Genomic DNA, 230,686 nt, shown 5'->3' on the forward strand with positions numbered 1-230,686 from the left:
GGATTTCGGCATGCAGTGGGAGGACGCGGCGAAAGCCAAGGTCATGCGCATCCCCATCCCGTTCATCCGCGAAATGGCGATCCAGCGCATCGAGCAGGAAGTTTCCAAGGAAGGCGCCGAGTGCGTCACCATGGACCTGTTCGAGAAGTACCGCTTCTCGTTTTAATCACGGGCCAGGCGGCAGACCCCGGAGGGACCGGAAACAGGGCGGCATCGCCCACTCCCTCCCGCACTTTGAAAGGAGCGCGTCATGACGTTCGCAAACGTGGATGGATTGCTGGTTCTGGGAATGATGGTGTTCGGCTTCAGCCTGTGGTTGTTCTCGAAAGGCGCACCCACGCCGCAACGCATCCGGCGCGACGATGATCGCCGCTCCCGCAGGCGCTGACCGCACAATACCGAATTATACAAAACCGGAATCCTCGATTGGGGATTCCGGTTTTTTTGTTTGAATCACAAACCCGTCGGGTAGTCGAGGAAGGTGGTTTCAAGGCCGAACTGGTCTTCGAGGTGTTTGCCCACGGCCTTCACGCCGCCGGTCTCGGTGGCGTAGTGACCGGCGAACATCAGGATGCACCCGTTCTCCATCGCATCGTGAAACTGGTAGGCGTCGCCCTCGCCGGTGATGAAGCAGTCGAGCCCTTCGCGGATGGCCTCGCCCAAAAGCTTCCCCGCGCCGCCGGTGACGAGTCCCACCGAACGGATCACGCCGTCGCCGATGACGCGCACGTTCGTGCTGAGCGCTTCGGACAACATCCCGCCCAGTTCGTGCCCCGTCTTCGGCGCGATGGTGCCGCGCAGACCGATGTGCTGCCCGTCGTGCAGGGCGAACTCCTGCAAATTGCCGAGGCCGATGACATCCGCCAATTGACGGTTGTTGCCCAGTACGGGATGGACATCCAGAGGAATATGCGCCGAGTAGAGGCCGATGTTGGCTTCCATCATGCGCGCGAGTTTTTTGTAATGCGCGCCGCGCACCGGTTGCAGCCCGCCCCAGAACAAGCCGTGGTGCACGAACATCATGTGGCAGTCCTGTTCGATGGCCATGTCGATGGTGGCCTGGCAGGCATCGACGGCCAGCCCCACTTTTTTGATGTCGCCGGTGCTTTCGACCTGCAATCCGTTGACCGCGCGGGAGGCATCCTTGATATTATGGATGTCGAGCAGTTGGTCGAGGTAGTGGCTGATCTGTATAATGTCCATGCCCGAAGTATAACAAAAAGCCCCGCAGGGGCAACCGGCCCCGACGCCGTACCTTTTGGACCGTCCGATGACCGCATTCATCATCCGCAATATCGGCCAGCGCATCATCCTGCTGGTGTTCATCTCCATCATCGCCCACACCATCGTGCACCTGGCGCCCGGTGAGCCGAGCCTGGTCGATCCTGCGAACCCGCGCATGAAGGCGGAGGACATCCAGCGTATCCGCGACGCGTTCCACCTCGACGACCCCATGCACGTGCAGTACTTCTACTGGATGCGCGACCTGTTCACCGGGGATCTGAAATCGTTCAAGGACAACCAGCCGGTGCTGGCGAAAATCTGGGACCGTTTCCTGAATTCCCTGCCGCTGTTCCTCGTGGCCACGCTCATCACGTGGAGCATCGCGTTTCCCATGGGGATCAAGGCCGCGATCCACCGCAACTCGGCGTTCGACCGTTCCACCACGTTTCTCTCGTACGCATTGATTTCGATCCCCGGCTTCTTCCTCGCGTACATCCTCATCATCTTCGTGGTGCAGAACCTCAACGTGTCGGTGATCGGCAGGCAGACGTTCGGCTTCGAGGACGCGGGCCTGCTGTTCCAGTCGATGGACTACGTCTGGCACCTCACCCTGCCCTCTTTGATGACGGCCATCACCGGGCTCGCGGTGCTGTCGCGTTACGTGCGGTCGCAGATGCTGGAAGTGATCAACCAGGACTACATCCGCACCGCCCGCGCCAAGGGCCTGGACGAAGACACGGTCATTTACCGCCACGGACTGCGCAACGCCCTGTTGCCGTTCATCACCATGTTCGGCCTGATGATCCCCGGTCTGATCGGGGGGTCGGTGATCTTCGAGACCATCTTCGCCTGGCCGGGCATGGGACGGCTGGGTTACGAAGCGATCCTGGCCCGGGATTTCCCGGTGATCCTGACGCTCAACTTCATCGCCGCGGTGCTGACGCTCATTGGCACGCTGGTGTCGGACATCCTGTATGCGGTGGCCGACCCGCGCATCAAATTCTGAGGACGTTATGAACGAAGCCGCATCGCCGACAGCCGAATCCCTCGCCGCCGAAGGCATGGTGCCGGAGGAGACTCCGTTCCAGGAACGCTGGCGCATCTTAAGTCGAGACAAGATGGCGCTGGCGTCGATGTGGTTCCTCGCGTTCCTGTTCGTCGTTGCGGTCGGCGGCAAACTGCTGACCATGCACCACGACCGGTTCGATCCCACCACCGTGCGGCTGGCGGAAAAATTCAAGCCGCCCATGACTCCCTACAACACGGAACTGGTGAAGCCCGACGAACGGCCTTTCATGGGCATCTATCTGCTGGGTACGGACGAGCTGGGGCGTGACGTGTTCGCGCGCATGCTGGAGGGGACCTTCGTGTCGCTCACCGTCGGCTTCGTCGCCGTCGGCATCTCCGTCACCGTCGGTATATTCTTCGGCGGGCTTGCCGGGTATTACGGCCGGGTGCGGCTGGGATTCATCACCGTGGACACGCTCATCATGCGCTTCGTGGACATCATGCTGTGCTTCCCGACATTCTTTCTCATCCTCACCGTGGTGGCGCTGTTGCCGCCCAGCATTTACAACATCATGATCGTCATCGGCCTGACCAGCTGGATGGGCACGGCCCGCCTGGTGCGCGCGGAGTTCCTTTCACTCCGCGAGCAGGACTACGTCCTGGCCGCCAAGAGCCAGGCCATTCCGGAAATGCGCATCATCTTTCAACACATCGTGCCGAACGCCATCGCCCCGGTGCTGGTGTCCGCCACCATCGGCGTCGCCACGGCCATCCTCACCGAGTCGGCGTTGAGCTTCCTGGGTTTCGGGGTGCAACCGCCGGACGCGACATGGGGGAATATCCTGTCCGACGGCAAGGCCTTCATCTTTGACGCACCGTGGCTGACCTTCATCCCGGGCTTCACCATCCTGTTCGTGGTGCTGGCGTTCAACCTGTTCGGCGAAGGCCTGCGCGAAGCCTACAACCCCAAACTCCGCCAGCGATGATTTCTTTCAATTCATGATCCAACTTCAGAACCTCAAAAAACAATACGGGCCGAAGGTGCTGTTCGACGGCGTCGGGTTCCACCTGAAACCCGGCGAGCGAGTCGGCCTCGTCGGCGAAAACGGCATGGGCAAGACGACCCTGTTCCGCGTCATCGTCGGGCAGGAGGAGGTCGATGCCGGAATCGTTCATATCCGCAAGGGCGCGCGCGTGGCCATGCTTTCGCAGGAGCTGGAGACGGTGAATCAAACCGTGCTTGAACGCGTGGTGGAGGGCGATGCGCGTTTCGCCGAAGTGCAGAGGGAAATGGAACGCCTGCAAAACGACACGGCGTTCCACGACAGCAGACCGGAGGAATGGAGCCGGCGCTACGGCGACCTGCAACACGAGTTCGAACGCCACGGCGGCTACGAACGCGAGTCACGGGCGCAGTCGATTTTGTCCGGACTCGGTTTCCGCGCCGAACAGGTGCAAAAACCGCTGGAGACGTTTTCCGGCGGCTGGCGCATGCGCGCCGAGCTGGCGCGCCTGCTGTTGCAAAGCCCGGACGTGCTCCTGCTCGACGAACCGACCAACCACCTCGACCTGCAATCGGTGGTGTGGCTGGAATCATTCCTGAAATCGTATGAAGGCAGTCTGCTTTTGATCTCGCACGATCGCCGGTTCCTGAACGCGCTGGCGGGACGCATTGCGGAACTCGACCGCGGCAAACTCACGGTGTACACGGGCAACTACGACGACTACGAACGGCAGAAGGCCGAGCGCATCGCGCAACTGGAGGCCGAAGCCGCCAACCAGCAGCGACGCGTCGCCGAGATCGAGCGGTTCGTCGAACGCTTCCGCGCCAAGAACACGAAGGCGACGCAGGTGCAAAGCCGCATCAAGCAGTTGGAGAAGATGGAACGGGTGGAGACCCACCGCGGCACCAAGACCATCCACTTCCGTTTTCCGCAACCGGGCAGGACGGGCAGAATCGTCGCGCGCCTGGAAAACGTGGACAAGGCATACGGACCCGTCACCGTCTACCGCGATTTTTCCATCCAGATCGAGCGCGGCATGAAGATCGCGCTGGTCGGACCCAACGGCGCCGGGAAATCGACGCTCCTCAAACTGCTGGCGGGCCAGGTGCCCGCCGACGCCGGGACCCTCGAGCTCGGCCACAACGTGACGCGCGCCTACTACGCCCAGCACCACGTCGAGACGCTGAACCCGAAGCACACCGTGTTGCAGTCTTTGGACGAAACCGCACCGCAATTGACCCTGACCGGGCAGAGGAACATCCTGGGCGCGTTCCTGTTTTCCGGCGACGACGTGGACAAGAAAGTCGGTGTGCTCTCCGGCGGCGAGCGCTCGCGCCTGTCGCTGGCGCGCATGCTGGCCGCGCCCGCGCCGTTTCTCCTGCTGGACGAACCGACCAACCACCTCGACATCCGCTCGTGCGAAATCCTCGCGGCGGCGCTTTCTGATTTCGACGGCACGGTGGTGACCATCTCGCATGACCGCTATTTCCTCGACGGCCTCATCAACCGCGTATGGGAGGTGGACGGCGGGCAGGTGAAGGAATACCTCGGCAACTTCAGCCATTACGAATGGATGAAACGAAAAGAGGAAGAACGCGCGGCGGAGGCGGAATCGAAATCGCCTTCATCTGAGATTGCCACCCCCGCACGCCGGGACAAGGAACAGAAACGCAAGGAGGCGGAGGAACGCAACCGGCGCTACCGTCAGTTGAAGCCGCTCAAGGAACGCGCCGAGGCGCTGGAGAAAAAACTGGAGGACGTGATGGGCGAAAAGGCCGAACTGGAAGAACGGCTCGCCGACGCCGACATCTACCAGGACCGCAACAAGGACACACTCATGCAGGCCCTCACCCGGCAGAAAGAATTGACTGCCGAGGAAAACGCCCTGCTCACCGAATGGGATCGGGTCCACTACGAGATCGAAGCCCTCTCCGACAACGCCTCCACCCCATGATCGCCGAAGTCGCCTCCTTCCTGCTCCTCGCACTGGCGCTTCTTCTCGCGGGGGTGGTGCTGGTGCCACTGATCTACGGCGCCCCGTGGCACTGGACCGGGAAAGCCACCCTGCGCCGCGCACTGGACCTGGCCGACGCCCAACCCGGCGAGACGCTGGTCGATCTCGGATCCGGCGACGGACGCGTGCTCATCACCGCCGCCCGCGATTACGGCCTGAAAGGGGTGGGGATCGAGATCGATCCCGTCAAGGTCTGGATCTCCCGCCTATGGGCGAAACTGTCGGGCGTGAGCGACCGCGTTGTGGTCCACCGGGGCAACATGGTGGACCACCCCTGCAAAGAAGCCGATATCGTGTACCTCTACCTCACCCACCAGGCAGTGGACCGCCTGTTTCCGGCGCTGTTTGCATCGCTCAAACCCGGTGCCCGGGTGGTGACCCGGAGCTTCTGCCTGCCGGGCCTGCGCCCGGACAAAACCGATTGCGGTGGCACGCTCTTCCTTTATACTGGACGGAAAGGACAGAACGTGGACGGATACCGCTGATTCCCGGAAATTGGGCCTGCGGCGAAACTACAGTTTTCGCGTAAACCGCCGATATGGTAATAGTTTCCAACTCCTTATGCTATAATCCGGGTATCCAGACCAAGTGTTTTTGAGTGGGAGCCCCGGTGCCGGAGGTCCGTTGGTTATCGGTGATCCCGTGATTCCAAGGTTGCAGACATGAAACTCAAAATCCTCGTCGCCGACGACAGCATCAGCATCCAGAAACTGGTGGCCATGGCCTTCTACAACGAAGACATGGAAGTCGAGGGCATCAGCGACGGCGTCAAGGCGTTCAATTACCTTTCCGATTACAAGCCCGATCTCGTCATGGCCGACATCTATCTCCCCGGCATGAACGGCTTCGAGCTGTCCAAGAAAATCAAAAATTCCGACGAATTCCAGAACATCCACGTCCTGCTCTTGACCAGCGATTTCGAGGAACTGGACGAGATCATGTACGCCGACTCGGAAGCCGACGGCCACATCTCAAAACCGTTCAAGACCGACGAAATCATCCGCACCGTGAAACGGCTTCTGGACGGCAGCGCGGCGCCGCAACCCTCCGGAGTGGAAGAGGACGAAGAATACGAAATCGAGGGATTCGATCCCGATTCCGAGGTGGAAGTGGAAGTGGTGGATGCCGGGGACGAAATTGAAGTGGAAGCGGTGGATGAAGAGAACGAGGGCGATGGACCGAAATGGATTGAGCTCTCGCCCGAAGACCTCGTTCCTCCGGACACTTCCCAAAAAGAGGAACCCCAGTCCGAAACCGCGGTAGATGCCGTTTCGGAATCTGATGAATCCGGCGACTCGATGCCCCCTGCCGTGCCTGACAGGCGGCAACGGCAGGCTGCTTTTCAGGAATCCCTGGATGAACTGGACCGGTTTTTCCATCAGTTGACGGAATCTACCGCAAGCCAGGCACCCGCCGAGGAAGAGGATGCCGCCGAAACACGGATCGAATCCCCGCACCACCCGGACCTGATCCAGGAAGCGCTGGCGATGATGGGCGAGGAGTCGCCTTCCTCCAACGGCGGCAATACATCCAACGCCACCAAAGTGGCGCCGGTACCCGTACCCGGACTCAACGGCGACCCCCTGCAGGAGGTTGTGCACCAGCACATTCGTTCGACCCTGAGAACGGAGATGGCCGGCCTTTCCGGCACCATCCGCGAAACCGTGCGGCAGGTGGTGGAGGAAGTGGCGCCCGACATCATCCGCGAGGTGATTCAGGAAGAAATCGCACGTCTCAAAAAGTCGGAAACCCTCTGATCCCGATCCTGGAAGCCCTGACACTCGGTTCCAAACCAGCCGCCGGTCGGCCCGGACGCACCGCCCTTAAAAAAATCGCTTTGAGATTTAAAGGGCCGGTGGCACACTTTCATTCCCCGTCATGACCTTGGGACACACGAAACACCCTTTTTTCAGTTTATGATTCAACTCGACAAGAAATACCAGCCGCAGGAAGTGGAGGACAAGTGGCTCCGCCACTGGGCGGAACACCGCCTGGCCCACGCCGATGAAACCCGGGACAGCGAGACCTTCTGCATGGTCATCCCGCCGCCCAACATCACCGGCTCCCTGCACATCGGCCACGCCTTCAACAACACCCTGCAGGACATCCTCGCCCGCTGGAAACGCATGCAGGGGAAAAACACCCTGTGGCAGCCGGGCACCGACCATGCCGGCATCGCCACGCAGAACGTGGTCGAACGCCAGCTCGCCGCCGAAGGCACGACGCGCCACGACATCGGCAGGAAAGCCTTCATCGAACGCGTGTGGAAATGGAAGGGCGAATCCGGCGGCAACATCAACAAGCAGCTGGTGCGGCTGGGCTGTTCGCTGGACTGGGAACGCGACCGCTTCACCATGGACGAGGGCCTGTCCAGGGCGGTGCGCGAAGTGTTCGTCACGCTCTATGAAGACGGGCTCATCTACAAGGGCGACTACATCATCAACTGGTGCCCGCGTTGCCAGACCGCGCTGTCCGATCTCGAAGTCGAGTACCAGGAAAAACAGGGGCACCTGTACCACATCCGCTATCCGTTCCAGAATGGAGGGGATCATGTCACCGTCGCCACCACGCGTCCGGAGACCATGCTGGGCGACACCGCGGTGGCCATCAACCCGGAAGACGAACGCCACACCGGGCGGGGCGGCAAGGTTCTTCTGCTCCCCATCCTCAATCGCGAACTGCCGATCATCGAGGACAGCTACGTCGATACCGAATTCGGCACCGGGGCGTTGAAAGTGACCCCGGCACACGACCCGAACGACTTCGAACTCGGTCGCCGGCACAATCTGCAATCAATCAACGTCCTGCATCCGGACGGCACCATGAACAGCGAAGCGGGACCGTTTGAAGGCCAGGACCGCTTCGAGGCAAGGAAGAATGTCGTCGAGGCCCTCAAGGACCGCGACCTGCTGGAGAAGATCGAAGACCACACCCATTCCGTCGGCCACTGTTACCGTTGCAAAACGGTGGTCGAGCCGTACCTTTCCAAACAGTGGTTTGTGAAGACCGAGCCGCTGGCCAAACCGGCCATCGAGGCGGTGCGCAGCGAACAGATCAAGATCGTCCCCAAATTCTGGGAAAACACGTACTTCGAGTGGATGGAAAACATCCGCGACTGGTGCATCAGCCGCCAGATCTGGTGGGGTCACCAGATCCCCGCGTGGACCTGCGGCGACTGCGGCAAGTTCACCGTCGCGCGGGAAACCCCGGACGCCTGCAAGCACTGCGGTGGCAAGAAACTCACGCAGGAAACCGACGTTCTCGACACCTGGTTCAGTTCCGCCCTGTGGCCGTTTTCGACCCTGGGCTGGCCGGAGCAGACCGAAACGCTGAAGAAATTCTACCCGACGACGGTGCTCTGCACCGGCTTCGACATCCTGTTCTTCTGGGTGGCGCGCATGATCATGATGGGCCTCCGCTTCCGGAAGGACATCCCGTTCGAGTACGTGTACATCCACGCCCTCATTCGTGATGCCGAGGGACAGAAGATGAGCAAGACCAAGGGCAACGTCATCGATCCTTTGGTCATGATGGACAAGTACGGCACCGATGCGCTTCGCTTCACTCTGACGGCGTTCGCCGCGCAGGGACGCGACATCAAGCTCGCCGAGGACCGCATCGACGGCTACCGCAATTTCTGCAACAAGCTGTGGAACGCATCGCGCTTTGTGTTCATGAACCTGGAGGACTACACCGGCACCTGCGACCTTCAGGAGCACACCGACCGCAGTCTCGCCGACCGCTGGATCCTGAGCCGTCTGAACAAAACCTGCACCGAGGTCAACGCGGCGCTGGAGGCGTTCCGCTTCAACGACGCGGCCAACGCGATCTACAAATTCCTGTGGAACGAATACTGCGACTGGTACATCGAGCTGTCGAAATCTCGCCTCAATGGCTCCGGGCCGGAACGCACCACCACGCAGAACGTCATGCTTTACGTGCTGGAGTCGTCGCTGAAACTCCTGCACCCCATCATGCCGTTCATCACCGAAGAGATCTGGCAGAAACTGCCCCGCGAGGGTGTGAGCATCATGGTCGCGCGTTACCCGTCGCCCGATTCCACGCTGAACGACGAAAACGCGGAAAAGGCATTGCAGGTGGTGATGGACGTCATCACCCGGGTGCGCAACATCCGCGGCGAAATGAATTTCAATCCCGGTCAGATGCTGGATGTCCACATCAGGACATTCGATAAAGACCAGGAGAGCTTGCTCGAAAGTAACAAAGCGTATATCAGGGATTTGGCCCGGGTTTCGGAAATGATTCTCGGTCCCAATATCGAAAAACCGAAAGCGGCCGCGTCCGCCGTTTTAACGGGTCTGGAGCTGTATGTTCCCCTGAAAGGGTTGATGGATTTCGACGAGGAAAAAAAGCGGGTCGAAAAAGAGTTGAAAAAAATCGACAAAGACATGGTATTCTTGAAGCAGAAACTATCCAACCCAAACTTCGTTGACAAGGCGCCTCCCGAAGTCATCGCAAAGGATCAGCAAAGGCTTGAAGAGTTGTCCGAAAAGCAGGCCAAATTGCAGGTTCATTTAAAAACGATTGTTGAAGCGACGTCCTGATTCAATCCCCTGTATCGTATTGACGTCTTGATTTTGTTTCGTGGCCGGACTCACGCATGGATGCCACCAGTGAACTGTTGACCCGTGACCAGGTTCCCGAGAACGCAAAGTGGGACCTGCAGGGCCTCTACTCCTCGAATGAAACGTGGGAAGCGGATTTCCTCTCGTTGGAATCTCAACTGGAAACCTACGCAACCTATCAGGGAACGCTTGGGGAGTCCCCCGCACGGCTGAAGCAGTGCCTCAAATTCGACATGCAGTTCTCGCAGACGCTGGATGCGGTTTACACCTACGCGCACCTTCGAAGTGACGAGGACAAGACGCATCCCGGCAACCAGGCGAATCACGAACGGGTGTCGCGGCTGCTCACGCAATACCAGCAGGCACGCAGTTTCATCAGTCCGGAGTTGATGGCGATTCCGGAAGAGACCATGAAGAAGTTCCTGGAAGACCCGGAACTGGAGTTCTTCCGTTTTCATCTCGAAAAGGAACTGCGGTACCGTCCGCACACGTTGCCGAAATCCGAAGAAGAGCTGTTGGCCTCGGCGTCGGAGGTGGCACAGTCGCCGCAAAAAGCGTTCACCATGCTGGACAACGCCGACCTGCAACTGGGGTCAGTGGAAGACGCCGAGGGGCGCCGGATCACGATCACGCACGGCAATCTGCAAAGCCTTCTGCAGAATTACGACCGCAACCTGCGCAAAAACACGTTTGAGACGTTTTACAAGGCCTACGAGGGACACCAGCACACGTATGCTGCTTTACTGGCAGGAAGCATCAAGAAGGACATCTTTTTCGCACAGGCGCGGAAGTTTCCATCGGTTCGCGAGAAGGCGCTGTTTTCGGAAAACATTCCGGTAGAGGTGTATGACAACCTGATCGACAGCGTGCACAACAACCTGAAACCGCTGTACAAGTATTTCGACCTGCGCAAGCGCGTGCTTGAACTCGATGAACTGCACGTGTACGACGGAAGCGTGCCGCTGGTGCGCGACTTCAAGTGGGAGATGCCCTACGAAGAGGCGGTGGAGGACATCGCCCAGGCTCTCGCGCCCCTGGGGGAAGAATACGTCAACATCCTCAAGCGCGGCCTGCTCGACGAGCGCTGGGTGGACCGTTACGAAAACAAGGGCAAGCGCAGTGGCGCGTATTCATCCGGATGTTACGACTCGAACCCGTTCATCCTGATGAATTACCACAGCGACCACATCAACAGCGTCTATACGCTGGCGCACGAGGCCGGTCACTCGATGCACACGTACCTGTCGAAGAAAAACCAGCCGTTTCTGTACGCGGACTACACGATCTTTGTGGCGGAGGTGGCATCCACCTTCAATGAAGCGTTGTTGACCCGCTATTACCTCGGCCGCGAATTGAGCCGGGAGATGAAGATCTACCTGCTCTGCCGGGAAATCGACAATTTTCGCGGCACCCTGTACCGGCAGACCATGTTTGCCGAGTTCGAACACCGCATTTACGCGGCGGCGGAAGCCGGAAAACCGCTCACCGTGGACACCTTCAAGGAGCTGTACCACGAACTGCTGACGGTTTACTTCGGCGAGGGGGTCACACTGGACCCGTACCTCGACCTGGAATGCTTCCGCATCCCGCATTTTTATTTCGGCTTTTACGTGTACAAGTACGCAACGGGCATTTCCGCCGCGTACGCACTGGCCGAACGGGTGACCTCCGGCGGCGACGCCGAACTGGCGGACTACCTGGGCTTTTTGAAGTCGGGCGGCTCCGCTTACCCGATCGACCTCCTCCGCAACGCCGGGGTGGACATGGGTTCGCCAAAACCCGTCGAAACCGCGCTCGGCAAGTTCGCCGACCTGGTGGATCAGCTTGAAGCGCTGATGGGTTGAAGCTTCGCCCCCGGCCAAAAACGCGGACGGTCAAACAGTCCCGGTTCGACAATCCCTATACAACAGAGACCCGTCGTGCCGATTAAAAACCTTTCGTAAAGGAACTCAGATCTTGCGAAATTCCAATTCCACGAACCAACCCAACCGGCAGAACAAAAACCGTCCCCGGTCCGGGAAAAACAACGACCAGGGCAACCGTCAGCGTTCTCAAGGCCCCGCCCGCAACCGGCAGGCCACGGAAATGTGGATGGACTCGAAGACCCTGACCTCGCACATACCTCAGGCAAACCGGTCCAACCAGCAATCCAACGGACGCCGCAACGATTCCCAGAACAACGGCAACGGCCGTAATAAAAACCGCAACCAGAACGGTCCGCAGAAAAACCGCGCGGCGAACCCGAGACAGGACAATCAGAACCGGCCGCGCAACGACCGCAATCAATCCCGTCCGGCACAACAGACCGAGCCGCGCGCCAAAACCGCGCCGAGCAACGGCGATACCGCTTCGTCCGCTCCGTCGGGCAAACTGGTTGCGGGCATCGAACCGTTCGAACTGTTCTGCGCGTACCACCTGGGCATCACCCGCGAAAAGGGTTACAAGCCGTCCAACATCAACGAGGTCGCACGGCGCTTCAACACGGAACCGGCATCGGTCAAGCAGGCCCTGCAGGAATACGACATGGACCCGGGTTCTCTGCTCGATCGCGATTTCGACATGGCGCTGGCGCAGTTGGACATCCAGGTGGCTCCGGAGGGAGTGGACCGGAAGGAACTCGCCAAAAACATTTACGAGGATTTTCAGAACGCGCCGCGCGCCAAGCGGGACTGGAAAAAGCTGCTGGAAGAGGACAGGAAGGAAAACCAGAAGATTTTCAAGGATTGATTGGGAAGGTTTCCACCTTTTGGTTCGACGGTGCCCCTGCGTCCGCACCACCACTCCGTTTGAAACGCAGGGCCAGGTCCAGAATATCGTCCTCCAGCTTCATGGCCTTTCCGTTCGAACAATTCAAATCGTTCAATAAAATCGAAAACGCAAAGCGCTCTCCATCCATCGACTGAAAATACCCGGACAACGCACTGACGTGATTCAGTGTGCCCGTCTTCGCCCGGATTTTCTGCGCGTCCCGGATGCCGTTCATGCGGTCGATCACGCTGCCGTCGATGCCCATCACCCCCAGGGCGGCAATGAACTCCGGAAAGATGGCGAGGTCGCGGTACGCGTCCTCCAGCACCGCCACGATCTGATCCGGCGACACCATGTTCTGGCGCGACAGGCCCGATCCGTCCACCACGTTGTAACGGTCGCCATCGAATCCCAGGCTTCGCATGTACGCCTGCAACAGTTTCACACCGTTTTCCGTTGTCCCCGGTGCGCCGTACACATCCGCCGCCATCGTGCGAAGAATCTGCTCGGCGATGAAGTTGTTGCTGTATTTGTTGAGTCCGCGCAGGATGTCGGCCAGAGGAGGCGACTCGTGTTCGTAGAGAAGCCGCGCTCCATTCACCACGCGGCCGCGTTCCAGACCGCCTTCTACCGTCACCCCGGCCTGCTCGAGGTATTTGCGGAACACATGCAGGGTGTACCACTGGGGGTCGGTGACATTCAGGAAATATTTTTTGCGCGCCATGGTTTTCGGCAGGGTGCCGGTGACAATGATCTCATCGTACCCACGCCGCGGCAGCCGGTTGACGATCAACCGTTCGTGATCACGGCGGCTCTCTACTGTCCGGGCCGTGTTGTGGATGCGGATGTATTCGGTCCCCGGGTCCACCACCACGACCGGCGGTTCACCCGCCACAGGTGCCGGTTCCACGTACACGGTGACCGTGTTGAAGTTGAACGACAACGCTCCCATCGGCGCGAGGTACGCCTCCGGTCCGCGATAATTCGCCCACGTCGCCACGCGGTCCTGGTCCTCAAAAAAATGATTGTCGGCGATGAGGTTGCCTTCAATTTTCGTGATCGGCAGGTTGCGCAGCCCGTTCACCAGCACCCACATCTGTTCCGTCACCAGCCACGGATCGCCGAAGCCCTTGATGAACAGATCGCCTTTCAGCGTATCGCCTTCGATCCTGCCGTTGGTGTACAGCCGCGTGAAGAACCGGTAATCCGGACCAACGCGTTTCAGCGCCATGGCGGAAGTGATCATCTTCATGTTGGAAGCGGGCGTGAACAGCACGTTGCTGTTTTTGGCAAGCAGCGTCGTTTTGCGTTCGAGTGAATACACCTTCATGCCGATGCGCGTGGTGCCGTTGCAGTCGCGGTCCAATACCGATTCGATGTCCGACCACAACTGAACGGCCGCGGGATCGTCATCCAAAGGTTGCGCGGACACGGAAACCGTCCACGCCAGCGCCGCGAGGAATACCAACAATTGATTGATTTTAATCATTTTATTCAACATGGCCTTCAGATTTTACAAAGGACCCGCGGGCATTGCAATCTTTCATTGGCTTCCACCCGGGGCAACGCCCGGGAACAACGCGTTTTTCGCCGCCCGGTTGACCTCCGCCGCCGCATGCGGTAGTTTTAAACCCTCACCCGGAATACAATGCATCCCATAACAAGGTTAGGAGGAACATGAGCTACGATTTGGTTGGCATCGGCAATGCGCTGGTGGACATTGAAGTGCGCGTCAAGGACGATTTCATACAACAGCACAAGTTCACCAAAGGGGGAATGACCCTGACCTCGCTGGAGGACCAGAACAAACTGCTGCAGGAATTCGACGGCGCGGCGCACAAAATCTCTTCCGGCGGATCGGCCGCCAACACCGTGCACGGCATGCGCGTGCTCGGCGCCAACACGTATTACCTCGGCCGCGTGGCCGACGACCGCTACGGCAAACACTACACGGAGGACATGCAGTCCTGCGGCGTGGGCTTTCCGGGTCCGGACGGGGCGGACACGGGCACCGGCACCTGCCTCATCCTCGTTACGCCCGACAGCGAACGCACCATGCTCACCAACCTGGGCATCTCCTGCGAACTGCACCCGGACAACGTGGACGAGACCATCGTCAAGACCGCCAAAACCGTTTACATCGAAGGCTACCTGTGGACCGGCGAGGAAACCCGTGCGGCGGCGGTCAAGATGGCCGACATCGCGCGCAAGAACCGCATCCCCGTTGCCTTCACCCTGAGCGACGCGTTCGTCGCCAATTCCTTCAAGGAAGACCTGCTCGATTTCATCCGGTGGAAAACCGACATCCTGTTCTGCAACGACGTCGAGGCCAAGGCCATGGCCGATTCGGATGATGCCGAAAAAGCGTTCGACAAATTGAAGCACCTTGCGGGAACCGTCTTCATGACGCGCGGCAAGGACGGCTCCTGGGTGGGCAAGGACGGCGATGACACCATTGCCGTCAACGCGTTCACGGTGAAGGCGGTGGACACCACCGGCGCGGGCGACCTCTACGCTGCAGGCGCGCTGTACGGACTCAACCAGGGCCTCAGCCTCAAGGAGTCGGCCATCATCGGTTCCTACTGCGCGGCCCAGGTGGTGACGCATTTCGGAGCGCGCATGCCTGCGCACTCGCACACGGACATCGACAAAATCCTGAAAAGTTATTCGGAGTGAGACCGGAAAGGATATCAGGGTTGCGGGCCGGTTTTCGGTCCGCCGGCCGTATCCTCGGGGGGTGTTTGCGGAATGTATTTGGCCACCCAGGCCCGGCAGTGCTGCGGTGCCAGTTCGCGGAATCCTTTCAACCGGCCTCCCCAGTGCATGGCCAGCAGACGGTAACATTCGCGCGCCAGCAGGTCCTCCTTTTCGCGAAGCCGGTCGGCCTCGACCCGGATTGAAGTGCCCAGCCACGCGTCCTCGCCGAACACGCGCATGGCGGCAAACCGGAACGCACGGTAACCGTCTTCATAAAACTTGAGGGTGCGCTTCAGGTCGTCAGAGGAACCGGGCCGGTCGCCGTGCCCCGGCACGTAGGCGGTGAACTCCATCTGGCTCAGCCGTTCGAGCACCAGCACCCGGCGCTCGATGCCTTCGCCTTTCTCCAGGTGCGGCACCCAGTTGGGAATGGCCCGGTCCGGCAGCAACCCCACCTTGAGGTCGGACACGAGCACCAGCGTGTCGCCGTTGTCTTCGCCGCCGATGTGGTGCAATTCCAACGTCATAAACTCGGTTGCCAGCCGGTAATCGGTGCTGAAGCTCATATGCGGCAGGGGGACCTGTGCCGGGTTGTGCGCCTTCAGGCTGGCGGCGATGATCTCCTGCGCGATGACCGTCACCTTGTCGCCGAAGCGCGAGGCGTCACCGATGTGCCGCACGCTGTCCGTCGAATAGATAATCACCGTCACCGGGAGCTCCGTCACCTCACGCATGGCTTTTTTAATGAGTTCCGCCGCGCCGAAAAGGGGATCGGCCAGCACCACGCCGTCCGCCGTCACGGCAAACAGGGTGCAATCGGTGCCGTTGGAAAAAAAATACACGTCCTTGGCCAGCGGTTTCAGCAGGTAGCCTTTTTCCGGAAGCGTGACCGGTGCGCCCTCTTGTTGCGAAAACGCGGAAACGGATGGGATCAACGCGTGCAGGGGATGGTTTTCCTCTATAGCGCTTTTTTTAACGGCGGGTTTGGATGCACAGCCCCACCCCAAACCCGTAAGGAACAGAAACAAAAGAACGATCGCACGTCCGGCGAGATCCATTCGGCGGGGATTATACATTTTCGCGGGAATTTGATACACTGCTCGTGACTTTCTCCAAATACGAGGCGACTGTATACAAAGTATTGCAGGCATTCCGCCGCCTGGCAACCTAATTTGAGGAGGCCCCGATGGATCGACGACGCATTTCCCTTTTTGCTGGACTTGTGATGCTTATTGGACTGACCGCCTGCGGCACCGTGGGCCGCGACTTCGACAACTCGAACGTCGAAAACATCCACAACAACGTCACCACCAAATCCATGATCGAGGAATGGTTCGGTGAACCCCATTCCACCGGCCTGCAGAATGGGCTGATGATGTGGACGTATCAATACGACCGCTACAGCACGTTCGGCAAGGACTGCTCGAAGGAACTGGTCGTGCTGTTCGATGCGAACGAAAAAGTGAAAGCGTATCGCTACAGCACCAACATCGAAGAAGACAAGAAAGAATGACGCCCCCTCCCCCCGCCTTCCGGCGGGGCGGAACGCACCTTCCCTCATGACCCCTTTTTCGCTTTACGTGTTTGACTTCGACGGCACGCTCGTTGACACCAAGCTCGACATCGCCTATTCGGTCAACCTCGCCCTGCAGGAAATGGGACGCGAACCGTTGCCGAAAGAAGTCACCTTCGGCTACGTCGGCCGCGGCGTGCGCCACCTCATGACGCAGGCGCTGAACGGCGCCGGCGACGGCGACCTCGAACGCGCCGTCTCGCTGTTCATGAAGCATTACGAACAGCACCTGATGGACCAGACCGACTACTTTCCGCACTGCCGCGACATCCTTCAACACTATGCGGACAAACAGCTCGCCGTGGTGTCCAACAAACCGGAGAAATTTGTCGAGCGGATCCTGGTGGAGCTGAACAGCCGGGACGCTTTCCAGAGCGTTGTCGGCGGCGACTCGTTCGAGAACAAGAAACCGGACCCGATGGGCCTGCGCCACGTGATGCAGGTGGCGGGATTGAAACCGGAGGACGTGCTGATGGTGGGCGACAGCGAGGTGGACGTCGCCACCGCCCGAGCCGCAGGCGTGAAAGTGTGTGGCGTCACCTACGGCCACGCCACGCGGGAGGAAATGGCCTCCTACCACCCCGACTGGCTCATCGACGACATCCGCGAGATGAAAACGTTGTTTGAATAACGAGATTCCGCTTACCAGGTGGTAACGTAGATTTTCCTCTCAACTAATTACCCTGTTTTCTTTATAGGGAAAATTAGTTTCTCGCCCGTTGCTCCGCTCACAACCTGCCCCTGGGCATCCAACCTTTAACCTTTTGTATTCAAACCCTTTCCAATACAGTCGTTCTTGACTTTACGGTGGGTTGGGCCTAGAATTTCTGCTTCCATGAAATCCGAATCCGACGCCCCCCAATCCATCTACCTCATCGCCGTCTGCGGCACCGGGATGGCTTCGCTCGCGGGCCTGCTCAAAAAATCCGGCCACAGGGTGCTGGGCTCCGACGCCAACATCTACCCGCCGATGAGCACGCTGCTGGAACAGATGGGCATCGAGATTCGCCCCGGCTACCACGCGGACAACATCACAAACGACATCGACCTCGTTGTCATCGGCAACGCGGTCTCGAAGGACAACGCGGAAGTCGTCGCCGTCCAAAAAGCGGGCATCCCCTACATCTCCTTCCCGCAGGCCCTGGCGCGGTTCTTCCTGGAAGGACGCACGTCGCTCGTGGTCACCGGCACGCACGGCAAAACGACGACCACGGCGCTCCTCGCGTGGGTGTTCGAGGCGGCAGGACGCAAGCCGGGCTTCATGGTCGGCGGCTGGCACAAGAATTTCGACAGCAACCACCAGGTGCCGGAAGGCGACTTTTTCATCACCGAGGGCGACGAATACGACACGGCGTTCTTCGACAAGGGACCGAAGTTCCTGCACTACCGCCCGCACGGCGCGATACTGACCGGCATCGAGTTCGACCACGCGGACATCTACCGCGACCTCGACCACATCAAGGACGCCTTCCGCCGTTTCGTGGAAACCGTTGACCCGGAGGGCTTCCTTCTGGTGGAATGTTCCGATGGCAACGTCAAGGACGTGCTGGAGGGCGCGCGCTGCAAGGTGGAGACCTACGGCTTCTCCAAAGACGCGGACTGGCACATCGCTTCGTTCACCTGTAATGACGGCACCAGCGAGTTCGACCTGCACCATCAGGGACGTTACATCGCGCGGTTTTCCCTGCCGATGATCGGCTGGCACAACGTGCTCAACTGCGCGGCGGTGGTGGCGGTGGCGCACAACTCCGGAATTTCGGTGGAAGAGATCGCCTCGGCCCTGCCTTTCTTCAAAGGCATCAAGCGGCGGCAGGAGGTGATGGGCGAGGCGAACGGCGTGGTGGTGATCGACGATTTCGCGCACCACCCGACGGCGATCGACCTCACTCTCGACGCGGTGAAGGAAGCGTGGCCGGGGCGCACGCTGTGGGCGGTGTTCGAGCCGCGCTCAGCCACGTCCAAGCGCAACGTGTTTCAGTCGCGCTTTCCCGACAGCTTCCTGAAAGCGGACAGGACGGTGATCGCGGCCGTGCCTGCACCGGAAAAAATCAAGGACGATGAACGGCTGGACCCCGCCGCCGTCGCCGAGGCACTGCAGGCGCGCGGCAAAGAGGCCTGGCATATTGAAACGGTGGCGGATATCGTGGACCATATCGCGCAACACCACACGTCGAACGACGTCGTGCTGGTGATGTCGTCCGGCGGCTTCGACGGCATTCACCGGAAACTGCTCGACCGGCTGGGAGCACAATGAACACGCTTGGAAAACTGAAACTCGATCTGATGGGACGCGGCGTCGTGTTGCCTGAGGCAGTGCGCAGGGACGAACTCGTCGCCGCCTCGATGTACAAGGACCGTGGCCGCGACGAGCTGGCATTCCTGCTGTCGGAGGATTTCTTCGTGCGCGCGGCGGTACAAACGGAGGGCGCGGACAGCCCGACGCTTCATATCGAGAAAGACCGCTTCGTGCTCAGCCACGGCCCGAACGAAACCGGCGTGCGCCTCATCCCGCCACCGCAGTTTTTGCAGGTGGCCGATCCGGCGAAAAAACCGGTGGCGGCGAACATCCAGATGGACGGCTACTGCCTGAACCTGTTCCTGCGCGCCGACCCCAAAACCGAAAAGCTGAACATGCCGGAACGTGACATCATCGCCCTCATCCGTTCGGCGTTCGAGGAAGGCGTGGCCGACCTCGTGCAGTTGAACCTCGAGTTCTGCGAAAAGGAAGACCGCTGTCTGCACGCCATGACGCCGGTGATGAAAAGCATCAAGAAAAACTTCCGCACCTTCGTCGCCCTGCGCGGGTTCCTTCCGGACGACCTGGCGACCATCGACCACATGTACGCCGCCGGGGTGGACATCATGGTGTTCGCATTCACCGGGGCGGGTGCGTCGCAGGGAAAAGAACAACGCGCGCTGGAATATTCGACGGGCGTGTTCACGCCCGGTTCGGTGTTCATCGAGGTCGGGTTCGGGCACGGCGACCTGTCGGCGGTGCAGGACCAGATCTCCCAGCTGACGAAAATGGGCGTGATCCCTCTGCTCAAACTGCCGGAAGACGGCGTGCGCGATAAAGCCGAGTTCGAGCGCATCCACACGCTGGTAGAGCATCTCGCAAAGAGCGCGCAGAAGGATCGCCTCAACCTCAAATGGCTGTACCCGTCCGGGCGGATGGTGACGCCGCTCGACGCGCCGTTTTTCATGGAGCCGCCGGAGACCGCGCGGCTGGCCCTGCGGCCCGTGTACAAATCGCGCCTCGGCCGCACCGCGCTGGAAGGCTTCGCCGCCCTGCGCCGTAAATTGCGCGTCAAGAACATCAGCGATTCGTACGAGTCCGCCGGACTGTAAGTTCCTGTAAGGTTTCCTCCCCCGCTTCGACTCATCCTCACGCGGCCCCGATCCGGCCCTAATGGAGTTGATCCGCAAAATCCCTTTCTGTTAGGATTGCATTATGGAACTCGCACCGAAGGTCCCCATTCCAGAGCAGGCGCCGGTGATCGAAAAAGTCCCGGAAGTGCCGATGACGGGGCTCGAAACCCTGTGGCTCCAGATCGGCGGCACCCTGTGCAACCTCGCCTGCACGCACTGTTTCATCAGCTGTCACCCCAAAAACGACACCATCCCGTTCATGACGCTGGAACAGACGCGACTGCGGCTGGAGGAGTCGAAACGGCTCAACGTGCAGGATTACTACATCACCGGCGGCGAGGTGTTTCTGAACCCGGAGATCTTCGAAATCCTGGAAGCCATTCTCGAATACGGGCCGTGCACCATCCTCACCAACGGCCTGCTGTTGACGCCGAAACGCGTCGAGCGGCTGGCAGCCATTCAGGACAAGGCCGCGCACGTGATGCATTTCCGCGTCAGCCTCGACAGCCTCGATGAAAAGGAAAACGACGCCATCCGCGGCGAAAATTGTTTCCGCCTCGCGCTTCAGGGCATGGCCAACCTGTCGAAAGCGGGTTTTTCGACTCATCTGACGATGGTCCGCAGCTGGGACGACGAGGAAGACCCCGTCTGGGAGGAAAAAGCGCTCGCTTTCATGAAAGAGCACCACGTTCCCGACCCGCAGGTGAAGTTTCTTCCCGGCTTCCTGATGGGCGAACTGGCGCGAACGGAACGCGGTTATCACGAAAACGAACGCGTTACCGAAAAATGTTTCGAAAACTACCCCATCACCAGCCTGCAATGTTCGTCGTCGCGCATGGCCACTTCCCAGGGTGTGTACGTATGCCCGATCCTCGTTGAAGAACCGTCTGCGAAAATGGGCGACACGCTGGAGGAAACGATGCGCCCGTTTCCGCTGGATCATCCCGCGTGCTACACCTGCCGGATTTCCGGCATGACCTGCAAAAGCTGACCCTTCCTTATACAGCCTGTTTCGCGTTCCCATTTCCGGTTGAGTCCCCCCGGACCGCGTGCTAGCATGGATTCATTCCAGAATGCCACGCCCCAACGGGCGTCCGGCTCGCATGCATACCGGATTTTCATCCATAATAAGGAAAGCACCATGGCATTGGCCCACTCTACGATGGTTCCGCTGGGAACCCAGGCTCCCGACTTTTCCCTGCCCGGCACCGACGGCAAAACTTACTCGCTGGACAGTTTTAAAGACATCGAAGTGCTGGTGATCATTTTCATGTGCAACCACTGTCCGTACGTGAAAGCGGTGCTGCCGCGCCTCATCGACCTGCAGAACCAATTCGCAGACAAGAGCGTGCAGATCATCGGCATCAATTCGAACGATGCGGTGAAGTACCCGGACGACTCCATGGAAAACATGAAGAAGATCGCGAAGGAAAAGAACATCCCGTTTCCATACCTGTTCGACGAGACCCAGGCCGTGGCGAAAACGTACGACGCCGTGTGCACACCGGACATTTACGTTTTCGGTCCGGAACGGAAACTCCTGTACCGCGGCCGCATCGACGACAACTGGGAGCATCCGGAACAGGTCACACGGCGCGACCTGGAAGACGCCATCAACGCCATCCTCGATGGTCAGCCCATGCTGGAGGAACAGATTCCTTCGATGGGATGCTCCATCAAATGGAAATGAACGGATAACGAAATAAACTTATGAGACTGTCCCGCAAATGGTTCGTGGCCCTCGTCGCAGTGGTCCTGTTTTTCCTGCTGTTCACCGAAAAGCTGGTTTCCTTTTATATCGACCTCGTCTGGTTCGAAAAATATGGATTGTTGTCCGTTATCTGGACCATCCTCGGCTCGCAGTTCGGCTTCGGCTTCCTGTTCGGCGGACTGTTCCTGTTGGTGACGTTCGGCATTCTGCGCCGCGTGTACCAGAAAACGTCGCACCTGCCGGTGATCCTCGCCGACCAGACCCGCCGCGACATGCCGTTCCTGGAGATGGTCGCCGACAACCTGAAACCGCTGGTCCTGCTGTTGCCCCTGATCTTCAGCGTGTTCATCGGCCTTATTGCGGCGGAACGCTGGGACGTGATTCTTAAATTCTTCAATCACGTTCGTTTTGACGAAGCCGACCCGATTTTTAATAAAGATTATTCGTTCTACATATTCGTTCTGCCGTTCCTGGAAATGGTCAAGGGCTGGCTGTGGGCGGGACTGGCGTTGATCGGTTTCGGCGTCTCGCTCATTTACTTTTTCAAACAATATATTTTCCTGTCGCCGAAAGGCTTCGCCACCCTGCCGGAAGCGCGCCGGACTCTGTCGTTGCTGGCCGCCTTTGCGTTCCTGAACCTGGCCTTCGACATGTACCTGCGTCGCTACGGATTGCTGATCCAGTCCAATTCGCAGGTGGTGGCGGGCATCAGTTATGTCGATGACTGGGGCCGCCTCCCGGCGTACAACCTGCTCATCGTTCTGTCTTTCGTCGGCACGGCGCTCAGCATCTTCAACATCAACCGGGAAAACCTGCGCCGCATCTTCATCTGGGCCGGCGCGGTGGTGGTGATCTATGCCGTCGGCAACGTGTATCCCGGCCTGTTGACGCGGTTCGTCGTCGCACCCAACGAACTGGAAAAAGAAACGCCGTATATCGAGCACACCATCGCCGGCACCAACCGCGGTTTCGATTTGAAAGGCGTGGAAGAAAACGTGCTCACCGGCGCCAACACGCTGGACGCCGAAGCCGTCCGCAAAAACGATCTGACCATCGAGAACATCCGGTTGTGGGACCAGGCCCCCCTGCTGGACACGCTGGGCCAGATTCAAGAGATCCGCACCTACTACCAGTTTAAATCGGTGGATAACGACCGTTACATCCTGGACGGCAAATACCAGCAGACCCTGCTGTCGCCGCGCGAGCTGGATTCCACCAGCCTGCCCAACCGCACATGGATCAACGAGCACCTGACCTTCACCCACGGCTACGGCCTGTCATTAAGCCCCGTCAACCAGATGACGCCGGAAGGCTTGCCGGTCCTGCACATCAAGGACATTCCGCCGCAGTCTTCGATCAACTTGCAGGTCACACAGCCGGAAATCTATTACGGAGAGATGACGAATGACTACGTGTTCGTCAACACCGGAACCGAGGAGTTCGACTACCCCAAAGGCGAAAAGAACGTTTACAAAAACTATGAAGGCAAGGGCGGCATTGCGGTCAACTCCTTCCTGCGCAAAGTGATGCTGGCGACCCGTTTCAAAACCACCAAGATCCTGTTCTCGAACGACATCTCCAACGAAAGCCATGTGCTGATGTACCGCAACATCACCGAGCGCGTGCAAACGGTCGCGCCGTTTCTCAAGCTGGACCGGGACCCGTACCTTGTGATCACCGACGCCGGCCGGCTGAAGTGGATCTACGACGCCTACACCACGAGCGACAAGTTTCCCTACTCGCAGTCGATCCGCGATCCGGAAGTCATCCGCGGCGTCGCCAATTACATCCGCAATTCCGTCAAGATCGTCATCGACGCCTACGACGGCGACATGACCTTTTACATCACGGAACCGGACGACCCCATCATCGCCACCTACGCAAAGCTGTTCCCGGCCATGTTCGAGCCGCTGGAGAAAATGCCGGACGACCTGCGCAAGCACATCCGCTACCCGGCGGACCTGTTCTCCATCCAGGCGTTCGTGTACGGCACCTATCACATGGAAACGCCGCAGGTGTTCTACAACAAGGAAGACCAGTGGCAGATTCCCGTGATCGACGGCACGCTGATGCAGCCCTACTACACCATCATGAAACTGCCGAAAAAGGACAAGGAGGAGTACATCCTGATGCTGCCCTTCACCCCGCGCAACAAGGAAAACCTGTCGGCGTGGATGGTGGCGCGCAGTGACGGCGCGCACTACGGTAAGATGGCAGCGTACACGTTTCCAAAGCAGAAGCTGGTGTACGGGCCGTCGCAGGTCGTGGCGCGCATCAACCAGGACGCGGTGATCTCCCGCCAGATTTCATTGTGGGATCAGCGTGGGTCCAACGTCATCCAGGGCAACCTGCTGGTCATCCCCGTGGATGAATCGTTGATCTACGTGCGCCCGCTGTACCTGAAGGCGGAAGGGGGCAAGATTCCGGAACTGAAACGCGTGATCGTGAGCTATCTGGACCAGGTCGCCATGGAACCCACTCTCCAGCAGGCCCTGGCGAAAATTTTTCCGGGCCTCAGCACCCAGGATCTGCCGGATACGATCATCGACGAAAGCGGTGAGAAAAAAGGTGTGATGGCCCGCGCCAAGGTCGAGGCCAAAACCGAAACCGAACAGACCCTGGCGGCGCCCACGGGCAGTATCGTGCTCAAGAAGTCGGACTACCTGAAGATCAAGGAACACTACCAGCGCGCCCTGCGCTCGCAGAACCTTCTCGACAATGCGTTTTCGGGCTACAAGGAAGACCTGAAGGATTTGGGGACCCTGCTTGAAAACGCAGAGGTGATGGAGCCATCCGTGGAGAAGAAAAAGAAGGAAGCCACCGCTCCGCCGACTGAAACGTCCTCTCCCTGACGGGGGCCTGACCCGGAGGGGTCACACGTCCGGCGTTTCGCTCCCGAACAGTTGCAGTTGCACCGGTTGATGGCCGCGGCCGTCGATGTCCACCGGGTACTGCCCATCAAAACACGCCGAGCAGAACTTACCACTGTCCTCGTCCATCACCTTCAGCATGTTTTCCAGGTGCAGGTATTCCAGTGAATCCGCCGTGATGAAGTTACGCGTTTCCTCCAGCGTGTGGCGGGAAGCGATCAGTTCGTCCCGGTTGGGCGTATCGATGCCATAAAAACAGGGGAACAGGGTCGGCGGTGAACTGATGCGTACGTGCACCTCCTTCGCTCCGGCATCGCGCACCATCTTCACGATCTTGCGGCTGGTGGTGCCGCGCACGATGGAATCGTCGATGATGATCACCCGCTTTCCCGATATCAGTTTCTTCACCGCGTTCAGTTTCACCTTCACGCCGAAGTGACGTATGGGAGACTGCGGTTCGATGAACGTGCGCCCGACGTAGTGATTGCGGATGAGCGCCATTTCGAACGGAATGCCGGATTCTTCCGAGTAGCCGAGCGCGGAGAGATTCCCCGAGTCCGGCACCGGCACCACGATGTCCGCATCCACCGGAGACTGGTTCGCCAGAGCTTTTCCCATGCGCTTGCGCACCGAATAGGTGTACTCGCCGAAAATCAGACTGTCCGGCCGGGCAAAATAGATGTGTTCGAAAATACACCGCCGCGTCTCCTTCCGCTGGAACGGGAAAAAGGACTGCAACCCGTCTTCGTTGAGGAGAATGACTTCACCCGGCTGGACCTCCCGCAGGTATTCCGCTTCTATGAGGTCCATGACACAGGATTCCGATGCCACGATGTACGCGCCATCGAGCATGCCCAGGCACAGCGGGCGGAACCCGTGCGGATCGCGGGCCACGACAACTTCGTGTTCGGTCATCAGCGCCAGCGAATACGCCCCCTGCACTCCCGCCAGCGCCTCGATCACACGGTTGACGAAAAGTTCCTGGTGGCTGTGTGCGATGAGGTGGACGATCACCTCGCTGTCGTTGCTGGACTGGAAGATCGCGCCTTCATCGACCAGCGCTTCGCGGATCTGGTCGGCGTTCACCAGGTTGCCGTTGTGGGCAAGCGCCATCGATCCTTTGGCGTAGTTGATGAGGCAGGGCTGGGCGTTGACGATCTGGCTCACGCCCGCGGTGGAATAACGGTTGTGGCCGATAGCGATGTTGCCGGGAAGTTTTTTTATGCGCTGGGAGGTGAAGATGTCCGCCACCAGGCCCATGCCCAGTTCGACGTACATCTTGCCGCGGTCGCTGGTGGCAATGCCCGCGCTCTCCTGCCCCCGGTGCTGAAGGGCATAGAGACCGAGGTAAACGAGGTTGGCCGCTTCGGGGTGACCGTACACAGCCACCACGCCGCATTCCTCGTGAAATTTGTCGTTAGCGGGAAACTCGACTGGCATAACCGCTCAAAGAATGTTTCCAGATATCCGCGAGCGTCTCCACATCTTCCTGGATGTAGGGCTCGTTATTGATGCTGAACCGGAACGCCGACCCGCCGACCGTGCCCAGCATTTGAAAGGCCACGCCCGCCTTCTCCGCGTCGGATTGCAGGCGCTCCAGACTTTCCTCTTTAAAGGAAACCAGAATGCGCGACTGCGACTCGGCGAAGGCCACTGCGTCCGGTCTCAACGTGGATTCCATTTCCACCACCGCACCCAGCGGTTCCGGTCCGGAGAAGCACGACTCCGCCAGCGCCACCGCCAGCCCGCCTTCGGAGCAGTCGTGCGCCGAGGCGATGAGGCCGTTCCGGATCCAGTCGCGGCATACCTGCTGGACGTCCATTTCTTCCCTGGGATTCAATACAGGAGGTTTGCCCTGGCACCGGTTGAAAATGCGTTTCAGGTATTCGCTGCCGCCCAGTTCTTCCAGCGTCAGGCCCAACAGGCCGATCTTGTGCCCCGGCCGTTTGAACCACTGGGTCATGTGCCGGGACCGGTCCTCCAGCAACCCCACCACCGCCACGGTGGGTGTCGGAAATATCGCTTCGCCTTTAGTTTCATTATAGAGACTGACATTCCCACTGACCACAGGAATGTTGAAAAACCGGCAGAAATCCCCAAGACCCTGTACTGCCTGCTGGAACTGCCACATGATCTCGGGGTTCTCCGGGTTGCCGAAGTTGAGGCAGTTGGTGACGCCAATGGGCTCCGCCCCGGAGCAGGCCAGGTTGCGGCAACCCTCGGCCACCGCGATCTGCGCTCCTTGAAAGGGGTCGAGGTAACAGTAACGGCTGTTGCAGTCCACAGAGATGGCCAATGCCTTGTCGGAGTCCGGCACACGCAGAACGGCGGCGTCCGACCCCGGCAGAACCAGCGTGTTCAAACCCACCATGTGGTCGTACTGGTCGAACACGATTTCCTTGCTCGCAATGGTCGGGCTGGCCAGCAGTTTTTTGAGTGCGTCGCCGCCGGGGGCCACCACCTCGATCTCGTTCAGGTCCAGGTGCTGGACGGCGTCGATGTATTTGGGTTTGCGGGTGGGGCGGTGCGTCTCCGTGGCGCCGTGCACCACGACCTCGATGGGCAGGTCCACCACCACCTCGCCGCCGAAGCGGATGCGCATGTGGCGGTCGTCGGTGACACGCCCGATGACGGCGGCGTCGAGGTCCCACTTGCGGAAAATCTCCAGCGCTTCTTCCTCGTGGCCGCTTTTGATGACGAACACCATGCGTTCCTGCGATTCGGACAGCATGATCTCGTAGGCGTTCATGCCCTCCTCGCGCATCGGCACCGCGTCGAGGTCCAGCTCCACGCCGCTGTCGGCACGCTCGGCCATCTCGAACGACGACGACGTGAGCCCCGCCGCGCCCATGTCCTGCACGCCCACCACCCAGTCCTTCTGCATGATCTCAAGACAGGCTTCGAGCAGAAGCTTTTCCATGAACGGATCGCCCACCTGCACGGTCGGGCGTTTTTCTTCAGTCGAGTCGTCGAACTCCGCCGACGACATCACCGCACCGTGAATGCCGTCGCGCCCGGTTTTCGAGCCGACGTACACAATGGCGTTGCCGACGCCGGAAGCGTTGCCCAGAAAAATTTTATCGGCCCGTGCCAGCCCCAGGCAGAACACGTTCACCAGGATGTTGCCGTCGTAGCAGTCGTCGAAGTAGATGTCGCCGCCGACGGTGGGCACGCCGATGCAGTTGCCGTAACCGGCGATGCCTTTAACCACCCCGTGGAACAGGTAGCGCATTTTGGGATTGTCCGGGTTGCCGAAGCGCAATGAGTCGAGAAGCGCGATGGGACGCGCGCCCATGGTGAAGATGTCGCGCAAAATGCCGCCGACGCCCGTCGCCGCGCCCTGGTACGGTTCGATGAACGACGGGTGATTGTGGCTTTCGATCTTGAACACCGCCGCCAGCCCGTCGCCGATGTCCACCACGCCCGCGTTCTCGCCCGGTCCCTGCAAAACGCGCGGGCCTTCGGTGGGCAGGGTTTTCAGGTGCGGCTTGGAGCTTTTGTAACTGCAATGCTCGCTCCACATGGCGGAGAAGATGCCGAGTTCGACGAGATTCGGCTTGCGTCCGAGCAGGTCGCAGATGCGGTCGTATTCCACGCGGGTGAGCCCGTGCTGGGCGGCCTGTTCGGCGGTGATGAGCGATGGCGCACTCATGCCCGCACCCCGGTTTTATGGAACAGCGAATCGAACAGCTTCTGACCGTCGATCTGTGGCCATACCGGATCGGCACAGCGCTCCGGATGCGGCATCATGCCCAGCACATTGCCCGCGTCGTTGACGATGCCCGCGATGTTGGCGAGCGAGCCGTTGGGATTGGCTTCCCCGGTGACGTTGCCCTTTGGGTCGCAGTAACGGAAAACGACGCGTCCGGTGTCTTCCAGCTGTTTCATCGTGTCGGCATCGGCAAAATAACTGCCCTGCGCGTGGGCGATGGGGATGTTCAACACTTCACCGGATTCGCAGGCGCGGGTGAAGGGGGTGTCGACGTTTTCCACCTTCAGGTACACGTAGCGGCATATGTAATTCTGTGTTCTGTTGTCGAGAAGCGCGCCGGGGAGCAGTCCCGCTTCCACCAGGATCTGGAAGCCGTTGCAGATGCCCCACAGCAGGCCGCCCCTGTTGGCGTGTGCGACCACGGCTTTCATGATCGGCGAGAAGCGCGCGATCGATCCGGCGCGCAGGTAGTCGCCGTAGGAAAACCCGCCGGGCAGGACCACCAGGTCGAACCCGTCGAGCGACGTGTCCTTGTGCCAGACCATCCTTGTGTCCGCGCCATAGACGTTTTTCAGGATGTGGACGCAGTCGCGGTCGCAGTTGGAGCCGGGAAATGTGACGACGCCGCACTTCATGATTCGATCACCGGACGGTCAGTTCTGAGGTTCGAGGGTGAAGCGGTAGGATTCGATGACGGTGTTGGCCAGCAGTTTTTCGCACATGTCACGCACGCGCGCTTCGGCCTCCGCCGCCTCGACGCCCTCGAGCTCGATTTCCATGTAACGGCCCAGATGCACGTCCCGCACCTCGTTGTAGCCGAGATCGTTGAGGGCGTGGTGCACGGCCTTGCCCTGCGGATCGAGGACGCCTTGCTTCAGGGTGACGTGGATTTTTGCGAGCATGTATGGGTGTTCGGGACCGCGCAGCGTGGCCTGAGCCGCGAGCCGGGTCCGGGTTGAGAGTCGATTCGGGCGAACCGGGAAGGCACCGTCCAACAGGGCGAAAACCAACGCCCCCCGCCTTGAATTCGCGGCAAGATTAGCACAGAACCCCGCCGAATTCATCCGACTTTTCTTGCTCCCGCGCACGTTCCGGTTAATCCTCTATATTTCATAAATTTTCCGCCGTTGATTTTGCAACTTTATTTAGTTCGCGGGATTTGTTATTTTGCTTGCCATGAAGAATCGCTGGAACGATAAAGAGGCGCAGGCGGCCATCGAGCGCTGGTCCGACGTGAATGAGGACATCGCCCTCCGCGTGTACACCTCGCGGCTGATCGGCGCGGACACGGAACTGGTCCTGCACGGCGGCGGCAACACCTCGGTCAAATCGCGCGTCAAAGACCGCTTCGGCGAGGACATCGACGTGCTGTTCGTCAAGGGCAGCGGCTGGGACCTGGACTCGCTGGAACCGCCGGGCCTGCCGGGGGTGAAGCTGGGCCCCATCCAGAAACTGCTGCAGTTGGACGGTTTGTCGGACGAGGCGATGGTCAACGACCAGCGGACAAACCTGCTCGACGCCTCGGCGCCGAACCCGTCGGTCGAAACCCTCCTCCACGCGTTTTTGCCGCACAAGTTCGTCGATCATTCCCACGCCGACGCTATCCTCGTTATCGCCAACCAGCCGGACTCGGTCGAAATCTGCAAGGAAATTTACGGCGACGAACTGGGCGTGGTGGATTACATCATGCCGGGATTCGATCTGGCCAGGGCCGCGGCGGAGGCCTACGAGAAAAACCCGAGTGTGAAGGGGCTGGTGCTCATCAACCACGGACTGTTCACCTTTGCCGAGACGGCGAAGGAAAGCTACGACTACCACATCGACGCCGTGACGAAGGCGGAAGAATACATCGCCAGACACCCGGTCAAAAAACTCACGCCGCAGGCGGTATCGATCGGCTCCAGGAGCCCGGACGAGATCTTCCGCCGCATCGCCCCCGCCCTGCGCGGCATTTACGAAAAGGAATCGGGCGTGCCGTGGCTGGTGCACCACCGGCAAAGCGAGACGGCATACCATTTTGCCAGCAGTGAGGAAAGCCTGACCTGGTCGCAGATCGGCACCGCCACGCCGGACCACGTCATCCGCACCAAGCAGAAACCGCTGTTGCTGAACCTGAAAAACCTGGACGACGCGGATGCGTTGTGGAAGGAGCTCACCGGGGCGATCCAAAAGTACAAAGACGCCTACCACGCCTACTTCAAGAAAAACTGCGAAGCCAAGGGTATCGAGAGAAAAGAACTCGACCGCCTGCCGCGGGTGATCCTGGTGGCGGGGCTGGGGCTGGTCACCATCGGCAAGAACGCAAAAGAGACACGCATCGCCGCAGACATCTACGAACACACGATCGACATCATCCACCAGGCGTTCAACGTCGGGACCTACCAGCCGCTCTCCGATTTTGACCTGTTCGACATGGAATACTGGTCGCTGGAGCAGGCCAAGCTGGGCAAGGCCAAGCCACCTTTGTTGAACGGCAGGGTGGTGTATGTGACGGGGGCGGCGTCGGGAATCGGACGCGCCACGGCAGAGTTGTTCGCCGAGCAGGGCGCGAACGTGTTCATGACCGACATCAATCCCAACCAATTGGCCGAAGCCGCCGAGGAAATCAAGAAAACAACGAAGGCGAACCTGCTGGCGCGGGTGGTGGACGTAACGGATGAAAAAGCCGTGCGCGAATCGTTCGAGCAGGTGGTGCAGCACTTCGGCGGCCTCGACATCCTGATCTCCAACGCCGGCAACGCGGTGCAGGGTCCCATCGGCGAGGTGGACAGCGCGACGTTGAGGCAGAGTTTCGAGCTCAATTTCTTCGCACACCAGTCGCTGGCGTCACAGACGGTGCGCCTGTTCAAGACGCAACGCACCGGCGGGGTGTTGCTGTTCAACGCGTCGAAAGCGGCGTTCAATCCGGGAAGGAACTTCGGCCCCTACGCCCTGCCGAAAGCCGGGGTCGTGGCGCTCACCAAGCAGTACGCCCTCGATTACGGCGCCGACGGCATTCGCTCCAACGCGGTCAACGCCGACCGCATCCGCACCGGCATTTTTCCACCGGATTTCGTGAAAGAACGCGCCGCCGCCCGCGGTTTGAGTGCCGACGAATATTTTCAGGACAACCTGCTCAAGCGCGAAGTGACCGGACGCGACGTGGCCGAGGCGTTCCTCGATCTTGCGCTGGCCGAAAAGACCACCGGCAGCATCGTCACCGTCGACGGCGGCAACATCGCCGCCTCCCCCCGCTGACGTTTCCCTTACCTTTTCTATTTTCTTCGATTCAAATGCGCCAGCCGTGCGCGTGGAAGAGCTTCATGAGTGCGGGCAGCAGCGTGATCGACGTGATCATGCAACTGCCGACGCCGAGGCTCAATACCTGCCCGACGCTGTACACGCCCTGGTGTTCCGCCACCATGAGGCTGCCGAAACCGATGATGGTGGTGAGGGATGTCAGCACCACCGACATGCCGGTGCTTTTGGAGATGACGTTGCCGCCCTGGTCCGGCGTCTCCCGGTAGCGGTGCACGATGTGCACGCCGTCCACCACGCCGATACCCAAGATGAGCGGCAGGATGACGAGGTTGGCCATGTTGAAGTTGACATTGTAGAGCACCATCAAGCCCAGTGTCAGCACCGCCCCCGCCAGGGTCGGCACCAGAACCAGCATTGTGGTATTGAGGTTGCGCAGGGAAAGGAGCAGGTAGAGAAAAATCGCCCCCAGTGCGTAAATGCCACCACGGACATAGCCGTCGATCATCAAGCGGCTCGACTCATACATGTGCACGGCGTTGCCGGTGACGTCGGGATCGATCCGCCGCATCTCGGCGAGAAACGTTTCCATCTCCTCCCGCTCCCAGATATTGATCGAGGGGTACACCAGCGTCAGGTAGCGTCCGTCGTCACTGATGAAACGGTTTTTGAGGTCGCGCGGCAGATCGTCGATCTTCACCTCCGACGGATGCGCCGCGGCCTTGAGATCGGCAATGCGTTCCCGGTAATCCACGAACAGCGTTTCCGAAAACGCGGAAAGGCGTTCGGTCGCAGTCGCGGGGTCCGTACTGTCGAGGTCCTGTTGAAACCGCGCCACCCATTCCGACGCCTCTGCCACCTCGTCCGTCGGCCCTTTCTTTTCCTTCTTGCGCAGTTTGAACCGGATCTTTTTCATCGTTGCCAAAAGTGCATCGAGCGAAAACGACTCGTCGGAAACCGCCACACGGTATCCATCGATCTCGGTTGCGTAGTCGGCGATGAGTTCCATTTTTTCCTGCTGGCTCTCCGGTACCGCTTCAAACAGGCCCTCGACCTTGCCGACGCTGGTCATGGTTTTCAGCCGCTCGTATTTCGCCTGGGCTTCTTCGCGGGTTTTGGAGATGAACGCCGCATTCCACGACGCGCGCTGGGCGTTATCGAGGATTTTCATTTCATAGCGCACGGCCTCGATGCCTTCCGCCTGCATGTTGAGCAGGTTGTAATCGAAACGCAGGGACTGAGACGCCCACGCCGATACCAGCAGGACCGCAAGCGACCCGAAGATGATCAGGTAATAGTGCGCGTAAAAACGTTCCATGAGATTTTCGCGCAGGTCCACGTAGCGGCGCTTGACGTATTTCGGTTTCAGCCAGCGTTCCTCCAGTGAGATGCACGCGGGAAACGTGAGCACCATGGCCAGGAAACAGAGCAGGATACCCCCGGCAGCGATGACGCCCAGCTCCGCGATGCCGATGAAATCGGTGAACGCCATGGCGCCAAATGCGATTGCCGTGGTGATGGCGCCTGCAAGATTCCCCCGTCCCGTCTTCTGCAAGGTCTCGCGCATGGCGGAAAACGAATCGAGTCCATTCCGCCGCTCTTCGCGGTAGCGTCCGAGGATGTGGATGCCGAAGTCGATGCCGAGCCCGATGAGGATGGTGGTGAACACCACCGACATGATGTTGAGGTGGCCGACCGAAAGGGTGGTGTAGCCCATCGACCACGCCAGCCCCAGAACGAGGCTGAACACGGCGAGGATGGGTTTCCGCACTTCGCGGTAACAGAGGATGAACAGGATGGCGACCCCTGCCAGGGCGATTTCCGAAGCCTCCTGCGCATCGGTCATGGTGGTGTGCATTTCGTCCGATGCGATCACCTCACCCCCGGTCAACCCCACCTGCACCTCCGGGAAATCCGGCTTCACCTCCCGGATCATGCTGCGGATGAGCTCGATGGAATTTTTCGATCCGGAAAAGTCGCCTTCCGTTTCCACCGGGTTGAGGAGCACAAACAGCAGTCGGCCGTCGTCACTGACGAGGTACCCGTCCTTTTCCAGCGGATTCTCGTCGTCCTGCAAAAACGAACTCCACGGAGAGCGGTATTCCGCATTCGGGTCTTTGAGATGCGCCCTCATCTGCTTGACCAGCGCAATGAGCATATTGAGGTCGGCGGTGTCGTCTTTTTCCTCTCCGCCGCCGGTGCCAAGGAAATCCGTCATGAGAGACCCCACCATGCCGGCGCTGATTTCGCGGTTGATGCTTTCGAGCAGGGTGTTGAGCCCCGGCGACCGGTTGACACTGGAAAGGAAATCATGATGCGACTCCAGCTTGCCGCCCAGTTCGCGGATTTCGTCCGGTTCCAGGTAAAGCAGGGCCTTGTCGCGAAAATAACCGGTGTCGATCCTGTAATAAATTTCCGAGAACAGTTCCTGCCGAGTTTGCAGGCGGGACACCAGGGCTTCGGCGAAGCGGCGCATCGGTTCAGGCCGGTTGCCCTCGACCACCACGATCATGCCGTCGAAATCTTCAAACGCTTTGCGGTAATCCTGGAAGAGCTGGTGGAATTTCTGCGACGGGGAGATCAGGTCCTGCCGGCTGGTGTTGAACGTGAGGTGGTGCGCCGTGTACCAGAAACTGAGGCATGCGAGGAGCAGCGATGCCGCAAGCACCCAAAGCGAATGGCGATAGGCCAGCACCTCCAGTGCATTGAAGGCACGATCGATCGGGCTGGTTTTGGAAGGGATCGGGTTGTGGCCGGGATGGCGGTCGCTCATGGTCACCAGGGGTTGAGGGAACCGGGCGCGCGCGGCGCCCCACCCTGCACGGGTGAGAAGGCAAGATTATAAGCGATCCCGGCCGGAAGAAAAAGGTTTGCCGGGCCGGAACCCGCTCTAGAACGTGAACCCGATGGTGAAGACGTGGGCGTTCAGGCCGACGTTCGGTTCCTTGATGTCGGAGTTGGACAGGTGCCAGAAATGGTAGTTGAAACTCACCGCCCTGCCGTTTTCGAAAAAGTATTCGATACCGCCACCCGTATTCAGCACAAATTCGAAAGGCGTGCTGATCTCATTGGCCCCGTGCTGGAAGTCGCCGACGGAGACCCCCGCCCCGCCAAAGACGAAGGGAACCCAGCGGCGGTGAGGATTGAGGAATTTGTATTCCACCTGAATCGGCACCAGCGCCACGACGAAATTGGGGGCGTCGTCCGTTTTGACGCTATTGAATTCCGGGTCGGTGACGTTCGCCACCACGCCACCTTCGACGACCCAGTACAGGGCACCCTGGTAAGCCCCTTCCCCCACCACTCCGGTCAGGTTGTATTTCCATTTTGGGAAAAAATAAACGAACTCGATATCCGTGCGGTCGCCCAAGGAGGGGGGTGGAGGCGGCAGATCGAAAGTGAAGCCGTACCCGATTTCAAATCCCCACAGGGTCTGCCCCTGGTGAAACTGTGCCATGAATCCCGGGATGACCGGGTCCGGGGACTGTCCCAGTACCACCTTGGAAAAGTATTTGACGGGCGAACTCTGGGCAAAAGGGGTTTCCGATTCCACGCTGGGCGAGGAAAAGTCCGTTGAAAAGTAGGAACCCTCAGCGCCCACCGGAGAAGGCAGCCCCATCCAAAGCACAAACACAAACAACCCCAAAAACCTGAGACCCTGTTTCATACCACTCGTCGAAGAAAAAGGTGAAAAAGATGCGATTTTACCACAGTGCCGCGCTAACCGTTGGTTTTTAAACCTTTTTTTAGTCGCAAAACAAGCCATTCCTTACAGATGAATTGAAACCCGTTCCCGGAAACCGTTCCCAACCGGCACCCCTCCCACGTTGATCCCGGCAATTGACCTAAAACCGCCCCCGCGTGGTTCCCATTCCCGGGCAAGGGTGATAGAATCGGAAATTCCACGCCGGTTTTCGCACCACCGGCGTGGATCGATCGATTCCGGTACCCGGATATGACTTGAGAATCCGGGTTGCAGTGGACTCCGGGACGGGAATTAATGAACCGTTTTCCGTTTCCCCGGCATCTTAAATTTCAAAGGGCGAGACCCCTTTGGGATGGATCACGAGCCGCTGCTGAATCCGTAAGGAATCCCCCAACGCGCACATCCCAGGGTGTCTACGCATGCCGACGCAGGAAGAAAAAGAGCAGGACGATCTGCTGGTCCGGGACCTGAAGGCGGGCAGTCACGAGGCGTTTGAAAAAATCGTTGAGTCCTATCAGCGAAAAATCTACGCCCTCGCATTCAACATGACGCGCAACCAGATGGATGCCCAGGACATCACGCAGGAAGTGCTCCTCAGCATATACAAAAAGATCGATACGTTTCAGGGCAAGTCCGCATTTTCCAGCTGGGTTTACCGGATCACCCTGAACGCGACATACATGAAGCTCCGCAACAAGAAAAAAGAGCAGTATGTTCCTCTGGATGACATCCTGCCCGCTTTCAATGGAACGGGGTTTCAGACCGAAAAATTGATGGACTGGTCGGATTCGACCGAATCCCTGCTGTTCTCCAACGAAACGCGGGAGATCATCGGCAAGGCTGTCGATCAATTGCCGGAAAAAGAGAAGGTGGTGTTCATTCTGCGGGATGTGGAAGGACTCTCCACCGAAAAGGTGAGCGAGATTCTGGACCTGACCATTGCAGCGGTCAAATCGCGACTGCATCGGGCGCGGCTCTTTTTGCGTAAGAAATTGTCTCACTATTTTGAAGAATACCAAGCGCAGGGGGAAAAGAAGAAATGATCTGCTGTAAGGAATGCATCGATTTGCTGTACGACTACCTGGAAGGGGCGCTGAGTGAAGAGACTGCAAGCGCACTGGAAGAACACTTTCAGGACTGCCCTCCCTGCATCTCTTTCCTGAACACGTACAAATCCACCAGTGACCTGTGCCGGGAGACCATGGGAAAGATTGAAATCCCGGAAGTGGTCCAGGCCAAGCTGCGGGATTTCATAAAGGAAAACACCTCCAAAGCCTGACTCCCCACTCTCCTCCCGAAGGGCCGTTTTGGAGGCTCCTGCCTTGATAAAACGATGATTGAAAAAGGGTGGGGATTGATTTAGTATTTAAATGTGATCTCCAAAACGACTGCGCCAAACGGTTTTCTCCTTACCAATTGATTGACGAGGCTGTTCTCAATGGTTGAAATGAAAGTAGATGGGCTCACGCTGGATCCCCTGACGAATATGCCCATCATCATTCTCAAGGATCTGGAAGGCAACCGCGCCCTGCCGATCTGGGTTGGTTTTTTCGAAGCGAACGCCATCGCCCTTGAGATTGAAAAAATCTCCACGCCCCGTCCCATGACCCACGACCTGATGAAAAACCTCATTGGCAACATGAAAGCAGAGATCAACCACATCCTCGTGAGCGAACTCAAGGACAATACTTTCTACGCCGTCATTTCCATGGTTCACGGTGGAAGCACATTGAACATTGATTCGCGGCCAAGCGACGCCATCGCCCTGGCGCTTCGGACCAAATCCCCTATCTTTGTAAACGAAGAAGTCATCGAAGCGGCCAAAAGCCTGGACCTTCCCGACACCAGCAAAGCCTCCCCGGAAGACAAGGACCAGTGGAAGAAGTGGCTGGACAACATCAAGCCGCAGGACTTCGGCAACCTCTGAGTTTTTTCCACCCATTCCCATCGCCTCCTGAGAAGCAAGGAAAACTTGCGCCGAAACGGGAAAGTTCTATATGATGCCGTAAGGAGTACGCCTGCGTCCGCCGGAAGACGCAGCTTCCCGAAAGGAATTTTCGTGGACACCATCAAATCCATCGGCATTTTCTGCAAACAGAAACCCCATATCAGCCAGGAAGTCCTCCAGGAACTGGTGGACTGGCTCCGCCAGCGCAACTACCAGGTTTTAATGCCACCCGATACCGCCGCCATCGTGCAGGAACCCGCCTACGACGGCAGTGACGATATTCCGGGAAAAAGCGATCTGATCATCGTCCTTGGCGGCGACGGCACGTTGCTGAGCGTCGCGCGCCTGACCGAAAATCACGAGGTGCCGATCCTCGCCGTCAACCTCGGCAGTCTTGGGTTCCTCACCGAAGTCGCTCTTCCGGAGCTGTACTCGACGCTGGAAAACGTGCTGAAAGGACAGTCTGCGGTGGAAGACCGCATGCTGCTGCGCTCCTGCCTCAAACGGCACGGCAAGGTTCTACGTAGTGACGCCGCGCTCAACGACGTGGTCATCAACAAACGCGACGCCCGCATCGTCAACCTGGAAGTGCACGTGAACGATCAGTACATGACGTCGTACCGCGCGGACGGCCTGATCATCGCCACGCCGACGGGTTCCACGGCGTATTCGCTTTCTGCAGGCGGCCCCATCATTCACCCCAGCATGAACGCCCTGCTGCTCTGCCCCATCTGCCCGTTCACGCTGACCAACCGGCCCATCGTCATTCCCGACCGGGCGGTGATCCAGGTAAACCTGACCACGCAGGAGAAAGTGCAGATCACGCTCGACGGTCAACACGGTTACGAAATGACCAGCGAGGAAACCCTGGAAGTGCAACGCGGCCCCAAGCCGGTTCACCTCATCCAGGCGCCCGGAAAAAACTATTACCAGATCCTGCGACAGAAACTGCATTGGGGGCGTCCCGCGGAAGATCGCAAACAATAACATGGCGCCGCCCGGTCCCCCGGCATCGCACATCATGAACGACACCACCCCCCACGAAGCCATCGTCGCCTGCGGCCGAACCATGGATATCGGCTCGCCGGTCGTGTTGTGGAACCAGGCGGGCGGGTTTCGCTGTCCGCATCCGCGCGGACGCGCTGCGTGTCATCAGCATCCGCCGGAACTGAATGACGCACCGACCCGGCCTTTCGACGCCTACCGGATCGCCGATCCTGAACGTGCTTACGAGGAACTCACGCAAACGGTGCACCAGTTGGTCCTGCATTACGACGTGTGCTACACCTCCCGCCACTGCCATGAAGTGCTCCAGAAAAGCGCGTTCATGGGAAGTCATTTTTACCTGGACCTCGACGGCACTCTCTACCAGACCTGCGACCTGTACTGGAAAACCAACACCGCACCCGCCGATGACCGCAAAGGCAACGAACGCGCCATCCATGTGGAAATGGCGAACCTCTCGTGGCAGGCACGGGCGGAGGAGTCCGACCTCTACCGCGCCGAGAAGGATTTATACGTGAAACAGGGGAATTACTGGCGGTTGCAATTGCCGCAGGCTTACCGGAACACGCTTCGCACCCCCGGTTTTGTGGCCAGGCCGGCGCGAACGTATGGCCAAAGGGGTTATTTCAGCCGCAGGGTCAACGGCAAGATGGTTCGCATGTGGGATTTCACGGAAGAACAGTACCAGGCGCTCATTCGGTTGTGTTTCGGCGTCCACGCGCTGTTACCGGGTATTGGTTTGAAGGTACCCTTCGACAAAAATACAGGCAGAACACCGCTCTCCCGCCTGCGCAATTTCGCCACCTTTCGCGGAATTCTCGGCCACTTTCACGTTCAGGCGGGCACCACCCCCGGCGTCAAATGCAAATACGACCCCGGATCCGCCTTCGACTGGGGCCGGGTCCGGCGCGCACTGGAAACGCAGGAATAAACAACACGGCTTCGCAACCCTTCCCGGTAAAATATTTGACCTCTCCCCGCCTTTGAGGTTAGGGTTTAATAATCCCGTTGCCCGATTCCCGTCCCCTCTTCGGTCCGGGACCGCCTGTTCCTGCACGGAACCCTGCGGTGAAACACCGCTTCATACCATAAGGATTCAATACCCATGAAACTTGGAATATTCCGGGACGAACTTCCCGGCGAACGAAAAAGCATCATCAACCTCATCATGGCGGGTTACATGGTGGTGATCGCCATACTCGGCTACATGGCGTTTTACCTGAACATCCAAATGGCCCAGGTGGAGCGCCTGCTGACGGGCATCGACCCGGTCACACTGAGCGGGGAACAGTTCGGCCTGCTCAAACAATCCCTCATGCGCACCGCGGACCGCCTCGGCAACGAATCGATCTGGATCGCGGTGGTTGGCGGGTTGTTTTCGCTGATAGCGGCAGGATACACTTATAACCTGGTCATCCGTCCGTTGCGCCAGTTGATCGTTTACACGGAAACCGGCAAAGGTGAGCTTCCTGAAATCAAGAACAACAACGAGATCAAGCAACTGATGACGGCCATCCTGGAAAAAGAGGGATCCGGGCCACAGAACGGGGCGGGTTCCAGACAATCCGCAGAATCTTCCGGCGGACGGTAATGAAATGAGGAGAAATCAGGTGCCGGCCAGGTCTTCGGTCATTCCCTCCAGCTTTTCGGTGAAGGTAAACACTTCGCTTTCCTTCATCCCGATCTCCCCAAGTAGCTGAAGATACTTGAAATAATCCAGTTTCTCTTTCAACTTCTCAAACGCACGACCGATGGCACGGGGGTTGTCCTCAAGCGGAATGAGGTCGGTGCAGAACAACTCCGGCGTCATTCCACCCAGCCGCGTGTCCTGAAACGTCTCCACCAGGCTGGACTGGTACTCGCCTTGTGGAATTGAAACGCGTTCCGATTGTTCCTGTTTCAGGTAGTAAACGCACTTTTCGCGCAGGATAAGTCCTTTTTCCCAGGGGCCCGCCTGGCCCCAGCGAAGGCGCTCGGCCAGCATGCTGGACAGGCGGTTGGTATAGCGGATGTTGGAAACCGCTTTGGCATGATCTTCCAGCCGCGCTTCCCGCGCCTTTTCCATTGTTTCCTTGCGTTCCCGCCGCTGTTCCAGACGAAACTTCGGGTCCTGTTTGAACTGTTTCTGCCAGCGTTCATAGCGTTCAAGATAAAGCTTTTTCATTTCGATATCTTCCAACTCGGAAAACTGCCGAAACGCCTCCAGGAAGTGCAATTCTTTAATTTCTCCCACCGCCTGCTGGTAACGGAAGTCGTCTTTATTTTTCAGGCTCTGAAAGTAAGGCTGGAAGTAATAATAGGCCATCACCCCGAAGACGATGAACATCAGCGACGCGTAAAAACCAGCGATGATCAGTTTTTCGAGCAGGAGCACCGAAAACCGGATTCTCGGCAGTTTGAATTTGAATCTGGATGTGATTTGGGTCCAGTCCATGACGGCCCTCCGTAAAGACCCGTTTCATGTTTCTAGAATAAACAGGCCCCGCAAGTGCGTGGGAAGAATTCCTGGAGATATTGTTTTGGAGAAATCTTTTCAATTCTTTACGGAAGAATTTCCATAAAGTTGAGGGCCGTGGGGAACACGGGAGGGAGGAGAGGGAGCAAGGGGCCGGGATCAGTGCCGGAAGTGGCGGATGCCGGTGAACACCATGGCGATGCCGTGCTCGTCCGCCGCTTCGATCACTTCCTTGTCGCGGATGGAGCCACCGGGCTGGATGATGGCCCGGATGCCGCTTTTCGCCGCGGCGTCGATGGAATCGCGGAACGGGAAGAAGGCGTCGGAGGCCATCACGCATCCATCCACCGGCTTGTTGGCCTTGTCGATGGCGAGGCGGGCGGAGTCCACCCGGCTCATCTGGCCCGCACCGACACCAACGGTCTCGGTATCACGTGCGTAAATGATGGCATTGGATTTGACGTGCTTGGCAACGATCCACGCGAACTCCAGCGTGCGCAGGGTGGCATCGTCCGGTTGCAGTTTGGTCACCGTTTTGAGCGTGGTGCGGTTGAGCGTGACGTCGTCCGCATTCTGCACCAGCAGGCCGCCGCCGATACGTTTCAGGTCGAGGCGTTTTTTATCCGGGTTGGTTTGCGCGGTCGGCATCTCCATCACACGCACATTCTTTTTCGCGGCGAACAGGGACAGGGCTTCCGGTTCGTAACCCGGAGCGATGACCACCTCCACGAAGTTTTTCAGGATCTCTTCCGCCGTCTGTGCCGTGACCACCTGGTTGAATCCCAACACCCCGCCGAATGCGGAGACGGGGTCCGTCTCCCGCGCCCGGATGAACACATCCAGCTGGTCCTTTCCGATGGCGACGCCGCACGGATTGGTGTGTTTGATGACCACTGCCGCCGGGTCTTCAAACTCGATGGCGCATTCCCACGCCGCGTTCATGTCGATGAAGTTGTTGAACGACAACTCCTTGCCCTGCAGCTGCCGCGCCTGCACGACATCTGTCTCCAGCGTCTGGTACTCGCGGTAGAGCGCCGCCGCCTGATGCGGGTTTTCCCCGTAACGCAGGTCCTGAACCTTGAGAAAGGTCTGCTGGTAGGTGGGCGGAAAGCTGTCCGGGCCTTCGATCTGCAACGACAGGTAACGGTTGATCGCCGCGTCGTATCGCGCGGTCAGGGCAAACGCGTCGCGGCTCAGCCGCTGGCGCGTGACCTCCGTCACTTCTCCATTATTTGCGTCCATCTCCGCGATGACCACCTTGTAGTCGTCCGGATTGACCACAATGGCGACGTCCTTGTAATTTTTCGCGGAGGAGCGCACCATCGTCGGCCCGCCGATGTCGATATTCTCGATCGCGTCGGCAAGCGTGCAGTCGTCGCGTGCGATGGTTGCCTCAAACGGGTACAGGTTGATGACGACGAGGTCGATGGGTTCGATGCCGTGGTCCTTCATCGCCTGCATGTGTTCGGGGTCGTCGCGGCGTCCCAGGATGGCCCCGTGCACCTTCGGGTGCAGGGTTTTGATCCGGCCGCCCATCATTTCCGGGAATCCCGTGTAATCGGAAATGGGAATGACCTTGATGCCGTTTTCTTCCAGCATCCGCGCCGTACCGCCGGTGGAAAGGATCTGCACACCGCGTTCGCTCAACTGCTTGGCGAATTCGACGACATCCGTCTTGTCAGAGACGCTGATCAGCGCCCGTTTGATGGCTCGCATGGGTTGGGTCAGACTCGGTATTTTTTCTTTGAGGGGTTTTTCTGCACCAGCGCGTCCGGGGTCAGCATCTGGATTCCCTTGAGCATCCAGACGGGAAACGTGCCATACGATTCCATCATGCCCGGATCTTCCTTGCGCGGGTCCAGTTGACCGGATTCCTCTTCCACAAACTCGGGTTTGGGGAGGATTCTTTCGGGTTTGGGCGGCGGTGTGTCGATGATGATTTTGCTGTCTTTGTTTTCTTCTGCCATAACAACCTCGTGACTCAATACCCGCCGGAGGGGCCTTGCGGGAGACCTTCCGGCTTCAGGGTGGAGAGTGATGGTACACTCTTTTTTCACGTTTGAAAATCAAAAAAACAGTCCGGGCGGGACCGCTCTCCTAACCTCCTGAAACCACACCGCATTCACTGCAAAAGCAGGCCGCGGGTGAATTTCCAATCGATCTTCTCCTTGAGGTTCAGCCTGCCGAAATGGTGTTCCAGGTTGGCGACCGCGTCTTTCAGCAGCTGCTCGAGAGACGCCCGGTCCTCGTCGCTCCACGCCATCGAGGCGCCCAAAAGCGTGTCCCGGAAGGAGGCCACCTTGTCTTCGTCCACGGTGTGCGGGTCGTCGGGATGGATGTTGTGGACGAACACGGTTTGCAAAAACGTTTTCGCGGCCACCTCCGGCAGAGGATCACACGCCAGATGACCAAACAGGGTGGACTGCGCGAGTGCGGTGGTGGTCAGCACCACAATGTTGAAATCGTCGATGGACGCGGGATGCGTGCACTGGTCCTTCAATTCTTCGATGCGTTTTTCATCCAGATTGAATCCCTGCTTGGCCAGCCGCACGTAAAACCGGGTTTTTATCAGGAAATCTTCCATGAGAGCGAGGTCTTCCAGCGCGCGCGGGTGAGCCCACTGGACGTTGGTTTCGGCGACCTCGTCGCCCTCCTGCACCAGCACCCCGATTTTCGGGAAGCGGTCCACGATCGCGGCGAAGTGATCGACCAGGCCCGCAGGCAACACGTACTCCACCAGCCGTCCGTTTTCCTTGAGCAGCTTCTCGCCTTCCCACTTGAGCCGCATGAGCGCCGCGTACCCCACCTGGAACAGCGACTGCATGTAAGTTTTGGTGAGCAGGGTCTCACCCTTCTGGATGTCCCCCCCTGCACCGAGTTCGAGGCCGATGTTGATGTAGCCCAGCAGTTTGCGCATCGCCTCGTGACGCTGGTGGATGTCGGCAAAGTCACCCCGGTCTGCCACCATCACTTTATGAAACAGCCACGCCAGCTCCCAGCTGATGGCATGGAACCGTTCGGCCGATTTCACGATGGCCAGGCACTGGCCGAAGAACGTTCCCGGATCGAGGTCTTCCAGCGGAAACGCCGGCGCGAGGGTGTGGCGGATGTCCTCGGTGCGGAAATCGTCGGCGGACGGCAACGACTCCTTCAGCGTCTGCGCGTCGAGCAGGCTGTACACCTGGAACGCTTCCTCGAAAGCAAGTACCCCCCGCTCCTCGTTGCGCGCCAGGTACCAGCGGTAGGACGTCTCCACCGTCGGGGTCACGCCGTACCAGATGACTCCCTCCATCAGCGAATGCAACAGCTTCTGGTTTTCGCTGTACAGCATTTTGAAGATGCGCGTGAGGGGTTTCTCCGCCTCGGCGTCCTTGAAGTAAATGTCGTACACCCCGTCCGGAGAGTAATGCGGCAGGTTCTCCACATTCTCATACTGGTCCGTCATCTCGTCACGTTTGTACACCTTGATGAGGGACTGAAGGACCATGACTTTCTGGTCGAAGTCCTCGGTATAAAGCCAGTGCAGGAGTTGCTGGTCGTTGGCGTCGGCGACCAGCCCCAGCCATTCGACGGCCCGTTTGGGAGAAAATTTATCCGCCTGCCACCACTCCATGTCAAACATGAACTGGAGTTGCTTCTGCGAACAGATGGCGATGAGCGGCAGAGCGTCTTCCTGCCCGATCTCCTTCACCGTCTGGTACAGCTCCTCGTCCGGCAAAGCGCGCACCACGGAGACCGCCTGTTTCGACAACAGGATGAGGGCCTGCTGTTGCACGCCGTGCAGTTGCAGGACACAGCGGGCCTGGTCCGCTACCGACAGTTTGTTGAGCAATTCCTCAACCTTCTGCGGCTGGGTTTTGATCCATTCGACGGGAAACGGCAGTTTGGGTGCGGGAGTCTGGGACACGGGATACTTTTCGGATGGCATCGTTGGTTTCTGACTTATATGAATAGCGGCGCCGATCGGTCGATTTCCTTTCAACCGATGCCGCCTTCTGATTCAAAATCGGATCGTGATGGAAAATATTGTAGCACGAACACGCACTCAATCCCGTCTGGCAATGGGGTAATTCAGTCTTTCAGCATGGCGAGGGTGATCATGCGTCCGGTTTGCCCTTCCCTGCGGTAGGAGAACCAGCGGTCAGGATGGCAGGCGGTGCAATCGCCGTGGAGATGGATGCGATCCGGAAGGATGCCCGCACGCTCGGCTTCCATGCGATTCGCCATCCACAAATCGAGCATGTATTTTCCCGGTTGGCCCGGTGTGCTGAATGCCTGCCAGCCCCCATCCCGGTTTTTGAACGGAGTGACGCAATCCTCGTCCACCTCGTAACAGCAGGGGCCGATGGCCGGCCCGAGTCCCATCACCACCTGTTCCGGACGGCTTCCGTAGATCACTTTCATCGCATCGAGCGTTCGAGTGAGGATTCCCTGCTGGGTGCCACGCCGCCCGGCATGCACCACGCCCACGGCATGCGCCTTTTCGTCGTAGAGGATAACGGGAACGCAGTCGGCGGTCATCACACCGATGGGGGTGTCCTTCAGGTGTGTCACCAGCGCGTCCGCTTCCTGGCCGCCCACCTGCGCCGGGGTCATCGATTCGCGGTCGATCACCACAACTCGGTCGCTGTGAACCTGCTTTGCGAGGAACAGGCGATCGTGTTCGATACCCAGTGATTGCAAAAACCATCGGCGGTGCTCCACCGACGCGCTTTCCATTTCGTCTCTTCCCAGATGCAACGGTTCGACGGTTCCATCTTCATGAACCGCGCAACGCGGGCTGACCCCGTGAACAAGCCGCGAACACACGTCCAAACCGGGAATGGGGTGATTGGGGATACGAACACTCATAAATTTTTTCAGTTTTTTTCCGGTTCTGATTCAGTATGCAAAACGTTCCTTGCTCAAAACTTTTATTCGATGTAAAAAAAGCAGTACTCTATTTTAAGGCCATTTTATGCATGTTTCCGACATGCATGCTAAAAAACAAATGAAGCACACGCACTGCGGAACATGCAGACAAAACCATAAACACTTCACCCATCAAACCACAACTGCCTCATTTTTTGACAATATTTTCTTGACAAAGTAAGTGTATGGAATAAAATACATTAAAATATTTGGGCGCTGAGACATACCAGATATTTTTAAACGAAAGGAGTTCTTGATGGCAACCAAGAAAAAATCCAAAGCAAAAACCAAGACCAAGGCTAAGGCGAAAACCAAAACCAAAGCCAAGGCGAAAACGAAAAAGAAAGTAACACGGAAGAAAGCAACAAAGAAAAAAGCCACGAAGAAAAAGGCTACCAAGAAAAAAGCTACTAAGAAAAAAGCGACCAAGAAGAAGGCAACCAAAAAGAAAGCGACCAAGAGAAAAGCTACGAAACGGAAAAAGAGCTGAGGTTGCTCCCGCTTACTTGGTATTGATTTGGGATTGTTTCTCTTTTACAAGTTCGAAGGTTGTATTCAGGGAAATCTCAAAGCATTCATTTGCAACTGGTATCGTTTCAGCGCCCAAAATTTCCCCCTCCTTTGATTCATCACTACTTTTTGCGTTCTTTTCCCGCCCTTCGGACTCCAGTAACTCCTTATATTCCTTAACTTAGCCAGAAAACTCCAGAAACACCCCCTTGAGATACGCCCCTTCCCTGAAGGTCACCGGGTGATCCAAAGCATGCCCCGTTTTGAGCATTTTTGCGGGGGTCCGGTTCCCGGCTTTCAGTCCCTGCTCGACCGCCCGGTAAAATTCATCCGCTGCCACCGGCCCGGAACAGGACGCAGAAAATAACGTCCCCCCCTTTGAGGTCACGCGCGCCCCGAGCCGGACCAGCCGCTGGTAGGCCCGAATCGCGTTCGGTTTGTCCTTTTTGCTCTTGGCGAACGCCGGCGGATCCAGAATCACCAGGTCGAATGTTGTGCCTTCCGCATTCAGGCGCTCCAGTGCTTCAAAGGCATCACCCTGAATCTGTGAAAACCGCCCCGAACTCGCTGCCTCTTCACCGAAATTCAAAACCGTATTGGCACGAGCGGCATCGAGCGCGGGCCGGCTGATTTCGAGTTCCGTGACCGATTCGCATTCTCCCGCCAGCGCATAAACGGAAAACCCGCCCGTGTAGCTGAACACATTGAGCACTGTTTTTCCCGAAGCACGGCGGCGCACCTCCTGCCGGTTGTCGCGCTGATCGAGAAAGAATCCCGTCTTTTGTCCCGCCACCACGTCGGCTGTAAAACGCAATCCATTTTCCAGAAACTCAACCGGGCCCTCAACCGGGACGCCCGCCAGCACCTGGCCGTCGTGGTACCCTCCCGCATCGACTTTCTGCACGTGGCGGCTCAATCGCAGAATCAGTCGCTCCGCACCAAACTCTTCTGTCAACAACGCCACGAGGATAGGCAGATGCGGCAACCATGCAGAGGTGTACACCTTTACGATCTGCGTTCCCGCGTAGCGGTCCACCACCAGCCCCGGCAGGGCGTCGTTTTCCCCGTTGACGAGACGGTATCCTGTCGTGTCTTCCGCTTCCAGTCCCCCACGCAACGCCGCCGCCGCACGCAATCGCTCCATGAAAAAATCACGGTCGATGATCACCGGTTTTCGGGTTTGCAGGATACGCAGGCGTATGTCGGAGTAAGGATCGAACAGACCGACGGCGAGGAACTTGTTGGCGGAATCGTACACCACGCCCAGGTCACCTGCGGCACCCGACACCCTGCGGTCTTTCATCTGGTAGAACCGCACCCACGGGTCGCCGCTCAGGATACGCTTCTGCACTGTTTTCGAGACCTTGATTTTGATTTTTCCGGAACGCACGGAATCCGCTTTCCTTTCGTAAGACAAAAAAAACCCTGCAATTCACGCAGGGTGAATGATTTCAATTATACAGGTTGGGAGAGGGATTGCCGAAACGCGGTGCGACCGTGGGAACCGGTCAGGAGTTCGCTTTCTTTTGCGTCTCGGCCCTGACCTGCAGGAAGGGTTTGCCTTCAAGCACCGCGTCGTAATGCCGCACCCGGGATGTGAATTCATTCATCGCCTGCGAGGGGATGCGGCGGACATGGGTTTTGTGGTGCCTGAACTCGAACGGGTTGTGAATGCGGCCGCCCTGGCCCAGGCGGCGCACCTCGTAGTGCAGATGCGGCGCGAAGCTGCGTCCTGTGTTGCCGGAGGTGCCGATCTGCTGGCCGCGTTTCACGTATTCTCCCCGCCGCACCATCACGCGGTCGAGGTGCAGGTAGAGTGTGCGCACGCCTTCGCGCGGATGCACAATCTCGATGCAATAGCCGTTGTGGCTGCGGTTCCAGTTCGTGCGGGTGACGCGTCCGTGGAAACTGGCGTAAACCGGCGTGCCCACTTCGGCCTTGAAGTCGGTACCGTGATGACCGTCCACCTTGCCCCTTCGATAGTCGCCGGGCAGCGAGGTGATGGCTTCATATTTCCGGATGGGAGCGCTGTGGTTGCGCAGGCGGGGAAACAGTTCGCGCCCGGATTTATCGAAATAACTGCCGTATTTCATGTTGGGTGCACGGTAGTAGTTGGCCTCAATCACCTGTTTCAGAAACCGGCTGTCGTATACCAGCTTAAGAATACGAAAGCGTTCCTCGCTTTCGATCTCCTCGTAGACGAGGGACAAGCGATCGCCCTTGCGCACCGATTGGCTGACATCGAGGTACCACGACAGAATGCGCGCGGCATAGGCGGACAGGCGTTTGCAGTCGTCGGCGGGCAGGCGCGCACACAACGAATGCGTGAGCGACAGCTTCACCTCCAAGTCGAGCGTGTGCAGTCGGCTTTGTTCGAGCGCGGAAGGGTCGTACGCCGTCTTCTGCACCTCCGGCAGAACGGACGATTCCAGCTCAGCCATGAAAGCTTCCGCATTGCCGGCGATCCAGCCGCCTTCATTCGGCAGGTCCTGGGTTTTCTCCTCCACCCAGTCCACCGCAGGGCCCAGAGGCGTGGCATTCACCATCTCCTGCACCGGTTTCTGGGGAACGAGGCCAAGGAGATCCCGAACCAGATCGGTGTCTTTATTGAAGAAAAGGAACGTGCCGAAACCCATCAGCGTATACAGCACCACCCAGAACGGACTCGGACCTTTTTTCTTCTGCGGCCAATCCTGGTCTTTTAATAACGAAGATTCCTGCGTTGGTTCCAAATCCATTTCAGCCACTCAAAAGTCCGGCCCGGAGACCCAAAGGAAAAATCCGGCAATAATGAGGACAGGCGGGAAAGTGCTTGATTTCACGTTCCCTCCTCCTCTAAAAACCTGTATATTATCGCAGATAGCCCCCATTCAGACAATAGCGAAAAATCGAATAAAGTTAATTTTTTCAATAAAATAGACCATGCCCTTCGAACCCGACCTCATCGTGCTGGACACCCCGGCGGAGGACCACCCCTTCACCCAGAGGGTGCTGGAGACCCTGCCCGGCGTTCCCGTACGGCGGGACCACACTCCGGAAAGTGCAGTCGAAACCCTGCGCGAGGAGGCGGTCGATGTGTTTGGCGCGGCCAAGCGGCAGCTCGCCCTCACTACCTTCAAGGGATCGTTTCTTAAAAAGTGCCCGGGGTTGAGTCCCGGCATGGTGTGCTGCAACTACTACGTCGTCAACCTGATCAAGAACTGCGTGTACGATTGCTCGTATTGCTTCCTGCAGGATTTTCTGGAAAACAATCCCCTGCTCACCGCCTTCGTCAACATCGACGACCTGCTGGCGGAACTGGAAGAGGAGTTTTGCGAACACCCGGACCGGTCGTTCCGCGTCGGCACCGGCGAAGTCACTGACAGCCTTGCGCTCGACGACCTTCTGCCTTACACGGATTACCTGGTGCCGTTTTTCAACCGGCAGAACAACGCGGTGCTGGAACTCAAAACCAAGTCCGACTGCGTGGACAACCTGCTCAAACAACCTGACCCGACCAATGTCATCGTGTCGTGGTCGCTGAACCCCGAAGAAATTGTCGAGCGGGAAGAGACCGGCACGCCGTCACTGGCCCAACGGCTGGACGCGGCGCGGCGTTGCGCGGAACACGGCTTCCAGGTGGGGATCCATCTCGACCCGGTGATCCTGTTCGACGGCTGGGAAAGAGCGTACGGGCGGTTGATCGAACAGGTTTTCGACACCCTGCCCGCCCACCAGTTGGAATGGATCAGCCTCGGCAGTTTCCGCTACCGTCCGAACCTGAAACGCGTCATTAAGGAACGGCATCCCCATACCCGCCTGCTCACGCAGGAGCACGTCGCCGGCGCCGACGGCAAGTTTCGTTACCTGCGGCCTTTGCGCAATCACGCTTACGACACCCTGCGCACCACCATCAAACGGCGCGCGCCGGAGGTGGACGTCTATCTGTGCATGGAGACGAAGGAAGTGTGGGAAGGCGTCACCGGTCACCTGCCCCGCGCGGACGAATCCCTCGACCGCTTTTTCGATTTTTAAAAAGAAATCAGATTGGGGTGGGAACGCGCCGGATCACAGCCGCATGGGCATGACGATGGAGAGGTAGTCCTTGTCGTCGTTGATGGTCAACAGGCAGGAGTGGTTTTCGTCTTTCAGGTTCATCACCACCTCAGGTTCCTCCACCACCGCCAGCACATCCAGGATGTAACGCGCGTTGAGGCCAATGGATACCGGTTCGCCGTCGTAATTGATCTCCAGTTCCTCGGTGGCGTTGCCGATTTCGGTTCCCTCGGACACCAGCGTCATCAGCCCCGGAGTGATGTCGAACCGCACCATCTTCGATTTTTCATCCGCCAGCAGGGCCACGCGTTTGAGCGCATGCACCAGCGATTCGGTGTTGACCGTCACCTTGAGGTTGTTGTCGCCGGGGATCACCTGCCGGTAGTTGGGAAACTTGCCGTCGATCTTGCGCGACACGATGACCTGCTGTTCCTGGATGAACGCGAGCTGGTTGTCCTTCACGGAAAACGAGCAGGTGGCGTCGTCGCTTTCCATCAGCTTCAACAATTCCGTCAACAATTTCTTCGGTAACAGGTAACCTGACTTGTCCACCTTGTCGGCGTTTGCCTTGAGCAGGGGACGTTTGATGAACGTCATGCGATGGCCGTCGGTGCCGACCAGGTTTACGTGGTTGTCTTCCTTTTCCAGGAGCAGACCGTTCAGGGCCTGCCTGGTTTCGTCCGGTGAGATGGCGAAATAGGTTTTGCGGATCATCTCCCGCAGTTGCGGTCCGCTGAATTCCATCAGAGGCTCTTCGCTGTACTCCGGAAGCTTCGGGTAATCCGCCGCCGCCAGGCCGGGCAGGCGGAACTTCGACTTGCCGCAGGTGATCGTCACCCAGTCGTTGTCCTCCTTTTTCAGCGTCACCTCCAGGTCCGGAAGCTCCTTCAATATATCGAACAGCTTGCGCGCGTTGACGGTGACCGAGCCCTGGGTGACCACATTTGCCGGGCAGAACCGCTTCATGCCGATTTCGAGGTCGGTCGCCTGCAGGTATACGCCTTTTTTTTCAGTGGAGATCAGCGTGTGGGACAGGATGGGCATGGCGCCTTTGCTTTCCACGATGCCCTGAACCTTGTGCACCCCGTTGAGAAAGGCGTCGCGTCCGATTTTGATTTCCATCCGGCCTCCGGGAGTGAGTGGTGCGTCGAAAAAAGGAGAGAATCCTCAAGAGTTTGTTAATTATCACACTTCCATGAAAGCTGTCAAAAATTTCATCTCCCGCCCCGTCCCCCCCTGCCGAAAACCGAAAAACACAAAGCCGGAACCCGGCGTTGCAGCCGGGTGTGGAAAACGGTTGATTTCTTTGTAAAGTGCTGTCTTGACTGGATTTTTAAAAGCATGCTAATTTGATACCAACCTCATAAAAGGAGTTGGCAATGATCGTAGTGCTCAAGGCGGACACCTCCCCGGAGGAGGTCCAGGCCGTGAAGGATAAAATCAAGGAAAACGGATTCACTCCCCACGAGATCCAGGGAGTGGAACGCAAGGTCATCGGCGCGGTCGGTGACGAACATTTCAAGGATCACCTCATGGAAGTTCTCGACTCCATGCCGGGTGTCGAGGACGTGATCCCCATCCTCAAACCGTACAAACTGGCCGGACGCGAAATCAAAAACGCGAATTCAGTGATCGAATGCGACGGGTTCGCCATCGGCGGCGACCGCCTGGCGCTGATCGCCGGTCCCTGCTCGGTGGAAAGCCACGACCAGATGATGGCCACCGCCAGCTCCGTGAAACACGCCGGAGCCAACATGCTGAGAGGCGGCGCATTCAAGCCGCGCACCTCCCCATACAGCTTCCAGGGTCTGGAAGAAGAAGGCCTCAAGCTCCTGAAGGAGGCGAAGGAAGCGACGGGCCTGCCCATCGTCACCGAAGTCATGAACCCCGGCGACGTGGAACTGGTCGCGCGTTACGCCGACGTGCTGCAGGTGGGTGCGCGCAACGTGCAGAACTTCTCGCTCCTCAAGGAACTGGGCAAGGTGAACAAACCCGTGCTCCTGAAACGCGGCATGATGACCACCATCAAGGAATTCCTCATGTCGGCGGAATACATTCTGTCCGAGGGCAACAAGGACGTCATCCTGTGCGAGCGCGGCATCCGCACCTTCGAAACCGCCACCCGCAACACGCTGGACATCGCCTGCGTGCCGGTGCTCAAACGCGAGACCCACCTTCCGGTCGTGATCGATCCCAGCCACGCCACCGGCCACTGGGACCTGGTGGAGCCGATGGCACGGGCCGCCGTGGCCGCCGGAGCGGACGGGTTGATGATCGAGGTGCACCCGGATCCGGTCAATGCCTTCTCTGATGGACCGCAGTCGCTCAAACCGTCGAAGTTCGTCAGGCTGGTGGAAAACATCCGCCCGTTTGTGCAACTCATGGGCCGGACCCTGTAGCCTCGACATAAACTACTGATTTTTCAGGCAATTCTGAGGCTCTCCGCTTGAAACACACAGGCGTTTGGTTTATCCTGCTGGGTGATACAATCCATTTAATTTGAACCTTGTACGGTCCTGCCGTCGCTTTCCGCGTCCGGCAGGCAGGTGGCGAGTCCAGATGCTTGAACTGTATCAGACCAACCGAAAGCAAGCTCAGGAATACAGGGAGAGTCTCGTCTCCCAACTGGACCAGCTCACCGACCCGCAGGACCTGCCTTCCATCCAGGACAACAACCCCCAGCCGTTTTACCTGGAATTCAAAAAGAAGCTCGCCCTGTTCGTGCAAAAGGAAACCGATCTGCTGCAAAAGGAACTCCAGCAGTCCGAGAACAGCCATCTGCTGCTGCTGAAACGCACGGCGCTGGTCGATGCGGTGGTGCAGACGGGGTTTGCGCGTGCGGTGTGGATGTGCAACCGCGGCAGAACCGAACCGTGGGGGAATCATGATTTCCCGGTGGCGGTGATCGCCCGTGGCGGGTACGGCCGCGAAGAAATGTACTTCCACTCCGACGTGGACATGCAGATCGTGGTCCGCACCGGGGCGGCAGAAGAGGAAAAGGAGCGGGGTTACCAGTTGATCAATTTCTTCGATTACCTGCTGGTGTACCAGGACATCTTTCCCACCGCCGCCAGCACGGGCCATTCAGAAATCGATACGGAAAGCCTGGACCTGAAGGAAAACGAGGTCGCGTCATTCCACTCCCTGCTCGAACACCGCCTGGTGGCGGGCAATCCGCTGGTGTACCGCGAGTTCACCAGCTCCATAAAAACCGCGAGCCTCATTCACAAGGATAAGATCATCCGGCACTGCCTTCAGTACAAACATTATTTTGAAGTGCCGAATACCGTGTTTCGCCAGGAACCGAACCTGAAGGAGGAACTGCGCCGCCTGTACTGGGCACTCAGCCTCGTCCGCATCCAGGGGGGGTATCACGAGATCAATCAATTTGAACTGCTGGTGGAACTGTACAACACCGGAAAGCTGAGCACGACGGCTTTCAAAAACATGAAAAAAGCGCTGAATTTCGTCTCGCGTATGCGCCTGTTCCTGCATTGTCACCAGAAAGGCTCGCACCGCGACGTACTCAGCTACGAGGTGCGGGAAGTGATCGCGGAGTCGATGGGCTACGCCGGAAAGGTTCGGGAATTTTTCCAGGAATACTTTTTCAACGCGGTCCTGCCGATGAAGCGTTTCAGCCGCAACCTGTTCTGGGACGGCATCACGCCCTCAACGGAGAAAACACGCCGGCTGTCACCGGATTTCGCACTCAACTCGGAATCGCAGATCGTACTCCAGGATGACAGGGAAGACGTGACGTGGGATTCGCCCCTGCCCATCCTCGAGTTGTTCGTGTGGGTGTCGCGAAAGAATTACTTTCTTTCGTACCCGGTCGTTCGCGCCATCGAACGCCATGCCGATCAGATGCTTCCGATGTTCCAGAGCGGAGCGGATCAGGTACAGGTTCAGCAATTGTTCCATGCCATTCTGCGTGGCAAACACTTCGCCCGGGCTCTACGCTACCTGCACGAGTTCCGCCTGCTGGAAAGCTTTTTCATCCCGGAATTCAAAAACCTGAGCGGGCTGCTGCAGGACATCTACGTGCACCTGTTCCCGACGGACATCCACGTACTGGCAGCGCTCGACGCGCTCAACCGGCTGGACATCGATCCGGAAGCCGACCCTTTTCTCACCGGCCTGTACCATTCGCTCAAGGACAAATCCACCATGCGCCTGTCGGTGCTGCTGCACGATATCGGCAAGGGACTCAAAACCGAGGGGGAAAACGAGGAGCTGGTGGGCTCGCGCGCGGTGCCGCGCATCCTGGAAAACCTGGGCTTCGGCAAAAACCAGAAGATGATCCGCGACATCGCGTTCCTCGTCGAGAAACACCTCATGATGCGGGACCTCATGATGCTCGATCCGGACGACGACACAACGTACGAGATGATCTGGGACCTGGTGGAGAAAAACGTCGAGCGGCTCAAGATGCTGATCCTTCTCACCTACGCAGACCGCGCGGGCACCAAGATGAAGATGACCCAGACGCAGATCGACCAGCTCAAGTATTTCTACCAGTTCACGCTCCAGTTCAAGAAACGTGAAAGCGTGCCGATTCCCGTGAAGCAGGAATTTCTGAAAATGATCCGCCTGCCTCGCGATCTTCAGTCGCAGTTGCAGATCTACGACCAGTTCAAAAAATCGCGCGAAGGTTTCGCCACGGAGTTGTTTTACAAACCAGAACATCCGGCAGAACTGGTGGTGTGCACACGCGACCAGCAGGGCCTGTTGTACAAAATCGCGGCGGTGCTGGCGTTCAACCATCTCAGCATCATTGAGGCCAACGTCCACACGCTGGACGACAACGTGTTCGACATTTTCAAGGTGGTCAGCGCCACGGGCGACCCGGTCGATTTCTCCAATTTCTTTTTCATCCAGAAGCAGGTGATCGACGACCTCCGGCGTGTGTTTGTCGGCAACCTGGACATCGCCTCGCTTTACCGCGGCCGTGCCTTGAACTCCAGCCACCAGGTGAGCAAGTACAACGACATCAAGCTGAAGGTGTCCATCATCGGGCGCACGGTCAAGGTGGAGACGCACGATATCCTGGGCACGATGATGATGGAAACCAGGGTCTTCTCCGACCTGAACATGAAAATCGAACGGGCGGTGATCCACACCACGCTTGAAAACGCGTCCAACGTGTTTTACGTTCGGCCGGAAGACGTGCGCAAGATCATCCAGGAAGAGGACAAGTTCAAAACCCAACTCAAAAACGCCCTTCGGCCGCTGATCGAGATCAAGCCGATCTTTCCCAACGAACCGGCAGAAGTGGCCTGACTGACAGCGAGACGCCTATGACACGCGGTTACCTTTTTTTCCCGATGACATTCCTGATGCTGTGGCTGACAGCCGCGGTTCCCGGTGCGGTGGCCGCGCCCCAGAGCCCGGAACTCCAAGAGGCCCTGACCCTCGATCGTGATGAGTTTGTTGCGGAATCCATCGCCGCGTGGCAGAAGTACATTGAAACCAGTCCACCGAAAAACATGCACATTTATGCCGGGGTGAAAATGTGCATTGCTTACGCAAAAACCGGGCGTTTCCTGGAGGCCATGAAAGCGGCGCAGGCCCTGGCGGACAAGTATCCTGACCACTACGATGTTCAGTTCAACCTCGCCAACATGATGAGTGCCGTCCAACGGTTTGACCAGGCCGTGGCCGCGTTTCAGGAAGTCGTCAAGATGCGCCCGCAGGAAGGATTGGGGCACGTGGGCCTCGGGCTGGCCCTGTTCGGCAATGGCAAGACCGATGAGGCTGTGAAGAGGCTGCGCCAGGCGCGCGCTCTCTTCAAGGAACAGAAAAACATTTCCTGGTACCAGAACGTGCGCATCATGATCGGCCAGATGAAAAGTTTCGCCCCCTACCCGCCGGATTTCTCCAACCTGTGGCTCACCAACAACATACGCACCATCCGCGACACGTACGAGACCGGCGTGTTCCGCCAGTACGAGGAAACCCTGAACCTGTAAAAAGGGTCAACCCCACCCCCTCGATTCTCCATAACATACCAAAATTCAAATATTTATTTAAAATTTAAGGCGAATCCTCTGCATGGCGGGCCTCATCTAAATATAAGAACCCTGTTTCTCAGGAGGTCTGCCATGAAGCCCAAAATGCTGATGTGTGCGCCGGACCATTTCGGCGTCCGTTACGTGATCAATCCGTGGATGGAAGACCAGATCGACCACATCGACACCGACCGCGCCCGCGCCCAGTGGGAGGCCTTTTACCATGCGTTGACCGAAAAGGCGGAGGTGCACCTCATCGAGCCGCGGCGCGAATCTCCCGATATGGTGTTCACCGCCAACGCGGGGCTTCTGGTGGACGGGGTGTTTGTGCTGAGCCGTTTCCGTCACAAGGAACGCCAGGGGGAAGAACCGCATTATCTGGAATGGTTCCGGCAGAATGACAGCGAGATCGTGAAACTGGCGGATGGCATCGCGTTCGAAGGCGAAGGCGATGCTCTTCCACAACCGGGCCAGGACTGGATCTGGGCGGGCTGGGGGTTCCGCACGGATCTCGCGGCACACCGTTTTCTGGAGCAGAAACTGGCACGGCCCGTGGTGTCGCTCCATCTCGTCGATCCGCGCTTTTACCACCTCGACACCTGCTTTTGCCCCCTGCCCGACGACCGGGCGATGTATTTCCCGGAAGCGTTCGACGCCGACAGCCTGCGGCAGATCGAGGCACGCATCGCTCCGGAAAACCGCATCGTCGTCTCGCAGGAGGATGCCGAACACTTTGCCTGCAACACCGCCCGCGTACACAAGACCCTTTTCATGAATCACGCCACCCCGGCCTTGCGGGAGCGGCTGGAATCCCTGGGCTTTGCCGTGGTGCTCTGCCCGGTGGACGAGTTCATGAAAGCCGGCGGTGCGAACAAGTGCCTGACCCTGGTGCTGGATGCAGGCGACCCGGCCGAAACCCTTCCCCAAAGCCCGGAACAGGCGGAATCCTCCCGCTGAAAACCGGCACAATAGGGGGTATTCCTGCAGGCCGGGATCGTGTAAAATAACCCCTTTTCGACGCACCCCACGAAAGCCCGTATGGACATCTCTTTGCCGCAAAAAGATTTTCTGGTGCTCACGGATTTCACCCGCGAGCAGTTGTCCGCCCTGCTTGACCTCGCAGAGGACATGAAGCGCCAGCCGGAGGCCTACCGCAATGCGCTTGCCGGAAAATCGCTGGGCATGATATTCCACAAGCAATCGACCCGTACCCGCATTTCGTTTGAGGTGGGCATGTTCCAGATGGGCGGGCAGGCGCTCTTTTTCAGTCCCGGCGACATGCAACTCTCTCGCGGGGAGACCATTGAAGATACGGCAAGGGTTCTGTCCCGGTACCTGGATGCGGTCATGATCCGCACCTTCGCATACGACGACATCGTGGAACTGGCAAAGCACGCGACCATTCCCATCATCAACGGGCTCACCGATTTCAACCATCCCTGCCAGGCGTTGTCGGACATGATGACCATCCGGGCACACTTCGGCAAACTGGAGGGATTGAAGCTCGCCTACATCGGCGATGGCAACAACATGGCGGTGTCCCTTCTGTTCGCCTGCATCCGCATGGGCATGCACATCTCCATCGCCAGCCCGCTGAATTACACCATCACCCCCAAAGCCATGGAATGGATTCTCGACGACGCGGAACGGGACGAACTCGACATCTGCCTGACGGACAACATTGAAGAAGCGGCCAAAGACGCGGACGTGGTGTACACCGACGTGTGGGCCAGTATGGGGCAGGAAGAGGAACGCAAGAAACGCCTGCACGATCTCGCTGATTACACGGTGGACGACATGGTGATGTCCTTCGCCAGCACGAATGCCGTGTTCATGCACTGTCTGCCCGCGCACAGGGGAGAGGAGGTCGGCGCTTCAGTGATCGACGGCCCCGCCTCGATCGTCTTCGACCAGGCGGAAAACCGTCTGCACCTGCAGAAAGCCATCCTGTATGGACTGGTTAAATGACCCCCGCCGGAGGCCCGTTTTCGGCCCCGGAGGGTGGTTTTAATATCAACAGAATTGGGTTAGAATCGGTTTCTCAACCCGTTATGAAGAAAACAGGCCGGAACACCCGCACACCTGCGTGCAAACCGGCCGTCATGAAAGTCGACTTATGAGTCTTGTGGATTCCAGCAATCTGGTGTGGATGGACCTGGAAATGACCGGGTTGGATCCGGACAAGGAAGAAATCATTGAAATCGCCACCATTGTCACCGACAGCCAGCTCAATATCCTGGCGGAGGGGCCCTGTCTTGTGATCCATCAGGACGACGCCATCCTGGAACGGATGGATGATTGGAACCAGAAAACCCACTCCGCTTCCGGCCTCATTCAGAAAGTGAAGGAATCGACCCTGACCGTGGAAGAAGCCGAACAGCGAACGCTGGACTTCATCAAGCAGTACGTCCCCTATAAAACCTCGCCACTCTGCGGCAATTCGATCCAGCAGGACCGGCGGTTTCTCGACCGCTACATGAAAGACCTCACGGACTACCTGCACTACCGCAACATCGATGTCACGTCCATCAAGGAAGTGATCCGCCGCTGGTATCCGAACGGCACCCGCCTGCCTAAAAAAAGCGACGCGCACATGGCACTCACCGATGTTCGGGAGTCCATTGAAGAACTTATTTTTTACCGCAACAATTTTTTCGTCGACGTGTCGAACTACATGTCCGAGGAAGGAAATCTGTAACTGCCATGAAACTGAACAAGGCCGCCGTGGCCACCATTTTGTTCCTGGGAATTTTTGGAGGCATGACCTTCATGATGATCTGGTCGGGAAGCAAGTACGAGTGCGAAGTGTGCATCTCGTACAACGGTTACGACATCTGCCAGCAGGTGGAAGGCATGGACTATGAAACCACCGTGCAGACCGGCATCAGTACTGCGTGCGCCGGGGCCGCCAGTGGCCGGACGGAGTCGATGGAGTGCGGCATGACGCCGCCCACCAAGGTCACCTGCAAGGAACTGTAAAGACCGGGGGCCGCAAGCGGCCCCCGTCCGGTCAACCACAGATCATGTGGTACACTTCCTCGTACTTTTCCTTCACCTGCCCCAGGTTGAAACGGAAGCGGTCCTTGTCCATCTTCTCGTTCGTATCCCAGTGCCACAGCCGGCATCCGTCCGGGCTGATCTCGTCGCCCAGCAAAATCTCTCCCTTGTGGCGCCCAAACTCCAGTTTGAAATCCACAAGGCGGATCTTGCGCTCCTTGAAGTAGTCCCACAACAGCTGGTTGATCTTGAGACCCTGCTCCCGGAGCACTTCGATCTCCGCATCCGTCGCCAGACCGAATTCGCGGATGTGGTACTCATTGATCATCGGATCGCCCAGATCGTCATCCTTGTAATAGAACTCGAGAATGGGATTCTTCAGGATTTCGCCTTCCGGCCGGCCCATGCGCTTGGCCAGACTGCCCGCCACCACGTTGCGCAGAACCACCTCGACCAGAATGATGTCCAGTTTCTTCACCAGCATCTCGCGGTCATTCAACTCTTCCACCATGTGGGTTTTGATGCCCTTGCCTTCGAGAAACTTGAAAATCGCCGCCGATACGTGGTTGTTGACGATCCCCTTGTCCACGATCTCGCCCTTCTTGATGCCGTTGAACGCAGACGCATCGTCCTTGAAATACTGGATCACCAGATCCGGATCGTCCGTGGTGTGAATGCTTTTAGACTTGCCTTCGTATATTTTTTCCAATCGTTTCATGTTTTCATCCTATGTTTCATGTTCTCATCCTGTTTTATTGAACACTCTCTCAAAAATGCGGTCCACATTCCGCAAATGTTTTTTCAGGTCGAACGCCTGATCGATCTCCTCGGCGCTCAACTTTTCCTTGATGTCCTCATCCTGCTTCAACAGGGAAACGAAATCGCCCCCCTGCTCCCACACCTGCATGGCGTTGCGTTGCACCATGCGGTACGCCTCGTCCCGCGTCACGCCCTTGCGCGTGAGCGCGAGCAAAACGTGTTCGGAAAAAACCAGCCCCTTCGTCAGTTCCAGGTTGCGCATCATGTTGTCCGGATACACCACCAACTGCTCGATCAGGCGGATCATCTTGTTCAGCATGTAATGAACGAGGATGGTGCTGTCCGGGCCGATGATACGTTCCACAGACGAATGGCTGATATCACGCTCGTGCCACAGCGGCATGTTCTCCATCGCCGCCATGGCGTTGGCGCGCACCACGCGCGCCAGTCCGCAAATCTGTTCGGAGACCACGGGGTTGCGCTTGTGCGGCATCGCCGACGACCCCTTCTGTCCCTTTGAAAAGTACTCCTCCGCTTCCAGCACTTCGGTTTTCTGCAGGTGACGGATTTCGGTGGCGATCTTCTCCAAAGTGGTGGCGACGATCGCCAGCGTCGTGAAAAACTGCGCGTGCCGGTCACGCTGGATGACCTGGCTGGAAATGCGCGCCGGTTTCAGTTCCAGCTGGTCGCAGACGTATTCCTCCACATCCACGTCGATCCCTGCAAACACGCCGACCGCACCGGAGATCTGCCCGACGGCGATCTGGTCGCGCGCCTGTTCCAGGCGTTCCCGGTTGCGGTTGACCTCTTCGTACCAGTTCGCCAGCTTGAGGCCGAACGAAGTCGGCTCCGCGTGAATGCCATGCGTGCGACCGATGACCGGTGTGTGCTTGTGCTCCAAAGCGCGTTGCTTCAACACCTCGGCAAAGCGCTCGAGTTCACGCAGGATCAGGTTGGACGCGTCCTTCAACTGGACCGCCAGCGCCGTGTCCAGAACGTCGGATGACGTCATGCCCACGTGCATGAATCGCGCTTCCGGCCCCACGTATTCCGCAACCGACGTCAAAAACGCAATGACGTCGTGCTTCACTTCCTTTTCGATTTCGTCGATGCGGGAAACGTCGAACCCGGCTTTCTGCTTGATCGTGTCCACCGCCTCCTGCGGAATTTGTTTGAGATCGGCGAGCGCCTCGCAGGCATGGATTTCAATGGCGAGCCAGATGCGAAAACGGTTTTCCGGCTTCCAGATGAAAGCCATTTCGGGCAGTGTATAACGTTCGATCAAAACGGAATCCTTCTTGCGATATATTAATAATTTTTAATCAAAAGGCAGTTGAAGCCGCCCGATGCGGACCTTACAATGAATGAATCGGTTTGACTTTGAAAGTGCAAAGGGCGTGAGGTGCTTTTCCGGTAAGGAAAACACGCGTCATCTTAAACGGATTCCGCCGCCAAATCAAATATACAATGGGCCCCTCCAAAACCATTGAAATCTGCTTTGTTTGCCTCGGCAACATCTGCCGCTCCCCACTCGCTGAAGGGGTGTTTCAGCACCTCGTCAACTCACAGAAATTGCAGGAAAAAATCATCATCGACTCGGCAGGCACCGGAAACTGGCATGTGGGCTCGCCCCCGGACCGGCGCATGGAATCGACCGCCCGCAAAAAGGGAGTCCGGCTGACCTCCATCGCCCAGCAGTTTCAGCCCGGGGATTTCCGCCGTTTCGACCTGGTGATCGCCATGGACCGCTCCAACCTGCAAAGTCTGGAATACATGTGCCCCCCGGAGGTAGCCGGGCAAAAACTCAAGCTGTTCCGCTCTTTCGACCCTCAGGCCAACGGCGACCTGGACGTGCCCGATCCGTACTATGGGGGACAGTCCGGATTTGAAGACGTGTTCGAGATCGTGAACAGGACCTGTCCGCAGATCCTGGAATACATAAAAACCCGATTCTGAAATCGGTCTTTATGAAAAACGAACTGCACGGCGTTCTGAAAACGGTTTACGGCCAACCGGTGGAAATCCGGAACACGCAATCCATTGGCGGGGGGTGCATCAATGAAACGCTCCTCCTGACCCTGTCCAACGGCGACCGCGTGTTCGTCAAGCACAACGACCAGCCGCCGCCCGACTTCTTCGCGCGGGAAGCGGATGCGCTCCGCCTCATGGGACGCGCCAAGAACGGCCCGCGCGTTCCGCAGGTCATAGGTCTTCCCGAAGAAATCAATCCCCGCTACCTGCTTCTTGAATACATCGAACCGGGCACGCCCAATAGTGATTTCCACGAGCGCTTCGCACGCGGACTGGCGGGACTCCACCACATGTCGCACCAGTTTTACGGTTTCGACCGGGACAACTACATCGGTTCCACGGTGCAGATCAACCAGCCGGAGACCAATCCGCTCGTTTTTTTTCGCGAACACCGCCTGCGGTTTCAGCAGGAACTGGCACGCAAACGCGGCCTGCTTCCCACCAACGTGGACCAGCGTATCGACCTGCTTCTCAACAAACTCCACCTCTTGATGGACCTGGAAGGCGAAAAACCTGCATTGCTCCACGGAGACCTGTGGTCGGGCAATTATTTCGCCGACCGCTACGGCACGCCGTGCATTTTTGACCCGGCCAGCTATTTCGGTCTGCGCGAAGCGGACCTTGCGATGACGGAACTGTTCGGCCGTCTGCCGCAACGGTTCTACGACGCCTATCACGAAGTGTTTCCCCTGAATCCGGGATACGAAAACCGGAAACAGATTTTCAATCTGTACCATCTGCTCAATCACCTCAACCTTTTTGGAAGTTCCTATCTGTCCTCGGTGAAAGCCGTGGTGAACCGGTTTGTGTGACCGGTTCCGTCTGCGGCCTCTGCAAGAGGACGGCTTCATATAAGGAGAGACGGTATGCCAACCCCATCCCGGTCCATCAAAAATGTTTTCTGGTGCGCGCTTGCCCTGCTGGTCCTGCTGATTCCTTCCACCCCTTCCTATTCCGATTCCTCGCAGGACGTATTCGAGCAACTCAAGGCGGAAGCGGAACTGCTGTACGAGCGCGGCTCGTATTCCCGTGCGCACAAGGTGTATCTTGATGTGGCCGGCCTGGTTTTGAATGAGGATGACACGCGCTGGGTGCAGTTCCGTCTCGCGGACACGTTGTGGCGGGCGCAGTCGGCCTCCAGCAACCCGGACACCACCACGGTGGACAAGGCCCGGTTTCAACTGGAGAAAATGGTGCGCGACGTCAAACACCCGGAGTTCCGCGACCGTATCTGGGCAGAGGTGCACGAGTCGCTCGGCGATTTCTGGTGGTCGCGCACGCAGGGCCGCAACTGGGGCAGTGGATGGCGGTATTACCAGAACGCGCTCGACTGGTGGGCGGGGGCGCGCGATGTGGAACTGGCGCGTGATCGCTACCTCAACATGATCTGGAAAATCACACAACCGTCGTGGGTCCCCCAAAATTACTACTACGGTTACTACGGCATGAACGTACCGATCCAGTTCCTGGACAACGCGCGCAAGATCGCAAAGAAAGACGCGGACCGGCACCAGACGCAATACCTCTATGCCATGGCGTTGCGCAACCGCGGCAACCACTGGCAACAGCAGAAAATTCCTGAAGCGTTTGAAGAAGCATTGAAAGCCGGGCGCGCTTCCGAGTGGCACGACGATGCGCTTTATCATTACGCCCAGTGGCTGGCGGGGTCCGGCGAGGTCATCATCCTCGCCAACGGCCAGACCGTGCGCAAACAGAATTATAAAAAAGCCCTGGATTACTATTCGCAACTGCTTCGCGAGTTTGACAAAGGCGAGACGCGTTACTACGACGACGCAAAGCGGCAGATCGAGGCCATCACCCGGCCCGTCCTGAACATCGGGGTGCCCAGCATTTTCCTTCCCGGCACCACCCCGGAATTCACGCTCAACTGGCGCAACGTGTCCGATATCAAACTGGATCTGTACGCCATCGACCTCACCCGCGACGTGGACCTGACGGATGAAAGCAACCCTGCGCACTGGATGAACAGCGTCAACCTGCTCCTCAAAACCGCGACACAATCGTGGCGCGAGGATACGGAAGATCAGGGCGACCACATGCCCGGCGCGCGGCGCATCGAACTGAAAGAAAAGCTGCCGATGGGCGCCTACCTGCTCCGCGCCACGGGGGGCGGTGAAGAAGCGCGTGAACTCATCCTCGTCACCGACACGGCGCTGGTGACGCAAAACGCGAGCCGGCAGGCCCTGGGCTATTTCTGTGACAGCATGAGCGGCGCACCCATCGTTGGAGCCGAAGTGCGGTTTTTCGAACATTACTACGACGGCCGGAAATGGCGGTGGCGGGACGCGGAAGGAAAAACCAATGAAGACGGACTCGCCGTGTTCGAACTGGAAGAAGGCCGCTACAATTCCCAGTTCTTCATGGCGGCGACCCTGAAAGACCGGCAGGCGCTGGCAATGGGCTACAACCGCCATTACCGGAGCGACCAGCGGCCCTGGAAAATTTATGTCCATACCGACCGCCCGGCGTACCGCCCGGAAGAAACCGTGAAATGGAAACTGACCGCCCGTACCTACGACGGGGAGGTGTACCACACCCCCTACAAGGAAAAACTCAAATATACGGTTTACGATCCGCGCGGCACCAAAATGAAAGAAGATTCCGTGAAGCTGAATGCATTCGGAAGCGCGTGGGGTGAGCTGGAACTGCCCCAGACCCTGCCGCTGGGCGAGTACCGGATCGAGTTCCACACCACCGGCCGGAAAAGCCGCCGCATCGGGCAGGCGGCGATGTTTCGTCTGGAGGAGTACAAACTGCCGGAGTTCAAGGTTGCCGTAAAAAGTCCGGAGGAGAACGGCAAGCCCAAGGTGTTTTCGCTGGGGGATGAGGTGACGGTGGACATTGCCGCCGAGTACTATTTCGGCGGTCCTGTTGCCAACGCCAATGTGGAAGTCGTTGTGTACCAGAAGCCGTACTACCATGCCTGGCAGGAAGAGCGCACTTATCCCTGGTACTACGGTGACATGATCCAGAAACCGCAACGCTACTGGGGTTCCGGTCAGCAGGTCAAACGGGAAGTGATCAAGACCGACCAGGAAGGCAAGGCGAAACTCACGTTCGAAACCCAGCCTGGCGGGCAGGACCTCGAATTCCAGATCGAGGCGCGGGTGACCGACGCCTCCCGTCGCGAGGTGGTGGCCAAGGACACGGTGAAAGTGACGCGCCATCCGTATCTCGTCCAGTTGAAAGGCGAACACAACCTGTACCAACCGCAGGATAAAATCGGCGTTAACATCAAGTCGGTGGACGCCAACCAGCGGCCGCACACCGCTACGGGCACCATCACCGTCACCCGCGACTACTGGTTCGAAATCTGGATCGCTCCCGACGGACATGAGGTGGCGGGTGCGGAGTTGAAATCGGTGCGTGAAAAAACCGCCATCTTCCCTCCCCCGCCGGTTCCGGGTCAGCCTGGCTGGCAGTTGAAGTTCCGCGGTTACCAGCACGACGAAATCCTGAAACGCTCGGTCACCACCGACGCCGAAGGGGAAACGCTGTTCACCTTCACGCCGGAGCGGGAAGGTTATTACCGCTTCTCATGGTCGTCGCAGAAAGATCCGCAGAGCCTGCCCATCACCGCCGAAACCACGGTATGGGTGGCGGACAACAACACCACCGACCTCGGTTACCGCCACGGCGGGCTGGAGATCATCGTCGATAAAGACACGTTTCACGCCGGCGAGACCGCCCCGGTCATGCTGGTGTCGCACACGAGCGATCGCTACGTGCTGTTCAGCGTGTCCGCTGACGACCTGTACAGTTACCGCCTCGTTCACCTGACGGGCAATGTGAAGCTGGTGCAACTCGACATTGAAGAAAAACACGTTCCCAACCTGTTCCTGAACGGGCTCATGGTGAGCGACAACCAGATTCACCGGGACATAAAACAGGTGGTGGTGCCGCCGGTGAAGCAGTTCCTGAACGTGGAGGTGAAGCCGGATCGAGACCAGTACCGGCCACGTGAGGAAGGCACCCTCACTGTCACCACACTCGACCACAAGGGCCGCCCGGTGGCCGCCGAAGTGGCACTGTCGCTGGTGGACGAGTCGGTGTTCTACATCCAGGAAGACCTTGCTCCGGATCCCCGCCAGTTTTTCTTCGGCAGTAAGCGGCCTAACCGGCTCAACATGACAAGCACGTTCCAGATGAAAGCCTACCGCGACCGCAAACGCGAAGACCAGTTGCAGAGGAACGAACTGGAACGGCGCGCGTATGAACCGGGACGCTTTAAGGACAAGGGTTTCAACGACCAGCTTGGTGCGGCTTATAAAAAGTCGTCGCCCACAGAAGTGTTTCCCGGCGCGGTTATGGAAGAATCAGCACCGATGGCCATGGACATGGACCAAATGAAGTCCGAGGGGAAGGTCGGCAGCAAGGAACGGCTCCAAATGAATGAGGGGGATGGCCAGGAACAAGGAGCGGTGACCGTACGTTCGGATTTTCGCACCACGGTGTTCTGGCAACCCAACGTGCATACCGGAAAGGACGGCAAGGCGATGGTCAAGGTCACGTTTCCGGATTCGTTGACCGAGTGGCGCGCCACGGCACGCGTGGTGGACCGGAGCAACCGCTTCGGCATCGCCAAAGGGCACACCCGCACGCAGAATCCCCTCATCGTTCGCCTGCAGGCACCGCGTTTCTTTGTAGCCGGCGATGAGGTCGTTCTATCCGCCATCATCAACAACAACACCGATGCGCCGATGGATGTCGCACCCGGCATTCAAGCTGCGGGCGGCGTGCGCCTGGTCAAGCGCCTCACGCATACGACAACAGATAAAACCCGGTTGAACCTGGTTTCCGTTCCCGCACGCGGTGAGGTGCGCGTGGACTGGCTGGGGGTGGTGGAAAAGCCGGGGGACGTTAAAATTCAGGTGCTGGCGCGCACGCCGAAACTGAGCGACGCCATGGAAAAACGGTTCGTAGTGCACGAACACGGCATCGAAAAATTCCTCGCCAAATCCGGAAAAGTACGCGGTGAGGCGGTTTCGATCCGGCTCGACATCCCGGCGGAACGCAAACTCGATTCCACTCAACTGACCGTGCAGGTGAGCCCCAGCATCGCCGTGACCCTGCTCGATTCCCTGCCCTATCTCATCGATTTTCCATACGGTTGTACCGAGCAGACCCTGAGCCGGTTTCTGCCGACGGTGATCGTCGGGAAAACCCTGCGCGACCTGGGTGTGGATGAGGAGGATGTGATGGACCGCGTTTTCGGCGGCATCGATGCCCAGCACACCGGGAAGACGCACCCCAAGGGCAAACAGAACCTGAAAAAGCTGAAAGCCATGGTGCAGGCCGGCCTCGACCGGCTTTACGACTTCCAACATTCCGACGGCGGCTGGAGCTGGTGGAAAAAAGGCGACAGCGATCCGTTCATGTCGGCGTACGTTCTGTGGGGACTGGGACTGGCTCGCGAGGCTGGCGTGGAGGTACGGCGGGACGTGCTGGAACGCGCTTACCGCTACCTCAACCGGGCTCTCGTGGAAGCCGAAGCGCAATACGACATGCAGGCGTTCCTGCTCCATGCGGCAACGCACCACGGTCATAAAGAAAAGGACCGTGCAAACAAGTTCCAGATGAAGGCCTACGCCAATCTGTGGAAACACAAGGACCGTTTGAACGCTTACGGCCGTGCCCTGCTGGCCCTCTCCGCGCATTACCTGGACCGCAGGGAAGACGCCCGGACCCTGATTGAGAACCTGGAGAACGGCGTGCAGGTCGACAACCGGCCGGATCAATCCATTCTTCATCATGGGACAGGGGGTAACAAGGAGACCGTCATGGCGACAGCTCACTGGGGCGAAGACGGCATTTATTACCGGTGGTCTGATGGCGGCGTGGAGGCCACAGCGTTCGCCCTGCGGGCACTTCTGACCATCGCTCCCAAGCACGAGTTGATCGAGCCCGCCATGAACTGGCTGGTGAAAAACCGGCGCGGAGCCCACTGGAGCAACACCCGCAACACCGCCATCGCCGTACTCGCGCTCAACGACTACCTGAAAACCTCCGGCGAACTTGCGGGCGGCCAGGAATATGAATTGATCGTGAACGGCACATCCATCGCAAAAACCGAAGTGGAGGACGTGTTGCAGGCCCCCGGAAGGTATGACATCGATCCCGCTCTCATCCGCGACGGGGCCAACGAAATTCGAATTCAACGAAGCGGCGAGGGTCCTTTGTATTTCGCGGCACACGCGGAGTTTTTCAGCCTGGAAGAACCTGTCACTCCCGCGGGCAATGAAATCTTCGTCAAACGCCAGTACTACAAGCTGGTAGGACGGCCCAGCCTGTTGAAAGGCTACGTCTACGACAAGCAACCGCTCAACGACGGGGAACAGGTTACAAGTGGCGACCGCATTGAAACCGTACTCACCATCGAAGCCAAAAACCATTACGAATACCTGGTGTTTGAAGATCTCAAACCTGCGGGCTTCGAAGCGGTGGAGGTTAAAAGTGGCGGCGACCTTTATGCGCGCGAACTTAAATGGTCCGCCATCCTCAAAAAATTCGGCAGTCAGGCCGAACCTGTGGCCGGCAAGACCCCCCAGTTGAAGCACGTGGTGCTGCCTCCGTACCTGCCGTCCAGTGATTACACCGGCCGCTCGCGTTGGGTGTACCAGGAACTGCGCGACAGGAAGGTGGCCATATTCGTGGATAAACTGCCGCAGGGCGTGTGGGAAATCCGCTACACGCTGCGCGCGGAAATTCCGGGGCATTTTCACGCTTTGCCGGTGATGGGGCATGCCATGTACATTCCGGAAATCCGTGCCAACGGATCCGAGGTGCGGGTGCGCGTGGTGGACCGGAACGAGTGAGGAAACGAGAGCATAAAAAAACCACCCCGGGTCAGGGGAGCCCGGGGTGGTTCTGAAAAACTGCTGAACAGGACGGGAACCGCCCTTTCAAAAATTTAGATTACAGACGCAACGAAATCGATTCAAAAAACTTATTCCTTTAAAATCCCCCGGCGATCTTTTTGATGAAGGTCTGGATTTCCTTTCGCAGGGGACCGTCCAGATTTTTCTCTTCCCGCGTCAGCGTGGTCAGGATATTGGTTCCGAACGCAGCCTCCATTCCCGCGGCCATGCTGACGAGGATGCGGGTTCCGTATTTTTCCATGAGTGCGTGCTCTTCCGCCGCGCGGAACGCCATTTCCGGTCCCACCAGGATGGCCCAGGTTTTGATGACGGCGACATCTTTGGCTTCCCGGATTTGCAGGTTTTCCAACTCTTCCATATACGTTCCAGGATCAATCTGGCCAGACTCGAAACTGTCGATCAGCTGTTGCATGGACATGTCCTCCGTGTCGAGCCTGTTGAGGATGTGCTCAAACAGGCGGCCTTCCATATCCTTCAGTTTTTTCAGGTTCCAGATGTAATAGTACTCGCCGGGCCGGTTATCTTCTCCGCGGATTTCGCGTTTTATTTTTTTCAGGCATTCGGGGCACCGTTTCCCCGCGTCATAGCTGAACGGCTGGCCGCAGGGACAGTCGGAAAGGTAAGTCTGCACAGCAAGCGCCAGGGCCTCGCCTTCGATTTTCAATACCTCCTTTATGGCCACACGCACGAAATCATTGCGTGCGATCTGGATGCCTTTCACACAGGAAGAACAGTGGACCCTGTAGGCACCCTCGTTTTCTGCGGGTTCAAAAACAGGCTCATACGTGGCTTTGCACAAGGTGCAGGTCACTTGCTTGGAAACATTTTCGTCCATAGGTACACCCTAGTGATAACGCCTGGTGGGGCGGTTGAATACGGTTTGCGGGAGGGCCTGCATTCCATCCTTGGCTGTGCGCCGGGTTTCCGTTTTTGAAAAAAAAATAACCCATGGCCGGATACGACCATGGGTTATTGAAACCTTTAAGGAAGTTACCCGGCGTAAGCCTGGCCCAATCCAGCGGTTTGTCCTTCCTCTGCTTCGAGGATGATCTTACCGGTCTTCGAATCAACCGGGTGCATGCTGATGGCATTATGAGTGCTGCACACCACCTTGCACAGATCACACCCTTTACAGCGATGGGTGATGACCTCAGCTTTCATTTTCTCGGTGTTGAGTTTGATGCAGTCCGCTTCGGGGCAGTACATGATGCACAGCCTGCACCCTTTTTCCGCGATACATTTATCATCATGAACATAAGCTACGTTATACACGCTGAATGGCTCCTTCCGGTATCTTGAAGATTATAAATCCAAAAAAGCCTTAGGAAGCCGCTGCGGCCCCAACTGCCTCGAATTCACCGGGGGCGTAAAACGAAGGCGAATAATTGGACGTTTTCACCCACTCCGACGCAATCTCGTAAGACTTTTTAATCGTATCGTTGTTTTTCTGGAGCAATTGCTCCTTCTTAGCATACTTCTTTTTAATGGCTTCGTCCAGCGTGGCGGTACCACCGGAAGCGACGTACCGTTTGCCGAACCGGTCCTGCAGGGCAGCTTCCAGCGCCGGCAGATCCACCACTTTGGTGATACCGGCACAGGCGCCGATCATCGCCATGTTGGTGGAAAGTTCGGTGCCACCGACATCCAGTGCCATGTGCGTGGCATCGTGGTTCAAGACCGAAACGTTGAGGTCCTCCAAGCGTTTGTGATCTTCATCGGTAAGCAGGTCCACGTTGGTATTGATGATGATCAAGCCATTCTCCTTGATTCCGGAATAAAACGGAGCCGTATAGCTCTTCTGCATGGTGATAACCTGCGGATGGAACACCATAATGACTTCCGGGAAAACCAGTTCCCCCCGGTCATAAATTTTAACCGGACCGATGCGCACATAGCTTTCGGCCGGCGCCATCCGCTTTTCCGCGCCGAAGAACGGGTTGGAGATGGAGTATTTTCCCATCTTGTTCGCGGCCATGGCCAACAGGTGAGCGGCAGTAACCGCCCCCTGACCACCCAAGCCGGAGATCCGGATATTCATCCGTTTCATTATTTGCTCTTCACTCATGACGTCTCCTTTTAGTCACCTTTGACACCGTTACTTCGCGGCGGCTTGGGCCTTCGCGGCCTTCTTTTCCTCTTTTTCCCTGGCGTCCAACTCCTTCAGGAAAGCCTTGACCTCATCCGTCATGAATTCCTTCATCACGAAACGGCCTCCAATGGATTCGGCGTCCTTCATTTCATCCAGACCTTCCATGCTCTGTTTGCCGATCTCAAGAATGCACGGCGTGTAGAGCTGAACGTAGGTCGGACCGAACTCACGGGAAACGTGAATGGCGTTGCGGATGGCTTTCTCAACGCGATTCGGCTTGGATACTGTCAGGCAAGCCACGTAGTGACAACCGGATTCAAAAGCGATTTCCGGCAGGCGGACTTTTTCAAACCCCTTGCCGACCGGAGCCATTTTGGCAACGAAGCCCTTCTGCATGAGGCCGCTTTCCTGTCCACCCGTGTTGGCGTACAGTTCGTTGTCGAAACAGATGGTCGTGAATTTTTCCTGACGGAACCAGGACTGCATGGTCATATCAAGACCGATGTCAACCGTCGCGCCGTCACCAGCGAGAACGATAACATCCTTGATCCGGTCCGGGTAGCGAACCTTGAGAGCCCGCTGCAGGCCGGAAGCGATTGCATTCTGGTTGCCGAACAGCGAATGGATGTTATGAACCGCGATGTGCGGGAACACCAGGCTGGTGCAACCGGTGGAACCGACGAACACGGAGTCTTCCGGGTTCGGGATACTGGACAGGATGAACCGGAAAGCGATGGATTCCGGACAACCCGCGCACAGCGAGTGCTCCTCGATCAGTTCTTTGCTGGTACCGATGTCCTTCCAGCCCCGCTGGGTATTGCCGTATGTGGCATTTTCCACCATGTCGTGGTACTCCTGCGGCATGATGTCAGCCAAGTCTTCACTCAACTGGATTCGTTCTTTACTCATAAATGATTCACCTCAGATATATGTGCAAAATGTATTTTAAAGTTTAAATAAGTTAACTTCACGTTTCCCTTCGACTAACTGCCGCGGGAGGACAGGTTATTGGCCTTGAGACCCAGATGCTTCATGATCTCTTCGACAATGACCTCCGAAGGCATCGTCATGCCGCCTGCAACGTGAGGACCGGCGTAGACACGCTCGTTGTTCGGAACGATCGCTTTGATCTCCCGCGCCAACCAACCAACGACATTGAATTCCGGCACGATGATGTGCTTGGCATTCGCCGTGGCTTCCCGAATTTCCTCATGCGGGAACGGCCGCAGGGTTTTGATCTTGACCAGACCCACCTTGATACCATGCTCTTCTTCGAGCAGGCGAATGGCTTCGCGGCCCTGCGAAACCGCTGTACCCGAGGAAACAATCAGAATTTCGCGATCGAGGTTTTCGGTTTCGATCAAGGAGCCTCCCATCAGCGCCTTGGTGTGTTTGCGGGACCGTTCCACGGCGGCGTGGATTTCCAGCTGCCAGGAAGCGTGGGTCATGTAACTGATGTAATTCGATTTCATAACAAACGGGTCGCGCATCATGCGCACCGGCGGAACTTCCATGTCCATGCAGGTGACCGGAGAGCGATACGGATCGTATTTCGGGAGACACATGTCTTCGGACTGCAGCAGGACGGTGTCTTTTGTGTGAGTGACGAAGAAGCCGTCACAGCAAAGAGCCAGAGGCACATGCACGTCCGGCTGTTCGGACACCAGAAAGCCGCCCAGAATCCAGTCATAAAGATCCTGCGCCGTCTCTGCGTGCCAAACCAGCATGCCGGTTTCCAGCAGGTAGTAAATTTCCAGCGTGTCGGGCTGAATGCTGAGCGGGGAGTTGATGCCACGACAGGTCACGCAAACCTGGATGGGCAAACGGGAACCGGCCCACATGGGGAAGTTCTCCATCGCCCGCATGGTGCCCGGACCGGCGGTGGTGGTGAACACCCGCGCCCCGCCAAAGGCCGCGCCGGCGCATTCGCCCATAACCGCGAATTCGCTCTCACCCCGGAAATAATCCCCCAGGTAGCCTTCGGCGTACAATTCGCCAATCAGTGCCGCCGCTTCACTCTGAGGGGTGATCGGATAAGCCACCGAAATATCCAGGCTGGACCGTTTGATGGCTTCGCGAATAACTTCGGAACCGGTCAGAAACGATGGGGTGCGTTCCGCGTCAAAGAACATCTCGTTCGGGTCCGTAAAAACCTGACCCTTCTGGTTCTTGTGACCAAGCTCCACTGTTTCCGACAAAAGAATTCTTTTGCCCTGGGTTTCAACCTTTTTATTCATAAAATCACTCCCTCATTTTTTGAAAAAGAGCGCTTGTATAAAGCGGATTTACAAATTCAAAATTATATTCTTAATCAGGACCCTTCAACAAAGCGTCCCTTAACGCTTGTTCTGAACTGGGTGAAAGACTCAGCCTGGCTCTTCACACCTTCCTTCTTCAACCTCTCGATGGTATCAGTGAGGTTGTTAATCGTTTCCACGCCGATGTCCCGCAAAGACAGACACGCATCTTCATGGCCCGCCTGTGCGCAGTAAGCGATGGTATAGCAATCCGTACCCCCGCGAATGATCTTGAGAGCCAGATTCGCCTGATGGCAATGCACGCCAACGAATATGCAGACATCGATCCGGTTGTGCCAGATCGTAAGATTCGGATGGTTCGGGTTGATCTCGATCTCCGGGTCAATCTTTGGATACTTGGGGCGGTAGTCCGCCATCGGGATCAAACGCATCGGAGCCGTATCAGCCAGTCTGCGAAGCGCCTTGGCCTTTTTCGCAGCTTTTTCATTCCATTTCCACAACACCAGGGGGCCAGGAAAAATCGTCGGCACTTTCGCGCCCAATATTTTTCGAGCCGCGTATTCAACGGCTTCTTCTTCATCAACCAGTCGGCCCTCAATGTGCGCCTGCCCCGGGTCCGGCAAAACAATACCTCTGCTGGCCGCGGCGGGAGGCAAAAACGCCTCGGGACCAGGCAAAACCTGATATGGTTCCATCCGTGTAATCCTTTTATTTTAAAGGGTTATATAAACTCTGTCATTTCAGGAGGTTCAAATATAAACCACATTTGAAGAGGTTGTCAAACCTTTTCCCTTTTAAACACTTCGGGTTGATTGTATCCCGATTTGGCCCGTGCCCCAAAAAAATCTGGGAAAAAACTGGCCTGCCATTGCAAATTCCAACCCCAATCTTGACCAAAAGTAAAAGTTTTTGCGTGCAATCTGACGCCGGAGACCCCCACAAACAAGAAAACGGCTTTTAAATCAACTAATTAAAAAATTTTGGCGGGGCGGTTTGGGGGTTCGGGGTGCAGTCCTGTTGCGGGTTTTCCTTATTACAAACCCGTTACAAACATCATTCCTGCATACAGCCCTGCATCATTATGGTGGATCAGAGGATAAGGAAAGGGGCCAGTTTTCGCCCTTTCCCTCTGGAAGGCTTAAAATTACGGGAGTTGCGCCTTCAATGCCTGCAGTTGTTCAAGATGCTTTTTCTCTTCCACCACCAAATGGGAGAACACGGTGCGGACGTCGATCTTGGTCACCTGCTCAATCAGACCCTCCAGAATCTGAATGGAGTTTTTCTCCGACTGGATGCCAATTTCCAACGCTTCCGCATCGGTCCAGGACTGCGGTCGATCCTTGCCGCTTTCTGGAAACACCTTGCCCAGAATCTGCTGGCGGATGAATCGCTGGACTTCCGGTTTCTCCGGTGTACGCCGCTGAACCGCAGGTTGAAGAAAACGCGATTTCTCCTGCAGGGTGCGGGCGTGGTCCTTTTCCTGATCGGCCAGGTGCTCCAGCACCTGCCGTACGCGGTCGTCGTTCACGGTCCTCGCCGCCCGCTCGTAGTAAGCAATGCCTTCACGTTCCATTGCCATGCAAATCTGCACGGCATCGGAACATTGAAGGGTGGTCCTCAAATCATCTCCCAGGCTGGTCGTCATGAGTTCTCCCCCCATGTCATCAAAACACCTTACCTTATACTTTGAGAGACGGGGGCGCCTAAAAAGTTTTCAAATATTTTTCGGGCTCCCCAATTTATGCTATCATTTCCCCTGTTTTGTTTTTAAAATCAATCAATTATGGACAGGTTGCGGGGGAGGCCCGAAATGCAGAAAATTTTGATCTACACAGACGGTGCCTGCAAGGGCAACCCCGGCCCCGGGGGATACGGGGGTCTCATCTTCCAAAACGGGAAAAAGCTGGAATTCAAGGGCTCCGACCCCAGCACCACCAACAACATCATGGAAATGACCGCCGCCATCGTGGCTCTCAAAAAACTCAAGGAGCCGAGCGAAGTGGAACTCTATACCGACTCGGAGTACCTGGTTAAAGGCATGACGGAATGGATGCCCAACTGGGTGCGCCGCAACTGGACCACCAGCACCAAAAAACCGGTGAAAAACAAGGAACTCTGGCAGGAACTGCGGCGCCTGGCCGACACTCACAACATCACCTGGAAGTGGGTGCGCGGGCACGCGGGCCATCCGCAAAACGAACGCGCAGACCAGTTGGCCAACGAAGCCATCGTGGAGATGGCCCGCGGTTGATGGATTGACGCCATCTGCTATTGAGGGAAACGGATGCAAGGAAGGGCGACCTCAAAACGAGAGGGAAACGAAAACGGGTGGACGGTGCCGCCGGGCACGTTTGCCATCGTCTTCTTTTTGTTTTTCAGTTCGTGCGCCACACCGTCTCCTTATATGGCCGGCGATTCAACGTCCGTGGGATACCAGACAACACCCGCGCCCCATTCATCGGGTTCCACCTCCGTTCTTCCGCCCACCAGGCCGGATCAGGCAAAACACTCACTGCATCAAATCGAAGAGTCGCAAAAACAAAGCGTGGATGCCCTGCCCTACGCGGTGCATTACGAAGCGGATACGCTGGATGAAGCGGAACCGGAACCCATGGTGGCCCCCGATTCCCCGGTCCACAATAAAATCCGGGTTTTTACCGATAAAACCTTCGCGCCGCCGCCGAAAGTAGAAATCACCGACTCCGATGACTGGAACGAAGGTCTGCTAGCAGACGCGCCGCGTTTCTTCGACGACATGAGCCGCGGCACCCTGTTGCAGGCCATCGACCGCCAGTTGAACGCTTACCGTTTCGCCAACCTGGACGAACGCCTGCGCCTGGGTTCGCGCACGGTGACGAAGCGCGACCTGAAAGAAACGCTCATCGCCTTTCGCCGCCTGCTGGTGAGCGGCCTGTCACCGGAGGAGTTCAGCCGTGTGGTGGAAGAGCAGTTTGAAATCATCGAGGCGGGAAAAGGCCGCCGCGGTCGCAAGCGCATGCAGTTCACCGGCTACTACACACCCATCGTGGACGCCAGCCGGTACCCGAGTCGTGAATACTCGTATCCGCTGTACCGCAAACCGAAACAGGCGCCCACGCGCCGGGTGATCTGGACGCAGTCGGAAAGCAACCGCGATTACGGCTTTCACCTGAGCAGCGGCCAACGCAACCTCCTGCTGACGCGCAAGGAAATCGACGGGGACTTTGTCCTCCAAAACCGAAACCTGGAAATCGCATGGCTGAAGGATGACCTCGACCGCTACTTCCTGCACATACAGGGTTCCGGCTACCTGCGCTTTCCGGACGGCACGGTGCAGGCGGTCCGCTTCAACGGGTCCAACGAGCTTCCATACAAAAGCGTTGGCCGGCAGATGATCCGGGACGGCGTCATCACCGAAGGCGAGGGAAGCATGCAGGGCATCAAGGCCTACTTCCAGCGCAACCCGGAACACATCCCGCGTTACCTGTTCCAGAACCGCCGCTACATTTTCTTTGAGCTGGCGGACCAGGGCCCGACGGGATCGGTGGGGGTCGAGCTGGTGCCGGGACGCGCCCTGGCCACGGACAAGAGTCTGTACCCCGGCGGTGGCCTGGCGTTCATTTCCGCCACCAAACCGGTCCTCGATGAAAACCGCCGCATCATCGGCTGGAAACCCTTTTCCCGCTTCGTGCTGGACCAGGATACGGGAAGCGCCATCAAGGGACCCGGCCGCGCCGACCTCTACTTCGGAGTGGGAAAGGCCGCAGGCGTGGCGGCGGGACACTACAACCAGCACGGAAAAATCGTGTACCTGCTTCGCAAAAAATAATCTGAAAAAAGGAAAGCTGGCGGAAGGTCGCCGTCAGTTGGTGGGCAGGTTCTTGTTATACACCTTGACCTCAGGGTCCTTGCAGAAAATCTCGCCCAACTGTCCGCCGAACCCTTCATCGTCGGTGCCAACGCTCAACAGGCAATCGTCCGACAGGGCCGGACCCAGAGCCTCGATCTTGATGCCGCCGATCTTCACCTGGAACACCGGATCGGGATTCCAGTCCACGGGCAGGATGTGGCCCGGCGAGGCGTAGCCCGCCATGTACACGACCGAGGCGAACGGGCCGAAATCGCCTTCGTCATAAGCCGATGCGATCCACATGCGGCCCAGTTTGTCGATGTACAAATCCGAGATGTGGCGCACGTCGGTTTCACCCAGCGTCTCCCAGACCGGGGCGCGGATGCCGTATTCCAGCACCTTGAAGCGGTCGCCGCGCAGGAACCGGTGCTTCCTCAAATCCAGCGTGTTCCAGAACAGGCGGCTGCGGTGCTTGCCCTCCCCGCGGTCGCCCAGCACCACCTCGACGCGGTCCTCGGTTTCCTGAACGCAGCCCATGCCTTCAAAGTTGTACGGCGTCTCCTCATCCTCATCCTGTTTCGGCAGGGACGCCATGCCCAGTATTTTTATTTTCCATTTCTTGCCGCGCTGTTTCAGGCGGACATGAAAAATACGCCCATCCCGGCCTTTATAATTCGAGCTTTCCAGAAGCAGGAATTCCCCGGGATTCTGTGACAGGCCGCAAATGGCCTCCAGGTCGTTGGCCGGGCCGCCCAGCTTTCGCCACGTGCGGTCGCTCAGCTGGATCTCCTGGTAGGTGGAGGTTTTCCGGGCTTCATCGATGGACAGCACGCCGAACCGGGGACGAAACTGTTCCGCGGGGGAGTCCTTGGAATCGTGGATGAGGAAGAAATCGCCGTTGTCCAGCCGGGCCATGCCGGAGATGTCGATCTGCTCGACGTCCAGCCACTTCTTGAAAAACTTGTTCGCGCCGCCCAGCTCCAGCCCGACCTTGATGGCGGTGGGCTCGGGTTCATCCGGCTCCGTGTTGTAGGGAATCTGGAACAGTTTCCCGCCGCAGGCGCTCAACCACAACGCCGCGGAAAGGGCGAATCCCAGACGATATGTGTAGCGGAGGTCCATACTTCCAATGTAAGGAGTGAGGCAATATTTGTCTAGCACCCTGTTTGGTCAAATTTTGCCGACCCGCGCAACCGGGCCTTTGCCAACAAAGTCGAATCGATCCATCCGCACCCGTTTCCATTCACCGCCGGTCCCTCGGTAAGCAGAAAATGACAAACCCAAATGCAGGCAAAGATGAGTACAATGGATACCGGAATCGGCATGACCAAAAAGGCCTGCCGCAGGCCTCCCTCAAAGTTGAAATGGGGGCAGGCAAGATGGCCAGGCACTTTCATTCTCCGGAGGGGCGATGACAAATACCGGGGTGCGATTGACCAAGATCATAGCCACCCTGGGTCCCGCCACGGGGACCCTGAAACAGATTGAAGCGCTGGCGAAGGCCGGGGTCAATGTGTTTCGCCTCAACCTTTCCCACGGGGACCACAAGAGCCTGCAACAATGGATTCGCTGGATCCGCAGGGTGGAGAAAACCCTGCGGATTCACCTGGGCATTCTTTTTGATTTGCAGGGACCCAAAATTCGCGTCGGTGAATTTGAAAACGGGCACACCACTCTTCACCCCGGGCAAACGGTCACCTTCACCACAAAACGGGTCACGGGAAAAGACAACCTCATTCCCGTGCAGTTCAGGCAGTTTCCTCAATCTGTAAAAAAAGGCAACACAGTCTACCTGGACGACGGGAACATCGGCGTCCAGGTCCTTTCCGTTTCCGGAAAACAGGTACAGGGGAAGGTCCGAACCGGGGGTCGCCTGACCGATCACAAAGGCGTCAACCTGCCGGATTCGACGATCCCCACGGGGCCGTTGACGGCAAAGGATAAAAATGACCTGCAGTTCGGACTGCAGGAGGAGATCGATTTCGTGGCTCTGTCGTTTGTCAGTTCGGCGAAAGACATTGAACACCTTCGGCGTCTGGTCCAACGCCGGGGGGGAGGGGTTGAAATCATCGCCAAAATCGAGCGCAAGCAGGCGGTGCAGAACCTGAAGTCCATCATCTCCGCCGCCGATGCGGTGATGGTGGCGCGCGGAGATTTGGGCATTGAAATCCCGCTCACCCAGGTGCCGACTGTCCAACAGCAGATCCTGCACGAATGCGCCCGCCAAGGCAAACCGGCGATCGTGGCCACGCAGGTGCTGGAGTCCATGATCCGGAACGCCCGCCCCACCCGCGCCGAGATCTCCGACATTTCCCATGCCGTGATGTTCAACACCGATGCCATCATGCTCTCCGCCGAAACCGCGGTGGGTCAACACCCCCTGGAAGCGGTGCGGGTCATGGCGAAAACGGTGGAGGACACCGAGGCGTTCTTGAAAAAGGAACAAAAAATCCAGCCGTGGAAATGGATTTTAGAGGAGGAGCCGCCCATCAGCCTGGGGGTCGCATACTCCGCCAACCACCTTGCAGAGGCATTGCGCGCGCGGGTGATCGTCGTGTTCACCCTCACCGGCGGCACGGCGAAAATGGTGCGGTCGCCGCACCCCATGGTTCCGCTGGCGGTCTTCACCTCCAGGCCCCGCCGTGCCCGGCAATTGACGCTGCTCCGCGGTGCCCTGCCATTTCTGGTGGAGGCGGACCGCCCGTTCCTGAACGATATGGAAGCGGTACTGAAATGCCTGAAACAAAAGAAAATGGTAAAAAAGGGCGACCGCATTGTGATCGCTACCGGCGAACCGGCCGACATCCCGAAATGGACCAACGTCATCCGGGTGGAACGCGTGCCGTAACCGCGCCAGGCGCGAGCAAATAGGTACTACTCGGAGAATGAAACGATGGTCGGTGGGCCCAATCCAGATCACCCCCCCTCCTTACCAAGGAGGGGATTGAGGGGGAGGTTCTGGAGCTTCTTTCCTTTTATTCAAACAAGCGTCGCAATACCGGCTTGCCACCCAGAACGTTAGTGATACACAGGAGACTTGTCATGTTTCACCGTCACACCCGAACGACACTCATCACCACCCTGCTGACAGCCCTGCTTGCCATTGGGCTGTTCTCCGCCTGCACCACCCAGCGGATTCAATCCGACTGGCACCTGAAAGGCGACGCCGCGTACGAGCGGTCCGAATACAAGGAAGCGTTCGGGTGGTACCACAAGGCGGCGGAGGCGGGTCACGTGGAAGCGCAGACGCAACTCGGCATGATGTACGCCGCCGGGCAGGGCGTGCGGCAGGACTACGACGCGGGGCTGGCGTGGACGCGAAAGGCAGCGGAGGCGGGACACATCCGCGCGCAGACGAACCTCGGCATCCTGTACATGACGGGCTTCGGCATCCCGCGCGATTTTAAAGAGTCGGTGAAGTGGCTGACGATGGGGGCTGAGGGGGGCGACCCCAAGGCGCAGACCCAGCTGGGCCTGATGCGCGAGACCGGCATCGGCATTCCGCGCGACCCCGTCCGCGCCCTTTTCTGGTACCGCAAAGCCGCCACCAGCACCGAAGAACCCTACGCCACTTTAGCGCGAAACGGTCTGGAACGGTTGGAAGGCCCGGGCCCACGCGGCAATTGAACGATTGCGCCGAGCCACGCCCGGCGACCATCTCCTCCGAGCGGGGGATTCCATACTCCGCGGGCGGATGAAGATCAGCGATTGCGGACCGGTGGGCACCCCCTTCTCCGAAGGGGGCTGGGGGGCTTTTACATTCAGGCTTTTTTCTGAGGAGCCGCAGGCAACGAAGAAACTTTAAAATGAATCTTCCACAAACGTAATTGATGGTATGAACTCATGCCCCGCAGAAACCTGAGACCCCACCTGCCCTACGACGGATCCCTCATTGAAAAAGCCCGCGACCTGCGCATCCAATCCACTCCCCCCGAAAAACGGTTCTGGTACCACCTGCGCCAGATGCCTTGTTATCAGGAAACGCAGTTCAACCGGCAGAAACCCATTGGCCAATTCATCGTCGATTTCTACTGCCATGCGTACGGACTGGTCATCGAAATCGACGGCGACACCCACGGCGCGGACGAAGCGAAAAGGAAAGATGCGGCAAGGACGGCGTGGCTGGAGTCGCAGGGGTTGCGGGTTCTGCGATTTTTAAACAGGGAGGTGATGACCAACATCGAAGGCGTGATGAGCGTGGTGGAGAGGGTCATTGAAGAGATTAAGGAAGAAGCCCCCTAGCCCCCTTCGGAGAAGGGGGGACCCATCTGCCCCCAGAACTAAATCGTTCTAATGTGAAGACAAATTGTTTAGCGGAAGAAAAACAAAAAGCGGTTTAATGGGTCGTGGTCGTACCCCCAAATACAACACGCCCCGTCCGATTGCAACCCGGTTCACTTTTCGGTCTAAGGAGGAATGCCTACCCTGCGGGCGAATGGAAGCCAGGAGATGGAAACCGATCGTCTCCCCTTTCTCCAAAGGAGAATCAGCGATTGCGGACCGGTGGGCACCCCCTTCTCCGAAGGGGGCTGGGGGGCTTTTACATTACGGGCTTTTTTCATGAGGAGCCGCAGGACTACGCCCGGCGGTTCCCCCTTCTGAATGAAACAGTGAAAATATTCCAAGTGCTCTCTTCCAATAACAGTTGGAATATTTTGTCCTTCAATCCTCGCTGTACAGCGCGACGAGGCGCTTGTCGACGAAGTCGAAGCGTTCGGTGCGGACCCATTTCTGTTCCTTGTCGGGACTGCCGCTGACGGCGGAGAAATCCAGGTTCGCCGGGTTGCGCTTGATCATGCACGCATACGTGATGGTCTCCGGCGTCTCCTCGATGTCCAGGTAATCCACGGTGCGCATAAACTGCGATCCGGTGGTCACGATGTCGTCCACGATCAGCCAGTGGGTGTCGGCGGGGTACTTCGGCACGCCCAGCTGTTCCAGCTCGATGCGCCGGTGCGGCATGATGTAAAACTTGAGGTTCATCATCTTCGCCAGCGTGTAGCCGATGCGGATGCCCTCGGTCTCGATGCCCACCACCACCTCGAAGTTGCCGTGCTCCTTCTGCCACGCCTCCAGCTTGCGGACCAGCATGGCGCAGTAGGCCTCGTTCATGGTGTCGGAGAGGGATGCGTAGTCGTAGTTGTAGTGGGATTTGATGCCGGGGCCGAACTCGAATTGGCCTTCCTTCTTGATTCGCGAGAACACGGTCGTCACCTCGAGCTAAGTTCCATCCGGTTAGTGGATCGCGGCGGCGGACGGGCCCGGCGGCGGGATCACTCCTCTTCCGGCCAGCCGTACTTGCCGACCAGCGGCACAAACAGGCAGTGGTTCAGCATGGTCTTCTGCACCGCGCCGTTTTTCACCGTCACGCGGATCAGTTCCTGCCGTTCCGAGTCGCCGACGGGCAGCACCATGCGGCCGCCGTCTTTCAACTGCTCGACCAGCGTTTTGGGCACCTCCGGCGCCGCCGCTGTTACCAGAATAGCATCATACGGCCCCTGATCGCGCCATCCATACGTGCCGTCGAAAATTTTGTAGTTGATATTAGTATAGCCCAAACGGTCCAGCAGTTCCTTCGCGCGGCGGCCGAGCGGCTTGATGCGCTCGACGGTGAACACCTGAGCCGCCAGTTCCGCCAGCAGGGCCGTCTGGTAGCCGGAGCCGGTGCCGATCTCCAGCACGCGTTCTTCGCCTTTGAGCGCCAGCGCCTCGGTCATGGCGGCGACGATGTACGGTTGCGAGATGGTCTGGTTGTCGCCGATGGGAAGCGGGTGGTCGCCGTAGGCCTTGTGCTGGAACGAGGGCTCGACGAACAGGTGCCGCGGCAGGCGGCTCATCGCTTCCAGCACCGCGAGGTCGCGGATGCCTCGGTCGACGAGCTGTTCCTCGACCATCTTCTGTCGCTGGCCGGAGTATTCGTGGGACGGTGGTGCGGTCAGGCTCATTCAATTTCCGGGAGGTTGCGCGCAGAGACCCTGCCCTGCGCAAGGGTGGTACGGTGCCGGGTCCGGCACAAAGTCAGCACGCGGCGCACCGAGGACGGGCGGTCCGCGCGATCAGTGTATGGGAATGGACCGGTCCGTCCCGAACCGCTCGAACGCAAGCTGAAACGGGTGTTTGACCCCGGGCGCGGGAGGTTGTATGGTGTCCATCCGGCGGGGATCCTGGTAAAAAATCAGGTCCCACTGGTCCTGGTACCGGTCGTATTTCAGAAGGTAGATGTTGTCGTCGTCGGCCTTCACCTTGAAATAGTCGCAGTCGTCCCCCAGCCAGGCGTCGATGACTTCGCGCACTTGGAACGATCGCCGAAAATCGCGGTCGGCGAGGGTGAACGCCACGGGGCGTTCGTTGACCTTGTAGCCGGAGTGGCACTCTACCTTGACCATGCCGATCATGGTATGACTTGCTCCCTGAAATGTAAACCCATTTTTTGACCGCCAAAATCCCTGAAAACCGCTTTCCAAAGCGGGGAAACGACCCATGCGCCCAGCCGAAACCGCCTCCCTCGAATCCCATTTAAAGGCCCTTGTGGGCGAAAGGAACCCTTATTCCTCCCCCGAGGCGCTGGAAGCGGCAGGGGCGTACGTGGAGTCGCATTTTTCGGCCTGCGGGCTGGAGGTGTGGCGCGACCCGGTGCCTTTCGAGGGAAAAGAGTATTTCAACGTGTTCGGCCGCCTGGAAGGGGCGCACCCGGAGGGTGGCCTGCTGGTCGTCGGGGCGCATTTCGATACGGTGGAGGGCACACCCGGCGCGGACGACAACGCCAGCGCCGTAGCGGCGCTCTTGGAAATCGCCTCCTGCCTGAAAGGCGCCACCCCGTCGCTGTCCATCCTGTTCGCCGGGTTCACGCTGGAGGAATACGCCTTCGTCGGCAGCGAGCACCTGTGCAAACGCCTCATGCAGGAGGACGTACCGGTCGCCGGGATGATCTCGCTTGAGATGCTGGGGTTCGTGAACCGCACGCCGCATTCGCAGAATTACCCGCACTACGTCGATCCGGCGAAGTACCCGGACCGGGGCGACTTCATCGCCGTGGTCGGCAACGAGGTGTCGCAGGAGATGACCGTATCGCTGGTGGGATCGATGAAGCAGGCGGTGCCGGGGCTGGGCGTGGAGTTTTTGGTGGTGCCGGGAGACGGCGCGGCGTTTCCGGAGGTGCAGTTGAGCGACCACGCGCCGTTCTGGCAGGGCGGCCACAAGGCGGTGATGGTGACCGACACTGCGTTCTTCCGCAATCCGCATTACCACCTGCCCTCGGACACGCTGGAGACGCTCGATCTCCCTTTCCTGCGCGACGTCACCGAAGGCGTGGCGGCTTACCTGGAATCTCCCCAATTATAAAAACGGGAGCCCGTTCGGACTCCCGTTCCAATGGGTCCAACAATTTTCAGAAAGGGTCCTGGGCCCTTATTATTTCTTGCTGGAAGATTCGCCGTCGGTCAGGTTGTCGAAGGTTTCTTCCAGCCGTTCGGCGTTTTTCTTGAACACTTTCTTCGCGTTTTTGGAAGATTCCTCGATACTCTTTTCGATGTTCTTCATTGATTTTTTCAGGCCGGTTTCCTTGTTCTTTTCGGCCAGGTTGTTTTTCGTTTTCTGAATCTGCTTTTTCGCGCGCTCAACGTTTTCTTCCCAGTTGAGGGAATCGAGCACCTTGTCCTTTGCTTTTTCGAGAGCGCCCGCCTCCCCCTTTTTGCCTTTACCGCCATCGGCATGGAGAGGCATTGCCATTACGAACACCAGGGCAAAAATGAAAATGGATTTGGAAATCATGCGCTGCATAGGCAGGTGACCGAATGAAGAACAGGGGCGGGAATATCGACGGAAGGTCTGGATGCGTTACGGCTTTTCGGGGGCCGCCTCGCCTTCCTCTTTTTTCTCGTCGTCCTTGCCAACCAGTTTCTTGAATGCATCTTTCAGTGGATTGCTGGAATTTTCGCCTTCTTCCTTTTCTTTTTCTTTATTTTCCCCGGTGGCTTCGGCTTTTGAAGTGGTGTCCGTTTTCGATTTGGTTTCCGCCTTGGCCTGTTTCGGCTCGTCCTCCAGTTCCTTTTTGTCATCGCCTTTCACGGTCTCGACGATTTTATCGATGGTCTGGGAAAGAAACTTCTTGGCACTCGCCTTGGTTTTTTCCTCCGAGGATTCCGCCTGGGCTTCCGCCTCAGCCTTTTTCTCCTTTGCGGCGTCTTTCAGCTTGGCAGCTTTTTCTTTAGCCTCTTCCCTGGCCTCTTCGGACTCTTCCTTGTTTTTGATCAGGGTCTTGAAGGCTTTCTTGATGATCCCTTCCTTGGGTTTTTCCTCTTCAGGGGTCCCGGCTTCCTCTTTGGTTTCGGCTTTTTCGGTTTCCTGGGATTTACCGGACTCATCATCCTTGCCGACCAGTTTCTTGAAGGTTTCCTTCAGAATGTTCGTGGATTCCTTTTTCTCTCCGGTTTCCGGCTCCGGCTTGGACTCCGCCTTTTTGGTTTTTGGAGGCGGCGTTTTTTCCGCGGCAGGCTCTTCTCCCTCTTTTTTATCGTCGTCATTGCCGACGAGTTTTTTGAACGCCTCTTTCAGGACGTTGGTGTTGGCCGGTGTTTTTTCAGTTTCATTTCCCTGGACTTCCGGCTCGTTTCCCTTGCCGGTGGACGCACTTTCAGCGAAAGCGGGTCCGGTCTGCACCATGGCCACCACCAGGATGAAAGCCATCAATGTGTTATAACAGGTTTTCATGAACGGCAATTTCCCCTCCCCAAAACAGGTCAACCCCTTGTAATGCAATTCTCTCTTTAATTGTAAACGCAATGCATTTCATTATAGAAGCAAAATTACATTTTTTTACGGCACCCCGGCCGCCGGGCCCAATGGAAACCCGATAAATCTTGAAATCAAAATCCTTTTTGGTCACAATGGGGCCATTAAAAATGAGTGAGAAGCCATGTTAGCGTTTGCAAAAGACATCACTAAAACGGACCCCAGCCATCCCGAAGAATCCAACAACGAAAAGTTGAAGGAATACATGGAATACCAGCGCTCCCTCAACCACGAGCGGCTGGTGTTCCACGCTCTCGACCGGGCCAAGACCGGCCTGCAGCAAATCATTCAGGACAGCTGGGGAGAGGCGACCAAGTCGGAAACCTACCTCAAGGAAAATTTTCCGGTTTCGCAGCGCTACGCTGACCAGGAAACGCTGATGATCATGTTGCGAAAACTGGTGAACGCGCATAACAGCACCAACAACTGGTACCAGATGAACCCTTTTTTCTGCGGGGTGGTTTACGATGCGCTGGAACGCTTCCTTGCCATGTACAACCGGCTCGCAAACGAGGAACCGGAAAAAGCGGAAGAGTTCGGAATCGCCGAAGGAGGCCGCGAAGTGGATTTCGACGACTGGGTCCGTCTTTATTTTCTCGATCTCGACTTCATGATCGGCCAGCAGATGAATTACGTCCACTTTGCCAACCGCCGCCGCAACCAGGCCATCGAAACCTTCATCGGCCAGCAGATGGCGGACGGCAAAAGCAGGGAGGACGCGGCCAAGGAAGCGGGCGATGAATTCAACATGGACGAAGCTTCGATCCGGATATATCTTGGTTACGAGATCAATCATCAGGACCTGGAGTTGTTTTATACCTCCGCTGAAAACCCGATCTATGAATACCTTTACGACCCCAACGCGGAAGATGGGTTCATGGACGGGGAAACCCTCATCGACTATTCCTATTTTCTCGGTCACCAGCTCAAGGGATTGAGCGAAACCGAGGCGGAAAAAGTCCTCGAAGATATTGAAAAACTTTCAAAACACTGATCGCTGGGCTACACTGAAATTAGTTCGGTAATTGTTTAATGCCGGGTTCCGTGCTGTTCGCGGCGCCCGTTACCCAAGTGGATTATGTCGAATCACAACATGTCATGGGATGATCTTCACGACCAGGGCCCGCCGCAGGAACGCCAGCGGCCGCGCTCCGGCGGAGGTGGTGGCGAGGGACCCGGCGGTCCCGGGCCGCAAATGCAGATGCCTCAATTCAAAATGCCGCCGTTCAAACCCGGCACCGTATTGGCGGCCATCCTTGTTCTGCTGGCACTCTGGATTCTGCCCAGCGTTTTTTATTTCGTGGAACAGGATGAGGAAGGCGTGGTCACCCGCTTCGGCCGGTACGAACGCACCACCCTGCCCGGCCCGCATTTCAAATTTCCGTCACCCATCGAACACGTCTACACCCCGAAAGTCCGCCAGGTGCGCCGCACCGAAATCGGTTTCCGCCTCAACAACGCGGGCCAGGTGCGCGATTTCCCGCCGGAATCGCTGATGGTGACCGGCGACCAGAACATCATCGACATCGACCTGGTCGTTCAGTACAACATTTCCGACTCCAAGAATTTCCTGTTCGTGGTGCGCGATACGGAGCAGGTGGTCCGCGACGCGGCGGAGACCGTCATCCGCGGCATCATCGGCAACAAGATGATCGATGAGGCCCTGACCGTCGGCAAGGCGGAGATCCAGATTCTGGTCAAGGAACAGATGCAGGCACTGCTCGACGAATATCAAGCGGGGATTCGCATCATCAACGTGCAGTTGCAGGACGTCAGCCCGCCCAAGCAGGTGGAAAGCGCATTCAAGGACGTCGTCAGCGCGCGCGAAGACAAGGAACGCATGATCAACGAAGCGCAGGGGTACCGCAACGCGGTGATCCCGGAAGCGCGCGGACAGGCGGCCCAGATTGTCCGCAATGCGGAAGGTTACCGCGAACAGATCGTCAAGAAATCCCGTGGTGACGCCGCCCGTTTCCTGTCCCAGTTCGAAGAATACAAGAAAGCGCCGGAAATCACCCGCCGGCGCATTTACCTGGAAACCATGGAAGAAATTTTCCCCAGCATGAACAAGTTCGTCATTGGTGGAAAAGGGAGCGGGGTTCTGCCCATCCTGCCCCTGGGCAAGGATTTCCAGAAAAACATGAACATGAACGGCCGCAAATGATGCGGCTGCCATTCACCGAAACCGGAATCGATCGATTATGAAACAGGCCAGTGTCATTGGGCTCGTTGTACTGCTCATCGTGCTCTACAACTCCATGTTCACCGTCAAGATGACGGAGAATGCTGTTGTCCTGCAGCTCCAGGAATACAAAAAGACCATCACCGAGCCCGGACTGTATTTCAAAGTCCCGGTCATCCAGTCGGTGAAGTACTTTTCCAAACAGCTGCTGGTCAATGACGATGAAGCCTACGAAGTCATTACCAAGGACAAGAAAACCCTGCTGATCGACAACTATTCCATGTGGCGCATTGTCGATCCGTTGAAGTTCCTGCAGACGGTGCGTACGGAAACAGGCGGCGCCTCGCGTCTCGACGACCTCATCAAGTCCGAGTTGCGCGTGGAACTGGGTACGCACGACCTGGTGGACGCGATCGTCAACACCCGTGAGCAGATCATGAACAAGGTCACCGAAGAAGTGGATAAAAAGGCGGCCGACTACGGCATCCAGGTGACCGACGTGCGCATCAAGCGGGCCGACCTGCCGCCGGAAATCGCCAACTCCATTTTCAACCGCATGCGCACGGAGCGCGAACGCATCGCCAAGGAATACCGTTCGGAAGGCAAGGAGGAAGCCACCAAGATCCGCGCCGAAACCGACAAGGAAAAAACCATCCTGATGGCCGAGGCGTATGAAGAAGAACAGAAAATCCGGGGTGAAGGCGAAAAGGAATCGATCCGCATTTACGCCGAGGCATACAGCCGGGACCCGGATTTTTACGCTTTCATGCGGTCCATGGAGGCTTACAAGAATTCCCTGAAAACGGACACCACGGTATTGATGGACGAGAAGTCCGATTTCCTGGAATACCTCAACAAAATCCGTTAGCCGGGCGGGCGGCACCGCGGCCTGCCCCGCTTGAACGACCACCGTCCATGAAAATTCTGATCGTCGGCGCCGGCATCGTAGGGTTCAACCTCGCCCAGGAACTGTCCCACGAGGGACACGACATCTCCATCATCGACGAAAACGCCGAGCGCATCAAAACCATCTCCGAAAAGCTCGACGTGCTTGCCATTCACGGCAATGGCTGCATTCCCAGCACCCTGTTGAAAGCCCAGATCCGCGGCGCGGACATGGTGATCTCCGTCACCGACAAGGACGAGATCAACCTCATGGTCTGTTTCCTCGGACAAAAGTTCGGCATCCCAAAACGGTTCGCCCGCCTGCGCAACGTGGAATTGACCGGCGCGAGCAAGGTGTTCAGCCCGCAGGAACTGTTCGTCGATTACGCCATCAACCCCGGCGAGATCGTGGTCGATTCCCTGCTCAAGATCATCCAGACGCCCAGTTCCATCAACGTTGCCGAATTCGCCGGCGGCCAAATCCTGCTCCGCGGCTTCGAGGTGTCGGAAGACGCGCCGCTGGTCGGCAAGACCATCAGGGAAATCCGCAGTGTGTCGGAGATGAACTCGTTCATGGTGGTGGCCCTGGTGCGCGACGGAAGCCTGCACGTGCCCAAGTTCGAGGACACGGTGCAGCCGAAGGACAAGGCCTACATCGTGATCGACAACGAGTTTCTGCCGCTCGCGCTCCCCATGTTCAACAAGAAGGTAGAGCAGATCCACAAGGTCATCATGTACGGGGCCAACCCCATTTCCATAAACCTGGCGCAGGAACTGCACAAGTTCGTCGACGACGTGTCGATCATCGAACCGAGTCACGACCACGCCACGACCGCCGCCGATTCGCTCGAACACACCGTCATCCTGCACGGCAACGGCACCGACCCGGACCTGTTCAACGACATCAACATGAAGGACGCGGACCTGTATCTCGCACTGTCCGACAATGACGAGATGAACATCCTCTCCGCCCTGCTTGCGAAAAAGCACGGGGCGAAACGCGCCGCCGTCCTCACCAACGACCCCGATTACCTGCCGATCCTCGATTCCATCGGCATGGACATCAACATCAACCCGCGCCTCATCACCGTCTCCGCCATTCTCAAGCACCTGCGCAAGGGGGAGGTGCTGAACGTGCACAAACTGGCGGAGGGAGAGGCGGAGGTCATGGAGATCGTGGTTCATCCCAAATCCACCGCCGTCGGCAAACGCATCAACCAGCTTCGCATGCCGACGGAGGCCATCATCGGCGCGATTGTCCGCAAGGGCGAGATGATCGTGCCTGCAGGGGCGACGGAGATCGAAGCAGAAGACACGGTGATCCTCGCCACCCTGCCGCAATGCCTTGAAAAGGTGGAAAAACTCTTCAGCGAAAAAACGGGCTTCTTTTCCTGATGAATCTCCAGGCCATTTTCAACGTCGTCGGCGTCCTTCTCATTCTTCTGGGGGCGATTCTGATCGTGCCCCTGCTGGTTTCCCTTTATTACATGGAGCCGGGCCTTCACGGTGGCATGGCTCCGCACACGGCGTTTCTCATCGTCGCCATCCTGTCGGTCGTGGTTGGCTCCGCACTGTGGAAGTACCTGCCTTCCGGCATTGAAAAACTGCGCGAACGGGAGGGCTTCGCCATCGTCGGCGTCTCGTGGGTGTCGCTCACCCTGGTTTCCTGTCTGCCGCTCTATTTGACCGGCGCCTGTCCGAGTTTCGTCGATGCGTTTTTCGAAACCATGAGCGGTTTCACCACCACCGGCGCATCGGTGCTTTCCAACATCGACGACCTGCCGCACGGCATCCTGTTCTGGCGGAACCTGATGCAGTGGATGGGCGGCATGGGGATCATCATGCTGTCGCTGGCCATCTTCCCGGCGCTCGGCATCGGCAGTTTCCAACTGTTCAAGGCGGAAATTCCCGGCGGCGCCACCGTCGAGCGCATGCAGCCGCGCCTGGCCGAAACCGCCAAGCTCCTGTGGACCACCTACCTCGTGCTGACCGTGGCGGAGATCGCACTATTGGTGGGCGGCGGCATGGGCTGGTTCGACGCCGTCTGCCACACCTTTTCCACCGTCGCCACCGGCGGCTTCTCCCCGCATCAGGAAAGCATCGGCCATTTCGACAATTTGTATTTCGAAATGGTCATCATCACCTTCATGTACCTGGGAGGCGTCAACTTCGCCCTGCATTACCACATGGTTCACCGCAACTGGGACGTGGTGACCACAAACCCGGAGTTGCGGTTTTACACCATCGTCGTGTTGGTGAGCGTGGCCGCGGCCACCGTGGGCCTGTGGGCGCAGACTCCCGAAAACGGCGTCGGCGATGCACTTCGCCGTGCCGCATTCAATGTGGTCTCCATCAACACCACCACCGGTTTCGCCACCGACGACTTCACCCTGTGGCCGGAATACCTGCAGGTGCTTCTGGTGGGACTCATGATGATGGGGGCCTGTGCCGGGTCCACCAGCGGCTCGTTCAAGGCCATCCGCGTCATCATCATCCTCAAGGTCATTTACCGGGAGTTGCAAAAACTCGTTCATCCCCGCGCGGTCATCAGCATCAAGGTCGGGCAGAGGGCGCTGGACAGCGACCAGGTCACCAACGTGCTTTCCCTGTGGGGGCTCTTCTTTGGATTGTCCGGATTGGGCTACCTTTTACTGTCGATCCTGGGCGTCGACAACGCTTCCAGCCTGACGGGCACCATCGCCTGCCTGTTCAATATCGGTCCCGGCCTGGGTTCCGTCGGACCGGCCGGGGATTATTCCTCCATTCCGGATACCGGGAAGTGGGTATTGAGCCTGATGATGCTTCTGGGCCGCCTGGAAATCTATGGCATCCTGCTTCTTTTCATGCCCGTCACCTGGCGCAAATAAGCATAAAATTGAATTGATTTTGGCAGGCTAATCCCTTAGTATTCTCCTGTCCAAATCCTGGGGGCCTCCTCCATCACTCCTTGATTCCATAAGAGTTTATGAGCCAAGGTCGAACTGTGTCCCCAGCCGGCGAACGGCGGCCTGTTGCCCCGTAGCCGTTACCCAACACAACCTTTTCGAAGGATTTCTGTGGGATGAATACCAACACCAATCCTCTTAAAATTACCGAAGTGGTCCTGCGGGACGCGCATCAGTCCCTGCTCGCCACCCGCATGAAAACCGCGGACATGCTTCCCATCGCGGAAAAGCTGGATGCCGTCGGCTTTTTCTCGCTGGAGATGTGGGGCGGTGCGACGTTCGACAGTTGCATCCGGTTCCTCAACGAAGACCCGTGGGAACGCGTCCGCGTGCTCAAAAAGAAAATGCCGAAAACCCCGTTCCAGATGCTCCTGCGGGGGCAGAACTGCGTCGGTTACCGCCATTACGCCGACGACATCGTCGAACGGTTCGTGCAGAAATCGGCAGACGTTGGCATCGACATTTTTCGGATTTTTGACGCCCTGAATGACCTCCGGAACATCGAGGTGGCCGTCAAGACTGCGAAAAAGGCCGGTGGCACGGTCGAAGGCTGCATCAGCTACACGGTGAGCCCCGTTCACAATATCCCGCTTTACAAGGACATGGCCAAGCGGATCGTGGAGATGGGGTGCGACATCCTGTGCATCAAGGACATGGCCGGCCTGCTGACCCCGCAAGTGGCGGGTCCGCTGATCAGCGAATTGAAAAAGGAAATCCCGCTTCCCATCCACCTGCACACGCACGCCACCACGGGGCTGGCCGGAATGAACATGCAGGCCGCCATCAACGCCGGCGTGGACATGGTGGACACGGCGATATCCAGCCTGTCGATGGGCACCTCGCATTATCCGACGGAATGCATCGTCGCCGCCACCCAGGGCACCCCGCGCGACAGCGGGCTGGACCTGGAACTGCTGGAAGAAATCTCCGCCTATTTCAAGGAAGTGCGCAAGCATTACTCCCAGTACGAAAGCAATTTTGTCGGCGTGGATATCAATATCCTGCAAAGCCAGATTCCCGGCGGCATGATTTCCAACATGGAAAACCAGCTCCGCGAACAGAACGCACACGACAAGCTCGACGAGGTGTTGAAGGAAGTGCCGCGCGTGCGCAAGGATCTGGGATACCCCCCGCTGGTCACGCCGACCAGCCAGATCGTCGGTTCGCAGGCCACATTGAACGTGCTGACCGGCGAGCGCTACAAAATCATCACCAAGGAAACGCGCGAGTGCGTGCTCGGCAAGTACGGCAAACTGCCTGGCGAACTGGAGCCCGAACTGGTGCAGAAAATCGCGCAGGAAGAAAAACTCATCGACTGCCGCCCGGCGGACCTGCTGGATCCGGAATGGGAAAAGATTTCGGCGGAAGTCGGCGACAAGGCGAAATCGGACGAAGACCGGTTGACGTACGCGATGTTTCCGAAGGTGGCGTTGAAGTTCTTTGAGACGCGCGGCAAACCGCTTGCAGAAGCGGCCCCCGCCGCGGCCTCCGCCAACGGCAAGAAAGGCGCACCGGCTGCAGCCCCCGCGCCCGCCGCTTCTGCGGCTCCTGCCGGACCGGCGGTGTACGATGTGAAGGTCAACGGCAAACTCTACACGGTGGAGGTGGGCCCGGCCCAGGCCGGTGGTGCCCCGGCACCCCAGCCCGTGGCAAGCGCCCCTGCGGCGGCGCCAGCTCCTGCTCCGGCGCCCGCACCGGCTCCGGCGGCATCCTCCAACGGAACCAAGGCCATCACGTCCCCGCTTCCCGGATCTGTGTTCGCCATGAAATGCAAGGTGGGCGACCAGGTCAGTGAAGGCGACACGGTGATGGTCCTCGAATCCATGAAAATGGAAACCGAGGTCCACTCTCCGTATTCCGGAACCATCAACAGCATCCTGGTTCAGGAAGGGGCTAACGTACAAACCGGCGACGAACTCATTCTGATTTCATAATGGACTTCACATTTCAAGACGCTATAAATCGGATTCTCCATTCCACCGGGTTCGCGGTGATCGAAGGAGGCCAGATCATCATGATCCTGGTCTCGCTCGTCCTGCTGTACCTGGCGATCTGGAAAAAATTTGAGCCGCTTTTGCTGTTGCCCATCGGCTTCGGTTGCCTCCTGGCCAACCTGCCGCTCAGCAACATGGCAAACACCAACGATGGCGGCCTGCTGAACATTTTCTACTCCGGGGTCAAGCACGAGGTGCTTCCGCCGTTGATCTTCCTCGGCGTCGGAGCCTTGACAGACTTCGGTCCCTTGCTGGCCTATCCGGTGACCCTGCTTCTGGGCGCGGCGGCGCAGGTGGGCGTGTACACCACGCTGATCGGTGCGGTCGCTCTCGGGTTCAACCTGCAGGAAGCCAGCGCCATCGGCATCATCGGCGGCGCGGACGGCCCCACATCGATATTCCTGGCGGCCAAGCTGGCTCCCCATTTATTGGGACCCATCGCCGTGGCCGCGTATTCGTACATGTCGCTGGTGCCACTCATCCAGCCGCCCATCATGCGCGCGCTGACCACGGAGAAGGAACGCAAGGTGAAGATGGAGCAGTTGCAGCCCATTTCGCCCACGGTGAAGATCCTGTTTCCCATCATCTCCACCCTGGTCTGCATTCTGATGCTTCCCGGTGTCGCGCCCCTTCTGGGCATGTTCATGCTGGGCAACCTGTTCCGCGAATCCGGCGTCACCGCGCGCCTGCATGAAACCGCACAGACGCACCTGATCAACATCGTCACCATCCTGCTGGCCCTGGCTGTGGGGTCGTCCATGACAGCGGAATCGTTCCTCACGCTGGACACGATCAAGATCATCGTGCTGGGTCTATTGGCGTTTGCATTCGCCACGGCGGGAGGTGTGCTGTTTGGAAAACTGATGTACATCGTGTCCGGAGGGCGGGTGAATCCGCTGATCGGCTCGGCGGGCGTGTCCGCCGTGCCCATGGCGGCGCGCGTGTCCCAGAAGGTGGGTCAGGAAGAAGACAAATCCAACTTCCTGCTCATGCACGCGATGGGACCCAACGTTGCCGGGGTTATCGGCAGTGCCGTGGCGGCGGGCGTTTTTCTATCGTTGTTCGGCGACATCGGGCCCGCCACCGAAGGCGCCTCTCACGCGGCGGTGCAAACCATCGAACTGTTCGCAGCCAATACGGGAGCCGGAAACTGACATGAGCCCGATTATTCTTACTTCCATCAAGGTTTCGTTGCTGGCGCTGGGCGTCATCTTTCTCGTACTGGGGATTCTGATCGGGGCCATCAAGGTGATGACTTCGCTCATACCCTACCGGGCGCCCGCCCCGGCTCCGGCCAAAAGCAAACCCACCGCCGCCGCTCCTGCCGCGGCCGCTTCGCAGGAAGATGAACACATCGCCGCCATTCAGGCAGTGATGGCACACCATCTGCCCGGACAGGAGAACCTGCAAATCACCCAGATCTCCTCCAGGTAACCGGGTTTCCCGCTCCACCGCATCAGGTGGCGGAGCCTTTGTGTTCGTGAATTTTCTTCAGATTGGCCTGGGCCGAAACATGGCCGGGCCGGAGCTGCAAGGCCTTTTTCAATTGCTGCTCCGCCTTGTCCAGGTACCCCGCCGCCATGAGTGCCTCCGCGAACGCGTTGTGCATATCCGCATTGTCCGGGCTTAAAAAAACCGAGATCGAAAACTCCACAATGGCGGCGTCAAACTGCTTCCTTTTTTTATAAAGGTTCCCCAGGTTGGCGTGCCCCTCAGCCAGATCGAAATTGGTTTCGATGGCCTTTTTATAGAATCGCTCGGCCTCTTCGGGCTGCTTCAGTTCCTCGAACAGCAAACCGAGGTTGTTATACGGTTGGGCGAAATCGGGTTTGGTGGCCACCGCCTTGCGAAACCAGCTCTCCGCTCGTTCATGATCCCCTTTTTGCATGTACAACAATCCCAGATTGTTCTCGACCATCGCGTCCTGTTTCACCGCCAGCGCATTGTGGAACATTTTTTCCGCCTGTTCCCATTGCCCCCGTTTCTGGTACGCCAGCGCCAGCAGGTTGTACGGCGGTTCATAATCTTCCTTGATGCGGATGGCTTGCCGAAACATGTCCATCGCGCCGTCTTCATTGCCCTGTTTATTGTAATAGATGCCAAGGTTGGTGTGCGCCCGTGCCAACTTGTCGGGGAAATGCGCAATCACCCACTCCCAGAACACACCGGTGTTCTTCCACACGGGAATCTGCTTGATGGTCCACACGCTGGTCACTCCTATAACCACAATAGCGAAATACCCGATGATCACGCTGGCCAGCACCTCGCGCCGCCTCTCGGCAAAAAACCTCCACAATCGGATGACTCCAAGGGCCAGCAGCACATAAAAACCGAGCGTGGGAATGTAGGTGAACCGGTCCGCGGCGGCCTGACCGCCGACTTGAATGATTCCGATCACAGGCGACAGCGTAACCAGGTATATCAACCAAACCGTCATCCAGTAGCGGCGGCCTTCATTCCACTTGACGACACAGAACCAGCAGATGACAAAAAACGTCGCCACCTCCAGCCACATCCTCACATCCCAGTCGGGAAAGGGATACAACGGCACCAGGGGTTGCGGCCACAAGGTTTTTTCAATGTAGAACACGGTGCTTCTCAACGCGTTCACGATACGGACTGTGAAACTCAACTCGTCGATCGCGACCACCGCACCCTGGATTTTCTGCGCGATGAACGTAATGACCGCCGTGGCGAAACTCATTACAAAATGCGGGATCTTTTCAGTAAAACACTTCCAGGCATCGGTCCGGCTGGATATCCGGTTCAAGGGATACAGGTCCAATATCAGAACGACAACGGGAAACGTGACAGCCATGGGTTTGGACATCAAAGCCAGCAGGAACAGGAACAGCACCCATCGGTACCAGCGGCGACGTTCGCTCTTTTCGGTGGCATCGGCATACCGCAGGTAAGCCAGCAACGCGCTGAACATGAACAGCGCGCACAGCAGGTCCTTTCTTTCCGCCGCCCAGACCACTGACTCCACGCGAAGCGGGTGAACGGCAAACACGAGCGCCGCCCAGGCGCAGGCCAGAAGCACTCCGCTCCGCTCCCTCAGCCCGGGGTACGCCCGGTTGGCAAAATGAAAAATCAAAAGAAAAACCAGGAACGCATTGATGCCGTGCAGGACGATGCTCACGAAATGATGGCCCGCCGGTTCCAGCCCGAACAGACGATAATCGATGGCATGGGACAACCACGTCATCGGCTGCCAGTAAAACGGCTGCAGACTGAACAGCATATGCAGGATGTTTTCCGGAGCCAGCGACCGGATCATCGTGTTGCCCAGGATGTAACCGTTGTCATCCCAGTCCACGAATCCATTGTCCAGTGCGGCCCAGAAAACAATCAGAACGAAAAAAAACAATGCAAGAAAAACCAGCGGCAATGCCGGTTTGGATGAATCGGGGAATTTGAGTCGGATCATGGGGCCGGTGCGGGATCGGGTTGTTAATTCTGTCCTGTTTGTTCCTTGTCTCCGGAAAGGATATACTGCGGCGTTCTCAGTATGGCGCCGAACATGCCCACCACTTTTTTACCCAGAGAGGTAATGGGTACCGTTTTGACCTCAGGATTTTCAAACGGTCCCCGAATTTGGTAATAACTTTTAAATACGCTTTCCTCTTCTCCGGCGGTGATGATTTTACCGACCAGCGGAATTTTTTTGAAGAACGAATCCACCGCACGCCACGGTGCCACCCCAACCGTAATATCCATGTTGCGCGCGTTCAAATCAAACGAACCGACCAGGGTCATCAACTGTTTTGGGTTTTCGAAAATGAAATTCTCGGTGACCGCCACTCCATCCTTGAGAGCAAAGTCCCCTTTGATCACCTTGTAATCTTCGAAAGGACCGCTTCTGCGTTTGGCAGCTTTTTCCGGTTCCAGCGAGTACCCGAACAACTGAATGGTACCGTTCAGCAGGCGCCCGGTCTGGATCTGCCCGTTTCGGACACGAATCACCAGCGTGCCGTTCAGCGTGCGGGTGAGTTCCGGTAAACTCCTGCCGCGTGCAGACACGCGGGCTTCCAGCCGCTCCAGCGTTCCAGTCAGGCAGTTTTCAAACAGCCCGCCAAACACATTAAAAAACCCTTCCGCCCGTGTCCCGGTCGAAACGATATGGGCCGAGAGTTCCGGCGCCTGCTCCGGCGCCGTCTTCAGAACCGCGCTGACATCAAATCGATCGCGTCCCTTTCGACCCCATCTCAGGGTGTCCGTGGACACGGTTCCTCTTTCGAACCGGAACGTTCCCTGAAAATCGTGAAAGTGCGCTCGAGGGATCGTCAACCTGGCCAGGTTGATTTTCAAGGACCCCGACCCTTGCTGGAACCAGGGCGACGCCGTCCATCCTGCCGTCATCGCTCCCGTGGGTTCGGAGGAATCCGGAACGCTTTCTTTTTTGAACTGGGTCAAGTCCAGCGCCTTTCCACTGACATTCAGATCCCATTCAGGCTGTTCCGTGGCGACGAGTTTACCTTCGATGGTCAGGGGCGTTTTGCCGAGAGTCACCCTGCCCTTCGTCACCTTCACCACGCGGTTGGCGAAGAACAGTTCCCCATTCACCCACACCGGCATGGGTACCTGTTCGGGAGCAAACCGGACCTCGCGCAATTCGATCCGGCCCTGGTAATTTGCCGATTCCGGCTGGTCCAGCAACCCCTTTCCCGAAATGTCGAAGTCCAGCACTCCGGCGCGGGCACCGCGCAGGGGTTTGATGTAGGGAGAAAGGGAGGCTACCTCGAAACCGCTGGCTCCCAGCTTGAACTCGAACCGGGTGGGGTCTTCAAGAACGAGGGTGGCGGTGCCGGAAACCCGGTTTCCGTTCAACCCAACCGCCAGCGTTTTGAAGTCGATTCCATCCTTGTCGGAAAACACCATCACCGTTTCGATGGTATTGGGAACCGCTTCAGGTTTGGCAAGCAGGTCCCGGTATGAATACGACGCTCCCGTGAGATCGATGGAACTCTTCAATGTAACCGACCGCTTCGTCCAGTGCAGAACGGACTCCACCTGAACCACCCCTTCATACGAAAGTGTTTCCAGAAAGGGAACATCGATGAAATCCTGTTTCTGGAAATCGGAAGCCGTCGCCTTGAGCACCAGTTCCGCCTTGGGTTCTCCGGGATTAAAAAATGTTCCCTGCAGCCGGATACCGGAATCCCCGTAGCGTGCTTCGCTGGTCTCAAACGAAACTTTATGCCCGTCAAAGGAAAGCGATCCGGTTACATTCCGCAAGGGACGAAACCGGTCACGGTAGAGAAACGACACATTGTCGAAACGCACCGTGCCGCTCATCCTGGTTTGTTTTTTCGGGTCGGCAAACCGCTCCTCGCGATACTCGATGTTCAATGTCCCGTCCGATACTTCCATTTTGCTGAGGAGGCGGCCGAAACTTCCGGAAACCGCCGTCGCAGGAATGAACTGTTTCGACTGCAACGCCCCGAGGTCCACCTGCGCCGTGAGCTCGGTCTTCACCTCACCGGCAGAAAGATGCGTGATCCCGGAAACATCATGAAAACGGTGGTTGCGGCATTCCGCCGAAAACTCCGCAAACCGCAATGTCCACCGGGTTGTCTGGCTTTCACCGGCCAACGCATTTTGGAATGCGACCGTTCCCTCAATTTTCTGAAAGGGAGACATCATGCTTCCGGCCTGGAACGAAGCCTCCCGCACCCGGCTCTCTCCCTGGACCGCCCATTGAGCCGGTGACAGCAGGGGACCCGACAGGGTCAACTGCGTTTCGCTTTCCCCGCTGGCCTGCTGGATCGACTGCAACGCTGTTTTCACGCTCCCCGCATCTTCCAGCGTACGGGCCAACGCGACCAGGTCGTCGATTTTCGCATGCGCTTCCAATTGGGTTTTCATGTGCGGTTCGGTGGTGAGGTCGCGGATCACGCTGTCGATGTTGGTAAGTGTCACCATTTTCCACCGGGCCCGCTCCAACTTCACCATGGCACGGCCTTCATCGTATTCCAGCCTTCCCGTCACCGCCTTGAAAGGGGCAAGTTCGCCATCTCCATTCACGTTGTCCAGGTTCACGATCACCGAGAGTTTACCGGACAGGGTGCCGGCCAGGATTTGCTGCAACTCGTTCCATCCCCCGCGAAACGCCGCCGATTCCACTTCTATCTGCCCGGATTTCCAGTAGCGAAGCGCAGACGAACGCACCTCCTGCGGGATGAGGTGAAACGGAAATGTTTCGTCCAGCTGAGCCGGAGACAGGGGAGTAGCGCGCATCCGAAAGGCCATCCCGGGATCCGCCGCAGGAAACGGGGTGAGGGCTCCCTGCACCTGAAACCGGAAATCACCCATGGTGTACCCGGCCTGGCGCACTTCCAGCGCCCCGGGCGTCCACACCACGTCGTATTCAAACCCTCCGGCAGGGGGTGCATCCGCCGTTGTCAGTGAGGGCGTTTCATCCCCCGAGTCGAACTGGTGTTCCAGTGTGCCCGATGCTTCCAGAATCGTTCCCCAGGTGCCGGAAAAGTTGGATCCCAGGCGCAGAATGGCGGGGCGCATTTCGAATTTCAGAGCCTGCTCCCAATAGGGCCTGAGCCGCTCACTTCGCAACCGGTCGGCCTGCAAACGACCGGAATAATGCAATGCCCCCAGATTATCGAAACCCCCGGCGAAATCGACTTCCCCTTCCAGAGAGAGATCCGGTTCGTTCAATTTGCGCGGGGACCAGGCCGCCTCCATTTTCAACTTCACCTTCGCCGCCAAAAGAGGCCGGGACAACGCCAGGTTTACCGAATGCAAAGTGACTCTGGAGGGCGATCCCTCGCTGTCCGGAACCGAATGATCGATCCAGCGCAGTGTGCTCTGTTCCATTTCGATGCTGCGGATCGTGCTCATCCACAACATGGATGGGGCTGCGTTCTGTCCCTGGGTGGAGTCGGATGAAACTGATTTCGAAAACGGCAGGCGCCCTCCCCGGTCGCGCACCAGTTGAATGTCCGCACCCTCGACCTCGACGCTGTGAATGGAAACCTGCTGTTTGGAAAGGAAAGGAAGGATGCGGAAACCGATCCACACCGATTGAGCGGAAAATTCAATCTGCGGTTGCCCGCCGATTTCAGGCGCGTCGGTGTGAAGCAGCCTCAGCCGGTTGAGACGCAGGCCCAGCCCGTCTTCCTCAATATCCACTTCCACCGATTCCAGCGTCACGGGCTGGCCCACCAGATACTCCAGTTCGGCGATGACCATGCCCTTCACCGTCTCTTCATCGCTGAGGCGGAGGTAAAGCAATGCACCCACTCCAACGCACAGAAGCAGCACCGCAACCAGTAACCGAAGAAAGAGTTTCTTTTTGGAAAAGGGCATGGTAAGAATACGTGGACGACCGCTTGTTTTTAAACGACTATCCAGTCAGGTGGGAACGGGTCCCCGAACCTCAGTGTAACGCATTCGAAGACGGTGCGCCTCCAAGATTGCAACCCTGTGCATCCCCGGGGTAGGGAAGACGCCTCCCCCCCTGCCATCGCTCCCATGTCCGATCAAACCAGTCAGGAATGCGTTTACGGCGTGCATCCGGTACGCCAGGCGCTGGAAACAGGTGCCCGGCACTGCTATAAAATCGTCCTTGAAAAGGACAAAAATCCCGCCCGCCTGCGCGACATACAATCTCTCGCCAAAAGCCGCAAAATCCGAATCGAATCTCTGCCGCGAGACGCCTTCCGCAAACGCTTTGGGGAGCAGGGACAGCAGGGGGTGGTGGGATTTTTCGCACCGGTACCGACCCTGGGGCTGCGCGAATTGATGGAACGGGCGCTCAAGGTGACGGAGCGACCGGTGGTGGTCCTTCTCGACGGCATTCAGGACCCGCAAAATTTGGGCGCGCTGATCCGCTCGGCCTACGTGCTCGGCATGCAGGGAATAGTGGTGCCACGACACCGTGCCGTGCCGTTGAATGAGACCGTGGCCCGGTGCTCCGCCGGTGCCATTGAGCACCTTCCGGTGAGCGTGGTGACCAACCTGAACAACGGCATCGCGGCACTCAAGGAAGCGGGGTTCTGGATCGTCGGGGTGGACATGGAGGGCAACCGCACCTGCGACCGGTTCGAATTCGACATGCCCGTTGCACTGGTGATCGGCGGCGAGGGCAAGGGCCTGCGCCTGTCCACGCGCAAGGCCTGCGATTTCATCGTCGCCATTCCCATGGACGGCCAGCTGGGATCGTTGAACGCTTCGGCGGCGGGAGCCATCCTGTTTTACGAAATCCTGCGGCAACGACGTGCCGCACCCCCTTCCAAACAGAAAAAGGGCTGATACGGGAAGTATCAGCCCTTTTTAAATCTATCGTAAACCCGATCGAATGATCAGGAATAACCCCTTCGCTGTGCGGATTTGCGCTTTTTCTTTGCTTCTTTCTGTTTGCGCTTTTTCTTGACTGAGGGTTTTTCGTAAAACCGGCGCCGCTTCAGTTCTTTCAGCAAACCTTCCTTGGTCATTTGGCGCTTCAAGGCTTTCAATGCTTTATCGACCTGATTCTGATGGACAACGACTTCCAGCAAAAAAAACAACCTCCCAGAATAAGTGGAATTTGTACGTAGGGGTCTTTATTTTTAGAGATGTAATTATCAAAAAATGCCGGAGGGAAGTCAAGCGCTATTGATTGAAATCTTCCGTTTTCAAGACCTTTTGGACTTGTTTTTGAGGCGCCCGGTCTGGTAATTCTGGAACTAGGAAAACCACCCACAAGGCAGGAGAGGCTCATGTCGACCCATTCACGCACGCTCACAATCGCTTTGTTTTTTTTGATATTAGGGTTTCCCGGCTGGGGACTCGCCGTGGAGTTCGCCGTTCCAAATAACGGGTCCCCCTACCGCAATCTGGGCGAGCTGGAAACCGGCCAGATCCTGCATCTGCCCACCGGCATCGTGGTCACCCCGGACCAGATGATGCACACCATTTCCAACTCACGTGTCATATACGTAGGGGAAACCCACGACAACCTGGAAGCCCACCGCGTGCAGTTGGAAGTCATCCGTGACCTGCACCGCCGTTATCCCGGAAAAGTAGCCGTCGGCATGGAAATGTTCCGCCGTTCGGCACAAGGTCAACTCGACCTCTGGCATGAAGGAAAACTCACCCCACGTCAATTCCGCAAACTGTTCCGTGAAAACTGGGGAATGGGAATTCAACTCTACAAGCCGATCTTCGACTTCCTGGAAGCCAACCGCATCCCCCTGATCGGTTTGAAATCAAGCGAGGTTACGGAACAACGTCTGCGTGAAGGCGGCCTGCACCAACCCGGCCTGCCGGACATCGATGAGAGCGACCCCTACCACCGCGCCTATTCCATGGCGCTATTCGGGGGTCACGATTCGCATTCCACCGAGGGGTTCCATCCCTACCAGATGCTCTTGCTTTGGGAAGAAAGCATGGCAGAGACGGTGGCCGAGTTTCTGGGCGACGACCGCTACCCGGACCACAAGCTGGTGGTGCTGGCCGGGGGCTTTCATGTTCAGTACGGTTACGGCATTCCCAAGCGGGCCTTTCGCCGCGTCCCGCACGCCTACTCCATCGTGTTGCCCACGGTGACGGACATTCCGGACGACCTCAAGAACCGCGAAATGAAGTTTGAATCGGTGGGGATCCCGCTCTACAGCGGCGACTTTGCGTGGAAGCTGGATTACGTGGTGCCGTCGCCCATGCGCATTCGCCTCGGGGTGTACCTGGAAGACCGGGACGATGGCCTGCATGTGATCCGCGTCATGCCCAACTCCAACGCAGAGCGTATGGGTATCCGCAAGGACGACCTCATCCAGAAACTGAACGGGTCACGTGTGGTGGATACGGAGGAGCTGTCGTCCCGCCTGCAGAAACACGACTTCGGTGAAACCGTGCGCGTTCACCTGATGCGCAACGAACAGGAAGTCGAGGTGGAAGGAGTCCTGCAAAAACCGCCGGAGTCCCCGCACGAATGATCACGCCGCCGGGTGTTCCATGGAAACGCCGAGCCGCTCCAGGTTGGTATCCCCGGTGAGCTCCAGGAAAATGTCCTCCAGTTCCAGGTGCTCCTGGTCTTTCTTCGCCATGCGGCGGAGTTCCTCCATCGACCCGAGGGCGATGACCTCCCCCTTCTGAATGATGCCGATGCGGTGGCACATGGCCTGGGCGATGCCCAGCGAGTGCGTGGACATGAACACCGCCGCTCCCCGTTGGCACAGGTCGGTGAACAACTGCTTCACCTGGCGGGCGCCCTTGGGATCGAGGCCCACCATCGGTTCGTCCACGATGAGCACCCTGGGCTCGTGCAACAATGCTGCGGAGATGATGAGTTTCTGTTTCATCCCGTGGGAATAACCATCGATGAGCGCGTTTTCCGCATCCATGAGATCGAAGAACGACAAAAACTCGTCGGCACGTTCCTCAGCGACCTTCATGTCCACACCGTACAGCTTCGCAATGAACATCAGGTACTCGCGGCCGGTGAGTTTTTCATAAATGAACGGGCGGTCTGGAATGTAGCCGAAAATGGACTTGGCGCGCAGGGGGTCTTTGGACACGTCGTAGCCGCCGATGACCACCGAACCGCTGGTGGGTTTCAACAGGCCGACCAGCATTTTAATGGTAGTGGTTTTGCCGGCACCGTTGGGGCCAAGGAAACCGAAGAACTCGCCCGGAGGTACCTTGAGGTTGACCCCCTTCACGGCATGAACGTCGCGGTAGGTTTTAACGAGGTCTATGAGTTCGATCACGGCAGGAATCAGCGGATGGTGAACGATGTCATGCCTTCGGCGGAAACCCACTTCACGTCAACTTGCCTGACGTCCGCCATGGCGGGGCCCTTGCGGCACCAGTCGATCAGGCTCTCGAGGCGGTCGCGGCCGCCTTCAGCCCGGATTTCAACCGAACCGTCGTCGAGGTTGCGAACCCACCCGGTGACGCCCAATTCCTTCGCCACCTTCTCCGTGTTGGCGCGGAAAAACACGCCCTGCACGCGCCCCTCGACTTTCAAATGAACGGCGGCGTCCTCCATGGTTCGCTCAGCTTCCGCGGTTGCCCTGGTCATAAAGGTGCTGGATTTCCCGGTAGATGCCGAACTTGGAGCCGTCGCCGATTTTCTCGCCGAATTTGCCCAGATCGCGCATGATGCGTTGAAACTCGGACAAACCGCCGGTGAAATTTTCGATCAATGGACTGAAATAGGCCTGCTCATCGGGATCCAGCCGGCCATTGATTTCCCGCAATCGTTCTTTCAGGGGTTCGAAGTTCTTTTCCATGGTTCATATGGTAGCGTTCCGAATTTGCCATTGCAACGGTTTTAAAAGTTTCTTCCGACAGGCTTCACCGCCTCCCTCCCCCCGCGAACAAGAGAAAAGAAAAGCACCGATTGACACTTCGATATGTTTTGTGATATATAACGAACCGGACCGCACAGAATTTTCTTCAACAACATAAAAGGGACCGCTCGCATGTGGAAGTGGACAACTGTGTTGGGCGTGATGGCGGTGTTTGGGTTCCCCTCCCTGTCCGGCGCGGAAACGGTGACCGTTGCTGTGGCATCCAATTTTCTGGGCCCGCTCAAACACATTGCCCGCCAGTTCGAAGCCGAGACGGGGCACACGGCGCGCATCGTATCGGGAAGCACCGGCAAGCTGTATGCCCAGATCAAAAACGGGGCACCGTTTCACGTTTTTCTGGCCGCGGACTCCGAACGTCCTCGCCTGCTGGAGGAGGAACAGCTCGCCTCACCGGGATCGCGCTTCACGTATGCGCGGGGAAAGCTTGTGTTGTGGAGCGCCGACCCGGAATCCATCAGCAAAGATGGAGCCGGGGTACTGAAAACCGGCAAGTTCCGCCACCTTGCTGTTGCCAACCCGAAGACCGCACCCTACGGCCAGGCGGCGCAATCCACCCTGCAGAAACTCGGCCTGTGGGCAGCGTTGCAGCAACGCCTCGTGCGCGGGGAGAACGTGGCGCAGACGTTTCAGTTTGCGGCGAGCGGCAACGCGGAATTCGGTTTCGTGGCCTTGTCGCAGGTGCTGGCACTTCCCCCCGCAAAACAGGGAAGCCGCTGGGATGTGCCGCAGTCCTTCCACAATCCCATCAACCAGGATACGGCTCTTTTGGAAAAAGGAATCCACAACGTCGCCGCGAAAGCGTTGCTCGAGTTTTTGAAATCCCCGGACACAAAAAGACGGATCCGGGCCTTCGGTTACGATACGGATTGAATTGAAAGGAATTCAAAAATGGAAAGCGCCCTCGACTGGCAACCCGTCGTTCTCACTCTCCAGCTGGCCGGCACGACGGTGCTGTTGCTGTTACTGGTAGGCACGCCCGTGGCCTGGTGGTTGTCGCAAACCAAGTCGCGCTGGAAGGTATGGATCGAGGCGGTGGTCGCCCTGCCGCTTGTGTTGCCGCCGACGGTGCTGGGTTTTTACCTGTTGATCGCCCTCGGCGCGAACGGCATCATCGGCGGCCCCCTCCAGGAATGGACCGGCTCCTCCCTGGCCTTCACCTTTCCGGGCCTGGTCCTCGCCTCCACCCTGTATTCCCTGCCCTTTGTCGTGCAACCTTTGCAGGGCGCGTTTGAGTCGATTGGCAGGCCCTATCTCGAAGCGGCGTGGGCGCTGCGTGCCTCCAGATGGGATGCGTTTTTCACCGTTGCTTCGCCTCTGGCCCTTCGCGGTTACATCACCGCCATCGTGCTGGGGTTCGCGCACACCCTGGGTGAGTTCGGCGTGGTGCTGATGGTGGGAGGCAATATTCCGGGCAAAACGAAAGTCCTCTCCATCGCCATTTACGATCACGTGGAAGTGCTCGAATACACGCAGGCCCACCTGCTGTCGGGCGGTCTGCTGATATTTTCCTTTGCGGTGCTGTTGATCGTCTACACTTTCAACCGCCGCCTTCCTCTGCACGTTTCATGACCCGCCTCACCGCACACTTTCAGGTTCCGTACCCCGGGTTCACCCTCGATGCCGAAGTGGATGTGCCGGCACGCGGGGTGACCGTGATCTTCGGCCGGTCGGGAAGCGGCAAGACCACGCTTCTCCGCTGCATGGCGGGACTCACAAGATCGCCTTCCGGTTTTTTTTCGGTGGGCGACGATGTGTGGCAGGACGAATCCAGGGGTCTCTTCCGCCCGGTCCATCAGCGTGCCATCGGCCTGGTCTTTCAGGACGCGCGGCTGTTTCCGCACCTGAGCGTTCAATCCAACCTGCAGTACGGTTACCGGCGAATAGCGGAAAATGAACGAAAGGTCGACTTCGACCATATCGTTTCCCTGCTGGAGATCGGCCCCCTGCTGGACCGCCGGCCCGCGCATCTTTCCGGTGGCGAACAGCAACGCGTCGCCATTGGCCGGGCCCTGCTGACCAGTCCGCGCCTTTTGCTGATGGACGAACCGCTGGCCAACCTGGACACCCCGCGCAAAATGGAAATCCTTCCCTATCTTTTGAAACTGCGCACGGAACTGGGCCTGCCCATTGTGTACGTCAGCCATTCGCTGGAGGAAATAATGCAGTTGGTGGATACCCTGGTGTTGCTGAAAGAGGGACGGGTGGTCGCCTGCGATGCGGCGAACCGGGTGCTACAGACCCTGCCCGCGGAAGAACGCATCGATCCCGGCCTGGCGGGCACGCTGCTGGACACAACGGTTGTGGACCATGACGATGCATTCGCGTTGACGCGCGTCAATTACGGTGGCCAGCACCTGTATCTCCCACGGCAGAACGCGACACCGGGACGCCCCCTCCGCCTGCATGTGCTGGCCCGCGACATCAGCATCGTGGTCAGCCCGGCGACCATTCAGACCAGCGTGCTCAACATCCTGGAGGCGACGGTGCTGGAAATCCTGGAAGGCGGGGGTGCGGCGCATGCGGTGGATATCCGGCTGGATGTCGGTCAACCCGTGCTCGCCACCATCACGAAAAAATCGCTGGCGCGTTTGAACCTGAAGCCCGGACAAAAGGTGTACGCGCACATCAAGGCGGTGCAGATGGTGCACGAAATTCCGGAATTTTGAGGGGAGGGGAAAGATGAAATGGGAGACAGGATCAAGGAATCAGATCATGCCCATTTTGTTTTCGATGTCGGGATCGAGTTTGACGGCTTTCTGATAGTGGCGTTGCGCCACGTCTTCGTTGCCGACCAGTTCGTTGAGCGTGCACAGGAAGAAATGCGCTTCCGCGTATTTCGGATTGGCACGCACCGCTTTGTTGAAAGCGTCGAGTGCCTCCTGGTAATGGTCCAGCCGATATTGCGTGTTGCCCAACTGGTAACAGATCTGTGCGTCGCGCGGGTTCAGCCGCACCGCCTGCGTGAGAGGCTCCACCGCTTCCTGATACCGTTTGCGGTCTGAAAACAGCTTGCCCAATTGAGCATGCAGTTTCGGGTCGCGGGGTTTCTGCTTGATCATTTGTTTCAAACGTTCGATCTCGCGCTCATCCTGTCCCCCGCCGCCCGCCGCCGCGGGACGTCCCGGCGGTGGACTCGAAGGGCGTGCCGGAGCCGACTGTTTTTGCGGCGGAGGCGCAGCGGCTGGTTCCGAAGACACCGCCGCGGCGGCACTGATCTGCGACTGGATCGCCCGCACCTCCGCTTCCGCCTTGGCCCGGGCTTCGGACTCCATCTGAATTCCGGAGCGCAAATGCTGCAGGTCGTCCTGGTATTTGCGCAATTGGCCTTCCAGATTTTCGGTCTGCTTTTTGTGCAGTTCCTCGTTTTTTTTGGCCTGCTCGAGTTCCTTCTTCAATGCCTCGAGTTCCTTCGTATCGGTGGCCTTCTGTTCCACTTCCTTGATCTTGGCCTTGGCGGCATTGAGAAGTTTTTCCAACTCGGCCTTTTCCTGCCGCAATTGTTCCTTGCCTTCCCGCAGCTGAACCAGTTCCTGCTCCAATGATTCGGATTTGCCGGACCCCGCGGCGGCCTGCTTCAGAGCCTCATCCACCTTTGTATACGCATCCTTCAACTGCTGTTCGAGTGATGTTTTTTCCGCCGTGAGGGCCTGCTCCGACTCCTTGAGCGCGGCGACTTCCTGTTTCAAGGCATCGCTTTCCCCGCTGGACTGGTTGGCCTGCTCCAGGCTTGCCTGCAACTCCTTCAACTGACCGGCCAGGTAATCCTTTTCCGTTTTGAGAAGCTCTTCGGCTTTTTTGGTGAGCTCGATTTCCTTTTGCAGGGATTCCACCTCCTCCGAGCCCTGGGTGGACTGCCGCTGCGCATTTTCCAGTTGGGATTCGAGATCGCTGATCTGAGTTTGAAGATTGATCGACTCGTTCTGGAGGGCGAGCTTTTCATCCTGCAGAGCCTGTTCGCTGTCGCGGAGCTCCTGTTCGGATTCGCGGAGGGATTCCAGTTCTGACTTGGCGGCCTGGAGCTCCTGCTTGAGCGTATCGGATTCGCCGGTATCAGCAGGACGCTGAAGTGCTTCCTGAAGTTTGGCTTCGGTCTGTTGGAGTTTGGTCTCGAGGTTGGCTTTTTCCATTTTCGCCAGTTCCTCGGACTTCTTCACCAAATCCAGTTCGCGTTGCAGCGCATCTGAGTTTGGGGCGGAAGAGGCGGCCTTCTGCGCCTCTTCGAGACGGGTTTGAAGATCCTTGACCTGCGCTTCCAGGCCTTCGCGTTTTTGCACTTCCAGCTGGTACTGGGATTCCGGAATCCCGCCTGAGGAAGCGGCGGGGGCCTGCTGCAAGGCGGTCTCGGCTTTCTGGCGCAGGGCCTGCTCATCCAGGACCTTCTGCTTCAGGTCGAGCACTTCCTGTGTTTTGCTCAGCAGTTCCTGTTCGGCCCGGGTGCGCTTTTCGATTTCTTGGTTGAGTTCGGCTCCGCTGGAAATGCCGGCCGCGGCGCCTTCAGACACTTTCTTCTCAAGCTCGGCGGCCTTCTGGTTCGCATCCTCCAGGGCTTTTTCCAATTTGAGGCGTTTCTCTTTTTCCGCTTGCAGGAGAGGAGTGAGGTCCTCCGTCGCCCCACCTTTCTGGAGTTCGGCGATTTTCTTTTTCGCCGCGTTCAGCTGGGCGGTTTTTTCCTTCAATTGAGTCTGAAGGTTGTTCAGTACTTCCTGGAGCGTTTGGGCAACGCCTTTACTGGCCATTCACAGTTCCTTTCCTGTATCTGATCCCAAGGAAGGCCGGGGGATCCCGTCCTGAGGCTCCCTTGCTTGAAGACAGGCCCTGCAGGCAAAGATTCCCCGTCAGGTGGAATCACGTCATGGAAAGCATTCCAACCAAGAGATTCATACGGAGTCGGTTCAATTTAGATTTTATTAAAATTTATAGGACTGTCAACAATCAAACCTATAAAAAAAAAGAGTTTACACTCGCACCGTCCAATCGATCCCACCCTTGACCAAGTCTACCGAAAAAACACCTTCCCCTTCAGGGAAACCAAAGCTCCCCGTCATTCAAAATCTGAATTTCAATTTGGGCTTCTTTTTTTGGTTTTTGGGTGCCGATTTTATGGCAAACCAGGGCCGGGGTGATCATATTGAACAGTGTGGACAAGATTGATTTTAAATGCAAAATCAATCTTATCGTGGAGCCTGAAACAGCCCACTCATACCGCAGATCACTTGGAGGTTCGAAACCTGTAAGACATCGACTCCGGGCACGTCTCACCCCATACAGGGTGCAAATAAAAATGAAATGCCCGCCCCGCTTTCAACCACTACAACGGAAAGGGGTCCTGTATGAGCACTCAATACGTGGACAATTTCGCCGACGACATCGGTCCCATTAAAATCCTGCATATTTATGAACCCAAGTCCCAGCTCCGCGCCATTGTGGTGGTCGACAATCTTGCTATGGGCCCGACCGCCATTGGGGGGTGCCGCATGGCACCCGACGTCTCCACGCGCGAGGTGTTCCGGCTGGCGCGGGCCATGACGCTGAAGAACGCGGTCAACGGCTTGCCGTACGGCGGAGGCAAGTCCGCCATTGTCGGCGATCCGCGAAGCGATCTGAAAGAAACCTGGGTGCGCGACTACGCACGCGCCATCCGTGACCTGAAAGAATACATTCCCGGCCCGGACATGGGCACCGACGAACAATGCATGGCCTGGGTTCACGAAGAATCCGGCCGTGCCGTGGGCCTTCCCTATACGAAAGGCGGCCTGCCGCTGGATGAGTTGGGTGCGACGGGCTTTGGTGTGGCCGTGGCGGCGGATGCGGCGAGTGAATGGATGCAGTTGCCTCTGGAAAACGCACGCGTGGTCATCCAGGGGTTTGGCAACGTGGGCCGGGCGGCCGCAAAATCCCTTCTGGAGCGCGGATCGAAAGTGATTGCGGTCAACGATTCGGATGGCGGGTTGCACAATGAGGATGGACTGGACATCCCGGAGTTGATCCGCTGGGTGCAGTCCCGAAACCTGGACCGCGCCACTCATTTGGGCCAGCCCATGGAGCGCGACCAGGTGCTGGAAGTGGAAAGCGACATCTTTGTTCCGGCGGCGCGGCCGGATGTGTTCACCGAAGCCAACCAGCACCTGCTCAAGACCCGGCTGGTGCTCGAGGGCGCGAACATTCCCATCACGCACGAGGCGGCGCGCGTGCTGCATGACCGCGGCATCATGGTGATCCCGGACATCATCGCCAACAGCGGCGGGGTCATTTGCGCGGCGGCGGAATATGAAGGCAAGACGGAGGACCAGGCGTTCGAGGCCATCCGCAAATCCGTTTACCGCAACACCACCGCGCTGCTCAAACGCGTGCGCGAGCGCAAACAGTACCCACACGACGCGGCCCTGAAAATGGCGCGGGAGGTCCTCTCCAAAAAAATGGGGCTCTTCGCCAGCACGTGAGGGAAAAAAGAAATCAGCGGAATTCGGGGTTCAGGCGGGCGGCTTCCTGTTTGTGGTGCTGGGACGCTTCCTTCTGGCCCTGAATGGCCAACACCACGCTCAACACGCGGTGCGCTTCGGCGTAATCCGACTGGATCTCGACGGCTTTCTTGAACGCCTCGCCCGCCTCGTCGTATTCGCCGACCACCATGTGCGCCAGCCCCAGGTTGTACTGCGCCTCCGCCCATTCCGGATCCAGATACGCGGCTTCCCGGAAGGCGTCGATCATTTCCTCACAACGGTTGAGGGCGTCAAACGCCTTGGCCAGCCAGAAGTGGACCCGGGGATTTTCGGGGTCGAGCTGCGCCGCCTTACGGAACACCTTCAACGCCTCCTCGCCGTTCAGGTCCTTCATCCAGGCCTGGCCGAGCTTGATCAGCAGACCCGGTTCATCGGGACTCGCCTCAACCTGTTGTTTGAGGGCTTCGATTTCCGGGTTGACCGCAGGCGGTTCGTTGGTGGGGGCTTCTTCGTTCATAGGCTCCGATTATCCTGATAAAGGGTGCATTGTAACAAATTGGGTGAGGCCATCAACACCTGTAACCGGATGATTGCCCTCGGAGGGGGATGTGCCTATCAGGAATACTGGCGCGTGGGGGAGAAACGGTTCATCCGGATGCCGCCCATGCGGAGGCCGGTGAGCACATCGATCGACGGCACGAAAAACCGGGCACCGGACACCGGACGCAGGCGATCCGACCAGTGCACCCCGTCCCGGCCGGGTGCCATCTCGAGAGATTTCTCAAGCACGGTGTCCACCGCATCCGGGTCGCTGTGAAACAGCATGGTCAGCGTCCCGGCTTCCTCCTGTTCCCGGTATGGAAGGGAATGGATGAGCAGGTGCTCCTCCCGCCCCAGTTGCCGTGCGGCTTCCTTAAGGGGCACGGCCACCTCCACGGTCTCCTCCGGAGCGTGACGGAAATTCTGCACCAGCACAAAGCTGCCACGAAAAAAATCCGCCTCGTGCGTGTCGATGAACACCGACTCCGGCACTCCATCCGGAGCGGCGGTTTCCTGTTCCGCAAAGGTGATGGCGGGGGATTGGCCCCAGAAGCGGTCGATGGGCTGGACCAGCCCCTGGAGGTTTTCGTCGATGTACCCCACCATGTCACGCAGGCATTCGATCTGGTTGGCGTGAAGATAAAAAAGCAGGTCGCCCTCGGTGGCGGGAAACTCGCGGCCCTCCGCTTCCAGCGTTTCAAAGGGACGCAACCGGCGCGGTTTTTTGCCATGCCAGGCCAGCAACCAGAACATCGGGCCGAAACCGACCACGCAGGCGATCTTTTCCCCCGGATACTTTTTCAATACGTCCGACACGAACCCCGGCACCATCACCGAGAACTGGCCGACGCTCATCGCGTTCATCGGCAGATCCACCACTTCATAAATCAAAACGCACGAGTGCCGGGCGGGGGTCGAAACAATGCCTGTCTGCGATCGGGACATGAGCTTTCCGCTTTCAAAGTGAAAGCGTTTACTCTAACACTGAATCGACGCGAAGAAAGACAAAAATGGAAAGCACTGGATGAGAAGAATAACGGAGGGCAAAAAGAAACCCGGGCCGGAAATCGTTCCAGCCCGGGTTTCCTTTCAGGTAAACCACGCCGGCGGGGACCGGCGACCCTTTCCCTGGCCGTAAACATCCGGCCTTCCCTGACTAAGGTATGGAAGGGAAAAGAACCCTGGAATACACGGGACCTGTCCTTGGCAACCCGCACGAAGCCTGAGGCTTCGCTGTTTTTTGTTTTTCAGCTTCCCGAATTGACGGGGTCCGGATAGTTCAGGTCCAGGCGCTGCTTCACCCAGGAAGGGACCTGGGCTTTAGGCGCCGTCACGAGCCCGATGTTATCCTCATTCTTGTAGAACGTTTCCCAGTACATCTTTTCGAGACGATCTGAAGAAATGACCTCTTTCAAACTTCCATCCGGTTTGATAATTTTCACTTCGTAAATCATGGTTACCTCCTTCACCCCCTGTATTCCGGGTTCGTTGTTACCTGAACCAGGCCCGACTGCGGGTCCTGCCCCCTATGTGTAATCACTTTACTGACTTCAATTTGTTATAAGCAACAGTCGTGCCATTCCTGCCACAAGATACTTAACGGCTTTTTTTTCAATAATTTAATAAAAAATTAAAAGGTTCTCCCGGATCAGATTTCCCGATTTCCGAATACAAAAATGTGTCACCAGTGACAAATTTGAGTTCTAAATTTCATAAAATCCTTATTTTTCAATTATTTACACACTATTCCAAATTTCGGGCTGATTATTTCTTTGTGCACATGGTTTGTCCAATTTCCGTAATTGCACTAATTTTTTAACGTCAAATTATGGAGATCGGAATTAAAATACTTGTTTTTTCCTTTGTTAAAAGGATTCGCTTGTAAGACCACCACCGACACGGGCCGCCTGTTTTTTTCTCCCCTGTGGCATTTCGCTCTGGCGCAGGGGGGGGGCGGGATCCATTTTGACAATAAATTGTCAACGGGTTATCAATGGATGATTTACAGCCTGTGCTTCAAACGGGATGCTTGAAATGGAAGAGGAATACTTTTTTGGATGCCCCTGGTGCGGGGAGGAGATTTCCATGCTGGTGGATCTTTCGGTTCCGGCCCAGACCTACATCGAGGACTGTGAGGTCTGTTGCCGCCCCATCCAGATCCAATACCAGAGCAGTGGATTGGGGGTGGAAGGCTTTTCTGCCGTCCGGGGATGACGCGTTGCGGTATTTCAACGGCGTGCGTCAGCCGGTTTCGGTGAGGGCCGCGAAGTCGTCGCGGTAACCCTGCATGCGCTGGCGGGCGTGCTGTCTCTGGACGGGGGCCATCTCCGCATCCACGCGCACGATCAAATCCTTCCAGTAACGGTGACGATCCTCCAGCCCGGCCTCGAACCCGGCAACCCAGTGGGATTCCGGATGACGGAGCCACTGCAACAGGCGGGCATGATAAAACTCCGCCGACCCTCCTTGCCGGACGAGATTCAGAAAATCCAGCTGGAACCGGTTGCGGTTTTTAAGCCGAAGCTGCACCCAGTCATGGTCGGCACGCAACCAATGCGAAATGTGGGTGACCTGTTCCTCCGTCAACCCGCCGTACCAGTCGTCGAACACCTCCAGCACCCACTCGTGGTGATCGTGTTTCAGTTCGCGGGAGTCCAATGCCGCCTGTTTCACCAGCCAGCCTCCATCATTTTGAAAACGCCCTTCCAGGTGGCGGATCTGATCACCGTCAAGGGTGGCGAGAAAACGTGAAAAGTCCGGCAGGCCGCGGGCGATCAACCGGTCCCAGAAGGCCCCCTGCTGATGCCAGATCCAATCGGCGTCATCCGCACTCAAACCGTCGACGTAACGCCGGTCGAGTTCGTCCAGGGCGGCGACAAGGCGCGGCAGTTCCTGTTTGCGGTGCCACGCCTGCAAAGCGGCGACACGCTGGTCGAGAAACCGCTCCTGCTCGCGGGTGAGATCGAAGTAATGGTCGATGCGGTGGACGAGAAACCAGTCGGAGAAGTTGTAGGCGATACGGGTGCGGCTGCACCCGGCGGCAATCAGCAGACAGAGCACGAGCAGGAAAAGCCGCCGTCGACCCGGCCTTACCGGACGGGGAAGTTGAGGACGTCGGGTCATCGGGTCGCCTCCGGCGGAAGGGTTTCCCTGGCCCCACCCGCACACGCGCTTGCAGAACAGTTACGGTCAGCGCAGGGAAAAGGGTGAAGGCGGAGCCTCGGAATCTGTTTGCGTTTCCCCGATCACGCGTCCGCCGAAATCGGAAAACACTTTTTGGCCGTTCTTCATGCGTTTCAGGTGGTGATGGGAACGGCGTTTCTTGTTACTTGATTGCGGGGCTTGATCCGCCGCAAAATCATCCGGCCCCAGAATGTGCCACACAGTCTGATCGCGGAGCCGGGTTTTAAACCCGATGCCCTGCGTCCGGTCCAGGATGCGCTCGGAAAAATCGCTGCGCCCGGGAAACGCGGTGATGTTGGTGGTGGGGCCCAGCGGAAACCGCAGAACGCCAAATCCCGGAGAAAACACGAACGGCTGGAACGGTCCGACGAACGGAAACGGTCCCCCGAATCCGTGCCGCTGGAACGGCCGAAGGGAAAACGGCGACGGTCCGGGATGCCGACGGTGAAATCCCGGCCCGCGAACTCCTTTATTGCCTTGTCGCCGGGTGTCGCGCTGTTTGATTTTGAAACCGGGATGGCGCGGGCGAAAATCCTGCCCATCCCGGATCACGTCATTTTGAATTTTCCGTGAGTTTTCATCCAGGCGGTTGCGCAGTTCATTGGGGCCGAACAGAAACTTCCGGCGAAGCGGAGACACGCCCTGCCTGCGGGAACCGCGAAACGACGAAGTCCTTCCGTCGCGGAATCCCTGCTGGGTGCGGATGCGACGTTGAATACTGGACTGGAATTTGGGACCGATGCGGCTTTTGAATCCTGAACTCCGGTTGAACGAGGAATGAAACCCCGCACTCCCGCCGCCGGCGGAGACGACCTCCGGCAAGATGCCGGAGAAAACAAAAAGTCCCGTCAATAAAATGGAAGGGAGGGCCAACGGTTTCATGAGCACACCTGAAAGAGAAACACCACACGGTGGCGCTCAGCCGGATTGCCATCATCATTAAAATTATATCAATCCCGCGAAAACCGCCACAAGCCCAAACCGCGCGGATCGATCCCCCGTTTCCGGAAACCGGGCCCCCGGGCTTTTAATGGCAACTTCGTGGAATCTGCTTTTTCAGGCCAGTACGGGGAGGCCTCAACACACTGTTGCACTATTCCATTGCAACACTCCGGGCAACAGGGTACCATCCATTGGATTGCGGCACCCCGTCCCATACCGGAAAGAGAAGAAGCATCATGAACACACGGCCCACAGACAACATCGAATCGATCATCAATCTGCTCAAGGAAGCGGTTTTCGTTTACGACGAGAATCTGAATATCCGTTATTTCAACGACGCCGCGGAACGGATCACCGGGTACAGCCGCGAGGAGGTGCTGGGGAGGAAATGCATCACCATCCTCGACCAGAGCGTGTGCCTGAACAACTGCGAGCTGTGCCTGACCGTGAAGAACGGCATCAACCCGGAAGCGCACTTCACCTCCTCCTTTCTGCGCAAAGACGGGGCGAAGCGCACGGGCGAATTTCAGGCGGGCATCCTGCAACGCAACGAAGACGGCACGCGGGTGGTGGTGGCGCTCAACGACGTCACCGAAATCTCCCAACTGCGGCAGGAATTGAAAGAGGTCCACTCCTTCGGCAACATGATCGGAAAAAGCCGGGTGATGAAGGAGTTGTTCGAAAACATCCAGAATGTGGCCTATTACGATTCCACCGTGTTCATCCAGGGGGAAAGCGGCACCGGCAAGGAACTGGTGGCGCGGGCCCTGCACTACGCCAGCCCGCGTGCGGGAAAAAACCTGATCAAGGTAAACTGTACCGCGTTCGCCGACACCCTGCTGGAAAGCGAGTTGTTCGGACACGCCAAGGGCGCCTTCACGGGGGCGCTTCGCGACCGCATCGGTCGTTTCGAGGAAGCACACGGCGGGACCATTTTTCTGGACGAGATCGGCGACCTCACCCCGACCATCCAGGTCAAGCTGTTGCGCGTTCTTCAGGAAAAAGAAGTCGAGCGCGTGGGCGAGAACGTGACCCGCCAGGTGGACATTCGCATCATCGCCGCCACCAACAAGGACATCCTGGAAGAAGTGAAAACGGGCCGGTTCCGCGAAGATTTGTATTACCGGCTGAACGTCATCCCGCTCAACCTGCCACCGCTCCGCGACCGCAAGGAAGACATTCCCTACCTCGTCCAGCATTTCATCAAACGCTGGAACATCCAGCACGTGAAACCCATCGAAGGCATCGCCGACGACGCTCTGGGTCCCCTCCTCGACCATGACTGGCCGGGCAACATCCGCGAACTGGAAAACGTGGTGGAACACGCCTGCGTGAAGTGTTCCGGCTCGCGCATACAGAACGTGGACCTTCCCGCATTTTTGCAATCGGAGGCAGAGGGTCCCGCTCCCGGACGCGTGAACCCGGTGCGCCGCCGCAACTGGCTGAACCGGGAGATGGTGGCCGCCGCGCTGGAGAAAGCCGGGGGCAACCAGTCGCGCGCCGCACGGGAACTGGGCGTGCACCGCATCACCCTCTGGCGCAAGATGAAGGAGTTCGGCCTTCCCGCTTGAAGCACGTCACTACCTGGTTATCGAGCCCCGCCCACCGTTTGGTAAATAAGCTTTCTGTTTATAACAAATTCCCGGACTGCTGAGATTCTGGCTGAAGACCCCTGCCCCTTCCCCGCTTTCGCGGGGAAGGACCAGGTGTTGCGGGGATGGGGCGAGTTGAAAGCCGGAGTGTGGGGGGTCACTTCCCGGCTCGAAAGACGGAAGGGTTCTCTTCCCCTTCCACCTCCAGGTGGCCGATCGCCCCTTTCGCCACCCGGAAAATGCTGTGATCCACCAGGGCATACGTGCCCGGCGCGTCCACCTTGAACTCAACAATGGTCGCACCTGCGGAAGGAATCATGGTGGTCTGCACGTTGGTGTTCACCAGTCCGCCGATGGCACCTTCCATGTACACCTTGTCGAAGATTTCGCCGATGATGTGGAACGAAGACACCCGGTTGGGACCGATGTTGCCGTAGTAAATACGCACGGTTTCGCCGACCTTCGCCTTGAGCGCGTTGTCGAACATCACGCCGCCTTCCTTGCCGTTGAACACGACGTAGGTCGGGTTCTCATCGAGGCCGCGCTGGATGTCGAACTCGACCAGCCCTTCTTTCTTCTGCGTGGTGAAGAACTCGCTTCGCATCACGTAATATTCGCGGTCCACCGGCGGCAGGCCGCCTTCCGGCTCCACAAGGATCAGTCCGTACATGCCGTTGGCGATATGGTCGACAATCTGCCCGGCCGCACAGTGATAAATGAACAGGCCCGGAGCCAGCGCCTTGTACGAGAAGACGCGGGTCTCACCCGGAGCGACGGTGATCACCGCCGCACCGCCACCCGGTCCGTTCACCGCGTGCATGTCGATGTTGTGGTCCTGCGAGTTGGTCTTCGGGTTGGTCAGGTGAAACTGCACCGTGTCGCCCACCCGCACCCGCACCATGGGGCCCGGAACAGTGCCGTTGTAACTCCAGAATTTATATTTGATGCCTTTACCCAATCCTTCCGCCAGGTCGCCGACGAATTCCTTCGCCTCAAAATGAACCTCCACCGTTTGCGACTCGGAACGCTTGGTGGGGGACGGCACATTCGGCGCCGTGGCCATGACGGAATCGCCATGCGACCACCCTGGCGCGGCAACGGACAGGATGAACAGGAACAAAATCAGCTGAACGGGTTTAAAGCGCAATCGGGAAAGGGATTCGATCATGTAACTCATACTCCTAAAGGTTAAAAAAAATCCATGGAACGACCTACCGCCTCGTTAATACAAGGCCCGTGCCAAATTCCAAACCACCGTTTTTAAGCTGAATTTGCAGGATACGGTCCTTTCCCCTGTTGCGTTAAATGGCCAACGCAACGTTGCAGGCAGTTGCGTGTCCCCGGGCAACTCCTCCTTTTTCCGAATGCCGCCTGTTCCTCCAGGTCTGCCGCCGTAACCGATGGAAACTTATTGACAGACCGCGCGTTATCGCCAATAATAGCTAAATCTCAATAATTGAATAACTTATACCCCACCCCCCTTGGCGAAACCTTCTGTTTTGGAAAGCCCGGTGGGAGGTTGATCAAGAAAACCGCATGGACCGCTACTGGGAACGCTTCAAGACCCCTTTCCTCTGCTTCGCCGGGTTTTCCGGTGTGGGCAAAACCACCCTGCTCGTGGAGCTGATCAAACGGTTCCGCAGCGACCACATCCGCGCCGGGTATTACAAGCACGACGCACACCGCTTCCAGATGGACAAGGAAGGAAAGGACACCTGGCGCGCCCGGCAGGCGGGGGCGGGTATCCTCACCATCAACGATCCCGAACACTTCGCCATCATCGCCGAAAACCCGTTCAAGAAACGCTCCATCACCCACGCGCTGGAGCAGTGCGACTGTATCCTCATCGAGGGCTACAAGAAATCGCCGTTCAACAAGATCGTGTTCCTCGACGCGGAGGGCCGACTTCCCATCTCCCGTGACGACACCGGCATCAAGGCGGTGGTGCACCAGGGCGTGATCCACGACACGGGGCTGACCGATCTCGGCATCCCGCTGTTTCACCGCGACGAGGTGGACCGCATCTACGAATTCGTGCGCAGCCATTTTCTCCAGTGCACCAGCCCGATTTACGGCGGCGTGTTCATCGGCGGGCAGAGCAAACGCATGGGTAAGGCCAAGTTCTCGCTCGCCTACAACGGAAAGACGGAAGCCGAACGGATGGTGGACTTGTTGTCGCGGTTCTGCGATAAAGTGGTATTGTCGGCGCGGCCAGACCAGGACCTGGCCGACCTCGGAGACCTGGCCGATTGCGAGCGGTTGAACGACGAACACAGTGGACTGGGTCCGGTGGGCGGCCTGGCGACGCTCATGGCCAACCACCCGGACAAGGCGTGGCTGGTGGTCGCCTGCGACATGCCGTTCCTGAAGGAACGCAACGTCCGGCACATCATCGAACAACGCGACCCGCTCCGCTACGGCACCTGTTATATGAAGAAAGGACGCCTCGGCGTGGAACCCATGTGCGGCATATACGAACCGAAGTTCATCGTGCCCCTGTTCGAGGCCATGTCGCGGCGCGAACTTTCTTTGTCGCGCATCATCAACGAACTGCCGTTCCATTGCATCAGCGTGCCGGAGGACAACCGTTCCGATTTCATGAATGTCAACACGCCCGAGGAATACGAAGTGGCCCGGGTGAAGCGGGAACAGAAGGAGGAAAACTGAAATGGGCATGATCACCGTCGACGAGGCGTTGTCCAGCATACTCGCCAAAATCGAACCCAAGGGACTGGAAAAGGTCTCCATCACCGAGGCGCTGGGGCGCGTGCTGGCGGAGGACATCACCGCCCGCCGCGACAACCCGCCGCTCGACAACTCGGCGATGGACGGCTACGCGGTGATCGCGGGCGACATCCAGTCGGCGACGCCGGACAGCCCGGTGAAGCTGGAACTGGTCGATGAAGTCGCCGCCGGGTCCATCGGCACAATCACGCTGAAATCCAACCAGGCGATCCGCATCATGACCGGCGCCCCCATTCCTCCCGGCGCCGACGCGGTGCTGATGCAGGAAGACACGGACAAGAACGGCAACTTTGTCTTCGCCAAGGACAAGGCGACGATCGGCGAGAACATCCGCCTCGCCGGCGAGGACGTGAAGACCGGCGACGTGGTGGTGCCGAAGGGCAACGTCATCACCCCGGCGCACGTCGGCATGATGGCGGTGTGCGGCAGAAGCAGCGTCACCGTCGGCCAGCGCCCCACGGTGGCCATCCTCTCCACCGGCGACGAGATCGTCGATCTCGACCAGGTGCCGGAAGGCTCGCAGATCTACAACAGCAACGGCTACATGCTGATGGCGCAGGTGGCCTCGGCCGGCGGCATCCCGCGCTACATGGGGGTCGCCCGGGACGACGAAAAGGACCTGCTGGAAAAATTCGAGTGGGCGCTGGAGAGCGACATCGTGCTCTCCTCCGGCGGCGTGTCGGTCGGCGATTACGACCTGGTGAAGGCAAGCCTCCAGAAAATGGGCAACGAGATGGTGTTCTGGAAAGTCGCCATGAAACCGGGCAAACCGCTTGCCTTCGGCAAAATCGGCGAGACGCCGGTGTTCGGCCTGCCGGGCAACCCGGTGTCCTCGTTCGTGTCGTTCGAGCAGTTCGTGCGCCCGGCGATCAAGAAGATGATGGGTGCGCGCGACCTGAGTCCGCGGACGGTGCAGGCGACCCTCACCGAAACCATCAAGAAAAAAACCGACCGCGTGCATTTCATGAGCGCCGTGGTCTCCTGGGACGGCGGCGACTGCACCGTGACCCCCGCGGAACAGCAGGGGTCCGGGGTGCTCAAGTCCACCGTCGCCGCCAACGGCCTGCTCGTGTTTCCTCTGGAGATAAGCGAACTCCGGAAGGGCGAGCGGGTCACCGTCCAACTTCTGAATACCTGAGGCCGATGCCGAACTTTCTCACCCACTCCCGCACCCCGAGGATTTTTTTCGCCGCATTATTCCTGATGTCCATTTGGGCGTCTCCCCTCTGGGCCGCCACGGGTTTCGACCGCATGGCGGAACAGATCGAGGCGCAGTTCCCGGACATCCAGGGCATCGTCCTGTCGGTGGAAAACGGCGAAGTGCTGATCGACCTCAAGAAAGGCCAGCCCATCCACTCCGGCGACCGGCTGAAAGTCATCCGTTACGGCGAACAGATCGTGCACCCGGTGACAGGCGAGGTCATCGGCCGCAAGGAAACCGACATCGGCGTCATCGAAGTGACCGAGGTGCGCACCAACTATTCGGTCGCACGCCCATTGAACACCAACGAACCCATTCAGAACGGCGACGGCGTGGAAAGCCGCTTCCGCAAGATGGTCATCCTGTCCGCCCCGGTGCTGCAGGCGGAGGACCTGTCGCTCGACACGCAGGCGGTCGGACTGGCCATCGAGCGTTCGCTCAAAAAACGTCCGCGCATGGAAGTGCCCGCCTTCGGCATGCAGGCGTGGATGCTGGACCAGGGCCTGCAAGCCGCCGACCTCATGAAACCGCAGGTGCTGGCCAGGCTGAACAAAGAAATCGCCTTCGACCTGCTTCTTCTGTCCAGGGTGGAAACCGTGCAGGGCCAGACGGTGCTCCGTTACCGCGTGGTGGCTGTGGAGGACGGCGCCGTTTTGCAGGAAGCGCGTGTGGTGTTTGATGAAATGACCGCACTGGCCACGCCGGAGAGCGGCACCCAGTCTCAGGCCGCCAAGGAACTGGGGATGGTGAAGTTCATCGGCAAACAGGATTTCGATTTCGTGCTGGCGGACATGGACGTGGGTGACCTCGACGGTGACGGCGAGCCGGAATTCGTGTTCATCGACCGCAACCAGGTGATGATTTACCGTTTCATCAAAGGGCAGTACGTCAAAATCGGCACCATCCGCGTGCCGGCGGAGTTCAACCGGTTCCTCACCGTGGACGTGGCGGACATCAATGGCAACGGCCGCGCCGAAATCTTTGTCACCAACCAGGTCGGGCAAAAGCTGGAGAGCTTCATCCTCGAACAGGCGCCGGGCCAGACCCGGTTCGAGAAAATCGCCATCGGCCTCAACCGTTATTTCCGGGTTATCCGTTCCTACAAGGGAGTCCCCCGCCTCCTCACCCAACGGCCCGGAGTGGAGGAACCGTTCGGGTCGGAAGTCCGCACTATGGTATATAAGAATAATACCTACAAGGAAGGTGCAGAGCTGGGGTTCGAGCGTTTTTTGAACCAGCAAACGACCCTCTACGGGGTGACCCTGGAGGACACGAATTTCGACAAATCCATTGAAATAATTGTCCTTGACAACAATTACAATTTAAGGGTATATTCGACCGACGGAAAACTGCTAGTAAAATCAGAGGATTACTACGGACACGACCCGCGGCAGATCGAAGTGGGGCTGAAAGACCAACCTTATGTTGACTTTACAGATCCTTACGTTCCCAGGCCCGTCCGTTACAAAGGCAGGCTGGTCCCGGTTCAAAAAAGGAACCAGCGCTTCCTGTTGGTACCGAAAAACCATCGGTTCGGCGGCAACTGGCTGTCGGAACTGGTCGTAATCAACAGCAGCAGTCTGGCATTCATTGCCGTCAACAAGGAGGGGCTTGAGACGGCATTTGAAACAAATAAACAGAAGGGATACCTGGCCGCATTCCAGGTGGTGGGTACAAAGGACTCCCGCAGACATCAAGTCCACGTAGCCACGGTGGCCGACAAGGGCGGCCTCTTCCGGGATGAAAAGATGACCACGTTGTTCGTCTATGACTGGAAGTGATCCCAGACACCAACCATTCAAAAGAGGAGGAACCTGCCCCGCAAAACCCGAGAAAAGTTCGCTCAAGGTCAAGGAGCTTCCCATATAAGCGTTGATACCTAAGAGTCAGATAAGTTCCATTTTCCTTACTTGGAGGAGGTAAGCATGAAAAGGAAACTTTTAGCCGCAGGTGCGGTGGCGGTGGCCGTTTTACTGGCCGGCGTCATGGTCGCCCAGGCGGCAAGTGTCAAGTTCGGCGGTCAAATGCGGCCCCGATACGAGATTTTTGAGCAAAACGATTTCGACAAGAAAACCGATCCCACCCATTTTTTCCTGACACGCATTCGACTGAACGCCGACGTCAACATCGATGACAAAATCGGGGCGTTCATCCAGTTCCAGGCCCGTGGCGTTTACGGTGCCGGCACCGGCGGTCTCATCCCCGGTCCCGCTCCCGGACCCCGCAATGCTGCGGTCCCTGCCGACGGACTCGTTGATGTCGGTCTCCATCAGGCATATTTCACCGTACAGGACTTTTTTGGCATGCCCGCTGACCTGAAAATCGGTCGGCAGGAAGTCGTTCTGGACGGACACCGCCTGTTCGGTAACACCGGCTGGACCACGGGCGCTCAGTCCGCGGATGCGATTCGCCTGGATCATCATCATGGCGACAACATGTTTTCGTACATCTTCATCAAGGCCATTGAAGCGAATGGTTCCGTACCGTTCGCCGTCGGTGGCAACAGCGCGGGTGCACCGATCAACCTCGGTGGTGCCGGCCCCGGTGGCCTGCTGGGTCAGGGTACTTGTGGCCGTGGCACCGGTTTCGGCGGGGGCGACCTGAGTGACAACTGTGACCGGGAAGACCACGTGTTCTGGGGCAACATCAAGACCCTGGTTCCGAACGCGGTGATCTCTCCGTACCTGGTTATCACGGTGGACAACTCCTGGAACGGTTCCGGCACTTCCGCTGGCAACCCGGACAACGAGATGATCACCGTGGGTGGTCGCATCGCCGGCAACATGGCAGGCTTCGACTACCGCTTTGAAGGTTACTTCCAGGGCGGTCGCGCGGAAGGCATCGCGACGACCATGCCGGCCACGGGAAAGGTGGTTTCCGCCGCAAACCTGGCCGCCTACACCAAAGGCGGCGGGTCGGGTGTTGACCGCCGCGCGTACATGATCGGCGCGCGTCTCGGCAAGTCCTTCAAGAACGTCATGTGGACCCCTTCCGTCACCCTGTGGTACGACCGGCTCTCCGGTACGGACTCCGAGGACGTTCAGGACGGCATCTGGGGTACCTTTGACACCCTTTACGACACCGGTCACAAGTTCTACGGGTACATGGACACGTACCTGAACGCCACCGGTGGCGACACGTCGTACCTGGGTCTCGAGGACATCGCCATCAAAACGTCGATGAATCCTGCGGCCAACTGGACCGTGAAAGCGGACTTTCATTACTTCAAGACCCCCGCCGAGAACATCGATCTGGGCCGCGAGCTGGACATCACTTTCGTCCACAAGTACAGCTCGAACCTGACGATGACTGCCGGGTATTCCAACTACTGGGCGGACCCGGGTTTTATCCTGGTCAACCCGCGTGTATCCCGGTCTGCCGGACAGGGCGGAATTGTTGACGGTTCCGCCAACTGGGGTTACGTTCAGCTGGACCTGAAGTTCTGATCGTTCTTCAACCCTGTATCACCATCCCCCGGGCGGTTTCGCCCGGGGGATTTTTTTTGCCCGTTCCGGGCACCGTTTTACAGAAACGTCCAAACGGCCTATAATGGAGTCCATGCTCTTTCAAGCCACCCGGAGTGGCAGCCGAAAACCCGTTGCGCCGGATCCTGCACGCAGGCAAACCCGCGCAACCTCGGAACGGGCGACCCGCCCTGCCGGTCCCTTCACGATTCTCAACACAACATTGGTCGTGCCACCGGGACCGGGCCAAGCCGCGGCCTGAATACCGTCGAGGCCCGTTTCGCACATTGTTCATTCATCAACCTCCAAGGAATTGACATGCACTTCAAGACCCCTTCCAGACTTCTGCACCCTCTTCTGCTTGCGGCGCTGCTTTTGTGGCCCCACGTGTCCATCGCACAGGTGGCGGACACCCATGCGCATGAAGAGGCGCGCATGGAAATCAACGGGCGCCTCGTGCCGCCCATCGTGGCCACCGTCAACGGTAGGGAAATCCCCGGCACCATGCTGGTCAGCCAGGTGCAGATGTACAAGATGTTCCACCAGCAGCAGGGGCATCGGGTGAGCCCTGAGCAGGAAGCCGAATACTCCAAAGAAGCGCTCGACAACCTGATCGGGCAGGAACTGCTGTTCCAGAAAGCGAAGGAGTGGGAGATCACCGTCGATGAAAAGACCGTGCAGGGTGAGATTCAAAAAATCCAAAGCCAGTTTCCGTCGGAAGAATTATTCAAACGCGCGCTCCACGTGCAGGGGCTGAACGAAGACCTCCTGCAGGTCAGCATCGAACGTCAGCTGGTGGAAGAACAGGTCACGCGTACCCGGCTCGCGCCCAAAGCCAACGTCTCGGATGCGGCCGTGAAAACATTTTACGAGGAGAACCGGGAACAGTTCCTGCAACCGCCGCGCTGGGAATTTTCACACATCTTCACCGCGGCCCTGAAACAGGAAGAGCCGGAAGACCCGAAACTCACAGAGCGCTTCCATAAACTCCAGAACCTGGTGGAGGCCGATGCACGGAAGAAAATTGAAAACGCGTTGAAAGAAATCAAATCCGGCAAACAGTTTCAGGACGTCGCCAAAGAATTTTCCGAACACGAGGAAACGCGCAAAAAGGGCGGCAAATGGGGTACCATGGCCCAGCATGAAATGCCGGAAGAGATTTATGAGGTCGTCTCCAAATTGAAACCCGGCCAAACCTCGGGCATCGTACGCAGTGAGTATGGGTTCCACATCCTGCGTCTGGACGCGGCGGTTCCGGAAGAGGTGGTTCCGCTCGACCAGGTGAAGACCGATCTGCTGAACCACCTGCTGAAAGAAGAAGTAAAAAAAGAAAAGGACAAGCTGGTTTCCGAACTGCGGGATGAGGCGGATGTCGAGGTGTTCTTTTAAAGACAGGTCTTTCAGAACCACCCCCTGCCCCTTCATGACAGGAAGGGGACACCCAAAAAACTGCGTGACCACTTCAAATCCAAAATGAAAACACTGGTAACAGGAACAACAGGGTTTCTCGGTTCGGCGATCGCGCGCGAGCTGATCCTGTCCGGCCGCGCGGTGAAAGTGCTGGTGCGGCAGGGGTCGGACCTGCGCAACCTTTCCGGGCTCGACGTGGAAGTCGTTCACGGCGACCTGCGCGATCCGGATTCCCTCGCGCGCGCACTCGACAAGTGCGATACGCTCTACCACGCAGCCGCCTACTACAGCCTGTGGAGCCGCGACCGCAAGATGGTGTACGACATCAACGTCACCGGCACGCGCAACATCCTGGATGCAGCTAAGCAGGCGGACCTGAAACGCGTCGTGTACACCAGCACCGTCGGCTGCATCGGCCTCACCCAGAACGGCACTCCGGGCAACGAAACCACTCCGTTCAACGAGGCCACCCTCTGCAACGATTACAAGCGGTCGAAGTGGGAAGCGGAACAGGTGGCTCTGGAATTTGCCAAAAACGGTCTGCCGGTGGTCATCGTCAATCCCAGTGCACCGGTGGGACCGCGCGACATCAAACCCACTCCGACGGGAAAGGTGATCCAGGATTTCCTGAACGGCAACATGCCGGCATACCTCGACACCGGACTCAACTTGATCGACGTGCGCGACTGCGCACGCGGCCACCTGCTGGCGGAAGAACGCGGCGAGGCAGGCGAACGTTACATCCTGGGCAACCGCAACATGTCGCTCAAGGAAATCCTCGACGCGCTGTCGAAGATCACCGGTATTCCCGCGCCGAAAGTGCAGATGCCTTACTGGGTGGCCTACACGGCGGGATGGGTGTGCGACGCGGTGTCGAACGTCATCACGCACAAGCCGCCGGCCGTGCCGCTGGGCGGCGTCAAGATGGCGAAATACCACATGTACTTTGATGCTTCGAAGGCGGTCCGGGAACTGGGACTGCCGCAGAACCCGGTGGAACAGGCGTTGAGCGACGCCGTTCACTGGATGCGCGAACACGGGCTCGCCCGCTGAGATTGCACGCACACGACCTGTTATGGATTTTCTCAACCTGCTGATCGGGACGGTCCTGCTCCGGCCCTACGTGTTTGTCTTCCTCGCGATCTACCTGACGCTTGCAGTCTGGCATTTCGGCTGGAAGCGATCCGCCCTGTTCACGGTGATCGCCTACGGCATCGCTTTCCTCTCCGAGTACTCCTCGACGCGCAACGGATTCCCCTACGGTTACTACAGTTACATCGACACCACCCGCGACCAGGAGTTGTGGATCGCCAACGTGCCGTTCATGGACTCGCTGTCGTATTCGTTCCTGACCTACGTCGCTTACACCATGGCCTTGTTCCTTTTTGCGCCGCTCAAGCGAAACGGCTGGGACATCCGTTTCGGCGACACTTCGAAGGTGCGTCATTCGTTGAAGGTGGTGTTTTCCGGCGCGGTGCTGTTCATGCTGATGGACGTGGTGATCGATCCCGTCGCGTTTCGCGGCGACCGCTGGTTTCTCGGCAAGATCTACACGTACCAGGAGGAGGGGGAGTACTTCAACATTCCGCTCACCAATTTCGGCGGCTGGGTGATCACCGGGGCGGCGATCCTCTTCACGTTCACACGCGTGAATCGCTGGCTGGAAAGCCGGCCGGGATTCCGCGACGCAGGCCAGCGCGAGGTGCCCTACCAGGCGTTGTTGGGGCCGGCACTCTACTTCGGGGTGTTGCTGTTCAACCTGGCGGTGACGTTTTACATCGGCGAGGGGGTGCTGGGGCTGTGCGGTACGGTGCTGACGCTGGCGATTCTGGGGGTGATGGTGTTGCGGCTGCGGCGTCCCGACCTGCTTCCGGTCAAAACGTCACCGGTAATTGGTGAATGACATGGCGATGTCGAAATCCTTCGCCTTGAGCTGAGCGATTACTTCCTGCAGGTCGTCGCGGCTCTTGCCGGTCACGCGCACCTGGTCGTCCATCACCTGACCCTGCACCTTCACTTTCAGCCCCTTGATGAACTTGACGATTTCCTTGCCCTTGTCCTGCGGGATGCCCTGTTGCAGGCTGACGTACTGGCGCACGGTGTCGCCCGCCGCCGCTTCCACCTTGCCGTAATCGAGCGCTTTGATAGGAACCTTGCGCTTGATCAGCTTGCCCTGCAGGATATCGACGACGGACTTCAGCTTGATCTCGTCGTCGGAAACCAGCACCAGCCGGTTTTCCTTCTCTTCCAGCTCCACGCTGCTCTTGCTGTTTTTGAAATCGAAACGCTGGCGGATTTCCATCATCGCCTGATTGACGGCGTTGCGCACTTCACTCAGGTCGACTTCGGACACAATATCAAACGAACAGGATTTGGCCATCTTGCTTGCTCCGTTTCATGGAATGAGTTGAACCGGGATTGGGGGCCGCCGGGCAGGGGTGCGGCAAAGACGGGATCAATGAATCTTGGTATTCATGTAAAAACCGTAAACGAACATCGCGATGGTGACGAGCACAATGGAGTCGTCCACCAGAATCTGTTTCCAGGACGGGGAGTCGTCATGCAGCAACCAGGGAACGATGACGAACATCACCGCCAGGAAACCCAGCGCCAGCATGCCGGCGATCGAGTACAAAAGGATCTTGGTGTTCGCATCGCTCATGCCCGTTTCTTCCTTTTCAGATTCCTTGCGCGAATCATTCATGATAAGGTAATTCCTCTTTTTTCATTGCGGTTGACCGGGATGCGTCCGGTTGCTGGAGTTCGTGGATGCCCAAGAACCATTATAGCGTAGGAGATCCAAAAGCCGAGGAGTTGATTGCCCAGCTGCAGGAATTCTGCACCGACCCTTCCCTGCGCGACCTGTTCCGCGAAATGCTGACGACGGTGCTCAAGGTCGGTTTGGAACACCAGGACCGGGGTGATTACAAACTCATGAATACCACATTAAAGGAGTTGCGTCACGCCTTTCGCGTTTTCGAAGATTACCGCGATTCCCGCAAAGCGGTCATCTTCGGCTCCGCACGCACTTCTCATTCAGACCCCAACTACCTGATGGCACGGGACTTTGCCGAACAACTGGCCGACCGGGGGATGATGATCATCACAGGAGCGGGCGGCGGCATCATGGAAGCGGCCAACGCCGGGGCCGGACCCGACCGCAGTTTCGGCATCAACATCGACCTGCCCTTCGAACAGCGCGCCAACCGACACATCCACGGCGACCCGAAACTGATGTCGTTCAAATACTTCTTCACCCGCAAGCTGTTCTTCATCAAGGAATCCGACGCCACCGTGCTGTTTCCCGGCGGGTTCGGCACCCTCGACGAGGGCTTCGAAAACCTCACCCTGTTCCAGACCGGAAAAACCGAACCGCGCCCCATCGTGCTGGCCGATGCGGAAGACGACACCTACTGGCAACGCTGGGAAGCCTACGTGCAGAACGAACTGCTCGACAACGGCTACATTTCGGAAGCCGACCTGAGCCTGTTCAAGATCGTCAAAAACGTCGAGGAGGGGGTCGATTACATCCTCGACTACTACACTGTGTACCATTCCTTTCGCTACGTAAACGATGTCACCGTCCTGCGTTTCATCAAACCCATCCCCGATTCGCTGGTCAAGGACCTCAACGTCGAGTACAAGGACATCCTCCTGCGCGGCGAGATCCAGAAATCCGAAGCCCTGCCGGAAGAGGTGAGCGCCGGGGAAGCGCCGAACCTGCCCCGCCTGACCCTGAACTTCAACAAACACTTCTTCGGGCGCCTCAACGAGATGATCCTGCAAATCAACCGCGAGCTGAAAGACTGAGTCCCGTTCCCCTCACCCGGCCCATCGATTTCCTCCATTCAAATCAGGACCTCTCATCCATGCATGAGCCATTAAAAATTTAACTTTTTTTATAAATTTTTTTATTTAATTTATACTAAATCATACGCCTAGGCCCCCCGGATATGCACTATCGTGGCCAGCCGTCTGCTTTTAAGTGGCCCTTAATCAGCATGTCTTCATTTTTAGTCCTTCTAAGTATCCAGTTGGCAAGGTAATTGCTGTTTCACTGGTACAACCTGACTATTTGGTATGGAGACTCAACCATGAAAACCCGGCAATATTTGAAAGAAGGCCAGATTCTTTTCCGCGAAGGCAGTCAGAGCGACTTCATTTTCGTGGTCGAAAAAGGCGAGTTTGAAGTGTCCCGTTACAACCGGGACGGCCGCGTGGAGGTCATTGATGTTCTGCGGCCCGACGACATTTTCGGCGAACTGGGCGTCATTGAAAGCCGCCCGCGTACGGCGACGGTCCGCGCTCTGAAAGACGGCGTGGTGGCCATCGTTTCCAAGGAAGAAATGCTTCGCACGGTGCGGCAGAACCCGCAGGCCTTGATGCTGATTCTGAAGACGATGGCCCAGCGCGTGCGTCAGGCCTCGCAGGGCCGGAAGAAGAAAGTCCTGCGCGCCCGATCGAAACACGACTTGGCCCCTCAAGCAGTGTAATCTCCCTTTCCAAGTTTCCCTAAACTGGAGATGAGGGGTCACTTGGGGCCGTAGACCTGGTTCACCCTGTCCCCGCCGGGTCTACGGCCCCTCCCTTTTTTTTCGCCCGTTTACAGCCACCGCCCCCTGCGGTAGAATGCGGGCAGTGCACATCCTTGCTTTCAACCCTCCTCTCCCGGTTGAACTTTGAGAATTCTGAGAACCCTGCAAACCTTCCTCCCGGAAGAAGACGACGCCTCCCGTCAGGCCTGGGAGTTGTCGCGTCACCTGGAAAAACAGGGCGTGCCCTCCCCCATTCTCACCACCTATTTGCACACCGACCCACATCTGCCGGAAAAGGAAATCGCCGACGGCGTGGCCATTCGCCGACTTCCGGTGCAGGCGGGCATGATGGGTTACGGATTCAGCCTGGGCGCCATCGGTTACCTGCGCCGCTTCGACCTGCTCCACGCACACGGATTCCGCGACTTCCTCACCGACACCGCTTTTTTTTTGCCCTCTTAAAGAAAAAGAAATGCGTCATCAGCACCCACGGCACGTTGCTGCCGGGGTCGAGCCGCAAGGATGGTTTTCCGCCGCGCCTGCATGACCTGTTGACGCTGAAGACGGCGATCCGCCGCGCCGACGCGGTGGTGGTGGGGTCGAAGGCGGAATACGACGAGGCCCGGCAGATCGGGGTGGACGCAGAACGGCTTCATATCATTCCGCCGGGAATCGACGTGGTGCATCCGCCGCCGCCCGCACCGGCTTCGCGCAACGCGCTCCGCTTGCTATACGTGGGAGAATTGCACCCGAACCGCAGGCTGGAACTCATCCTGCGCGCGGCGAGGAACCTCACGGTGCCGTTCGCCATCGACATTGCGGAATGGGGTGATCCCACTCCGGGGGCCGACGCATACGTCGAATCGATCAAAAAACTGGGGAAGGTGCTGGGCGTCGAGGATCGTTTGCACATCCACCGCCCCAACGAGCGCGAGGACCTGGACCGGTTGTACCGCACCGCCGACGTGTTCGTGTATCCCGTGGGACACGAGTCATTGGGTCTGCCTCTGCTGGAGGCGGCGGCCTACGGGCTGCCCATCGTCTCCACTCCCGCCGGACTCACGCAGGACCTGGTGGTCGCGGGGGAGACCGGATTCGTCGTGCCCGCCGACCCGGACACCATCGGCGACCGCATCATGAAACTGTCGAACGCCGAGACCCGGCAGACGTTCCGCGACCGCATCCGCGCGCAGGTGCGCAACCACTTCGGCTGGAACCACATCACCCAGCGTACCCTCCACCTGTACCAGTCGCTCCTGCGCTGAAAAGTTAAAAGACCTTATTCCCGTTCACGCTTGGAGAGAAAACAATAGAATTTGAAATGAAAAGTCTTATTAAGTACATAAAAGATTTATTTGTCGATGGTTATCGATTTGTAAGCGTATTGGCTCCTCTTTTATCAATTTCCTACACACTTGCAAAACTATGGGGAATAGACTTGATGGGGATCCAAGAACTGTCATATACATGGGCATTTTTGCCACTGTTAATTTGGGTTCTAATTGCATACACGAGAAAGTGGCGGGCATTCCATGAACTAGAAGAAAAGCAAAAACCACGACTTGAAATTGTTTTTAAAAACGAAGAGCCTTATTTTCAAGACGACCAATTATTCTTACCTGGGAAAAATGGTAAGGCAAAATACAGGTTTTATAGAATCCGTATAATAAGCAGGTCAGGAACTTATGCGGAGGGAGTCGAGGTTAAAGTAAGTGAAATTAGATATAAAGACGAAGATAGAGATATTTTAAAGGGCAGCTCCAGAAACTTAAACTTAACACATGACAAAATCCTGCCTGCTCAGCAGGGACAAACTAAGGAGTATGAAAAGGAGTTTTCGTTAAAAGGTGACTCAAAGGGTAGGATGGCTAATGTAATTGGTATTCCCATTAGTGGAGATCCTAATCCATATTTTAGGCTGATGGATATAGTTTCTAATTGCTGTGAACCATTAGAAATGAAACCTTTAGAAATAGATGTCTTAGCGATAAGTAAAAATTGCCCATCTATAACAAAAACTTTCGAAATTTATGAGTTAAATAATCAAGATCAAAAGTTTGGATTCAGGGAAAAGGTAAAAAATTAAAAGAACCTGACATTTTAAGTAAAATTTTCTCCTCACCGTCCGTGAAACGCATCCTGCGCTTCCTTCTGGAGTTGCTCGACGGCGTCGGTGTGGCGCGGTGAGAAATGGAAGGTACGCAACTCCCTCACCCCGCCGGCACGGGCGAGGAGCCCCGCCTGCCTGGACGTCAGGTGACAGCGTTCGCGCGCGCGCTCTTCTTCTTCCGCGATGAACGGCGACTCGCAGTAAAACACGTCGGCATCTTTGATGAGTTCGACGATGCGCTCCGCATTCTCCGGGTTGTACACGGTATCGACGACGTAGGCGATCTTCTGCCCCTCGGTCACCGTAACGAGTTCACGCTGGAGCTCCCCAAGCGTGCGCGTCTCCGGCGTGGCGTGGCCGCGGGGTCCGGTGAGCACCTCGATCTTCGTGTCCTCCGGCCGGCCTTCGAGGATGGCCTGTTTGAGCTGGTTCAACCACTTGCCCGGAGTGAAGCCCATCTGCTCCAGCCGGTCCTTGTTGATGTTGAGGTGTTTCGATTCTTTCAGCGCGAAACCGAGACACGGAACGCGGTGTTCCAGGATCGACGCCTGCACGGTGAACCCGGGCTCCTGCCAGATGACGCGGTTTTCATACGGGCGCGTTGTCTCATTACTGCGCCGGAAACGGTCGATGGCGCGGAAGGTCGCGGTCTTCAAATGATCCGGATGCACCTCGGTGACTTCGATGTCGATCGACTCCTCGTAGCGGTCCACCAGGTTCCAGGTGAAGCCCCCCAGCTTGCCCTCGACGTTGGCGATGAAGTGTTCCGGCCCGAACAGGCGGAGCGTGTGGCCGCGGCCGAAGGCGATGCGCAACAGCCGGTCGAAGCCGATGAAGTGGTCGATGTGCGTGTGGCTGACGAACACGTGGCTGACTTTAAGCAGATCGACATTGGCGATGCGGTGAATTTCGCCCAGGTCGAACAACAGCGCGCGCTTTTCATACAGAAAACGCACGAACAGGCCCGGGTCGCCCAACGGATCGTTCACCAGCGATGGATGCAAAATCGGTTTCATAATTTAAAAAACGAAAACATAGATTCTTCGCTGACGCTCAAAATGACAATTCAGGTTACCTGTCATTCTGAGGAGCCAAAGGCGACAAAGAATCTATGGGTTCACCCATTCAAAACAGTTGTGCAGAGCTCCCTTTGCTAAGGGGAGAGAAATTAAAAAACTATGCCGAAACCTTTTCATTCATGAGGAACGCTTCGATGAAGCGGTTGAGGTCGCCGTCGAGCACCGAGGCCACGTCGCCCATCTCCACCTGCGTGCGCAGGTCCTTGACCAGCTGGTACGGATGCAGGACGTAGGAACGGATCTGGCTTCCCCACTCGATCTTCTTCTTGCCTTTTGCAAGATTGCGTTTTTCCTCTTCCTGTTTTTCGAGCTCGATCTCGTACAGCCGGGACTTCAGCACCTTCATTGCCGACGCCTTGTTCTTGTGCTGGGAGCGTTCGTTCTGGCACTGCACCACGATGCCCGTCGGCATGTGCGTGATGCGCACCGCGGAGTCGGTGGTGTTGACGCCCTGCCCGCCCGGACCCGACGCGCGGTACACGTCGATCTTGAGATCGTCGTCTTTCACTTCCACGTCGATATCCTCCGCCACCTCCGGGAACACGAACACCGACGCGAACGAAGTGTGCCGCCGCTTGTTGGCGTCGTAGGGGGAAATGCGCACGAGGCGGTGCACGCCGATCTCGGCTTTGAGGTACCCGTAGGCGTAGTCGCCGACGAAGTTCACCGTGGCGCTTTTGATGCCCGCTTCGTCGCCGTACTGCATGTCGAGCACTTCGGTCTTGTAGCCGTTGCGGTCGCCCCATCGCAGGTACATGCGCAGGAGCATCTGCGCCCAGTCCTGCGATTCGGTACCGCCGGCGCCGGAGTTGATGTTGAGGATGGCGTTGTTGCCGTCGTTGTCGCCGGAGAGCATCGCCTTGAGTTCGGCTTCGGTGAGCGCCTGCTCGAGATCGTTCACCAGCGTCTCGCCCTCACCTTCCATGGACGCATCTTCCTCCTCTTCCATCAGGTCGAGCATGGCGTCGAGGTCTTCGCTTTGCTTGATGAGGTCCTGGTACACCTTGACGGTGCGCTGGAGGGAGGCGCGACGTTGTAAAATCTTCTGCGCGGCTTCGTTGTCGTTCCAGAAATCGGGCGCGGCGGTTTTGGCGTCGAGGCCTTCGATTTCTTTCAGTTTGTCATCGACGTCAAAGAAACCCCCTGATCCGCTCGATCCGTTTCACCTGTTCGCGATGCTGTTTTTTCAACTCGTCGATCATAACGACGCCACCTCCTGATAGGAATGTTTAACGATTGATGATGAGTCCCCGTATTGTCGCCGAGAACCGCACCCGGCGCAACGGTCCGGAGCGGGTCAATGCGCGTTAACAAGCGTGTAGGGAATCTTGCCCACGGGGTCGAGCCGGTTGTTGTTGTCGATAATGCGTTTGAGGTCGCTTCCCTGGATGGCGTCCACGAACACCCGTGCCGAGGGCGACGTGACGTCGGGTTCCACCCACCGTTCGGCCAGGTGGACCAGGTCCAGGTTCATGCCCGGAGGCCCGGGATACGCCGCCGCTCGTTTTTTCAGGGCGTCCGCGGTCATCCGGGATTTATCACGGGTGCCCACCGCCACGGTGGCGCGGCCTTCTTCGTCCTCGAAAAAATACAGGTGTTCGAACACGGCGGTCAAGGTCTTCCAGTCCGAGGGCTTGTGAATGTTGCTCGGCCCGTACAGGTTTGTCGCCACCACCCCGTCCGGAGACAGCACAGCGCGCAGGTTTTCATAAAACTCCACCGTTTTCAGATGAAACGGGATCGATCCGCTTTTGAACGCGTCGAGGATCACCAGGTCGTAATGCCATTTTCCCCGGACACGCTCCAGAAAGCTGCGCCCATCCTCGGTGTGCACGGTCACGCCATTCTGGTCGAGCGCATAAAAGAATCGTCGGCACAGGCGCGTGACCTTGGCATCGATTTCCACCACGTCGATCACCAAACCCGGGAACCAGTGCGACAGCGCCGCAGGCAGCACTCCGCCGCCCTGCCCGATAACGAGCACCCGTTTTGGAGGTGGACGGAACAGCAGAGCCACCAGGGTCAACCGCGAATACACCAGCACCAGCTCCCGGGGCCGGGCGGGGTCGATGCGGCTTTGCAGGAAAAAGTCACCGTTGCCCCTGAACCACATCTCGCGGTGCGTCCCGCTCTGGATGACGAAGATGTCGTTGTACCGGCTGCGGGCGTGGGCCAGCACCTTCAAATCCTCGCCTGTTTCCTGATTTTTCGTCGGTTGGGAACTCATAGCCCGGACAGAGTAGAGAGGCGTTTCAGGGGAGTTTTTTCACCAAAATTTGCCCGATTGGATCATTTTTTACAAAAATTTTTCTTTGATCCGCCTCTATGATACCATGAGAAGAATTTAAAAATTCCCAATTTTCCCTATGAAATCCGTCCGTTCCAGCACTTCCGAACGGTGAATTTCCTCAAACCCAACCTTTACTCACTTACAACAAGGGAGTGAACCATAATGGCGCAGAAAGTATTGAAACATAAAGTCGGATTGGAGCACCACGGAATCCGCAACGTGAAACAGAGCTTCTGGAACCTGAGCACGCCGGAGCTGTACGAGCACATCATCCGGAACCAGGAAGGGCACCTGTCTCACCTCGGACCCATGGTGGTGACCACCGGCGAGCACACCGGCCGTTCGCCCAATGACCGGTTCATCGTGCAGGAGCCGTCCAGCCAGGAAAACGTCTGGTGGGGCAAGGTCAACGAACCGTTTGCCATGGACAAGTTCGACTCCCTCTACGAACGTGTCCTCGCCTACCTGCAGGGCAAAAACGTGTACGTGCAGGACTGCATGGCCGGCTCGGACCCGAACTACCAGCTCCACATCCGGGTCATCACCGAATACGCGTGGCAGAGCCTGTTCGCGCGCAACATGTTCATCCAGATCAAGGACCGCCTGAAGCTGGAGAACCACAGCCCGGCGTTCACCATCATCGGCGTGCCCAATTTCAAGGCCGTGCCGAAGATCGACGGCACCAACTCGGAAACGTTCATCATCATCGACTTCAGCAAGCAGTTGATCCTGATCGGCGGCACCCACTATGCGGGGGAGATCAAGAAGTCCATCTTTTCCGTGCTGAACTACCTGCTTCCGCACCGCCACAAGGTGCTGTCGATGCATTGCTCCGCCAACATGGGCGAGGACAACGACACCGCCATCTTCTTCGGCCTGTCGGGCACCGGCAAAACCACGCTGTCCACCGATCCGCACCGCAAGCTGATCGGCGACGACGAGCACGGCTGGAGCCAGGAAGGCGTGTTCAACTTCGAGGGCGGCTGTTACGCCAAGGCCATCCGCCTGAACCCGCAAGCGGAGCCGGACATCTACGCCTGCACGCGGCGTTTCGGCACCATCCTCGAAAACGTGGTGATGGACCCGACCACGCGGCGGCTGGACCTCGACGACGCCAGCCTGACGGAGAACACCCGCGCGGCGTACCCGCTGACGCATATCGAACACACTGTCGAAGACCGGCGCGGCGGCCATCCGAAAAACGTCATCATGCTGACCTGCGACGCCTACGGCATCATGCCCCCCGTCGCCAAACTCACGCCGGAGCAGGCGATGTACCACTTCATCTCCGGTTACACGGCGAAGGTCGCGGGCACCGAGCGCGGCATGAGCCGCGAACCCACCGCCGTGTTCAGTACCTGTTTCGGCGCGCCGTTCATGGTCCTGCACCCGTCGGTGTACGCCAACCTGCTCGGCCAGCGCATCGCCGACCACCATGTGGACTGCTGGCTTGTGAACACCGGCTGGACCGGCGGACCCTACGGGGTCGGCGAACGCATGTCCATCGCCCACACGCGCGCGATGATCAACGCCATTCTCGACGGCAAACTGAGTAACGTCGAAACGCGGCCGGACCCGATCTTCGGCATCCACGTGCCCACGTCCTGCCCGGATGTGCCGGCGGATGTGCTGAATCCGCGCAATACGTGGAAGAACCCGAAGGCGTACGATGAAAAGGCGCGCGAACTGGCGGCGCAGTTCATCGAAAACTTCAAGGAGTACGAAGGCGCGGTGAGCCGCGAAATCCTGGAAGGCGGGCCCCGTCTGCCGAACGGGAAGAAAGCGTCGATCAAGAAGATCAAGTAACACACGAAGCGGCGGCCCGGGCCCCCGGGCCGCTCTTGCTTTGTTCCCACTCCTCTTATTTAAAGCACACCGTCCTGGAAGGGTTCATTGACTTGGAAACACGCCCCCTCATTGCCGTCACGCTGGGCGATCCCGCCGGGATCGGTCCCGAAATCATCGCCAGGGCCCTGCCGGGGCGCGTGCTCGATTTCTGCCGTCCGCTCGTGATTGGCGACGCGGCGTGCGTCGCGCGTCATCTGCAACAATACAACCCGGCGGTCACCGTTCATAAAGTCGCCAGCCCGAAAGACGCGCGATTTGAAGCAGACCAACTCGATGTGCTCGACTGCGCGCACGTGCCGGACGACCTGCCGATGGCGCAACCGTCGGCGGCGAGCGGCCGGGCCGCGGTGGAGGCCATCCGCAAGGCCGTCGATCTCGCACTGGCGCATGAAGTCCACGCTCTCACCACCGCACCGATCAATAAAGAAGCCATTCATCTCGCCGGGCATCCCTACCCCGGCCACACGGAAATGCTGGCCGACTTCACCGGCACCGAACACGTCGGGCTGATGCTCGCCGGCGGCGACCTGCGCGTGGTGCTCGCCACCACGCACGTGCCTCTGGAGCAGGTGAAGGCGCTCATCACAAAAGAACGTGTCGAAACCATCCTGCGCGTCACCCACCAGTGGTTGCGCCAGGTGGGCATCGACCGTCCGCGCATCGCGGTGACCGGACTCAACCCGCACTGCGGCGACGGCGGCGTGTTCGGCGACGAGGAATCCAAAGCCATCGTGCCCGCGCTCGACACGGTGCGCACCGAGGGGATGGACGTCACCGGACCCCACTCCGCCGATGCGTTGTTCGGGCGCATCCACAAAACGCCGTGCGACGCGGTGGTGACGATGTACCACGACCAGGGCATGATCCCGATCAAGATGGCGTCGATGGGTTCCGCCGTGAACATCACCCTCGGCCTGCCCATCCTGCGCACCTCGGTCGATCACGGCACGGCGTACGACATCGCGGGAAAGGGCATCGCCTCCGCCGACAGCCTGGTGGAAGCCCTGCGCATGGCCGCCCGGCTGTCCCCCACCGCGCACGCCGCCTCATGAGAAAAAAACGCACACTCGGACAGAACTTCCTCACCGATCCCGCCATCGCGGACGAGATCGTTGCGCACGCGCAGATCGAGGACGGCGGCACGGTGATCGAGATCGGTCCCGGTCCCGGCATCCTCACCGGTCTGCTGCTCGAACGGTGCGGCAGGCTGATCGCGCTGGAGATCGACCCCAAACTCTGCCACCTGCTGAACAAACGCTTCAAGTCGAACCCGAAATTCGACCTGCACCAGCAGGACGCGCTGGTGTACGATTACAGCCAGGCGGGGCCGCGGTTCCAGGTGGTGTCGAACCTGCCCTACTACGCGGCGATGCCGATCCTCAAACGGCTCATTCAATACGGGAGCCACATCGCCAACATGACGCTCATGTTGCAGCGCGAGGTGGTGGACCGGCTGGTGGCGCAACCGGGAAGCCGCGATTACGGATCGCTCACCGTGTTCACGCAGTTTCACTGCGAGGTCGAGCGCATCATGGAAGTCGGTAAAAAGAATTTCGATCCACCGCCGAAAGTGGACTCGTCGGTGATCCGCCTCATTCCCCGCTCCGCGCCGCCGGTGGAGGTGGACAACCTCAAAACGTTTTTCCACGTCGTGCACGCGGCGTTCTTCCACAAACGCAAGATGCTCAAGAACAATCTCAAGAGCCTGGCGAAGCATTTCGATTTCACCTGGCAGGGCATTGAGGATGCCGGGATCGATCCCGCCCGCCGCGGCGAGACGCTGTCGCTGGAAGAGTTCGCCACGCTGGCCAATTTGATGGAGAGCAAACCGCAATGAGTGCGGCAGGCAAGCAGGGGAAAGTGATCCTCGTCGGCGCGGGGCCGGGCGATGTCGGCCTGTTCACGCTGAAAGGCAAGGCGTGGCTGGAGCGCGCCGATGTCGTCATCTACGACTACCTCGCCAACGCGCGCCTGCTGGCGTTCGCGCCGAAACACGCTGAAGTCATCTACGCCGGAAAGAAGGAGGGGCAGGTGACGTTCTCCCAGGACGAGATGAACGCCATGCTGGTCGCGAAAGCGAAGGCAGGCAACGTCGTCGTCCGGCTCAAGGGAGGCGATCCGTTCGTCTTCGGGCGCGGCGGCGAGGAATGCGTCGCTCTCCAGAAAGCGGGCGTCCCGTTCGAAGTGGTGCCGGGGGTGACCGCCTCCACCGGCGTCTCCGCCTACGCCGGCATCCCGCTCACGCACCGCGATTTCTCCTCCACCATCTCCGTCGTCACCGGTTCCAACGAAAAAGGCAAGGAAGACCTGCACATCGACTGGGAAAAGATCGCCAGCCGCGCGGGCACGCTGGTGTTCCTGATGGGCGCACGCAAACTGCAACGCATCAGCGAAAACCTCATGAAATACGGCAAAGACCCGAAAACGCCGATCGCCGTCATCCAGTGGGGCACCACACCCCGGCAGAAAACCTGGACGGGCACGCTCGACACCATCGTCGCCATCGCGCAGAAAGAAGAAATCAAACCGCCGGCGCTGACCATCGTCGGCGAGGTGGTGAATCTGAAACCGCACATGGACTGGTTCGAGACGCTGCCGCTGTTCGGCAAAACGGTGGTCATCACCCGCGCCGAGGAACAGGCCGACGATTTTACGCAGGCTCTGCTGGAACGCGGCGCCGAGCCGTACCTGTTTCCGGTGATCGAGACGGTCGAGCCGGAAAGCTGGGAGCCGTTCGACCGCGCGCTGGGCGAACTGGAAAGTTACGACGGGCTCATCTTCACCAGCACCAACGGCGTGCGCTGTTTCATGCAGAGGTTGCGGGACACCGGACGCGACATCCGCGACCTCAAGGGTCTCCGGCTGTTCGCCATCGGGCCGAAAACCGAGCAGGCGGTGACGGACCTCGGCATCCCCGTCGAGGCGGTGCCGGAGAAATTCGTCGCCGAGTCGTTGATCGAAACGCTGGGCAAGGCGGGATTGAAAGGGAAACGATTGTTACTGCCGCGCGCCGCCGTGGCGCGGGAGACGTTGCCGGACACGTTGCGAGGGATGGGCATTGAAGTCGATGTGTGCCCGGCGTACCGCACGGTGCTGCCGGACACGGATGCCGCCGATCTCATTGCGCGTTTGCAGGAGGGATCGGTCCACGTGCTCACCTTCACCGCCTCGTCCACGGTGAAGCACTTCATGGACCTGGTCGGCGACAAAGTAAAGGATCATCTGAAGGGCGTCACCGTCGCCTGCATCGGACCCATCACCGCCAGGACCGCACAGGACCTCGGCCTGCCCGTCCACCTCACCGCCAGCGACTACACCGTCCAGGGACTCATCGAAGCGTTGGAAGATTTATTTTAGAGAAAACGCGTGATCAAATTGCCAACATCAGGCGGGTGCCGATGGCGAGGGTGACGGCGGCGGTGGCGTAACGGATTTTTCCCAGGTGTCGGGCGACGTGTTCGAATGCGGTGACGCGGTTCACCATCGCGGCGTACACGGCCATCGTCACAACCATCCCCAGGCAGAACAGAACGATGTAACCGATCACTCCCGCCGGGAACTGGAACAACGCCACCGGTACAAGAAGCAGAACCCCGGCCCAACCCGCCGTGCCGTGCAACACCCCCATGCCGAACAGCACCCAGCCGGACCGCATCGGCATGCCGCCTGCTTTCCCATGCGCATCCCCTTTGCGCCGCACCTCACGCAGGGCCAGCCACACGGCGAGGTAAATCATAGACAGGCCGACGACCCGTTCCATCACGCCCAGGTTCACCTCAGCGAACACTTCGCGAAGCGGGGTGATGAGTCCGGCCAGCATGAGGAGCGTCAGGCTGTGGCCCAGGGCCCAGCGGAGCGCGAGGAGCACCGTCTGTTTCAGCGAGCGGCGGTCGAGGAGAAGCGACGACACGGTGGCGACGTGGTCGGCGTCCAGCGCATGCAGGCAACCGAGGAGGAACCCCCCGGCCAAAAGAAATCCGTATTCCATAAAAACCGGCCCTCAGGCAGTTGATCCGCTCGGATTATAGGGGGTCCCCTCGCCGCCCGCAACGGCTATTCCGAAGGAAGCCCGGAAACGGCGGCCTCATTTCGACCCTCCAGAATCCGCCCCGGCCCGGCCGCCCCATTCTTTCTTGTGAATTCCGCCAAAAGGGGTACAATTTCGGTTAATCTCCCACTGTCGTCGGCATTGCACCCCGGCGGCGTTTGTGAAGGAACGAAATTCATGCGATCCATACGTGTCAGCCACATTCTGTTGAGCACGGAAGACCTGGCCAACACCCTGCTCGACGGAATGAAGGACATCGACGACCCCAAACTGTTGTACAAGATGTTCGCCAAGATGGCGAAGAAGTACAGCGCCTGCGGCACCCGCGACAAGGGCGGCGACCTGGGATTTCTCGAGTACAACTCCAACGCCAAGGAGCTGGAAGACGCCGCCATGGCCACGCCCGTCGGCAAGCTGGGCGGGCCGGTGCAGAGCAAGTTCGGCTACCACATCTTCCTCGTCACCGAAGAGGAGCGCATGGACGACCTCGGCATCGACGGCCTGCACGCCATCTCGCTCAAATAACACCCCGTATACCGTGAACGCAAACACCACCGCATCCGATTCCCAGGCCGAAGCGATCCTGCAGAAAGCGCTGGACGGCCACCGCCTGTCGCGGGACGAAGGCGTCGCCCTGTTCGAGGCGAACGACCTGACCCTGCTGGGCAACGTCGCCACGCGCCTCGCGCGCCAGCGCCGCAAGGACGCCGACAACGCCGTCACCTACATCATCGACCGCAACATCAACTACACCAACGTGTGCGTCACCGACTGCTCCTTCTGCGCGTTCTACCGCAAGGAAGACGCGGAAGATGCCTACGTCCTGCCGTTCGAGACCATCGCGCAGAAGATCGACGAAATCCTGCAGCACGGCGGGCGTCAGATCCTGATGCAGGGCGGGCACCACAAGGATTTGAAGATCGAATACTTCGAGGACCTGCTGTCACGGATCAAGGAGCGCTTCGACATCCACATCCACGCGCTGTCGCCGCCGGAGATCGTGCACACCAGCAAGATTTCGAAAATCTCCTTGAAGGAAACGATCGAGCGGTTGCAGAAGGCGGGACTGGATTCCATTCCCGGCGGCGGGGCGGAGATCCTGGTGGACCGCGTGCGGCGCGTCATCAGTCCGAAAAAATGCAATACGGACCAGTGGCTGGAGGTGATGGACATCGCCCACCGCCTCGGCATGCCCACCACGGCGACGATGATGTTCGGTCACGTCGAGACCCTCGCGGAGCGCATCGAGCATCTCGACCGTCTTCGTGAACAGCAGGACAAAACCGGCGGCTTCACCGCGTTCATCCCGTGGCCGTTCCAGGCGGGCAACACGGACCTGCGGAAAGAAATCGGCGCGAAGAAAACCAGCGGCTGGGAATACCTCAAGACCCTCGCCATCTCGCGCATCTACCTCGACAACATTCCCAACATCCAGTCGTCGTGGGTGACGCAGGGGCCGAAGGTGGGACAGATGGCGCTCTACTTCGGCGCCAACGACATGGGGAGCACCATGTTCGAGGAAAACGTCGTCTCCGCAGCAGGCACGGTGTACCACCTCGACGAAGAAGCCATCCGCCGCCTCATCACCGACAGCGGCTACACACCCCAGCGCCGCACCATGCGTTACGAATACGTGTGAAGACGGTCAGGTGAACGCGGCCGATTCGCGGTACACCTTGACACCGCGCCGGACGAGGACGTTCAGGATCGCGGCCACCGGCACCGCCAGCAGGATCCCCAACAGGCCGAACAGCTCCGCGCCGATCAGCACCGCCACCATGATGGCCACCGGGTGCAGGCCGACCTTGTCGCCCACAATGTAGGGGGTGATGAGGAATCCCTCGATCGCCTGCACCACACCGAACACCGCCACCACCCCGATCAGCGGCACCCAGTCCTGCGTCTGCAGAAACGTCAGCAGGACCGCCGGGATGAATCCCACCACGATGCCAAGATAGGGAACGAGGTTGGCGTAGCCCGCCATGATGCCGATCAGGAGGCTCAACGGCGTGCCGCAGAAATAAAGACCGACACTGTAAAGGATGGCCATGAACGTCGCCACCATCAGCTGCCCGCGCACGAACTGCGACAGCACATCGTCGATCTCCGTCACCACCTGTGTCGTCTGCTTGTAAAAGCGCGGCGGGATGAGCTTGCCGAGTTTCTCGACGATGACGTCGAAGTCGCGAAGCAGGTAAAACATGGCGACGGGAATGATGACGAGGTTGACCACGAACAGGAGCGTGTTGACGAAACCGGTGATCGATCCCCACACCCAGCCGCCCGCGGTGCCCAGCAACTCCAGCGGCACGCGGCCGAGTTTCTGCATGCTGTCGTGCAGGACTTCACCGATACGTTCGCGGTCGATGCCCGCCAGGTCCTGCAGGTACGGTTGGATCCAGCCCTTGATGACGGTCAGATAATCCGGCAGGTTTTCGGCAAGGTTCTGGATCTGCACCTGCAGGATGGGAATGAGCACGATGCCCGCCACCAGCACGACGATGAAAAATGAAACGATCAACACCACCACCGCGGGTGTGCGCTGGAGTTTCCAGGTTTCCAGCCGGTCCACCAGCGGGTCCAGCAGGTAGGCGATGGCGAAGGCGAGAAAGAACGGCGTCACCACGCGCCGCACGAAGTAGAGGAACACCAGCGCGACAACGGTGCTCACCAGCAGGGTTATGAGGAGTTTCTTGTCCTTTTCATCCATGCGATCACAGGTCGCCCATCATGGGCGGCAGGTTGGAAGGGATCTGTTGGGTCGGCGGCGGTTCTACAGGAGGCGGCTCGTCATCTCCACCCAACTCATCGCCTGGAGGCAAATCGTCGTTTTCCTGTTGCTGGACCACCTTCTTCTTATCCGGCCCCCAGTACCGGCCCAGCGCGTCCGCCAGAAAACGCACCATGTTTTGACTGACTTTTTCGAACGCTTTCAGCTCACCGTCGAAATCCTTTTCCACCTTGACGGTGGCGATCTCGCTTTTGGCGGCGATCAGGACACCCTGCGTCGCCGAGACGGCGCGCACGTTGAGGTTCGCCTGAATGGTTTTCGTACCGGTGCCCGCGTCTTCGTTCACCAGAGTGGACCGGGCCGTTCCCAGCACCACCACGTCGGCGGCGGCTTTCAGTCCCACTTCCACCGACGCCTGCAGGTCGCCGTTCACCGCCCGAAGCACCAGGGTTTCCGGAATCTTGTCACGCACGTCCCCGCGCTTGACGATGAGGATGTCCTTCGCCACAAGGTGTTTGTACATGGACACCTCGGCGATGGGCACCGCCTCCCAGAAGCTGTAAACCGTATCGGCGGTGAGGCTCTTTTCTTTAAGCAGGACCAGCACCGTACGCGGTTTCACCAGCGCCGCCAGCACGCCGCGGGTGTTCAGCTCCTTGTTGAGCGCTTCCTTGAAAAACATCACCTCCAGCTTCACGCGGCTGACTTTCTCGATGAGATCGTCGGTGGCCTCCAGGTAGCGGTAACTTTGAATATACGATTCCGGGTTGGAGTACATGCTTTTGAGGGCGCTTTTATTCTGGTTGTACACCGTCGCGCCGAGCATGTCCCGCAAGGCCTCATCGAGCGAATTGCGGAAAGCTTCCCTCACCGCACGGTCGCGTCCGGCCACGTAATTCTCGTTATGAACCGCCGAGTCGCCGAACGCCTCGTAACCCATCGATGGAATGTCCACCACGTCCTGCGCGTGGACCGGGGAGCCAGCCCAGGCAAAAACACACGACATCAATATCCAAAACCATGCGTGTTTGAATGCGCCAAACGGGTTCACGATGTCTTTCCCCTTCGCCTCCCGGTGGAGGCGGTTTTCGTGCGTTTCGTCGATTTCACCGCAGGCGGCCCGGATCTCCGGTTTGCGCCCCTGGCGGATTTCGTCCGGGGGGCCTTCGTCCGCGAGGCGGGCCGTGCCGGCGCCTCCGGTTTGGGTTCGGATTTCTTTTTCGCCACCAGCCGGCGAAGCGCCTTCACCTCGGCAATGGTCAACGGGCGGAACGTGCCGGGTGGTAGCTGGTCGTGGGTCAACGGCCCGAACTGAATGCGCGTGATCTTGATGACCGCATGACCCACCAGCTCGCAGATGCGGCGGATGTGGTGCTTCTTGCCCTCGATCAATTGTAATTCAAGAAAACTGTTTTTGCCCGTGATCCGGTGCAGGCTTGCCTTCAGGGGAAGGGTGGGACGACCGTCCAGGGTCACCCCTTTTTCCAGTTTACGCAGCGTTTTTTCAGTGGGAATGCCGCTGACTTTCACGTGGTACGTGCGCGGAATTTTATTTTTCGGATCGAGCAGCTGATCGGCCATCTCGCCGTCGTTGGTGACCAGCAGAACGCCTTCGGTGTTGTAGTCGAGGCGGCCGACGGGAAACACGCGCACACGGATTTTCTTGAGCAGGTCCATGACCGTCGGGCGGTCTTTTTCGTCTTTCGTGGTGGTGACACACCCGCGTGGCTTGTTGACCAGGATGTAGGTTTTTTCTTTCGGTGGGGGAATGAGGCGGCCGTTGACGTGAATGAGGTCGGCGCCCGGATCGGCCAGCGTGCCCTGCTTGGTGACGACCATGCCGTTGACGGAGACTTTACCTTCTTCGATGTAGCGCTCCGCCTCGCGGCGTGAGGCCACACCGGACTGGGCAATGATTTTCTGCAAACGCATGGCCATGACGGGGCATCCTTATAGAGGGTTGCGCTCAGGCCTGGGGGTCGTTGTCGGCCGGCGGTTCTGCCGGATCAGCCGACACATTGTCAACCGTCGCCGCGGATTCCGTATCAACGGCCTCCGTGTTTTCCGGGGTAGCAGAGCCATTTTCTCCACCGCCGGAACCGAAGGACAACTCACCCTGCTGCGGCGTGTCCTCGCCTTCGATCTCTTCGCTGAAATCTTCCAGCGTCGGCAGTTCGCTCAGGTCGCGCAGGCCGAAGTATTCGAGAAATTTTTTCGTGGTCTTGTACATGATCGGCTTGCCCGGCACGTCCTTGCGTCCGCCGGGGGCGATGATCTTTTTCTCCAGCAGGGTTTTGACGACGCCGCTGGAATCGACGCCGCGGATCTCCTCCACCTCGGCGCGGGTGAGCGGTTGCTTGTAGGCGATGATCGACAGCGTGTCGAGCGCCGGTTGAGACAGGCGGAACGTTTTGTCGAGCTTCAGCATGCGGCGGATCCACTCGAAGTAATCAGGCCGCGTTCCGATCTGGTACCCTTCCGCCACCTCGACGATCTGCAGACTGCGGTCCTCGTAGTCGGCGCGCAACTCTTCCAGGATATCGCGGACGGCGTCAGCGGTGGTGCCGTCGGCCAGCACCTGCTGAAGGGTCTCCGGCGACAAAGGCGCGTCGGAGGCCAGGAGCAGGTTCTCTATGATGGCTTTGATTTTTTCGCGTTCCACGTTGTCCGGTTCCGGTCAGTTCTTGAAATACTTGCTCAACGAAAGTTCCTGCGTGTGGTAGTGCGACTGCAACTGCTTGCCGTACAGGCGCGTGGGTTCGGAGATGATTCTCTCGAACTTCATCCGGCAGAAGGTCTGGCCGTCTTCGATCATGAACGGCACGTCGTGCGGCCGCACTTCCATGACGGCGCGGGTGCCCTGGCTTTTCGCGCCCTTGCCCGGATGCCAACCGAAACCGGGATCGAAGAAGCCCGCGTAATGCGTACGCAACTCGCCGCTGTTGGGCTCGTACGCCACCATCTCGGACACGAGGTCCGGCCAGATGCAGATCTTCTCCTTCGACATCATGATGTAAAAGCTCTCCGGCTCCAGAATGAGCCGGTGCTTTTTAGAGTAATACACCGGCTCCCAAAAATCATCCGCATGATAGTGATTGGTCTTGCTGAGATCGACCACCTGGCTGTTGGCTTTGGCCTTGTAAGCGACGATGGAGTTCTTGCGGTTCGTGCCCTGCAGATCGACGCTGATGAACAGGCCGTCGTCGGCCTTCACCTTGTCCCAGTCCACCGCCCCGCCGTTTTTATGATAGAGAATCGGTTTCTTCTTATACAGCGTCTGCAGCTGGCGGTCGGTGATTTCAGCGTTGCCCTGCTTGAGGCGCAACTGGTTGAGGGAGATGCCCTCCTGCACGCGCACCGGAAACGACCGCGACAGCACCTCCAGGTACAGCTTGCCCTTGTAGCCCGGCGCGATCTCGTCGAAGCGGTGACCGCGGTCGATGATCACCCGGGTGAACATGTCGAGCCGTCCCGTCGAGCTTTTCGGGTTGGTGCACCCGAACAGGCTGGCGGGCAGGTCCAGTTCCTCCAGCAGGGGAATCAGGTAGATCGCACCCTTTTCCAGGATGCCGCCGTCGCGCAGGTCGACCTCGTACAACTTCAGGTCCTTGAGCTTTTTCTCCACGGTTTCGTTTTCCGGCAGAAAACTGCTCTGGATGCGGTACGCCTTCTGCCCCAGGCGCAGGTCCAGGCTGACGGGCTGGATCTGGCTGTCGTACAGCGTGCGCGGCGTGTGGATGATGCCCTGGTGGTACGCCAGCTCGATCTCGCGGTCGGTCAGGTAGCCGGACTTCCCCTTCAGACTTTGTTGCAGGGACGTTTTAACCAGAGACTTGGCGGTCAGCTTTTTCATTCAACCAAACGTGGGATTCGGGATTGCGCGGATCGGGGTGCCGATGGCCCGGGATCAGGCTTGGACGGACGCCAACAGGCTGGAAAATCCGATTGACAGGCCATTTGCCGCTATGATTAAATCCTAATATTCATCACTTTGCAACCATTGTTTTCGAGTCCAAGTTTCAACGAATTATGCCTCTTTACGAGTACTTCTGCGAAACCTGTGAACAGGAATTCACCCTGTTGCAATCCACCTCCGCAAACAAGGAGGAAACGGTGTGCGACCTGTGCGGCTCCGGTAACGTGAGGTACAAATTTTCCTCTTTCGCGTCCAAGGTGGTGGGAGGCACTCCCAAAACCTCCAAGCCCGTGACGATGGACGATTATCCCAACAAGGATGTGTTCAAGCTTCCTGTCCCGAGATTGCGTTCGGAACTTTAGCGGCACGTGACGAATTCTGAATAAAACACCCCGGAGTCGTAAAATCCGGGAGGCGGGATCGGGTCCCCGCCGGGCGACGGCCCTTCTCTATTATTGTTACATTCCTGCAAGGTGGGTGCATTTCATGGGTTCTTCTTCAAATCAATCGCGTAAAAAATCGTGGACCGGTCCGGTGCTGGGTGTGGTCGCGGCGGGCCTCGTCGTCTGGACGTTCACGGAGTTGTCCACCCCTGAGGCCAATCTCGAACCTTACAACCAGTTCCAGGCCATCCCCGCCAGCACCACGGAACCCGAACCGCCCGCTCCCGCTGAAACCATATCCACCCTTGCCCCGGCTCCGGAAGAAGTCGAGCAGGCGGTGCCGAAGCAGGAACCCACGCTGGAGGACAACCTGGTCGCAGAAGCGGAGGTGGAACCCGGCATCGATCCGGCCACCGGTATCGACCTGGATAAGGAACTCCGCGAGGCGCGGCCCAAAACCCCCACAGGCAAGGACCTGCCGCGTCAGACCCTGGAGCACATCGCCAAGGGCATCGAGTACTCGGAAAAAGGCATGTTCAACCACGCCGACCTCGAGTTCGAAAAAGCCTCGAAGATCAGCCCCAACGCGCCGGAAGTGTATTCCCTGTGGGGCACGTCGATGCGCATGGCGGAAAAATACGCGGGCGCCGACCGCAAGTTCAAACGCGCCCACGAACTGGCCCCGAATGACGCCGAGATCACCCTCAACTGGGGCATGGCCCGGTTGTTCGGCAAAAACGCCGACGGCGCGCTGAAACTGTTCAAGGAAACCGTGGCGCTCGATCCCGACAACCACCTCGCATGGAACTACCTGGGCAAGGCGTACGGCCTGAAGAAGGATTACGTCCACGAAGAAGAGAGCTACATGAAATCGCTGGAGCTCAAGGAGGACTTCGCGCAGTCGCATTTCAATCTCGCTGTCGTTCGCAGCCTGCAAAAAAAGTTTGAAGACGCCGCACCGCATTTCATCCGCGCCATCGAGCTGGACAAGCAGTTCGAGAAGCCCTTCGTCGTCCAGTTCCTCACCGCCATGGGCCTGAAAAACAAAACCAGCATGAAGGAAGCGAAGTTGAAAGAAACGGGTGAGGACAAGGCCCACGATCACGACAAGCACGGAGACCATGAACACAAGAAAGGCGAGGAGCACGCCAGGCACGAGCCGCAGGAAGCCAAAAAATCCGAAGGCTCCGACCACAGCATGGAGGGCTCCGGCTCCAACATGGTGAAGACCGTCACCCACCTCGACGGGCAGGTGCTCGTCAACGGCGAACCGGCCGGCAAGCGCGGCGTGGTGTACCTGGAGACCACCAACAAGCTGAAGGTGCCGGAGCAGGCCACGCAGAACATCACCATCACACAGAAGTCCAAACAGTTCCTGCCGGGTCACTCGGTGGTGATGGTCGGCTCTACGGTGACCTTCATGAACGAGGATTTCGAGGTGCACAACATCTATTCCAAATCCAGCGGCAACCAGTTCAACCTGGGGGCGATGTCCGGCGGCGTGCAGAAGCAGATCACGTTCGACACACCGGGCCCGGTGGTTTTGCGCTGCAACATGCACAAGGACATGGTGGGCACCCTGTTCGTCGCCCCCAACGGCTACGTTGCGGAAACGGATGAAAATGGCCGTTTCGACCTGCCGGTGGTCAAGAGCCAGGACTACAAGATGGGCTTCTGGCATCCGCGCATGTTCCCGCAGGAAGTGGAGGCGAACATGCGCTTCCTCAACCTGACCGGTGAAGACAAGACGCTCAAGCTCGAGATCAAGACGCAGTCTGATCCGGCAGACATCCACGACCTGGTGGACGGCACGGATTACAACGAGATCGTGGACAAGATCGAGACGGAAATTTACGGTGCCATCGAGCACTGGAAGCAGGGCAAGAAGTATTCTTCGCAGAAACGCATGCTGACGGCCATCACGCGTCACTTCGACGGTGGCGGACTGAAAGACGCCATCACCAAAAGCTTCAGCGAAAACCGGAGCCAGAACCTAGAAGACGGTCTTGACAAAATCCGCAAGCAGATCGCGGGCATCGACAAGTCCGAGGAAGTGACCGAGGCCTCGCTCAAGTTCAAGGCCAAGCGCATCATCGCGCAGCTGAAAAACAACGTGCGCGAGCTGGAACACCGCCTCAATCCGGACAAGAAAACCACCCAGTGACCGCCGTGCCGGGCAGTTTGATTTTGCCCTGCCGGGATGGTACTTTGAACGCATGACACTGCGCATTTTCAACACCCTGACCGGCAACAAGGAGGAGTTTGTCCCGCTCTCGCCGGGCAAGGTGCGCATGTACGTCTGCGGCGTCACCGTATACGACTACTGCCACGTCGGCCACGCACGCGCCGCCATCGTCTTCGACACCGTCTACCGCTACCTGAAACACACAGGCTTCGACGTCACCTACGTCCGCAACTTCACCGACATCGACGACAAGATCATCAACCGCGCCCGCGAGCAGAAGGTGGAGTGGCAGGAGGTGACGCGCAAGTACATCAACGCGTTCTACGAGGACATGGACGCGCTCAACGTCGAACGCCCGACCACCGAGCCCCTGGCCACCGAACACATCGGCGACATGATCGCAATGATCGAGGGCCTGGTGAAAGCGGGCAAGGCCTACCCCGCCGAAGGCGACGTGTATTATTCGGTCAAGGCGTTCCCCGAATACGGCAGGTTGTCCAAACGTAATGTCGAGGACATGCAGGCGGGAGCGCGCGTGGAGCCGGGGGAACACAAAAAAGACCCGATGGATTTTGCGCTTTGGAAGAAAAGCAAACCCGATGAACCGGCGTGGGACAGCCCGTGGGGACCCGGCCGTCCCGGCTGGCACATTGAGTGCTCGGCCATGAGCTACCAACTGCTGGGCGAAACGTTTGACATCCATGGCGGCGGCAAGGACCTCGTGTTCCCGCACCACGAAAACGAAATCGCCCAGTCGTGCGGCTTCACCGGCAAACCGCCGGTGCGTTACTGGGTGCACAACGGCTTCGTCAACATCAACAAGGAAAAGATGTCGAAGTCGCTCGGCAACTTCTTCACCATCCGCGACATTTTAAAAACGTTCCACCCGGAAGTGCTGCGCCTGTTCCTCTTAACCAATCACTACCGCGGGCCGATCGATTTCTCCGACCAGTACCTGAAAGACGCCGAGAAGAACCTCGACCGCTTCTACGAATTCTTCGCGCAGGCCGAATCCAAACACGGCGGCTTGAACGGCGGTGCGGCACAGATTCCGGAGGACACCCTGCGGGCGCAACCCCTGATGAAGAAGTTCGATGAGGCGATGGACGACGATTTCAACACCGCGGTGGCCCTGGCGGATTTGATGGAAGAGTTGCGCCGACTCAACAGGCAGTTGGGTGAAGACGGCACCGACCGGGACGCGTTTCACCGGGACGCGGCGACGCTGCGGCATGCGGGACAACTGCTGGGCCTGTTCTGCCGAAAGCCGGAGGAGTACAAATCCGAGACGCGCGTCATCAAGGGCGGCGGGCAGGAGCTCGACGTCGCGCGCATCGAACAGCTGATCGCCGAGCGGCAGGCGGCCAGGTCGTCGAAGGATTTCGCCACCGCCGACCGGTGCCGCGATGAATTGCAGAAAATGGGCGTGGTCCTGAAGGACACCAAAACGGGCACGACATGGGAAGTCCAGTAAACAGCACGCATGATTCTTTTTCCGATGCCTACCTGAAATTCTACCGGCTCCATTCGCGGATGGAGGTGAACGAGGCGGAAGAACCGCCGGTGCCGGAGAAGGTGATCCGCTGCGTGTGGAACGACCAGTTGTTCAAAACTCCCCACCTGAAAACCACCGACGGACAATCCCTCGAAGTCGTCTTTCCCGGCTACTGGAATTTCGGAAGCGGTCCGGATTTCAAAAGCGCCGCCGTCCGCATTGGCGGCGAACTTTTGGAAGGCGACGTGGAACTGCACGTGTTCGGCTCCGACTGGGCGGCACACGGCCACAGCGGCAACAACGAATACGACAACGTCATCCTGCACGTGTTCATGTGGAAGGGCCGGGGCCGACGCAAGCTCAGCACCAAAGAAGAATCAAAAGCCCCGGAACCGAAGCTGTCGCGTCCGCACATCCACGAACTCGAACTGAAAAAGTACCTGAAGCGCGGCATCCTGAAACTGAACGAGGAGCTGGATTTTGAATCCTATCCCGTCCTGCACTCGTTCAACTACGGCCTGTGCCACCAGCCGCTGTCGCGCCTGCCGGAGGAAAAACTGCTGAAACTGCTGAACGCCGCCGGCGACGCGCGCATCCACACCAAGATGGACCGCTTTCATGACCGGGTCATAACCAGGGGTTACGAGCAGACGTTTTACGAAGGGGTGGCGGAGGCGATGGGCTATCCCAGCAACAAACTGCCGTTCCGCCTCCTGGCGGAAAATGTACCGATCGTGGAACTGCGCGAGACCCTCCCCGCCCGCGCCAGCGAGATGGAACTCACGGAAATCATCCAGGCGGTGCTGTTCGGGGTGTCGGGACTGATAGATTTCGATGAGATCGTCGAAAACGAAAACCTTCTGCCCGCCGAGCGCATCTTCTTTGACAGGATGGCGAAACACTGGACGTCCCGGCGGGACCGCTGGGAGGACCGGCTGATGAGCCCGCGCGAGTGGAAATTCGGCAAAATGCGCCCGGCCAATTTCCCGTACCGTCGCATCGCCGCCCTCAGCCACCTTCTGGTTCGGCACTGGGAAAACGGCATGTTCGCCGATTTTCTCGACACGCTGCAATCCGCCGTTTCCAATTCCGGCGAGACAGGGTATACTAGGCCGACCCGTAACAGGCTGACGCAGTTTTTCTGTGTGGAAGCCGCGGACTACTGGTCGCGGCACTACACGCCGGGAGGCAAGCCCCTCAAGCAAAATCAACAACTTGTGGGCCCCGACCGGTCGCGGGAGGTGGTGGTGAACATCGCCATTCCCATCGGCCTGATCTACGCCCGGGCGAGCAAATCGGTTCCACTGGAGCAGGCTCTCAGTTCCCTGTTCCAGGTCAAAAACCGGCCCGCGGACAACAAGTGGATCCGGTTCATGAAGCACTACATCATGGGCAACGAAGAGCGCATGCTCAAACCGTTGACCAGCGACCAGCAGACGCAGGGATTGATGCAGATTTACCAGGACTACTGCACCAAAAATGAAAACAACTGCCTGCGTTGCAAGTTTCCCGGCATGGTGGAGCGGTATTTCTCCTGAAAAGCCCCGTCCGTCCCCCGGTTTTTCGCGTAAAACCCTTGATTCGATTGAATTAAGAATATAAAGTGGGATCATTCATCCCCATCCCGGCCCTCGCGCCGCACAGGTACGTTTATCATGGATCATTTGACTGACCTCGAAGATCAGAGCATTTACATTCTTCGTGAAGCTTATAAAAATTTCAAAAACCTGGCCATGCTGTGGTCCATCGGCAAGGACTCCACGGTCATGTTGTGGCTGGCGCGCAAGGCGTTTTTCGGCCACTGCCCGATCCCGCTGGTGCACATCGACACCTCTTACAAGATTCCGGCAATGATCGAGTACCGCGACCACTACGCCAAAAAATGGGGCCTGAACCTCATTGTCGGCCAGAACAAGAAGGCCCTCGACGAGGGCATGAATCACGAAATGGGGCGCCTGGTGTGCTGTGAAGCGCTCAAGACCCAGGGCCTGCAACAGACCATGGAAGAGTACAATTTCACCGGACTCATCCTCGGTATCCGTCGCGACGAAGAGGGCACGCGCGCCAAGGAGCGCTACTTTTCGCCGCGCGATAAAAACTTTGAATGGAACTTCAAGGATCAACCGCCGGAGTTGTGGGATCAGTTCAAGACCACCTTCGCCGAAGGCACTCACATCCGCATCCATCCCCTTCTGCACTGGACGGAGTTGAACGTCTGGGAATACATCGAGCGGGAGAACATCCCCATCATCGACCTGTATTTCGCCAACGAGCAGGGAGAACGTTACCGGTCCCTCGGTTGCGCCCCCTGCACCGGCTCCATCAAGTCCAAGGCGCGGAATGTGAAAGAGATCATTGATGAATTGAAAAACACCACCGTATCCGAACGCTCCGGGCGCGCGCAGGACCAGGAAAACGCGTACGCCATGCAGAAGCTTCGGGCTAAAGGTTACATGTAAATATGGGAGACAACGGATTCAAGACTCCCCAGGATGGCCGCCTGATGAAGCTGGTCATCGTGGGACACGTGGATCACGGCAAATCCACGCTCGTGGGTCGTCTGCTTGCCGACACCGACAGCCTGCCCACGGGCAAGCTGGATTTCGTAAAGAACATCTGCGACCAGCAGGGAAAGTCGTTCGAGTTCGCTTTCCTGCTCGATGCTCTGGAAGAAGAGCAGGAGCAGGGCATCACCATCGACACCTCGCAGATCTTCTTCAAGACCGAGAAGCGCTGGTACGTCATCATCGACGCCCCCGGCCACAAGGAATTTCTCAAGAACATGGTCACCGGCGCCGCCAACGCGGAGGCCGCCCTGCTTCTGATCGACGCCCACGAAGGCGTGCAGGAGCAGTCGCGCCGCCATGGCTACATCCTGCGCCTGCTCGGCATGACGCAGGTGGCGGTGGTCATCAACAAGATGGACCTGGTGAAATACGACCCGGAAGTGTACTTTCGCATCAAAAGCGAGTACACGCAGTTTCTGGAGTCGATCGGCATCGAGGTGCGCGAGTTCATCCCTATTTCCGCGAAGGAAGGCGAGAACGTCGCCAAGCGTTCCGAGCACATGCCGTGGTACACCGGGCCGACCATCCTCGAACGCCTCGACCAGTTCCAGGAAAAAGTCAGTACCGTGGAAAAACCGTTCCGCATGCCCATCCAGGACGTGTACAAGTTCGACCAGCGACGCATCATCGCAGGCCGGGTGGAGTCGGGCACGGCGAAGGTCGGCGACCGCGTCCTCTTTTCTCCGTCCAACAAGAGCACGGTGATCAAGAGCATCGAAACGTGGAATGCAGATACCCCGGCAGCGGTGGAAGCGCAGCACTCGGTGGGCATCACGCTGGCCGAGCAGTTGTTCCTGGAGCGTGGCGAGATCATCAGCCTCGAAAAGAACGCACCGGTGGTCACCACCACGTTCGACGCCAACGTGTTCTGGATGGGACAACGCCACCTGAAACGGGGCGAAACCTACAAGCTGAAACTCACCACGCAGAACGTGGACTGCGAGGTCGTCGAGTTCAAGAAAGCCATCGACGCCTCGACACTGGAAACCCTCCCGGACCAGGATTTCATCGCCAAGAACGACGTGGCGGAAGTGACGCTACGCACCAAGCGGCCCGTCGCTTTCGACCTGTTCACCGACATTGCCGAAACCGGACGATTCGTGCTGGTGGATGAGTACGACGTGTGCGGTGGCGGCATCATCACCCACTTCACCCCGCTGGAGGAAGTGGATCGCCTGCGCAACGAGGCACGCTACCGCGACTCGCACTGGGTGAAGGGCACCGTCACCTCGGAAATGCGCGCCTACCGCAACGGGCACCTGCCCGCCATGATCCTGTTCACCGGAAAGTCCGGCACCGGCAAGGCAGCGCTGGCAGGCAAGCTGGAAGAAGTGCTGTTCCACCAGAATTTCCAGAGCTACCTGCTGGACGGACGCAACATCCAGGTGGGCGTCGGCGCCGACATGGACGCGGAGACGTATTTCTCCGACGGCGAGGCGGTTCGCCGCTTTGGCGAGGTGGCCAAGTTGTTCCTCGACGCGGGCCACGTGGTCATTTCCACCTCCAACGTGTTCAACCAGGAGGACCACTCGAACGTCAACCTGCTGATCGAACCGAGCCCGCTGGTGGAGGTGCGCATCACCGACGACCAGTACCCGAAAGGCATGCCGGAAATCGTGCTCAGCCTGAACGACGCCAAGGACATCGACACGGCGGTCACCCGCATCGTTGATTACCTGAAGGAAAAGAAAATCCTGACCGGCCACAACTATTCAATCTAACCCCACTCCATGGGGTGGAAGCGGGCACGGAAAATGAATCCAGAACAGGGCCCCGGACCCTCGTTCGCGGTCAACGTGCTGACCCGTTTCCCTCCCGCATGGCGGGAGAGAATTTGTTTGACTTTTGCCGCTTCCCATGTCAATTTACAACCTTCATTCTGGGGTTAATTGACCGAAAATACGGCATTTTGAGGAAACATCCATGCCCAAGATCACCGTTCACGACACCGAAACCGGTGAACAGAAAGTCTTCAAAGTCGGCTACGGCGGCAACCTGAGAAAAGCCGCCCAGCACCACGACATCAGCCTCTACCGGGGCCTCCACGAATACACCAACTGCCACGGCATGGGGTCCTGCGGCACCTGCCTCGTGGAGATCGAGCCCATGGAACACGTGAACGATCACGGTCTCATCGAGAAACTCCACAAGATCAACGGCAACCGCAAGCTGGCCTGCCGCACCAAGGTGTACGGCGACATCTCCATCAAGACCAAGCTGGTGGAGTGAGCGCCCTCTCCGGCACTCCCCTTTCCTTCTTATCCGTCTGAACGACCCGGCAAAATATGTGGACGGCGAAAGTGCGTCTTCAAATGATCTGAAGCAGGATCAGCATCGGCAGGAATATGAGCCCCATCACCGTCACCCCCGCATGCAAAACCACATCCCATTTGCGGCTCATCGGAATGATTGTGATAAAGTAGAGGGCCACGAGGTAATCCCAGATCGTGTTTTCTCCATGAATTGCATTGATCACGAGGTAGGAACCGAGTCCGAACAGCACCGCAATATAAACCAGCAGATGCGTCCGCACCAAAGAGGGGGTCTTCTTCTGAAACCCGAGCGACAATCCGACGAACACGTTGATGATGTGCAGGCAGATGGTGGCCGCGACCCAAATCAGGGACGGCGACGCCTGCACCTGGTCGATCATGTTCGGTGGATTCATGGACGCATCTCCAAAGGCTGGCTGGAAAACAGGAAAGGAATTCTAACATGGATTTGAATCTGGCAGGACGCAAAGTCCTGATCACGGGCGTGGGAGACGGCATCGGCCGCGAACTGGCGCTGGCTTTCGGAAAAGAAGGTGCGCGCGTCGCCGGGTGCGCCCGCACCACGGAACGCCTGCAGACGCTGGAAAAGGAAATCGAAGGCGACGGGCACCTGTTCCAGTACGCCGACCTCATGCAGAAGGACGACCTCGAACGCTTCTTCTGGTTTGCGGTGGAGCAGCTGGACGGACTCGACGTACTCATCAACAATGTCGGTTCCATCACCAAAATGGCGACGTTCTTCGAACTCACCGACGACGACTGGCAGGAGGCGTTTGACATCAACCTCATGACCGCCGTTCGCCTGTGCCGGTTGGCGGTGGCGGAGCTGAAAAAATCGAAGGCTCCCTGCATCCTCAATATCTCGTCGATCGCGGGCAACCGTCCGACCGGAATCTTCCCGCATTACGCCGCCATGAAGGCGGGGATTTCGAACCTCACCGTGTCGCTCGCACACACCCTCGCGCCGGACGGCATCCGCGTCAACACCGTCGCGCCGGGTCCGGTGTGGACACGGTCCTGGGAATTCGAAGCGGAGGCCGGCGCCAAAAGTTCGGGCCAGAGCAAGGAAGAAAAAATTGAAGAGATCAAGCAGTCCACGGCGCAGGAAGTGCCGCTCAAACGCATCGGTGTGCCGGCGGACGTCACCGGTCTCACCCTGTTTCTCGCCTCGGATCAGGCATCGTGGATCACCGGCGCGCATTACACCGTTGACGGGGGCATCGTCAGCAACCCGTTTTAAAAAATAAACCGTGTCGTTAAATCCGCTTGCGCAGTCCGTCGTGTATTTCCTGGAGGGTCTGTTGCAGGGTGTATTTGTAATCCCATTCGGGATAATCGGTTTTGAAGCGCGTGACGTCACTGATCCACCAGATGTGGTCTCCCGCCCGGGCCTTATCCACATATTCCCATTTCAGTTTGTTGCCTGAAATTTCCTCGCACATCTGGATCGCCTCCAGCACCGAGCAGTTGCTGTGGCGCCCTCCTCCCAGGTTGTACACCTTGCCCACTCCCGGCCGCATGTAAAACTGGTAGAGCGCCGAGACGGTGTCGCTGCTGTGGATGTTGTCGCGCACCTGCTTGCCCTGGTAGCCAAACACCTTGTAGGGGGTTTTCTTCATGGTGCACATCATCAGGTACGAAAGGAAACCGTGCATCTCCGTCCCGGAGTGCGCGGACCCGGTGAGGCACCCCGCACGGAAGCACGCCGTCTTCATGCCGAAGTAGCGGCCGAACTCCTGCACCATCAGGTCGCCCGACAGTTTGGATACGCCGAACAGGCTGTGCATGCATTCATCGATGCTCATGCTCTCGTCGATGCCGTGGGCGTAGTACGGATGCTTGCTTTCCAGTTCCCAGCGCGTCTCTTCTTCCACGAAGGGAAAGGAATTCGGCCGGTCCCCGTACACCTTGTTGGTGGACATGTAGATGAAAACGGCGTCCGGACAGAACAGCCGGGCCAGCTCAAGAAGGACCAGCGTGCCGTTGGCGTTGACCGTGAAGTCGGTCATCGCCTGCTCTGCGGCCCAGTCGTGCGACGGCTGCGCCGCGGAATGAACGATGAGTTTGGTGTCCTTGCCATACGTCTTGAACAACCGCTCCATGTTGGCACGGTCGCGGATGTCCACGGAGTGGTGGGAGTAGGAGTCGTAAGTCTGGGTCAGGCGCTGTTCGTTCCACACGGTGGAAGCCTGTTCCCCGAAATAGACCGAACGCATGTCGTTGTCCACGCCGTGCACATAAAATCCCTGACCCAGCAGAAACTCAACGGCTTCGGAGCCGACCATGCCGCTCGAGCCGGTCACAATCGCAATGTCTGTCATTGTATGATCCTGCAGCAGGCGTCCCGCGGCCGCATCTCGCCGGGCGTGCTCACCATTTCCTGCGTTGCCAACGGGTCGCAATTATTCTATTCTTGAAACCATTCAGCTATTCAATATAACAGACAACCTTTTCCCCCTCAAATGATGAACCCTCAAATCTTCCGCGAATACGACATCCGGGGCCTCGTGGAGCAGGACCTCGCTCCCGAAAACGTCGAGTTGATCGGCAAGGCCATCGGCACCTATTTCCGGCGCCACAACAAAAAGACATTGTCACTGGGTTGGGATATTCGCGCCAGTTCCAAAGAGTTCCGCGTCATCCTGACCCGGGCCCTGAATGCGACGGGATGCGATGTCATCGACATCGGGATGGTGCCGACGCCGGTCGCCTATTACTCCCTTCACAAACTGGACGTCGATGGCGGGGTGATGATCACCGGCAGCCACAACCCGCCGGAATTCAACGGATTCAAAATCAGTTTCGAAAAGCACAGCCTGTACGGCCAGCGCATCCAGGAATTGAAGGCACTGATCGACAATAACGATTTTGAGACCGGGAGCGGAAGCGCCCGGGAACAGGACATCAAGCAGGACTACATGGACCACATTGCCGGCCTGATTGAAATCAAGCGTCCGATCAAGGTGGTGCTGGACGGAGGCAACGGCTGTTTCGGCATCGTCGGCCCCGAACTCATCCGCCGCATCGGCGTGGAAAGCATCGAGCAGTTCTGCGAACCGGACGGCACGTTTCCGAACCATCATCCCGATCCCACCGTGGCCAAATACATGGAAAGCCTGATGGCCCGCGTAAAACAAGAACAGGCGCAGATAGGAATCGGTTTCGACGGCGACGCCGACCGCATCGGCGTGGTGGACGACAAGGGCAACCTGCTGTGGGGCGACCAACTGCTCATCCTGTTCGCGCGCGACCTGTTGAAACGCCACCCCGGTACGGCGGTGGTGGGCGAGGTGAAGTGTTCACGCAACCTGTTTGAAGACATCAAGAAACACGGAGGCCAGCCGCACATGTCCGCCGCCGGTCATTCGCTCATCAAAAAAAAGATGCAGGAAACCAGGGCCCTGCTTGCAGGCGAGATGAGCGGACACATGTGTTTCGCCGATTCCTACTTCGGATTCGACGACGCCATCTACGCCGCCTGCCGCATGCTGGAGATCGTTTCCAATACAAAGCAGCCGGTTTCCGAGATGCTCGCCGACCTGCCCGTCATGCACAACACGCCGGAAATCCGCATTGACTGCCCCGACGACCTGAAATTCAGCCTGGTGAAGGAAGTGACCGAAATCTTTCGCGGCCGCTACAATGTGATCGACATCGACGGTGTGCGCATCGAGTTCGATGAAGGCTGGGGCCTGCTCCGCGCGTCCAACACGCAGCCGGTGCTGGTTCTGCGGTTCGAGGCGACGAACAAGGAAAAGCTCAACGAGTACCAGCAGCTGGTGAGCGCCGAACTCGAAAAATACAAACCCGACGTCAACTTCGTCCCGGTGCCTGCATGAAGTACGCGCACACACGCTTCCGCGTGTCCGACATGGGCGCGTCGCTGAAGTTCTACCGCGACGTGCTGGGAATGAAAGTGGTTGAGGAATCGACTTCGCCGCGCGGCTCGAAACTGGTGTTCCTGCAGTTTCCGGAAAACGACGCCGAACTGGAGTTGTGTTCGTTTCCCGACAGCGGCGAGGTTTCCGTGCCTGAAGACCTCGTCCACCTCGCGTTCGAGGTGGACGACCTGGATGTGTGGTTGAAACGGTTGAAGGAAGGTGGCGCGCCCATCACCGAAGGACCCACCGAAAGCCGCAGCGGTTCGCGGTTCCTCTTCACCGAGGACCCGGACAAATACGAGATCGAGATCATTCAGCGCGGGAACCGCTGAATCCGCCTCAGGTCACGATCACCCCGGCGTACCCCACCACGCTTTCCATATCGCCGCTCACTTCCCCCGACGTCATGTAGCGGCTGAGCACCGCCTGCTTCGCGCCGAGGTCGCGCACGGTGGTCAGCATGACGGTGGCGGGATTGACCCCGCACATGGTGATGCGCTCGTCGTGCACGGTGGTGTGGAGTCCGGCGGCATCGAGTTTCAATATCCGGTCAATGGCCCGGCGATCCTTTTCCAGCGCGCTTTCATGCGTTTCATAATGCGTCATGTCCGAGCTCGCCACCACCAGCACCGGTTCATTCATCTCCTCAATCGCCCGCGCCAGCGCGTGCCCCACCTTCACGCAGTCATTGAGGCTGAGCCGTTTCAGGCAGAGCGGCACAAACCTGAATGTTTTTTTCAGGTATTGAAGGAAAGGCAGTTGCGTTTCCAGGGAATGCTCGTTTTCGTGCGCGGCTTCATCCTCCTCCACGCCGGGCAGGTGTTTCCTGATGGCGGCGGCGAGTTCGGTGTCGATCTGCACGTCGCCCATGGGCATGACCCACGCGCCCTGGGACTGGATGGCGACGGGCCGGCCGCGGCCCGTGTGGTTGGGTCCGATGAGAAGGATGCGTTCGGGAATCTCGATGCGCTCGTACACGGATCCCGCGACGTCACCGGAGTACATGAAGCCCGCGTGCGGCGCCACCACCCCCAATGCACGCACGGCATTGCGGTCGCCGGACAGGTGGCTTTTGACTTCCTCGATCAACGCCTGGGGCTGGTCCGGATAAAAGCGGCCGGACACCGCGGGTTGGCGAAGCATCCCACACCTCCCGTTTCAAACTACCGGTTGCGCACCGCCCCGGTCATCGGCACGAAGCGCACGCCGGTGATGACCTCCTGCGAAATGCCTTCGGCGTCCTTCCGGATCAGCAACAGTTTTTGTGCCACCTCGGCTTCCACCGGAATCACCATGCGCCCGCCGACCTTCAACTGGTCGAGCAAGGGTTCGGGCACCTTCGGGGCGGCGGCGGTGATCATGATGGCATCGAACGGCGCGTGTTCAGGCCATCCCTTGTAGCCGTCGCCGTGGCGGGTGTGAACATTATTGTACCCCAGTTTTCGCAGGCGGTCGCGGGCTTCACGGGCGAGGGATTCGACGATTTCGATGGTATAGACTTCCCTTGCCAGTCCGGAAAGCACCGCGGCCTGGTAGCCGGAACCGGTGCCGATCTCCAGCACGCGGTCGCCGGGTTTCAACTCCAGAGCCTGGGTCATGAGGGCAACGACGTAAGGTTGCGAGATGGTCTGACGGTGGCCGATGGGAAGGGGAAAATCAGAGTAAGCGAACGGTTGCCGCGAGGCGGGCACGAATTGGTGCCGGGGAACACGGCCCATGGCCTCGAGCACCCGCGGGTCGGTGATGTTCCGCCCGCGCAGGTCCTCGCTTACCATGCGGCGGCGTTCCTGTTCGAAACTATCCGGCCAGGACAGGCCGGGTGGAAATGAAACCGAGAAGACGGCTGTGAAAAGGAAAAAAAGAAGAAGTTGTTTACAAAATGAGACCGTTCTTTTTAAGCCATTCTTCCGTATCGAAGTTTTCGCTGACGAATTCCTCAAACTCGATTTCCTTTTGCGACAAAGGCTGGCCATCGATGTACTGAGATGTGTCCGCGGCTTTCTTTTTGGAACGGCGGGGTTTCTTCTTGGGTTTTTCCGAGCCCTCTTCCACTTCCACGTCAAACCCTTCGGTCAGGGTCTGCAGCTTGAGAACCAGAACCATGAAGCTCTGCGGGCAGATTTCCTCCCGCTTCTGTATTTCCGCAACGATCTTTTTAACTTTCTCGGAGCTCAGCACCGCTTCGGTGATGGCTTTGGAAAGCTTTTCGTAATCGCGTTCGGGATCCTCGGAGTGACTCAAGGAAACCTCCTTTCCTTAATTACACGTGTTTCCCCAAACAAAACTTGATTGCTTAAAGGCACCTTAAACCGGGGACCGCCCCATGTCAAGAACGGTAAACGGAACCTCGTTGCAGGTAAGCCTAATTGAACGATTAATATTGCGGTATCGAAGTATCGATTTTCTCCGACCACTCCAGAATCCCGCCGCGCATGCTTTTGACGTTGTCGAATCCCATCGACTTGAGCGCTTTGGCCGCCTTGAGGCTGCGCACCCCGCTCTTGCAATGAATCACGATTTCGTCCGTTTTCTGCAGGCCGTTCAGCTTTTCAGGATTCCGCTCCTCGATGACGTCGAGGGGGATCATCGTGGCGGCATCGATGCGGCAGATCTGCCGTTCGCCGTCCCCGCGCACGTCGATGAAACGGAAATTCCTGCCTTGATCGAGCATGGCCTTCACCGCTTCCGGTTCGATCTCCATCGCCCGGTCGGCTTCTTCATCTTCCGCCGCTGCAGGCATGATTCCGCAGAACTGTTCGTAATCGATGAGTTCCTTGATCGTCGGGTTGTCACCACAGATCGGGCAGTTTTTGTCCCGTCGCAGTTTCATCTCGCGGAACTTCGTGGCAAGCGAATCGAAGATGAGCAGGCGTCCGCCCATGGGATCGCCCTTGCCGAGAATGATCTTGAGGGCTTCGTTGGTCTGCAGGCACCCGATGATGCCGCAGAGCACACCCAGCACTCCGCCTTCCGCACAGCTCGGCACCAGGCCGGGAGGGGGCGGTTCCGGGTACAGGCACCGGTAGCACGGGCCGTCCGCATGGTTGAATACCGAGACCTGCCCCTCGAAGCGCAGGATGCATCCATAAACATACGGCTTGCCCAGGAGAACGCAGGCGTCGTTCGCCAGGTAGCGCGTCGGAAAGTTGTCGGTGCCGTCTACGATCACGTCCCAGTCCTTGAAAATGCGCAGTGCGTTTTCAGAGGTCAGGCGCTCGTTGTACACGACGACGTCCACGTCGGAATTGATGTCTTTGATCCGCGCCTTGGCGGATTCCGTCTTGAGCACACCGACGGTCGATTCGCCATGCGCAATCTGGCGTTGCAGGTTGCTCTGATCCACCACGTCGAAGTCGATCAGACCCAGGGTGCCCACGCCCGCCGCGGCGAGGTACAGGGACACCGGAGATCCCAACCCGCCGGTGCCGATGCACAGCACTTTCGAGTTGCAGATTTTCTCCTGGCCTTCCACGCCCACTTCAGGCAGAAGCAGGTGGCGGCTGTATCGATTGATCTGGTCTTGCGTCAAACTCATGGTTCTGTTCCAGTGAATGGTTTATCCGGGATGGTTAGGTATGGGGTCATTCTATCAAATAGTGAGATGCTCGGAAACCGCAATTGGATTTATTCGGCCTGCGGCTACCCGTTTTGCGCCTCCCGAAAGGCCGCTTCCAGCCCCGGCAGGGCCCCCTCGATGACCGCATCCGGAAAACAGTACGACAGGCGGAAATAGCCCGGAGCGCCGAATCCGCGCCCCGGCACCACCAGCACCTTTTTCGCCGTCAGAATCTCGATGAACCGCATTTCGTCCTCCAGCGGCGATTTTGGGAAAAAGTAAAACGCCCCGCCCGGTTTCACCACGTCGTAGCCGATGCGCGTCAGTTCCGAGTAAAGCAGGTCGCGGCGCCTGCGGTAGGCGTCCACATCCACCGTCACGTGCTGGACCTCTTTCACCACCCGCTGAAACAGCGCCGGGGCATTGACGAATCCCAGCACCCGGTTGCAGAAGATGAGTCCCGACATGACGTTCGCCGCATCGGCGCATTCCGGGTGTACCGCCACGTAGCCGATGCGTTCGCCGGGCACCGCGAGGTCCTTGGAGTGCGAAGTGATGTACAGGCTGTGCTCGTACACCTCAATCGGGTTCGGCGTCGGTTCGCCCTCGAACAGGATCTTCTTGTATGGATCGTCGGCGATGAGGTAGATCGGTCTGCCTCGTTTCAGCGACTGCTCCTTCAGCAGGGCTGCCAGTTCTTCCATCGCCTGCCGGGTGTACACCACGCCGGTGGGGTTGTTCGGCGAGTTGATGATGACCGCCTTGGTCCGGTCGGTGATGGCGGCAGCAAGCGCGTCGAAATCGATCGAAAAATCCGGCCTGGTGTTCACCGCCACCGCCTGCCCGCCGTGGTTGTCCGCGTAGAAAAAATATTCAACAAAGTACGGCGCGAAAACGATCACCTCGTCGCCCGGATCGAGCAGGGTCTTGAGCGCGATATTGAGTCCGCCGGCCGCCCCGCAGATCATGACGATGTCGTCCGCACCCAGCGTCACCTTGCATTCCGCCGACAGGGCCTCTGCGATGGCGGCGCGCACATCCGGGAAACCCGCATTCGGCATGTAGCGATGGCGGCCGGGGGTGGGGTCCTGCGCGGCGGCGAGGATGGCCGCCTTCACCGCTTCCGGTGGTTCCGCCACCGGGTTGCCCAGGGACAGGTCGAACACGTTTTCCTCGCCATGTTCCTGCTTCAGGCGAATGCCTTCCTCAAACATCTTGCGGATCCAGGAGGCCCGCTCCATGAAACCCGCCACTTTTTCAGAAATCGCCATGCTTCCGTCCTTGCCGTTTTATTCTTTATGCCCGCCCGCGCGGCGGACCAAAAACCGGAATGATACTCCCCCGGGCGCCAAACGCAAACCCGGAAAATTTTCCGGTCCGCAGGTGCAGGTTTTTTTCGAAAAACCGATAAATAAAAAATATCACGGCTTATAGGGAATTCGAGGGTTTTCCCTTCACACAAAATCCGCAATAATTAATGTTCCAAAGCCCGGGTTTCGATAAGGGAGGGACCAGGCGCCAGTAAAAAGATTTAAACAAAGCGGTTTCAATTGTTTATCACGGCTCCAGGTTGAGCTATAAGGGGTAGAAACCGAATTCGAATACCCTGAACGGAAAACAATAATTGAATGCGGTCCCGAACTTCCTGCACCCTCTCCGGGCCTTTCTGGGTTTTGCTTGATTGGATCGGCCCGTCTACCCATTGCCATGACCCCACGATTCCCGAGACTTCTCTTATTCTTCCTGCTCTTTACCGGGGGCATTTTAACACAGGCCCATTCGGGCTTTGCTGAACCCGGGGAATCGTTTGCGGTGGAGACGCCGCCGGTTTTTTCGGAACCGCACGATACCTTGATGGAGGTGCCGCTGGAGGAATTGTTCCAGATCACCGTCACCTCTCCCACCAAAAAAGAACAACCGCTATACAAGACCGCATCCGCTATCTACGTGCTCACCGGAGAGGACCTGCGCCGCACCGGGGCCACCAGCGTGCAGGAAGCTCTGAGGCTGGTGCCGGGTATGATGGTGGCTCAGATCGATTCCGCCAGCTGGGCCATTTCCGCACGCGGTTTCAACAACCGGTTCGCCAACAAGCTCCAGGTGATGATCGACGGCCGGTCGATTTACACCCCGGTGTTCTCCGGAGTGTTCTGGGACGAAGTCGATCTGATCCTGGAGGACATCGAACGCATCGAGGTGATCCGCGGTCCGGGAGCCTCGCTGTGGGGCGTCAACGCCGTCAACGGCGTGATCAACATCATCACCAAGTCTGCCCAGCGCACGCAGGGTGGCCTGATGAGCGCGGGGGCCGGCACCATGGTGCACACCATCGATTCCTTCCGCTATGGAGGGCAGGCCAGTCCGGAAACCGCCTACCGCGTCTGGGGAAAATACGTGCAGCGCGCGCCCCTCGACACCATGCAGGGCATGGAAGGAGTGGACGACTACCGCGTGGGGCGCGGCGGGTTTCGCGTGGACTGGAACCACTCGCCATCCAACACCTTCACCTTTTCCGGAAATTATTATGACGGGGAGCTGGAACGGAGGAACCGGAACGGATTCGTTTCGTTCGCGCCGCCCCAGGCCGGGGTTCAGCAAAGCGACTGGAAGATCGACGGCGGCATGTTCCTCGCACGGTGGAACCGCAAGCTGAGCCAGGATTCCGACTTCTCCCTGCAGTTTTATTACAACCGCCAGCATCGGCGCACCTTCCAGGTCGCGGACCTGACGATCGACACTTACGACCTGGATTTCCAGCACCGGTTCCAGATGGGACCGCGCCATGAAATCATCTGGGGATTCGGCCAACGGTTCTACGACGATTCCTTTGAAAACACGCTCGGCTTCCAGTTCGACCCCGATCGCCGGTTGAATTACATCACGAGCGGTTTCGTGCAGGACCAGATCGTGCTGTCGCCGAACCTGTGGACGCTCACCGTCGGCACCAAGCTTTCGGTCAACAACTTCACGGGCTTCGAGTACCAGCCGAGCGCGCGTCTCCTGTGGACGCCGGACCCCAGACACACGGTTTGGGCGGCGGTGTCCCGCGCGGTGCGCATCCCCTCCCGCGCCGACGATTCCCTGCGCATCAACCAGCCGGGTCCGGCCGGACCGGCCATCACCGCGCTCATCGGCAAAGAGGATTATGAGTCGGAAGACGTGCTGGCACTGGAGTTGGGATACCGCGTTCAGCCGAGAAAAGACCTGTTGCTGGACATCGCCACATTCATGAATTTTTACGAAAACCTGAGGACGCTTGAACAGGGGGCCGTGTTTGTGGAAGCCGCTCCCGCGCCGGCTCATCCGGTGGTGCCGTTCACTTTCCAGAACCGCAAGTCCGGGTACAGCTACGGCGTCGAGGCCGCTGTCAACTGGAGCCCGCTGGACTGGTGGCAACTGAAAACGGCATTCACCTGGTTCGACTTGAACCTGGAGTTGGATCCGGGAAGCCAGGACACCACCATCGGCCAGGAAGAACAGGTGGACCCGATGTACCAGTTCAACGTGCGTTCCCACATCGACCTGCCGCGCCAATTCGAATTCGACCAGATCCTTTACTACGTGGACTCCATTCTGGCCAGCAGCACCCGGATCAAATCCTACACGCGGCTGGACCTGCGTCTCGGCTGGCGTCCCAATTCATCCTGGGAGTTCAGCGTGGTGGGACGCAACCTGCTCGACCCGCATCACCTGGAACTCACGACCGGTACGGCCCAGACCACAGACCTTTCGCTCATTGAACGCTCGGTTTTCGGCCAGGTGGTCTGGAGATATTGAAATGGTCCGGTTTCGGGGCAAACGGGGAGTGGGAAGACGGTGTGGGGCGGTGCTGTTGCTCGGAATGGCCTGGCTCTTTCTTTCCGGTTTCCACTACCCTTCCCGGATCATCGAGGGCCAGGTCCCGGAAAAATTTGACCAGGCCAAAGCCACGGCACTCAAGGTGGCTTACCTGCGTTACATCGCCGAATACACCACGTGGCCTTCACCGAAACTGGGAGCGACCGGCAGGCCGATCAAATTCTGCGTACTGGGTCACGATATTGAGGGCATGGCCCGGAGTATCGACCGGCTCATCATTGAATCCGGTTCTTCCATACAGGGCCGGCCGGTTCACCTGGAAATCCTGTCGCTGGGCATCCTGCCATTTCTCTCCACCAACACGAAACTTGTTGAATCGGTCCGATCCTGCCACCTCCTCTACCTGTTGCCCTCCGAAAAAAACCGTTGGGATGGCCTGAAGGAACTCATCTCCAACCTGCCCATTGTTACGGTGAGCGAAATCGAAGGATTTTCGGAACAAGGCGGCATGATCCAGTTCGTGCTGACACCCGTGGCCGATGGGACATTGCGCTACACCCTGCACATCAACTTAAAACACTGCCGACGGACGGGACTGCGATTGAGCGCCAAGTTTCTGAACCTGAAGCAGGCGGTGCGTATCGTTGAATTTCCGGACTGATTGAATTGCTTTGAGCGGTGTGGGGAGAGGATTCAGAACCGGTGGCCAATCCAGACGACCGGGCCGATGATGGCATAACGCGGGATGTCCTCTTCGGACAGGATGAACTGCTCGTATTTGGGGTTGTCGGACTTGACGGCCAGCCTCTCGCCCGGAAGTCTTTGCAGGCGCTTGACCAATATCTCGTCCTTTGGCGTTCGCAGGCAATAGATGCCGTCATCACGAATGTAATTCACCGAGCCGTCGATCAACAACAGGTCGCCTTGATTAAGGGTCGGCTCCATGCTGTCGCTGATGGCCTCGATCAGCACCAGCCGGTCCTCTGGAACCTGGAGGTTTTCCTGCACCCATTTTTTCTTGAAAGCAAGGTGATCCACCATCTCACGGTGGTCTAGCGAGGCTTTCAGATTGGGGTCCGCCTCCCGGTAAATGCGGCTGAGGTAAAGGAATTCCTCCGCAGACGGGATCCTCTCCTCGTTTTCCTGAACCGGATCCTTGGCTTTGGGTCCCTGGCCGGAAACCAGCCACTCCAGGTTCACCTGCGGGTCCTGCAACCGGCAAATGTTCAGCAACAGTTCCGGAGACGGGTTCACGGTCTCGCCGCGTTCGAGTCGGCTGATGTCCACCTGGTGTACATTCAGTTTGCGGGCAAACGCCAGCTGGCTCAATGACCCGCGCAAATTCCGGATGCGCTGACCCACTTCCTTCAAGTCTATTTTTTTATACTGGACGGCCAATTTATTTGTTTTTGTTTGACAGAATACGGGTGAACTGGATATAGTTTAGGCGCTCCGAAGTGGCTCCTTTTTAGCAAACCCTTCCGTGCTGTTTTTAAAAAGAGCGTGCCCGTCCCATTAGGACGACCCTGAATGAATTGTTTGGATGTCAGGCTGAGTTGAGGAGGGGTAAACAATAAAATTCGGGCACTCGTCAGCCATAAGAGCGCCACATCGGCTTTTGGACAAAGTTCCCCTCCCCCGTCCAAAAGCGATTTTTGTACTGGTTTTGAAGCCCCGAGGCAGGGCCTGAGCAACCAGCTTTCCAGCCAGAAATACCTCTTTAATTACGCAAGAATCAATCCTGCGAACGCGAAGTATATAACATTTTCCCGAAAATTCTACAGTTTTGTCAGGTTATATTGATTTTTTTGTTGAGGTTTTCATAACTTCTTTACTTTCAACTTGTTTCGACTGGAAACATTTTTGGAATTTCAGGAAAAGGGAATAGACACCCTGAATGGGTAATAATGTGTCTAACTACAGGGATTGGAACACCGCCTTGAATTGGGCCCCGTCCATCGGTTCCTCCCGGCACACCGCCAGGTTTTCCTCGATGTGGTTCAGCCGCTTCATGCCCACCAGCGCGGTGGCGATGCCGGGGGTGCTGCGCGTGAACTGCAACGCCCGTTGCAGATCGTTGAAGGGAGCGTCGCCGAACAAATGCCGCTGCTCTTCGGAAAGCGGTTCCAGCTTGCCCTGTGCGATGGAACCGCTGACCACCGGGATCAATCCCAGTTCCCTGGCGGCGACCACGGCGGAAGTCACCTTGCCGTTGAGCGGCTGGGTCGGCCGCCCCACCGCTTCGCGCATCATCAGGTTGAACGGCAACTGCACGTACTGAAAATGATCCGCCCCGCTTTCCGTCACCGACCGGGCGATCTTCTTGGCGCGTTCCAACGGCAGATGCTTGGCCTGCCCCGGCGGCAGGCGCAACGCGTTCCACGTCGCCAGCCCGTACGCGCGGATCTTGCCCTCCACCACCGCCTGCTCCAGAAACGCAAACGCCTTTTCCAGCCGGTCCCAGAACACCTCCTGCGGCACGTTGCCCAACTGGGCTTCGGGATTGTGCACGTAGTAGATGTCGATGGTTTCGAGGCCCAGGTTCCGGCGACTCCGCTCCAACTGGTCCTGCAGATAGAGCGGGTGCATGCAGTGGCAGTCCGCCACCAGGTCGTCCATGCCGATGGCCGGCTCCTCGCCGGCGCCATACTGTTCCTGGAACCACTCGACGCCCAGCGACTGCGGCAGGAACCCTCCCTTGGAACAGACGATCACCTCGTTGCGGTGCACCGCACCCTGCCCGACCAGTTCCTCCAGGGCGCGGCCGACGCAGCGCTCGCCGCGCTCACCGCGGTAATTGATGGCGGAATCGATGACGTTGATGCCCGCGTTCACGCAGTTGACGATGGACTGGTACACCATGTCGTCGGTGTCGTCGTCCGCATTGCCCAGGTAGGTGCCGAGGCCCACGGAAGACCAGTACAGCGGCCCTGCTTTTTGAAAATGCTCTTCACCGCATTGGAGTTCGAACCGGTCCCGATACTGCTTCGTGCCTTCCGGCGTGGCGTAGCCTGCAATCATAAACTCCCCGTAATGGAATGAAATGTCGTGTTGTTACCCATTGGTTCCGTGCGCCCTCACCTTACCATTTTATCCCATCACCCCAAAAAGCAAATCCACCGGGCCCTGTCCGGAGTGAACGGTTTGCGTTGGGAGCGCGTCCGGTCCCTTTTATCTTTCTATAATTCAACAGCAATACCCCACCACACGTTCGAAATTGCGCCCACGGACCATCGCAGTCACCACCACGCAGTAGCCATTTTGCCCCCCGCCACGCGGGGTGATAAAGGTTTTCAATATCAGTTCGCGAAATGATTTCTTTAGAAAAGCTTGCATCGGGGCGGTTGCGATTTCATCTAAACAGTACAAAGGGATATTGCGATCCGGGCCGCACCCGGACTACTCTAGAGGTAGTTTTTATTATTGTCCCGCAACCTTGTGAACAGGCAAAAAGGAGGGGCATCACCCATGACGACCAAACCAACGATTTATCAGGAAACCATGGCCGAAGGACCGAAGATGGCCAAGGACATGGTGAAAGGCGCCGAGACCACCCGTGCATTTCTGACGGACCTCGCCGACGCGCTCAAGTTTCTTCTGCAGAAAGGTTTCTGGAAAAGCTGGGAGCGCATGAAAGAGGAGATCAAATTTTTATACGACAAGTTCACCACGTTCGACTACGTCTGCGGTGGCATCAGCTTCGCCCTGTGGGGCTTTGGCATGCTGATCGGTGCGATCGGCACCGGCCTCCTGCTGTACCAGGTGTTCCTGTGGTTGCAGGCGGGTGACTGGCAGTTCATGCCGCTGATGATGATCTGGACGTTCCTGTTCGAGGGCACGGCCCTGCACGGCTGGATGACCAGCCCCGAATCCTGGCTGGGCCTGCACACGATCCTCGAATGGATGCTGACCAACATCCCGATTTCCGTTGTGATGATTCTGGGCGGCGCAGCATTGAGCGGATTCATGGTCGCGGTCATCGTCGCCGCGCTCACCATCCGGCGCTTCCAGTTCGTGCAACAGGAGAAAAGCTAGGCAGGACAGGTGCGGTTCCAAAACGTGCAGGACCGCTTGTTGCGTGATTGCGTTTGAAGGAAGGAGGACCTCCGGGTCCTCCTTTTTTTGTTCAGGTATTCCGCGAAGGGTCGTGTTCCGGATATTTGCGGTAGAGTTTGTTGAGCAGGCGTTGCGCGGTGGCTTGTTTTGAGGGATCGTTCTTCAGCAAAAACAGATCGCGCGCCTTTTCGGCGTGGTGCACCGCCTTCTGCCCCTGCCCGATCTGGTCCGCCACCAGCCCCAGGTTGAAATGCGTCGCCGGGTGGTTGGGATCGTAGCTCAGGGACTTTTCGAATTCGGCCACCGCCTCTTCCAGTTTTTTGGCACGGCGGCACTGCCACGCTTTTCGGAAATGAATCTCGGCGGGGTCCGTCGGGACGTTGCCCGGTTCCGGGTCGTCCGGTGTGAAAGCGGTCATGACCAACTCCCTGTCGGTATCGGGTGGGGGGGTTAATGGATGATGTCTTCCGGCCGCATCTTGAATTCCTTCAGCATCACTTCCTTGGCCTGCCGGGCCTGCGCCGTCCAGTTGGTCTCGCCCTGCGCCTCGTACAGGTCCTCCGCCAACTGGATGTGGCGGATGGCGGGACCGGAATCCTTCTGCTTGTAGTAGGCGCGGGACAGGTTGTAATGCGCTTCCGCGGAATTGGGATCGATCTCCAGAGCCGCCTGCCCGGTCAGGATCGCCTTGTCCAGTTGATCCATTTTCAGGTACGTCGAGCTTAACAGGTTCCACGCCTTGACGGAACGGGGATTGTTGCGGGCGCCGCGTTTGACGACGAGAATGGCTTTTTCATTCCGGTCCTGCCGGATCAGGATTTCTCCCAGCGTCAGGTAAGGCAGGGTTAACCTTGGGTTCAAGCGGACCGCCTCCTTGGAATGCTCGATGGCCCGGTCCACGTGTCCGCCCGCCAGGTAACAGGCCCCGGCCAGGGCGTGTTCCCGTGCGCGTTCGGGATCCTTCTCCAGCGCCCTCTCTGCCAGTTCCAACGCCCGTGCGTAGCGGTCAAACCGGTAACTCAACCACGCCCCCAGCGCCAGGTGATCGGAGGGAGCGTTTTGTTTCCGGAGCAGGGGTGCGAGTGTGCTCAATGATTCCTCCAAACGGCCTTCCTTGTATTTATCCAGCGCACTGTTGTAACGCATGGAGTCCAGCAGGCCGGATTTTTTCATTTCCTCGACGAAGGCCAACTGCAAAGGGTTGCCGGTGAAGTGCACGTAATAAAAAAATCCGCCGATCAGCAACAGAACCAGCGAAACAGCCTGCCAGATTTTTCGTTTGGTATTGGATTCCACTACAAGCTCCGCCACCGGGGTGGCAGTGGGGGCGTCAGAAATGATGGCAAGTACGTGGATGCGGCTCATGCCATCGTATCGGCCGCGGGTTCGACTTTAATTAGTGTAAAGGATTGGAGGAAACGGTCAAGCCGTATCGGCAATCCTTATAATTTCGAAATCATTCCCCCATCAGGTGCAAAACGACCTTACGGCGGTGCGGCTCGGTACGGTGTTCGAACAGGTACACGTCCTGCCAGGTGCCGAGGGTGAGCCGTCCCTTTACCAGCGGAATGGCGATTTGCGTCTGCGTGAGGGCGGCGCGGATGTGCGCCGGCATGTCGTCCGGGCCTTCGGCGTCGTGACGGTATTTGGGATCGCCGTCAGGCACCAGCCGCGTGAGGTACGCATCCAGATCGTGCAAAACGTCGGGATCGGCGTTTTCCTGAATGACGAGGGATGCCGAGGTATGCCGCAGGAACACGCTCAACAGTCCTGTGGCAAGCCCCTGCTGTTCCACCCAGTCCACCAGCGTGGCGTTGATGTTGTGCAGTCCGCGTCCGCGTGTGGCGACGGTGAATTCGTGGGTGCGCTGTTGCATGACCTCTTTCGAAAAAATGGGCCGACTTTGAAAAGCACATGGTAACACGGCATACGCCGGGCTCCTCTTCAGTCGAAGAGGCTGACGGCGGAAATTTTGTAAATTTCCCGGACAGGCCATTTTTTACTGTAAAGCCGGGCTTTGGAGTTTTACATTGTAAAATGCAACGCAACAGCAGAGGAGCCCGAAACCCGATGCCCAAAGTGACCACGCACGAAAAAAGTTTCCGCGAAAACGTCAACCTGTCTTTTGATCTCGCCGCCGCGACCCTGGATATACCGGAAGGCCTGTCCTATTTCGTCAAGGGCGCGGTCAACGTCTACCAGGTACGGTTCCCGGTGCGCATTCACGGCCGGTTCGAAAGTTTCATCGGCTGGCGCGCGGTGCACAGCAACCACAAACTTCCGGTGAAAGGCGGTATCCGTTTCTCCCCCATGGTCACGCAGGACGAGGTCGAGGCGCTCGCCGCCCTGATGTCGTACAAGTGTGCGCTGGTCAATGTGCCTTTTGGCGGTTCCAAGGGTGGTCTGGTAGTCGATCCGAAACATTACGAACCGGACATCATGGAGCGCATCACCCGCCGTTTCGCCTACGAGCTGATCAAGAAGGACCTCATCAACCCGGCATTGAACGTACCCGCTCCGGATATGGGAACGGGCCAGCGCGAGATGGCGTGGATCGCCGACACCTACATCCAGCACCGGCCGACGGACATCAACCACCTCGCCTGCGTCACCGGAAAACCCGTATCGGCGGGCGGCATCCGCGGTCGCGTGGAGGCTACGGGACGCGGTGCGGTGTTCGGCCTGCGCGAGTTCTTCCGTCACGCGGAAGACAAAAAACAGGCGCGGCTCGAAGGCACGCTGGAAGGCAAACGCGTCATCGTGCAGGGTCTCGGCAACGTCGGCTACCACGCCGCCAAGATTCTTCAGGATGAAGACGGCGCGAAGATCATCGGCATCATCGAGTGGGACGGCGGCCTGTACGATTCCGCCGGACTCAACGTCGATGAGGTCGCGGAATTCAAAAAGGTGCACGGCGGGGTGAAAGGATTCCGCTGTGAACAGTTTTACGACGACGGGAGTGCCCTGCTGGAAGAGGCCTGCGACATCCTCATCCCCGCCGCCATGGAGGGCGTCATCACACTGGAAAACGCGCCGCGCATCCAGGCGAAACTGATCGCCGAAGCGGCGAACGGTCCGGTCACCTTCGACGCGGAAACCGTTCTGCGCAAACGCGGGGTGTGGATGATCCCGGACATCTACCTGAACGCAGGCGGCGTCATCGTTTCCTATTTCGAGTGGATCAAGAACCTGTCGCACATCCGCTTCGGCAGGATGACGCGGCGCTGGGAGGAAACGCAGAACGAACTGCTCATCCAGGCGCTCGAAAGCAACGGCCATAAAATCGAGGGCACCCTCGCCGCCAAGCTGATGGTCGGGCCGGGTGAAGGGGAACTGGTGCTTTCCGGTCTCGATGACACCATGCGCGAGGCGTTCCAGCACATGCGCGAGTATTTCTGGCGGAACGACAACGTGGAGTCGTACCGCATCGCCGCCATGGCCATCGCCATTGAAAAGATCGCCAACAGCTACCTCGAAATGGGCGTCTACCCGTAAACGCACCCTCCCAGCCATTTGTAATGCTCGAAAATTCTTCCTCTTCCAAACCCTGCTCTTCATCCGCAAACGATGCCCGGTTCCCCCGCTGGGTGTGGGGGGTGTTTGCGATCCTGATCGTGGCGATGATTCCCATCTGGCCGATCGAAGGCAACTGGCTCGGCATTCCCGGCTGGGCAATATTCGCGCTGGGGGTCAGCGTGGCCGCCAGCGGCTTCATCGCGTGGGTGGCGCTCCGCGTCTGGCGGGAGCCGGAGAATGACGAGGACCCCGCCGCATGACGGAGCTTCCCTTCGGACCCGGTGCGCTGTTCGTCGTCGCCATCTACATCCTCTCCCTGCTCGGTATCGGCTGGTACGCCTATTCGCGGCGAAAAGAAAACAGCCTCAACGATTTTTTTCTCGGCGGGCGGGAGATGGGGTTCCTCGTTCTGGTGCTCACGCTCTACGCCACGCAGTACAGCGGCAACACGCTGTTCGGGTTCAGCGGCGCCGCCTACCGCGAAGGACTGCGTTTCCTGGTGTGCGTGCACTTCATGACGGCCATCGTCATCGCCTACCTCATTTTTGCGCCGGGCCTGCACCGGCTGAGTCGGGAACACCAATTCATCACACCGGGAGATTACGTTTATCACCGCTTCGGCAGTCACGCCCTCCGCATCGCGGTGACGCTCATCATGGTGTACGTACTGTGCAACTTCACCCTGGCGCAAATGAAAACACTGGGCACGGCGTTCGCCGGCATTTCACAGGGACGCATCCCGATGTGGGTCGGCGTGGTGGGACTCGCCCTCATCATGCTGGTGTACGAATCGCTCGGCGGCATGCGCAGTGTGGCGTGGACCGACGTCATCCAGGGCGGCATCCTGATGACCGGGTTCCTCATCCTCCTGCTCCTCGCATTCGGTCAGCTGGGAAGCCTGACCGACGCCTTGAACACGCTCGCGGCCAACCCCGAAACGCGGTTTAAAGTGGCGCCACCCACCGGCGAGGGCGCGCGCACGTGGTTGAGTTTCATATTGATGGTCGGACTGGGCGCGGCCATTTATCCGCAGGCCCTGCAACGCATCTACGCCGCCAAAAATGCCGGAGCCCTCAAGCGCTCGCTCGCCGCCATGGGATTCATGCCGCTCCTCACCACGGTGATCGCGGTGGCGGTTGGCATCCTGATGGCGGCGCATTATCCGGACCTCGACCGCCTGTTTCTCGCGGAGACAGGAGAGGCGGTGGTGCCGTCGGAGACGGTGCTGGCGCTGATGTGCCGGGAGGTGATGCAGGCGTCGGCACTGGGTTACTGGCTGGTGGTGTTCATTTTCGCGGCGATCCTCGCGGCGGTCATGTCCACCGCCGACTCGGCGCTCCTCAGCATCAGTTCCATGATCACGCAGGACCTGTACGGCCAGTACGTGCATCCGGATGCAACACAGGCGCACCTGACGCGCGTCGGAAAGGTATTGACCTGGGTGCTCATGGTGCCGATCACCGGACTCGCTCTGGGTTACGAGGGCACGCTCATCCAACTGCTCAAGGTGAAGTTCGACCTCCTGTTGCAATGCGTGCCCGCGTTTTACATGGGCGTGCACACAACGCGCCTCGGGGCGCGGACGGTGATGACGGGTCTGCTGGCAGGGTCGGCTTTAGCGATGGGACTGAACTTCGCCGGAGACCTGGGCCTCGCCGACGCCAACCACCCGAAAGTGTGGGGAATCCATTCCGGCGTTTTGGGAATGACTCTCAACCTCGTCATCTGTTTTGGTTCGCTTGCGGTTTCCAAAAAGATTCAACCGTCCGGGCAATAATGATATAGTGAGCAAAACTCCATCAACCCTGCGACCTGCCATGCCGAACAACAACCCGACCCCTTCAAAATACGAAGAAAGCGGCGTCAGCCAGACCGGCGCTGAAACCGCGCTCGACCATATACTCAAACACATCCTGCCGACCCGGCAGTTCAACACCGAATTCCCGGTCAAAGCCGACATCGGTTACTTCGCCAACGTCATCGACCTGGGCAACGGAACCGGTGTGGCACTCTGCACCGACGGTGTCGGCACCAAGATGCGCGTGGCCGAGATGATGCACCAGTACGACACCATCGGCATCGACTGCGTGGCGATGAACGTCAACGACCTCATCTGCATCGGCGCCAAACCTGTCAGCATGGTGGACTACATCGCCTGCTCGCACCTGGAACCGCAGGTCTTCGATCAACTGGGCCAGGGACTGGCGGAGGGAGCGCGGCAGGCGGGCATCAGCATTTCCGGCGGCGAAATCTCCCAGATCCGCGAGATCATCTGCGGCATCGACCTCATCGGCGCGGCGCTGGGGCACATCCAGCTCGACCGCATCAACACCGGGCAGAACATCGCCGAAGGCAACCTGATCCTGGGAATGGCGTCGAGCGGGGTGCACAGCAACGGGCTCACCCTGGCCCGACGCGTGCTGCTGGGCGAAACGGAAGACGAACAGAAGGAAAACGTGCACAAATACGAGGAGTCGCTGGAGCGCACGCTGGGCGCGGAACTGCTGGAACCGACCTGTATTTACGTTCCCGCGGTGCTGGAGATGTTCGACGCCGGCCTCGACCTGCGCGCGCTGGTGCACATCACCGGCGGCGGTCTGCTGAACCTGCTCCGCGTGCAGAAAAAAGGCATCCGCTTCGTCATCGATCCCCTGCCGGACGTCCCCCCTGTATTTTCACTCATTCAACAAAGGGGGGAGATCAGCGATGCGGAGATGTACGAGGTGTTCAACATGGGAGTGGGGTTCTGCGTGATCGTCGAGCACGCCAACGACGCCGAGGCGGTGCAGAAAATCTGCAAACGCCACGGCATCTCCTGCCACGGTATCGGTTACGTGGAAACAACGGGGGACGACGGCAAGGAAGTGGTCATTCCCTCCAAAAAACTGAAAAGCGAAGGCGGCCACTTCACTCCCATGTAACCGGTCAACTGCCTTCGCGGTAGGGCGGTTGCCGGGTCGCAGCCTGCGAGGTGTCTTTTTCCCGCCACTGCGGTTTCAGGTCGCCCGCCAGCGAGTTGTCGATGTCTTTCAGCGTCGCGTCCACGCACCCACCCCACATCAGCCACGTGTCCTTCACCACCGCCTTCACCTTGTCGCCGAAGTCGAAGCGGCAGGCGTCCGGTCCGTTCGCCAGATACTTCATGGTGCCGGGATAAAAAAACAGCACCTCGACAATATTGGACGGGTCGTAGGGCGGATCGCATTGGGTACCGGACTCGGCGGCATACGCCGGCCCCGATACCAGCAGAGAAAACGCGAGCATGCCAAGGATTCGTTTCATGACCACCTCCGGTTCGAAAAACTCTTATTACTTCCAGTGTATCAAACCGGGAATCCCCGAATGTGGAAAAAACCGGATGCGTAAAGGGGATCGCTGCGGGACGGTTTCGACAAGTGGAGCGCAGGCATGACAGAGGAATTCCGGCCGGCGAAAGGCTCTTTGGTTTTGCGGATTTACACAGCCCTCAATGTGTCGGGCGTGGTTGTGCTGTTGTTCGCCGTCATGGAGCATGGCTTTGAAAACCATCACCCGCTGTTCGATGTCGGCGCCCCACTGGGACTGGCGATCCTGTTCTTCCTGATTCCCCTCGGCTGGCTCGGTGTCTGGCTGGCGAAGCGGAAAAGTGCGGCCGCGATTCCGCTTCCTCAACGCTACCTGCTGATTTCCAACCTGTTCCTGGGAGCGATGTGGATGCTGTCGTGCGTGGTGGTGGGATTTTACGCATTCATCTATCTTTCCTTTCTTCCGCAACCCTGGCTGGCTTCCGATCAGGGTCCGGACACTCCGGCGGCACAACTGGAGTTTGAAAAATATTTCGGCGTCGAACCCGGAGGCGGGGTGCGCAATCTGTATCACCTGCATTCGCCGGAAATGGCCTTGTTCCGTTTCGATCTGGAAGAGAACGCTCCGGTCCTGACCGCCCTGAAGGAGGCGAAGAAAATGGTTCCGCAAGCGGGCCCCTGTCCGATGAACCTGGCCCATCCACCAGAGTGGTGGGGCTCACCGGAAACCTCTTATTCGGGAGAATGTTTCGGAACTCCGGCCGGGAAAGACCGGGCCAATCCCATCATGCGGGTGCACCCTGATTCCGGCCGGGTGTTCTTCATGGATTTCCGGCCCTGACCCGGCCGCAACGGAATGGCACTGCGGGAATGAAACAAAGAGGAAGGAAAGAATCCTAAGCCGCTTCGACGTGGGCGACTTCCACTTTTGGAAGGCGGATGAGAAAACGCGTGCCGCGCCCGACTTCGCTTTCGACTTTCAGTTCGCCCTTGTGGCGGTCCACCACCTGGCGGCAGATGGCCAGCCCGATGCCCGACCCCTCCACCTTGTCCCTCGAATGCAGGCGTTCGAACGGCAGAAAAATCATGTCGATGTTTTCTTTGGGAATACCAATGCCATTGTCCTCGACATAGAACTGGTATTCGTCCTCGTTTTCGTACAAAACACCGATGGAAATTTTCGGCGGCAGGTTCATCCGGCGATACTTGAGCGAGTTCGAAATGAGATTGCGGAACAGCAACTGCATCTGAAACGGATCGGCATGAAGCACCGGCAGACGGTTGACCTGAATTTCCGCCTGCGTCTCCACGACGCGCACTTCCAGATCCTGCACCACTTCCCGAAGAACGCGGTTGAGGTCGGTTTCCTCCAGCATCTGGCTGCTCTGCGACACCCGGCAGAGCTTCATGAGACCGTCGATCAGGTCCTCCATGCGGGCGACCGCCTTGCGCATGCGCTGCAGGAACGAGTCGATCTCCTGCGCGATCTCGGGTTCCTGTTGTTCGATCATTTCGCTGTAGGCCACGATCTTGCGCAGGGGTTCTTTCAGGTCATGAGACGCGATCGCGGCGAAGTTTTGCAGGTCCTTGTTGTTCTGCTCCAGCTCACGGGTGCGGTCGGCCACCTTGTCTTCAAGGTGCTGCGTGTATTCGTTCAGGCGCGCGTTGGTGATGTTGAGGAGAATGCGGTCTCTCTGCATGTCTTCACGCAGACGATTGCTTTCCTTCAATTCCTTGCGCAGGTTTTCCGTGAGAGTGCCGATCAGCCACGCCGCCAGGATGAGGAACGACGCCCAGACCGTCATGTTCATGTTGAAGTCGAAACGGCTTTCGATGGTGATGGGCTGGTCCTGGTTGGCCAGAAGGAAATACCAGACCAGCAGAATGGCGAGAAACGCACCCAGCACCGCAAACCGCCGGCCGATGTAGTACCCGGCCAGCACCGCGAGCAGGTAGAACATGTCAAGGAAAGCGATCTTCGAGTAGATGAAGTAATTGATCACCACCACCCCGAGCAGGATGGCCAGGATGATCACCTCGCTGATGTTTTCCTTGATGTAGGCTTTAAATTTTTCCACCGGAACTCCTCAACCCTGTTTTCCTTTATTCAGGAAGATCTGGATGAAATGTGCGGTTCCCGAAACCCGTTCCGAATAAAGGGAACGTTCCATTTCCGGTGTGTGCCGGTTGCGCCAGCCAACCTGCAAACCATTCTATTACTTGATTTAGTTTTCCAGGAATGCAACCGGTTTCAATATAAAAAATTTTCCCACGTTCGATGTCAAAACAAAAGCCTTTTCCAGCCCGTCCGCCGCCCCGTGATTTGCAAGGCTGGGGCGCCACCTTCCCGGCGGGACCCGGTTTCGCTTACATCTGATTCAATTTTAAGGCTAAATCCCACTTTGTCAAAACAAACAGGAGGACAAAATCGGCTCAGGAAACGATTGGGGAAAATTCAGTATGAATTACCGCCGGTTTCAGTCGGCAGGCAGGAAATGCGTGATGAAGACGATGGCGACGGCCACGGGACTGACGTACTTCAGGATGAACTCCCAGTAACGCGCCCAGTGAAAAGTGGTTTCATGCCGTTCGATCTCCTTGTGCGCTTCCTTCGTGCCCCACACCCAACCGACAAAGACAGCGGTCAACATGCCCCCCAGTGGCAGCAGGAAATTGGATGACAGGTTGTCCACCACGTCGAAGAAAGTCATGCCGAAAAAGGTCACGTCCTGCATCACCCCGAAAGACAGGCCGGAGGGGATGCCGAACAGGTAGATGACCACGCCGGTCACGATCACCGCCTTCTGCCGCGGCCAGCCGCGCTGGTCAATGAAGTAGGCCGACACCGATTCCAAAAGGGAAATGGCGGAGGTGATGGCGGCGATGGTCAACAGCGCAAAGAAAATGATCGATACCAGCGTGCCGAACGGCATGCTCGAAAACACGGCGGGCAGAACGTTGAAAACGAGGCTCGGACCGCTTTCGGGCTCCAGCCCCATGGCGAACACGGCGGGAAAGATCACCATCCCCACCAGCAGCGCGATCATGGTATCGAACAGGACGACATAAAACGTGCAGGAAGTCAGGTTTTCTTTCGGCGACAGGTAGCTTCCGTAGGTGATCAGGCAGCCCATGCCGAGGCTGAGCGAAAAGAACGCCTGGCCCATCGCCAGTAAAACCGTCTGCCCTGTTATCTTGCTGAAGTCGGGATAAAGATAAAACTTCACCCCCTCTTCCGCGCCGGGCAGGGTGAGGGCGCGGATCATCAGGAGGAACAGCATGATGACGAGCGTCGGCATCAGGATGTCACAGGCACGCTCGATCCCGCCGTGCACCCCCCGGTACACGATGGCCATGCACATCGCCATGAACAGCGTGTGGTACACCATGATCTCGCCCGTATTGGCGATGAACTGGCCGAAGAACGCTCCCGCCTCCGCAGAGGACGCGAAGTGATCCACCACGTGCGTCAGCGATTTCACCACGTAGGCCAGCGTCCAGCCGCCGACCACACCGTAAAAGGAAAGGATCAGGAAGCCGGCGAGCACGCCCATGTACCCGACCAGCACCCACGGCGTGCCGGGTTTAAGCATGTTGAAAGCGCCGACCGGGTTCAGGTTGGTGCGCCTGCCGATGGTGAACTCGCACAGCATGATGGGCAGGCCGACGACCAGGATGCAGACGAGGTAAATCATCACGAACGCACCGCCGCCGTTCTCGCCGGTGATGTAGGGAAACTTCCAGATGTTGCCCAGCCCGACCGCCGAACCGGACGCGGCGAGGATGAATCCCAGCCGCGACCCCCAGAATCCGCGCTGTTTGCCTTGAGTCTCCATGGCCTTCAATTATAAAGAGTTAACGTGGTTCCGCAACAAGCCACCAAGTATATCAGCGTTCCAGAAGCCTTTTTAAAAAATTTCGGGCGCGGTCCGTTGCCGGGGCGGAGAAGAACTGCGCCGGTTCGCCCGCCTCCACCACCTCGCCGCGGTCGAGCATCACCACCCGGTCGGCCACACTGCGTGCGAAATCCATTTCGTGCGTCACGATCAGCATCGTCATCCCCTCGTCAGCGAGTTCACGCAGGACGCGCAACACCTCACCCACCATTTCCGGATCGAGCGCCGAGGTCGGCTCGTCGATCAGCACGCAGTTGGGATTCATCGCCAGCGTTCGGGCGATGGCGACGCGTTGCTGTTCGCCGCCGGAGAGGTCGCCGGGATAGCGGTGCGACAGGTTGTGCAGGTGCACCTTGCCAAGCAGGGCGCGCGCTTTTTCCTCAGCGGCCGCACGCGGAAGGCCCAGCACCTGCACCGGCGCTTCGATGAGGTTCTCCAATACCGTCATGTGCGGAAACAGGTTGAACTGCTGGAACACCATGCCGACGCGGATGCGCAGGGCACGCACGCGTTTCGGGTCCGGCGCGCGGTGGCCGTCGGTTTCGGTGCCCGCGATTTCCAGGTCATCCACGCGCACCCGGCCTGCTTCAAACGGTTCCAATGCGGCGATGCACCGCAGCAGGCAGCTCTTGCCCGCGCCGGAGGGGCCGATCACCACATGCACGCCGCCGGTCGGCACGTCCAGATCGATACCGCGCAGGAGTGTGTGGTCGCCGATGCGTTTGGTCAGGCCCTCGACGTGGATCATGCCGTCTGCAACCTCCGCTCGAGGCGGGTGGACAGCAACGACAGCGGGTACGCCATCATCAGGTACAGCAGGCCGGTGAGCAGTCCCAGTTCCAGAAAACGCATGGAGGACACGGCCAGCATGTTGTAGCTTTTCGTCAGCTCGACGATGGCGATGATGGACACGAGCGACGTGTCCTTGAACAGCGAGATGAAATCGTTGGTGACCGGCGGCAGCACCACGCGCACCGCCTGCGGCAGAAGGATGCGCCGGTAGATCATGAACGGCGTCATGCCGAGCGAAAGCGCCGCCTCCCATTGTCCTTTTGCGACCGCTTTCAATCCGCCGCGGTACACTTCCGCCTCGTACGCGGCGTAGTTCATGCCGAGTCCCACCACGGCGGCGGTGAAAGCGTCGAGCCGGATGCCGATGTTGGGCAGGCCGTAATAGAGGATGTAGAGTTGAAGCAACAGCGGCGTGCCGCGCACGATCTCGACATACGTCGCGGCCATCCCGCGCATCAAGGGTCCGCCCAGCTGACGCATGCCGGTCAGCACCAGCCCCAGCAGAACCGCCAGCGTCATGGCGAGCACGGAGATGACCACCGTCATGCCCGCGCCCTTCATCAATATCAACAGGTATTCCTGCATGGCTTGATCCTCGTTAAAGTCGAACACTCGCCTGGCTGTGTGATCTTCCTCCACCAGCGCGCGCTGGGTGTCGTTCCACAGATTCCATTTCTTATAAATCGATTGCAGGGTGCCGTCGTCGTACAGCTTACCGATGGCCGCATTGACCGCGTTCAGGAACGCGTCGTCTCCCTTTCGCACGGCGATGACGTACAGCCCCTCCCCCACCGGCGGCCCGGCGAAGCGGAATGCGGGGTCCGGCGCGGCGTAGTATTGCGCGATCGGCAGGTCCAGCAGCACCGCGTCACTGCGTCCCAGTTTCAGGTCGCGGTACGGTTCCACCTGTCCCTCATATACAAGCACGGTGACGCTCCCCATGTTTTTCAGGATGGAGTGGGCGACCGAGTTCACCAGCGTGCCCACCGTCATGCCGGACAGGTCGCTCAGCTTGTCGATGCGCGTATCGTCCGCGCGCACCACGAGTTGCTGTTCGTAGATGTAGTAGGGACGCGAGAGGTCCACGGCGCGGGCGCGTTCCTCAGTCCATTCGAGGCCGTTCATCGCCATGTGGAAGTCGCCGCGTTGCAGTGCCGGGAGGAGCGAGCTCCAGTCGTTCTGCACCATGCGCGCGGTGACGCCGAGTTCGTGCGCCAGCGCGTTGGCGAGATCGACTTCAAAACCGATGAGGCGGGAGGGGTTTTCGGGATCGGGAAAGACGTACGGCGCGCCGCCTTCGGCATCGGCGCCCCACAACAGGACGCCCTGTTCGCGCACCGTATCGAGCGTGCCGGTGGCGTGGGCCGGGACGCCCCACAGCAGGGCACAGAGAAGAACGATCCCCCACGTCTGAAAAGGGTTCATGGCGCGTCCGCAGGCGGGGGACTGGCGGCGGGTGAAACGCGTGCTATATAATTGAAGAGAATTCCAAACCGGCACACCGGTGCGGTCCGAAGCATATAAAAAGGAAGGTCGCCTTGCCCCCGAGTGATTCCATAAAAGACATTCTGAAAACCATCCCGAAAGTTCCCGGCATTTATATCATGAAAGACAAAGCCGGAGAAATCCTTTATATCGGGAAGGCCAAGTCGCTCTACCCCCGCGTGCGGTCGTACTTCACCGAGTCGCGCGACCACGCGCCGCGCACGCGCATCTTCGTGCGCAAGGTGGCGGACATCAAGTTCCTCACCACGCAGACCGAGCAGGAAGCGCTGATCCTCGAAAGCAATTTCGTCAAAAAGCACCAGCCGCGCTACAACGTGATGCTGAAGGACGACAAGCATTACCCCTACCTGCGGCTGACCACGCAGGAGACGTATCCCCGGCTGGAAGTGGTGCGGCGCGTGAAGAAAGACGGCGCGACGTACTTCGGTCCCTACACCATGGTGCGCGAGGTGCGGGAGACCATCCGCCTCATCTACAAAATCTTTCCGCTGAGGCAGAGCAGTGACGAACTCGACGGCACGCCCAAACGGCGGCCCTGCCTCAACTACCACATGAAACGCTGCCTCGCACCGTGCGCCTCTCTGGTGTCGCCGGAAGACTACGCCAGGGTGGTCAACGACGTCATCCTGTTCCTCAAGGGCCGCAACACGGAACTCATCGACAGCCTGAAAGAAAAAATGGACGCCGCATCGGAAGCGCAACGCTATGAAGAGGCGGCGGTGTTCCGCGACAAGATCGAGGCGGTCAACACGGTGCTCGACAAGCAACGCATCATCTCCACCGGCATGGAAAACCAGGACGTTCTCGCCTGCTACACGGAATCGAAAGCCACCATGGTGCAGGTGCTGATCGTTCGGAACGGCAAACTGCTCGCCGAAAAACTGTTCAAGATGAACAACCCGAGCGAGGAAGCCGACGCGGAAACCCTGGCTTCCTTCATCAAGCAGTATTACGCCGACGAAACCATCCTGCCCTCGGAAATCCTGGTGTCGCAGGAGATCGAGGACCGCGAACTCTTAGAAGACTGGCTGAGCGAAAAGCGGCAGGCGCGGGTGAAGATCGAAATTCCGCAACGCGGCAAGAAACGCTCGCTGGTGCAGATGGCGGAGGAGAACGCGCGCTTCGCCATGCGCGCCGAGATGGACAAGGGCGACGTTGCCACGCGCAGTCTGGAGGAATTGCGCGAGACGCTGGGACTCAAAAACTTTCCGAAAACGATCGAAGGCTTCGACATCTCCAACATCGGCGGCACGCACGCCGTGGGATCGATGGTCTACTTCCACAACGCCAGGGCGGAGAAAAGCAAGTACCGGCGGTTCAAGATCAAGACGGTGGAGGGCATCGACGATTACGCCATGCTGACGGAAGTGATGACGCGGCGGTACGCCCGGTTACTGGACGAAGACAAGCCGCTGCCCGACCTCATCCTGATCGACGGCGGCAAGGGTCACCTCAACACCGGTTACAAGGTGTTGCAGAGCCTGGAACTGGAGGGACGCATCGACCTGGCGTGCATCGCCAAGGGCAAGTTCCGCACGAACCTCGATACGGACGAAGTGTTCCTGGTGGGGAAGAAGGAGCCGGTGTGGTTCAAGGAGAATTCGCCGTCCAGGTTTTTACTGCAACGCGTGCGCGACGAGGCGCACCGTTTCGCCATCGACTACCACCGCAGTCTGCGCGGCAAGAACGCGCTGAAGTCGCCGCTGCAGAACATCCCCGGCATCGGCAAGAAGCGGCATCTCCTGCTGCTCAAGACCTTCGGCAGTCTGGAGAACATCAAGCACGCCTCTCTGGAAGAGCTGCAAAAACTCCCCGGCGTCACCGAACCCCTGGCGAAGAAGATCAAGGAAGTGGTGAATGCGTGAAGGCAAACACCTCAGCCACCGACGCACACAGATGAACACAGATAAAACGTCGATCCGGCCAGGCCGGAGTGCAATCGTTCCCCCTTTTCAAGGGGAGGATTGAGGAGGGGGCACGAACAACCTTTCCTTATTTCTTTTGCCTTTTAGGGAAAAGAAACACTCCTCCTCTCCCACCCCAATTATTTTTCAAAAATTTTGCATTTTTCCGGGGTAAAAATCCATACGGGAGCCTTTTCCTATACGCGAGGTTTTTTGTGCTTTTTTACAGAATTTCGAAGGCTTTTGGGGAGGAAAGAAAGAAATGATCATTTCTGGTAGACCAAAAAAAGTGGAAATAAAGACCACCAGGACGGGACAACAAATGGGAAGAGTTTTGTTTCAAACAGAAAATGAATTTTTTGACGTTACCATTTGGCCCGAACTTTGGGAAAGGAACAAAATAAACTTTAAAAAAGGGGAGGAATTAATTATTCATGGAAACAAAGAGTTTTACGAGGACCGTGCCATTTTCATCGCGGAAGATGTGACAAGACCAGAAACTCAGAGGGGCGATCGGCAATGAGACAGGAAAACGTATTCCACAACCTTGTTAAAAACGAAAACACCATGACCGAGGCGTTTTGCAACCTTTTATCTCACAAAGTATTTCGTGATGCTTTTTTAAAAAAACTGGAGCTCGGCGATTTAATAGATTCAATTCAATTCGAGGATTTTGATACCCAGAGTCGCATTGGCGATCAGGGTCAACCTGATCTTTTAATCCGAAATAATCATTTAGCGGCATTCATAGAAATAAAAACTGGCAATTCGTGCCTTACCAGCAATCAACCTACTGGTTATTTAAATTTTCTTAGCAAGTCTGAAAGCACGAAAAAATACCTTATCTTTCTAATCCCGAAGGGTTACATATATTTTAAAAGTTGGGAAGAACTAGTTGAAGCATGGGGAAAAGTAAACTCGTCAACCATTATCAATGAAACAATACGCTGGGAGGACGTCATTGAAATAATTCGTTCCCTGGAATTGGACAAACTGAATCCAATATTCAGTGATTTCCTCGCAATATTGAAATCCTGGTATTTGATCGAACCAGTTTCTTTCAGCAATCAGGAGGTAGAAACAATGTATTCCGAAAAAATACCGGAAATCTTAGAAAAATTGGAACAAACGATTAATGAAACCATAGCCATGGCTAAAAAGGAGAACATAAATACCCAGGTAGGCAAAAACAGGGAAGAATATGGCGTTACGTTTCTAAATAAAAGTGGTGCAAAATTTTTATATTTCGGAGTTTGGTATTCCTATTGGAAGAAATACAAAAAACCTCTTTATTATTTCGTCGGAGAGAATTGGGCTTCTGTAAAAAGCTTTAAGAATATATTTCCTAATGCAGATTTATTAAAAAAAATGGAAGGATATACAAGTATTCTGCCTGGCTACTTCCAAGGATTGGAAAAAAACGAATTCTCGTCTCTTGAGAATTCAACTGAAATTGCGGAAAAAGTTATCAAATTGGCTAAGGATTTAATGGATGAAAAATAGCCCCTATTTCTTCTTCGCGATCACAAGATAACGGGTGGACCAGCAGGTTTCGTCGGAGGGGTCGAGGGGATGGAGCGTCGCGGCGTCGTACACGTCGACGGGACCGCGGAACGCCTGTTCGAACCAGCCACGCACGCGCGTCACCGACGGCAGGCACCGCAGGTGGCGTCCTTCATCGGTGATCTGCAACGTGCCGTGCAGACGGCTCACGTTCAGTATCGCGCTCCTTTGGAAGATGTGCCCTTCCTGCTCGATCAATTCCGGCTGGCGGAGCGAGATGACATTGCCGCAGTTCGAGCGGATGACATGCGGATAGACGCGGATGTGATCCGGGGTGATGAAGTCGCCGACAAAGTACCCGCCGGGCCGGGTGATGTGCGCGGCCACGCGAATGGCCTGTTCCATCTCTTTCGGCCGCAGGTACTGGAACACGTTGAGCCCGTTGTAGGTGACGTCCCACGCGTTTTCTTCGTCGAGTTTCAGGATATCCCCTTCCCACGCGTTGATGCGTTCTTTCGCCACCTTCACCATCGCCGGCGACTTGTCGACGCCGTGCATGCGGTCTTTCGGCACGCGGCCGCGCCGCACCAGGTGGTTTTCCACCATGCCCGTGCCGCAGCCCAATGACAGAAACCGCCCGCCCTTGTTGAGCAGGCGGTATTTGCGGAAGGCGAACTCCAGGTAGCTTTCCATGAAGCTGTCCAGGCACGGTTCGCCGACCACCGCGTCGTACAACTCCGCGTAGGTGTCGAAGGGATCGCCGTTGTCGGCTTCCTCGCGCAGTTTCTCCTGGAGCTCCGCCACGGCCTGCACTTCCTGCCGCAGCCTCTGCCAGTAACCGAGATCGGTCATGCACCCGGTGCCGGTATCCACGTGCAGGAACAGGTCGTGCTCGAACGCGTCCCAGTGCTTCGCGTCGAACAGGTCCTCGGTGACGCGCTGGTCGCGCGTGTCCAAAAGCGGCGGCAGGGATTGCGTGTCCGACGCGGCGCGCATCCGGTCAAGGCGGTGCTTCAATTCCACCTGGTGGCGGAAGTGCGTCATGAAATCCGGCATGGGCCCGGCGATGCGCGCGTTGATGGCGGACTCCGGCAACGCGAAGAACACACCGTTGTTGGTGAGGTGAACCTGGTCGGCGTCGAGATCGAACACGCGTGCGTTGGCGGTGATGCCTCCGCGCCGCCCGACGCATCCGTACAGATGAAACGTGAGGAACTGGATGCCGGAGGTGTTGCCCATCTGGTGCACCCATTCGTGGCCGACGTGCATCACGTCGCCGGGCTTGAGGCGCGTGCGCGACTGCGTGTGCAGTTCGCCGTTGATCAGCCAGAACGAGGCGTGCTCCGCCGGACCGAACACCTTCACAGCGCCCCACTGCGCGTAACCGTGGTCGTGCAGCGCGGAGACGTCGCCGGGGTTCCAGGACATCACCATCATCTCGTAATGCCCGCCGTCGTGCACCAGCTTGCGGCCGTAGCTGTCCTTCACCGGGTGATCGAAAAAGGCCCAGGGCATCAGGTCCTGCTGGGTGATGTCCGCTTCGCGCAGAATCTGGGCGGCGCGCTGGGGGCTCCAGTGCGTTTCCTTTTCGACGGCTTCAATCAGGGATTTTAAGGATTCAGGAAAGGGCGGGGATTTCGCGTCCATCGGCGCGTCCTTATGTAATAGGATCTTTCAGGGTTCGCAGAAGTTCTTTCAGCGCTTCCGCGTCGCAGGCACCAAACAGTTTTTCCACCTGACGGGTCAGCTCTTCTTCAGTAGAAAACTTCAATTCGATTTTTACAAGATCCTGCTCGAAATTTTCCGGCAGTTTCAGCTTCGTCTTCGGGTCCAGCTGCAGCCGCTCGGCGGCCCGGCGCACCCGGCTTTGCAGTTCCGACAGGTGCGGATACCGCCGGGCATGCAGCCAGGAAAAAATCGCGTCGTACTTTTCATTCGTGGAAAGCGAGGCGTCCTCCAGCGTTTTCAGGATTGCCGCGTGCTCCAGCACCTCAGCGGGGGCAATGCCGTCGCGCGTGGCGGTCTCGTCGACCGTCTCCAAAACGGCACGCCATTTGTTGTGGCCGGGCCGCAGTTGGGCAAACAGGCGTTCCGCGGCGGCGCGGTCGGCCTCGTCCCACTTCGTCACCAACGAAAAGACGCGCAGGGGGATGTTGAGTTCGTGCAAAAGGCGCTGGAACGATTCGGCAAACACCCGCACGCCCAGCAGGTCGGCGGCGCGCTTTCTTGTTTTCGGTTCACCCAGGACGGGCAGGACCCCGGCCACCAGCTCCGCCTCGCCAACGCCCGCGGAGTGCAGGCGGTGCAGGATGCGGCCTTTTTCGATGTCGGTGTAACGGCGGTGGGCGCGGTTCTCCTGCAGGTTCCACATCAGGCGGTCGGCGCCGGGCATGGGTTCCATCAGATGAGCGGGCACCGTGTCCAGTCCCAGCACCTCCGCCGCTTCGAGGCGGCGGTGGCCGCACACCACGCAAAACCCGTCTCCATGGGGAACCAGCACCAGCGGGTGGGTGATGCCGAGGGCGCGGATCGATTCCACCAGCTCGCCGGGAACCGGGTCCATGCCGAAGGCGGTGAGCGCGTCCCGCCGGATCGCCTCCCGCGGCACCCGGTCGCTTTGCATGGTTTGTGGTTCGGTCATGACAGGCTGTCCCCTCCCGCGTTCCTTCATGCGTTCCTTTCAAGGATATAGTAAACTAATGAGAGATGCCACCTTCCCTCCATTTGCTCGGGGCGCCATGAACAGTCGCCGTCAATTCATACCGGGTCGCCGCGGACCGTTCTGGTTGTGCGTGGCGTTGCTGTGGCTCCTTGCCGCCTGCACGCCGCCCGCGCCGGAAGGCATGGTTCTGATCCCCGACGGGTACTTCAGCATGGGCACGGATGAAGTTGACGAGAAAGGCCACGCACTGTCGCTGGGACTCAACAAACCGTGGTTCGCAGACGAGTCGCCGCAACAGCGCCTGCACCTGCCCGCGTTTTACATCGACAAGTACGAGGTCACCAACCTCCAGTACTACATCTTCACGCAGGCCACCGACCACCGCACGCCCTCCGGCTGGGACGGACCCAAGTATGCCGAAGGCCGGGACCATTATCCGGTGACGCAGGTGAATTTTTACGATGCCGCCGCTTACGCCAAGTGGGCGGGCAAGCGCCTGCCGACGGAGATGGAATGGGAAAAGGCCGCGCGCGGACCGAACGTCATCGATTACCCCTGGGGCAACCAGTTCGATTTCTCCAAGGCCAATGTCAGCAAGTCCCCGCGGAGGAAACGCGGACACGGGCTGGAACCCATCGGCCAGCACCCGGAAGGGGCGAGCCCCTACGGGGTGGAGGACATGATCGGCAACGTATGGGAATGGATCTGGGATTACTACCTGCCCTATTCCGGCAACACCGCCACCAACCTGAAATTTCCGAAGGACGTGGTGGTGGTGCGCGGATTGTCCTACATGGGCGTCGGGCATTTTCCCGAGAAGGAATACAAAAAGGTGGTGGCGCTCAAGTCACGCGTGTCCTACCGCGAAAACCTGCATCCCATCCTGCGCAAACCGGACGTCGGCTTCCGCTGCGTGAAGGAAGTGCCCTCCACGTTTGAAATGCTGTTTGGTGACTGGTCCGGCGAACCCGTTTCCGCCGACACGAAAAACAAACCGTGATTTCCTTCGCGGTCATTTCCCGGTGATGCGGTACACCACGCCGAGGTAGTCGTCGGAGACCAGCAGTTCGCCCCTGGGTGAAACGATCGAGTCCACCGGCCGCCCGGCCTTGGAGCCGTCCTTCTGCAACCAGCCTTCGATGAACACCTCGTCCGACTGGATGTTGCCCTCGGCGTCCAGCTGCAGTCGCCGCACCTGGTACCCGGCGGGCACCGACCGGTTCCACGATCCGTGAAACGAGACGAACAGGCTGTTGTTGTAACGCACAGGCAAGGCGCCTTCCTTGTAAAACTCGAGGCCCAGAGGGGCCATGTGGGCAGTGAAGGTGTGCGCCGGCGGTTCGGTCAACTTGCAGTCGTACTGGTCGCCGAAATCCGGGTCGGACACGCGGTCCTCATAGCAGTACGGCCAGCCGTAGTGTTTCCCCAGGCGGATGATATTGAGTTCCTCCCGCGGGTGGTCGTCGCCCAGCCAGTCACGGCCGTTGTTGACGCCCCACAACTCGCCACTGTAAGGAGAGAACTCGATACCGACGGAATTCCTCAGGCCGCGCGCGAACACTTCTTCGTTTTTGCCATCCACGTCGAAACGGATGATGGCCGAACGCCACGGGTGCTCCTCGATGCACACGTTGCAGGACGAGCCGACCGACAAGTAGAGTTTGCCGTCCTGGAACTTGATGGTGCGGGTGGAGTGGCCGCCGGTGGGGATGCCGGTGACGATCACTTCCGGCTTGCCGAAAGTGAAGGGTTTGGCGGTGCGCTTCAACCGCACAACCCGGTGTTGTTCCGCAATATAGAGGTAGTATCCCGAATCCAACTGCAGAAAGGCCAGGCCGTGGGGTCCGTTCCCGCCCTTCATGATCGACACCGCCCGGTCCGCCTTGCCGTCCCCATCCGCATCCGGCAGGGCCACCACCTTGCCCGCCTTGGTCTGCGACAGAAACAGCACTCCCTGGTCATCGTAGGCCATGTGGCGCGCCTTCGGGGCCTCGGCAAAGATGGTGATTTGCAGGTCCTTCGGGTATTTCAGTTGATTTTCAAGGAGATTGCCGTAGTCCCGGTCCTTGGCCCAGCCACACCCCTCGAGCAAAAGCCAGAGCAGGCCCAGGCAGACAATCCCGAAAGTTTTGGATCGCGTAACGGGTTTTGGCATAAGCAGTTAGCCCCTTCTGAAAAAGAGTTGGACCATGTCCGCACCTTGTTCCCCTCCAGCGTATCATATATAGTATGGACTTCACCGATTACATCGACACACCACGCAAAATATTGCAAACCCATTGATTACGGGAGCTTATGAAGTTTGAAGACGCTTTAAAAGAGCACGTTCTGGTTCTCGATGGTGCCATGGGCACCATGGTGCAGAACCTGGACGTCACCGACGAGACCTTTGGCGGGTCGCTGTTCCGCATGCTGACCGACCTGTTGACCTTTTCCCGGCCGGAGTGGCTGGAAGACATACACTTCAAATACCTCGATGCAGGCGCGAACCTGATCGAGACCAACACCTTCGGCGCGTCGCCCCTGCGGCTCAAGGAATTCGACTGGGCGAAAATCAAGCAGGATGTCATGCAGGCGACCCCCGCCGGGCTGGATCTGAAGCAAGGCGACCTGGAAGCCATCGCCTACCACCTGAACGTGGAAGGTTGCAGGATCGCCCGGAAGGCCATCGAGCGCTACAAGGCCTCCGAGGGCTACGACGGGCGGCCGCTGTTCGTGGCCGGGTCCATCGGCCCGTCCAATTACGTCGTCTCCAGCACCGACGCCAACCTGGCCAAGGCCACCTTCGACATGATCGTGGACAACAACCGCATCCAGGTGGAAGGCATGGTCGACGGCGGCGCGGACGTCATCCTGTTCGAGACCCAGCAGGACATCCTGGAGACCAAGGCGTCGGTCATCGGCGCCCAACGCGCCTTCCAGAACAAGGGCAAGACCCTGCCCATCATCGCCCAGGTCACGGTGGACGGGTTTTCCAAGATGCAGATCTTCAACACCGACATCCACGCGGCCTACACCGCGCTGGCGGGCATGGGCGTCACCGTGTTCGGCATGAACTGCAACGTCGGCCCGGAAGACCTGGTGGACACGGTCAAACGCATCACGCATCAGAGCGCCCTGCCGGTGTCCGTCGTGCCCAACGCCGGCCAGCCGTTCTCCGAGGACGGCGTCACCGTGTACAAGCTGGAACCGGAGGCCATGGCCGAGATCATGAAGCCCTTTGTCTATGAATATGGGGTCAACATCGTGGGCGGTTGTTGCGGCACCAACCCGGAACACATCCGCGCCCTGCGCAAAATGGTGGACAACGCCAAACCGGTTGAACGCGAGATCGACCGCCGGACCTACATCTCCGGCCCGCAGGAAGCAGTGCTCCTGGACGGCACCGAAAGCCTGGTGCGCTTCGGCGAACGCCTCAACGCGCGCGGCAGCAAAAAGGTGCGCGAAGCCGTTGAGAACGGCGAAGGCGTGCGCATGGAGGAGCTGGAAGACGTGGTGCGCGAGCAGCTGGACGACCTCGGCATCGACATCATCGACGTGTGCATGGATTCCAACATCGTCGAGACCGAAACCGTTCTGCCCGAGGTCATTCACAAGCTGACCACCGACTTCAAGGGAGCGATGGTGATCGACTCGTTCTCCGTCGAGGCGCTGGAAGCGGGACTGAAAACCTATCCCGGACGCCCCATCATCAATTCCATTTCGCTGGAGGAGTATGCGCCGGGGGTTTCCAAACTGGACGCGGTGCTGAAAGTGACGGCGGAACATCACCCGATCTACATCGCGCTGGTCAACGGCGAGTCGGGACCGGCCATCACCGCCGACGAGAAGTACGACCTGGCGGCAGAGATCGTCAAGCAGTGCGGCGAGAAGTACGGCGTCACGCCGGACCAGATCCTGATCGACATCAACGCCTATCCCATCGGCAGTGAGTCGCAGGAAGGCATGAACTTTTCGCTGGAAGCGCTGGAGAGCCTGCCGCGCATCAAAGCCATCCATCCGGACCTGCGCACCTCCATCGGTGTCGGCAACCTGACGGCGGGCCTGGCGAAGAAACCGTACATGCGCAAGGTGCTGACCAGCGTGTTCCTCGACGAGGGACGGAAACGCGGACTCGACTGTGCCATCCTCAATCCCAACCACTACGTGCCGGTGGAAAGCCTGCCGCCGGAAGATGCGGAACTGGGGCGCAAGGTGGTGCTGGAGCGCGACATGGAGGCATTCGAGAAACTCGAGGAGATCGCCGAGCAGAAAAAATCAGGCACGGTCAAAAAGAAATCCAACTACGCCGACCTGTCGCTGGAAGACAGCATCTGCCAGAAAATCTTCGACGGCTACAAAGACAAGGAAAAAGGCAACGTCGAGGTGCAGGGATTCAAGTACGAGTACACCGACCGCATCGTGCTCGAAGCGGTCCAGACCATCGACAAGCACGAACCGCTGGTGTTCATCAGCGATTACCTGATGAAAACCATGCGCGAACTCGGGGACGGGTTCGGGCGGGGCGAGATCAGCCTGCCTCACCTGCTCAAAAGCGCCGACGTCATGCGCAGTGTCATGGGCTTCCTCGAAGCGTGGATGCGGCACACCAGCGGCGTCGAGCCGGGGGACGCCATCAACTACAAGGGCACTGTGGTCATCGGCACCGTTTATCAGGACGTGCACAGCATCGGCAAGGACCTCGCCAAGACCCTGCTCGAGAACTACGGCTACCGCGCCATCGATCTCGGCGTGCAGGTCCCGCTGGAGAACTTCGTCGAGACGGCACGCAAGGAGAAAGCCGACGCCATCGGCATGAGTGCGCTGTTGGTTCAGACGTCGAACCACATGATCACCGTTGCCAAAATGCTGAAGGAGCAGAATTACGAGATCCCCATCCTCATCGGCGGCGCGCCGGTCAACCACCGGCACGCGGGTTACGTGGCCATGCACGGGCAGGAGGAGCTGGAGGACATCCTGTCCACGGTGTTCTACTGCGAAAGCGGCATGGACGGCGTCAACACCATGAACAAGCTGGTGGAGAAGGAAAAAGACCTGCTTCAAACCTTCATGCAGGAAAACCGGGAGAAACTCATCCGCCAGTACAAGAAGGCCAAGGGCATGGAGGAAGACCGGGCGAACCTGCTGAAGTCGCTCGACCGCAGGAAGGTCGATTTCAAAAAATACCAGCCGGTGAAAGACGGCTACGGCATCCAGAAAGTCGAGTTCAAGCTCAAGAAGCTGGCGGACGTCATCGATTCCAAGAGCCTGTTCTCGCTCAACTGGAAATACGGCAAGCAGTCGTCGTGGTCGAAGAAGGGCGTGACGATTGAAAACCTCAAGCGGCTGCAGCAGGAATGGATCGACAAGGCCGACGCCAACCAGTGGATCATCCCGCGCGCGCGGTTTGCCCTGCTCCCCGCACAGAGCGAGGGAGACGAACTGATCATCTACGATCCGGAGAACCAGGAGCGCGAGCTGGGACGCATCACCTGGACCGTCAACATCGGCAAGGCCAGAAACGGCAAGCGCGACAAATTTTCTGTCGCCCAGTACTTTCATTCCAGGGATTCCGGTGTTATGGACGTAGTGGGCCTGCAGATCACCACCGCCGGATCGACGCTGGAGAAGGCGATCAACACCTTCAAGGCTGAAAACGACTCCGAGTCGGCGTTGTATTTGCAGGGGTTGGGCGACCGCATCGCCGAGGACTTCGCCGAATACGTGCACGGCCTGTTGCGCCAGCGCACCGGCACCAGGGACAAGGGGGGCGAGCGCTACAGCCCCGGCTACCCGGCGCTGGAGGATTTGATCAACAACAAGCGCATTTACGAGATTCTCGGATGCGAGGACCTGGGTATCAAGCTGACCGATGCCAACGAGTTCGATCCGCCCAGCACAACAGCCGCAGTGGTGTGTTTCCACCCCGATGCGGGTTATTTTTAACCCACCCCGAAGGGCTCCGCAGGACGGTGTCCGGGACGGCGGGACCATAAAAAATAGTCATTTTTGGCATTTTTTATCGGAAGCAAAATGGATCGCGCCCAAATCGCCACATTTACGGAAAAATCTTATAATTGCCCGTAATAAAAGAAGTTGGCGGAACATGCGCGGGGAAAATAATCCTTGTATTATGGCGTTGGTTTGCTAAAATGCTTAATAGAATTACCAGCAGAACCTCACAACTCCTTTTGGATCGTAGGTTTCTGGGTGATTTCACCGCAGACCCGTTTTTCATTCTCTTTTGGAAAGAACCAATATGTTTAAGCGATTCACAGAAAGAGCCAGACGAGTCATCATCTTAGCGCGCGAAGAAGCTGAGTTGTACCGACATGAATATTTGGGTACGGAGCACATTCTTCAGGGCGTGATCAAGGACGGAGGCGGCATTGCTGTGGCGCTTCTTCAGAAATCCGGCGTCGATCTCAGCCAGATCAAGCAGGAGTTGGAGAAGAACCTTCCTCGCAGTTCCAATTCCCTTGTCATCGGCGACATCCCGTTCACATCGCGGGCCAAGAAGGTTCTGGAGTTCGCCGTCGAGGAAGCCCGTTCCCTGAACCACAATTACATTGGTACCGAGCACCTGTTGCTGGGTTTGTTGAAAGAAAAAGAAGGCGTGGCCTGCCGCGTGCTGAACAGTTTCGGCATGTACTTCGACGACGTGAAGGAAAAACTGGTGGAGATGTTCAAGGAACCCGCCGAATCCTCGCGCGAAGCCGGCAAGACGCCGACACTGGATGAATTCAGCCGCGATCTCACGCAGATGGCGCTGGCTGGCAAGCTGGATCCCATCATCGGCCGCTCCAAGGAAATCGAGCGGGTGATCCAGATTCTCAGCCGCCGCACCAAGAACAATCCCGTGCTCATCGGCGAGCCGGGCGTCGGCAAGACGGCCATCGTCGAAGGGCTGGCGCAGTTGATCGTGGAACGCGAAGTTCCCGATTCGTTGTTCGACAAGCGCGTGGTGTCTCTCGACCTGGGTTCCCTGATCGCCGGCACCAAGTACCGCGGTCAGTTCGAAGCCCGGCTGAAGGGCATCATGAAAGAGATCACGCAGAACGACAACATCATCCTGTTCATCGACGAGTTGCACACCCTGGTGGGCGCCGGTGCCGCGGAAGGTTCCGTGGACGCGTCCAACATGCTGAAACCGGCGCTGTCGCGCGGTGAGATTCAGTGCGTGGGTGCCACCACTCTCGAGGAATACCGCAAATACATTGAAAAGAACGGTGCTCTGGAACGCCGCTTCCAGCCGATCATCGTCAACCCGCCGTCGGTGGAGGAAACCATCGAGATCATCCGCGGCCTCAAGGTGCCTTACGAAGTGCACCACAAGGCCAAGATCACCGACGACGCCATCATCACCGCCGTGCGGTTCTCGGACCGGTACATCAACGACCGGTTCCTGCCCGACAAGGCCATCGACGTGATCGACGAGGCGGGTTCGCGCGTGCGCCTGCGCAAGGCCACGCAGTCTCCGGAAATGCGCCAGATCCAGCGCGAGATCGATACCCTGGTGCGCGAAAAGAAAGTGCGCATCGAAAACCAGGAGTTCGAGAAAGCCGTGGACCTGCGCGACAAGGAAGAAGAACTGCGCACCAAGCTGGAACAGGCCCGCAACAGCTGGGAGCAGGAAAACCAGCTGCAGGAGCCGAGCATCACCGAGGAAGACATCGCCGCGGTGGTTTCCAGCATGACCGGCATTCCGCTCAACCGCATCGAGGAAAAGGAGTCCACCCGCCTGCTCAACATGGCGGAGGAACTGGGCAACAAGATCGTCGGCCAGAAGGAAGCCGTCGAGGCCATCACCAAGGCCATCCGCCGCTCGCGGTCCGGCCTCAAGGACATGCGCCGCCCGATCGGCACCTTCCTGTTCCTCGGTCCGACGGGTGTCGGCAAAACGGAGCTGGCGGGCGCATTGGCCGAGTTCCTGTTCGGTCAGCGCGACGCGCTCATCCGCCTCGACATGTCCGAGTACATGGAGAAGTTCAACGTCTCCCGCCTCACCGGAGCGCCTCCCGGCTACGTGGGATACGAAGAAGGCGGCCAGCTGACCGAGAAGGTCCGCCGGAAGCCCTACTCCGTGGTGCTGTTCGACGAAATCGAAAAGGCCAACCCGGATGTCTTCCACCTGCTGTTGCAGATCATGGACGACGGCCGGCTGACCGACAGCTATGGACGCAACGTCGATTTCAAGAACACCGTGATCATCCTCACCTCCAACATCAGTTCCAAGATGCTGGACAAGGGATCCCTCGGGTTCCACAAGGATGACGTGGACATGAGTTTCGACAAAATGGAGAAGGACCTGAAACAGGACCTGCGCAAAACGTTCAACCCGGAATTCATCAACCGCCTGAACGACGTCATCGTGTTCCGGCCGTTGACCCTGGAGGACGTCACGCAGATCCTCGACATCCAGATCGGTCAGTTGAACGAACAGTTGATCCAGCAGGGACTCACCATCGACATGACCGAGGACGCCAAGAAATGGCTGGCCGAAAAAGGCTACGACCGCAACTTCGGCGCCCGGCCGTTGAAGCGCGCCATCCAGAAATACCTGGAAGACGTGCTGTCCGACGAAATGCTGAAAGGCCGCTTCAAATCGGGCGGCGTGGTGGAAATCACTCTCGGAGACGACGAACTCGTCTTCACCGAAAAAACCGGGGCGCTCAACACCGTCTAACGGTGTTGGGTGCCGTTACCCGGCACCCGGATTTCCCAACCCTTGTTTTTGATAGACAAAGTATTAAGCTTTATGGTTATTTATGCCGTAAAGCTTAATACTTTTTTTTGCCCGAAAAACCCACTCCCTGCAAGACATTGGACGGATGCCGAATTGAACACACCCGGTCAGGTCCACCGGCACGGATTTGCCGGATTGCGCTCGTTTATCTCTGCCTGCTGCTGACCGCCCTTTTTGCCGCTCCCCTACACGCCCAGTTCGAGGACTCACCCACCGTAAGCGGCCTGGAAATCCGGGGCAACCAGCGCGTGGATTCCTCCACCATTCTTTACTACATCAAAACCGAAGTCGGCAAACCGCTGTCCCGGCCCCTCGTCGGACGCGACATCGAACAGATCTACAGCCTCGGCCAGTTCTCCGATATCCGCGTGGAAACCGAACCGATGGGGGACGGTGTGAAGGTCATCTACATTGTCGAGGAGATTCCCTCCATCGGCGACGTCACGTTCCGCGGCAACTCCAACATCAAAACCGAGGACCTGCGACCGCTCATCGCTCTCAAGCGCGGAGCCACCTTCCGCGACCATCTCATCCAGGACAGCATCACCAAACTCACTCAGCACTATAAGGAGAAAGCTTATTTCCTTGCCAAAATCGACATCCAGCACAAGGTGAACGAGTTCGGTCTCGTTAATGTGGTCATTCAAATCCAGGAAGGCGAGAAGGTGAAGATCGAGGAGATCCGTTTTCACGGCAACAAGGCGTTCGACGGCGACGACCTCGAAGACCATATGGAAACCAAATCCGAAACCTGGCTGTCGTGGTTCGATGAATCCGGAATTTATAAAAAAGACACCCTCCGTATCGACGTATTGCGGCTGGAATCCTTTTACCACGACAATGGCTATCTGAAGGTCCGCATCGAAGATCCCACCATCGAGATCAACCGGGAAGAAAAAGAAATCTACGTGGACATCCGCATCCAGGAGGGAGAGCAGTACCGGCTGGGAGGCATCTCCGTGGAAGGGGACGAAACGTACACCCGCGAGGAGTTGCTTAAAGTCGTGGAGTCCAAAAAGGGCGAAATCTACAACGCCACGAAAATGAGGGAGGACGCGCTGCGCGTTTCGGAGCTGTATTCGGAGAAAGGCTACGCCTACGCCGACGCCCTGCCCCGAACCAGGCTGGACGACGAAAACAAAACCGTCGATGTCGAAATCGGAGTCACGCCTGGCCGCAAGGTCTATGTGGGCAAAGTGGATATTTACGGCAACACACGCACGCAAGACAACGTCATCCGCCGGGAATTTCGCCTGAAAGAGGGCGAGCTGTTCAACAGCAAGAAACTCAAACGCAGCAAGCAGCGCATCAACAACCTCGGCTTTTTTGAAAACGTGAAGATCGACACCCACCGTGGCGACAGCCCGGAACTGGTGGACCTCACCACCACCGTCACCGAACGCCCCACGGGAGCCGTGACCTTCGGCGCCGGGTTCAGTTCGGTTGAAAAGGTCGTGTTCAACGCCTCCATCTCGCAGAACAACCTGTTCGGCACCGGTCGCAGTCTGAACCTGTCGACCGATCTTTCGGCACGCCGCACCAATTTCAATTTCAATTTCACCGATCCGCGGGTGTTCGACAGCGACATCTCTTTCGGGGTCGACCTGTTCAACCGCAGGTCCAATTTCTTCAGTTTCGATTCCCGTTCCACGGGTGGCGGCCTCCGCCTGGGTAAAAACCTTTCGGAAACGGACTGGCTGGGCATTGGCTACCGTTTTGAGAAAGTGAAGGTTTCGGACGTGGAACCCGCAAACCAGACGGTGTTCCTGAGAAACGGAACACGCACCACCAGCCGCATCGGTCCCACCTTCATCCGCGACACCCGGGACGACTTTTTAAACCCTACACAGGGCACGAGGCATGTGGTACGATTTGAGTTCGCCGGCAGCTTTCTGGGCGGCGCGGACTTCTACAAGACCAGCTACGAAGGAACCTACTACACCCCGCTGATCGGCGAACTGGTGTTAGCCCTGCACGGGGAAGTCCAGTTTGCCGAGGATTACGGCGGTGAGGGCTTGCCGATTTTCGAACATTATTTCATGGGTGGGTCCAATTCCCTGCGCGGGTTCACCATCCGGCAGGTCGGTCCCAAGGACCGCAACGGCGATCCGCTGGGGGGCGATCAGTCCCTGCTGATCAACGTCGAGTTGCAGTACCCGATCACCCGGGAATTTCGAATCTTCGGTTTTTACGACAGGGGCAACGTGTACGGAACCGGTTTCGATGTCTCGACCACATCGCGAACCATGGACCCGTTCGACATGCGGCAAAGTGTCGGTGGCGGCGTTCGGTTTCTCAGTCCCTTCGGTCCCATATCCCTGGCTTACGGCATAAAACTCGATGCCGTGCCGGGCGACAGCAACGCCGAATTCCACTTCTCCGCGGGAAATGCTTTTTAACGTTAACGACGTTTCACAAGAGAGGTTTTCATGAACAGGTCTGGAGACAGATTGGCAATCGTATGGAAATGTGTCCTGGTGCTGGGACTCGCCTGGGCTTCACTCCCCCTGTCCGGCACTCAAGCCCTTGCGGCGGACGTCAAAATCGGTTTCATCAACATGCAGGAAGCCGTTTCCGGAACCAAGGAATTCAAAAACGCGCTCAACAAATTCAAGGCCGACTTTGAGGAAGAAAAAAAGCGCATCGCGCTCAAGGAAAAACGGGTGCAGAAACTGCTTGAAGAAATCAACAAGCAGAGCTTTGTCCTCGATCCCAACCTGAAAAAGAAAAAAGAAGAACGCTTCATCCAGGAGAAAAAAGATCTTGAGCGATACGTTCAGGACAGGAATGACGAGTTCGCCCGCAAGGAACAGGAAATCACCAACCGTATCCTGAAAAAAATGCTGGACGTCATCAAAAAGATCGGGAAACAGAAGAAACTGACCATGATCCTGGAACAGAAAACGGTGTTTTACAGCGATGACTCGGCGGACCTGACCCAACTCGCCACCGAAACCTACAACCGCATGAATAAATAAGGTGCGAGGGCGCGCGGACGTCTGTCGCGGCCCCGGCCCACCCGCTTCAAACTGAGGAAACCATGCTCGACATCAATGACATCAAAAAAATCATTCCCCACCGCTACCCCTTTCTGCTGGTGGACAAGGTGATTGAATGCGATGACGACAGCCATATTGTCGGCATCAAGAACGTCACGCACAACGAACCGTTTTTCCCCGGCCATTTCCCGGAGTTCCCGGTGATGCCCGGTGTGCTGATCGTCGAAGCCATGGCGCAGGTCGCGTGTATCCTGGCGCTTCGCGTCCTGAACAAGGAAGGGCACGCATCCGTTTTTTTCACGGGGATCGACGGTGTCAAGTTCCGCAAACCCGTGGTTCCCGGCGATACCCTGCGCATGGAACTGACCAAGATCAAGCAGCGCGGCGAATTATTCCGCTTCCAGGGCAGGGCCATGGTGGGGGACACCCTCGCCTGTGAGGGACAGTTGCAGGCGGTTCTGGGAAAAGATTGAAAACGTTTTTCATCCGGGTTTAAAATTTATCGGTACCTTGTCTTGTTCCCGGTCAGCCTGACCCCAACCCGCCGGCCGGTCGACCTCGTTCATAATCCTTCTTTATGGAACCGCTACTGTGAGCATCGCGAATACCGCCATCATCGACCCCAAAGCCCAACTCGGCCCCGGCGTTTCGATCGGACACTACAGCATCATCGGGCCCAACGTGGTCATCGGCGAGGGCACCGAGATCGGTCCGCATGTGCTGATCGAGCCCGGCAGCACCATCGGTAAGCACAGCCGCATTTTTCAGGGAGCGCAGATCGGCGGGGAACCGCAGATCACCGGTTTCAAGCGCGACATGGTGTCGTTCGCCCGCATCGGCGACCACACCACCATTCGCGAATACGTCACCGTTCACCGGTCCGGGCACGAAAACGGCACCACCAGCGTCGGCAACAATTGCATGTTGATGGGCTACTCCCATCTGGCGCACGACTGCCAGGTCGGCAACAACGTGGTTGTAGTCAACTACGCGGGGTTGGCGGGGCATATCGTGGTGGAAGACTTCGCCTTCATTTCCGGGCAGGTTGGGATCCACCAGCACGTGCGTGTCGGCACCGGCTCCATGGTGGGCGGCATGTCCGGTGTCAATCAGGACGTCCTGCCCTACACCACGGTGGCGGGCAATCCCGCGGGGCTCGTCGGCCTGAACGCGGTGGGCCTGCGCCGCCGGGAGGTGAAACCGGAAGTGCGTACCGCCATCAAAACCGCCATCAAGTTGATCCGCAGTCCGGAGTGGAACACGACACAGGTTATTGAAAAGATTGAGGCGGAAATTGAAATGCACCCCGAAATCCGATATCTTATTGATTTTATGAAGAACTCCAAACGAGGATTTATCGATTGATGGAAGCACTGCGAGCCGGCGTAGTCGGCATTGGAAAAATGGGACAGTACCATGTCGGTGTGCTGTCTGAAATGCGCGATATCAAACTGACGCATATCGCCGACGTCAACGAGGACCGGTGCCGGGAGATCAGCAACCGTTACGGCCTGACTGCCGTCTCCGATTACAAGGAAATGTTCGGCCAGGTGGACGCCGTCGTGGTGGCTGTGCCCACCGCCCTGCATTATCCCGTCACCAAGGACTTCCTGCAGGCGGGCATTCACGTCCTTCTGGAAAAACCCTGCGCCACCAACCTCGAACAGGCCCGCGAGTTGTTTGACATCGCAGAGAAAAACAAACTCATCCTGCACATCGGCCACGTCGAGCGCTTCAACGGCGCCGTGCAGGAACTGCACAAACTGGTGCACGAACCCATCTTTGTGGAATGCAAACGCATGGGCCCGTTCAACCAGCGTATCAAGGACGACGGCGTGGTGCTGGACATCATGATCCATGATATCGACATCCTCCTCAACCTCATGCAATCCAAAGTGGTCGACATCAACGTCATGGGCACTTCCGTGTTCACCAACCGGGATGACCTGGTGAACGTGCAGATGGAATTTGAAAACGGGTGCATGGCCAACATCATCGCCAGCCGCGCCTCGCAGAACAAGATCCGCACCCTTTCCGTGACACAAAAAGAGTCTTACATCCTGCTCGATTACACCGACCAGGAAATCTACGTGCATCGCCAGACTTCTTCCGAGCACCAGTTGAGCAAGGACGCTCTGCGTTACAAGCAGGAATCGTTGATCGAGCGCATTTTCGTGCACAAGGACAACCCACTCAAGCTGGAGCTCCAGCATTTCCTGGACTGTGTGCAGAACGGCACACCGCGTAACGTGGCCGTGGACAAGGAATTGTACTCGCTGGAAATTGCACTCGACATTGTGGGCGCGTTCAAAAAGCAGAGAAACGGGAAGTGAACGGTCCCGCCCGCAACGCTTCCCCCGCGGAATCAACCTTTCAAGAGTCGCGGTCCGGTGAAGGAAACCAGCCGTCATGAACCACGACAGGGAACAGCCCATCGGTTTGATCGCCGGGGCCGGAGACATCCCGGTGTACTTCGCCCGCAAGGCAAAGGAGCGCGGCATTCCACTGATCTCCGTGTCGTTCACCGAAGCCATCGGTGAAACCCTTCAGCCCTACGTCGAACAGAATTTCTGCATCAGTCCCGTCAAGGCTGGAAAGATTTTCAGCACCCTGGAAGCCACCCATGTCCGCGAGGTGCTCATTCTGGGCAAGGTGGAAAAGGAAATGATTTTCCGCCCGCAGATGTTTGACATGTTTTCCCTGAAGTTCATGATGTCGCTCACCACAAGTCAGGACAAGGACATCCTGACCCGCATCATTGAAGAAGTTGAAAAACGCGGCTACACAGTTCTCGATCAAATGGATTTCATGAAGGAACTCTACCCTCCCGCCGGAGTCCTGACCCGCGCCAAACCGTCAAAAAAATCCCTGGCTGACATTGAAGCGGGATTCGCCATCGCCAAGTACATGGCCGACCAGGAAATCGGTCAGACCCTTGTGATGAAAGACGGCACCGTCATCGCCGTCGAGGCGGTGGAAGGCACCGACCGCACCCTGGCCCGCGGGTGTGAATTGTCGCAGGGCGAATGCACCGCCATCAAGGTCAGCCGCACCGACCAGGACTACCGGTTCGACAGCCCCGGCATCGGACCCAAAACCGTCGAAACCCTGATCGCAGGCAACGCCGCCGCTCTGGCCATCGAAGCCGGCCGCGTCATGGTGATTGAACGCGAGAAGGTGGTCGACATGGCGGACGCAGCAGGACTCGCCATCGTCTCGGTACAACCCCCCGTGCCCCCTTCCCATTCCACACCCACTCCGGATGCGGCATGAACGGGCCGAACCAACGCATCCTGATCGTGGCCGGGGAAGCTTCGGGCGACCTGCATGGTGGCAACCTGGTTCGTGCCATGAGGGAACGCCATCCCGAAATCGAATTTGAAGGCGTCGGTGGCCACCACATGCAGAACGCCGGTGTGCACACCCTGTTCGACATCCAGCGCATGGGAGGCATGGGTCTTTTTGAATTTTTCAGCAACCTGTGGCACCACATCGCCGTCTTCCGCAAACTTTCACGCGAAATCGCCAAAGGACAGTACGCCGGCGCCATCCTCATCAACTACCCGTTCTTCAACCTGCGCCTCGCCCGCGTGTGCAAAAAATACCACTGTCCTGTTTACTATTACATCAGCCCGCAGGTCTGGGCTTCGCGCAAGGGGCGCATCCATACCATCGCCGAGACCGGGAAAAAGATGTACGTCATCCTTCCCTTCGAGAAGGACATCTACCGCGAAGTGGACGTGGATGTGGAATACCTCGGGCATCCGTTCGTGGACATCGCCAAACCGCATCTGTCGAAGGAAGACGCGTTCCGCGAATTCAAACTCGATCCCGGCAAAACCACCGTCGGCCTCATGCCCGGAAGCCGGATGAGCGAGATCAATTACCTGCTCGACGACATCCTCGGCGCGGCGCGCATTCTGAAAGACAAACTCGGCGACGTGCAATTCCTCCTGCCGGTGGCGGACTCCATCGACCCCGACCTCCTGCGGGAACGCCTCGGCAACAATCCGCTCGATATCCGTCTGGTCACCGGGCGTAATTACGAAGTGATGGCGGGAAGCGATTTCCTCATCATGGCATCGGGCTCCGCGACCCTGGAGGCGGGACTGCTCGAATGTCCCATGGTCATCATCTACAAAGTGCATCCCCTGACGTATTTCATCGCGCGATTTTTCACTGACATCCGCCTGTTCGGACTGATCAATATCGTTGCCGAAGAACAGGTGGCCACGGAACTTTTGAACGAACAGGTGACGCCGGAAGCCATCGCCGACGAAGCGCTCAAGGTGTTGAACGATCCCAAACGCGCCGCCGAGTTCCGCCAGCGTCTCAAAGACGTGCGGCGCTCACTGGGAGAGCCGGGCGTGGTAGACCGCATCGCGCAGAACATTCTCGACTCGTTGAAACTGCCCTCCGGCACGGCCGATGAAAAAGTTTCTCTTTAACCACATCCTGCCACCCCTCATTTTCTGCCTGGTGCACCTGTGGTTCAAAACCCTGCGCATCCAGGTTTTGAATCCGGAGATCGAGCAGGAGGTATTCCGGCAGGGCCGCCCGCACATTCTGACCTGCTGGCACCAGCACCTGGGCCTGTTCTTTTATCATTTCCGCGGCTGGAAGGAACTGACCATCCTCATCAGCCCCAGTACCGACGGCGACCTGGCGGCAAGCATGTGCAAATGGATGGGCTACCACGTGGTGCGCGGCTCGTCGTACAAGCAACCCACCACCAGCACCCGTACCCTGATCCGGGCTCTCAAAAATAGTTTTACCGTCGGCATCATGGCCGATGGATCGCGCGGCCCCCGGCACGTTGCGCAGATGGGCACCCTGTATCTGAGTCGGCTGACCGGTGCACCCTATTCCGCCTGTTCCTGGGATGCCCGCTGGAAAATCCAGTTCAAAAGCTGGGACCGGTTCATGCTGCCCCTGCCCTTCAGCCGGTGCCGCATCGCCTACAGCCCGTTCCGGGACCTCCCGCGTGAAGCAGACAACGCCCTTCTGGAAGTCCGCCGGAGTGAACTGGAAACCGAACTGAAGCGGCTGGCGCAGGAGGTGAGCTTCCGCTGACTGCCCCAATTTCCATCACCATTTTTGAGTTTGACGCATTAACAGGCAACCTTGTGGCGAATCACAGGACCCGCCACCGGATGCTTCCGGCTTCGACACCACAACCCTTTGTTCTGTAATGAGTAACAGACTTCAAGTTTTGCACCCAAAATTGGGAAATTGGCACGGAAATTGGATATTAAGGGAACCATCTATGGTCTGGGAGGACGGCGGTTTACCAAAATTTGCTAGCTCGGTCGGTAATTTTGGTTTAAGGTTCGAATCCATCGACCCATCCAAACCAGCTTGACCCCAACAGATCCGAACGATCCCCTGGTTTTGGCCTTCGGGCGAAAAACCGCGGAGCGTTCCTTTCGACGTGAGGATATGTTTATGAAAAAAGTGGAGGCAGTGATCAAGCCGTTCAAACTCGACGAGGTCAAGGAAAAGCTCAACGAGATCGGCATCAAAGGCATTACCGTCAGCGAGGTGAAAGGGTTCGGCCGGCAAAAGGGGCATACTGAGCTCTATCGCGGCGCGGAATACGTCGTGGATTTCCTTCCCAAGATCAAACTGGAAATCATCATTCCCGACAACCAGTTGGACGACGTTGTCGACGCCATCATGAAAAGCGCCCAGACGGGCCGGATCGGCGACGGTAAAATTTTCGTCACCGACCTGGTAGACACCATTCGAATTCGCACAGGGGAACGAGGCGAAGAAGCTATCTGACCCATTGCCGGTCCTCCCCGCAATGGCGCCGGGTTTCCACGAGCGTGCACCTGTTCTGAATTGTTTTATCCATACACAAGCTTGAGGAGAGCATAATGACCCCCAAAGAGGTAATCGATTTTGCAAAAAACAAAAACGCCGAGATGGTGGACCTGAAGTTCATGGACCTTCTTGGCACGTGGCAGCACTTCAGTGTTCCCATGAGCGAATTGGAAGAGCATTTGTTTGAAGACGGCCTGGGGTTCGACGGATCCAGCATACGCGGCTGGCAGGCCATCAACGCCAGTGACATGCTGGTCATGCCGGACAGCACCTCGGCGGTGATGGATCCCTTCATGCAGGTCCCGACGATCAGCATGATCTGCAACATCGTGGATCCCATCACCAAGGAAAAATACACCCGCGACCCGCGCAACATCGCCCAGAAAGCGGAAGCGTACCTGAAATCGACGGGCATCGGTGACACGGCTTATTTCGGACCGGAACCGGAATTCTTCCTGTTCGACGACGTGCGTTACGAAGTGGACATCAACCGCTCTGCCTATTACGTGGATTCACGGGAAGGCAACTGGAACACGGGACGCGACGAAGGCCCCAACCTGGGTTACAAACCGCGCCATAAGGAAGGCTACTTCCCCGTCGGGCCGAGCGACAGCCTGCAGGACATCCGCACCGAGATGCTCCTCCTCATGGAAAAAGTAGGCATCGCCATGGAATGCCATCACCATGAAGTGGCCTCCGGCGGCCAGTGCGAAATCGACATGCGTTTCTCTGACATGGTGAAATGCGCGGACAATCTGATGTGGTTCAAGTACATCGTGAAGAACGTCGCCCGCCGCCACAACAGGACGGCCACCTTCATGCCGAAACCCATTTACGGAGACAACGGTTCCGGAATGCACGTGCACCAGAGCATCTGGAAGGACGGCAAACCCCTGTTCGCGGGCAACAGCTACGCGGGCATGAGCGAGATGGGCATGCACTACATCGGCGGCGTGCTGAAACATGCACGCGCCCTTGCGGCATTCGTCGCGCCGACCAACAACTCCTACAAACGGCTGGTACCGGGCTTCGAAGCTCCGGTCAACCTGGCGTATTCCAGCCGGAACCGCAGTGCATCCATCCGCATCCCGATGTACTCGCCGAGCCCGAAGGCAAAACGGATCGAGTGCCGCTTCCCGGACCCGACCGCGAACGGTTACCTGGCGTTCTCGGCGTTGCTGATGGCCGGCCTCGACGGCATCGAAAACAAAATCGATCCGGGCGAGCCGCTGGACAAGGACATCTACGCCCTCGGGCCGGAAGACCTGGCGAACATCCCCAGCCTGCCGACGTCTCTCGAAGAAGCGTTGGAATGTCTGGAGGAAGATCATGAGTTCCTGCTCAAAGGCGACGTCTTCACGCAGGACATCATTGATCGGTGGATCTCCTACAAGCGGGAAAACGAAGTGGCTCCCATCCGCCTGCGCCCGCACCCGTACGAGTTCTACCTTTACTACGACGCGTAATCCGGACGGAAAAGAGGCAAAGTTTCCACCGTTGCAGGTTGCCATTGCAAAACCCCTCCGGAATTATCCGGAGGGGTTTTTATATATGGTAGAGTAATGCACATATTCTTTTTTTCCCAAATGCCGTCATGAATGTTGTCACTCATTTGAGCTCGCTTGTACTGGAAGGGGAAACCTGGTCGGACTCGTGGACCCAACCGCTTTCGGGAGTCGGTTTCGACGACCCCAAAAAAGCCTGGCACAATTTGATGATGCTCAAGGAGCAGGCCAATTTCCACGAGCTTTATCCCGCATTTTTCCCAAGCCTGCTCGAATGCCTGGAACAATGCTACGATCCGGATCTCGCGCTCAACAACTTCGAGAGGCTCTCCTCGAAGTTGCCGGACAAGGAACACTTGTATTCGTTCCTCACGCGCACGCCCGATTTTCTCAATGCGCTCATGATCCTTTTTTCCGGAAGCCAGGTCCTCACGGATTCGTTGCTGCGCCATCCGGAATTTTTCGACTGGCTGGTGGACCCGGAAACGCTGAATACTTCGCGCACCAAAGACCAGTTATACCGGGATTATTACACGATGATGGACCGGGCTGCGTCCGGCGTCACCACAACCTCCCTGCTCCGCAAATTTAAAAAGCGCGAATACATACGCATCGGCTTGAGGGACCTCATGGGTCGCGCCGACACGCTGGAGACTTTGGAAGACCTGTCGAACCTGGCCGACGTCTGCCTGCAGGTCGCTTATGAACATGCTCACCGGGAACTGGTAAACAAACACGGTGCGCCCATGTTCCGCGACCACGACGGCACGGAAAAGGAATCGGAGTTCACCATTCTTGCCATGGGCAAACTGGGTGGACGCGAATTGAACTACAGTTCCGACATCGACCTCATCTACATTTACACCAGCGCCGAAGGCGAAACAAAGGCACACAGCCTGATCAGCCCCACTTCCGGAACCATCACCTGTTATGAATTCCACACCAAGCTGGGACAACGTATCACTCGCCTCATCAACGAAATCACCAGCGACGGCAACGTGTTCCGGGTGGACCTCAACCTGAGGCCGGAAGGACAGAATGGAGAGATTGCGCACTCCCTGTCTTTCTGTGAAACGTATTACGAATCGGTGGGGCGCACCTGGGAACGGCAGGCGTTGATCAAGGCGCGGGTTTCCGCAGGCAGTGAAAAACTCGGACAGCAGTTCTTTTCCATGATCCGTCCCTTCGTTTACCGGAAAACTCTGGACTTCAACGCCATTGAGGAAGTCAAAGCACTGAAGCGAAAGGTCGACGCCAACCTCAAACAGAAAAAGCAGGAAAAGGGCAATATCAAACTCGGCTTCGGAGGTATCCGGGAAATCGAGTTCATCATCCAGTCTTACCAGTTGCTGTTTGGAGGACGCGACTCCAGCCTGCGCGACACGGGCACCCTGTCCACGCTGGCCAAACTCAAGGAACGTGAATTTGTCGGTACCGACGAATACAACAAACTTTACGACGCCTATATTTTTCTCCGCAACCTCGAGAACCGGGTGCAGTTGACCTTCGGTCTGCAAACCTACAGCATCCCCAGGGAAACACGAAGCCAGGCGGTGCTGGCGCGGAAAATGGGGTGCCAGGCCGGAAACGTTTCAAGCCTTGCGGACAACCTGCAAAAGGAATTCGAACGTCATACCTGTTTTGTCGGCGCCATGTTCGACCAGTTGTTTTCGGAGGACAAGGATCAGAAGGCCGCACACGACACATCGCAGAAATGGGACGCCCGGCAGGATATCGAGAACCGCTTTTCCGAAGAGTATCTTTCCCAGTACCCCTTCAACGATTCCAAACGGGCCTTTCAGTTTCTGTGTTCCCTGCGCGACGGGCCTTCCTCCAAACCGGCGACGGAACGGGGAATTCAAACCTTCTACAAAGTTCTTCCCCAGGTTTTGAATTTGTGCCGCAAGGTGCCCAACGCCAACTTCGCCGTTGAAAACCTGGTGAAGTTTGTCGAGGCCAGCAAGGCCCGGGAAACATACCTGGACCTGTTCAATGACAACGAAAAATTCCTGGAACTCCTGCTGATCCTTTTCGGCTCCAGTGAAACGCTTTCCACGTTCCTGATCAAGCAACCCAATTTCATTGACGTTCTTTCCAACGTGGAATCGCTGTACCGGTTCAAAACCCCGGAAAAAATGAAACGCGGGTTGGACGATTTCCTGTCCACCTGTGAAACGCCGGAACAGCGCAACCTGTCCCTGCGCTGGTTCAAGCAGGCGGAGGAGCTGCGTATCGGCACCCGTTACCTCATCCATGAAGCGGACCTGCCCGGCACGTTGCTGGATCTGTCCAACCTGGCGGACCTGTACCTGCAATCAGTTCTGGAGTTGGCATGGAAACGCATTCAGGAAGGGCCCGCGAATTCGGCCCCACGCGAAGGCTTCGCCATCATGGGTTTGGGCAAACTGGGCGGTCGCGAATTGAATTTCGGCTCCGACCTCGACATTGTTTTTGTCTACGACAACAAAGAGGAAGATCCGGAAAGCGACCTCACCGCCATGACGCTTTATTCTCAACTCGCGCAGGGGATTTTTCAGTTGTCGTCGGAGAGTTCCGCCGTTGGCCCGGCCTACAAGATCGATACCGACCTGCGTCCGGAAGGAAGCCGCGGCGCGCTGGTGCTGTCGCTCAAAGGCTATAAGGACTACTTCGAATCGCGAGGCCGGATCTGGGAACAACAGGCGATGACGCGCGCACGTTTCATTGCGGGGGACAGGGAACTGGGAGACCGGTTTCTCGAGGTCACGCACAAGTTCACCTACCGGTCGAAACTGGAGTACGGGTCCCTGATTGAAATCGCACGCCTGCGGGAACGCATGGAAAAAGAGCTTGCAGAGGAAAGCAAAAAAGGCAGGAACGTCAAGCTCGGTCACGGCGGGCTGGCGGACATCGAGTTCACCGTCCAGATTCTCCAACTCATGCACGGCCGACGCAATCCCAAACTGCGCGCCACCAACACGCTGGAAGTCATCAACACCCTGTCAGCCTACGGCATCCTGCAATACGAACAGGCGGAGGCCTTGCAGAAACATTACGAATTCCTGCGCAACGTGGAGTGCAGCCTCCGCCTCATCAACCCGCAGTTCAGCAGCCACCTTCCGAAAGACCCGGTGGCCCTGCAAACGCTGGCGCGTATTCTGGGGTACAAAGGAGAAAACGGGGGAGCGGCGGAAGAGTTGATGAGGGACTACGAGGAAACCACCCAAAGCGTCCGCACGTTTTACACCACCAACGTGGACACGTTTTTACGTACGGCGCTGTGACGCCGATCAAATTTTCAGGTGAAACCGGGAGCCCCGGCGCTCCAGCTTGGGCTGGGTTTTGGACTCGGCTTTTTCCTTGGCGTGGCGGGGAGCCACACCCAGCTTGTAGATGATGGCATCGATCAATGCCTGCCAGCTGGCCTCAATGATGTCTTCGGACACGCCGACCGTGCCCCACTTCGCGTTGTGATCCCCAGACTCCAACAACACCCGGATTTTCGCGCTGGTGCCCTTGCTCTCATCCACGATGCGCACCTTGTAGTCGTACAGACTCATCTCCTCCAGTTCCGGGTAGAAACGCGTGAGCGCTTTCCGCAACGCCTTGTCCAGCGCGTTCACCGGACCGTCGCCTTCCGCCGCGGTGACTTCCTGCACGCCGTTGACTTTCACCTTGACCGTCGCTTCGGCGATGGGGGCCTCGTCCTCCTTGCGTTTTTCGACGATCACACGGAAACCGACGAACTCGAAATGCTCTTCCCGCTGGCCCAGCGCCTCGCGCATGATGAGCTCGAACGAACCTTCCGCGCCTTCATATTGAAAGCCCAGCCGCTCGGCCCGCTTGAGTTCTTCCAGGAGTTCCTGCACCTTCGGATCCGCGGAATCGATATCCAGCCCGAACTCCTGCGCCTTGAACACGATATTGCTCTTGCCGGAAAGATCCGATACCAGGATGCGTGTCTGGTTGCCCACCAGTTCGGGATCGATGTGCTCATACGTTTCCCGGTTTTTGCGGATGGCGGAGACGTGCACACCGCCCTTGTGGGCGAAGGCGCTTTTGCCGACGTAGGGTTGGTGATTCCAGTGCGAACGATTGGCAAGTTCATCTACAAACGCCGACAGTTCCTTCAGCTTCTTCATCTGCCTGGCGTCGAGACAATCCATTCCCATCTTCAATTTCAGGTTGGGAACCACGGAGATGAGGTTGCAGTTGCCGCACCGCTCGCCGATACCGTTGACAGTGCCCTGCACCTGACGTGCGCCCGCCTTCACCGCGGCCAGCGCGTTGGCAACACCCAGCTCCGAGTCGTTGTGCGTGTGGATGCCAAGTTTGCCCTTCAACTCCGCCGCTACGGTTTCAAAGATCGAGTGCACTTCCCATGGCATGGAACCCCCGTTGGTGTCGCAAAGCACGATCCAGTCCGCTCCGGCGTTCTCCGCCGCTTTCAACACCTTGAGCGCATACTCGGGGTTGTGCTTGTAGCCGTCGAAAAAATGTTCCGCGTCGAACATCACTTCGTCGGTATTCTTTTTGAGGTACTGGATGCTTTCCGCAACCATGCGCAGGTTTTCATCGAGGTCGGTTTCAAGCGCCTCCTTGACGTGCATGTCCCAGCTTTTGCCGAAGATGGTGATCACTTCCGTACCCGCTTTCAGCAACTGGTTCAGGTTCGGGTCCTGGTCCGCCCGCTTGCGGGGCGAACGCGTGCTGCCGAAGGCGACGATTTTGGCCTGCTCGAACTTGAGGTGCTTCACCTTTTCGAAGAAATCCACGTCCTTGGGATTGGACCCCGGCCACCCGCCTTCAATGTAATTGAATCCGTTTTCGTCGAGCTTGTGGGCGATGCGGATTTTGTCCTCGACGGTGAAAGTGATGTCTTCAGCCTGGGAACCATCGCGCAATGTGGTGTCGTAGATTTTGATGACGGGCATGGCCGGTTTATTCAGGTTCACCGGGTTCGACGGAGGAAGCGGGCTCCGGCTCGGTGACGCGTTCGGGTTCGTGTTCCAGATCAAAGGCGTCGTGCAGCGCACGCACCGCAAGCTCTGTGTATTTTCTTTCAATGACGCAGGAGACGCGGATCTCCGACGTGCTGATCATGATGACGTTGATGCCCTCGTCGGACAATGCCTGGAAGATGCGCGCCGCCACGCCGAAATGGCTGCGCATGCCCGCACCGACGACGGAAATTTTCGAAATAAGCGAATCCGATTCCACACTATTGGCGCGAATGGCATCGGCCACCTGCTGGACAATGGGCTCGGCTTCCTTCAGGTGCGTGGTGGGCAGGGTGAACGAAATGTCCGTGTGCCCTTCGGCGCTGACGTTCTGGATGATCATGTCCACGGAAAGCGACTCCGCCGCCAGCGCGCTGAACAGTTTCGCCGCGACGCCCGGCTGATCCGGCACACCCTTGACCGTGATCTTCGATTGATCCTTGTCATACATGACACCCGAGACGACGGGATCTTCCATATCCGGACTCTCCTTGCAGATATACGTGCCTTCATCCTCCTCGTCGAAGGTGGACCTCACGACCAGGGGAATGTTGAAATTCTTGGCGAACTCGACACAACGCAGTTGCAGTACCTTCGCGCCGAGGCTGGCCATCTCCAGCATTTCATCAAAGGATACCACATGCAGTTTGCGCGCGTTGGGCACGACCCGCGGGTCGGCCGTATACACCCCTTTGACGTCGGTATAAATCTCGCACCGGTCGGCTTTCACCGCCACCGCCAGCGCCACCGCCGAGGTATCCGATCCGCCCCGGCCGAGGGTGGTGACGTCGCCCAGTTCGTTGATGCCCTGGAACCCGGCGCACACCACAACGTGATTGCGAGCCAGCACCTCATGCGCGCGGTCCGCCGAAATCTGCTTGATCCGCGCCCGGGTGTGCGAATTGTCGGTCAGCAGGCCCATCTGCCGTCCCGTGAGCGCCACCGCCGGGCAGCCGATGTTGTGCAGCGCGATCGACAGCAAGGCGCTCGACACCCGCTCGCCGGACGACAGCAGGAGATCGATCTCCCGCCGCTCCGGGCGTTCCGATAATTCATGCGCCATGCCGAGCAGCTTGTCCGTTTCTCCGGCCATGGCCGAGACCACGACGAGGATGTTCTGCCCCGCTTCCCACGCGGTTTTCACGCGGCGCGCCACCGTGCGTATCCGGTCCAGCGACCCCACCGAGGTGCCGCCGTATTTCTGAACGATCAATGGACGGCTCACAGGGCTCCTTTCAACAGGGCCTCGATCAGCGACGGCCCGTCCTTGAAATGCTCGGAACCGTTCTGCACGAGGTCTTCGTCAAATCGTTGAATGGAGTCCCCGCCTTTGCCGGAGGGGTACACGGCAAAGGGAACCGGCGCTTCATCGTAACGCATGCGGTCCACACTGCTCATGTGGTTTTCCGTGACCAGCAGGGTGACGTCCCTGTGCGTCTCCAGGTAATCGAGGATCGGTTCCAGCACCTGCTGGTCCATGTCCTCCATGGCGGCGATCTTGTCGTCGATGTTGCCCTGCAGGGACACGATCTCCGCGCCGGTCATGTGAAGGTACACCACGTCGTGCGATTCAAGCGCAGTGATGGCCGCTTCGACTTTTCCTTTATAGTTGGTATCGGCGAAACCCGTTGCACCCTCAACCTCCACCACCGTCATTCCCACCTGCCGCGCCACGCCCTGCAGGAGGAGCGAGGCGGTGACCATCGCCCCCTTCTTTTCAAAGCGGCTGAAAAAGGCGGGCATGGTTTCCTTGCCGCGGCCGTTGGTGTTGCCCCAAAACCACACACTGTTGACAGCATCCGTGCCATCCGCCATGCGCTTTCTGTTGAACGGGTGGTTGTGCAGGATGATCTGCGCCTGGTTCATGATGTTGACCAGATCGCGGTACGGCGCGTCCTGCGGGATGTGCTGGCGGATGCCCTCGCCGATCAACCCGTTCGGCGGCATGAGACGGTTCGGCAGCGGATCGCTCTCCATCACCATCAGGTTGTGGTACCCGCGGCCGGCATGGAACGTCACCGCCGTGTCCGCCATCACCTGCTGCTGCAACGCCTCGATCAGCGTGCGCGCGTCGGCGTCGGCCAGCTGCCCGGCGGTGAAATCCTTCACGATCATGTCGTTGTGGCTGGTCTGCAGGATGATGAAGTCACAGCACAACGGCACTTCGCTGGCCTTCACCTCCACGCCCAGAGCCTGCGCCACGTACTGGCCCGCCCCGGCGCCGTGTTTCTGCGGATCGTAACCGAGGAGCGACAGCGCCGTCACCTCGCCTCCGGCGGGCAGGCCCTCCGGCACCGTGCGCACCGAGCCCGTGCGGCCTTCGGCGGCGATGCGGTCGAGATTCGGGATGTCCGCCAGGGTCAGCGGCGTTTTATTATCACGTTCGGCAATGGGGTGATCGCTCAGCCCATTGGCGAGAACTATTAAATATTTCATTAACTTACGCGTTATTCGGGGTTTTCGATAGAAAATTATAGCTTGGAATTAGGATGAAATCCACGCCCAAAGGCTTTGAAATCATACAAATTTTCCCCAGATTGCACTTGGAAACAATTGGGAAGTGCGTTGAGGGCGAACGATATTCGGTGGCCTGGGCAGGGCCCCGGTGCCAGAGGGGTGGATGCCCGGTGGCCTCCCGGCGGGGCCGGGCTAGAGGTACGCGCGGTAGTCGACGAAAGGGAAGGCGTTGTCGCGGAGTTCCAGGTCTTGCAGCCAGGCTTCGTCGATGTGATGGCGGTTGATGTCTTCGTACAGCCTGTTGAAGCGGACGAGGTGGTCCTTGGTGCGTTTCACGGCGTACTCGACCATCGTCCCGGCGAACATGATGAACGCCCAGTCGCTCGACTGCGCCAGCAACAACTCCCGCGCCGCCTGATTGAGCGCACGTTCCATGGTGCCGCGGGCGTTCGGGTGTTTCTCCGCCAGCTCCACCATGCGCTCGGCGGCCTTGTGCAGGTGGCGGTAGATCCAGTCGTTCTCGCCGCTCATCCAGTGTTCGTGGTACCCCTTATAGCCCCAGCTGGACATGCACGGTCGCACCACCTGGTTTTTGGGAAACCGGCCGAGGTGCCGGCCCGGCGTGGTGAGTTCGATTATCTCGCTGTCGTGCGCGACCTTGCGGATGAGGTAGTTCAAAAAGTCCGGCCCCTCGAACCACCAGTGACCGAACAGCTCAGCATCGTACGGCGCAACGACGATCGGCGGCTGGCCCATGAGCCCGTTCAGGTGCTCCACCTGCCGCTCGCGGTTGAACATGAAATTGCCCGCGTGGTCCGCCGCCTTGTCCATGGCGCGGAACGGATGGTACGGCTCTTTGTGATCGGTCTTGCCGGTGATGCGGTAGTACTTGATGCCCGTCATCTTGCGGTCGCCGGTCGAGGCGATGTACGGCTTGATGTATTCGTAATCGAGATCGAACCCCACGTCGCGGTAGAAGTCACGGTAATCGAAATCGCCGGGATACCCCTCCTTCGAGCTCCACACCTGTTTCGACGACTCCACATCGCGGGCGAAGGCGGCGACGCCGTTCGGGCAGAACACCGGCGCATAGACGCCGTACTTCGGTTTCGGGTCGGCGTACAGGATGCCGTGCGTGTCCACGAAGAAATAACCGATGCCTTCGGATTTCAGAATCTCCTCGACGCCCGGCACGTAGGCGCATTCCGGCAACCAGATGCCCGGCGGCTTGCGTCCCAGATAGACTTCGTGCGTGCGCACGGCGGTGCGGACCTGCGCCCGGATGGCGTTCATGTTGCCGTTCATGAGCGGAAAATAACCGTGCGTCGCGCCGCAGGTGATGAGTTCCAGGTGGCCCCGGTCCTGGAATTCGACGAACGCGTTGACCAGGTTTTCCAGGTACTGTTCGCAGAACAGGTCGCGCGTCTCTTCCAGCCGTTCCTTGTACATGAGCGCGACGGTGTAGAAATCCGGTTCGTGGCGGGTGCGGTCGACTTCCTTGTTGGCGAGTTCCAGGGTTCGGTCGAGGTAACGCACGTAGCGCGTTTGCAGGAGCGGGTCGCTCAGCATGGAGATCAGGGTCGGGGTGAGCGACATGGTGAGGTGGAACGGCACCTTGTCGTGCACCAGTCCGCGGAACATGCGGATGAGCGGGATGTAGGTTTCCGTGATGGCCTGGTACAGCCAGTCCTCCTCCAGGAACTCGTCGTATTCCGGGTGGCGGACGAACGGCAGGTGGGCGTGTAAAACGAGCGCGAGGTATCCTTTGGCCATGAGCGGTCCTTTGGCGAAAAATTATTTTTTGGAAGAAGACGGCGGACGGTACTCGCTGGCTCCCCCCGGCTGCACGGGCCGGCCCGACTGCCCCTCATCAAACAGGGAGCCTTTGCCCGTGGGTTTCATGCCTTCCTCGTGGGGGAAGTCCATGCCCGCGTAATGGTGGTGCAACTCCTCGTCGCTCAGCATCCACTGCTCGTCCATATTGGCGGACGGACGGTCCATGGGCAGGGTCACACTGTTGGAACGCACCACGGCAACGTATTGCCCGGCACCGTCACGAACCCCGATCTCGGCGGTGAACGTCGCGCCCGGCGGAGCGAGGTGGATGTACCAGCTGCGTGCGCGGGTGTCGATTTCCGTATCGAAATGATCCGTCCCGACCTGCCCGCCCTGCGAGTGGATGCGGATAACCCAGCGGACCTCGTGCGCCTGGCGGCCCAGCCGGGAAAGCGCTTCTTCCACGTACTGCGGCTGCAGCTCCCAGTAACAGTAAACCCAGTAGGGGTCGCGGACCATCATCACCAGCCGGTGATCGCCGTATCCCGCAGGGAGGTCCATGCGCGCTTCCCGCCCGGATTCGTCCTGCATGGTGGCGGCACCGAGAACGAATTTCGCCATCAACTCCTCGTCCACTTCGCGCGGCGGGCGGATGCGGCCGGGAGAAGCCGGGCGCTTTCTGGCCTGGACGGGGGCCCGGGTTTTGCGTGCCGGGGTTTTGCCCGCGGTTTTTCTGGTTTTTCCCTTCACCGCCCTGGCGGTGGGTTTGGTTTTGGCTTTGGCCTGCGGCTTCGCCTTGCCGGTTTGGGTCGCGGCTTTTTTTGTATTGGCGGCGGATTTGACAGCGGTTTTCTTTTTGGTTTTGACCTGGGCCTTTGCCTTGGGTTTCCCTGTTGCGGCCTTCCTGGCGGCGGACCGGACCCTGCCCGACTTGGGGCTGGCCGCCTTCTTTCCGGCTTTCGTGACACCGGTGGAACGCGAGCCGCCTGCTTTCTTCGTGGACGGTTTTACGGCGGCCGCCTTTTTTGTCGCGGTATTTCTGGAACCGGTCTTCCTTGCGGTGGTTTTTCCGGCTGGCCCCTTGCCTCCTGCAGCCTTCTGTTTTTCCTGTTTGCGCAGCTCCCGCCCGATTTTGGACACCATCTCATTTTTCAACAGGCTGGAGGAGACAGGTATCTTCTTACGCCGGGCCAGGTTCTGCAGTTGCTGGCGGGTCATTTTAGACAGGTCCGATGGCTTCATGGCCGCTCAATGCCTCCCCAATAGAGCCAAAATATATAGCAGATCCTAAATTTGGAATAAGATTTGCATTTTATTCGACAAGGCGCGGGTGCCGCCCCGGTTTCGAGTTAACGAAACCTTGACGGAACCTTTTGATTTTTATTGTTTTTGGCCTGATTGCAATAACCGAAAAGCGTCAAGAAATTGTTTTTAATTTCCTCTGTATAATATTACAATAAATGGGATCTTGTCAGAATAATCACGGATTCCATACAGATTATCCAAAAACCGGACCTTCTGCCATGTATAAATTAACCGATAATTTTGATCAGAAAAACCCATTGCCGCTGACCACAGACGGTGAACTGCGCATCGTTTTCGTGGGAGTGGGTTCGGCATTCGCAAAAAGAAATCGACAATCCAATATTCTGATCATCCAGGGCGACCACCACCTGCTGATGGACTGCGGCACACAGGGCCCGCTGGCGCTCAATGACGTGGGACTGGACGTGAAAAAGGTGCGCACCTACCTGCCCACCCACAGCCACGCCGACCACATCGGCGGCTTCGAAGAGATCATGCTGACCAACCGCTACTTCGGCAAGCCCACCCCGCCCGAACTGATCATCCTGCGGGATTACCAGGAAATTCTGTGGACCAAGAGCCTCTCCGGCGGTGCGGAGTACTGCGAGGCCAACCAGGGACGCCCCCTGCAACTGAACGACTTTTTCGAAATTCTGCGCCCCAAGGCGACGCAGGTCCTCGGCCGCAAATGCTGGGTGTACCAGCACGGTCCCATCGAAGTGGTGCTGGTGCGCACGCGGCACTTCCCGGACTCGGCAGACAGCGTGGACGAGTCGCAGTGGTGTTGCGGCCTCTACATCAACCGCCGTGTCTGGATTTCCGGCGACACCATGTTCGACCGGGAGTACCCGGAGCGGTTCGCTCAGGAAGCGGAATTGATGTTCCACGACTGCCAGTTGTTCACGGGTGGCGTGCACGCCTCCTATGAAGAACTGATGACCTTGAGTCCGGAAATTCGCGCCAAGTGTTATCTCTACCACTTCGGCGACAACTGGGACCAACCGGAAGGCTGGGTGAAGGAGTCGGACAAGTTCACCGGCGTTCCGGAGGAAGACGGCTTTCTCGGCTGGGCCCAACCCCGGGTCGCCTATGATTTCTTTTAACCTTCCCGAACGTTTTTTCATATCTTCAAGGCGTGCATTCCCCTTGTGGCAAAGGGGGGCATGGTTTCTGCTGATCTGCTTGCTGGCCCTCACCGGCACGTCCTGCGGCAAGGACGAAAAACAGGTTGCGCTCGATGACCTGAAAACCGGCATGGCCGTCGTCGAGTACCTGACCCGCCACGACATCCTGATGATCTCCAATTTCCCCTACCGGTACCCGCGCCAGCGCGCAAAAGATTTTGTAAAATGGGTGTTTTCTCCGGGCGCACAACGGGTCTGGCCCGTCACCGAGGCCATGATCGAGGCCAATCCCGATCTCGAAGGCTGGCGGAACCTGCCGGGACATCCCCTGCTTCCCAAAACCGTTCAACTGGTGCCCAACGAACCCGATCCGCAGTACGAACGGCAGGTGGTGTTGAAAGCCGGCGAGGGGCCGGACAGCATCGTCGCCGAAGCCTATTTGAGTCCCGACACCCCGCCCGTGTTCCAAAGGGAATTTTCCCTGCCCGAACTGCAGATCTGATCCCCCTCCCCTCCGGGTCCGCGATTCACGCAATACCCAGTTTCCTGGCTCTTTTTGTTTATTTTTACTTTGCTTTTCCCGGCGAATCGTTGATACTAGTAAGATCAAACAATCCAACCATTTAACAAAAAAACCAACCAGTGAGGAGACCCATGAGCCACTACATTTTATTGAACGGTTGGATGGGCGCCGACCAGGATGAAGCCACCGATAAGATGGCCCGCATATTTCGCCTGAGCAACGAAGAGGCCGGTCCCATTGTGGATCTTTTGGCAAACGGCAACCCGTGGCAGTTCGAATATCAGGTTTCCGATCAACAAACGGAAGTCGCCAGGAATTTTTTGACCGATCTGGGATTTGAAGTCGAAACCATTCCCGCCATCGTCAAGGGAGGGGCTCCGGAACCCATGCCGCAGGAAATGGCGGCGCCGGCGAAAAAGGCCAAAGGCGGAATGCTGGGTGGACTCATGGCAAAACTTTCAGGCCTTTTCTCGCGCAAAAAGAAAAAAGCCGAGCCGGAAATGGAAGCCGCGGCCATGGACGATTCCATGGATATGGATGCTGAAATGAGACAGGACATGGAAGCCGGCATGGATGAGGATTTCGGTTTCGAAGAACAACCCAAACGGGATGACTGAGTTGCATTCTTCTTAAAAGGGTGAGGGCAATCATGAATCATTACATCAGCCTCAATGCCTGGAGCGGAAACGACGTCAACCGGGCCGCCTTTCGTCTGGCCACGATGTTCGCCCTGACGCAGAAAGAAGCGGGACAGGTTGTCAAGCAGGTCAAAAAAGGCATTCCCTGGAGGTTTGCCAATCCGCTCGACAGCCAGAACGCCCAGAACGTGAACCGCTATCTGTCCAACCAGGGGTTTTCCGTTGAACTGATCCCGATCGACGGCCAGGAATCGAATTCCATGGTCGAAACGGCAAACACCGTTTATGGTGACGACTCCCCGGCAGACGACACCGGCATGGATGCGACCGGCGCCGACACCGATCTGGACGATGGGTTCGACGATGCGCCTCCCGCCGACACCGCAGTGGACGAGGCCATGGTGGCGGAAGGTCCGCAGAAAACGTACAAAGTCGAGTTCCACGGCGTCGGCGGAGAGTTGTTCCGCATCATGTTCGTCAACAGCATCCTCACCATCCTCACACTCGGCATATATTCCTTCTGGGCAAAAACCAAAGTCCGCAAGTACACGCTGGACCACACTTCCTTCAATAAGGATTATTTTACCTATCACGGCACCGGGGCGGAGCTGTTCCGCGGCGCGGCATTCTTTTCCCTCATCCTGATTCTTGTCGGTGTCGGGAGTGCGGGGCTGCAGATGTACCTCGGTCCCGGTTCGCAGGAAATTGTCGAGCCCGTCGTGGGTCTGGTGGTCCTGCTTTTGATTCCGGCGCTCATGGTCGGGGCGTACCGTTACCGCCTGACCCGCACCTCACTCCGAAACATCCGTTTCTCGTTTCACGGCAAACGCGGACAGGCCATGCTGAATTACTTCGTCGGGTACATGCTGACCCTGTTCACGGTGGGACTGTATTACCCGTTCTTTCTGGCCAAGATCAAAAAGTTCTGGATTGAAAATTCCAACTTCGGCAACCAGGCGTTTCACTACACCGGTCAGGGCAAGGACCTCTTCGGCAAGTTCCTGTTGTTTGTCCTGTTGTTTCCGCTGACGGCGGGACTCAACATTCCGTGGTGGCAGGCGTTTTTATCCCGTTACAACTGGAGCCACACGCACTTCGGGAGCGGTTCGTTCAAATTCACCGCAAGCGGCTGGGAGATGTTCAAGCTTCAGTTCGGCAATCTGCTGATCCTGGTCTTCACGCTGGGAATCGGCTTTGCCTGGGTGGTCTGCCGACGCCAGCAGTTCCTGGCCAAACACCTCTCCTTCGAAGGGGCCATCGACATGAACCGGGTGATTCAGGACATGCAGAAAAGCGGCGCGTTCAGCGAAGGCGGTCTCGACGCACTGGACATCCCGCTCGATTTCGGTTGATTCCCGCACCTCGATAAACAGGAGCGCAGCATGGCGGCCAACCCGGCGGTTTTCCGCGCCTGGTACTATGACGGCCGGACGGCCAACAAACACCCCGTGCTCCTCCGCGCCACCGCACAGTCATTGACACTGCGGTTAAAGAGCGGGGAGGAAATCGAGTGGCCCTACCCGCAGATCCGCCTTTCTCCTTCCGGCAAGGGCAAAAGTGGCGTCCACCTGGAACGCACCACCGGAGACCCGGCCCAATCCGTAACTGAACAATTGCTGGTAGAAGACCCCACCTTCCTCGATCGCGTGGAAGCCATCGCTCCGGACGCGCTGGGCAGTTTCTGGTCACGGCCAAAGCACGCCTCCAGCCGGCGCATCCTGTTGTGGCTGGCGGTGGTGGCCATTCCCTTTTTGCTGTATGGCGTGTGGACGCTGTTCATTCCCGCCATGGCGGACCGGGTGACCGAGAACGTGCCGGTGGAATGGGAGGTGAAGCTGGGCGACACGGTCCACGAATCCCTTTTTCGCGGGGCTTCGCAGACCGCCGTGGGCACGCAGAAACAGATGCTGGACGCCATCACGCAGCGCCTGCTGGCCACGGTTCCGGACCAGCCTTACAATTTCCGCGTATCGATTCATCCCTCCAACCAGATCAACGCGCTGGCCCTGCCCGGCGGCATCGTGGTCGTGTTTCAGGGATTGGTCAACCAGACGGAATCGCCGGAAGAACTGGCCGGCGTTCTTGCTCACGAGTTCCAACACGTGTTGCACCGCCACTCGACTCGCGGTATCATCCGCCAACTGGCTTCCGGCATGTTTCTTTCCATGATGGTGGGCGACGCCAACGGCGTCATGAACGCCGTCCTGCAAACCGCGGGGGAACTCGACAGCCTGCGATTCAGCCGCAGCATGGAAACGGAAGCGGACCGTGAAGGAATAAAAATGATGGTCGCCGCGCGCATCGACCCCCAAGGCATGGTGCGTGTGTTCGAGAAACTGGAAAAGGAAGAAAAGAAACTGCTCGCCGTGGTTCAGAGCGAGGAAGGCGAGGTCCCCGAATGGATGCAGTACCTCTCCACCCATCCCGCCGCGGGCAACCGGGTGAAGATGCTGGAAAAAATGTCCGGCAACGCTGACGTCTCGCCGGAACCGATCCGGCTCGAAGCGGACTGGAATACCCTGCACAAAAAACCAACAACCACCCCTCAACGGGAAACAAGAAACTCAAAACCATGATCATAGTCACAGGAGGAGCGGGATTCATCGGCAGTGCGATCGTGCACAGCCTCAACCAGCGCGGCCACGACGACATCTGGATAGTCGATGTGGACGATCATCCGGAAAAAAAGATAAACCTGGAAGGCCTGACCCACACCCGCTTTCTCGACCGCGATGAGTTCATCAATGCGGTGCGGGGGGGAAGCGTGCCGAAGGTGGAGGCCATCTTTCACATGGGTGCGTGTTCCTCCACCACGGAAACCGACGAAGAATTTCTGCGCATCAACAACCTCGAATACACGCAGACGCTCGCCCGCTTCGCCCTCGACCAGGGGGCGCGATACATCTATGCCTCCAGCGCGGCCTCCTACGGCAACGGGGAACAGGGTTACAACGACGACGAAAGCCGTCTGGACGAACTGGAGCCGCTGAACCCGTACGGCCACAGCAAGCACCGCTTCGACTTGTGGGCGCGTGATGAAGGATTGCTGAAACACATCGTGGGATTGAAATACTTCAACGTGTTCGGTCCCAATGAATACCACAAGGAAGACATGAGGAGCATGGTGCTGAAAGGCCACGAACAGGTGCGCGACACCGGACGCATCCGCCTGTTCAAATCCTACCGCCCCGAATACGCCGACGGCGGACAGGAGCGGGACTTCGTCTACATTAAAGACGCCGTGGCCATGACGCTTTTTTTCTTCGATCACCCGGAGGTGAACGGCATCTTCAATATCGGCTCCGGGAGCGCGCGCAACTGGAACGATCTCGCACGCGCCATCTTCAACGCCATGGGGGAAAAACCGTTTATCGAATACATCGAAATGCCCGCCTCCATCCGGGACCAGTACCAGTACCACACCTGCGCCGACATACGGAAAATCCGGGAGGCCGGGTTCAACAGGAGTTTGTCTTCATTGGAGGAAGGCGTTCGCGACTACATTTGCGAATATCTCATCCCCGGCAGGCGGCTCAGCAACAACCCCTGAGACGCCCCGGGACCCCCGCCCCTTTCCCTTTGGTTTTTCAATTTCCACCTCCTTTTGGGGTTTTTTTCCCGGAGCATTTCGGTCTATGATTGGGTTTCAGCACCCAAATTCAATCATTCAACAATTCACCAGATATCAAGCAAAGGCAATTCAATGAGACATCTTTCAGAAGAAGAACTGCTCCAGTTGTGGGAGCAATACCGAGAAGGCCAGGCCGCCTCCGAGGTGGAAAAGAAAGGTGAAATTCTGAATGCCATGTGGAAGAACCGCCTGAGCATTCCCACGCTGGCCAACCTGCACATGCCCAAAGTGGACCTGTGCGGCATGGACCTCACTTACGCCGACCTTTGCGGCACCAACCTGCAAAACGCCATTCTCATCGGCACGATTTTCGTTTCCGCGGACATGATTGGTGTGGATTGCCGGGAGGCCAACCTGGGCGGCTCCAACTTTTTCGACGCCGAGATCAACGAAGGCAACTTTTCCAGGGCCAACCTCGCGAAAGTGGATTTCACTGAAGCGCGCGCCGTGGGAACGGTATTTGCCGGGGCGGACATGGGACACGGCTCCATCCTCATGGATGCAGATCTTACCAATGCCGATTTGACCGGCACCAGCCTGCAGGGAGCCAAGTTCCGCGGCACCAACCTGTCCGGCGCCATCCTCAAAGGTGCGGACCTGCGGGGCGCGGAAGAACTGACCGCGGAACAGCTGCATGCCGCCATCATCGACCGCGAAACCAAACTCCCCATGTACATGAAGGTCAACTGGATCTCCGACAGCAAATACGAGTGCCGCGTAGAATACCTGGAGTGACCCCTCCTGCCCCGCGTTCCAGAAAACGATGGTGCCCCCGCCCGGATCACCCTATAATTTAGGGGATTTTACCAATCAGGGGCAACTGGATGAAGGCTTTCCGCAGTCACCGGATTCAGCACAGCCTGGGCCGCAACCTGCTCACCGCGCTGTTATATTTCCTTTGCGGGTTCGGCATGGTGCACCTGGCCAATGTGTACGGCTATTCCATTCCCCTGTTCGCCCCCGCCGGGTTTGCACTGGGAGCCTACCTGCGCTGGGGAGCGGGGATCCTGCCCGGCATCTGGCTCGGGTCGCTGACCTTCACCGTGTTCCTGTGGAGTTCCATGGCCTCGGTGCGGGAATTCACCCTCCTCGAGTTCTTTCCAGTCGCCACCTTCATCGCGCTGGGAGCCGTCATCCAGACCGCCACCGGGGCCCTGCTTCTCAAGTACGGCGTCGGTTCGATCAATCCCCTGACCCGCATCAGGGACGTCCTGATTTTCATCTTCGGCGTCGGCGCGCTGAACTCAACCATCCATTCGACTCTCGCTCAAACCAGCCTCCTGCTGGGTGGATTTCTGGAACGGGATCAATTCGCCTCGGCGTGGGTCACCTGGTGGCTTGGCGACACAATGGGGGTGTTGACCGTGGCGCCGCTGTTCATGGTTTACCTTTCCGGCACCTTGAGACTGAGGCGCAGCCAGGCGCTGGAAGCGACCGCGCTCGCCTTTTTCTTTTATTTCACGACGCAGATGGCGTTCGGCGACTGGCTGATCTACTGGCATTATCCGCTGGTGTATCTCCTGTTCCCCGTCCTCGTGTGGTCGGCGTTCCGCTTCCGGCAGGCAGGCGCGGTGATCGCCATCCTGTTCGTTTCGCTGGCTGCCATCTGGGGCACGGCGCAGGGACGCGGTCCCATGGCACTGCAGACCATCGAAAGTTCGCTGCGCCTTCTTCAGTTTTACCTGCTGGTGCTCACCATCATGACCCTCATCCTCACCGCGGCCATCAGTGAAACCGAAGCGGCGGAACAGCGCACCTCCTCGCTCGGCCGAATCCTGGAAAATTCATCCAACGAAATTTTCGTGTTTGACGCGCAAACCCTGAAGTTTCTCCAGGTGAACCTGGGCGCGCGGCAGAACCTGGGCTATTCCATGCGGGAACTTGAGGAATTGACGCCCCTCCAACTGAAACCGCATTTCACCCTGGAAAAATTCATCAAGATGCTGGAACCCCTGCAGGGAGAACTTCAGCAGATCGTGTTCGAAACCCACCACCGCAGAAAAGACGGATCGACCTACCCCGTCGAGATGCGTATTCAATATTCGGAGATGGCCTCGCGCCCGGTCTACTTTGCCATTGTGCAGGACATCACCGAAAAGAAAAAAGCGGAAGAAGAGTTATTCAAGTACCGGCACAAACTGGAGGAGCTGGTGGAACAGCGCACCGCCGACCTGGAAAGTGCGCACCGCCAGTTGATGCACGCGGAAAAACTCTCGGCCACCGGCAAACTCGCCGCCTCCATGGCTCATGAGTTCAACAACCCCATTTACGGCATTCGCAGTGTTCTGGAAAAAATATTCCGCCGTGGCAACCTCCAGGAAAAGGACCGTGATTTCGTCTCGCTCGCCATCAAGGAATGCGACCGCATCTCCAACCTCATTAAAAAACTTCTCAATTTTCACAGTCCGTCGTCGGACAAAAAAGAGGTGTTCAACTTTCATGAAGCGGTGGAGGACATGGTGTTTCTGACCAAAAAGAAACTGAAGGAAAAAAACATCGACCTCATCCGCAACTATTCACCTGAAGTCAAAAACATTGAGGCCGTACCGGACCAGATACGGCAGGT

General features: G+C 58.1%; 201 protein-coding genes (2 of these 201 only partly in view). 120 read left to right on the forward strand and 81 right to left on the reverse strand.

Annotation, left to right across the window (positions count from 1 at the left end; translation table 11 throughout):
• Together ACTRW9_RS08905 and ACTRW9_RS08910 are read left to right on the forward strand one after the other, a co-directional pair.
• Positions 1 to 166, forward strand: partial view of a PCP reductase family protein gene (locus tag ACTRW9_RS08905; RefSeq protein ID WP_442425890.1) — the final stretch only. Its footprint begins 686 nt before the window's first position; the window shows 166 of its 852 coding nt (coding positions 687–852); its start codon lies beyond the left edge, outside the window; the stop codon is at positions 164 to 166.
• 84 nt (positions 167 to 250) lie between these two features.
• Complete coding sequence (locus ACTRW9_RS08910) at positions 251 to 388, forward strand: hypothetical protein (protein ID WP_187291882.1); 138 nt, start codon at positions 251 to 253, stop codon at positions 386 to 388.
• 65 nt (positions 389 to 453) lie between these two features.
• On the opposite strand, the gene ACTRW9_RS08915 is transcribed toward ACTRW9_RS08910, so the two are convergent.
• Positions 454 to 1,203: a Nif3-like dinuclear metal center hexameric protein gene (locus ACTRW9_RS08915; RefSeq protein ID WP_442429073.1), complete on the reverse strand. Its 750-nt coding sequence runs from the start codon at positions 1,201 to 1,203 to the stop codon at positions 454 to 456.
• A 67-nt stretch (positions 1,204 to 1,270) separates the two neighbouring features.
• Between ACTRW9_RS08915 and ACTRW9_RS08920 the strand changes: the two genes are divergently transcribed.
• The 8 genes from ACTRW9_RS08920 to ACTRW9_RS08955 all read left to right on the forward strand — a co-directional run bounded on the left by ACTRW9_RS08920 (position 1,271) and on the right by ACTRW9_RS08955 (position 12,563).
• Entirely contained in the window at positions 1,271 to 2,230 is a 960-nt protein-coding gene (locus ACTRW9_RS08920; protein ID WP_442425894.1) for an ABC transporter permease, read from the forward strand.
• Positions 2,231 to 2,285: 55 nt separating this feature from the next.
• Positions 2,286 to 3,218 (forward strand): ABC transporter permease, encoded by a 933-nt coding sequence (locus ACTRW9_RS08925; RefSeq protein WP_442426335.1) that lies wholly within the window; start codon positions 2,286 to 2,288, stop codon positions 3,216 to 3,218.
• 13 nt (positions 3,219 to 3,231) lie between these two features.
• Complete coding sequence (locus tag ACTRW9_RS08930) at positions 3,232 to 5,190, forward strand: ATP-binding cassette domain-containing protein (protein ID WP_442429074.1); 1,959 nt, start codon at positions 3,232 to 3,234, stop codon at positions 5,188 to 5,190.
• On the forward strand, positions 5,187 to 5,735 hold the full coding sequence (locus ACTRW9_RS08935) for an SAM-dependent methyltransferase (protein WP_442429075.1): 549 nt from the start codon (positions 5,187 to 5,189) through the stop codon (positions 5,733 to 5,735). Before ACTRW9_RS08930 ends, ACTRW9_RS08935 begins: the two co-directional genes overlap by 4 nt.
• 177 nt (positions 5,736 to 5,912) lie before the next feature.
• A complete protein-coding gene (locus ACTRW9_RS08940) occupies positions 5,913 to 7,007 on the forward strand; it encodes a response regulator (RefSeq protein ID WP_442429076.1) in 1,095 nt (364 codons plus the stop codon).
• Positions 7,008 to 7,166: 159 nt separating this feature from the next.
• Positions 7,167 to 9,815, forward strand: a complete 2,649-nt coding sequence (locus ACTRW9_RS08945) for a valine--tRNA ligase (protein ID WP_442429077.1) — start codon at positions 7,167 to 7,169, stop codon at positions 9,813 to 9,815.
• Between the two features lie 56 nt (positions 9,816 to 9,871).
• Positions 9,872 to 11,680: an oligoendopeptidase F gene (gene pepF, locus ACTRW9_RS08950; RefSeq protein ID WP_442429078.1), complete on the forward strand. Its 1,809-nt coding sequence runs from the start codon at positions 9,872 to 9,874 to the stop codon at positions 11,678 to 11,680.
• 112 nt (positions 11,681 to 11,792) lie between these two features.
• Positions 11,793 to 12,563, forward strand: coding sequence for a hypothetical protein (locus tag ACTRW9_RS08955; RefSeq protein WP_442425900.1), 771 nt, complete (start codon positions 11,793 to 11,795; stop codon positions 12,561 to 12,563).
• Here ACTRW9_RS08955 and dacB read toward each other — a convergent pair.
• A complete protein-coding gene (gene dacB / locus ACTRW9_RS08960; protein ID WP_442429079.1) occupies positions 12,553 to 14,073 on the reverse strand; it encodes a D-alanyl-D-alanine carboxypeptidase/D-alanyl-D-alanine endopeptidase in 1,521 nt (506 codons plus the stop codon). The genes ACTRW9_RS08955 and dacB overlap by 11 nt on opposite strands.
• 188 nt (positions 14,074 to 14,261) lie before the next feature.
• Here dacB and ACTRW9_RS08965 point away from each other — a divergent pair, with 188 nt between their 5' ends.
• On the forward strand, positions 14,262 to 15,260 hold the full coding sequence (locus ACTRW9_RS08965; protein ID WP_442429080.1) for an adenosine kinase: 999 nt from the start codon (positions 14,262 to 14,264) through the stop codon (positions 15,258 to 15,260).
• Between the two features lie 14 nt (positions 15,261 to 15,274).
• Here ACTRW9_RS08965 and ACTRW9_RS08970 read toward each other — a convergent pair whose 3' ends face one another.
• Positions 15,275 to 16,339, reverse strand: a complete 1,065-nt coding sequence (locus ACTRW9_RS08970) for a hypothetical protein (RefSeq protein ID WP_442429081.1) — start codon at positions 16,337 to 16,339, stop codon at positions 15,275 to 15,277.
• A gap of 128 nt (positions 16,340 to 16,467) precedes the next feature.
• Here ACTRW9_RS08970 and ACTRW9_RS08975 point away from each other — a divergent pair, with 128 nt between their 5' ends.
• The 7 genes from ACTRW9_RS08975 to ACTRW9_RS09005 all read left to right on the forward strand — a co-directional run bounded on the left by ACTRW9_RS08975 (position 16,468) and on the right by ACTRW9_RS09005 (position 24,786).
• Positions 16,468 to 16,794 (forward strand): hypothetical protein, encoded by a 327-nt coding sequence (locus ACTRW9_RS08975; protein WP_442429082.1) that lies wholly within the window; start codon positions 16,468 to 16,470, stop codon positions 16,792 to 16,794.
• 46 nt (positions 16,795 to 16,840) lie between these two features.
• Positions 16,841 to 17,485, forward strand: a complete 645-nt coding sequence (locus tag ACTRW9_RS08980; protein ID WP_442429083.1) for an HAD-IA family hydrolase — start codon at positions 16,841 to 16,843, stop codon at positions 17,483 to 17,485.
• Between the two features lie 204 nt (positions 17,486 to 17,689).
• Positions 17,690 to 19,108, forward strand: a complete 1,419-nt coding sequence (mpl, locus tag ACTRW9_RS08985) for a UDP-N-acetylmuramate:L-alanyl-gamma-D-glutamyl-meso-diaminopimelate ligase (RefSeq protein ID WP_442429084.1) — start codon at positions 17,690 to 17,692, stop codon at positions 19,106 to 19,108.
• Positions 19,105 to 20,202 carry a hypothetical protein gene (locus ACTRW9_RS08990; RefSeq protein ID WP_442429085.1) on the forward strand — a complete coding sequence of 366 codons (1,098 nt, stop codon included), beginning with the start codon at positions 19,105 to 19,107 and terminating at the stop codon, positions 20,200 to 20,202. Before mpl ends, ACTRW9_RS08990 begins: the two co-directional genes overlap by 4 nt.
• Positions 20,203 to 20,305: 103 nt before the next feature.
• Positions 20,306 to 21,214 (forward strand): radical SAM protein, encoded by a 909-nt coding sequence (locus ACTRW9_RS08995; protein ID WP_442429086.1) that lies wholly within the window; start codon positions 20,306 to 20,308, stop codon positions 21,212 to 21,214.
• 150 nt (positions 21,215 to 21,364) lie between these two features.
• Positions 21,365 to 21,913, forward strand: a complete 549-nt coding sequence (locus tag ACTRW9_RS09000) for a thioredoxin family protein (protein WP_442429087.1) — start codon at positions 21,365 to 21,367, stop codon at positions 21,911 to 21,913.
• Between the two features lie 20 nt (positions 21,914 to 21,933).
• On the forward strand, positions 21,934 to 24,786 hold the full coding sequence (locus ACTRW9_RS09005; protein ID WP_442429088.1) for a UPF0182 family membrane protein: 2,853 nt from the start codon (positions 21,934 to 21,936) through the stop codon (positions 24,784 to 24,786).
• A 21-nt stretch (positions 24,787 to 24,807) separates the two neighbouring features.
• Here ACTRW9_RS09005 and purF read toward each other — a convergent pair whose 3' ends face one another.
• Genes purF through purS form a run of 4 tightly spaced genes read right to left on the reverse strand, consistent with a single transcriptional unit; the run spans position 24,808 to position 29,418 of the window.
• Positions 24,808 to 26,244: an amidophosphoribosyltransferase gene (gene purF, locus ACTRW9_RS09010; RefSeq protein ID WP_442425911.1), complete on the reverse strand. Its 1,437-nt coding sequence runs from the start codon at positions 26,242 to 26,244 to the stop codon at positions 24,808 to 24,810.
• A complete protein-coding gene (gene purL, locus ACTRW9_RS09015; RefSeq protein ID WP_442429089.1) occupies positions 26,222 to 28,456 on the reverse strand; it encodes a phosphoribosylformylglycinamidine synthase subunit PurL in 2,235 nt (744 codons plus the stop codon). Before purL ends, purF begins: the two co-directional genes overlap by 23 nt.
• Entirely contained in the window at positions 28,453 to 29,151 is a 699-nt protein-coding gene (gene purQ / locus ACTRW9_RS09020; RefSeq protein ID WP_442429090.1) for a phosphoribosylformylglycinamidine synthase subunit PurQ, read from the reverse strand. Before purQ ends, purL begins: the two co-directional genes overlap by 4 nt.
• 18 nt (positions 29,152 to 29,169) lie before the next feature.
• On the reverse strand, positions 29,170 to 29,418 hold the full coding sequence (gene purS, locus ACTRW9_RS09025; RefSeq protein WP_442425914.1) for a phosphoribosylformylglycinamidine synthase subunit PurS: 249 nt from the start codon (positions 29,416 to 29,418) through the stop codon (positions 29,170 to 29,172).
• Between the two features lie 274 nt (positions 29,419 to 29,692).
• Between purS and ACTRW9_RS09030 the strand changes: the two genes are divergently transcribed.
• Complete coding sequence (locus ACTRW9_RS09030) at positions 29,693 to 31,753, forward strand: bifunctional aldolase/short-chain dehydrogenase (RefSeq protein WP_442429424.1); 2,061 nt, start codon at positions 29,693 to 29,695, stop codon at positions 31,751 to 31,753.
• A 31-nt stretch (positions 31,754 to 31,784) separates the two neighbouring features.
• On the opposite strand, the gene ACTRW9_RS09035 is transcribed toward ACTRW9_RS09030, so the two are convergent.
• Together ACTRW9_RS09035 and ACTRW9_RS09040 are read right to left on the reverse strand one after the other, a co-directional pair.
• Complete coding sequence (locus tag ACTRW9_RS09035) at positions 31,785 to 34,526, reverse strand: MMPL family transporter (RefSeq protein WP_442429091.1); 2,742 nt, start codon at positions 34,524 to 34,526, stop codon at positions 31,785 to 31,787.
• A 117-nt stretch (positions 34,527 to 34,643) separates the two neighbouring features.
• Entirely contained in the window at positions 34,644 to 35,420 is a 777-nt protein-coding gene (locus ACTRW9_RS09040; RefSeq protein ID WP_442429092.1) for an acyloxyacyl hydrolase, read from the reverse strand.
• A gap of 458 nt (positions 35,421 to 35,878) precedes the next feature.
• On the opposite strand from ACTRW9_RS09040, the gene ACTRW9_RS09045 reads away from it, so the two are divergent.
• From ACTRW9_RS09045 to ACTRW9_RS09070, 6 genes are all read left to right on the forward strand, one after another.
• Positions 35,879 to 36,502, forward strand: coding sequence for an RNA polymerase sigma factor (locus ACTRW9_RS09045; protein ID WP_442425917.1), 624 nt, complete (start codon positions 35,879 to 35,881; stop codon positions 36,500 to 36,502).
• Positions 36,499 to 36,738, forward strand: a complete 240-nt coding sequence (locus ACTRW9_RS09050) for an anti-sigma factor family protein (protein ID WP_442425918.1) — start codon at positions 36,499 to 36,501, stop codon at positions 36,736 to 36,738. Before ACTRW9_RS09045 ends, ACTRW9_RS09050 begins: the two co-directional genes overlap by 4 nt.
• A gap of 159 nt (positions 36,739 to 36,897) precedes the next feature.
• The gene (locus ACTRW9_RS09055; RefSeq protein WP_005011229.1) at positions 36,898 to 37,386 is read left to right on the forward strand and encodes a bifunctional nuclease family protein; all 489 of its coding nucleotides are present in this window, start codon (positions 36,898 to 36,900) and stop codon (positions 37,384 to 37,386) included.
• A gap of 132 nt (positions 37,387 to 37,518) precedes the next feature.
• Positions 37,519 to 38,394, forward strand: a complete 876-nt coding sequence (locus tag ACTRW9_RS09060) for an NAD(+)/NADH kinase (RefSeq protein WP_442429093.1) — start codon at positions 37,519 to 37,521, stop codon at positions 38,392 to 38,394.
• A gap of 34 nt (positions 38,395 to 38,428) precedes the next feature.
• The gene (locus tag ACTRW9_RS09065; protein ID WP_442429094.1) at positions 38,429 to 39,343 is read left to right on the forward strand and encodes a peptidoglycan recognition protein family protein; all 915 of its coding nucleotides are present in this window, start codon (positions 38,429 to 38,431) and stop codon (positions 39,341 to 39,343) included.
• A gap of 174 nt (positions 39,344 to 39,517) precedes the next feature.
• Positions 39,518 to 40,003 carry a hypothetical protein gene (locus ACTRW9_RS09070; RefSeq protein ID WP_442429095.1) on the forward strand — a complete coding sequence of 162 codons (486 nt, stop codon included), beginning with the start codon at positions 39,518 to 39,520 and terminating at the stop codon, positions 40,001 to 40,003.
• Between the two features lie 15 nt (positions 40,004 to 40,018).
• Here ACTRW9_RS09070 and ACTRW9_RS09075 read toward each other — a convergent pair whose 3' ends face one another.
• The 5 genes from ACTRW9_RS09075 to pgeF all read right to left on the reverse strand — a co-directional run bounded on the left by ACTRW9_RS09075 (position 40,019) and on the right by pgeF (position 45,718).
• Positions 40,019 to 40,846, reverse strand: a complete 828-nt coding sequence (locus ACTRW9_RS09075) for a hypothetical protein (RefSeq protein WP_442429096.1) — start codon at positions 40,844 to 40,846, stop codon at positions 40,019 to 40,021.
• 180 nt (positions 40,847 to 41,026) lie between these two features.
• Positions 41,027 to 42,583 (reverse strand): bifunctional phosphoribosylaminoimidazolecarboxamide formyltransferase/IMP cyclohydrolase, encoded by a 1,557-nt coding sequence (gene purH / locus ACTRW9_RS09080; protein WP_442425923.1) that lies wholly within the window; start codon positions 42,581 to 42,583, stop codon positions 41,027 to 41,029.
• An 8-nt stretch (positions 42,584 to 42,591) separates the two neighbouring features.
• Positions 42,592 to 42,834 (reverse strand): hypothetical protein, encoded by a 243-nt coding sequence (locus tag ACTRW9_RS09085; RefSeq protein WP_005011246.1) that lies wholly within the window; start codon positions 42,832 to 42,834, stop codon positions 42,592 to 42,594.
• Positions 42,835 to 42,989: 155 nt separating this feature from the next.
• Positions 42,990 to 44,795, reverse strand: coding sequence for a DUF6178 family protein (locus tag ACTRW9_RS09090; protein WP_442429097.1), 1,806 nt, complete (start codon positions 44,793 to 44,795; stop codon positions 42,990 to 42,992).
• Between the two features lie 143 nt (positions 44,796 to 44,938).
• A complete protein-coding gene (gene pgeF / locus ACTRW9_RS09095; RefSeq protein WP_442429098.1) occupies positions 44,939 to 45,718 on the reverse strand; it encodes a peptidoglycan editing factor PgeF in 780 nt (259 codons plus the stop codon).
• A 316-nt stretch (positions 45,719 to 46,034) separates the two neighbouring features.
• On the opposite strand from pgeF, the gene ACTRW9_RS09100 reads away from it, so the two are divergent.
• Positions 46,035 to 46,268 (forward strand): hypothetical protein, encoded by a 234-nt coding sequence (locus ACTRW9_RS09100; RefSeq protein WP_442425927.1) that lies wholly within the window; start codon positions 46,035 to 46,037, stop codon positions 46,266 to 46,268.
• Between the two features lie 201 nt (positions 46,269 to 46,469).
• Here the strand turns inward: ACTRW9_RS09100 and ACTRW9_RS09105 are convergent, their stop codons facing one another.
• Positions 46,470 to 47,678, reverse strand: coding sequence for a class I SAM-dependent rRNA methyltransferase (locus ACTRW9_RS09105; RefSeq protein ID WP_442429099.1), 1,209 nt, complete (start codon positions 47,676 to 47,678; stop codon positions 46,470 to 46,472).
• A 118-nt stretch (positions 47,679 to 47,796) separates the two neighbouring features.
• A complete protein-coding gene (locus ACTRW9_RS09110) occupies positions 47,797 to 49,026 on the reverse strand; it encodes a M23 family metallopeptidase (protein ID WP_442429100.1) in 1,230 nt (409 codons plus the stop codon).
• Between the two features lie 184 nt (positions 49,027 to 49,210).
• On the opposite strand from ACTRW9_RS09110, the gene ACTRW9_RS09115 reads away from it, so the two are divergent.
• Complete coding sequence (locus ACTRW9_RS09115; RefSeq protein ID WP_442429101.1) at positions 49,211 to 50,302, forward strand: SPL family radical SAM protein; 1,092 nt, start codon at positions 49,211 to 49,213, stop codon at positions 50,300 to 50,302.
• A gap of 33 nt (positions 50,303 to 50,335) precedes the next feature.
• Here the strand turns inward: ACTRW9_RS09115 and dnaN are convergent, their stop codons facing one another.
• On the reverse strand, positions 50,336 to 51,445 hold the full coding sequence (gene dnaN / locus ACTRW9_RS09120) for a DNA polymerase III subunit beta (RefSeq protein ID WP_442425931.1): 1,110 nt from the start codon (positions 51,443 to 51,445) through the stop codon (positions 50,336 to 50,338).
• Between the two features lie 257 nt (positions 51,446 to 51,702).
• Between dnaN and aroF the strand changes: the two genes are divergently transcribed.
• The 7 genes from aroF (at position 51,703) to ACTRW9_RS09155 (ending at position 59,310) form a co-directional block, all read left to right on the forward strand.
• Positions 51,703 to 52,722, forward strand: a complete 1,020-nt coding sequence (aroF, locus tag ACTRW9_RS09125) for a 3-deoxy-7-phosphoheptulonate synthase (protein ID WP_442425932.1) — start codon at positions 51,703 to 51,705, stop codon at positions 52,720 to 52,722.
• Positions 52,723 to 52,882: 160 nt separating this feature from the next.
• A complete protein-coding gene (locus tag ACTRW9_RS09130) occupies positions 52,883 to 55,603 on the forward strand; it encodes a hypothetical protein (protein WP_442429102.1) in 2,721 nt (906 codons plus the stop codon).
• Between the two features lie 56 nt (positions 55,604 to 55,659).
• Entirely contained in the window at positions 55,660 to 56,292 is a 633-nt protein-coding gene (locus ACTRW9_RS09135; RefSeq protein ID WP_442429103.1) for a tetratricopeptide repeat protein, read from the forward strand.
• 132 nt (positions 56,293 to 56,424) lie between these two features.
• On the forward strand, positions 56,425 to 57,288 hold the full coding sequence (locus ACTRW9_RS09140) for a dimethylarginine dimethylaminohydrolase family protein (RefSeq protein ID WP_442425935.1): 864 nt from the start codon (positions 56,425 to 56,427) through the stop codon (positions 57,286 to 57,288).
• Positions 57,289 to 57,369: 81 nt separating this feature from the next.
• On the forward strand, positions 57,370 to 58,299 hold the full coding sequence (gene argF / locus ACTRW9_RS09145) for an ornithine carbamoyltransferase (RefSeq protein ID WP_442429104.1): 930 nt from the start codon (positions 57,370 to 57,372) through the stop codon (positions 58,297 to 58,299).
• A gap of 148 nt (positions 58,300 to 58,447) precedes the next feature.
• Positions 58,448 to 59,029 (forward strand): oligoribonuclease, encoded by a 582-nt coding sequence (gene orn / locus ACTRW9_RS09150; protein ID WP_442425937.1) that lies wholly within the window; start codon positions 58,448 to 58,450, stop codon positions 59,027 to 59,029.
• 5 nt (positions 59,030 to 59,034) lie between these two features.
• Positions 59,035 to 59,310, forward strand: a complete 276-nt coding sequence (locus ACTRW9_RS09155) for a hypothetical protein (protein WP_442425938.1) — start codon at positions 59,035 to 59,037, stop codon at positions 59,308 to 59,310.
• A 31-nt stretch (positions 59,311 to 59,341) separates the two neighbouring features.
• Here the strand turns inward: ACTRW9_RS09155 and purC are convergent, their stop codons facing one another.
• Together purC and purB are read right to left on the reverse strand one after the other, a co-directional pair.
• A complete protein-coding gene (purC, locus tag ACTRW9_RS09160) occupies positions 59,342 to 60,046 on the reverse strand; it encodes a phosphoribosylaminoimidazolesuccinocarboxamide synthase (protein WP_442425939.1) in 705 nt (234 codons plus the stop codon).
• A gap of 24 nt (positions 60,047 to 60,070) precedes the next feature.
• Positions 60,071 to 61,372 (reverse strand): adenylosuccinate lyase, encoded by a 1,302-nt coding sequence (gene purB / locus ACTRW9_RS09165; protein WP_442425940.1) that lies wholly within the window; start codon positions 61,370 to 61,372, stop codon positions 60,071 to 60,073.
• A gap of 182 nt (positions 61,373 to 61,554) precedes the next feature.
• Here purB and ACTRW9_RS09170 point away from each other — a divergent pair, with 182 nt between their 5' ends.
• The 3 genes from ACTRW9_RS09170 to ACTRW9_RS09180 are packed head-to-tail and all read left to right on the forward strand — an operon-like array spanning position 61,555 to position 68,954.
• Entirely contained in the window at positions 61,555 to 62,043 is a 489-nt protein-coding gene (locus ACTRW9_RS09170) for a low molecular weight protein-tyrosine-phosphatase (protein WP_442425941.1), read from the forward strand.
• Positions 62,044 to 62,054: 11 nt separating this feature from the next.
• Complete coding sequence (locus tag ACTRW9_RS09175; RefSeq protein ID WP_442429105.1) at positions 62,055 to 62,930, forward strand: fructosamine kinase family protein; 876 nt, start codon at positions 62,055 to 62,057, stop codon at positions 62,928 to 62,930.
• Positions 62,931 to 62,984: 54 nt separating this feature from the next.
• Positions 62,985 to 68,954, forward strand: coding sequence for an MG2 domain-containing protein (locus ACTRW9_RS09180; RefSeq protein WP_442429106.1), 5,970 nt, complete (start codon positions 62,985 to 62,987; stop codon positions 68,952 to 68,954).
• A 139-nt stretch (positions 68,955 to 69,093) separates the two neighbouring features.
• Here the strand turns inward: ACTRW9_RS09180 and ACTRW9_RS09185 are convergent, their stop codons facing one another.
• The 7 genes from ACTRW9_RS09185 to ACTRW9_RS09215 form a co-directional block, all read right to left on the reverse strand.
• Positions 69,094 to 69,852, reverse strand: coding sequence for a hypothetical protein (locus tag ACTRW9_RS09185; RefSeq protein WP_442429107.1), 759 nt, complete (start codon positions 69,850 to 69,852; stop codon positions 69,094 to 69,096).
• Between the two features lie 155 nt (positions 69,853 to 70,007).
• The gene (locus tag ACTRW9_RS09190; protein WP_005011279.1) at positions 70,008 to 70,289 is read right to left on the reverse strand and encodes a 4Fe-4S dicluster-binding protein; all 282 of its coding nucleotides are present in this window, start codon (positions 70,287 to 70,289) and stop codon (positions 70,008 to 70,010) included.
• A 49-nt stretch (positions 70,290 to 70,338) separates the two neighbouring features.
• A complete protein-coding gene (locus ACTRW9_RS09195; RefSeq protein ID WP_442429108.1) occupies positions 70,339 to 71,082 on the reverse strand; it encodes a 2-oxoacid:acceptor oxidoreductase family protein in 744 nt (247 codons plus the stop codon).
• A 30-nt stretch (positions 71,083 to 71,112) separates the two neighbouring features.
• Positions 71,113 to 72,015, reverse strand: coding sequence for a thiamine pyrophosphate-dependent enzyme (locus ACTRW9_RS09200; RefSeq protein WP_005011284.1), 903 nt, complete (start codon positions 72,013 to 72,015; stop codon positions 71,113 to 71,115).
• Between the two features lie 74 nt (positions 72,016 to 72,089).
• Complete coding sequence (locus ACTRW9_RS09205; RefSeq protein ID WP_442425946.1) at positions 72,090 to 73,343, reverse strand: transketolase C-terminal domain-containing protein; 1,254 nt, start codon at positions 73,341 to 73,343, stop codon at positions 72,090 to 72,092.
• A 74-nt stretch (positions 73,344 to 73,417) separates the two neighbouring features.
• Positions 73,418 to 74,059, reverse strand: a complete 642-nt coding sequence (locus tag ACTRW9_RS09210) for a carbon monoxide dehydrogenase beta subunit family protein (RefSeq protein ID WP_442425947.1) — start codon at positions 74,057 to 74,059, stop codon at positions 73,418 to 73,420.
• A 449-nt stretch (positions 74,060 to 74,508) separates the two neighbouring features.
• Entirely contained in the window at positions 74,509 to 75,009 is a 501-nt protein-coding gene (locus ACTRW9_RS09215) for a ferritin family protein (RefSeq protein WP_442425948.1), read from the reverse strand.
• Between the two features lie 165 nt (positions 75,010 to 75,174).
• On the opposite strand from ACTRW9_RS09215, the gene rnhA reads away from it, so the two are divergent.
• Together rnhA and mltA are read left to right on the forward strand one after the other, a co-directional pair.
• A complete protein-coding gene (gene rnhA, locus ACTRW9_RS09220; RefSeq protein WP_442425949.1) occupies positions 75,175 to 75,615 on the forward strand; it encodes a ribonuclease HI in 441 nt (146 codons plus the stop codon).
• 294 nt (positions 75,616 to 75,909) lie between these two features.
• On the forward strand, positions 75,910 to 77,172 hold the full coding sequence (gene mltA / locus ACTRW9_RS09225; RefSeq protein WP_442429109.1) for a murein transglycosylase A: 1,263 nt from the start codon (positions 75,910 to 75,912) through the stop codon (positions 77,170 to 77,172).
• Positions 77,173 to 77,205: 33 nt separating this feature from the next.
• Here mltA and ACTRW9_RS09230 read toward each other — a convergent pair whose 3' ends face one another.
• Positions 77,206 to 78,315: a hypothetical protein gene (locus tag ACTRW9_RS09230; RefSeq protein WP_442425951.1), complete on the reverse strand. Its 1,110-nt coding sequence runs from the start codon at positions 78,313 to 78,315 to the stop codon at positions 77,206 to 77,208.
• A 289-nt stretch (positions 78,316 to 78,604) separates the two neighbouring features.
• Here ACTRW9_RS09230 and pyk point away from each other — a divergent pair, with 289 nt between their 5' ends.
• The 3 genes from pyk (at position 78,605) to ACTRW9_RS09245 (ending at position 81,435) form a co-directional block, all read left to right on the forward strand.
• Positions 78,605 to 80,041: a pyruvate kinase gene (gene pyk / locus ACTRW9_RS09235; protein ID WP_442429110.1), complete on the forward strand. Its 1,437-nt coding sequence runs from the start codon at positions 78,605 to 78,607 to the stop codon at positions 80,039 to 80,041.
• 194 nt (positions 80,042 to 80,235) lie between these two features.
• Positions 80,236 to 80,820 (forward strand): tetratricopeptide repeat protein, encoded by a 585-nt coding sequence (locus ACTRW9_RS09240; RefSeq protein WP_442429111.1) that lies wholly within the window; start codon positions 80,236 to 80,238, stop codon positions 80,818 to 80,820.
• Between the two features lie 216 nt (positions 80,821 to 81,036).
• Positions 81,037 to 81,435 carry an endonuclease domain-containing protein gene (locus tag ACTRW9_RS09245; protein ID WP_442429112.1) on the forward strand — a complete coding sequence of 133 codons (399 nt, stop codon included), beginning with the start codon at positions 81,037 to 81,039 and terminating at the stop codon, positions 81,433 to 81,435.
• Positions 81,436 to 81,855: 420 nt separating this feature from the next.
• Here ACTRW9_RS09245 and ACTRW9_RS09250 read toward each other — a convergent pair whose 3' ends face one another.
• The 3 genes from ACTRW9_RS09250 to ACTRW9_RS09260 all read right to left on the reverse strand — a co-directional run bounded on the left by ACTRW9_RS09250 (position 81,856) and on the right by ACTRW9_RS09260 (position 83,588).
• Positions 81,856 to 82,398 (reverse strand): phosphoribosyltransferase, encoded by a 543-nt coding sequence (locus tag ACTRW9_RS09250; RefSeq protein ID WP_442429113.1) that lies wholly within the window; start codon positions 82,396 to 82,398, stop codon positions 81,856 to 81,858.
• A gap of 68 nt (positions 82,399 to 82,466) precedes the next feature.
• Positions 82,467 to 83,138 (reverse strand): protein-L-isoaspartate(D-aspartate) O-methyltransferase, encoded by a 672-nt coding sequence (locus ACTRW9_RS09255; protein WP_442425956.1) that lies wholly within the window; start codon positions 83,136 to 83,138, stop codon positions 82,467 to 82,469.
• Between the two features lie 111 nt (positions 83,139 to 83,249).
• Positions 83,250 to 83,588, reverse strand: coding sequence for a hypothetical protein (locus tag ACTRW9_RS09260; RefSeq protein ID WP_442425957.1), 339 nt, complete (start codon positions 83,586 to 83,588; stop codon positions 83,250 to 83,252).
• Positions 83,589 to 83,673: 85 nt separating this feature from the next.
• On the opposite strand from ACTRW9_RS09260, the gene ACTRW9_RS09265 reads away from it, so the two are divergent.
• On the forward strand, positions 83,674 to 84,534 hold the full coding sequence (locus ACTRW9_RS09265; protein WP_442429114.1) for a M28 family peptidase: 861 nt from the start codon (positions 83,674 to 83,676) through the stop codon (positions 84,532 to 84,534).
• Between the two features lie 69 nt (positions 84,535 to 84,603).
• Here ACTRW9_RS09265 and ACTRW9_RS09270 read toward each other — a convergent pair whose 3' ends face one another.
• Positions 84,604 to 84,972: a hypothetical protein gene (locus ACTRW9_RS09270; RefSeq protein ID WP_442425959.1), complete on the reverse strand. Its 369-nt coding sequence runs from the start codon at positions 84,970 to 84,972 to the stop codon at positions 84,604 to 84,606.
• Positions 84,973 to 85,029: 57 nt separating this feature from the next.
• Positions 85,030 to 85,902: a hypothetical protein gene (locus ACTRW9_RS09275; RefSeq protein ID WP_442429115.1), complete on the reverse strand. Its 873-nt coding sequence runs from the start codon at positions 85,900 to 85,902 to the stop codon at positions 85,030 to 85,032.
• Between the two features lie 205 nt (positions 85,903 to 86,107).
• On the opposite strand from ACTRW9_RS09275, the gene ACTRW9_RS09280 reads away from it, so the two are divergent.
• The 8 genes from ACTRW9_RS09280 (at position 86,108) to ACTRW9_RS09315 (ending at position 95,423) form a co-directional block, all read left to right on the forward strand.
• Entirely contained in the window at positions 86,108 to 86,977 is an 870-nt protein-coding gene (locus ACTRW9_RS09280; protein ID WP_442429116.1) for a hypothetical protein, read from the forward strand.
• 99 nt (positions 86,978 to 87,076) lie between these two features.
• On the forward strand, positions 87,077 to 88,147 hold the full coding sequence (hflK, locus tag ACTRW9_RS09285) for an FtsH protease activity modulator HflK (protein WP_442429117.1): 1,071 nt from the start codon (positions 87,077 to 87,079) through the stop codon (positions 88,145 to 88,147).
• Between the two features lie 37 nt (positions 88,148 to 88,184).
• Positions 88,185 to 89,033, forward strand: coding sequence for a protease modulator HflC (hflC, locus tag ACTRW9_RS09290; protein WP_442429118.1), 849 nt, complete (start codon positions 88,185 to 88,187; stop codon positions 89,031 to 89,033).
• Between the two features lie 47 nt (positions 89,034 to 89,080).
• Positions 89,081 to 90,445, forward strand: a complete 1,365-nt coding sequence (trkA, locus tag ACTRW9_RS09295; RefSeq protein WP_442429119.1) for a Trk system potassium transporter TrkA — start codon at positions 89,081 to 89,083, stop codon at positions 90,443 to 90,445.
• Positions 90,445 to 91,917 (forward strand): TrkH family potassium uptake protein, encoded by a 1,473-nt coding sequence (locus tag ACTRW9_RS09300; RefSeq protein WP_442425965.1) that lies wholly within the window; start codon positions 90,445 to 90,447, stop codon positions 91,915 to 91,917. Before trkA ends, ACTRW9_RS09300 begins: the two co-directional genes overlap by 1 nt.
• Positions 91,918 to 92,111: 194 nt before the next feature.
• On the forward strand, positions 92,112 to 93,929 hold the full coding sequence (gene oadA, locus ACTRW9_RS09305) for a sodium-extruding oxaloacetate decarboxylase subunit alpha (RefSeq protein ID WP_442425966.1): 1,818 nt from the start codon (positions 92,112 to 92,114) through the stop codon (positions 93,927 to 93,929).
• The gene (locus ACTRW9_RS09310) at positions 93,929 to 95,143 is read left to right on the forward strand and encodes a sodium ion-translocating decarboxylase subunit beta (RefSeq protein ID WP_442425967.1); all 1,215 of its coding nucleotides are present in this window, start codon (positions 93,929 to 93,931) and stop codon (positions 95,141 to 95,143) included. The genes oadA and ACTRW9_RS09310 overlap by 1 nt, the downstream gene beginning before the upstream one ends.
• Before the next feature lies 1 nt (position 95,144).
• Positions 95,145 to 95,423, forward strand: a complete 279-nt coding sequence (locus ACTRW9_RS09315) for an OadG family protein (protein WP_442425968.1) — start codon at positions 95,145 to 95,147, stop codon at positions 95,421 to 95,423.
• 22 nt (positions 95,424 to 95,445) lie between these two features.
• Here ACTRW9_RS09315 and ACTRW9_RS09320 read toward each other — a convergent pair whose 3' ends face one another.
• Complete coding sequence (locus ACTRW9_RS09320; protein WP_442429120.1) at positions 95,446 to 97,419, reverse strand: tetratricopeptide repeat protein; 1,974 nt, start codon at positions 97,417 to 97,419, stop codon at positions 95,446 to 95,448.
• Positions 97,420 to 97,442: 23 nt separating this feature from the next.
• On the reverse strand, positions 97,443 to 101,315 hold the full coding sequence (locus ACTRW9_RS09325) for a hypothetical protein (protein ID WP_442429121.1): 3,873 nt from the start codon (positions 101,313 to 101,315) through the stop codon (positions 97,443 to 97,445).
• A gap of 165 nt (positions 101,316 to 101,480) precedes the next feature.
• On the opposite strand from ACTRW9_RS09325, the gene rlmB reads away from it, so the two are divergent.
• On the forward strand, positions 101,481 to 102,260 hold the full coding sequence (gene rlmB / locus ACTRW9_RS09330; RefSeq protein ID WP_442425971.1) for a 23S rRNA (guanosine(2251)-2'-O)-methyltransferase RlmB: 780 nt from the start codon (positions 101,481 to 101,483) through the stop codon (positions 102,258 to 102,260).
• A gap of 50 nt (positions 102,261 to 102,310) precedes the next feature.
• Here the strand turns inward: rlmB and rpsU are convergent, their stop codons facing one another.
• Complete coding sequence (gene rpsU, locus ACTRW9_RS09335; protein WP_042251552.1) at positions 102,311 to 102,502, reverse strand: 30S ribosomal protein S21; 192 nt, start codon at positions 102,500 to 102,502, stop codon at positions 102,311 to 102,313.
• 204 nt (positions 102,503 to 102,706) lie between these two features.
• Between rpsU and ACTRW9_RS09340 the strand changes: the two genes are divergently transcribed.
• On the forward strand, positions 102,707 to 103,921 hold the full coding sequence (locus ACTRW9_RS09340) for a ChaN family lipoprotein (protein ID WP_442429122.1): 1,215 nt from the start codon (positions 102,707 to 102,709) through the stop codon (positions 103,919 to 103,921).
• Here the strand turns inward: ACTRW9_RS09340 and ACTRW9_RS09345 are convergent, their stop codons facing one another.
• The 3 genes from ACTRW9_RS09345 to ACTRW9_RS09355 are packed head-to-tail and all read right to left on the reverse strand — an operon-like array spanning position 103,922 to position 105,220.
• Positions 103,922 to 104,695: an ABC transporter ATP-binding protein gene (locus ACTRW9_RS09345; RefSeq protein WP_442425973.1), complete on the reverse strand. Its 774-nt coding sequence runs from the start codon at positions 104,693 to 104,695 to the stop codon at positions 103,922 to 103,924.
• An 8-nt stretch (positions 104,696 to 104,703) separates the two neighbouring features.
• Entirely contained in the window at positions 104,704 to 104,976 is a 273-nt protein-coding gene (locus tag ACTRW9_RS09350) for an acylphosphatase (protein ID WP_442429425.1), read from the reverse strand.
• Positions 104,977 to 104,983: 7 nt separating this feature from the next.
• Positions 104,984 to 105,220: a hypothetical protein gene (locus ACTRW9_RS09355; RefSeq protein WP_005005365.1), complete on the reverse strand. Its 237-nt coding sequence runs from the start codon at positions 105,218 to 105,220 to the stop codon at positions 104,984 to 104,986.
• A gap of 192 nt (positions 105,221 to 105,412) precedes the next feature.
• Here ACTRW9_RS09355 and modA point away from each other — a divergent pair, with 192 nt between their 5' ends.
• From modA to modC, 3 genes are read left to right on the forward strand one after another with little or no spacing between them, the layout of a single operon-like run.
• Positions 105,413 to 106,171 carry a molybdate ABC transporter substrate-binding protein gene (gene modA, locus ACTRW9_RS09360; RefSeq protein WP_442429123.1) on the forward strand — a complete coding sequence of 253 codons (759 nt, stop codon included), beginning with the start codon at positions 105,413 to 105,415 and terminating at the stop codon, positions 106,169 to 106,171.
• A gap of 18 nt (positions 106,172 to 106,189) precedes the next feature.
• The gene (gene modB / locus ACTRW9_RS09365) at positions 106,190 to 106,870 is read left to right on the forward strand and encodes a molybdate ABC transporter permease subunit (RefSeq protein ID WP_442429124.1); all 681 of its coding nucleotides are present in this window, start codon (positions 106,190 to 106,192) and stop codon (positions 106,868 to 106,870) included.
• The gene (gene modC / locus ACTRW9_RS09370) at positions 106,867 to 107,967 is read left to right on the forward strand and encodes a molybdenum ABC transporter ATP-binding protein (RefSeq protein ID WP_442429125.1); all 1,101 of its coding nucleotides are present in this window, start codon (positions 106,867 to 106,869) and stop codon (positions 107,965 to 107,967) included. Before modB ends, modC begins: the two co-directional genes overlap by 4 nt.
• Positions 107,968 to 108,006: 39 nt before the next feature.
• On the opposite strand, the gene ACTRW9_RS09375 is transcribed toward modC, so the two are convergent.
• Positions 108,007 to 110,037: a tetratricopeptide repeat protein gene (locus ACTRW9_RS09375; RefSeq protein WP_442429126.1), complete on the reverse strand. Its 2,031-nt coding sequence runs from the start codon at positions 110,035 to 110,037 to the stop codon at positions 108,007 to 108,009.
• A 594-nt stretch (positions 110,038 to 110,631) separates the two neighbouring features.
• Here ACTRW9_RS09375 and ACTRW9_RS09380 point away from each other — a divergent pair.
• Positions 110,632 to 111,741 (forward strand): Glu/Leu/Phe/Val family dehydrogenase, encoded by a 1,110-nt coding sequence (locus ACTRW9_RS09380; protein WP_442429127.1) that lies wholly within the window; start codon positions 110,632 to 110,634, stop codon positions 111,739 to 111,741.
• Between the two features lie 13 nt (positions 111,742 to 111,754).
• Here the strand turns inward: ACTRW9_RS09380 and ACTRW9_RS09385 are convergent, their stop codons facing one another.
• From ACTRW9_RS09385 to ACTRW9_RS09395, 3 genes are all read right to left on the reverse strand, one after another.
• Complete coding sequence (locus ACTRW9_RS09385; RefSeq protein WP_442429128.1) at positions 111,755 to 112,258, reverse strand: tetratricopeptide repeat protein; 504 nt, start codon at positions 112,256 to 112,258, stop codon at positions 111,755 to 111,757.
• A 98-nt stretch (positions 112,259 to 112,356) separates the two neighbouring features.
• Positions 112,357 to 113,226 carry a Dyp-type peroxidase domain-containing protein gene (locus ACTRW9_RS09390; RefSeq protein WP_442429129.1) on the reverse strand — a complete coding sequence of 290 codons (870 nt, stop codon included), beginning with the start codon at positions 113,224 to 113,226 and terminating at the stop codon, positions 112,357 to 112,359.
• 302 nt (positions 113,227 to 113,528) lie between these two features.
• A complete protein-coding gene (locus ACTRW9_RS09395; RefSeq protein ID WP_442425981.1) occupies positions 113,529 to 113,735 on the reverse strand; it encodes a hypothetical protein in 207 nt (68 codons plus the stop codon).
• Positions 113,736 to 114,315: 580 nt separating this feature from the next.
• Here ACTRW9_RS09395 and ACTRW9_RS09400 point away from each other — a divergent pair.
• Positions 114,316 to 114,495, forward strand: coding sequence for a CPXCG motif-containing cysteine-rich protein (locus tag ACTRW9_RS09400; RefSeq protein WP_442429130.1), 180 nt, complete (start codon positions 114,316 to 114,318; stop codon positions 114,493 to 114,495).
• 27 nt (positions 114,496 to 114,522) lie between these two features.
• Here ACTRW9_RS09400 and ACTRW9_RS09405 read toward each other — a convergent pair whose 3' ends face one another.
• The gene (locus ACTRW9_RS09405) at positions 114,523 to 115,404 is read right to left on the reverse strand and encodes a DUF6279 family lipoprotein (RefSeq protein WP_442429131.1); all 882 of its coding nucleotides are present in this window, start codon (positions 115,402 to 115,404) and stop codon (positions 114,523 to 114,525) included.
• Positions 115,405 to 115,470: 66 nt separating this feature from the next.
• Entirely contained in the window at positions 115,471 to 116,346 is an 876-nt protein-coding gene (locus ACTRW9_RS09410; RefSeq protein WP_442429132.1) for a hypothetical protein, read from the reverse strand.
• 296 nt (positions 116,347 to 116,642) lie between these two features.
• On the opposite strand from ACTRW9_RS09410, the gene ACTRW9_RS09415 reads away from it, so the two are divergent.
• A complete protein-coding gene (locus tag ACTRW9_RS09415) occupies positions 116,643 to 117,977 on the forward strand; it encodes a sigma-54 interaction domain-containing protein (RefSeq protein ID WP_442425985.1) in 1,335 nt (444 codons plus the stop codon).
• Between the two features lie 178 nt (positions 117,978 to 118,155).
• Here ACTRW9_RS09415 and nirK read toward each other — a convergent pair whose 3' ends face one another.
• Complete coding sequence (gene nirK, locus ACTRW9_RS09420) at positions 118,156 to 119,175, reverse strand: copper-containing nitrite reductase (protein WP_442429133.1); 1,020 nt, start codon at positions 119,173 to 119,175, stop codon at positions 118,156 to 118,158.
• Positions 119,176 to 119,534: 359 nt separating this feature from the next.
• Between nirK and mobB the strand changes: the two genes are divergently transcribed.
• The 7 genes from mobB (at position 119,535) to ACTRW9_RS09455 (ending at position 128,721) form a co-directional block, all read left to right on the forward strand.
• Positions 119,535 to 120,665, forward strand: a complete 1,131-nt coding sequence (gene mobB, locus ACTRW9_RS09425; protein WP_442429134.1) for a molybdopterin-guanine dinucleotide biosynthesis protein B — start codon at positions 119,535 to 119,537, stop codon at positions 120,663 to 120,665.
• Between the two features lies 1 nt (position 120,666).
• A complete protein-coding gene (locus ACTRW9_RS09430) occupies positions 120,667 to 121,881 on the forward strand; it encodes a molybdopterin molybdotransferase MoeA (RefSeq protein ID WP_442425988.1) in 1,215 nt (404 codons plus the stop codon).
• A gap of 65 nt (positions 121,882 to 121,946) precedes the next feature.
• On the forward strand, positions 121,947 to 123,725 hold the full coding sequence (locus tag ACTRW9_RS09435; RefSeq protein ID WP_442429135.1) for an FG-GAP repeat domain-containing protein: 1,779 nt from the start codon (positions 121,947 to 121,949) through the stop codon (positions 123,723 to 123,725).
• 144 nt (positions 123,726 to 123,869) lie between these two features.
• Complete coding sequence (locus tag ACTRW9_RS09440) at positions 123,870 to 125,390, forward strand: alginate export family protein (protein WP_442429136.1); 1,521 nt, start codon at positions 123,870 to 123,872, stop codon at positions 125,388 to 125,390.
• Between the two features lie 336 nt (positions 125,391 to 125,726).
• Positions 125,727 to 126,797, forward strand: a complete 1,071-nt coding sequence (locus ACTRW9_RS09445) for a peptidylprolyl isomerase (protein ID WP_442429137.1) — start codon at positions 125,727 to 125,729, stop codon at positions 126,795 to 126,797.
• Between the two features lie 84 nt (positions 126,798 to 126,881).
• Positions 126,882 to 127,871 carry a hopanoid-associated sugar epimerase gene (hpnA, locus tag ACTRW9_RS09450; RefSeq protein WP_442429138.1) on the forward strand — a complete coding sequence of 330 codons (990 nt, stop codon included), beginning with the start codon at positions 126,882 to 126,884 and terminating at the stop codon, positions 127,869 to 127,871.
• Between the two features lie 22 nt (positions 127,872 to 127,893).
• A complete protein-coding gene (locus ACTRW9_RS09455; protein WP_442425993.1) occupies positions 127,894 to 128,721 on the forward strand; it encodes a carotenoid biosynthesis protein in 828 nt (275 codons plus the stop codon).
• On the opposite strand, the gene ACTRW9_RS09460 is transcribed toward ACTRW9_RS09455, so the two are convergent.
• Both ACTRW9_RS09460 and ACTRW9_RS09465 read right to left on the reverse strand, forming a co-directional pair.
• Positions 128,701 to 129,198 (reverse strand): YajQ family cyclic di-GMP-binding protein, encoded by a 498-nt coding sequence (locus ACTRW9_RS09460; RefSeq protein WP_442429139.1) that lies wholly within the window; start codon positions 129,196 to 129,198, stop codon positions 128,701 to 128,703. The genes ACTRW9_RS09455 and ACTRW9_RS09460 overlap by 21 nt on opposite strands.
• A 75-nt stretch (positions 129,199 to 129,273) precedes the next feature.
• On the reverse strand, positions 129,274 to 129,522 hold the full coding sequence (locus ACTRW9_RS09465) for a hypothetical protein (protein ID WP_442429140.1): 249 nt from the start codon (positions 129,520 to 129,522) through the stop codon (positions 129,274 to 129,276).
• A 65-nt stretch (positions 129,523 to 129,587) separates the two neighbouring features.
• On the opposite strand from ACTRW9_RS09465, the gene ACTRW9_RS09470 reads away from it, so the two are divergent.
• The 5 genes from ACTRW9_RS09470 to ACTRW9_RS09490 all read left to right on the forward strand — a co-directional run bounded on the left by ACTRW9_RS09470 (position 129,588) and on the right by ACTRW9_RS09490 (position 133,439).
• A complete protein-coding gene (locus ACTRW9_RS09470; RefSeq protein ID WP_442429141.1) occupies positions 129,588 to 130,628 on the forward strand; it encodes an LOG family protein in 1,041 nt (346 codons plus the stop codon).
• A gap of 284 nt (positions 130,629 to 130,912) precedes the next feature.
• On the forward strand, positions 130,913 to 131,311 hold the full coding sequence (locus tag ACTRW9_RS09475; RefSeq protein WP_442429142.1) for a cyclic nucleotide-binding domain-containing protein: 399 nt from the start codon (positions 130,913 to 130,915) through the stop codon (positions 131,309 to 131,311).
• A gap of 186 nt (positions 131,312 to 131,497) precedes the next feature.
• A complete protein-coding gene (locus ACTRW9_RS09480) occupies positions 131,498 to 131,815 on the forward strand; it encodes a hypothetical protein (protein WP_442426344.1) in 318 nt (105 codons plus the stop codon).
• A 17-nt stretch (positions 131,816 to 131,832) separates the two neighbouring features.
• Positions 131,833 to 132,618, forward strand: coding sequence for a glycosyltransferase family 4 protein (locus tag ACTRW9_RS09485; protein WP_442429426.1), 786 nt, complete (start codon positions 131,833 to 131,835; stop codon positions 132,616 to 132,618).
• A gap of 56 nt (positions 132,619 to 132,674) precedes the next feature.
• Positions 132,675 to 133,439, forward strand: a complete 765-nt coding sequence (locus ACTRW9_RS09490) for a hypothetical protein (RefSeq protein ID WP_442429143.1) — start codon at positions 132,675 to 132,677, stop codon at positions 133,437 to 133,439.
• 32 nt (positions 133,440 to 133,471) lie between these two features.
• Here ACTRW9_RS09490 and ACTRW9_RS09495 read toward each other — a convergent pair whose 3' ends face one another.
• From ACTRW9_RS09495 to ACTRW9_RS09505, 3 genes are all read right to left on the reverse strand, one after another.
• Entirely contained in the window at positions 133,472 to 134,479 is a 1,008-nt protein-coding gene (locus tag ACTRW9_RS09495; protein WP_442429144.1) for a ribonuclease Z, read from the reverse strand.
• A 160-nt stretch (positions 134,480 to 134,639) separates the two neighbouring features.
• Positions 134,640 to 135,744, reverse strand: a protein-coding gene (gene prfB, locus ACTRW9_RS09500) for a peptide chain release factor 2 (protein ID WP_442429145.1) whose coding sequence is annotated in 2 segments (ribosomal slippage) — positions 134,640 to 135,683 and positions 135,685 to 135,744 — 1,104 coding nt in all. Because the reading frame shifts where the segments join, the coding sequence is not laid out codon by codon here.
• Positions 135,745 to 135,839: 95 nt separating this feature from the next.
• Positions 135,840 to 136,769, reverse strand: a complete 930-nt coding sequence (locus ACTRW9_RS09505) for a spermidine synthase (RefSeq protein WP_442429146.1) — start codon at positions 136,767 to 136,769, stop codon at positions 135,840 to 135,842.
• Positions 136,770 to 136,994: 225 nt separating this feature from the next.
• Here ACTRW9_RS09505 and ACTRW9_RS09510 point away from each other — a divergent pair, with 225 nt between their 5' ends.
• The 4 genes from ACTRW9_RS09510 to cobA all read left to right on the forward strand — a co-directional run bounded on the left by ACTRW9_RS09510 (position 136,995) and on the right by cobA (position 142,037).
• Positions 136,995 to 138,638: a phosphoenolpyruvate carboxykinase gene (locus ACTRW9_RS09510; protein ID WP_442426002.1), complete on the forward strand. Its 1,644-nt coding sequence runs from the start codon at positions 136,995 to 136,997 to the stop codon at positions 138,636 to 138,638.
• Between the two features lie 92 nt (positions 138,639 to 138,730).
• The gene (gene pdxA / locus ACTRW9_RS09515) at positions 138,731 to 139,732 is read left to right on the forward strand and encodes a 4-hydroxythreonine-4-phosphate dehydrogenase PdxA (RefSeq protein ID WP_442429147.1); all 1,002 of its coding nucleotides are present in this window, start codon (positions 138,731 to 138,733) and stop codon (positions 139,730 to 139,732) included.
• Positions 139,729 to 140,517 (forward strand): 16S rRNA (adenine(1518)-N(6)/adenine(1519)-N(6))-dimethyltransferase RsmA, encoded by a 789-nt coding sequence (rsmA, locus tag ACTRW9_RS09520; RefSeq protein WP_442429148.1) that lies wholly within the window; start codon positions 139,729 to 139,731, stop codon positions 140,515 to 140,517. Before pdxA ends, rsmA begins: the two co-directional genes overlap by 4 nt.
• The gene (gene cobA / locus ACTRW9_RS09525; RefSeq protein ID WP_442429149.1) at positions 140,514 to 142,037 is read left to right on the forward strand and encodes a uroporphyrinogen-III C-methyltransferase; all 1,524 of its coding nucleotides are present in this window, start codon (positions 140,514 to 140,516) and stop codon (positions 142,035 to 142,037) included. Before rsmA ends, cobA begins: the two co-directional genes overlap by 4 nt.
• A 13-nt stretch (positions 142,038 to 142,050) precedes the next feature.
• Here cobA and ACTRW9_RS09530 read toward each other — a convergent pair whose 3' ends face one another.
• Positions 142,051 to 142,668 (reverse strand): HoxN/HupN/NixA family nickel/cobalt transporter, encoded by a 618-nt coding sequence (locus ACTRW9_RS09530; protein WP_442429150.1) that lies wholly within the window; start codon positions 142,666 to 142,668, stop codon positions 142,051 to 142,053.
• A 237-nt stretch (positions 142,669 to 142,905) separates the two neighbouring features.
• Between ACTRW9_RS09530 and ACTRW9_RS09535 the strand changes: the two genes are divergently transcribed.
• Together ACTRW9_RS09535 and mqnC are read left to right on the forward strand one after the other, a co-directional pair.
• A complete protein-coding gene (locus ACTRW9_RS09535; RefSeq protein ID WP_442426007.1) occupies positions 142,906 to 143,253 on the forward strand; it encodes a peptidylprolyl isomerase in 348 nt (115 codons plus the stop codon).
• A 13-nt stretch (positions 143,254 to 143,266) separates the two neighbouring features.
• A complete protein-coding gene (gene mqnC, locus ACTRW9_RS09540) occupies positions 143,267 to 144,367 on the forward strand; it encodes a cyclic dehypoxanthinyl futalosine synthase (RefSeq protein ID WP_442429151.1) in 1,101 nt (366 codons plus the stop codon).
• A 6-nt stretch (positions 144,368 to 144,373) separates the two neighbouring features.
• On the opposite strand, the gene ACTRW9_RS09545 is transcribed toward mqnC, so the two are convergent.
• From ACTRW9_RS09545 to ACTRW9_RS09565, 5 genes are read right to left on the reverse strand one after another with little or no spacing between them, the layout of a single operon-like run.
• Positions 144,374 to 145,438 carry an AI-2E family transporter gene (locus tag ACTRW9_RS09545; RefSeq protein WP_442429152.1) on the reverse strand — a complete coding sequence of 355 codons (1,065 nt, stop codon included), beginning with the start codon at positions 145,436 to 145,438 and terminating at the stop codon, positions 144,374 to 144,376.
• Between the two features lie 4 nt (positions 145,439 to 145,442).
• Positions 145,443 to 146,465, reverse strand: coding sequence for a hypothetical protein (locus tag ACTRW9_RS09550; RefSeq protein WP_442429153.1), 1,023 nt, complete (start codon positions 146,463 to 146,465; stop codon positions 145,443 to 145,445).
• Positions 146,466 to 146,506: 41 nt separating this feature from the next.
• A complete protein-coding gene (locus ACTRW9_RS09555; RefSeq protein WP_442429154.1) occupies positions 146,507 to 147,397 on the reverse strand; it encodes a pseudouridine synthase in 891 nt (296 codons plus the stop codon).
• A 28-nt stretch (positions 147,398 to 147,425) separates the two neighbouring features.
• Positions 147,426 to 148,121 carry an SMC-Scp complex subunit ScpB gene (gene scpB, locus ACTRW9_RS09560; RefSeq protein WP_442429155.1) on the reverse strand — a complete coding sequence of 232 codons (696 nt, stop codon included), beginning with the start codon at positions 148,119 to 148,121 and terminating at the stop codon, positions 147,426 to 147,428.
• A 15-nt stretch (positions 148,122 to 148,136) separates the two neighbouring features.
• The gene (locus ACTRW9_RS09565; protein WP_442429156.1) at positions 148,137 to 149,312 is read right to left on the reverse strand and encodes a 2'-deoxycytidine 5'-triphosphate deaminase; all 1,176 of its coding nucleotides are present in this window, start codon (positions 149,310 to 149,312) and stop codon (positions 148,137 to 148,139) included.
• 176 nt (positions 149,313 to 149,488) lie between these two features.
• On the opposite strand from ACTRW9_RS09565, the gene ACTRW9_RS09570 reads away from it, so the two are divergent.
• The 7 genes from ACTRW9_RS09570 (at position 149,489) to ACTRW9_RS09600 (ending at position 158,234) form a co-directional block, all read left to right on the forward strand.
• Complete coding sequence (locus ACTRW9_RS09570) at positions 149,489 to 149,737, forward strand: FmdB family zinc ribbon protein (protein ID WP_442426014.1); 249 nt, start codon at positions 149,489 to 149,491, stop codon at positions 149,735 to 149,737.
• Between the two features lie 124 nt (positions 149,738 to 149,861).
• Entirely contained in the window at positions 149,862 to 151,922 is a 2,061-nt protein-coding gene (locus ACTRW9_RS09575; RefSeq protein ID WP_442429157.1) for a hypothetical protein, read from the forward strand.
• Between the two features lie 52 nt (positions 151,923 to 151,974).
• Positions 151,975 to 153,417, forward strand: a complete 1,443-nt coding sequence (gene cysS / locus ACTRW9_RS09580) for a cysteine--tRNA ligase (protein ID WP_442429158.1) — start codon at positions 151,975 to 151,977, stop codon at positions 153,415 to 153,417.
• Positions 153,402 to 154,976, forward strand: a complete 1,575-nt coding sequence (locus tag ACTRW9_RS09585) for a DUF2851 family protein (RefSeq protein WP_442429159.1) — start codon at positions 153,402 to 153,404, stop codon at positions 154,974 to 154,976. The genes cysS and ACTRW9_RS09585 overlap by 16 nt, the downstream gene beginning before the upstream one ends.
• A 117-nt stretch (positions 154,977 to 155,093) precedes the next feature.
• On the forward strand, positions 155,094 to 155,897 hold the full coding sequence (gene cysD / locus ACTRW9_RS09590; RefSeq protein ID WP_005005473.1) for a sulfate adenylyltransferase subunit CysD: 804 nt from the start codon (positions 155,094 to 155,096) through the stop codon (positions 155,895 to 155,897).
• 2 nt (positions 155,898 to 155,899) lie between these two features.
• A complete protein-coding gene (locus ACTRW9_RS09595; protein ID WP_442426019.1) occupies positions 155,900 to 157,726 on the forward strand; it encodes a GTP-binding protein in 1,827 nt (608 codons plus the stop codon).
• A gap of 202 nt (positions 157,727 to 157,928) precedes the next feature.
• Entirely contained in the window at positions 157,929 to 158,234 is a 306-nt protein-coding gene (locus ACTRW9_RS09600; RefSeq protein ID WP_005005479.1) for a 2Fe-2S iron-sulfur cluster-binding protein, read from the forward strand.
• A 79-nt stretch (positions 158,235 to 158,313) separates the two neighbouring features.
• On the opposite strand, the gene ACTRW9_RS09605 is transcribed toward ACTRW9_RS09600, so the two are convergent.
• Positions 158,314 to 158,673 (reverse strand): hypothetical protein, encoded by a 360-nt coding sequence (locus tag ACTRW9_RS09605; protein WP_237100533.1) that lies wholly within the window; start codon positions 158,671 to 158,673, stop codon positions 158,314 to 158,316.
• Between the two features lie 47 nt (positions 158,674 to 158,720).
• Between ACTRW9_RS09605 and ACTRW9_RS09610 the strand changes: the two genes are divergently transcribed.
• Positions 158,721 to 159,518, forward strand: a complete 798-nt coding sequence (locus ACTRW9_RS09610) for an SDR family NAD(P)-dependent oxidoreductase (RefSeq protein WP_442429160.1) — start codon at positions 158,721 to 158,723, stop codon at positions 159,516 to 159,518.
• Positions 159,519 to 159,534: 16 nt separating this feature from the next.
• Here ACTRW9_RS09610 and ACTRW9_RS09615 read toward each other — a convergent pair whose 3' ends face one another.
• Positions 159,535 to 160,599 (reverse strand): NAD-dependent epimerase/dehydratase family protein, encoded by a 1,065-nt coding sequence (locus ACTRW9_RS09615; RefSeq protein ID WP_442429161.1) that lies wholly within the window; start codon positions 160,597 to 160,599, stop codon positions 159,535 to 159,537.
• 144 nt (positions 160,600 to 160,743) lie between these two features.
• Between ACTRW9_RS09615 and ACTRW9_RS09620 the strand changes: the two genes are divergently transcribed.
• Positions 160,744 to 162,117 (forward strand): phosphomannomutase/phosphoglucomutase, encoded by a 1,374-nt coding sequence (locus ACTRW9_RS09620; protein WP_442429427.1) that lies wholly within the window; start codon positions 160,744 to 160,746, stop codon positions 162,115 to 162,117.
• Positions 162,114 to 162,491 carry a VOC family protein gene (locus ACTRW9_RS09625; protein ID WP_442429162.1) on the forward strand — a complete coding sequence of 126 codons (378 nt, stop codon included), beginning with the start codon at positions 162,114 to 162,116 and terminating at the stop codon, positions 162,489 to 162,491. The genes ACTRW9_RS09620 and ACTRW9_RS09625 overlap by 4 nt, the downstream gene beginning before the upstream one ends.
• A 7-nt stretch (positions 162,492 to 162,498) precedes the next feature.
• Here ACTRW9_RS09625 and amrB read toward each other — a convergent pair whose 3' ends face one another.
• The 5 genes from amrB to ACTRW9_RS09650 form a co-directional block, all read right to left on the reverse strand.
• The gene (amrB, locus tag ACTRW9_RS09630; RefSeq protein WP_442429163.1) at positions 162,499 to 163,302 is read right to left on the reverse strand and encodes an AmmeMemoRadiSam system protein B; all 804 of its coding nucleotides are present in this window, start codon (positions 163,300 to 163,302) and stop codon (positions 162,499 to 162,501) included.
• Positions 163,303 to 163,322: 20 nt separating this feature from the next.
• On the reverse strand, positions 163,323 to 163,973 hold the full coding sequence (locus tag ACTRW9_RS09635; protein ID WP_442429428.1) for a protein-L-isoaspartate(D-aspartate) O-methyltransferase: 651 nt from the start codon (positions 163,971 to 163,973) through the stop codon (positions 163,323 to 163,325).
• Positions 163,974 to 164,031: 58 nt separating this feature from the next.
• On the reverse strand, positions 164,032 to 164,400 hold the full coding sequence (locus ACTRW9_RS09640; protein WP_442426024.1) for a hypothetical protein: 369 nt from the start codon (positions 164,398 to 164,400) through the stop codon (positions 164,032 to 164,034).
• A gap of 133 nt (positions 164,401 to 164,533) precedes the next feature.
• Positions 164,534 to 165,694, reverse strand: coding sequence for a molybdopterin-synthase adenylyltransferase MoeB (moeB, locus tag ACTRW9_RS09645; RefSeq protein ID WP_442426025.1), 1,161 nt, complete (start codon positions 165,692 to 165,694; stop codon positions 164,534 to 164,536).
• Between the two features lie 104 nt (positions 165,695 to 165,798).
• Positions 165,799 to 166,986, reverse strand: coding sequence for a pyridoxal phosphate-dependent aminotransferase (locus tag ACTRW9_RS09650; protein ID WP_442426026.1), 1,188 nt, complete (start codon positions 166,984 to 166,986; stop codon positions 165,799 to 165,801).
• 541 nt (positions 166,987 to 167,527) lie between these two features.
• Here ACTRW9_RS09650 and ACTRW9_RS09655 point away from each other — a divergent pair.
• Positions 167,528 to 169,492, forward strand: coding sequence for a TonB-dependent receptor plug domain-containing protein (locus tag ACTRW9_RS09655; RefSeq protein WP_442429164.1), 1,965 nt, complete (start codon positions 167,528 to 167,530; stop codon positions 169,490 to 169,492).
• A 64-nt stretch (positions 169,493 to 169,556) separates the two neighbouring features.
• Positions 169,557 to 170,174, forward strand: coding sequence for a YfiR family protein (locus ACTRW9_RS09660; protein WP_442429165.1), 618 nt, complete (start codon positions 169,557 to 169,559; stop codon positions 170,172 to 170,174).
• Positions 170,175 to 170,206: 32 nt separating this feature from the next.
• Here ACTRW9_RS09660 and ACTRW9_RS09665 read toward each other — a convergent pair whose 3' ends face one another.
• Entirely contained in the window at positions 170,207 to 170,875 is a 669-nt protein-coding gene (locus ACTRW9_RS09665) for an XRE family transcriptional regulator (RefSeq protein ID WP_442429429.1), read from the reverse strand.
• A gap of 555 nt (positions 170,876 to 171,430) precedes the next feature.
• Positions 171,431 to 172,534 (reverse strand): aldo/keto reductase, encoded by a 1,104-nt coding sequence (locus tag ACTRW9_RS09670; RefSeq protein WP_442429166.1) that lies wholly within the window; start codon positions 172,532 to 172,534, stop codon positions 171,431 to 171,433.
• Positions 172,535 to 172,981: 447 nt separating this feature from the next.
• Between ACTRW9_RS09670 and ACTRW9_RS09675 the strand changes: the two genes are divergently transcribed.
• Entirely contained in the window at positions 172,982 to 173,548 is a 567-nt protein-coding gene (locus ACTRW9_RS09675; RefSeq protein ID WP_442429167.1) for a hypothetical protein, read from the forward strand.
• A gap of 91 nt (positions 173,549 to 173,639) precedes the next feature.
• On the opposite strand, the gene ACTRW9_RS09680 is transcribed toward ACTRW9_RS09675, so the two are convergent.
• The 3 genes from ACTRW9_RS09680 to ACTRW9_RS09690 form a co-directional block, all read right to left on the reverse strand.
• The gene (locus ACTRW9_RS09680) at positions 173,640 to 173,987 is read right to left on the reverse strand and encodes a tetratricopeptide repeat protein (protein WP_442426031.1); all 348 of its coding nucleotides are present in this window, start codon (positions 173,985 to 173,987) and stop codon (positions 173,640 to 173,642) included.
• Positions 173,988 to 174,019: 32 nt separating this feature from the next.
• Complete coding sequence (locus ACTRW9_RS09685) at positions 174,020 to 174,934, reverse strand: tetratricopeptide repeat protein (RefSeq protein WP_442429168.1); 915 nt, start codon at positions 174,932 to 174,934, stop codon at positions 174,020 to 174,022.
• Between the two features lie 91 nt (positions 174,935 to 175,025).
• Positions 175,026 to 175,445 (reverse strand): secondary thiamine-phosphate synthase enzyme YjbQ, encoded by a 420-nt coding sequence (locus tag ACTRW9_RS09690; protein ID WP_442429169.1) that lies wholly within the window; start codon positions 175,443 to 175,445, stop codon positions 175,026 to 175,028.
• Positions 175,446 to 175,639: 194 nt separating this feature from the next.
• On the opposite strand from ACTRW9_RS09690, the gene ACTRW9_RS09695 reads away from it, so the two are divergent.
• The 4 genes from ACTRW9_RS09695 (at position 175,640) to purM (ending at position 180,006) form a co-directional block, all read left to right on the forward strand.
• Positions 175,640 to 177,064, forward strand: a complete 1,425-nt coding sequence (locus ACTRW9_RS09695; protein ID WP_442429170.1) for a Glu/Leu/Phe/Val family dehydrogenase — start codon at positions 175,640 to 175,642, stop codon at positions 177,062 to 177,064.
• Positions 177,065 to 177,165: 101 nt separating this feature from the next.
• On the forward strand, positions 177,166 to 177,345 hold the full coding sequence (locus ACTRW9_RS09700; RefSeq protein WP_442429171.1) for a hypothetical protein: 180 nt from the start codon (positions 177,166 to 177,168) through the stop codon (positions 177,343 to 177,345).
• Positions 177,342 to 178,862 carry a sodium:solute symporter family protein gene (locus ACTRW9_RS09705; RefSeq protein ID WP_442429172.1) on the forward strand — a complete coding sequence of 507 codons (1,521 nt, stop codon included), beginning with the start codon at positions 177,342 to 177,344 and terminating at the stop codon, positions 178,860 to 178,862. Before ACTRW9_RS09700 ends, ACTRW9_RS09705 begins: the two co-directional genes overlap by 4 nt.
• A gap of 40 nt (positions 178,863 to 178,902) precedes the next feature.
• The gene (purM, locus tag ACTRW9_RS09710; protein ID WP_442426037.1) at positions 178,903 to 180,006 is read left to right on the forward strand and encodes a phosphoribosylformylglycinamidine cyclo-ligase; all 1,104 of its coding nucleotides are present in this window, start codon (positions 178,903 to 178,905) and stop codon (positions 180,004 to 180,006) included.
• Between the two features lie 4 nt (positions 180,007 to 180,010).
• Here the strand turns inward: purM and ACTRW9_RS09715 are convergent, their stop codons facing one another.
• Positions 180,011 to 180,367 (reverse strand): hypothetical protein, encoded by a 357-nt coding sequence (locus ACTRW9_RS09715; RefSeq protein WP_442429173.1) that lies wholly within the window; start codon positions 180,365 to 180,367, stop codon positions 180,011 to 180,013.
• 126 nt (positions 180,368 to 180,493) lie between these two features.
• Here ACTRW9_RS09715 and ACTRW9_RS09720 point away from each other — a divergent pair, with 126 nt between their 5' ends.
• Positions 180,494 to 181,210 (forward strand): hypothetical protein, encoded by a 717-nt coding sequence (locus tag ACTRW9_RS09720; RefSeq protein ID WP_442429174.1) that lies wholly within the window; start codon positions 180,494 to 180,496, stop codon positions 181,208 to 181,210.
• 55 nt (positions 181,211 to 181,265) lie between these two features.
• On the opposite strand, the gene ACTRW9_RS09725 is transcribed toward ACTRW9_RS09720, so the two are convergent.
• The 4 genes from ACTRW9_RS09725 to ACTRW9_RS09740 all read right to left on the reverse strand — a co-directional run bounded on the left by ACTRW9_RS09725 (position 181,266) and on the right by ACTRW9_RS09740 (position 186,482).
• The gene (locus ACTRW9_RS09725) at positions 181,266 to 182,447 is read right to left on the reverse strand and encodes a sensor histidine kinase (protein ID WP_442426040.1); all 1,182 of its coding nucleotides are present in this window, start codon (positions 182,445 to 182,447) and stop codon (positions 181,266 to 181,268) included.
• Between the two features lie 399 nt (positions 182,448 to 182,846).
• Positions 182,847 to 184,205: a sodium-dependent transporter gene (locus tag ACTRW9_RS09730; protein WP_442426041.1), complete on the reverse strand. Its 1,359-nt coding sequence runs from the start codon at positions 184,203 to 184,205 to the stop codon at positions 182,847 to 182,849.
• A gap of 52 nt (positions 184,206 to 184,257) precedes the next feature.
• The gene (locus ACTRW9_RS09735; RefSeq protein ID WP_442429175.1) at positions 184,258 to 185,013 is read right to left on the reverse strand and encodes an amino acid ABC transporter ATP-binding protein; all 756 of its coding nucleotides are present in this window, start codon (positions 185,011 to 185,013) and stop codon (positions 184,258 to 184,260) included.
• A complete protein-coding gene (locus ACTRW9_RS09740; RefSeq protein ID WP_442429176.1) occupies positions 185,010 to 186,482 on the reverse strand; it encodes an ABC transporter substrate-binding protein/permease in 1,473 nt (490 codons plus the stop codon). The genes ACTRW9_RS09735 and ACTRW9_RS09740 overlap by 4 nt, the downstream gene beginning before the upstream one ends.
• Before the next feature lie 113 nt (positions 186,483 to 186,595).
• On the opposite strand from ACTRW9_RS09740, the gene uvrC reads away from it, so the two are divergent.
• From uvrC to ACTRW9_RS09755, 3 genes are all read left to right on the forward strand, one after another.
• Complete coding sequence (uvrC, locus tag ACTRW9_RS09745; protein ID WP_442429177.1) at positions 186,596 to 188,428, forward strand: excinuclease ABC subunit UvrC; 1,833 nt, start codon at positions 186,596 to 186,598, stop codon at positions 188,426 to 188,428.
• Between the two features lie 301 nt (positions 188,429 to 188,729).
• Complete coding sequence (locus tag ACTRW9_RS09750; protein WP_442429178.1) at positions 188,730 to 188,990, forward strand: hypothetical protein; 261 nt, start codon at positions 188,730 to 188,732, stop codon at positions 188,988 to 188,990.
• The gene (locus tag ACTRW9_RS09755) at positions 188,987 to 189,970 is read left to right on the forward strand and encodes a hypothetical protein (RefSeq protein ID WP_442429179.1); all 984 of its coding nucleotides are present in this window, start codon (positions 188,987 to 188,989) and stop codon (positions 189,968 to 189,970) included. Before ACTRW9_RS09750 ends, ACTRW9_RS09755 begins: the two co-directional genes overlap by 4 nt.
• A gap of 3 nt (positions 189,971 to 189,973) precedes the next feature.
• Here the strand turns inward: ACTRW9_RS09755 and ACTRW9_RS09760 are convergent, their stop codons facing one another.
• Both ACTRW9_RS09760 and ACTRW9_RS09765 read right to left on the reverse strand, forming a co-directional pair.
• The gene (locus ACTRW9_RS09760) at positions 189,974 to 191,617 is read right to left on the reverse strand and encodes a methyltransferase domain-containing protein (RefSeq protein WP_442426046.1); all 1,644 of its coding nucleotides are present in this window, start codon (positions 191,615 to 191,617) and stop codon (positions 189,974 to 189,976) included.
• Positions 191,618 to 191,627: 10 nt separating this feature from the next.
• Positions 191,628 to 192,611, reverse strand: coding sequence for a ParB/RepB/Spo0J family partition protein (locus ACTRW9_RS09765; RefSeq protein WP_442429180.1), 984 nt, complete (start codon positions 192,609 to 192,611; stop codon positions 191,628 to 191,630).
• A 97-nt stretch (positions 192,612 to 192,708) separates the two neighbouring features.
• On the opposite strand from ACTRW9_RS09765, the gene ACTRW9_RS09770 reads away from it, so the two are divergent.
• Complete coding sequence (locus ACTRW9_RS09770; RefSeq protein ID WP_442429181.1) at positions 192,709 to 193,632, forward strand: formylglycine-generating enzyme family protein; 924 nt, start codon at positions 192,709 to 192,711, stop codon at positions 193,630 to 193,632.
• Between the two features lie 12 nt (positions 193,633 to 193,644).
• Here the strand turns inward: ACTRW9_RS09770 and ACTRW9_RS09775 are convergent, their stop codons facing one another.
• Positions 193,645 to 194,787 carry a PQQ-dependent sugar dehydrogenase gene (locus tag ACTRW9_RS09775; protein WP_442429182.1) on the reverse strand — a complete coding sequence of 381 codons (1,143 nt, stop codon included), beginning with the start codon at positions 194,785 to 194,787 and terminating at the stop codon, positions 193,645 to 193,647.
• Positions 194,788 to 194,927: 140 nt separating this feature from the next.
• Between ACTRW9_RS09775 and ACTRW9_RS09780 the strand changes: the two genes are divergently transcribed.
• From ACTRW9_RS09780 to glnE, 13 genes are all read left to right on the forward strand, one after another.
• Complete coding sequence (locus ACTRW9_RS09780; protein WP_442429183.1) at positions 194,928 to 198,557, forward strand: homocysteine S-methyltransferase family protein; 3,630 nt, start codon at positions 194,928 to 194,930, stop codon at positions 198,555 to 198,557.
• A 313-nt stretch (positions 198,558 to 198,870) separates the two neighbouring features.
• Entirely contained in the window at positions 198,871 to 201,297 is a 2,427-nt protein-coding gene (locus ACTRW9_RS09785) for an ATP-dependent Clp protease ATP-binding subunit (RefSeq protein WP_442426051.1), read from the forward strand.
• A gap of 107 nt (positions 201,298 to 201,404) precedes the next feature.
• Positions 201,405 to 203,756, forward strand: a complete 2,352-nt coding sequence (gene bamA, locus ACTRW9_RS09790) for an outer membrane protein assembly factor BamA (protein ID WP_442426052.1) — start codon at positions 201,405 to 201,407, stop codon at positions 203,754 to 203,756.
• Between the two features lie 51 nt (positions 203,757 to 203,807).
• Entirely contained in the window at positions 203,808 to 204,335 is a 528-nt protein-coding gene (locus ACTRW9_RS09795; RefSeq protein ID WP_442426053.1) for an OmpH family outer membrane protein, read from the forward strand.
• 62 nt (positions 204,336 to 204,397) lie between these two features.
• Positions 204,398 to 204,829 (forward strand): 3-hydroxyacyl-ACP dehydratase FabZ, encoded by a 432-nt coding sequence (fabZ, locus tag ACTRW9_RS09800; protein WP_442429184.1) that lies wholly within the window; start codon positions 204,398 to 204,400, stop codon positions 204,827 to 204,829.
• Between the two features lie 118 nt (positions 204,830 to 204,947).
• Positions 204,948 to 205,721 (forward strand): acyl-ACP--UDP-N-acetylglucosamine O-acyltransferase, encoded by a 774-nt coding sequence (gene lpxA / locus ACTRW9_RS09805; RefSeq protein WP_442429185.1) that lies wholly within the window; start codon positions 204,948 to 204,950, stop codon positions 205,719 to 205,721.
• On the forward strand, positions 205,718 to 206,689 hold the full coding sequence (locus tag ACTRW9_RS09810; protein WP_442429186.1) for a Gfo/Idh/MocA family oxidoreductase: 972 nt from the start codon (positions 205,718 to 205,720) through the stop codon (positions 206,687 to 206,689). The genes lpxA and ACTRW9_RS09810 overlap by 4 nt, the downstream gene beginning before the upstream one ends.
• Before the next feature lie 76 nt (positions 206,690 to 206,765).
• Positions 206,766 to 207,629 carry an LpxI family protein gene (locus ACTRW9_RS09815; RefSeq protein ID WP_442429187.1) on the forward strand — a complete coding sequence of 288 codons (864 nt, stop codon included), beginning with the start codon at positions 206,766 to 206,768 and terminating at the stop codon, positions 207,627 to 207,629.
• On the forward strand, positions 207,626 to 208,804 hold the full coding sequence (gene lpxB / locus ACTRW9_RS09820) for a lipid-A-disaccharide synthase (RefSeq protein ID WP_442429188.1): 1,179 nt from the start codon (positions 207,626 to 207,628) through the stop codon (positions 208,802 to 208,804). The genes ACTRW9_RS09815 and lpxB overlap by 4 nt, the downstream gene beginning before the upstream one ends.
• Positions 208,785 to 209,429, forward strand: a complete 645-nt coding sequence (locus tag ACTRW9_RS09825; protein WP_442429189.1) for a lysophospholipid acyltransferase family protein — start codon at positions 208,785 to 208,787, stop codon at positions 209,427 to 209,429. Before lpxB ends, ACTRW9_RS09825 begins: the two co-directional genes overlap by 20 nt.
• A gap of 372 nt (positions 209,430 to 209,801) precedes the next feature.
• The gene (locus ACTRW9_RS09830; RefSeq protein WP_005006120.1) at positions 209,802 to 210,140 is read left to right on the forward strand and encodes a P-II family nitrogen regulator; all 339 of its coding nucleotides are present in this window, start codon (positions 209,802 to 209,804) and stop codon (positions 210,138 to 210,140) included.
• Positions 210,141 to 210,235: 95 nt separating this feature from the next.
• Positions 210,236 to 211,648: a type I glutamate--ammonia ligase gene (gene glnA, locus ACTRW9_RS09835; protein ID WP_442429190.1), complete on the forward strand. Its 1,413-nt coding sequence runs from the start codon at positions 210,236 to 210,238 to the stop codon at positions 211,646 to 211,648.
• A gap of 128 nt (positions 211,649 to 211,776) precedes the next feature.
• The gene (glnE, locus tag ACTRW9_RS09840; RefSeq protein ID WP_442429191.1) at positions 211,777 to 214,950 is read left to right on the forward strand and encodes a bifunctional [glutamate--ammonia ligase]-adenylyl-L-tyrosine phosphorylase/[glutamate--ammonia-ligase] adenylyltransferase; all 3,174 of its coding nucleotides are present in this window, start codon (positions 211,777 to 211,779) and stop codon (positions 214,948 to 214,950) included.
• 6 nt (positions 214,951 to 214,956) lie between these two features.
• On the opposite strand, the gene cimA is transcribed toward glnE, so the two are convergent.
• The 5 genes from cimA to ACTRW9_RS09865 all read right to left on the reverse strand — a co-directional run bounded on the left by cimA (position 214,957) and on the right by ACTRW9_RS09865 (position 222,141).
• Positions 214,957 to 216,600: a citramalate synthase gene (cimA, locus tag ACTRW9_RS09845; RefSeq protein ID WP_442429192.1), complete on the reverse strand. Its 1,644-nt coding sequence runs from the start codon at positions 216,598 to 216,600 to the stop codon at positions 214,957 to 214,959.
• A gap of 7 nt (positions 216,601 to 216,607) precedes the next feature.
• On the reverse strand, positions 216,608 to 217,891 hold the full coding sequence (locus ACTRW9_RS09850) for an aspartate kinase (RefSeq protein ID WP_442429193.1): 1,284 nt from the start codon (positions 217,889 to 217,891) through the stop codon (positions 216,608 to 216,610).
• Positions 217,888 to 219,102, reverse strand: a complete 1,215-nt coding sequence (gene apgM, locus ACTRW9_RS09855) for a 2,3-bisphosphoglycerate-independent phosphoglycerate mutase (protein ID WP_442429194.1) — start codon at positions 219,100 to 219,102, stop codon at positions 217,888 to 217,890. Before apgM ends, ACTRW9_RS09850 begins: the two co-directional genes overlap by 4 nt.
• 213 nt (positions 219,103 to 219,315) lie before the next feature.
• The gene (locus tag ACTRW9_RS09860; protein ID WP_442426065.1) at positions 219,316 to 220,896 is read right to left on the reverse strand and encodes a glycoside hydrolase family 57 protein; all 1,581 of its coding nucleotides are present in this window, start codon (positions 220,894 to 220,896) and stop codon (positions 219,316 to 219,318) included.
• A 21-nt stretch (positions 220,897 to 220,917) separates the two neighbouring features.
• Positions 220,918 to 222,141, reverse strand: a complete 1,224-nt coding sequence (locus ACTRW9_RS09865) for a DUF4912 domain-containing protein (protein ID WP_442429195.1) — start codon at positions 222,139 to 222,141, stop codon at positions 220,918 to 220,920.
• A 320-nt stretch (positions 222,142 to 222,461) separates the two neighbouring features.
• On the opposite strand from ACTRW9_RS09865, the gene ACTRW9_RS09870 reads away from it, so the two are divergent.
• The 8 genes from ACTRW9_RS09870 to ACTRW9_RS09905 all read left to right on the forward strand — a co-directional run.
• Positions 222,462 to 223,307 carry an MBL fold metallo-hydrolase gene (locus ACTRW9_RS09870; RefSeq protein WP_442426067.1) on the forward strand — a complete coding sequence of 282 codons (846 nt, stop codon included), beginning with the start codon at positions 222,462 to 222,464 and terminating at the stop codon, positions 223,305 to 223,307.
• 79 nt (positions 223,308 to 223,386) lie between these two features.
• Positions 223,387 to 223,830 (forward strand): hypothetical protein, encoded by a 444-nt coding sequence (locus ACTRW9_RS09875; RefSeq protein WP_442429196.1) that lies wholly within the window; start codon positions 223,387 to 223,389, stop codon positions 223,828 to 223,830.
• Between the two features lie 152 nt (positions 223,831 to 223,982).
• Positions 223,983 to 224,468, forward strand: a complete 486-nt coding sequence (locus ACTRW9_RS09880) for a hypothetical protein (protein WP_442426069.1) — start codon at positions 223,983 to 223,985, stop codon at positions 224,466 to 224,468.
• Between the two features lie 32 nt (positions 224,469 to 224,500).
• Complete coding sequence (locus tag ACTRW9_RS09885) at positions 224,501 to 225,841, forward strand: YjgN family protein (protein WP_442429197.1); 1,341 nt, start codon at positions 224,501 to 224,503, stop codon at positions 225,839 to 225,841.
• A gap of 30 nt (positions 225,842 to 225,871) precedes the next feature.
• A complete protein-coding gene (locus ACTRW9_RS09890) occupies positions 225,872 to 227,065 on the forward strand; it encodes a M48 family metallopeptidase (protein WP_442429198.1) in 1,194 nt (397 codons plus the stop codon).
• The gene (rfaD, locus tag ACTRW9_RS09895; protein ID WP_442429199.1) at positions 227,062 to 228,039 is read left to right on the forward strand and encodes an ADP-glyceromanno-heptose 6-epimerase; all 978 of its coding nucleotides are present in this window, start codon (positions 227,062 to 227,064) and stop codon (positions 228,037 to 228,039) included. Before ACTRW9_RS09890 ends, rfaD begins: the two co-directional genes overlap by 4 nt.
• 153 nt (positions 228,040 to 228,192) lie before the next feature.
• On the forward strand, positions 228,193 to 228,855 hold the full coding sequence (locus tag ACTRW9_RS09900; protein ID WP_442429200.1) for a pentapeptide repeat-containing protein: 663 nt from the start codon (positions 228,193 to 228,195) through the stop codon (positions 228,853 to 228,855).
• 89 nt (positions 228,856 to 228,944) lie between these two features.
• Positions 228,945 to 230,686: the 5' portion of an MASE1 domain-containing protein gene (locus tag ACTRW9_RS09905; protein WP_442429201.1), read on the forward strand. 391 nt of this gene lie beyond the right edge of the window; the window shows 1,742 of its 2,133 coding nt (coding positions 1–1,742); its start codon is at positions 228,945 to 228,947; the stop codon falls past the right edge of the window.

Source organism: Nitrospina sp. 32_T5 (genome assembly GCF_052156635.1).
In the GTDB taxonomy this organism is placed as follows: Bacteria; Nitrospinota; Nitrospinia; order Nitrospinales; family Nitrospinaceae; genus Nitrospina.

Excerpts from the sequence above, each read along its gene's own strand:
- ACTRW9_RS08910 (WP_187291882.1), top strand. The coding sequence starts at position 251 with ATGACGTTCGCAAACGTGGATGGATTGCTGGTTCTGGGAATGATGGTG.
- ACTRW9_RS08915 (WP_442429073.1), bottom strand. The coding sequence starts at position 1,203 with ATGGACATTATACAGATCAGCCACTACCTCGACCAACTGCTCGACATC.
- ACTRW9_RS08920 (WP_442425894.1), top strand. The coding sequence starts at position 1,271 with ATGACCGCATTCATCATCCGCAATATCGGCCAGCGCATCATCCTGCTG.
- ACTRW9_RS08925 (WP_442426335.1), top strand. The coding sequence starts at position 2,286 with ATGGTGCCGGAGGAGACTCCGTTCCAGGAACGCTGGCGCATCTTAAGT.
- ACTRW9_RS08930 (WP_442429074.1), top strand. The coding sequence starts at position 3,232 with ATGATCCAACTTCAGAACCTCAAAAAACAATACGGGCCGAAGGTGCTG.
- ACTRW9_RS08935 (WP_442429075.1), top strand. The coding sequence starts at position 5,187 with ATGATCGCCGAAGTCGCCTCCTTCCTGCTCCTCGCACTGGCGCTTCTT.
- ACTRW9_RS08940 (WP_442429076.1), top strand. The coding sequence starts at position 5,913 with ATGAAACTCAAAATCCTCGTCGCCGACGACAGCATCAGCATCCAGAAA.
- ACTRW9_RS08945 (WP_442429077.1), top strand. The coding sequence starts at position 7,167 with ATGATTCAACTCGACAAGAAATACCAGCCGCAGGAAGTGGAGGACAAG.
- pepF (WP_442429078.1), top strand. The coding sequence starts at position 9,872 with ATGGATGCCACCAGTGAACTGTTGACCCGTGACCAGGTTCCCGAGAAC.
- dacB (WP_442429079.1), bottom strand. The coding sequence starts at position 14,073 with ATGATTAAAATCAATCAATTGTTGGTATTCCTCGCGGCGCTGGCGTGG.
- ACTRW9_RS08965 (WP_442429080.1), top strand. The coding sequence starts at position 14,262 with ATGAGCTACGATTTGGTTGGCATCGGCAATGCGCTGGTGGACATTGAA.
- ACTRW9_RS08970 (WP_442429081.1), bottom strand. The coding sequence starts at position 16,339 with ATGGATCTCGCCGGACGTGCGATCGTTCTTTTGTTTCTGTTCCTTACG.
- ACTRW9_RS08975 (WP_442429082.1), top strand. The coding sequence starts at position 16,468 with ATGGATCGACGACGCATTTCCCTTTTTGCTGGACTTGTGATGCTTATT.
- ACTRW9_RS08980 (WP_442429083.1), top strand. The coding sequence starts at position 16,841 with ATGACCCCTTTTTCGCTTTACGTGTTTGACTTCGACGGCACGCTCGTT.
- mpl (WP_442429084.1), top strand. The coding sequence starts at position 17,690 with ATGAAATCCGAATCCGACGCCCCCCAATCCATCTACCTCATCGCCGTC.
- ACTRW9_RS08990 (WP_442429085.1), top strand. The coding sequence starts at position 19,105 with ATGAACACGCTTGGAAAACTGAAACTCGATCTGATGGGACGCGGCGTC.
- ACTRW9_RS08995 (WP_442429086.1), top strand. The coding sequence starts at position 20,306 with ATGGAACTCGCACCGAAGGTCCCCATTCCAGAGCAGGCGCCGGTGATC.
- ACTRW9_RS09000 (WP_442429087.1), top strand. The coding sequence starts at position 21,365 with ATGGCATTGGCCCACTCTACGATGGTTCCGCTGGGAACCCAGGCTCCC.
- ACTRW9_RS09005 (WP_442429088.1), top strand. The coding sequence starts at position 21,934 with ATGAGACTGTCCCGCAAATGGTTCGTGGCCCTCGTCGCAGTGGTCCTG.
- purF (WP_442425911.1), bottom strand. The coding sequence starts at position 26,244 with ATGCCAGTCGAGTTTCCCGCTAACGACAAATTTCACGAGGAATGCGGC.
- purL (WP_442429089.1), bottom strand. The coding sequence starts at position 28,456 with ATGAGTGCGCCATCGCTCATCACCGCCGAACAGGCCGCCCAGCACGGG.
- purQ (WP_442429090.1), bottom strand. The coding sequence starts at position 29,151 with ATGAAGTGCGGCGTCGTCACATTTCCCGGCTCCAACTGCGACCGCGAC.
- purS (WP_442425914.1), bottom strand. The coding sequence starts at position 29,418 with ATGCTCGCAAAAATCCACGTCACCCTGAAGCAAGGCGTCCTCGATCCG.
- ACTRW9_RS09030 (WP_442429424.1), top strand. The coding sequence starts at position 29,693 with ATGAAGAATCGCTGGAACGATAAAGAGGCGCAGGCGGCCATCGAGCGC.
- ACTRW9_RS09035 (WP_442429091.1), bottom strand. The coding sequence starts at position 34,526 with ATGAGCGACCGCCATCCCGGCCACAACCCGATCCCTTCCAAAACCAGC.
- ACTRW9_RS09040 (WP_442429092.1), bottom strand. The coding sequence starts at position 35,420 with ATGAAACAGGGTCTCAGGTTTTTGGGGTTGTTTGTGTTTGTGCTTTGG.
- ACTRW9_RS09045 (WP_442425917.1), top strand. The coding sequence starts at position 35,879 with ATGCCGACGCAGGAAGAAAAAGAGCAGGACGATCTGCTGGTCCGGGAC.
- ACTRW9_RS09050 (WP_442425918.1), top strand. The coding sequence starts at position 36,499 with ATGATCTGCTGTAAGGAATGCATCGATTTGCTGTACGACTACCTGGAA.
- ACTRW9_RS09055 (WP_005011229.1), top strand. The coding sequence starts at position 36,898 with ATGGTTGAAATGAAAGTAGATGGGCTCACGCTGGATCCCCTGACGAAT.
- ACTRW9_RS09065 (WP_442429094.1), top strand. The coding sequence starts at position 38,429 with ATGAACGACACCACCCCCCACGAAGCCATCGTCGCCTGCGGCCGAACC.
- ACTRW9_RS09070 (WP_442429095.1), top strand. The coding sequence starts at position 39,518 with ATGAAACTTGGAATATTCCGGGACGAACTTCCCGGCGAACGAAAAAGC.
- ACTRW9_RS09075 (WP_442429096.1), bottom strand. The coding sequence starts at position 40,846 with ATGGACTGGACCCAAATCACATCCAGATTCAAATTCAAACTGCCGAGA.
- purH (WP_442425923.1), bottom strand. The coding sequence starts at position 42,583 with ATGCGAGCCATCAAACGGGCGCTGATCAGCGTCTCTGACAAGACGGAT.
- ACTRW9_RS09085 (WP_005011246.1), bottom strand. The coding sequence starts at position 42,834 with ATGGCAGAAGAAAACAAAGACAGCAAAATCATCATCGACACACCGCCG.
- ACTRW9_RS09090 (WP_442429097.1), bottom strand. The coding sequence starts at position 44,795 with ATGCCATCCGAAAAGTATCCCGTGTCCCAGACTCCCGCACCCAAACTG.
- pgeF (WP_442429098.1), bottom strand. The coding sequence starts at position 45,718 with ATGAGTGTTCGTATCCCCAATCACCCCATTCCCGGTTTGGACGTGTGT.
- ACTRW9_RS09100 (WP_442425927.1), top strand. The coding sequence starts at position 46,035 with ATGGCAACCAAGAAAAAATCCAAAGCAAAAACCAAGACCAAGGCTAAG.
- ACTRW9_RS09110 (WP_442429100.1), bottom strand. The coding sequence starts at position 49,026 with ATGGATTTGGAACCAACGCAGGAATCTTCGTTATTAAAAGACCAGGAT.
- ACTRW9_RS09115 (WP_442429101.1), top strand. The coding sequence starts at position 49,211 with ATGCCCTTCGAACCCGACCTCATCGTGCTGGACACCCCGGCGGAGGAC.
- dnaN (WP_442425931.1), bottom strand. The coding sequence starts at position 51,445 with ATGGAAATCAAAATCGGACGCGACGCCTTTCTCAACGGGGTGCACAAG.
- aroF (WP_442425932.1), top strand. The coding sequence starts at position 51,703 with ATGATCGTAGTGCTCAAGGCGGACACCTCCCCGGAGGAGGTCCAGGCC.
- ACTRW9_RS09130 (WP_442429102.1), top strand. The coding sequence starts at position 52,883 with ATGCTTGAACTGTATCAGACCAACCGAAAGCAAGCTCAGGAATACAGG.
- ACTRW9_RS09135 (WP_442429103.1), top strand. The coding sequence starts at position 55,660 with ATGCTGTGGCTGACAGCCGCGGTTCCCGGTGCGGTGGCCGCGCCCCAG.
- ACTRW9_RS09140 (WP_442425935.1), top strand. The coding sequence starts at position 56,425 with ATGAAGCCCAAAATGCTGATGTGTGCGCCGGACCATTTCGGCGTCCGT.
- argF (WP_442429104.1), top strand. The coding sequence starts at position 57,370 with ATGGACATCTCTTTGCCGCAAAAAGATTTTCTGGTGCTCACGGATTTC.
- orn (WP_442425937.1), top strand. The coding sequence starts at position 58,448 with ATGAGTCTTGTGGATTCCAGCAATCTGGTGTGGATGGACCTGGAAATG.
- ACTRW9_RS09155 (WP_442425938.1), top strand. The coding sequence starts at position 59,035 with ATGAAACTGAACAAGGCCGCCGTGGCCACCATTTTGTTCCTGGGAATT.
- purC (WP_442425939.1), bottom strand. The coding sequence starts at position 60,046 with ATGAAACGATTGGAAAAAATATACGAAGGCAAGTCTAAAAGCATTCAC.
- ACTRW9_RS09170 (WP_442425941.1), top strand. The coding sequence starts at position 61,555 with ATGGGCCCCTCCAAAACCATTGAAATCTGCTTTGTTTGCCTCGGCAAC.
- ACTRW9_RS09175 (WP_442429105.1), top strand. The coding sequence starts at position 62,055 with ATGAAAAACGAACTGCACGGCGTTCTGAAAACGGTTTACGGCCAACCG.
- ACTRW9_RS09180 (WP_442429106.1), top strand. The coding sequence starts at position 62,985 with ATGCCAACCCCATCCCGGTCCATCAAAAATGTTTTCTGGTGCGCGCTT.
- ACTRW9_RS09185 (WP_442429107.1), bottom strand. The coding sequence starts at position 69,852 with ATGGACGAAAATGTTTCCAAGCAAGTGACCTGCACCTTGTGCAAAGCC.
- ACTRW9_RS09195 (WP_442429108.1), bottom strand. The coding sequence starts at position 71,082 with ATGAGTGAAGAGCAAATAATGAAACGGATGAATATCCGGATCTCCGGC.
- ACTRW9_RS09200 (WP_005011284.1), bottom strand. The coding sequence starts at position 72,015 with ATGAGTAAAGAACGAATCCAGTTGAGTGAAGACTTGGCTGACATCATG.
- ACTRW9_RS09205 (WP_442425946.1), bottom strand. The coding sequence starts at position 73,343 with ATGAATAAAAAGGTTGAAACCCAGGGCAAAAGAATTCTTTTGTCGGAA.
- ACTRW9_RS09210 (WP_442425947.1), bottom strand. The coding sequence starts at position 74,059 with ATGGAACCATATCAGGTTTTGCCTGGTCCCGAGGCGTTTTTGCCTCCC.
- ACTRW9_RS09215 (WP_442425948.1), bottom strand. The coding sequence starts at position 75,009 with ATGACGACCAGCCTGGGAGATGATTTGAGGACCACCCTTCAATGTTCC.
- rnhA (WP_442425949.1), top strand. The coding sequence starts at position 75,175 with ATGCAGAAAATTTTGATCTACACAGACGGTGCCTGCAAGGGCAACCCC.
- ACTRW9_RS09230 (WP_442425951.1), bottom strand. The coding sequence starts at position 78,315 with ATGGACCTCCGCTACACATATCGTCTGGGATTCGCCCTTTCCGCGGCG.
- pyk (WP_442429110.1), top strand. The coding sequence starts at position 78,605 with ATGACAAATACCGGGGTGCGATTGACCAAGATCATAGCCACCCTGGGT.
- ACTRW9_RS09240 (WP_442429111.1), top strand. The coding sequence starts at position 80,236 with ATGTTTCACCGTCACACCCGAACGACACTCATCACCACCCTGCTGACA.
- ACTRW9_RS09245 (WP_442429112.1), top strand. The coding sequence starts at position 81,037 with ATGCCCCGCAGAAACCTGAGACCCCACCTGCCCTACGACGGATCCCTC.
- ACTRW9_RS09255 (WP_442425956.1), bottom strand. The coding sequence starts at position 83,138 with ATGAGCCTGACCGCACCACCGTCCCACGAATACTCCGGCCAGCGACAG.
- ACTRW9_RS09260 (WP_442425957.1), bottom strand. The coding sequence starts at position 83,588 with ATGATCGGCATGGTCAAGGTAGAGTGCCACTCCGGCTACAAGGTCAAC.
- ACTRW9_RS09265 (WP_442429114.1), top strand. The coding sequence starts at position 83,674 with ATGCGCCCAGCCGAAACCGCCTCCCTCGAATCCCATTTAAAGGCCCTT.
- ACTRW9_RS09270 (WP_442425959.1), bottom strand. The coding sequence starts at position 84,972 with ATGCAGCGCATGATTTCCAAATCCATTTTCATTTTTGCCCTGGTGTTC.
- ACTRW9_RS09275 (WP_442429115.1), bottom strand. The coding sequence starts at position 85,902 with ATGAAAACCTGTTATAACACATTGATGGCTTTCATCCTGGTGGTGGCC.
- ACTRW9_RS09280 (WP_442429116.1), top strand. The coding sequence starts at position 86,108 with ATGTTAGCGTTTGCAAAAGACATCACTAAAACGGACCCCAGCCATCCC.
- hflK (WP_442429117.1), top strand. The coding sequence starts at position 87,077 with ATGTCATGGGATGATCTTCACGACCAGGGCCCGCCGCAGGAACGCCAG.
- hflC (WP_442429118.1), top strand. The coding sequence starts at position 88,185 with ATGAAACAGGCCAGTGTCATTGGGCTCGTTGTACTGCTCATCGTGCTC.
- trkA (WP_442429119.1), top strand. The coding sequence starts at position 89,081 with ATGAAAATTCTGATCGTCGGCGCCGGCATCGTAGGGTTCAACCTCGCC.
- ACTRW9_RS09300 (WP_442425965.1), top strand. The coding sequence starts at position 90,445 with ATGAATCTCCAGGCCATTTTCAACGTCGTCGGCGTCCTTCTCATTCTT.
- oadA (WP_442425966.1), top strand. The coding sequence starts at position 92,112 with ATGAATACCAACACCAATCCTCTTAAAATTACCGAAGTGGTCCTGCGG.
- ACTRW9_RS09310 (WP_442425967.1), top strand. The coding sequence starts at position 93,929 with ATGGACTTCACATTTCAAGACGCTATAAATCGGATTCTCCATTCCACC.
- ACTRW9_RS09315 (WP_442425968.1), top strand. The coding sequence starts at position 95,145 with ATGAGCCCGATTATTCTTACTTCCATCAAGGTTTCGTTGCTGGCGCTG.
- ACTRW9_RS09320 (WP_442429120.1), bottom strand. The coding sequence starts at position 97,419 with ATGATCCGACTCAAATTCCCCGATTCATCCAAACCGGCATTGCCGCTG.
- ACTRW9_RS09325 (WP_442429121.1), bottom strand. The coding sequence starts at position 101,315 with ATGCCCTTTTCCAAAAAGAAACTCTTTCTTCGGTTACTGGTTGCGGTG.
- rlmB (WP_442425971.1), top strand. The coding sequence starts at position 101,481 with ATGTCCGATCAAACCAGTCAGGAATGCGTTTACGGCGTGCATCCGGTA.
- ACTRW9_RS09340 (WP_442429122.1), top strand. The coding sequence starts at position 102,707 with ATGTCGACCCATTCACGCACGCTCACAATCGCTTTGTTTTTTTTGATA.
- ACTRW9_RS09350 (WP_442429425.1), bottom strand. The coding sequence starts at position 104,976 with ATGGAGGACGCCGCCGTTCATTTGAAAGTCGAGGGGCGCGTGCAGGGC.
- ACTRW9_RS09355 (WP_005005365.1), bottom strand. The coding sequence starts at position 105,220 with ATGGAAAAGAACTTCGAACCCCTGAAAGAACGATTGCGGGAAATCAAT.
- modA (WP_442429123.1), top strand. The coding sequence starts at position 105,413 with ATGTGGAAGTGGACAACTGTGTTGGGCGTGATGGCGGTGTTTGGGTTC.
- modB (WP_442429124.1), top strand. The coding sequence starts at position 106,190 with ATGGAAAGCGCCCTCGACTGGCAACCCGTCGTTCTCACTCTCCAGCTG.
- modC (WP_442429125.1), top strand. The coding sequence starts at position 106,867 with ATGACCCGCCTCACCGCACACTTTCAGGTTCCGTACCCCGGGTTCACC.
- ACTRW9_RS09375 (WP_442429126.1), bottom strand. The coding sequence starts at position 110,037 with ATGGCCAGTAAAGGCGTTGCCCAAACGCTCCAGGAAGTACTGAACAAC.
- ACTRW9_RS09380 (WP_442429127.1), top strand. The coding sequence starts at position 110,632 with ATGAGCACTCAATACGTGGACAATTTCGCCGACGACATCGGTCCCATT.
- ACTRW9_RS09385 (WP_442429128.1), bottom strand. The coding sequence starts at position 112,258 with ATGAACGAAGAAGCCCCCACCAACGAACCGCCTGCGGTCAACCCGGAA.
- ACTRW9_RS09390 (WP_442429129.1), bottom strand. The coding sequence starts at position 113,226 with ATGTCCCGATCGCAGACAGGCATTGTTTCGACCCCCGCCCGGCACTCG.
- ACTRW9_RS09395 (WP_442425981.1), bottom strand. The coding sequence starts at position 113,735 with ATGATTTACGAAGTGAAAATTATCAAACCGGATGGAAGTTTGAAAGAG.
- ACTRW9_RS09400 (WP_442429130.1), top strand. The coding sequence starts at position 114,316 with ATGGAAGAGGAATACTTTTTTGGATGCCCCTGGTGCGGGGAGGAGATT.
- ACTRW9_RS09405 (WP_442429131.1), bottom strand. The coding sequence starts at position 115,404 with ATGACCCGACGTCCTCAACTTCCCCGTCCGGTAAGGCCGGGTCGACGG.
- ACTRW9_RS09410 (WP_442429132.1), bottom strand. The coding sequence starts at position 116,346 with ATGAAACCGTTGGCCCTCCCTTCCATTTTATTGACGGGACTTTTTGTT.
- ACTRW9_RS09415 (WP_442425985.1), top strand. The coding sequence starts at position 116,643 with ATGAACACACGGCCCACAGACAACATCGAATCGATCATCAATCTGCTC.
- nirK (WP_442429133.1), bottom strand. The coding sequence starts at position 119,175 with ATGAGTTACATGATCGAATCCCTTTCCCGATTGCGCTTTAAACCCGTT.
- mobB (WP_442429134.1), top strand. The coding sequence starts at position 119,535 with ATGGACCGCTACTGGGAACGCTTCAAGACCCCTTTCCTCTGCTTCGCC.
- ACTRW9_RS09430 (WP_442425988.1), top strand. The coding sequence starts at position 120,667 with ATGGGCATGATCACCGTCGACGAGGCGTTGTCCAGCATACTCGCCAAA.
- ACTRW9_RS09435 (WP_442429135.1), top strand. The coding sequence starts at position 121,947 with ATGTCCATTTGGGCGTCTCCCCTCTGGGCCGCCACGGGTTTCGACCGC.
- ACTRW9_RS09440 (WP_442429136.1), top strand. The coding sequence starts at position 123,870 with ATGAAAAGGAAACTTTTAGCCGCAGGTGCGGTGGCGGTGGCCGTTTTA.
- ACTRW9_RS09445 (WP_442429137.1), top strand. The coding sequence starts at position 125,727 with ATGCACTTCAAGACCCCTTCCAGACTTCTGCACCCTCTTCTGCTTGCG.
- hpnA (WP_442429138.1), top strand. The coding sequence starts at position 126,882 with ATGAAAACACTGGTAACAGGAACAACAGGGTTTCTCGGTTCGGCGATC.
- ACTRW9_RS09455 (WP_442425993.1), top strand. The coding sequence starts at position 127,894 with ATGGATTTTCTCAACCTGCTGATCGGGACGGTCCTGCTCCGGCCCTAC.
- ACTRW9_RS09460 (WP_442429139.1), bottom strand. The coding sequence starts at position 129,198 with ATGGCCAAATCCTGTTCGTTTGATATTGTGTCCGAAGTCGACCTGAGT.
- ACTRW9_RS09465 (WP_442429140.1), bottom strand. The coding sequence starts at position 129,522 with ATGAATGATTCGCGCAAGGAATCTGAAAAGGAAGAAACGGGCATGAGC.
- ACTRW9_RS09470 (WP_442429141.1), top strand. The coding sequence starts at position 129,588 with ATGCCCAAGAACCATTATAGCGTAGGAGATCCAAAAGCCGAGGAGTTG.
- ACTRW9_RS09475 (WP_442429142.1), top strand. The coding sequence starts at position 130,913 with ATGAAAACCCGGCAATATTTGAAAGAAGGCCAGATTCTTTTCCGCGAA.
- ACTRW9_RS09490 (WP_442429143.1), top strand. The coding sequence starts at position 132,675 with ATGAAAAGTCTTATTAAGTACATAAAAGATTTATTTGTCGATGGTTAT.
- ACTRW9_RS09495 (WP_442429144.1), bottom strand. The coding sequence starts at position 134,479 with ATGAAACCGATTTTGCATCCATCGCTGGTGAACGATCCGTTGGGCGAC.
- ACTRW9_RS09505 (WP_442429146.1), bottom strand. The coding sequence starts at position 136,769 with ATGAGTTCCCAACCGACGAAAAATCAGGAAACAGGCGAGGATTTGAAG.
- ACTRW9_RS09510 (WP_442426002.1), top strand. The coding sequence starts at position 136,995 with ATGGCGCAGAAAGTATTGAAACATAAAGTCGGATTGGAGCACCACGGA.
- rsmA (WP_442429148.1), top strand. The coding sequence starts at position 139,729 with ATGAGAAAAAAACGCACACTCGGACAGAACTTCCTCACCGATCCCGCC.
- cobA (WP_442429149.1), top strand. The coding sequence starts at position 140,514 with ATGAGTGCGGCAGGCAAGCAGGGGAAAGTGATCCTCGTCGGCGCGGGG.
- ACTRW9_RS09530 (WP_442429150.1), bottom strand. The coding sequence starts at position 142,668 with ATGGAATACGGATTTCTTTTGGCCGGGGGGTTCCTCCTCGGTTGCCTG.
- ACTRW9_RS09535 (WP_442426007.1), top strand. The coding sequence starts at position 142,906 with ATGCGATCCATACGTGTCAGCCACATTCTGTTGAGCACGGAAGACCTG.
- ACTRW9_RS09545 (WP_442429152.1), bottom strand. The coding sequence starts at position 145,438 with ATGGATGAAAAGGACAAGAAACTCCTCATAACCCTGCTGGTGAGCACC.
- ACTRW9_RS09550 (WP_442429153.1), bottom strand. The coding sequence starts at position 146,465 with ATGTCGTGTGTTTTTGCCTGGGCTGGCTCCCCGGTCCACGCGCAGGAC.
- ACTRW9_RS09555 (WP_442429154.1), bottom strand. The coding sequence starts at position 147,397 with ATGGCCATGCGTTTGCAGAAAATCATTGCCCAGTCCGGTGTGGCCTCA.
- ACTRW9_RS09565 (WP_442429156.1), bottom strand. The coding sequence starts at position 149,312 with ATGAAAAAGCTGACCGCCAAGTCTCTGGTTAAAACGTCCCTGCAACAA.
- ACTRW9_RS09570 (WP_442426014.1), top strand. The coding sequence starts at position 149,489 with ATGCCTCTTTACGAGTACTTCTGCGAAACCTGTGAACAGGAATTCACC.
- ACTRW9_RS09575 (WP_442429157.1), top strand. The coding sequence starts at position 149,862 with ATGGGTTCTTCTTCAAATCAATCGCGTAAAAAATCGTGGACCGGTCCG.
- cysS (WP_442429158.1), top strand. The coding sequence starts at position 151,975 with ATGACACTGCGCATTTTCAACACCCTGACCGGCAACAAGGAGGAGTTT.
- ACTRW9_RS09585 (WP_442429159.1), top strand. The coding sequence starts at position 153,402 with ATGGGAAGTCCAGTAAACAGCACGCATGATTCTTTTTCCGATGCCTAC.
- cysD (WP_005005473.1), top strand. The coding sequence starts at position 155,094 with ATGGATCATTTGACTGACCTCGAAGATCAGAGCATTTACATTCTTCGT.
- ACTRW9_RS09595 (WP_442426019.1), top strand. The coding sequence starts at position 155,900 with ATGGGAGACAACGGATTCAAGACTCCCCAGGATGGCCGCCTGATGAAG.
- ACTRW9_RS09600 (WP_005005479.1), top strand. The coding sequence starts at position 157,929 with ATGCCCAAGATCACCGTTCACGACACCGAAACCGGTGAACAGAAAGTC.
- ACTRW9_RS09605 (WP_237100533.1), bottom strand. The coding sequence starts at position 158,673 with ATGAATCCACCGAACATGATCGACCAGGTGCAGGCGTCGCCGTCCCTG.
- ACTRW9_RS09610 (WP_442429160.1), top strand. The coding sequence starts at position 158,721 with ATGGATTTGAATCTGGCAGGACGCAAAGTCCTGATCACGGGCGTGGGA.
- ACTRW9_RS09615 (WP_442429161.1), bottom strand. The coding sequence starts at position 160,599 with ATGACAGACATTGCGATTGTGACCGGCTCGAGCGGCATGGTCGGCTCC.
- ACTRW9_RS09620 (WP_442429427.1), top strand. The coding sequence starts at position 160,744 with ATGAACCCTCAAATCTTCCGCGAATACGACATCCGGGGCCTCGTGGAG.
- ACTRW9_RS09625 (WP_442429162.1), top strand. The coding sequence starts at position 162,114 with ATGAAGTACGCGCACACACGCTTCCGCGTGTCCGACATGGGCGCGTCG.
- amrB (WP_442429163.1), bottom strand. The coding sequence starts at position 163,302 with ATGCTTCGCCAACCCGCGGTGTCCGGCCGCTTTTATCCGGACCAGCCC.
- moeB (WP_442426025.1), bottom strand. The coding sequence starts at position 165,694 with ATGAGTTTGACGCAAGACCAGATCAATCGATACAGCCGCCACCTGCTT.
- ACTRW9_RS09650 (WP_442426026.1), bottom strand. The coding sequence starts at position 166,986 with ATGGCGATTTCTGAAAAAGTGGCGGGTTTCATGGAGCGGGCCTCCTGG.
- ACTRW9_RS09660 (WP_442429165.1), top strand. The coding sequence starts at position 169,557 with ATGGCCTGGCTCTTTCTTTCCGGTTTCCACTACCCTTCCCGGATCATC.
- ACTRW9_RS09670 (WP_442429166.1), bottom strand. The coding sequence starts at position 172,534 with ATGATTGCAGGCTACGCCACGCCGGAAGGCACGAAGCAGTATCGGGAC.
- ACTRW9_RS09675 (WP_442429167.1), top strand. The coding sequence starts at position 172,982 with ATGACGACCAAACCAACGATTTATCAGGAAACCATGGCCGAAGGACCG.
- ACTRW9_RS09680 (WP_442426031.1), bottom strand. The coding sequence starts at position 173,987 with ATGACCGCTTTCACACCGGACGACCCGGAACCGGGCAACGTCCCGACG.
- ACTRW9_RS09685 (WP_442429168.1), bottom strand. The coding sequence starts at position 174,934 with ATGAGCCGCATCCACGTACTTGCCATCATTTCTGACGCCCCCACTGCC.
- ACTRW9_RS09690 (WP_442429169.1), bottom strand. The coding sequence starts at position 175,445 with ATGCAACAGCGCACCCACGAATTCACCGTCGCCACACGCGGACGCGGA.
- ACTRW9_RS09695 (WP_442429170.1), top strand. The coding sequence starts at position 175,640 with ATGCCCAAAGTGACCACGCACGAAAAAAGTTTCCGCGAAAACGTCAAC.
- ACTRW9_RS09705 (WP_442429172.1), top strand. The coding sequence starts at position 177,342 with ATGACGGAGCTTCCCTTCGGACCCGGTGCGCTGTTCGTCGTCGCCATC.
- purM (WP_442426037.1), top strand. The coding sequence starts at position 178,903 with ATGCCGAACAACAACCCGACCCCTTCAAAATACGAAGAAAGCGGCGTC.
- ACTRW9_RS09715 (WP_442429173.1), bottom strand. The coding sequence starts at position 180,367 with ATGAAACGAATCCTTGGCATGCTCGCGTTTTCTCTGCTGGTATCGGGG.
- ACTRW9_RS09720 (WP_442429174.1), top strand. The coding sequence starts at position 180,494 with ATGACAGAGGAATTCCGGCCGGCGAAAGGCTCTTTGGTTTTGCGGATT.
- ACTRW9_RS09730 (WP_442426041.1), bottom strand. The coding sequence starts at position 184,205 with ATGGAGACTCAAGGCAAACAGCGCGGATTCTGGGGGTCGCGGCTGGGA.
- ACTRW9_RS09735 (WP_442429175.1), bottom strand. The coding sequence starts at position 185,013 with ATGATCCACGTCGAGGGCCTGACCAAACGCATCGGCGACCACACACTC.
- ACTRW9_RS09740 (WP_442429176.1), bottom strand. The coding sequence starts at position 186,482 with ATGAACCCTTTTCAGACGTGGGGGATCGTTCTTCTCTGTGCCCTGCTG.
- ACTRW9_RS09750 (WP_442429178.1), top strand. The coding sequence starts at position 188,730 with ATGATCATTTCTGGTAGACCAAAAAAAGTGGAAATAAAGACCACCAGG.
- ACTRW9_RS09755 (WP_442429179.1), top strand. The coding sequence starts at position 188,987 with ATGAGACAGGAAAACGTATTCCACAACCTTGTTAAAAACGAAAACACC.
- ACTRW9_RS09760 (WP_442426046.1), bottom strand. The coding sequence starts at position 191,617 with ATGGACGCGAAATCCCCGCCCTTTCCTGAATCCTTAAAATCCCTGATT.
- ACTRW9_RS09765 (WP_442429180.1), bottom strand. The coding sequence starts at position 192,611 with ATGACCGAACCACAAACCATGCAAAGCGACCGGGTGCCGCGGGAGGCG.
- ACTRW9_RS09770 (WP_442429181.1), top strand. The coding sequence starts at position 192,709 with ATGAACAGTCGCCGTCAATTCATACCGGGTCGCCGCGGACCGTTCTGG.
- ACTRW9_RS09775 (WP_442429182.1), bottom strand. The coding sequence starts at position 194,787 with ATGCCAAAACCCGTTACGCGATCCAAAACTTTCGGGATTGTCTGCCTG.
- ACTRW9_RS09780 (WP_442429183.1), top strand. The coding sequence starts at position 194,928 with ATGAAGTTTGAAGACGCTTTAAAAGAGCACGTTCTGGTTCTCGATGGT.
- ACTRW9_RS09785 (WP_442426051.1), top strand. The coding sequence starts at position 198,871 with ATGTTTAAGCGATTCACAGAAAGAGCCAGACGAGTCATCATCTTAGCG.
- fabZ (WP_442429184.1), top strand. The coding sequence starts at position 204,398 with ATGCTCGACATCAATGACATCAAAAAAATCATTCCCCACCGCTACCCC.
- ACTRW9_RS09815 (WP_442429187.1), top strand. The coding sequence starts at position 206,766 with ATGAACCACGACAGGGAACAGCCCATCGGTTTGATCGCCGGGGCCGGA.
- lpxB (WP_442429188.1), top strand. The coding sequence starts at position 207,626 with ATGAACGGGCCGAACCAACGCATCCTGATCGTGGCCGGGGAAGCTTCG.
- ACTRW9_RS09825 (WP_442429189.1), top strand. The coding sequence starts at position 208,785 with ATGAAAAAGTTTCTCTTTAACCACATCCTGCCACCCCTCATTTTCTGC.
- ACTRW9_RS09830 (WP_005006120.1), top strand. The coding sequence starts at position 209,802 with ATGAAAAAAGTGGAGGCAGTGATCAAGCCGTTCAAACTCGACGAGGTC.
- glnA (WP_442429190.1), top strand. The coding sequence starts at position 210,236 with ATGACCCCCAAAGAGGTAATCGATTTTGCAAAAAACAAAAACGCCGAG.
- glnE (WP_442429191.1), top strand. The coding sequence starts at position 211,777 with ATGAATGTTGTCACTCATTTGAGCTCGCTTGTACTGGAAGGGGAAACC.
- cimA (WP_442429192.1), bottom strand. The coding sequence starts at position 216,600 with ATGCCCGTCATCAAAATCTACGACACCACATTGCGCGATGGTTCCCAG.
- apgM (WP_442429194.1), bottom strand. The coding sequence starts at position 219,102 with ATGAAATATTTAATAGTTCTCGCCAATGGGCTGAGCGATCACCCCATT.
- ACTRW9_RS09860 (WP_442426065.1), bottom strand. The coding sequence starts at position 220,896 with ATGGCCAAAGGATACCTCGCGCTCGTTTTACACGCCCACCTGCCGTTC.
- ACTRW9_RS09865 (WP_442429195.1), bottom strand. The coding sequence starts at position 222,141 with ATGAAGCCATCGGACCTGTCTAAAATGACCCGCCAGCAACTGCAGAAC.
- ACTRW9_RS09880 (WP_442426069.1), top strand. The coding sequence starts at position 223,983 with ATGAGCCACTACATTTTATTGAACGGTTGGATGGGCGCCGACCAGGAT.
- ACTRW9_RS09885 (WP_442429197.1), top strand. The coding sequence starts at position 224,501 with ATGAATCATTACATCAGCCTCAATGCCTGGAGCGGAAACGACGTCAAC.
- ACTRW9_RS09890 (WP_442429198.1), top strand. The coding sequence starts at position 225,872 with ATGGCGGCCAACCCGGCGGTTTTCCGCGCCTGGTACTATGACGGCCGG.
- rfaD (WP_442429199.1), top strand. The coding sequence starts at position 227,062 with ATGATCATAGTCACAGGAGGAGCGGGATTCATCGGCAGTGCGATCGTG.
- ACTRW9_RS09900 (WP_442429200.1), top strand. The coding sequence starts at position 228,193 with ATGAGACATCTTTCAGAAGAAGAACTGCTCCAGTTGTGGGAGCAATAC.